The organism is Streptomyces sp. CC228A (genome assembly GCF_021390935.1).
Classification (GTDB): Bacteria; Actinomycetota; Actinomycetes; order Streptomycetales; family Streptomycetaceae; genus Streptomyces.
The window spans coordinates 570709-798209 of the sequence record NZ_JAJPUI010000001.1; the positions used below are offsets into that span (position 1 = coordinate 570709).

Annotated in this window: 180 protein-coding genes, 8 tRNA genes and 17 pseudogenes (1 of these 205 running past the window's edge); 82 read left to right on the forward strand and 123 right to left on the reverse strand. The window is 74.8% G+C overall.

The features are described from left to right. A protein-coding gene (locus L6E17_RS02515; protein ID WP_236239128.1) for a DUF4365 domain-containing protein crosses the window boundary here: on the reverse strand, positions 1–166 show its start. Its footprint begins 317 nt before the window's first position; 166 of the gene's 483 nt are visible here — the first part of the coding sequence; the start codon lies at positions 164–166; its stop codon lies off the left edge, out of view. A 327-nt stretch (positions 167–493) separates the two neighbouring features. Between L6E17_RS02515 and L6E17_RS02525 the strand changes: the two genes are divergently transcribed. Then, on the forward strand, positions 494–1222 hold the full coding sequence (locus tag L6E17_RS02525) for a 3'-5' exonuclease (RefSeq protein WP_236239129.1): 729 nt from the start codon (positions 494–496) through the stop codon (positions 1220–1222). 88 nt (positions 1223–1310) lie between these two features. Here L6E17_RS02525 and L6E17_RS02530 read toward each other — a convergent pair. Continuing rightward, positions 1311–1382 (reverse strand) — tRNA-Val (locus tag L6E17_RS02530). 39 nt (positions 1383–1421) lie between these two features. After that, positions 1422–1875: pseudogene (locus L6E17_RS02535) on the reverse strand (SRPBCC family protein). Positions 1876–1967: 92 nt separating this feature from the next. Between L6E17_RS02535 and L6E17_RS02540 the strand changes: the two are divergent. Both L6E17_RS02540 and L6E17_RS30825 read left to right on the forward strand, forming a co-directional pair. Beyond that, positions 1968–3851, forward strand: coding sequence for a hypothetical protein (locus L6E17_RS02540; RefSeq protein ID WP_236239130.1), 1884 nt, complete (start codon positions 1968–1970; stop codon positions 3849–3851). Continuing rightward, entirely contained in the window at positions 3785–4396 is a 612-nt protein-coding gene (locus L6E17_RS30825; protein WP_236239131.1) for an SCO7613 C-terminal domain-containing membrane protein, read from the forward strand. Before L6E17_RS02540 ends, L6E17_RS30825 begins: the two co-directional genes overlap by 67 nt. Positions 4397–4481: 85 nt before the next feature. Here the strand turns inward: L6E17_RS30825 and L6E17_RS02550 are convergent. Beyond that, a tRNA-Val gene (locus L6E17_RS02550) sits at positions 4482–4556 on the reverse strand. A gap of 64 nt (positions 4557–4620) precedes the next feature. After that, complete coding sequence (locus L6E17_RS02555) at positions 4621–5199, reverse strand: TIGR02611 family protein (protein WP_236239132.1); 579 nt, start codon at positions 5197–5199, stop codon at positions 4621–4623. A 198-nt stretch (positions 5200–5397) separates the two neighbouring features. Between L6E17_RS02555 and L6E17_RS02560 the strand changes: the two genes are divergently transcribed. Together L6E17_RS02560 and L6E17_RS02565 are read left to right on the forward strand one after the other, a co-directional pair. Further along, positions 5398–5811, forward strand: coding sequence for an SsgA family sporulation/cell division regulator (locus L6E17_RS02560; RefSeq protein ID WP_003959770.1), 414 nt, complete (start codon positions 5398–5400; stop codon positions 5809–5811). 294 nt (positions 5812–6105) lie between these two features. Next, positions 6106–6669, forward strand: coding sequence for a CGNR zinc finger domain-containing protein (locus tag L6E17_RS02565; protein WP_236239133.1), 564 nt, complete (start codon positions 6106–6108; stop codon positions 6667–6669). Positions 6670–6726: 57 nt separating this feature from the next. Here the strand turns inward: L6E17_RS02565 and L6E17_RS02570 are convergent, their stop codons facing one another. Continuing rightward, positions 6727–6879 carry a hypothetical protein gene (locus L6E17_RS02570; protein WP_236239134.1) on the reverse strand — a complete coding sequence of 51 codons (153 nt, stop codon included), beginning with the start codon at positions 6877–6879 and terminating at the stop codon, positions 6727–6729. Between the two features lie 147 nt (positions 6880–7026). After that, complete coding sequence (locus tag L6E17_RS02575; protein ID WP_236239135.1) at positions 7027–7461, reverse strand: hypothetical protein; 435 nt, start codon at positions 7459–7461, stop codon at positions 7027–7029. A 168-nt stretch (positions 7462–7629) separates the two neighbouring features. Between L6E17_RS02575 and L6E17_RS02580 the strand changes: the two genes are divergently transcribed. Next, positions 7630–8187, forward strand: coding sequence for a DsbA family protein (locus L6E17_RS02580; RefSeq protein ID WP_236239136.1), 558 nt, complete (start codon positions 7630–7632; stop codon positions 8185–8187). A gap of 83 nt (positions 8188–8270) precedes the next feature. On the opposite strand, the gene L6E17_RS02585 is transcribed toward L6E17_RS02580, so the two are convergent. From L6E17_RS02585 to L6E17_RS02595, 3 genes are all read right to left on the reverse strand, one after another. After that, on the reverse strand, positions 8271–9116 hold the full coding sequence (locus L6E17_RS02585; RefSeq protein WP_236239137.1) for a GNAT family N-acetyltransferase: 846 nt from the start codon (positions 9114–9116) through the stop codon (positions 8271–8273). An 81-nt stretch (positions 9117–9197) separates the two neighbouring features. Then, positions 9198–10010: an aminotransferase class IV gene (locus L6E17_RS02590; protein ID WP_236239138.1), complete on the reverse strand. Its 813-nt coding sequence runs from the start codon at positions 10008–10010 to the stop codon at positions 9198–9200. 1 nt (position 10011) lies between these two features. Next, positions 10012–11064: a chorismate-binding protein gene (locus L6E17_RS02595; RefSeq protein WP_236239139.1), complete on the reverse strand. Its 1053-nt coding sequence runs from the start codon at positions 11062–11064 to the stop codon at positions 10012–10014. Positions 11065–11486: 422 nt separating this feature from the next. Here L6E17_RS02595 and L6E17_RS02600 point away from each other — a divergent pair. The 5 genes from L6E17_RS02600 to L6E17_RS02620 all read left to right on the forward strand — a co-directional run bounded on the left by L6E17_RS02600 (position 11487) and on the right by L6E17_RS02620 (position 11963). Further along, a tRNA-Gly gene (locus tag L6E17_RS02600) sits at positions 11487–11559 on the forward strand. A 37-nt stretch (positions 11560–11596) separates the two neighbouring features. Beyond that, positions 11597–11670 (forward strand) — tRNA-Cys (locus L6E17_RS02605). Between the two features lies 1 nt (position 11671). Next, positions 11672–11743: transfer RNA gene (locus L6E17_RS02610), tRNA-Val, on the forward strand. Positions 11744–11771: 28 nt separating this feature from the next. Beyond that, positions 11772–11843, forward strand: a tRNA-Val gene (locus tag L6E17_RS02615). A 48-nt stretch (positions 11844–11891) separates the two neighbouring features. After that, positions 11892–11963 (forward strand) — tRNA-Val (locus L6E17_RS02620). A gap of 271 nt (positions 11964–12234) precedes the next feature. Here L6E17_RS02620 and L6E17_RS02625 read toward each other — a convergent pair. Continuing rightward, a complete protein-coding gene (locus L6E17_RS02625; RefSeq protein WP_236239140.1) occupies positions 12235–12444 on the reverse strand; it encodes a hypothetical protein in 210 nt (69 codons plus the stop codon). A 553-nt stretch (positions 12445–12997) separates the two neighbouring features. Between L6E17_RS02625 and L6E17_RS02630 the strand changes: the two genes are divergently transcribed. Beyond that, complete coding sequence (locus L6E17_RS02630) at positions 12998–14302, forward strand: serine/threonine-protein kinase (protein WP_236239141.1); 1305 nt, start codon at positions 12998–13000, stop codon at positions 14300–14302. A 182-nt stretch (positions 14303–14484) separates the two neighbouring features. Here the strand turns inward: L6E17_RS02630 and L6E17_RS02635 are convergent, their stop codons facing one another. The 8 genes and pseudogenes from L6E17_RS02635 to L6E17_RS02670 form a co-directional block, all read right to left on the reverse strand. Then, on the reverse strand, positions 14485–15303 hold the full coding sequence (locus L6E17_RS02635) for an RNA methyltransferase (protein ID WP_236239142.1): 819 nt from the start codon (positions 15301–15303) through the stop codon (positions 14485–14487). A gap of 11 nt (positions 15304–15314) precedes the next feature. After that, positions 15315–16553, reverse strand: a complete 1239-nt coding sequence (gene cobA / locus L6E17_RS02640) for a uroporphyrinogen-III C-methyltransferase (protein ID WP_236239143.1) — start codon at positions 16551–16553, stop codon at positions 15315–15317. A gap of 727 nt (positions 16554–17280) precedes the next feature. Then, positions 17281–21056 (reverse strand): annotated as a pseudogene (cobT, locus tag L6E17_RS31335) (nicotinate-nucleotide--dimethylbenzimidazole phosphoribosyltransferase). Between the two features lie 356 nt (positions 21057–21412). Continuing rightward, positions 21413–22695, reverse strand: a pseudogene (gene cbiE / locus L6E17_RS02650) (precorrin-6y C5,15-methyltransferase (decarboxylating) subunit CbiE). Positions 22696–22792: 97 nt separating this feature from the next. Beyond that, positions 22793–23443 (reverse strand): GNAT family N-acetyltransferase, encoded by a 651-nt coding sequence (locus tag L6E17_RS02655; protein WP_236239145.1) that lies wholly within the window; start codon positions 23441–23443, stop codon positions 22793–22795. A 189-nt stretch (positions 23444–23632) separates the two neighbouring features. Further along, a complete protein-coding gene (locus L6E17_RS02660; protein ID WP_236239146.1) occupies positions 23633–24493 on the reverse strand; it encodes a MetQ/NlpA family ABC transporter substrate-binding protein in 861 nt (286 codons plus the stop codon). A gap of 275 nt (positions 24494–24768) precedes the next feature. Continuing rightward, a complete protein-coding gene (locus L6E17_RS02665) occupies positions 24769–25440 on the reverse strand; it encodes a methionine ABC transporter permease (protein WP_236239147.1) in 672 nt (223 codons plus the stop codon). After that, positions 25437–26498 carry a methionine ABC transporter ATP-binding protein gene (locus tag L6E17_RS02670; protein ID WP_236239148.1) on the reverse strand — a complete coding sequence of 354 codons (1062 nt, stop codon included), beginning with the start codon at positions 26496–26498 and terminating at the stop codon, positions 25437–25439. The genes L6E17_RS02665 and L6E17_RS02670 overlap by 4 nt, the downstream gene beginning before the upstream one ends. A gap of 890 nt (positions 26499–27388) precedes the next feature. Between L6E17_RS02670 and L6E17_RS02675 the strand changes: the two genes are divergently transcribed. Continuing rightward, positions 27389–27751: a hypothetical protein gene (locus tag L6E17_RS02675; protein WP_236239149.1), complete on the forward strand. Its 363-nt coding sequence runs from the start codon at positions 27389–27391 to the stop codon at positions 27749–27751. Beyond that, the gene (locus tag L6E17_RS02680) at positions 27751–28164 is read left to right on the forward strand and encodes a hypothetical protein (protein ID WP_236239150.1); all 414 of its coding nucleotides are present in this window, start codon (positions 27751–27753) and stop codon (positions 28162–28164) included. The genes L6E17_RS02675 and L6E17_RS02680 overlap by 1 nt, the downstream gene beginning before the upstream one ends. An 85-nt stretch (positions 28165–28249) precedes the next feature. On the opposite strand, the gene L6E17_RS02685 is transcribed toward L6E17_RS02680, so the two are convergent. Further along, on the reverse strand, positions 28250–28738 hold the full coding sequence (locus L6E17_RS02685; RefSeq protein WP_236239151.1) for a GNAT family N-acetyltransferase: 489 nt from the start codon (positions 28736–28738) through the stop codon (positions 28250–28252). Positions 28739–29659: 921 nt separating this feature from the next. Then, entirely contained in the window at positions 29660–30865 is a 1206-nt protein-coding gene (locus L6E17_RS02695; RefSeq protein WP_236239152.1) for a glycerophosphodiester phosphodiesterase, read from the reverse strand. A 270-nt stretch (positions 30866–31135) separates the two neighbouring features. On the opposite strand from L6E17_RS02695, the gene L6E17_RS02700 reads away from it, so the two are divergent. Next, on the forward strand, positions 31136–31807 hold the full coding sequence (locus L6E17_RS02700; RefSeq protein WP_236239153.1) for a 1-acyl-sn-glycerol-3-phosphate acyltransferase: 672 nt from the start codon (positions 31136–31138) through the stop codon (positions 31805–31807). 457 nt (positions 31808–32264) lie between these two features. Here L6E17_RS02700 and L6E17_RS02705 read toward each other — a convergent pair whose 3' ends face one another. Both L6E17_RS02705 and L6E17_RS02710 read right to left on the reverse strand, forming a co-directional pair. Beyond that, positions 32265–33821, reverse strand: a complete 1557-nt coding sequence (locus tag L6E17_RS02705) for an MFS transporter (protein ID WP_236239154.1) — start codon at positions 33819–33821, stop codon at positions 32265–32267. Continuing rightward, positions 33818–34372 carry a TetR/AcrR family transcriptional regulator gene (locus tag L6E17_RS02710; protein ID WP_236239155.1) on the reverse strand — a complete coding sequence of 185 codons (555 nt, stop codon included), beginning with the start codon at positions 34370–34372 and terminating at the stop codon, positions 33818–33820. Before L6E17_RS02710 ends, L6E17_RS02705 begins: the two co-directional genes overlap by 4 nt. An 86-nt stretch (positions 34373–34458) precedes the next feature. Here L6E17_RS02710 and L6E17_RS02715 point away from each other — a divergent pair, with 86 nt between their 5' ends. Further along, complete coding sequence (locus L6E17_RS02715; protein WP_236239156.1) at positions 34459–34971, forward strand: HAD domain-containing protein; 513 nt, start codon at positions 34459–34461, stop codon at positions 34969–34971. Between the two features lie 216 nt (positions 34972–35187). Here L6E17_RS02715 and argH read toward each other — a convergent pair whose 3' ends face one another. Further along, the gene (argH, locus tag L6E17_RS02720; protein WP_236239157.1) at positions 35188–36618 is read right to left on the reverse strand and encodes an argininosuccinate lyase; all 1431 of its coding nucleotides are present in this window, start codon (positions 36616–36618) and stop codon (positions 35188–35190) included. Positions 36619–36994: 376 nt separating this feature from the next. On the opposite strand from argH, the gene L6E17_RS02725 reads away from it, so the two are divergent. Further along, entirely contained in the window at positions 36995–37597 is a 603-nt protein-coding gene (locus L6E17_RS02725) for a pyridoxamine 5'-phosphate oxidase family protein (protein WP_236239158.1), read from the forward strand. Positions 37598–37610: 13 nt separating this feature from the next. Further along, entirely contained in the window at positions 37611–38288 is a 678-nt protein-coding gene (locus L6E17_RS02730; RefSeq protein ID WP_374108995.1) for a L,D-transpeptidase, read from the forward strand. A gap of 353 nt (positions 38289–38641) precedes the next feature. On the opposite strand, the gene L6E17_RS02735 is transcribed toward L6E17_RS02730, so the two are convergent. From L6E17_RS02735 to L6E17_RS02770, 8 genes are all read right to left on the reverse strand, one after another. Then, positions 38642–39196 (reverse strand): arginine repressor, encoded by a 555-nt coding sequence (locus tag L6E17_RS02735; RefSeq protein WP_236239159.1) that lies wholly within the window; start codon positions 39194–39196, stop codon positions 38642–38644. Positions 39197–39203: 7 nt separating this feature from the next. After that, positions 39204–40403 carry an acetylornithine transaminase gene (locus L6E17_RS02740; protein ID WP_308315812.1) on the reverse strand — a complete coding sequence of 400 codons (1200 nt, stop codon included), beginning with the start codon at positions 40401–40403 and terminating at the stop codon, positions 39204–39206. Further along, positions 40400–41308, reverse strand: a complete 909-nt coding sequence (gene argB, locus L6E17_RS02745) for an acetylglutamate kinase (protein ID WP_236239160.1) — start codon at positions 41306–41308, stop codon at positions 40400–40402. Before argB ends, L6E17_RS02740 begins: the two co-directional genes overlap by 4 nt. Then, on the reverse strand, positions 41305–42456 hold the full coding sequence (gene argJ, locus L6E17_RS02750) for a bifunctional glutamate N-acetyltransferase/amino-acid acetyltransferase ArgJ (RefSeq protein ID WP_236239161.1): 1152 nt from the start codon (positions 42454–42456) through the stop codon (positions 41305–41307). The genes argB and argJ overlap by 4 nt, the downstream gene beginning before the upstream one ends. A gap of 88 nt (positions 42457–42544) precedes the next feature. Next, positions 42545–43573 carry an N-acetyl-gamma-glutamyl-phosphate reductase gene (argC, locus tag L6E17_RS02755; protein WP_236239162.1) on the reverse strand — a complete coding sequence of 343 codons (1029 nt, stop codon included), beginning with the start codon at positions 43571–43573 and terminating at the stop codon, positions 42545–42547. Positions 43574–44146: 573 nt separating this feature from the next. Next, positions 44147–44296, reverse strand: coding sequence for a hypothetical protein (locus L6E17_RS02760; protein WP_236239163.1), 150 nt, complete (start codon positions 44294–44296; stop codon positions 44147–44149). A gap of 52 nt (positions 44297–44348) precedes the next feature. Next, positions 44349–44846 carry a transmembrane transport protein gene (locus tag L6E17_RS02765; RefSeq protein WP_236239164.1) on the reverse strand — a complete coding sequence of 166 codons (498 nt, stop codon included), beginning with the start codon at positions 44844–44846 and terminating at the stop codon, positions 44349–44351. Then, a complete protein-coding gene (locus L6E17_RS02770) occupies positions 44843–45391 on the reverse strand; it encodes an RNA polymerase sigma factor (RefSeq protein WP_236239165.1) in 549 nt (182 codons plus the stop codon). Before L6E17_RS02770 ends, L6E17_RS02765 begins: the two co-directional genes overlap by 4 nt. 449 nt (positions 45392–45840) lie before the next feature. Between L6E17_RS02770 and L6E17_RS02775 the strand changes: the two genes are divergently transcribed. After that, a complete protein-coding gene (locus tag L6E17_RS02775; protein ID WP_236239166.1) occupies positions 45841–46323 on the forward strand; it encodes a hypothetical protein in 483 nt (160 codons plus the stop codon). 314 nt (positions 46324–46637) lie between these two features. Here the strand turns inward: L6E17_RS02775 and L6E17_RS02780 are convergent, their stop codons facing one another. Both L6E17_RS02780 and L6E17_RS02785 read right to left on the reverse strand, forming a co-directional pair. Continuing rightward, positions 46638–47912 (reverse strand): methyltransferase, encoded by a 1275-nt coding sequence (locus L6E17_RS02780; protein WP_236239167.1) that lies wholly within the window; start codon positions 47910–47912, stop codon positions 46638–46640. Between the two features lie 37 nt (positions 47913–47949). Further along, positions 47950–48384: a GNAT family N-acetyltransferase gene (locus L6E17_RS02785; protein WP_236239168.1), complete on the reverse strand. Its 435-nt coding sequence runs from the start codon at positions 48382–48384 to the stop codon at positions 47950–47952. 57 nt (positions 48385–48441) lie between these two features. On the opposite strand from L6E17_RS02785, the gene L6E17_RS02790 reads away from it, so the two are divergent. Further along, on the forward strand, positions 48442–49047 hold the full coding sequence (locus L6E17_RS02790; RefSeq protein WP_236239169.1) for a DUF6461 domain-containing protein: 606 nt from the start codon (positions 48442–48444) through the stop codon (positions 49045–49047). 118 nt (positions 49048–49165) lie between these two features. Beyond that, positions 49166–49360 (forward strand): DUF1918 domain-containing protein, encoded by a 195-nt coding sequence (locus L6E17_RS02795; RefSeq protein ID WP_071265794.1) that lies wholly within the window; start codon positions 49166–49168, stop codon positions 49358–49360. Here the strand turns inward: L6E17_RS02795 and L6E17_RS02800 are convergent. Then, positions 49357–50685, reverse strand: coding sequence for a glycoside hydrolase family 10 protein (locus L6E17_RS02800; protein WP_236239170.1), 1329 nt, complete (start codon positions 50683–50685; stop codon positions 49357–49359). The genes L6E17_RS02795 and L6E17_RS02800 overlap by 4 nt on opposite strands. Positions 50686–50925: 240 nt before the next feature. Here L6E17_RS02800 and L6E17_RS02805 point away from each other — a divergent pair, with 240 nt between their 5' ends. The 3 genes from L6E17_RS02805 (at position 50926) to L6E17_RS02815 (ending at position 55199) form a co-directional block, all read left to right on the forward strand. Then, positions 50926–51786: a 3-hydroxybutyryl-CoA dehydrogenase gene (locus L6E17_RS02805; protein ID WP_071265792.1), complete on the forward strand. Its 861-nt coding sequence runs from the start codon at positions 50926–50928 to the stop codon at positions 51784–51786. A 570-nt stretch (positions 51787–52356) separates the two neighbouring features. Further along, the gene (locus L6E17_RS02810) at positions 52357–53880 is read left to right on the forward strand and encodes an SPFH domain-containing protein (RefSeq protein WP_374108996.1); all 1524 of its coding nucleotides are present in this window, start codon (positions 52357–52359) and stop codon (positions 53878–53880) included. Continuing rightward, the gene (locus tag L6E17_RS02815) at positions 53877–55199 is read left to right on the forward strand and encodes an SPFH domain-containing protein (protein WP_236239172.1); all 1323 of its coding nucleotides are present in this window, start codon (positions 53877–53879) and stop codon (positions 55197–55199) included. The genes L6E17_RS02810 and L6E17_RS02815 overlap by 4 nt, the downstream gene beginning before the upstream one ends. A gap of 186 nt (positions 55200–55385) precedes the next feature. On the opposite strand, the gene L6E17_RS02820 is transcribed toward L6E17_RS02815, so the two are convergent. The 10 genes from L6E17_RS02820 to infC form a co-directional block, all read right to left on the reverse strand. Next, complete coding sequence (locus L6E17_RS02820) at positions 55386–55916, reverse strand: NUDIX hydrolase (RefSeq protein WP_236239173.1); 531 nt, start codon at positions 55914–55916, stop codon at positions 55386–55388. Between the two features lie 51 nt (positions 55917–55967). Next, entirely contained in the window at positions 55968–57308 is a 1341-nt protein-coding gene (locus tag L6E17_RS02825; RefSeq protein ID WP_236239174.1) for a transcriptional regulator, read from the reverse strand. Positions 57309–57626: 318 nt separating this feature from the next. Then, entirely contained in the window at positions 57627–58682 is a 1056-nt protein-coding gene (locus L6E17_RS02830; RefSeq protein WP_236239175.1) for a PP2C family protein-serine/threonine phosphatase, read from the reverse strand. Between the two features lie 679 nt (positions 58683–59361). Continuing rightward, positions 59362–61899: a phenylalanine--tRNA ligase subunit beta gene (gene pheT / locus L6E17_RS02835; RefSeq protein WP_236239176.1), complete on the reverse strand. Its 2538-nt coding sequence runs from the start codon at positions 61897–61899 to the stop codon at positions 59362–59364. Continuing rightward, positions 61899–63026, reverse strand: coding sequence for a phenylalanine--tRNA ligase subunit alpha (pheS, locus tag L6E17_RS02840; RefSeq protein ID WP_236239177.1), 1128 nt, complete (start codon positions 63024–63026; stop codon positions 61899–61901). Before pheS ends, pheT begins: the two co-directional genes overlap by 1 nt. Before the next feature lie 161 nt (positions 63027–63187). Continuing rightward, on the reverse strand, positions 63188–64345 hold the full coding sequence (locus L6E17_RS02845) for an ATP-binding protein (RefSeq protein ID WP_236239178.1): 1158 nt from the start codon (positions 64343–64345) through the stop codon (positions 63188–63190). A gap of 54 nt (positions 64346–64399) precedes the next feature. Further along, a complete protein-coding gene (locus L6E17_RS02850; protein ID WP_236239179.1) occupies positions 64400–65257 on the reverse strand; it encodes an RNA methyltransferase in 858 nt (285 codons plus the stop codon). 142 nt (positions 65258–65399) lie between these two features. Further along, positions 65400–65786, reverse strand: a complete 387-nt coding sequence (rplT, locus tag L6E17_RS02855) for a 50S ribosomal protein L20 (protein ID WP_071267962.1) — start codon at positions 65784–65786, stop codon at positions 65400–65402. Between the two features lie 98 nt (positions 65787–65884). Then, entirely contained in the window at positions 65885–66079 is a 195-nt protein-coding gene (rpmI, locus tag L6E17_RS02860; protein WP_010476245.1) for a 50S ribosomal protein L35, read from the reverse strand. A gap of 115 nt (positions 66080–66194) precedes the next feature. Continuing rightward, positions 66195–66854 (reverse strand): translation initiation factor IF-3, encoded by a 660-nt coding sequence (gene infC / locus L6E17_RS02865; RefSeq protein ID WP_236239619.1) that lies wholly within the window; start codon positions 66852–66854, stop codon positions 66195–66197. Positions 66855–67230: 376 nt separating this feature from the next. On the opposite strand from infC, the gene L6E17_RS02870 reads away from it, so the two are divergent. Next, the gene (locus tag L6E17_RS02870) at positions 67231–67593 is read left to right on the forward strand and encodes a DUF1844 domain-containing protein (protein ID WP_236239180.1); all 363 of its coding nucleotides are present in this window, start codon (positions 67231–67233) and stop codon (positions 67591–67593) included. A gap of 80 nt (positions 67594–67673) precedes the next feature. Here L6E17_RS02870 and L6E17_RS02875 read toward each other — a convergent pair whose 3' ends face one another. The 3 genes from L6E17_RS02875 to L6E17_RS30835 all read right to left on the reverse strand — a co-directional run bounded on the left by L6E17_RS02875 (position 67674) and on the right by L6E17_RS30835 (position 70429). Beyond that, positions 67674–68426, reverse strand: a complete 753-nt coding sequence (locus L6E17_RS02875) for an SseB family protein (RefSeq protein ID WP_236239181.1) — start codon at positions 68424–68426, stop codon at positions 67674–67676. Positions 68427–68682: 256 nt separating this feature from the next. Continuing rightward, positions 68683–70113, reverse strand: coding sequence for a type VII secretion-associated serine protease mycosin (mycP, locus tag L6E17_RS02880; protein WP_236239182.1), 1431 nt, complete (start codon positions 70111–70113; stop codon positions 68683–68685). Then, the gene (locus L6E17_RS30835) at positions 70004–70429 is read right to left on the reverse strand and encodes a hypothetical protein (protein ID WP_308315813.1); all 426 of its coding nucleotides are present in this window, start codon (positions 70427–70429) and stop codon (positions 70004–70006) included. Before L6E17_RS30835 ends, mycP begins: the two co-directional genes overlap by 110 nt. A 1592-nt stretch (positions 70430–72021) precedes the next feature. On the opposite strand from L6E17_RS30835, the gene L6E17_RS02890 reads away from it, so the two are divergent. Continuing rightward, positions 72022–73224 carry an amino acid deaminase/aldolase gene (locus tag L6E17_RS02890; RefSeq protein WP_236239183.1) on the forward strand — a complete coding sequence of 401 codons (1203 nt, stop codon included), beginning with the start codon at positions 72022–72024 and terminating at the stop codon, positions 73222–73224. 87 nt (positions 73225–73311) lie between these two features. On the opposite strand, the gene L6E17_RS02895 is transcribed toward L6E17_RS02890, so the two are convergent. The 5 genes from L6E17_RS02895 to L6E17_RS02915 are packed head-to-tail and all read right to left on the reverse strand — an operon-like array spanning position 73312 to position 77876. After that, a complete protein-coding gene (locus tag L6E17_RS02895) occupies positions 73312–74013 on the reverse strand; it encodes a hypothetical protein (RefSeq protein ID WP_374108977.1) in 702 nt (233 codons plus the stop codon). Next, a complete protein-coding gene (locus L6E17_RS31340) occupies positions 73911–74234 on the reverse strand; it encodes a DUF2510 domain-containing protein (RefSeq protein ID WP_374108978.1) in 324 nt (107 codons plus the stop codon). The genes L6E17_RS02895 and L6E17_RS31340 overlap by 103 nt, the downstream gene beginning before the upstream one ends. Positions 74235–74254: 20 nt before the next feature. After that, positions 74255–75052, reverse strand: coding sequence for a 3-oxoacyl-ACP reductase (locus tag L6E17_RS02905; RefSeq protein WP_236239184.1), 798 nt, complete (start codon positions 75050–75052; stop codon positions 74255–74257). Between the two features lie 8 nt (positions 75053–75060). Further along, complete coding sequence (locus L6E17_RS02910) at positions 75061–76449, reverse strand: aldehyde dehydrogenase (protein WP_236239185.1); 1389 nt, start codon at positions 76447–76449, stop codon at positions 75061–75063. Between the two features lie 20 nt (positions 76450–76469). Beyond that, positions 76470–77876: a glutamine synthetase family protein gene (locus L6E17_RS02915; RefSeq protein WP_236239186.1), complete on the reverse strand. Its 1407-nt coding sequence runs from the start codon at positions 77874–77876 to the stop codon at positions 76470–76472. 78 nt (positions 77877–77954) lie between these two features. Between L6E17_RS02915 and L6E17_RS02920 the strand changes: the two genes are divergently transcribed. The 3 genes from L6E17_RS02920 to L6E17_RS02930 all read left to right on the forward strand — a co-directional run bounded on the left by L6E17_RS02920 (position 77955) and on the right by L6E17_RS02930 (position 81124). Beyond that, a complete protein-coding gene (locus L6E17_RS02920) occupies positions 77955–78695 on the forward strand; it encodes a FadR/GntR family transcriptional regulator (RefSeq protein WP_236239187.1) in 741 nt (246 codons plus the stop codon). A 272-nt stretch (positions 78696–78967) separates the two neighbouring features. Continuing rightward, on the forward strand, positions 78968–80431 hold the full coding sequence (eat, locus tag L6E17_RS02925) for an ethanolamine permease (RefSeq protein ID WP_236239188.1): 1464 nt from the start codon (positions 78968–78970) through the stop codon (positions 80429–80431). Positions 80432–80434: 3 nt separating this feature from the next. Further along, positions 80435–81124 carry a gamma-glutamyl-gamma-aminobutyrate hydrolase family protein gene (locus L6E17_RS02930; protein ID WP_236239189.1) on the forward strand — a complete coding sequence of 230 codons (690 nt, stop codon included), beginning with the start codon at positions 80435–80437 and terminating at the stop codon, positions 81122–81124. Positions 81125–81583: 459 nt separating this feature from the next. Here the strand turns inward: L6E17_RS02930 and L6E17_RS02935 are convergent, their stop codons facing one another. Then, entirely contained in the window at positions 81584–82492 is a 909-nt protein-coding gene (locus L6E17_RS02935) for a LysR family transcriptional regulator (protein WP_236239190.1), read from the reverse strand. A 331-nt stretch (positions 82493–82823) separates the two neighbouring features. Here L6E17_RS02935 and L6E17_RS02940 point away from each other — a divergent pair. Continuing rightward, a pseudogene (locus tag L6E17_RS02940) lies at positions 82824–83860 on the forward strand (C4-dicarboxylate ABC transporter). Here the strand turns inward: L6E17_RS02940 and L6E17_RS02945 are convergent. After that, a pseudogene (locus tag L6E17_RS02945) lies at positions 83787–84517 on the reverse strand (helical backbone metal receptor). The pseudogenes L6E17_RS02940 and L6E17_RS02945 overlap by 74 nt on opposite strands. Next, positions 84514–85074 (reverse strand): helix-turn-helix domain-containing protein, encoded by a 561-nt coding sequence (locus tag L6E17_RS02950; RefSeq protein WP_236239621.1) that lies wholly within the window; start codon positions 85072–85074, stop codon positions 84514–84516. The pseudogene L6E17_RS02945 and the gene L6E17_RS02950 overlap by 4 nt, the downstream one beginning before the upstream one ends. 136 nt (positions 85075–85210) lie before the next feature. Between L6E17_RS02950 and L6E17_RS02955 the strand changes: the two genes are divergently transcribed. Further along, on the forward strand, positions 85211–86119 hold the full coding sequence (locus tag L6E17_RS02955; protein WP_236239622.1) for a 5'-3' exonuclease: 909 nt from the start codon (positions 85211–85213) through the stop codon (positions 86117–86119). 51 nt (positions 86120–86170) lie between these two features. Next, positions 86171–87022, forward strand: coding sequence for a siderophore-interacting protein (locus L6E17_RS02960; protein WP_236239191.1), 852 nt, complete (start codon positions 86171–86173; stop codon positions 87020–87022). A gap of 156 nt (positions 87023–87178) precedes the next feature. Here L6E17_RS02960 and L6E17_RS02965 read toward each other — a convergent pair whose 3' ends face one another. Next, on the reverse strand, positions 87179–87826 hold the full coding sequence (locus L6E17_RS02965; protein WP_308315814.1) for a MerR family transcriptional regulator: 648 nt from the start codon (positions 87824–87826) through the stop codon (positions 87179–87181). 768 nt (positions 87827–88594) lie between these two features. On the opposite strand from L6E17_RS02965, the gene L6E17_RS02970 reads away from it, so the two are divergent. Beyond that, a complete protein-coding gene (locus tag L6E17_RS02970; protein ID WP_308315831.1) occupies positions 88595–89086 on the forward strand; it encodes a cation transporting ATPase C-terminal domain-containing protein in 492 nt (163 codons plus the stop codon). Between the two features lie 307 nt (positions 89087–89393). Here the strand turns inward: L6E17_RS02970 and L6E17_RS02975 are convergent, their stop codons facing one another. From L6E17_RS02975 to L6E17_RS03025, 11 genes and pseudogenes are all read right to left on the reverse strand, one after another. After that, the gene (locus L6E17_RS02975; RefSeq protein WP_236239194.1) at positions 89394–92222 is read right to left on the reverse strand and encodes an RNA helicase; all 2829 of its coding nucleotides are present in this window, start codon (positions 92220–92222) and stop codon (positions 89394–89396) included. Between the two features lie 115 nt (positions 92223–92337). Next, positions 92338–93282, reverse strand: a complete 945-nt coding sequence (tatC, locus tag L6E17_RS02980) for a twin-arginine translocase subunit TatC (protein ID WP_236239195.1) — start codon at positions 93280–93282, stop codon at positions 92338–92340. Between the two features lie 90 nt (positions 93283–93372). Further along, positions 93373–93663, reverse strand: a complete 291-nt coding sequence (gene tatA, locus L6E17_RS02985) for a Sec-independent protein translocase subunit TatA (RefSeq protein ID WP_236239196.1) — start codon at positions 93661–93663, stop codon at positions 93373–93375. Positions 93664–93843: 180 nt separating this feature from the next. Continuing rightward, entirely contained in the window at positions 93844–94047 is a 204-nt protein-coding gene (locus L6E17_RS02990) for a hypothetical protein (RefSeq protein ID WP_236239197.1), read from the reverse strand. 20 nt (positions 94048–94067) lie between these two features. Further along, positions 94068–94340, reverse strand: coding sequence for a hypothetical protein (locus L6E17_RS02995; RefSeq protein ID WP_236239623.1), 273 nt, complete (start codon positions 94338–94340; stop codon positions 94068–94070). Between the two features lie 47 nt (positions 94341–94387). Beyond that, complete coding sequence (locus tag L6E17_RS03000) at positions 94388–95347, reverse strand: YafY family protein (protein ID WP_236239198.1); 960 nt, start codon at positions 95345–95347, stop codon at positions 94388–94390. Between the two features lie 98 nt (positions 95348–95445). Continuing rightward, a pseudogene (locus tag L6E17_RS03005) lies at positions 95446–96496 on the reverse strand (helix-turn-helix transcriptional regulator). A gap of 182 nt (positions 96497–96678) precedes the next feature. Continuing rightward, entirely contained in the window at positions 96679–97050 is a 372-nt protein-coding gene (locus L6E17_RS03010) for an FKBP-type peptidyl-prolyl cis-trans isomerase (RefSeq protein WP_236239199.1), read from the reverse strand. A gap of 44 nt (positions 97051–97094) precedes the next feature. Continuing rightward, entirely contained in the window at positions 97095–98075 is a 981-nt protein-coding gene (locus L6E17_RS03015) for an FKBP-type peptidyl-prolyl cis-trans isomerase (RefSeq protein WP_236239200.1), read from the reverse strand. Between the two features lie 242 nt (positions 98076–98317). Continuing rightward, on the reverse strand, positions 98318–99679 hold the full coding sequence (pafA, locus tag L6E17_RS03020) for a Pup--protein ligase (protein ID WP_236239201.1): 1362 nt from the start codon (positions 99677–99679) through the stop codon (positions 98318–98320). 219 nt (positions 99680–99898) lie between these two features. After that, a complete protein-coding gene (locus tag L6E17_RS03025; RefSeq protein WP_236239202.1) occupies positions 99899–101221 on the reverse strand; it encodes an MFS transporter in 1323 nt (440 codons plus the stop codon). A 140-nt stretch (positions 101222–101361) separates the two neighbouring features. On the opposite strand from L6E17_RS03025, the gene L6E17_RS03030 reads away from it, so the two are divergent. After that, positions 101362–102393, forward strand: a complete 1032-nt coding sequence (locus L6E17_RS03030; RefSeq protein WP_236239624.1) for a LacI family DNA-binding transcriptional regulator — start codon at positions 101362–101364, stop codon at positions 102391–102393. A 57-nt stretch (positions 102394–102450) separates the two neighbouring features. Here the strand turns inward: L6E17_RS03030 and prcA are convergent, their stop codons facing one another. The 6 genes from prcA to arc all read right to left on the reverse strand — a co-directional run bounded on the left by prcA (position 102451) and on the right by arc (position 108640). Beyond that, positions 102451–103233, reverse strand: a complete 783-nt coding sequence (gene prcA, locus L6E17_RS03035; RefSeq protein WP_236239203.1) for a proteasome subunit alpha — start codon at positions 103231–103233, stop codon at positions 102451–102453. Between the two features lie 35 nt (positions 103234–103268). Further along, the gene (prcB, locus tag L6E17_RS03040; protein WP_236239204.1) at positions 103269–104117 is read right to left on the reverse strand and encodes a proteasome subunit beta; all 849 of its coding nucleotides are present in this window, start codon (positions 104115–104117) and stop codon (positions 103269–103271) included. Beyond that, complete coding sequence (locus tag L6E17_RS03045) at positions 104069–104581, reverse strand: endonuclease VII domain-containing protein (RefSeq protein ID WP_236239205.1); 513 nt, start codon at positions 104579–104581, stop codon at positions 104069–104071. Before L6E17_RS03045 ends, prcB begins: the two co-directional genes overlap by 49 nt. Before the next feature lie 138 nt (positions 104582–104719). Continuing rightward, the gene (locus L6E17_RS03050; protein WP_236239206.1) at positions 104720–104938 is read right to left on the reverse strand and encodes a ubiquitin-like protein Pup; all 219 of its coding nucleotides are present in this window, start codon (positions 104936–104938) and stop codon (positions 104720–104722) included. A gap of 144 nt (positions 104939–105082) precedes the next feature. Continuing rightward, positions 105083–106594, reverse strand: coding sequence for a depupylase/deamidase Dop (dop, locus tag L6E17_RS03055; RefSeq protein ID WP_236239207.1), 1512 nt, complete (start codon positions 106592–106594; stop codon positions 105083–105085). Between the two features lie 279 nt (positions 106595–106873). Continuing rightward, positions 106874–108640: a proteasome ATPase gene (gene arc / locus L6E17_RS03060; RefSeq protein ID WP_236239208.1), complete on the reverse strand. Its 1767-nt coding sequence runs from the start codon at positions 108638–108640 to the stop codon at positions 106874–106876. A 253-nt stretch (positions 108641–108893) separates the two neighbouring features. On the opposite strand from arc, the gene L6E17_RS03065 reads away from it, so the two are divergent. Next, positions 108894–109205, forward strand: coding sequence for a ferredoxin (locus L6E17_RS03065; protein WP_236239209.1), 312 nt, complete (start codon positions 108894–108896; stop codon positions 109203–109205). A 4-nt stretch (positions 109206–109209) separates the two neighbouring features. Here the strand turns inward: L6E17_RS03065 and L6E17_RS03070 are convergent, their stop codons facing one another. The 3 genes from L6E17_RS03070 to L6E17_RS03080 form a co-directional block, all read right to left on the reverse strand. Continuing rightward, positions 109210–109797, reverse strand: a complete 588-nt coding sequence (locus L6E17_RS03070) for a hypothetical protein (RefSeq protein ID WP_236239210.1) — start codon at positions 109795–109797, stop codon at positions 109210–109212. Positions 109798–110092: 295 nt separating this feature from the next. After that, positions 110093–110980: a tRNA (adenine-N1)-methyltransferase gene (locus L6E17_RS03075; protein ID WP_236239211.1), complete on the reverse strand. Its 888-nt coding sequence runs from the start codon at positions 110978–110980 to the stop codon at positions 110093–110095. Positions 110981–111036: 56 nt separating this feature from the next. Beyond that, positions 111037–112284: a site-2 protease family protein gene (locus L6E17_RS03080; RefSeq protein WP_236239212.1), complete on the reverse strand. Its 1248-nt coding sequence runs from the start codon at positions 112282–112284 to the stop codon at positions 111037–111039. A gap of 70 nt (positions 112285–112354) precedes the next feature. On the opposite strand from L6E17_RS03080, the gene L6E17_RS03085 reads away from it, so the two are divergent. Both L6E17_RS03085 and L6E17_RS03090 read left to right on the forward strand, forming a co-directional pair. Then, entirely contained in the window at positions 112355–113338 is a 984-nt protein-coding gene (locus L6E17_RS03085; RefSeq protein ID WP_374108997.1) for a RecB family exonuclease, read from the forward strand. 72 nt (positions 113339–113410) lie between these two features. Then, entirely contained in the window at positions 113411–114082 is a 672-nt protein-coding gene (locus L6E17_RS03090) for a response regulator transcription factor (protein WP_236239214.1), read from the forward strand. Between the two features lie 79 nt (positions 114083–114161). On the opposite strand, the gene L6E17_RS03095 is transcribed toward L6E17_RS03090, so the two are convergent. The 4 genes from L6E17_RS03095 to metH all read right to left on the reverse strand — a co-directional run bounded on the left by L6E17_RS03095 (position 114162) and on the right by metH (position 122578). Continuing rightward, positions 114162–115751, reverse strand: coding sequence for an ABC transporter substrate-binding protein (locus tag L6E17_RS03095; RefSeq protein WP_236239215.1), 1590 nt, complete (start codon positions 115749–115751; stop codon positions 114162–114164). Positions 115752–115817: 66 nt separating this feature from the next. Continuing rightward, entirely contained in the window at positions 115818–117419 is a 1602-nt protein-coding gene (locus L6E17_RS03100; RefSeq protein WP_236239216.1) for an ABC transporter substrate-binding protein, read from the reverse strand. 478 nt (positions 117420–117897) lie between these two features. Next, a complete protein-coding gene (locus L6E17_RS03105; protein WP_236239217.1) occupies positions 117898–118599 on the reverse strand; it encodes an HAD family phosphatase in 702 nt (233 codons plus the stop codon). Between the two features lie 445 nt (positions 118600–119044). Beyond that, the gene (gene metH / locus L6E17_RS03110) at positions 119045–122578 is read right to left on the reverse strand and encodes a methionine synthase (RefSeq protein WP_236239218.1); all 3534 of its coding nucleotides are present in this window, start codon (positions 122576–122578) and stop codon (positions 119045–119047) included. A 242-nt stretch (positions 122579–122820) separates the two neighbouring features. On the opposite strand from metH, the gene L6E17_RS03115 reads away from it, so the two are divergent. From L6E17_RS03115 to L6E17_RS03140, 6 genes are all read left to right on the forward strand, one after another. Continuing rightward, a complete protein-coding gene (locus L6E17_RS03115; protein ID WP_236239219.1) occupies positions 122821–123585 on the forward strand; it encodes an IclR family transcriptional regulator in 765 nt (254 codons plus the stop codon). Positions 123586–124636: 1051 nt separating this feature from the next. Next, positions 124637–125404, forward strand: a complete 768-nt coding sequence (locus tag L6E17_RS03120) for an MIP/aquaporin family protein (RefSeq protein ID WP_236239220.1) — start codon at positions 124637–124639, stop codon at positions 125402–125404. A gap of 53 nt (positions 125405–125457) precedes the next feature. Next, complete coding sequence (gene glpK / locus L6E17_RS03125; protein ID WP_236239221.1) at positions 125458–126990, forward strand: glycerol kinase GlpK; 1533 nt, start codon at positions 125458–125460, stop codon at positions 126988–126990. A gap of 6 nt (positions 126991–126996) precedes the next feature. Then, positions 126997–128610: a glycerol-3-phosphate dehydrogenase/oxidase gene (locus L6E17_RS03130; RefSeq protein WP_236239222.1), complete on the forward strand. Its 1614-nt coding sequence runs from the start codon at positions 126997–126999 to the stop codon at positions 128608–128610. A 148-nt stretch (positions 128611–128758) separates the two neighbouring features. Further along, a complete protein-coding gene (locus L6E17_RS03135; RefSeq protein ID WP_236239625.1) occupies positions 128759–129430 on the forward strand; it encodes a FadR/GntR family transcriptional regulator in 672 nt (223 codons plus the stop codon). Between the two features lie 493 nt (positions 129431–129923). After that, complete coding sequence (locus L6E17_RS03140) at positions 129924–130901, forward strand: PAC2 family protein (protein WP_236239223.1); 978 nt, start codon at positions 129924–129926, stop codon at positions 130899–130901. A gap of 248 nt (positions 130902–131149) precedes the next feature. On the opposite strand, the gene mshC is transcribed toward L6E17_RS03140, so the two are convergent. The 4 genes from mshC to L6E17_RS03160 all read right to left on the reverse strand — a co-directional run bounded on the left by mshC (position 131150) and on the right by L6E17_RS03160 (position 134785). Then, positions 131150–132379: a cysteine--1-D-myo-inosityl 2-amino-2-deoxy-alpha-D-glucopyranoside ligase gene (gene mshC, locus L6E17_RS03145; protein WP_236239224.1), complete on the reverse strand. Its 1230-nt coding sequence runs from the start codon at positions 132377–132379 to the stop codon at positions 131150–131152. A 237-nt stretch (positions 132380–132616) separates the two neighbouring features. Beyond that, positions 132617–133438, reverse strand: coding sequence for an SCO1664 family protein (locus L6E17_RS03150; protein WP_236239225.1), 822 nt, complete (start codon positions 133436–133438; stop codon positions 132617–132619). After that, a complete protein-coding gene (locus L6E17_RS03155; RefSeq protein ID WP_236239226.1) occupies positions 133402–133992 on the reverse strand; it encodes a DUF3090 domain-containing protein in 591 nt (196 codons plus the stop codon). Before L6E17_RS03155 ends, L6E17_RS03150 begins: the two co-directional genes overlap by 37 nt. A gap of 103 nt (positions 133993–134095) precedes the next feature. Next, a complete protein-coding gene (locus L6E17_RS03160; RefSeq protein WP_236239227.1) occupies positions 134096–134785 on the reverse strand; it encodes a histidine phosphatase family protein in 690 nt (229 codons plus the stop codon). 58 nt (positions 134786–134843) lie between these two features. Between L6E17_RS03160 and L6E17_RS03165 the strand changes: the two genes are divergently transcribed. Beyond that, the gene (locus L6E17_RS03165; RefSeq protein ID WP_236239626.1) at positions 134844–135836 is read left to right on the forward strand and encodes a magnesium and cobalt transport protein CorA; all 993 of its coding nucleotides are present in this window, start codon (positions 134844–134846) and stop codon (positions 135834–135836) included. Between the two features lie 502 nt (positions 135837–136338). On the opposite strand, the gene L6E17_RS03170 is transcribed toward L6E17_RS03165, so the two are convergent. Then, positions 136339–137391 (reverse strand): LLM class F420-dependent oxidoreductase, encoded by a 1053-nt coding sequence (locus L6E17_RS03170; protein WP_236239228.1) that lies wholly within the window; start codon positions 137389–137391, stop codon positions 136339–136341. A 199-nt stretch (positions 137392–137590) separates the two neighbouring features. On the opposite strand from L6E17_RS03170, the gene L6E17_RS03175 reads away from it, so the two are divergent. Next, positions 137591–138580, forward strand: coding sequence for an aldo/keto reductase (locus L6E17_RS03175; protein WP_236239229.1), 990 nt, complete (start codon positions 137591–137593; stop codon positions 138578–138580). Between the two features lie 171 nt (positions 138581–138751). Further along, a pseudogene (locus L6E17_RS03180) lies at positions 138752–141018 on the forward strand (helix-hairpin-helix domain-containing protein). A 104-nt stretch (positions 141019–141122) separates the two neighbouring features. Here the strand turns inward: L6E17_RS03180 and L6E17_RS03185 are convergent. Further along, positions 141123–141791: a hypothetical protein gene (locus L6E17_RS03185; RefSeq protein ID WP_236239230.1), complete on the reverse strand. Its 669-nt coding sequence runs from the start codon at positions 141789–141791 to the stop codon at positions 141123–141125. A gap of 47 nt (positions 141792–141838) precedes the next feature. On the opposite strand from L6E17_RS03185, the gene L6E17_RS03190 reads away from it, so the two are divergent. Further along, complete coding sequence (locus L6E17_RS03190) at positions 141839–142027, forward strand: DUF5703 family protein (RefSeq protein WP_236239231.1); 189 nt, start codon at positions 141839–141841, stop codon at positions 142025–142027. 74 nt (positions 142028–142101) lie between these two features. Here L6E17_RS03190 and L6E17_RS03195 read toward each other — a convergent pair whose 3' ends face one another. The 3 genes from L6E17_RS03195 to L6E17_RS03205 form a co-directional block, all read right to left on the reverse strand. Continuing rightward, the gene (locus L6E17_RS03195) at positions 142102–142986 is read right to left on the reverse strand and encodes a chaplin family protein (RefSeq protein ID WP_236239232.1); all 885 of its coding nucleotides are present in this window, start codon (positions 142984–142986) and stop codon (positions 142102–142104) included. 151 nt (positions 142987–143137) lie between these two features. Then, entirely contained in the window at positions 143138–143371 is a 234-nt protein-coding gene (gene chpH, locus L6E17_RS03200) for a chaplin ChpH (protein WP_236239233.1), read from the reverse strand. A 240-nt stretch (positions 143372–143611) separates the two neighbouring features. After that, a complete protein-coding gene (locus tag L6E17_RS03205; protein WP_236239234.1) occupies positions 143612–144940 on the reverse strand; it encodes a M20/M25/M40 family metallo-hydrolase in 1329 nt (442 codons plus the stop codon). A 176-nt stretch (positions 144941–145116) separates the two neighbouring features. Here L6E17_RS03205 and L6E17_RS03210 point away from each other — a divergent pair. Both L6E17_RS03210 and L6E17_RS03215 read left to right on the forward strand, forming a co-directional pair. Then, positions 145117–145204: transfer RNA gene (locus L6E17_RS03210), tRNA-Leu, on the forward strand. Between the two features lie 66 nt (positions 145205–145270). Next, positions 145271–146544 (forward strand): annotated as a pseudogene (locus L6E17_RS03215) (ROK family protein). Between the two features lie 548 nt (positions 146545–147092). Here L6E17_RS03215 and xylA read toward each other — a convergent pair. Beyond that, entirely contained in the window at positions 147093–148262 is a 1170-nt protein-coding gene (gene xylA, locus L6E17_RS03220) for a xylose isomerase (RefSeq protein WP_236239235.1), read from the reverse strand. Between the two features lie 131 nt (positions 148263–148393). On the opposite strand from xylA, the pseudogene xylB reads away from it, so the two are divergent. From xylB to L6E17_RS03250, 6 genes and pseudogenes are all read left to right on the forward strand, one after another. Next, positions 148394–149860 (forward strand): annotated as a pseudogene (gene xylB, locus L6E17_RS03225) (xylulokinase). Next, entirely contained in the window at positions 149857–152130 is a 2274-nt protein-coding gene (gene yicI, locus L6E17_RS03230) for an alpha-xylosidase (RefSeq protein ID WP_236239236.1), read from the forward strand. The pseudogene xylB and the gene yicI overlap by 4 nt, the downstream one beginning before the upstream one ends. A 187-nt stretch (positions 152131–152317) precedes the next feature. Next, positions 152318–153238, forward strand: a complete 921-nt coding sequence (locus tag L6E17_RS03235) for a pseudouridine synthase (protein ID WP_236239628.1) — start codon at positions 152318–152320, stop codon at positions 153236–153238. Positions 153239–153473: 235 nt separating this feature from the next. Beyond that, complete coding sequence (locus tag L6E17_RS03240) at positions 153474–153980, forward strand: gluconokinase (RefSeq protein ID WP_236239237.1); 507 nt, start codon at positions 153474–153476, stop codon at positions 153978–153980. A 209-nt stretch (positions 153981–154189) separates the two neighbouring features. Continuing rightward, positions 154190–154609: pseudogene (locus tag L6E17_RS03245) on the forward strand (ASCH domain-containing protein); the annotation flags it as partial. Continuing rightward, on the forward strand, positions 154598–154990 hold the full coding sequence (locus L6E17_RS03250; RefSeq protein WP_308315832.1) for a DUF4440 domain-containing protein: 393 nt from the start codon (positions 154598–154600) through the stop codon (positions 154988–154990). The pseudogene L6E17_RS03245 and the gene L6E17_RS03250, both read left to right, overlap by 12 nt. A gap of 83 nt (positions 154991–155073) precedes the next feature. Here L6E17_RS03250 and L6E17_RS03255 read toward each other — a convergent pair whose 3' ends face one another. Then, the gene (locus L6E17_RS03255; protein ID WP_236239238.1) at positions 155074–156729 is read right to left on the reverse strand and encodes an FAD-binding dehydrogenase; all 1656 of its coding nucleotides are present in this window, start codon (positions 156727–156729) and stop codon (positions 155074–155076) included. 186 nt (positions 156730–156915) lie between these two features. After that, positions 156916–157089, reverse strand: a complete 174-nt coding sequence (locus tag L6E17_RS03260) for a CsbD family protein (protein WP_236239630.1) — start codon at positions 157087–157089, stop codon at positions 156916–156918. A gap of 284 nt (positions 157090–157373) precedes the next feature. Between L6E17_RS03260 and L6E17_RS03265 the strand changes: the two are divergent. The 3 genes and pseudogenes from L6E17_RS03265 to L6E17_RS03275 form a co-directional block, all read left to right on the forward strand. Next, a pseudogene (locus L6E17_RS03265) lies at positions 157374–157895 on the forward strand (NUDIX hydrolase); the annotation flags it as partial. Between the two features lie 784 nt (positions 157896–158679). Next, positions 158680–159072, forward strand: a complete 393-nt coding sequence (locus L6E17_RS03270) for a DUF202 domain-containing protein (protein ID WP_236239631.1) — start codon at positions 158680–158682, stop codon at positions 159070–159072. Beyond that, positions 159069–159386, forward strand: a complete 318-nt coding sequence (locus L6E17_RS03275; RefSeq protein ID WP_236239632.1) for a DUF202 domain-containing protein — start codon at positions 159069–159071, stop codon at positions 159384–159386. The genes L6E17_RS03270 and L6E17_RS03275 overlap by 4 nt, the downstream gene beginning before the upstream one ends. 185 nt (positions 159387–159571) lie before the next feature. On the opposite strand, the gene L6E17_RS03280 is transcribed toward L6E17_RS03275, so the two are convergent. Continuing rightward, on the reverse strand, positions 159572–160507 hold the full coding sequence (locus tag L6E17_RS03280; RefSeq protein ID WP_236239239.1) for an NADP-dependent oxidoreductase: 936 nt from the start codon (positions 160505–160507) through the stop codon (positions 159572–159574). 110 nt (positions 160508–160617) lie between these two features. Between L6E17_RS03280 and L6E17_RS03285 the strand changes: the two genes are divergently transcribed. From L6E17_RS03285 to L6E17_RS03295, 3 genes are all read left to right on the forward strand, one after another. Next, the gene (locus L6E17_RS03285) at positions 160618–160914 is read left to right on the forward strand and encodes a hypothetical protein (protein WP_236239240.1); all 297 of its coding nucleotides are present in this window, start codon (positions 160618–160620) and stop codon (positions 160912–160914) included. A gap of 362 nt (positions 160915–161276) precedes the next feature. Then, positions 161277–162299 (forward strand): phosphotransferase family protein, encoded by a 1023-nt coding sequence (locus L6E17_RS03290; RefSeq protein WP_236239241.1) that lies wholly within the window; start codon positions 161277–161279, stop codon positions 162297–162299. A gap of 7 nt (positions 162300–162306) precedes the next feature. Continuing rightward, on the forward strand, positions 162307–163518 hold the full coding sequence (locus L6E17_RS03295) for an acyl-CoA dehydrogenase family protein (protein ID WP_236239242.1): 1212 nt from the start codon (positions 162307–162309) through the stop codon (positions 163516–163518). Positions 163519–163675: 157 nt separating this feature from the next. On the opposite strand, the gene L6E17_RS03300 is transcribed toward L6E17_RS03295, so the two are convergent. Together L6E17_RS03300 and L6E17_RS03305 are read right to left on the reverse strand one after the other, a co-directional pair. Continuing rightward, a complete protein-coding gene (locus L6E17_RS03300; RefSeq protein ID WP_236239243.1) occupies positions 163676–164272 on the reverse strand; it encodes a TetR/AcrR family transcriptional regulator in 597 nt (198 codons plus the stop codon). Between the two features lie 69 nt (positions 164273–164341). Continuing rightward, a complete protein-coding gene (locus tag L6E17_RS03305; RefSeq protein ID WP_236239244.1) occupies positions 164342–165106 on the reverse strand; it encodes an SDR family oxidoreductase in 765 nt (254 codons plus the stop codon). 101 nt (positions 165107–165207) lie between these two features. On the opposite strand from L6E17_RS03305, the gene L6E17_RS03310 reads away from it, so the two are divergent. Continuing rightward, on the forward strand, positions 165208–166548 hold the full coding sequence (locus L6E17_RS03310; protein WP_236239245.1) for an exo-beta-N-acetylmuramidase NamZ domain-containing protein: 1341 nt from the start codon (positions 165208–165210) through the stop codon (positions 166546–166548). A 361-nt stretch (positions 166549–166909) separates the two neighbouring features. Beyond that, the gene (locus tag L6E17_RS03315) at positions 166910–167539 is read left to right on the forward strand and encodes a hypothetical protein (protein ID WP_236239246.1); all 630 of its coding nucleotides are present in this window, start codon (positions 166910–166912) and stop codon (positions 167537–167539) included. A 292-nt stretch (positions 167540–167831) separates the two neighbouring features. Here the strand turns inward: L6E17_RS03315 and soxR are convergent, their stop codons facing one another. Next, complete coding sequence (gene soxR / locus L6E17_RS03320) at positions 167832–168329, reverse strand: redox-sensitive transcriptional activator SoxR (RefSeq protein ID WP_236239247.1); 498 nt, start codon at positions 168327–168329, stop codon at positions 167832–167834. Positions 168330–168426: 97 nt separating this feature from the next. On the opposite strand from soxR, the gene L6E17_RS03325 reads away from it, so the two are divergent. Beyond that, entirely contained in the window at positions 168427–168891 is a 465-nt protein-coding gene (locus L6E17_RS03325; protein WP_071267730.1) for a MaoC family dehydratase, read from the forward strand. A 180-nt stretch (positions 168892–169071) separates the two neighbouring features. Here L6E17_RS03325 and L6E17_RS03330 read toward each other — a convergent pair whose 3' ends face one another. Continuing rightward, positions 169072–169710, reverse strand: a complete 639-nt coding sequence (locus L6E17_RS03330) for a TetR/AcrR family transcriptional regulator (RefSeq protein ID WP_236239248.1) — start codon at positions 169708–169710, stop codon at positions 169072–169074. A gap of 109 nt (positions 169711–169819) precedes the next feature. Then, a complete protein-coding gene (locus L6E17_RS03335) occupies positions 169820–170974 on the reverse strand; it encodes an acyl-CoA dehydrogenase family protein (RefSeq protein WP_236239249.1) in 1155 nt (384 codons plus the stop codon). Positions 170975–171034: 60 nt separating this feature from the next. Here L6E17_RS03335 and L6E17_RS03340 point away from each other — a divergent pair, with 60 nt between their 5' ends. Further along, positions 171035–171679, forward strand: a complete 645-nt coding sequence (locus tag L6E17_RS03340; RefSeq protein ID WP_236239250.1) for a TetR/AcrR family transcriptional regulator — start codon at positions 171035–171037, stop codon at positions 171677–171679. Positions 171680–171888: 209 nt separating this feature from the next. On the opposite strand, the gene L6E17_RS03345 is transcribed toward L6E17_RS03340, so the two are convergent. The 6 genes and pseudogenes from L6E17_RS03345 to L6E17_RS03370 form a co-directional block, all read right to left on the reverse strand. Next, positions 171889–172974, reverse strand: a complete 1086-nt coding sequence (locus L6E17_RS03345) for a Zn-dependent alcohol dehydrogenase (RefSeq protein WP_236239633.1) — start codon at positions 172972–172974, stop codon at positions 171889–171891. Between the two features lie 38 nt (positions 172975–173012). Then, positions 173013–174404, reverse strand: a complete 1392-nt coding sequence (locus L6E17_RS03350; protein ID WP_236239251.1) for an aldehyde dehydrogenase family protein — start codon at positions 174402–174404, stop codon at positions 173013–173015. A gap of 104 nt (positions 174405–174508) precedes the next feature. Beyond that, positions 174509–175102: a DUF3574 domain-containing protein gene (locus tag L6E17_RS03355; protein ID WP_308315815.1), complete on the reverse strand. Its 594-nt coding sequence runs from the start codon at positions 175100–175102 to the stop codon at positions 174509–174511. 206 nt (positions 175103–175308) lie between these two features. Next, positions 175309–176178, reverse strand: coding sequence for a class F sortase (locus L6E17_RS03360; RefSeq protein WP_374108979.1), 870 nt, complete (start codon positions 176176–176178; stop codon positions 175309–175311). Further along, a complete protein-coding gene (locus L6E17_RS03365; protein ID WP_236239252.1) occupies positions 176165–176836 on the reverse strand; it encodes a hypothetical protein in 672 nt (223 codons plus the stop codon). The genes L6E17_RS03360 and L6E17_RS03365 overlap by 14 nt, the downstream gene beginning before the upstream one ends. A gap of 126 nt (positions 176837–176962) precedes the next feature. After that, positions 176963–179181, reverse strand: a pseudogene (locus L6E17_RS03370) (molybdopterin dinucleotide binding domain-containing protein). A gap of 958 nt (positions 179182–180139) precedes the next feature. Between L6E17_RS03370 and hmgA the strand changes: the two are divergent. The 6 genes and pseudogenes from hmgA to L6E17_RS03400 all read left to right on the forward strand — a co-directional run bounded on the left by hmgA (position 180140) and on the right by L6E17_RS03400 (position 187968). Beyond that, positions 180140–181471: a homogentisate 1,2-dioxygenase gene (gene hmgA / locus L6E17_RS03375; protein WP_374108998.1), complete on the forward strand. Its 1332-nt coding sequence runs from the start codon at positions 180140–180142 to the stop codon at positions 181469–181471. Between the two features lie 28 nt (positions 181472–181499). Further along, complete coding sequence (locus L6E17_RS03380) at positions 181500–182249, forward strand: GntR family transcriptional regulator (protein ID WP_236239254.1); 750 nt, start codon at positions 181500–181502, stop codon at positions 182247–182249. Between the two features lie 14 nt (positions 182250–182263). After that, positions 182264–183489 (forward strand): annotated as a pseudogene (locus L6E17_RS03385) (type ISP restriction/modification enzyme). Positions 183490–183825: 336 nt separating this feature from the next. Next, positions 183826–184056: a hypothetical protein gene (locus tag L6E17_RS03390; protein ID WP_236239255.1), complete on the forward strand. Its 231-nt coding sequence runs from the start codon at positions 183826–183828 to the stop codon at positions 184054–184056. A 226-nt stretch (positions 184057–184282) separates the two neighbouring features. Continuing rightward, positions 184283–186604: a protein translocase subunit SecD gene (secD, locus tag L6E17_RS03395; RefSeq protein WP_236239256.1), complete on the forward strand. Its 2322-nt coding sequence runs from the start codon at positions 184283–184285 to the stop codon at positions 186602–186604. 146 nt (positions 186605–186750) lie between these two features. Continuing rightward, positions 186751–187968 carry a CaiB/BaiF CoA-transferase family protein gene (locus L6E17_RS03400; RefSeq protein ID WP_236239257.1) on the forward strand — a complete coding sequence of 406 codons (1218 nt, stop codon included), beginning with the start codon at positions 186751–186753 and terminating at the stop codon, positions 187966–187968. Between the two features lie 254 nt (positions 187969–188222). On the opposite strand, the gene L6E17_RS03405 is transcribed toward L6E17_RS03400, so the two are convergent. Continuing rightward, on the reverse strand, positions 188223–188486 hold the full coding sequence (locus L6E17_RS03405; RefSeq protein ID WP_236239258.1) for a hypothetical protein: 264 nt from the start codon (positions 188484–188486) through the stop codon (positions 188223–188225). 283 nt (positions 188487–188769) lie between these two features. Between L6E17_RS03405 and L6E17_RS31345 the strand changes: the two genes are divergently transcribed. Beyond that, positions 188770–191154, forward strand: coding sequence for a serine/threonine-protein kinase (locus L6E17_RS31345; RefSeq protein ID WP_374108999.1), 2385 nt, complete (start codon positions 188770–188772; stop codon positions 191152–191154). Positions 191155–191186: 32 nt separating this feature from the next. On the opposite strand, the gene L6E17_RS03415 is transcribed toward L6E17_RS31345, so the two are convergent. After that, positions 191187–191996, reverse strand: a complete 810-nt coding sequence (locus tag L6E17_RS03415; protein ID WP_236239259.1) for an SGNH/GDSL hydrolase family protein — start codon at positions 191994–191996, stop codon at positions 191187–191189. Between the two features lie 475 nt (positions 191997–192471). On the opposite strand from L6E17_RS03415, the gene L6E17_RS03420 reads away from it, so the two are divergent. Beyond that, positions 192472–193563, forward strand: a complete 1092-nt coding sequence (locus L6E17_RS03420) for a DUF5925 domain-containing protein (RefSeq protein ID WP_236239260.1) — start codon at positions 192472–192474, stop codon at positions 193561–193563. Between the two features lie 322 nt (positions 193564–193885). On the opposite strand, the gene L6E17_RS03425 is transcribed toward L6E17_RS03420, so the two are convergent. Then, positions 193886–194260 (reverse strand): GntR family transcriptional regulator, encoded by a 375-nt coding sequence (locus L6E17_RS03425; protein WP_236239261.1) that lies wholly within the window; start codon positions 194258–194260, stop codon positions 193886–193888. A 70-nt stretch (positions 194261–194330) separates the two neighbouring features. Here L6E17_RS03425 and L6E17_RS03430 point away from each other — a divergent pair, with 70 nt between their 5' ends. The 3 genes and pseudogenes from L6E17_RS03430 (at position 194331) to L6E17_RS03440 (ending at position 197153) form a co-directional block, all read left to right on the forward strand. Beyond that, positions 194331–195254, forward strand: a complete 924-nt coding sequence (locus L6E17_RS03430) for a GNAT family N-acetyltransferase (protein ID WP_236239262.1) — start codon at positions 194331–194333, stop codon at positions 195252–195254. Then, positions 195235–195714, forward strand: a complete 480-nt coding sequence (locus L6E17_RS03435) for a DUF402 domain-containing protein (protein ID WP_236239263.1) — start codon at positions 195235–195237, stop codon at positions 195712–195714. Before L6E17_RS03430 ends, L6E17_RS03435 begins: the two co-directional genes overlap by 20 nt. A gap of 396 nt (positions 195715–196110) precedes the next feature. Continuing rightward, positions 196111–197153, forward strand: a pseudogene (locus L6E17_RS03440) (lytic polysaccharide monooxygenase). Between the two features lie 41 nt (positions 197154–197194). Here L6E17_RS03440 and L6E17_RS03445 read toward each other — a convergent pair. After that, complete coding sequence (locus L6E17_RS03445) at positions 197195–198073, reverse strand: triacylglycerol lipase (RefSeq protein ID WP_236239264.1); 879 nt, start codon at positions 198071–198073, stop codon at positions 197195–197197. A 969-nt stretch (positions 198074–199042) separates the two neighbouring features. On the opposite strand from L6E17_RS03445, the gene L6E17_RS03450 reads away from it, so the two are divergent. Further along, complete coding sequence (locus L6E17_RS03450) at positions 199043–200257, forward strand: serine protease (protein WP_236239265.1); 1215 nt, start codon at positions 199043–199045, stop codon at positions 200255–200257. A 132-nt stretch (positions 200258–200389) separates the two neighbouring features. On the opposite strand, the gene L6E17_RS03455 is transcribed toward L6E17_RS03450, so the two are convergent. Beyond that, on the reverse strand, positions 200390–201373 hold the full coding sequence (locus L6E17_RS03455; RefSeq protein WP_374109000.1) for a hypothetical protein: 984 nt from the start codon (positions 201371–201373) through the stop codon (positions 200390–200392). A 5-nt stretch (positions 201374–201378) separates the two neighbouring features. Next, positions 201379–204858 (reverse strand): DNA polymerase III subunit alpha, encoded by a 3480-nt coding sequence (locus L6E17_RS03460; protein ID WP_236239636.1) that lies wholly within the window; start codon positions 204856–204858, stop codon positions 201379–201381. Between the two features lie 178 nt (positions 204859–205036). On the opposite strand from L6E17_RS03460, the gene L6E17_RS03465 reads away from it, so the two are divergent. After that, the gene (locus tag L6E17_RS03465; RefSeq protein ID WP_236239267.1) at positions 205037–206056 is read left to right on the forward strand and encodes a DUF3533 domain-containing protein; all 1020 of its coding nucleotides are present in this window, start codon (positions 205037–205039) and stop codon (positions 206054–206056) included. Positions 206057–206240: 184 nt separating this feature from the next. Here L6E17_RS03465 and L6E17_RS03470 read toward each other — a convergent pair whose 3' ends face one another. From L6E17_RS03470 to L6E17_RS03480, 3 genes and pseudogenes are all read right to left on the reverse strand, one after another. Further along, complete coding sequence (locus tag L6E17_RS03470; RefSeq protein WP_236239637.1) at positions 206241–207329, reverse strand: S1 family peptidase; 1089 nt, start codon at positions 207327–207329, stop codon at positions 206241–206243. A gap of 531 nt (positions 207330–207860) precedes the next feature. Then, positions 207861–208664 (reverse strand): DUF1684 domain-containing protein, encoded by an 804-nt coding sequence (locus tag L6E17_RS03475; RefSeq protein ID WP_236239268.1) that lies wholly within the window; start codon positions 208662–208664, stop codon positions 207861–207863. An 18-nt stretch (positions 208665–208682) separates the two neighbouring features. Continuing rightward, positions 208683–209842: pseudogene (locus tag L6E17_RS03480) on the reverse strand (DUF5685 family protein). A 288-nt stretch (positions 209843–210130) separates the two neighbouring features. Here L6E17_RS03480 and L6E17_RS03485 point away from each other — a divergent pair. Then, positions 210131–210565 carry a cell division protein SepF gene (locus L6E17_RS03485; protein ID WP_236239269.1) on the forward strand — a complete coding sequence of 145 codons (435 nt, stop codon included), beginning with the start codon at positions 210131–210133 and terminating at the stop codon, positions 210563–210565. 127 nt (positions 210566–210692) lie between these two features. Here L6E17_RS03485 and L6E17_RS03490 read toward each other — a convergent pair whose 3' ends face one another. Both L6E17_RS03490 and L6E17_RS03495 read right to left on the reverse strand, forming a co-directional pair. Beyond that, positions 210693–211895: an acyl-CoA dehydrogenase family protein gene (locus L6E17_RS03490; protein ID WP_236239270.1), complete on the reverse strand. Its 1203-nt coding sequence runs from the start codon at positions 211893–211895 to the stop codon at positions 210693–210695. A gap of 84 nt (positions 211896–211979) precedes the next feature. Further along, positions 211980–213737, reverse strand: coding sequence for an MFS transporter (locus tag L6E17_RS03495; protein WP_236239271.1), 1758 nt, complete (start codon positions 213735–213737; stop codon positions 211980–211982). Between the two features lie 496 nt (positions 213738–214233). Between L6E17_RS03495 and L6E17_RS03500 the strand changes: the two are divergent. Then, positions 214234–215288: pseudogene (locus L6E17_RS03500) on the forward strand (phosphatase PAP2 family protein). Between the two features lie 63 nt (positions 215289–215351). On the opposite strand, the gene L6E17_RS03505 reads toward L6E17_RS03500, so the two are convergent. The 5 genes from L6E17_RS03505 to L6E17_RS03525 all read right to left on the reverse strand — a co-directional run bounded on the left by L6E17_RS03505 (position 215352) and on the right by L6E17_RS03525 (position 220375). Further along, positions 215352–215570, reverse strand: coding sequence for an I78 family peptidase inhibitor (locus L6E17_RS03505; protein WP_236239273.1), 219 nt, complete (start codon positions 215568–215570; stop codon positions 215352–215354). Positions 215571–216308: 738 nt separating this feature from the next. Beyond that, a complete protein-coding gene (locus tag L6E17_RS03510) occupies positions 216309–217085 on the reverse strand; it encodes a hypothetical protein (RefSeq protein ID WP_236239274.1) in 777 nt (258 codons plus the stop codon). After that, a complete protein-coding gene (locus tag L6E17_RS03515) occupies positions 217082–218368 on the reverse strand; it encodes a glycosyltransferase family 4 protein (RefSeq protein ID WP_236239275.1) in 1287 nt (428 codons plus the stop codon). Before L6E17_RS03515 ends, L6E17_RS03510 begins: the two co-directional genes overlap by 4 nt. A gap of 92 nt (positions 218369–218460) precedes the next feature. Then, positions 218461–219747, reverse strand: coding sequence for an ABC transporter substrate-binding protein (locus L6E17_RS03520; protein WP_236239276.1), 1287 nt, complete (start codon positions 219745–219747; stop codon positions 218461–218463). Between the two features lie 85 nt (positions 219748–219832). Next, entirely contained in the window at positions 219833–220375 is a 543-nt protein-coding gene (locus tag L6E17_RS03525) for a hypothetical protein (RefSeq protein WP_236239638.1), read from the reverse strand. Between the two features lie 889 nt (positions 220376–221264). Between L6E17_RS03525 and L6E17_RS03530 the strand changes: the two genes are divergently transcribed. Then, positions 221265–224312 (forward strand): ATP-binding cassette domain-containing protein, encoded by a 3048-nt coding sequence (locus tag L6E17_RS03530; RefSeq protein WP_236239277.1) that lies wholly within the window; start codon positions 221265–221267, stop codon positions 224310–224312. A 1-nt stretch (position 224313) separates the two neighbouring features. Continuing rightward, positions 224314–225008 (forward strand): annotated as a pseudogene (locus L6E17_RS31350) (ATP-binding cassette domain-containing protein). A 100-nt stretch (positions 225009–225108) separates the two neighbouring features. Here L6E17_RS31350 and L6E17_RS03540 read toward each other — a convergent pair. Together L6E17_RS03540 and L6E17_RS03545 are read right to left on the reverse strand one after the other, a co-directional pair. Beyond that, positions 225109–225534 (reverse strand): peptidase inhibitor family I36 protein, encoded by a 426-nt coding sequence (locus tag L6E17_RS03540; protein ID WP_236239278.1) that lies wholly within the window; start codon positions 225532–225534, stop codon positions 225109–225111. Positions 225535–226823: 1289 nt separating this feature from the next. Continuing rightward, positions 226824–227462, reverse strand: a complete 639-nt coding sequence (locus tag L6E17_RS03545; protein ID WP_236239279.1) for a M23 family metallopeptidase — start codon at positions 227460–227462, stop codon at positions 226824–226826. Positions 227463–227501 lie beyond the last annotated feature (39 nt).

A 227501-nucleotide genomic window follows, 5' to 3' on the forward strand; every position in this document is an offset into this window, starting at 1 on the left:
AGGTGGCCTTGAGCTGGATCTTGATGGTGACCTCGTCGTCCACGGTGTGGCCGGGGGCGCTGTGGCTGACGTGCCAGTCGATGCCGTTGTCGGGGAAGGGTTGGGAGAGCGTGCAGCCGGCTGCGGCCGCGACGGCGTGGAGGTAGCCCACCTGGAGGGTCTCCATGCAGGCGGTGGGGGCGAGCGCGCCGCGCGCGAACGGGGCGTGGGGGCCGGTGGGGCGGGTGCGGCCGGCGGGGTGCGGCCGGTTGCCGTGGTGGGCGGGACGTGGGGGGTGGCGGGGTGTTCCCGGGCTCGGGAGCCTCCCGGGTCTGCGGGGTCGGGGTACGCCGCGAGCGCCATGGCTCTTCGTGCCTTCCGGGCTGGCCGAGCGTCAGGTGCGTTGTCTTTCACGGTTGTTGTGACCGGACGGCGTACGGGGCAAACGGTCCGGGTATCACCGGTTCGGCAGGGGATCGGTCCATCTGCCGGTGATGTGCGAGGAGTTCGGGCTATGGCGCACTGGTACGAGGGTCCTCTGGCCGCGTTCGACACGGAGACGACGGGTGTGGACGTCGAGCGGGACCGGATCGTCTCGGCGGCGGTGGTGGTGCAGGACGCGCCGGGCGGACGGCTGCGGGCGACGCGGTGGCTGGTGAACCCGGGTGTCCCGGTGCCCGCCGCGGCGACGGAGGTGCACGGCCTGACGGACGGCCATCTGCAGCGGTTCGGGCGGTGGCCGGCGCCGGTGATGGAGGAGATAGCGCGGCTGCTGGTGGAGCAGTGCGCGGCGGGGCGGCCGCTGGTGGTGATGAACGCGCCGTTCGATCTGACGCTGCTGGACCGGGAGTTGCGGCGGCACCGGGCGTCGTCGCTGGCGCGGTACCTGCAGAACGTGTCGCTGTGCGTGCTGGATCCGCGGGTGCTGGACAAGCACCTGGACCGGTACCGCAAGGGGCGCCGCACGCTGACGGACCTGTGCGCGCACTACGAGGTGGTGCTGGACGGGGCCCATGACGCGGCGCAGGACGCCGCGGCCGCGCTGGAGGTCGTACGGGCGGTGGGGCGGCGGTTCACCGAGCGGCTCGCGGAGCTGTCGGTGGCGGAGCTGCACGCCCGGCAGGCGGTCTGGCACGCGGCGCAGGCGCGGGGGCTGCAGGCGTGGTTCGCGCGGAACGGCTCGGAGGAGGCGGTGGATCCGGCATGGCCGCTGCGGCCCGAGCAGTCGGCGGCGGCCGCGTGATCGCGTGCCGGTGCCGGTAGTCCGCGCGGTACGGGCCGGGAACGGCGGAAGGCCGACCCGCTGCAACGAGGGCCGGCCTTCCGGTCGGTGGGCGATACTGGGATCGAACCAGTGACCTCTTCGGTGTGAACGAAGCGCTCTCCCGCTGAGCTAATCGCCCGGGAACGCAGTGAACCATACAGGTCCCGGGCGGCTTCGATCAAACCGCGCGGAGGCGGGCGGCGAGGCCCCGCCGGCCGGCGCGCATCATCCAGGCGTGGTTGGCCCGGAAGACGAGCCGCCCGGGGAGCGCCAGACGGCGGAGCAGGGGGGGCGCGGGCGTGGACGTCCTGTTCGTAGACGGCGCGGGTGCGGTTTCCGCGGCGGGGGGTGAGCGTCCAGCGGGCCCGGCCTTCGAGGTCGCCGGTGAGGGCTGCTTCGAGGATGCGCGCCTGGCCCTCGACGCGGCGCTCGACCAGGGTCAGGTGCACGGTGAGGGTGTAGGGCAGGAGGGAGCGGACGCGGGCGGTGGCGGTGTCGCCGTGGACGGCCACGTCGCGGACGGAGGGCCACCACCGGGGGTAGTCCCCGGGGACGGCGAGGACGGCGCGGACGGTGTCGGGCGCGGCGGGGAGGGTCCAGACGGTGCGGAAGCGGTAGTGGCTCCAGTCCATGCGTCGAGTCTGCGCCGGGCGAGGCGTACTCACCCGGAACTGAGTAGCCGCGCGCATGTCGTACGGCCGTGACGGGGCCCACACTGCCTGGCATGGACAGCCTTCCTTCACCGGCCCAGGAGCTGGTGCTCATCGATCGCGAACTGGCCCGCCTGGACGCCCGCCGCTCCTGGCTGCTGGCGCGCCGCACGTGGCTGCTGGGTGTGCTGCGCGCGGAGGGCGCGCAGGCTCCGGGCGCCCCGGGCTGGGGCGGTGCCGCGGCGGCCGGTGCGGCGGCGTGGGGCGGCCGGGCGGTGAGGCGTCGGCGCGGGGGTGCGCACGCTGCTGCTGACGCTGGGCGGGACGCTGCTGGCGGTCGCGGCGCTGGCGTTCACGCTGGTGAGCTGGGGGCGCTGGGGATCGGCGGCCGCACGGCGGTGCTGAGCGTGGTGACGGTGGTGGCGCTCGGTGTCCCGGTGCTGCTGGTGCGGCGCGGCCTGGCGGCGACGGCGGAGGCGGTGGCGGCGCTGGCGCTGGTGCTGACGGTGCTGGACGCCCTGGCGCTGTACCTCGTCGCGGAGCCGTGGGCGTGGGGCGCTGCGGGCTACACGGCGGTGGCGGCGGCGCTGCTGAGCGCCCTGTGGGCCGGGTACGGGCGGGCGGTGCGGGGGCTGCGGGCACCGCTGCCGGCGGCGGTCGTCCTGGGACAGCTGCCGCCGGTACTGGCGGTGGTGGCCTTCGGCGGCGACGGCCAGGCGGTCGCGTGGGCGCTGCTGGCGACGGGCGCGGCCGATGCGCTGCTGGCGCTGCGGGTGCGCTCGGCGGCGGTGGGTGCGACCGCGTGGACGGCGGCCGGGGTGACCTCCGGGTGCGCGCTGCTGACGGCTGTCGAGGCGTCGCTGCGCGGGGCGTGGAGCCCGCCGTGCTGCTGCTGGCGGGTGCCGTGCTGGGTGTCGCGGTCGCGTGGCGGGTCGCGGGTGCCGGGGCGGTGGCGTGCGCGGTGGTGGCGGCGTCGGCGTGGACAGCCGCGGGGGCGGGCTGCTGCGCGCGGTGGTGCCCGCCGCGTGGGTGTGGACCGGGTACGTGGTGTGCGCGGCGCTGCCGGCGGTCGCGGCGGCCGCGGGGCGGCGGCGCGGAGGGTGCCGCAGGGGGTGCGGCGCGGGCTCGTGTGGGCGTCGGCCGGGCTGATGGGGGCGGGTCTGCTGGTGGCCGTTCCGCCGCTGCTGCTGGTGCAGGCGGCGCGGGTGCCGGAGGTCTGGTCGGGTGCGGTGCCGGCGGGACCTGCCGCGGTGGGTCCGCTCGCGGTGTGGCCGGCGGTGGTGGCGGTGGCGCTGGTGGCCGGGGTGCTGGCGTGGGGAGCCGCGGTGCCCGCCGGGGCCGGTGGTCCGGGCGTGCGGGTGGCGGCGCGGTGCGGGGCGCTGGGCCTGGGCGCGCTGGTGGTCTTCGCGCTGCCGGTGGCGGCGGGGCTGCCGTACGGGGTGGTGCTGGCGGTGCAGGTGCTGGTGGTGGCGGCGCTGCTGAGTGCGGCGGTGCGGCCGGCCCCGGTGGTCGCGGGCCTGGGCGGGGCGGCGGACGCGGCGGTGCCGGCGGCCGGGTTCGGCTGCGCGGTGGCGGCGGCGTCGGCGGTGGCGGTGCTGGGGCTGGCGACGGAGGCGGCGACGCTGGCGGTGCTGGGCTCGCTGGCGGTGCTGTTCGCGGGGGCCGCCGCGGTGGGCGGGGCGCGGCGCCGGCTGCGGGCTGCGTCGGCGTGCGGGGCGGTGGCGGCGGCTGCCGGTTTCGTGGGCGCCGCGGGGTTCGCCGCGGGGTGGCGGCGCACGCGGTGGCGGTGGCGCTGCTGGTGGTGCCCGGGGGGACGGCGGCCCTCGGGGCCCGGCTGCGGCGTGACGCGGCGGGCGCGCCGGTGGAGTGGGCCGGTGCGGCGGTGGGTGCCGTGGCGGTGGCCCTGTCGGCGGGGCGGCCGGGGGTGCTGGCCCTGGTGCTGGGCCTGTCGGGGGTGATCGCGGCGGGTACGGCCGTGCGTCCGGAGCGGCGGCGGGTGGCAGGTCCGGTGGCGGCCGTGCTGTTCGTGGCCGCGGGGTGGCTGCGGCTCGCGCTGTGGGAGGTGGCGGTTCCGGAGGCGTACGCGCTGCCGGTGGCGGTGCCGGCGCTGGTGGTGGGCGCGCTGCGGAGGCGGCGGGGCGCCGGGGCGGGCTCGTGGGTCGCGTACGGGCCGGGGCTTGGCGCGGGTCTGGTGCCGAGTCTGTGCGCGGTCTGGGGTGACGCGGGCTGGCTGCGGCCGCTGCTGCTGGGCTCGGTGGCGCTGGCGGTCACGCTGGTGGGGGCGCGGCGGCGGCTGCAGGCGCCGCTGGTGCTCGGCGGTGGGGTGATGGTGCTGGTGGCGCTGCACGAGTTGGCGCCGTACGTGGCGCAGGTGGTGGGCGTGCTGCCGCGGTGGCTGCCGCCGGCGCTCGCGGGGCTGCTGCTGCTGGTGGTGGGCGCGACGTACGAGCGGCGGCTGCGTGAGCTGCGGCGCCTGCGCGACGTGGTGGGGCGCATGGGGTGAGGCCGGGCGGGGCGGCGTCCCGGGCCGGCCCGCCGGGATGCCGAAGGCCCCGGAGACGGTGGGTCTCCGGGGCCTTCGGGCCGGGTGGTGGGCGATACTGGGATCGAACCAGTGACCTCTTCGGTGTGAACGAAGCGCTCTCCCGCTGAGCTAATCGCCCGGGCGCACCGCAAACATTACCGCATGTCAGCGGGTGCTCGGGACCGTGCGGCGGCCGGGGCGGGTCAGCGGGGGATCGTCCACGGCATGACGAATCCGAACTTCCACAGGTACACCGCGACCAGGACGCCGCTGATGGCGAGCCCGACCGCGGTGATGATCATGTTCCGGCGGCGGACCCGGGGGTCCAGGGCGCGCTGGGCGGCTTCGGTGACCTTGCGCTTGGTCCAGCGCAGGACGAGCTGGGCCCAGATGAACTCGGTGGCCCACAGGGCCATGCCGGCGAAGATCACGACCCAGCCGGGTCCGGGCAGCGGCAGCAGGACGACGCCGAAGGCGACGACGGCGAGACCGATGAGGAAGACCCCGACCTGCCAGGTGAGGTGGAGCGGCCGGTTCGCCTTGATGAAGGCGGGCGCGCGCGAGCCGAGCGGCCGCTCCCCGGACGGGGCTGCCGCCGTTCCGGGGGCGCCGCCGTCACCGGGGGCGGTCGGCCCGGCGGCCCGGTCACGGCCGGTCGGGTCTGTCGGGTGGTCGGCCGGTCCGGGAGGCCGGTGGGTCGCTCCGCCGGTTCCGTCCCCCGTCGCGGCGGCGTCGGCCGCGGCCGGCGCGACCCTCTTCCGCTCGTCACTCTCCGCGTGCATGGCGCCCAACCTACCGGATGCGAGGCGGCCCGCGCTTTACCTGAAAGGGCCCATAACCGCTGGTAACACACCGCCAAACGAGGTACCCCAAGCCGCACAAAAAGGTCAGAGGGGTTTACAACGGCACCGTAGGTGGGATGTCGATTTCGCCGACGTGCGAATCCCCGAGCGCACACTGAGCGAAAGGCCATGGCGCTTATGAACACCACGGTCAGCTGCGAGCTGCACCTGCGCCTCGTTGTATCGAGCGAGTCGTCCCTGCCTGTCCCGGCGGGCCTGCGGTATGACACGGCCGACCCGTATGCCGTGCACGCCACCTTCCACACCGGCGCCGAGGAGACCGTCGAGTGGGTCTTCGCCCGCGACCTCCTCGCCGAGGGCCTGCACCGGCCCACCGGCACGGGCGACGTCCGCGTGTGGCCTTCCCGCAGCCACGGTCAGGGCGTCGTCTGCATCGCTCTGAGCTCGCCCGAGGGCGAGGCGCTGCTGGAGGCCCCGGCGCGGGCTCTGGAGTCGTTCCTGAAGCGGACCGACGCAGCGGTGCCGCCCGGCACCGAACACCGCCACTTCGACCTGGACACGGAGCTCTCCCACATCCTGGCCGAGAGCTGACCGGGTCCTGAAGCGACACGGCGCCGTCCGACTCGGGGCGACGGCGCCGGGGCGCCCTCCCGCGGCCGCGAGGCGGCGGGAGGGGCCCGACAGCGCACGTGGGGCGCCTCCACCGGTTCGCCGGTGGCGGCGCCCCACGTGCGTTCCCGCACGCTTCCGGGCCCCGCCCGGGGCGGACCGCACACCGCACGCCCCGACCGCCGCCGCCCGGCTCACCGTCCGCCCCGGAGGGGGAGCCGCTAGAGTCTGCGGGATCGGTGGGCGCCCGCCCATCGGGAGGCCAGGGAGTGAATCGTGCTGATCCCCCACGACACCCGCACCGCCCTCGACACGGTCGTAGACCTGATGAACACCGCGCCGGAGGGCGGGCGCGGCGAGGGACTCGACGACGTGACGGCGCTCTACGCGTTCGTGGAAGGCCACCGGATCAGCGACGTCGGCGACCTCGGCGAGCGGGACCTGCAGGCGGTACGGGACGTGCGGCGCAGGTTCACGGAGGTGTTCGCGGCGCAGGACGCCCGGACGGCCGCCGGACTGATCAACCAGCTGGTGGCCGCCGCCGGGACGACGCCGCAGCTGACCGACCACGACGGCTACGACTGGCACGTGCACTACTTCGCGCCGGGCGCCTCGGTGGCCGACCACCTGGCCGCCGACTGCGGGATGGCGCTGGCGTTCATCCTGGTCGCGGGCGAGCGGGAGCGGCTGCGCCGCTGCGAGGCGCCGGACTGCGGGCGGGCCTTCGTGGACCTGTCCCGCAACCGCTCCCGCCGCTACTGCGACAGCCGCACGTGCGGCAACCGGCTGCACGTCGCCGCGTACCGGGCGCGCCGCAAGGAGGCGGCGGGCGGCGGCTGACCGGCACCGCCGCGCCGGCGGCCCCGAGACGGGCGGGCGGCCGTGCGGGCGCGGCGGTCACAGCAGGAACAGGTCGTGGACCGAGGCCATCAGCAGGAGAAGGCCGATCACCGACAGGAAGATCATGAGCGGTGGCTGGGACAGCGCGAACAGGCAGCCGCGCGGTTCTTCGGTGGGGGCGGGGGTCTGCTCCCGCGAGGTATCGAGCATCTCGGGGCCGATGATGGCGCAGCGGCCGTCCGCGCACTGCGCCAACAGCCCCCATAAATAGGGCAGTTCCCGGCATTCTGCTGGCGAGCGCCCTGCCGGCGCCTCCCACCGCCACCCTTCGCGCCACCCCTCCCCCGCCCGGCGGGCTCAGATGCCGTGCTTCTTCAGGATCTCCTCGATCTCGCTGAAGTCGTCCGCGGGCGCCGCCGGCTTCCGCGCCCCGCGCCGACCGGGCCCCAGCGCCGGCCCGGCCGCGGGCGGCGCGACGGCGTCCCGCCCGGCCCCGGCGGCACGCCCCTGCTGCTCCCGGCGCGCGGCGCCCGCGCCCCTGCGCCGCTCGACCGCCCGCGTCGCCGCGAAGAGCAGCCACGCCGTGCCGAGCACACCGAACCCGGCCCACGCCACGGGACTGAACGCCGTGCCGGCCAGCCACTCGACGGTGCCGGTCATCACCAGGCCGAGCGGCACCAGCGCGTAGGCCGCGATACGGGCGGCCGCGAGGAAGCGTTTGCGGTACGCGGTGATCGCGGCGATGCCCAGTCCCGCCGCGGACACCGCCGTGCAGATGGTCTCGGCAAGCATCCGGTCCTCCAGCCGTGGGCGTCGCGTCCCCTCCATCGTGCATCGGCCGACCGTGCGATGGCCATGACGGGCGGCCCGTCCCGCGCCGATCTCCGGGGGATCTCGGGGGCGCCCTCCTCCTGAGGTCCCGGTTGGGGCGGACGCGGACGGGCTGGAAGACTGAGGCCCATGAGCGACTCCACCCCCGACTCCCCCCACGGCTCCTCCGGCACCACCGGCACCACCGCCCGGAGCGCCGGCCCCGTCGTCGTCGACGTCTGGTGCGAGCTCCAGTGCCCGGACTGCCGGACGGCGCTGGAGGACCTGCGCGCCCTGCGGGAACACTACGGCGACCGGATCGACCTGCGGCTGCGCCACTTCCCCCTGGAGAAGCACCGGTACGCGTACGCGGCGGCGCAGGCCGCCGAGGAGGCCGCGGCGCAGGGCAAGGGCTGGCCGTACGTGGAGGAGGTCCTCTCGCGGGTGGCGGAGCTCGACGCGGAGGGCGAGCCGTTCCTGATCCGGGTGGCCGAGGAACTCGGCCTGGACGGGGAGGAGTTCGACACCGCGCTGATCGACGGGCGGCACCTGCTGGCCGTCGACGCCGACCAGGCCGAGGGCAGGGCCCTGGGCGTCACGGGCACGCCGACGTACCTGGTCGGCGGGGAGCGGCTGGACGGCGGCCGCAGCCAGGAGGGGCTGCGGGCCCGCGTCGAGGAGATCACCGACCGGCTGCTGGCGGGCTGACCCCGCACTCCGGCCGCTGCCCCGCGCTCACCGCCTGCTGCCTGTCGCCTGCCGCCTGCCCCGCGCGCGTCTGCCGCGCCGCGTCAGAGGAGGCGCTTGTCGAGGTGGAACTCGGCGGGGCGGTAGCCGAGCGACTCGTACAGGTGCAGCGCCGGCGTGTTGTCGGTGAAGACGTGCAGACCGAGCCGGTCTGCGCCGTGCTCCTCCCGGGCGATCCACTCGGCGTGGCTCATCAGGGCGCGGCCGTAGCCCCGCCCGCGGGCCTCCTCCGCGACGCGGACGTCCCAGACGTACGTGAGGCGCCCGGCGGGATCGCCGGCGTCGCGCAGTCCGGCCCACAGCCATCCGGCGGTCCTGCCGTCCGGGTCCTCGGCCACGCGGAACGCGGTGCCCGCGGTCCCGAGGCCGTGCGGCAGCAGGGCCTCGTGGTCGGCCCGGGACTTGGCCCTGGCGGCCTCCTCGGGGAAGCCGCGCTCGCTCCACGTCCGCGCGTAGGCGTCCTCCGCGGCCGCCCGCCACCCCCGGTACTCCTCCTCTGTCATGGGCCGCATCGCAGACCCATAGGCCGGTGCCGGTCCCGGTGGCAGGTCCTTGACCAGGGAGCGGCTGCGCTCCGTGTACCCGAGGGTCCGCGCCAGGTGCAGGGCGACGGCGGCGCCGGCCGGTACGGCCACGCGCACGAGTTCGCAGCGCCAGCCGCGCAGCACCTCCTCGGCGGCGAGGGCGGCGACCGTGGCGCGGCCGCGCCGGCGGTCGGCGTCGTCGATGCGCAGACCGCTGAGGGTGCCGACGCGGCGCCCGAAGCCGGGGTCGGTCCCGATGCCGACGGCCCCCACGGGGCGGCTGTTGACGCACACCTCGTACGCGCGGAAGCGGGTGCCGTCGGCGGACTCCTGAAGCGGCCCGGTCGGCCGCAGGGTGGTGGTCATCACCGGAGTTCTACCCGCCTGGTGCCGGGGCGGGAACCGGATTTCCGCCGCCGTGCGCCGGTGTCGCGCACGGCGCCCGGGTCAGAGGGCTGCCGCGCGCTCGGCGAAGATCCGCATGGCCTTCGCGGTCACCGGCCCGGGGGCGCCCGGCAGCTCCCGGTCGTCGACGCGGTGCACGCCCTGGACGTCGCGGAGCGTGGAGGTCAGGAAGATCTCGTCGGCGTCGCGCAGGACGTCCATCGGCAGGTCGGTCTCCTGGGCGCCGGTCCACTCGACGGCCAGGTGGCGGGTGATGCCGGCGAGGCAGCCGGAGGCGAGCGGCGGGGTGTGGATGCGGCCGTCGAGCACCACGAAGACGTTGGAGCCGGTGCCCTCGCACAGCCGGCCCGCGGTGTTGGCGAAGAGCGCTTCGGAGGCGCCCTGCTCGTGCGCCCGGGCGAGGGCGACGACGTTCTCCGCGTACGAGGTGGTCTTCAGGCCCGCCAGCGCACCGCGCTCGTTGCGGGTCCAGGGGACGGTGACGACGGCGGTGCTGTCCGGGCGGGGGGCGGTCTCCCCGAGGGCGACCACGAGGGTCGGCCCGGCGTCGCCGCGGTCGGAGCCGAGCGGGGAGAGCCCGCCGGTGTAGGTGACGCGCAGCCGGCCGAGCGGCATCGGGTTGGCCGCCAGGACGGCGGCGCAGGCCCGGCGCACCTCGTCCAGGTCGGGGTCGGGCAGGCCGAGGCCGCGGGCGGAGCGGACCAGGCGGTCGAGGTGGAGGTCGAGGGCGAAGGGCCGGCCGTCGACCGCCTTCATCGTCTCGAAGACGCCGTCGCCCACGGTCAGCCCGTGGTCGAGGACGGAGACCCTCGCGGCGTCCGCGTCGCGCAGCTCGCCGTTCACCCACAGCTTCATCTCAGTTGGCCCTTCCGCTCGGCTCGTACACGCCCGACGCTACCGCGAGGAGGCGGCTCGCCTTCAGTTCGGTCTCCTCCCACTCCCGCTCGGGATCGGAGCCCCAGGTGATGCCGGCGCCGGTGCCGAAGCGGAGGAGGCCGGCGGGGCGGTCGAGCCAGAAGGTGCGTATGCCGACGGCCAGCTCACCGGTGCGCCGGTCGGCGTCCACCCAGCCGACGCCTCCGCAGTACGGCCCGCGGGGGGCGGTCTCCAGTGCCTCGATGATCCGCAGGGCGCTGGACTTGGGGGCGCCGGTGACGGAGCCGGGCGGGAACGTGGCGCGCAGCAGCCCGGCCCAGCCCTCCCCCGGCGCGAGCCGGCCGCGCACGGTGGAGACGAGGTGCACGAGCCCGGGGTGGGGTTCGACGGCGCAGAGCTCGGGGACGGTGACGGAGCCGGTGGCGCAGACGCGGCCCAGGTCGTTGCGGACCAGGTCGACGATCATCACGTTCTCGGCGTGGTCCTTGGGCAGCAGGTCCTCGGCGGTCCTGCCGGTGCCCTTGATCGGGCCTGACTCGACCGTCCGGTCCTCGCGGCGCAGGTACAGCTCGGGGGAGGCGGTCGCGATCTCCACGCCGTGCGCCGGCAGCCGAATCGTTCCTGCGTACGGGGCCGGGTTGCCCCGCGCGAGGAGGGCCGTCAGGGCGTCCACGTCGGCCGTGGCGAGCGCGCCGGGCGGCAGGGGCGCGGACAGGACGCGGCACAGGTTGGCCTGGTAGACCTCCCCGGCAGCGATGTGCTCGCGGATGCGGCGGACCCCGCGGGTGTACGCCTCGCGGTCGAGGGAGGTCGTCCAGTCGCCGGCGGCGGGGCCGCGCCACCGGCCGGGGACGGGGGCGGGCACCGGGTCGGGCCGCACGTCGCCGAAGCGGGCGCAGGTCAGGCGGCCTTCGAAGTCGGCGGCGACGGCCCAGAAGCCGGAGGACTCCAGGGCCTCCGGGTCGCTGGTGACGTCCCGCAGGTCGGTTGCGACGAGGCCGCCGAAGCGCGCCAGGGGAGCGAGGTCGTGCACGGATGCGAGTGTAGGCCCGTGCGGGGGCGCCGGCCCCGTGCAGGGCTGCCGCCCGGGCGCGCGAGCACCGGGCGGCGGAGGCGGCGCCGTGCTCCTCGGCAAGGCCGTCGGGCCGCGACCGCGGGGAAGCGGCGCGGCGCGCGGGCCGGCCTCCCCATGGTCCCGCAGGACTTCCCCTTCGCGGCGGCGCTCCCCGCCCCACCCCGCCGTCCGCGGGCCGCGGACCAGGGCCGACGGGTGCGCCGGCTCACCGCCGGCACCGCGCCGGGGCGTCGCCGCCCACGGGTCCGGCCGGGCGGGCCGCGGAGGGGCGCGGCGGCCCGGAGCGCAGCACGCTGCGGAAACGCGTTTTTGTACTGGCCCCGGAATCCGCTAGAGTTCAACACGTCGCCGGGACGCGGAAGCGGACCGGAAAGCGACAGGCGGACGTGGCTCAGTTGGTAGAGCATCACCTTGCCAAGGTGAGGGTCGCGAGTTCGAATCTCGTCGTCCGCTCGAAGTGGGGGATCTTCCCGAGACCCCCTGCGCTCCTGGTGGAGTGGCCGAGAGGCGAGGCAACGGCCTGCAAAGCCGTCTACACGGGTTCAAATCCCGTCTCCACCTCCAAGGACGATTAGCTCAGCGGGAGAGCGCTTCCCTGACACGGAAGAGGTCACTGGTTCAATCCCAGTATCGTCCACTGAAACCGCTGGTAGCAGCGGCTTCCCGCGCGATTAGCTCAGCGGGAGAGCGCTTCCCTGACACGGAAGAGGTCACTGGTTCAATCCCAGTATCGCGCACGCAGTGCCCATGTCGGCGTACGGTACGTGACGCCGGATGGCCCGTGAGGACGATTAGCTCAGCGGGAGAGCGCTTCCCTGACACGGAAGAGGTCACTGGTTCAATCCCAGTATCGTCCACCGCACAGGAACCCCCGGTCGCCGTCTGCGACCGGGGGTTCTGTCGTGTACGCGCCGGGGTGTGCGGTCCGCCTGGCCGCGTGGAACGCGGGATGCGGGCAGTCCGCCGGAGCCGCCCGGGTGCGGCGCGCGGTGCGCGCGGAACGGGAAGTAGGACGGCCGGTCAGCTCCCCAGCTGACCGGCCGCCACTGCCGTCCGCCGCACCCCCGTCCCCACGGGGTTGGCCGGATGTCCCCGACCCGGGCCGCTCTCCCGGGCCCGGGGCGCCGCTCAGCGCCCCAGCATCACGCCCACGGACGACGCATGTGCCAGCACCGCGTCCCAGCCGCCGAAGACGACGACCAGGAGCGTGGCTGCGGGAAGGACCATGGCCGTGGCCACCAGGGGGTGCCGCCGGCCCGTCGGGCCGACGCCGAGCGTCGCGAGCGACGCCCACCGCCCCTCTGCGCGGACCATCGTCCGCGGTGCCGTGTCCGCCATGGCCCCTCCCGTCGTGTGTCGGGCGGTGGGTGCGTGACCTCGGGGGACGAGTGCCGCACCCACCGCTTGCCTCAACACTAGGCAGGCGGGGGGCGCCGGGCGTCATGCCCGCGTACCGATTGCCTGGCCTCCTCCAGGAGGACGCCACCGGGCGCCGCGTACTCCCCTGGTTGGACACCCGCGACCGGTCACTGGGGGTCTTCCCCGAGGGGTCGACCCCGGGGCCCGGGGCGACCGGCCGCGTGGTGATCTCCCTCACGTGCCGCATCCCCGGCTCCCCCGCGGGCCGGTCGGGACGGCCGCCCGGCCGCGGCCTCCCCGGAGGGCACGCCAAGATCCCTTAGCGGCAAGGGCTTTGGGGTTCCGGCGGTAACAGGGGCCGCTGGTGCGGCCGTTGCTGAGTGCGCCTCAGGAGGGGGAGCCAGCACTGACAATCGACCGGCGAGAGGGCGCGGCCTATGAGCGCGGCGGGGCCCGGATACGTAAGCTGGGCGGCATCAGGTGGACCGCGGCAGCGGGGTGGGGACTCCCCCACGGCAGGTAGGGGACGGACATGGCGATGATGCGGCTCCGGCGCGAGGACCCGCGTGTCGTCGGCTCGTTCAGGCTGCACCGGCGGCTCGGCGCGGGCGGGATGGGCGTCGTCTACCTCGGCTCCGACCGGCGCGGCCAGCGGGTCGCGCTGAAGGTGATCCGGCCGGACCTCGCCGAGGACCAGGAGTTCCGTTCGCGCTTCGCCCGCGAGGTGTCCGCCGCGCGGCGGATCCGCGGCGGCTGCACGGCGCGGCTGGTGGCGGCCGACCTGGAGGCCGACCGGCCCTGGTTCGCGACGCAGTACGTGCCGGGGCCCTCGCTGCACGACAAGATCGCCGAGGAGGGGCCGCTGTGCGCGGCGGACGTCGCCGCGATCGGGGCCGCGCTCGCCGAGGGCCTGGTCGCCGTCCACGAGGCGGGCGTCGTCCACCGGGACCTCAAGCCGTCGAACATCCTGCTCTCCCCCAAGGGGCCGCGGATCATCGACTTCGGCATCGCCTGGGCGACCGGGGCTTCCACGCTCACCCACGTCGGCACCGCCGTGGGCTCGCCGGGCTTCCTCGCCCCCGAGCAGGTGCGGGGCGCCGCGGTCACCCCGGCAACGGACGTGTTCTCGCTCGGCGCCACCCTCGCGTACGCCGGCATGGGGGACTCCCCGTTCGGCCACGGGAGCTCCGAGGTGCTGCTCTACCGGGTCGTCCACGAGGAACCGCACCTCCAGGGCGTGCCGGACGCGCTGTCCCCGCTGCTGCGGGCCTGTCTGGCGAAGGAGCCCGAGGAGCGCCCCAGCACGCTGCAGCTCGCGCTGCGGCTCAAGGAGATCGCCGCGCGGGAGGCGCAGGGCCTCCCCGAGGGCGGCGGCCGCGGCCACGCCGTCCGGGCGGAGCGGGCGACCGCGGGGCAGCGGACCGGGCACGACGGCGGGCACACGGGCGGCCGCGAGCGGGCGCAGGTGCGGCCGACCGAGCGCTACACGGAGCGGACCGCGGAGCGGTCGGGAGAGCGTGCGGAGAGCCGCACCGACGGGCGCGCGGAAGGCCGCGGCGCCCTGCGGCGGGCGCAGCGCACCCCGGCGCCGGGCCCCGGTGCGGCCCCGGGCCCGCAGACCGGTGGCGGCCGCTCCGGCCGCGGCGCCTCGACCGGGTCGCGGGCGGGTGCGCGGACCGGGTCGCGCAGGCCCGGCCACGGTACCGGTACGGGCACCTCCCCCGGCCTGCTCAGGCCCGCGAACCCGCGGCTGCTGCGGCAGCGGCTGTTCGTCTTCGTCGTGGTGACGCTGATCGTGCTGCTGGGCATCGCGGCGGCGCAGGCTCTGCAGGGCTGAGCCGCGCGGAGCGGGTCGTACGGCCCGAAGGGGCCGCACCCCGGCGGGGCGGGACGGTGGGTGGGTCCTTCACACCGGCGCCGGGGCCGGCCTGTCCGTCGGCGCGGGTGGCCGCGGCGCGTTCCGTCCCTCACCGCGCGCCGGGCGCGCCTGCGCGGTGCCGGTGAGGAGCGGGGAAGGGGTCAGGCCTGCGGGCGGCCCGCCGTGACCGCGTAGAAGGCCACGGCAGCGGCCGCACCGACGTTGAGCGAGTCCACCCCGTGGGCCATCGGGATCCGGACCCAGGTGTCCGCCGCCCGCAGGGCCCGCGCGGTGAGACCGGAGCCCTCCGCGCCGAGCATCAGCGCCACCCGGTCGAGCCGGTGCGGGGCCGCCTCGTCCATGGTGGTCGCCCTGGCGTCCGGGGTCAGCGCGAGGAGCCGGAAGCCCGCCTCCCGCACCGCGTCCAGATCCCGGGGCCAGTCGTCGAGACGGGCGTACGGGACGGAGAACACCGCACCCATGGACACCTTCACCGAGCGCCGGTACAGCGGGTCTGCGCAGTCCGGCGACAGCAGCACGGCGTCCATGCCGAGCGCGGCGGCACTGCGGAAGATCGCACCGATGTTGGTGTGGTCGTTGACCGACTCCATCACGGCGACCCGGCGTGCCGTACGGAGCAGCTCGCCGGCCTCCGGCAGCGGCTCGCGCCGCATCGAGGCGAGGGCGCCGCGGTGCACGTGGTAGCCGGTGACCTGCTCGGCGAGCGCGGGCGTCACCACGTACACCGGCGTGTCGGCGGCGTCGATGACATCGCTCAGGGCGTCCACCCACTTGGCCGACAGGAGCATCGAGCGCATGCCGTACCCGGCCTGGAGGGCGCGGCGGATCACCTTCTCCCCCTCGGCGATGAACAGCCCCTCCGCGGGCTCCCGCCTGCGGCGCAGTTCGACGTCGGTCAGACCGGTGTAGTCGTGGAGGCGCGGGTCCGCGGGGTCCTCGACGGTGATCACTTCTGCCATGCGGACGCTTCCTACTCGGTGCCGGCGTGCTTGTGCGGGCCCTCGCCGACGACGTCGCCGATCACGATGACGGCCGGCGGGCGGACGTCCTGCGCCCTGACCGCCTCCGCCACCGTCGCCAGCGTGGCGTCCACCCGCCGCTGGGCGGCGGTGGTGCCCTCCTGCACCAGGGCGAGCGGGGTGTCCGGGTCCTTGCCGTGGGCGACGAGCGCCTCCGCGATCTTCCCGATCTTGTCGACGCCCATGAGGATCACGAGCGTGCCCCGCAGCTTCGCCAGGGACGCCCAGTCGACGAGGGAGCGCGGGTCGTCCGGGGCGACGTGCCCGCTGACCACGGTGAACTCGTGCGCCACCCCGCGGTGCGTGACGGGGATGCCGGCGGCGCCGGGCACGGAGATGGAGCTGGAGATGCCGGGGACGACCGTGCAGGGGATGCCGGCCTCGGCGAGCGCCTGCGCCTCCTCCATGCCGCGGCCGAAGACGAACGGGTCGCCGCCCTTGAGGCGGACCACCGACCTGCCCTGCTTGGCGTGCTCGATCAGGGCGTTGTTGATGGCCTCCTGGGCCATGAAGCGGCCGTACGGGATCTTCGCCGCGTCGATGACCTGCACGTGCGGCGGGAGCTCGTCCAGCAGGTCCCGCGGGCCGAGGCGGTCCGCGATCACGACGTCCGCCTCGGCGAGCAGGCGCCGGCCGCGGACGGTGATGAGGTCGGGGTCCCCCGGGCCGCCGCCGACGAGCGCGACGAACGGCTCACGGGCACGGTGCTGGGGCGCGACGAGGGTGCCGTCCCGCAGGCCCTCCACGATCGCGTCGCGGACCGCGGCCGACCGGCGCGGGTCGGTGCCGGTCACGACCGCGACGGTGACGCCTTCGATGCGGCCGGTCGCGGGGGTCCAGGCCGTCGCGGCCTCGGCGTCGTCGGCGCGTACGCACCAGATCCTGGCGGCCTCGGCCTCGGCGGAGGCGCGGTCGTTGGCCTCCTTGTCGGGCGTGGCGACGAGGACGTACCAGGCGCCTGCGAGGTCGCCCTCCTCATAGCGGCGGCGCTCCCAGCGGATCTCGCCGGCCTCGGCCATGGCCTCCACGGAGGCGGTGGCCGACGGCGAGACGAGGGTGATGTCGCCGCCCGCCGCGATCAGGGCGGGCAGGCGGCGCTGGGCGACCTGGCCGCCGCCGATGACGACGACCCGGCGCCCGGAGAGGCGGAGTCCGACGGGGTAGGCGGGCTGCTCGGCTGTACCGGCCATTGCGGTGTGGTCTCCTCGGCAGTCGGGCGGGCCACTGCGGCGGTGAAGTGGCTGGTGAGGCGGGGGGCAGCGAGTGTCCGTGCGCTGCCGCCTACGATACGGGGCCCTTCCGCGCCCGCCCCGTCCGGGCGGCGGTGACCTCGGCGACAGGCCCGCCCCCGGCGGGTGGCGGTGACGGCGGTAACGGGCTCGCCCCGGGGCGGCGGTGACCGAGGCGGCGGGCCCGCCGTCACCGGCCGCGCTCTCGGGGCTCCTGGCCGAGACGGCCGGGGTGAGGGGGCGGCGGCCGCGCTGCGGTCGCGGACTCGGCGGCAGGCGAGCGTTTCGGGACGTGGCGCTGCGCCGGGGCTCCTGAACCGCGGTCCTGACCTCACGTGAGGGGCTGTGGCGGTGAGGGCGTGGTCCCTGCGACGGCCTTGGGGGCTGCGGGTGGGGTGGGGTCCCCGCCGCCGGTGGGGTGGTCGGCTCGGCGGGCGTTCCCGGGTGCGGGACGGGACGATCGGCCCTGCGGGACGGGGACGGGCGCGCCCTGCATGGCGGGGTGCTGCTCGCCGTACGCGGGGCGGCCGCCCGCCGCGAGGCCGGTGGGCCCGCCGGCGCGGCGGTCCGGCGCGGGGCAGGCTCCGCTCCGGCCGTGAGCCGGGGTCCCGCGCCGCCGCCACCGGTCGGGCAGGGGCCTTGCCCGCGGGGCGTACCCCCGCCCGATGGGGGCGGGGGTACGCCTCGGCTACTTCTCCGTGACGCCCGCCGAGTCGAACGTCGCCACCTCGTGCATCGCCCGCGCCGCGCTCTGGACCAGCGGGAGCGCCAGCAGCGCGCCCGTGCCCTCGCCGAGGCGCAGGTCCAGGTCGACGAGGGGACGCAGGCCCAGCTTGTTGAGCGCGGCCACATGGCCGGGCTCGGCGCTGCGGTGGCCCGCGATGCACGCGGCCAGCGACTCGGGGGCGATGGCGCGGGCCACCAGGGCGGCCGCGCCGGCGCTGACGCCGTCGAGGACGACCGGGGTGCGCAGGGACGCCCCGCCCAGGATGAAGCCGACCAGCGCCGCGTGTTCGAGGCCGCCGACCGCCGCGAGGACGCCGATCGGGTCGGCCGGGTCCGGCTGGTGGAGGTCCAGGGCGCGGCGGACGACGTCGACCTTGCGGGCGTGCATCTCGTCGTTGATGCCGGTGCCGCGGCCGGTCACCTCCGCCGGGTCGGCGCCGGTGTAGACGGAGATCAGCGCGGCGGACGCGGTGGTGTTCGCGATGCCCATCTCACCGGTCAGCACGGCCTTGTTGCCGGCGGCCACGAGGTCGCGGGCCGTCTCGATGCCGACCTCGATCGCGGAGAGCACCTCTTCGCGGGTGAGGGCCGGCCCGGTCGTGAAGTCGGCGGTGCCCGGCCGCACCTTGCGCGGCAGGAGCCCCGGCGTCGCCGGGAGGTCCACGGCCACGCCGACGTCGACGACGCAGACCTCCGCGCCGACCTGGTTGGCGAAGGCGTTGCAGACCGCGCCACCGCCGAGGAAGTTGGCGACCATCTGGCCCGTGACCTCCTGCGGCCAGGCGGTCACGCCCTGGGCGTGGACCCCGTGGTCGCCCGCGAAGATGGCCACGGCGGCGGGCTCCGGGATGGGCGGCGGGCAGGTGCGGGACAGCCCCGCGAGCTGCGCGGAGATGATCTCCAGCATGCCCAGTGCGCCCGCCGGCTTGGTCATCCGCTTCTGGCGCTCCCACGCCTCGCCGAGGGCCTTGGCGTCCAGGGGGCGGATGTTCGCCACGGTCTCCTGGAGGAGGTCGTGCGGCTCCTCGCCGGGCAGCGCGCGGCGGCCGTACGTCTCCTCGTGGACGACCCACGACAGCGGGCGGCGCTTGGACCAGCCCGCCTGCATCAGCTCCGGCTCGTCCGGGAACTCGTCGACGTATCCGACGCAGAGGTACGCGACCACTTCGAGGTGGTCGGGCAGGCCCAGCGCGCGGACCATCTCCCGCTCGTCGAAGAAGCTCACCCAGCCGACGCCCAGGCCCTCGGCGCGGGCGGCGAGCCAGAGGTTCTCGACGGCGAGCGCCGAGGAGTACGGGGCCATCTGCGGCTGCGTGTGGCGGCCGAGGGTGTGCCGACCGCCGCGGGTCGGGTCGGCGGTGACGACGATGTTGACGGGCGTGTCGAGGATGGCCTCGATCTTCAGTTCCTTGAACTGCTTGGCGCGGCCCTTGGGCAGCGACTTGGCGTACGCCTCGCGCTGCCGCTGCGCCAGCTCGTGCATCGTGCGCCGGGTCTCGGCGGAGCGGATGACGACGAAGTCCCACGGCTGCGAGTGTCCGACGGACGGGGCGGTGTGAGCCGCTTCCAGGACGCGGAGGAGGACCTCGTGGGGGATGGGGTCGCTGCGGAAGCCGTTGCGGATGTCCCGGCGCTCCCGCATCACGCGCAGGATGGCCTCCCGCTCCGCGTCGGCGTAGGCGGGTGCGGGGGGTGCGGTGGGGGCGCCCTGGGCCGGCTCGGCGGGGCCTCCGCCTGCGGCCTCGGCGGCCGCTGCCGGCTCGGCGGAGGGCTGCGCGCCGCCCGCGGACTCTCCCGTGGCGGGCTCCGCGGTGTCCGCCGTGTCCACGGCCGGGGCGGCGGGCTGCTGGGCCTCCTCCGGGGCCGGCGCCGCAGCAGCGGGCTGGGCCTCCTCGGCGGCCGGTCGGCCGGGCAGGGTGGCCTCGGCGGGCGCGGCAGCGGCGGGTGCAGCGGCTTCGGCGGGCGCGGCAGCGGGGGTGCAGCGGCTTCGGCGGGCGCGGCAGCGGCGGCTTCGACGGGCGCGGGAGCTTCGGCGGGCGCGGCAGCGGCGGACGCGGCGGCTTCGACGGGCGCGGCAGCAGCGGGTGCGGCGGCGGCTTCGGCGGGCGCGGGAGCTTCGGCGGGCGCGGGGGCCTCCGCGGGGGCGTCGGCGGGCTCCGGCAGCGTCGGCTGCGGCGCCTCGGCTGCCTCCTGGGGCTGCTCGGCCGTCGCCCCGGTCTCCGGGGCCTCAGGCGCGGGCGGGACGGCTACGGGCTCGGCTGCCGCGAGGGCGGAGGCCTCCTCCGGGGCGGCGCCGTCGCGGGGGGCGGCACGGCGGGCGCCGGCTCCTGGGCCGCGGTGGGCTCCACGGCAGGCTCCACGGCCTGCGGCTCGGCGGTCGGCTGCGGGGTCGGCTCGGCGGCCGGCGCGGGCTCGGTCGCGGCGGCCTCCGTCTCGGCGGGAACCACCGGTGCGGCCTGGTGCTCGGTGGCCTCGGGTCCGGCGGGCCCGGGCTGCGGGGCCGTCGGCTCTGCCGCCGGTTCGGCCGCCGACGCCTCGGTGGGCGCGGCCTGCTCCGGCGGTGCGGCGACCGCCTCGGGGCCGCCGGCGCCTCGACGGGGGCCACGGGCTCCGCGGCGGCTTCCGGGGCCTCGGGCGCCGTCGGCTGCACCGGGACGGACGCCTGGTCCTGGGGCTCCTGGGGCTGAGCGGCGTCCGGCGCGGGCGCGGCGGCCGGTGCGGGTGCCAGGTGCGGAGGCACCGGGAGGGAGCCGTCGACGGGGACGAACTGCCCCGTGGCGTCCGGGCCGACCGTTTCTGCTGGGGCCGCGGCCACCGCGTGGGGGTACGGGGACGGGTGTGACTCAGGGGGCGACGGCACCTGGGACCAGGGCTCCGCACCCTGCGGCGGGATGTCCGCGAACTGCGGCTGGGGCTGGGCGGGCGCGTCGAGGTATTCGGGTCCGCTCGCCGCCTGGCCCTGCTGGGCGGACGCGGGGTCCTGCAGGGCGGCGGCCTGCGGCCGGCCCTGCAAGGAGGACGGCTCAGGGAACTGGCCCTGCGGCTGGGGCTGGACCTGGGTCTGCGCCTGGGTCTGCACCTGGACGTGTGCCTGGGTCTGGGGCGCGGCCTGCGGCTGGGTCTGGAGGTGCGGCATGGTGGCCGGCCCCCGGTCGGCGAGGGAGCGCACCACGCCGGCCGTCGGCTCAGGCATGGGCGGGCCCATGTGGAGCGGGCGGCGGGGCTGCGGCGGTACGGCCGCGGCGGCCGGGGCGGGGGCGGGATGCGGACGGCTCCGAGGTCGACGGAGCCCGAGTCGCGTCCGCCCGCCTCGTGGGCGCCGGTCTCGTGGGCGTCGCTCAGGTCGTACGCGCCGGAGGGCGCCCCGTGCTGCGCCGCGTGGTGCGGCGGCACGGGCGCCGCGTGCGGGGCTGCGGCCTCCTCCGGCGCGTATCCCTGGGGCGGCACGGCCGCCTCGGCGGGGGCCGGGGTCCGGGCGGCAGCGGCGGCCTGCTCGGCGGGAGCGCCGTCGGCGGTGTGCGGCAACGGGACGGCCACGGGCGGGGACGGGGCCACGCCCGGCTGCGGTTCCGTCCAGGCGCCCTGGGCGCCCGGCATCAGCAGCAGGTCGTCGTCGTCCGCGGTGCCTTCGGCAGGATCGAGGAAGGCGTACGCACCCGGAGCGGGCATACCCGGCTGCTCCACCAGACCGTCGTTCTCCGGCAGTCCTTCGGCCGGGACCTGGCCGGTGTCAGTCATGCGTACCCCTCGCCCATCGGTTGTGCTCCTTCAGAGTTCCGCCCGTCAACACGTAACGAGCGGGCGCGCCGCGCGGCACGAACAGCACGCGGACGTGCAGCATTCTCGCCGTGTTCGGCCGTCGTGGCAGCGGGCCCGCGCCACGATCGGCTGTGGACTGCGCCACGTCGCGCACCCCCCGGTCGCGTTGTCCCCCATGGTGCCCCAAAAAGGGGCCCTTCTCCGGATATTGAATGAGGGTCCTCCAGGGTGCTGGAGGGAACCGCCCCATGTCCGGCTGCGGTGGAACGGTCGGCCAGCCTACCTGCCCTTCCGTAGCGGCGGGGTCACGGGGCGGGTTTGCGGGGCGCGGGGGCTCAGGGCCGGTGCGCGGCGATGAGGAAGGCGACCGCGCGGTGGCGATCGGACCAGGCGCCCGGGTCGAGGTGCACGGATTGGAGGAGGGCGCATTCGACGGTGTACCCGCCGTCGGTGAGGGCGGTCGCCACGGCCTCCGCCTGGTCGCGGGTGGCGGCGTGGGCGACGATGCGCTCGGGCCGCCGGTCGGCGCAGGCGGCAGTGACGGCCGCTCCCCCGCCCCCGATCCGTACGACGTCGGGTTCGGGCAGCCGCTCCAGGACGTGCGGGGCGCGCCCGTGCACGGTCTGGAGCTGGACGCCGAAGCGGCGGGCTGCGGCGTCGGTGCGGGCGCAGGCGGCGGGGTCGGCGTCGACGGCGATGACGGCCGCGCCGAAGCGGGCCGCTTCCACGGCGAAGGCGCCGTCGCCGCAGCCGATGTCCCACACGAGGTCGCCGGTGCGGGGCCCGAGGCGGGCGAGCTGGGCGGCCCGGAGCTCGGTCCCGCCGCCGGCGTCCGTCCCGGCGCGGCCGGCGGCGGGGGCCGGGTCGGCGGTGCCGGTGCCCGTGCCGGCGGCGCCGCCGGGCGCCGGGGGTCGGCGTCGTACGCCTGCGGCGGCAGGGCCCAGCCGCGTACGGAATCGTGCGGGGCGCCGCCCATGAGCCAGCTGCCGCTGCGGTCGGCGGCCGCGCCGGTGGTGTGTCCGCCGATGACGAGGACGACGTTCGGATCGCGCCAGGCGTGGTCGGCGACCTTGTCGGAGGTGAGGACGGAGACCTGCTCGCGTGCGGTGCCGAGCGCCTCGCAGATGACGAAGGTGCGGTGCACCCCGTCGAGGAGGAGGGCGAGTTCGGCGGGTCCGGCGCCGGGCGAGGTGAGGACGGCGACCTTGGGGTGGGCGCGGCAGACGTTCACGGCGCGGCGGAGCGTACGGGTGTGGGCGGCGACGATCCGGGCGTCGTCCCACGGCATGCCGGCGCGGGCGAAGGCGGCGGCGACGGAGGAGACGGCGGGGACGACCTCGACCTCCAGCCCGTGGCGGGGGTCGCGCAGGGTGCGGACCACGCCGAAGAAGCCGGGGTCGCCGTCGGCGAGGACCACGGCCGTGCCGCGGTGGCCGGCGATGCGGCGGGCGGCGAGGTCGACGCTGCCGAGGCGGACCCGCTCCGCCGAGTCGGGGACGTCCGGGAGGACGAGGTGGTGGGCGGCCCCCGCGACCAGGGTGGCGGCCGAGAGGGCGGACCGCGCGGCCGCGGTGAGGGGCGAGCCGTCCCATCCGATCACCGTGACCCGGTCGGCCATGGTCGTCTGTCTCCCTGGGGCTGTCGTGGCAGGTCGTGGCAGGGGCGAGGGTACCCGGAACGGGAGGGCCCGGGGGGTCTGCGGCGCGCTGCCGCCGTCACCGCCAGTCGGTTCCGGTGGGCAGGTGGGAGGAGGGGCTGAGCCGGCCGGTGCCGGTGTCGGCGGAGCCTTCCAGGTCCTCGGGGAGCAGGCTCCAGATGATCAGGTCGGTCCTGGTCTCCGTCCAGCGGCCGTCCGGGGCCTGGACGCGCGCTATCCCGGCGTTGCGCAGCACGCCCTCGCTGATGCAGCCGAGTTTCTGGGCGACCTGCTGGGAGGCGGTGTTGTCGGCGGCGGTGCGCAGCTCCAGGCGTTCGAAGCGCTGGTCCTCGAACAGCCAGCGGGCGAGCCCGTGCAGGGACTCGGTGGCGTATCCCTCGCCGCGGGCCCAGCGCGCGGTCACGTAGGCCACGGTGGCGGAGCGGGTCCGCCAGTCGACCTGGCGGAGGTGGACGGTGCCGACGAGGCGCTGGGTGAGGAACTCGGTGACGGCGAGGACGAGGCCGCGCCCGGAGGCGCGCTCCGCAGGAGCGATCCTGCGCACCCACTGCTCGGCGTGGGCGGTGGTGTACGGCTGGGGCGCGGACGTCCAGGCGGTGACGAGCTCGTCGTTCATCATCTCGGTGTGGGCCGGGATGTCGTCGGCGTCGTAGGGGCGCAGCACCAACCGTTCCGTGCTGATGGAGATGTCCGGAAAGGTGGGGGTCATGTGCAGCTCCATGCCGGTGGCCGAGGACTGTTCCGTGGACGGGCGACGACCGCTGGTGATGGTCGTGGACGGACAGCATGCAGCATCAGCGGGCCGCCGTGCATGGTGAGGCGGGGCGGGCCCCGCGCACCGGGTGGTGCGCGGGGCCCTCCGCGGGGCCGCCGTGACGTGACGGCCGCTCAGGTGGGGTCAACCGGCCTGGGCCGCGGCGGGGATGACGGACCCTTCGTAGGTGTCCTCGATGTACTTCTTCACCTCGGGGGAGGTGAGGAGTTCGGCGAGCTTCTTGATCCGCGGGTCGTCCTCGTTGCCGTTCTTCACGGCGAGGAAGTTGGCGTACGGGTTGCCGTCGGCCTTCTCCAGGGCGAGGGCGTCCTTCGCCGGGTTGAGGTCGGCCTCGATGGCGTAGTTGCCGTTGATGACGGCGGCGTCGACCTCGTTCAGGGCGCGGGGCACGGTGGCGGCCTCCAGCTCCTTGAACTCCAGGCCCTTCTTGTCGGTGATGTCGGCGAGGGTGGCGCCGGCGCCGACGCCGTCCTTCAGGGTGATGAGGCCGTTGTCGGCGAGGAGCTTGAGGGCGCGGCCCCCGTTGGTGGTGTCGTTGGGGACGGCGACGGTCTGGCCGGCCTTCAGGTCCTTGAGGGCCTTCAGCTTGCCGGAGTAGAGGCCGAGCGGCTCCAGGTGGACGTCGGCGACGGGCACGATGTCGGTGCCGTTCTTCTGGTTGAAGTCGTCCAGGTACGGCTTGTGCTGGAAGTAGTTGGCGTCGACCTGTCCCTGGTCCGTGGCGGTGTTCGGCAGGACGTAGTCGGTGAACTCCTTGATCTCCAGCGTGAGCCCGGCCTTCCGGGCGAGGTGGTCCTTGACGTACGTGAGGATGTCGGCGTGCGGCGTCGGGGACGCGGCGACGACGAGCGGCTTGGCCGCGTCGGGCGTGCCGGAGCCGTCCTTGGCGGAGGACGGGTCGGAGGCGGTGCCGCAGGCGGTCAGGCCGAGGGCGAGGACGGTGATGCCGGCGAAGGCGGCGATGGTCTTGGTGTTGCTGCGCACGAAGAGTGCCTCTTTCTGGTGTGGTGTCCGCCCGGACAAGGAGTGCGGGCTTCTGTGGTCGCGCCGCCCGGGGTGCGGGGGCGCGCCGGTTCTCGGGGGTGGGCCGGGTTCGGCGGCGCACCGGGGTGCCGGCCGCGCCGCTTCGGCGGCGCACCGGGCGGCGGGTGCGCCGGGTTCAGCGGCGCACCGGGGCCGGGAGCGCGCCGGTGGCGGCGGCGCCCGGGGCCGGGAGTGCGGAGGGTGCGGCGGTGCCGGGGGCCGGGTGGAGGCCGGGGTCATGACGCGGTGCGGCCGCGGCGGGCGAGGAGCCGTACGACGCCGTCGCCGAGGAGTTGGACGGCGCTGACGACCGCGACCAGGATCACGACGGTGACCAGCATGAAGGTGGTGTCGAAGCGCTGGTAGCCGTAGGTGACGGCCTTGGAGCCGAGGCCTTCGCCGCCGACCGCGCCGGCCATCGCGGAGTAGCCGATGAGGACGATGACGGTGGTGGTGACGGCGGAGACGAGCGACGGCAGGGCCTGCGGCAGCAGGACCTTGCGGACGATGGTGGGGACGGAGCCGCCCATGGACTGCACGGCTTCGACGAGGCCGTGGTCGACCTCGCGGATCGCGGTCTCGACGAGGCGCGCGAAGAACGGGATGGCGCCGACGGCGAGCGGGACGATCATCGCGGTGGGCCCGATGAAGGTGCCGACGACGAAGGTCGTGAAGGGGATCAGCGCAATCAGCAGGATGATGAACGGCAGTGAGCGGCCGATGTTCACGATCACGCCGACGGTCTTGTTGACGGCGGTGTTCCTGAGCAGTCCGCCCTTGTCGGTGAGGACGAGGAGGATGCCGAGCGGCAGTCCGCCGAGGACGGAGACGACGGTGGCCCACAGCACCATGTAGAGGGTGTCGAGGGTGCCCTGGACGAGCAGGGGCTGCATCTCGGACCAGGTCACTGGGCACCTTCCTTGGCCAGGGCGGAGGTGACGATCGCGGTGGCGCCGGAGCCCGGGGAGTCGACGGGGTCGACCTGGAGGCCCTGTTCGCGCAGGAAGCCGACGGGGACGACGTTGTCCTCGTAGCGGCCGGGGAGTTCGATGCGCATGCGGCCGATCTGATTGCCGCCGACGGTGTCCATGGCGGCGCCGAGGATCGAGATGTCGATGTTGTACGTACGGGCGAGCTGGGAGATGACGGGCCGGGTGGCCGTCGCGCCGTGGAAGGTCACGTCGACGACCGTGCGGTCGGGCCCGGTGGCCCGGCCGCTGACCGGGAACAGTTCGCGGGCGAGTTCGGAGCCCGGGGTCGCGAGGAGTTCGGCCACCGTGCCGGACTCGACGACGCGGCCCTGCTTCATGAGGGCGGCGGAGTCGCAGACGGTCTTGACGACGTCCATCTCGTGCGTGATGAGCAGCACGGTGAGGCCGAGCTGCCGGTTGAGGTCGCGCAGGAGCTGGAGGATGGAGCGGGTGGTCTCCGGGTCGAGGGCGCTGGTGGCCTCGTCGGAGAGCAGCACCTTGGGGTTGCCCGCGAGGGCGCGGGCGATGCCGACGCGCTGCTTCTGGCCGCCGGAGAGCTGCCCGGGGTAGGCCCTGGCCTTGTCGGCGAGGCCGACGAGGTCGAGGAGTTCGAGGGCGCGGCGGGCGCGGTCGGCGCCGGACGTGCCGAGGATCTCCAGGGGCAGTTCCACGTTGTCCTGGACGGTGCGCGAGGACAGCAGGTTGAAGTGCTGGAAGACCATGCCGATGCGGCTGCGGGCCCGGCGCAGTTCCCGGCCGGCGCGGCGGCCGCGGCCGGCGAGGGCGGTGAGGTCGGTGCCGTCGACCGTCACGGTGCCGGAGGTCGGGCGTTCCAGGAGGTTGACGCAGCGGATGAGGGAGGACTTGCCGGCGCCGCTCCGGCCGAGGACGCCGAACACCTCGCCTTCGCGGACGTGCAGGTCGACGCCGTCCAGAGCGGTGACCTGGCGGCCGCGCGACTCGTAGACCTTGGTCAGGCCCTTGGTGGTGATCACAGGGGTGTTTCCGTCACTGTCGAGTGCACGGCGCGGTGTCCGCCGGGCACGGGGCATTCGTCGATCCGGTTCGGTTTCCGACACGCGGCGCGGGGCTGCCGTGGGCAGGCTGGTGCGCGGGGCGGGCGCGGTCCGGCGGTCTGGCGCACGGACGCGGGCTCGGGTGTCGCGGTCGGTCTCGCTTCGGGGCGCGAGGCTCGGTCGGGGGCCCTCAGAAGGCGCACATTCGACACATACAACGAGCACCGGGCGTCATCATCGCCTCGGTCGCAAGGGTGCGGCTGCTCGTCGTGGTCATGGCTGCCATTCAAGCAGAGGCCGCCGCGAACCGATCACCGGTGTCCGCATATCGGACGCCCCGCGGGCACGATACGGACGGTTCACCCTGGCCGGGTCGAACCGGGCCGCGCCTCCATCCCGCTTCTGGCCTGCGGCGACGGGGGCTCGGCAGGGCGGTCCGCGGGCCCGCGGGTGGACCGCCGCTGTGGTCAAGACCACTCGGGGAATCCGTCCGGCCCGAGGGCTCGGGCCGACGTCCGGTGGGGCCCGCGCGTCCGCTGCCGGCGCCTCCGGGGCGTCCAGGAGGAAGCAGGCCAGGTGAGGCGCGGCCCGGGTCAGGTGCGGACCCGGATGACATGAGGCCGCGTGAGGCTGAGGCCGGGTGAGACGGAGGCCGGGTGAGCGAGGCCAGGTGACGCGGGGACCGGGTGAAACGGAGGCCGGGGTCGGCGAGGGCCACGTGAGGCAGAAGCCGAGTGAGCGAGGGCCAGATGAGGCGGAGACCGCGTGAGACGGGGACCGAGTAAGACGGGCACCAGAAGCGAGGGCCAGGCGAGGCGGGGGCCGGGGTCGGCGCCGGCGGGTTCTCGGGGCGTAATAGTCTCGAGTCCATGCTCACAGCCCTCACGGTCGCGGTGTCCGTGGCCGCGCTCCTGCTGGCCGCGTGGTGCGGCTTCGCCGCCTACCGGGACCAGCCGACGAAGGACTGGCACTTCCTCGGCATGGCCGTGGTGACGGTGCTGGCGCTGGCCCAGCTGGTGGTCGGCGTGGTGAGGCTGGCGGGCGGCGGCGAGCCCGAGGAGGGCACGGCGATCTTCGTGGCGTACCTGCTGGGCGCGTTCTTCGCGGTGCCGGCGGCGGGCTTCATGTCGCTGGTGGAGCGCAGCCGCTGGGGCTCGGCGACGGCCGCCGCCGGGGCGCTGGTGCTGGCGGTGCTGGAGGTGCGCCTCCACGACATCTGGTGGGAGGGCTGATGGCGGGCACGTCCCTGGTGAAGGGCCCGGGCATGCTGCTGGTGTGGCTGTACGGGGTGATGTCGGTCGGCGCCGTGTCGCGGTCCGTGTACCAGATCGCCGTCGACTTCGACCGCGCCCCGCTGGCGTACACGCTCTCGGCGGTCGCGGCGGTGGTGTACGTCTTCATCACGTACACGCTGGTACGGGGCGGCGAGACGGCCCGCAGGGCGGCTCTGGTGTGCTGCGCCGCCGAGCTGGCGGGAGTGCTGACGGTGGGGACGTGGACCCTGCTGGACCCGCATGCCTTCCCCGACACGACGGTGTGGTCGGAGTTCGGTTACGGATACGTGTTCATCCCGGTGCTGCTGCCCGTCACGGGCATGTGGTGGCTGCGCAGGTCCCGCACCGCCGCGGCGCGTGCCGCGGCCTGACCGTCGCGCGCCGCGCTCGCCGACCGGTCGCCGCCGGCGACCGGCACACCGCCGGGCGGCGCGGGCACTGCCGCGGGCGGGGCCTCTAGGCGGCCTTCTCCAGCGTGACGAGCGTGAGCCGCGGGCCGGCCTGCTCCCTGGCCACGGTCTCGTAGCCCTTCTTGCGGTACAGGTTCAGGTTGCCCTCGCTGCGGTGGCCGGTGAGGAGCCGGAAGCGCTTGGCGACGGCGCCGTCGGCGGGGGCGGTGGCGAAGTGCTGCTCGATGGCGTCGAGCAGGCGGCCGCCGAGTCCGTGGCGGCGCATCCGCGGGTGCACGATGAGCTTGCCGATCCGGGCCGTGCCGGCGTCGTCGACCTCGCCGCGCACGGAGGCGACGACCTCGTCCCCGAGGCGGGCGACGAGGGCGTGGCCGCGCCGGAGCTCGGCCCTCAGCTCGTCGAGCGTCTGGGTCAGGGGCTCGATGGTGTAGTCGCCGTACAGTTCGGCCTCGCTCTGGTAGCAGAGGTACTGCAGCTTGAGGATCTGCTCGGCGTCCTGCGCGCTCGCCGCTGTGATGGTCACGCTCATGCCCATGTGTGCATGCCTCCGGCTCACCTGATTCGCCCTGTCGGTCGAACGCACCTTTCCCAACCGTCCGGTGCGGCAACCTCTGCCGCGAGCATTCTGCGCAGGCATCCCAGGCAACGGGAACGCATCGGTCCCAAACTCCCCTGTGAGATACCCAACTTTCCTGCGATTTCGCGGTAGGTGAGGTCGTTCGGCGACAACATCGCAGCCAGCAGTCGCCGGCATCCGACGGGTGAGCGGCGTACCGCGGCGCGCAGGGCCCGCTGCCGCTCGGCGGCGAGTGCGGCGCGTTCGGGGCGGCGTCGTGCGCGGGCTGGTGGCGGCCGTCGGGCGCCGGCTCGTCCTCGGGACCGTAGGGCAGCTCCCGTACGGCGGTGCGGCGGGCCCGGCGGGCCTCGGCGCGCACGGCGCGGCGCAGCCAGTCGGCGGGGCGCTCCGGCAGTCCGGGGCCCGCGTGGCACTCCAGCAGGCGCAGCCAGACGGCCTGCTGGAGGTCGTGGGAGTCGACGCCCGCGGCCGGGGCCTCGGCGTCGGACTCGGCGGTGAGCAGCGGGGCGAGGGCGCCGACCAGTCCGGTGAGTTCGGGGGCGGCCGACCGGTGGCCTGCTGGTTCGCGGGAGGTCATGCCGGACACGACACGCGGCGGGGCGCGGACGGTTGCCGCGTACGCGCCCAATCCCCCGATGGGGCTGCCGCGGGGCGTGCGGCTGACGTCCTCCGCTGGTCGGGGCGGCGCGGAAAAGGGGCCCCGCGTGCGCCCGCCGCGGATTCGGCCGCCACCGCCGGTCGGGGGCGGCGCCGGGGCGAAGGCAGGCGCGCACCGGGTGGTGCGGCGCCCGCCCCGCGGCGTGCCACGAGCACGTCCGCCCCCGCCCGCCGCGGGAGGCCCGGGGCGTGGCGGGGCCGTCCCGCAGCGTGGCGTGGGTGCTACCCGCGGCGGTCCCGGTGGTCGGCGGCAGCCAGCAGTGCGGTGTCCGGCTGGTCGGTGAAGATGCCGTCGATGCCGGTGGCGAAGTACGCCCGGTACGCGCCGAAGACGTCGCCGTATGCGTCCGGGTCCGTCCCGCGCCGGAAGTCGGCGGGCAGGAAGCGGTTCTCGTTGCGCAAGGTGTACGGGTGGAGGACCAGCCCGCGGGCGTGGGCGTCGCGGACGAGGGTGGTGGCCTCGCCCAGGCGGCCCTCGGCGTCGCGGGGCACGACCAGGTCCAGGAGCGGGCCGATGCCCTGCGCATAGGAGGCGATCCAGTCCAGGCCCTCGGGTGTGACGAGGTCCGCGACGGTACGCGGGTCGCCTGCCTCGACGAAGTCCCAGGGCCGGTCGTCGGGCGTCCAGAGCAGCACCACGCGGGGCGTGCCGACCAGCCGCGCCATGCGCTCCATGCTGCTGGGCTCGAAGGACTGGAGGAACGTCGGGGAGTCGGCGCGGTGGCGGCCGTACCGGCGGAGCAGCCGGGCCAGCCGCTCCTCCAGGCCCAGGCCGAGCTTGCGGAAGTAGGTGGGGTGCTTGGTCTCGACGTGCAGCCACACCGGACGGCCCCGGCGGCGGCCCTCCTTCTCGGCCCAGCGCAGCACCTCGTCGAAGGTCGGCACGGTCCACCGGCCGTCGTAGAGGGTGTTGTGCGGCCGCGTGCCCGGGATGCGCTCCTTGGCGCGGAGGGTCTTCAGCTCGGCGAGCGTGAAGTCCTCCGTGAACCAGCCGGTGAGCGCCTGCCCGTCGACGGTCTTGGTGGTGCGGCGCGAGGCGAACTCGGGGTGGTCCGCGACGTCCGTCGTGCCCGTGATGTCGTTCTCGTGGCGGCACACCAGGTGCCCGTCCTTCGTGGGCACGAGGTCCTGCTCGATGACGTCGGCACCCATGTCGAGGGCCAGCTGGTAGGAGCCCATGGTGTGTTCCGGGCGGTAGCCGCTGGCGCCGCGGTGGGCGATGACCGCGGGAGCGGGCAGCCGCCGGTGGGCCGGGTGCCGCCCGGCGGGGGCTCCGTGCCCTGCGGCGTCCGCGGATCCGGCGGCGGTGCGGGCGGCCGCGGCCGCCGTGCCGGCCGCCGCCCCGCCCGCCGAGAGCGCGGCCGTCCCCAGCACTGCTGCTCCGAGGACGTTCCGGCGGCCCCAACTCCTGCGCGCACCCGTTGTCATGAAGGCTCCCTGCGTGAGCGTGTCGGCGGCAGCGCGCCTGTTCGCCTGTTCGGCGGACGGCCCGTTCCGCTGTTCGGCTGTCGATCGGTTGAGCGCAGCCGATGCTAGGCGGCTACGCCTTCCGTACGGGAGACCCTGGACGAACGCGTGGAAAACACAGGTCAACACTGCGTATCGACTCGGTGAACCCGACGTGCGCGCGGACCTGACTCGCGAGTATCGTCCTCACCTGCACAGACCCAAGACCACACCGGAACACCGGAGGACTCGTTGTCCCGCTTCGCGCTCATCAAGGCAGTGCTCGGCCCGGTCATGCGGCTGATGTTCCGGCCACAGGTGGAGGGCGCCGAGAACATCCCCGCGTCGGGGCCGGTGATCCTGGCGGGCAACCACCTCACCTTCATCGACTCGATGATCCTCCCCCTCGTCGTGGACCGCCAGGTGTGCTTCATCGGCAAGAACGAGTACGTCACCGGCAAGGGCCTCAAGGGGCGTCTCATGGCGTGGTTCTTCACCGGGGTCGGCATGATCCCGGTGGACCGGGACGGCGCCGGCGCCGCGGTGGCGGCGCTGCACACCGGCCGCCGGGTGCTGGAGGAAGGCCGTATCTTCGGCATCTACCCGGAGGGCACCCGCTCCCCCGACGGCCGGCTCTACCGCGGCCGCACCGGCATCGCTCGGCTCACGCTGATGACGGGTGCGCCCGTGGTGCCGTTCGCGCTGATCGGCACGGACAAGCTGCAGCCGGGCGGCGCGGGGCTGCCGCGGCCGGGCCGGGTGACGGTGCGGTTCGGCGAGCCGATGGAGTTCTCCCGCTACGACGGCATGGACCGCGACCGCTATGTGCTGCGCGCGGTGACGGACTCGGTGATGGCCGAGGTCATGCAGCTGTCCGGGCAGGAGTACGTGGACATGTACGCCACCAAGGCGAAGGCCGCGTAGCCGCGCGGTCGCGAAGGCAGGCAGGAGGGCCGCACCCCGTCCGTGGGGTGCGGCCCTCCGCGCGTACGGTCCGGCCCGGCCGCGGCTGTCCGATCTGGGAGCGGCGCCCGCGCCCGGGGCGTGGCCGGCCTGCCGGGGGCGCGTGCGGCCCGGCAGGGACGCGGGGACCGCCGAGGGGCCACGTACGGCCCGACCGAGACACCGCACGCCCGCCGAAAGGCCACCTACCGCCCGACCGAGACACTGCACGCCCACCAAAGAGCCACCTACCGCCCGACCGGGACACCGCACGCCGCCGAAGGGGCGCATACGGCCCGGCCGGGACACGGAGACCCCGCCGAAGGGGACGTACGGCCCGGCCGGGGCGTGTCGATCTCGGCCGGGGTGCGTACGGTGCGGCAACGGTCGCCTGCCGTCCGCCTGCGGACGCGGCCGGGCCGCCCCGGGCGCGGGGGCGTCACGGGTGTTCGGCCGCGCCGCCCTCCAGCCGCTGGCCGCGCAGCAGGAACCAGGCCGCCACGGCCGTGGCCAGGAGGACGGCCGCCCCGACGCCGGCCGCGATGTGCAGGCCCGACACGAAGGCGTCCTGGGCCGCGGTGACGAGCGCGCCGGCGGAACGTTCCGGTAGGGCCGCCGCCGCCTCCACCGCGCCGCCCAGCGACTCGTGCGCCGCCGCCGCGACCGGCTCGGGCACGCCGTGGGGCGTGGGAAAGTCCCGGTAGACGCCGGTCACGATGGAGCCCAGCACTGCGATGCCGAGGGCCGCGCCCAGCTCGTACGCGGTCTCCGACACGGCGGAGGCGGCGCCCGCCTGCTCCTTGGGGACGCTGGACAGGATGACGTCGGCGGTGACGGTGAAGGCGAGCCCCGCGCCGATGCCGACGACGAGCAGGGAGGCACCCAGCAGCGGGTAGCCCGTCTCGCGGCCGAGGGCCGTCAGGGCGGCCAGCGCGAGGCCGACCGCGGCGAGACCGCCGGACACGGCGGACCGTACGGAGAACCGCCGGGCCACGAAGCCCGCGACGAGTCCGGCACCGATCGCGCCGAGCGCGGCGGGCAGCTCCGCGAGGCCGGCCTGCAGGGGGCTGCGGCCCTGGACGAGCTGGAGGAACTGGGACAGGAAGAAGATCAGTCCCGCAAGGCCCAGGATCGTCAGCAGGTCGGCGAGGACGGCGGCCGAGAAACCGCGGTGCTGGAACAACCGCATGTCCAGCAGCGGCGCGTCGAGCCTGAGCTGCCTGCGCACGAACCAGGCCAGCCCCGCGGCGCCGACGACCCCGGCCACCGCGGCGTCCAGGTGCAGTCCGTGCGCGGCCGTCTCCTTCACCGCGTACACGACGCCGATCATGCCGACGAGGGAACCGGCGACGCTCGGCAGGTCCCAGGGGCCGGGCGCGGGGTTCTTCGACTCGGGGATCAGCCGGAGGCCGACGACGACGAGGACGGCCATCACCGGCAGGTTGATGAGGAAGACCGAGCCCCACCAGAAGTGCTCCAGCAGGGCGCCGCCGACGAGCGGGCCGACGGCCGCGCCCGCCGACGCCGTGGCAGCCCAGATGCCGATGGCGAGGCTGCGCTCGCGCGGGTCGTGGAAGAGGTTGCGGATGAGCGCCAGCGTCGACGGCATGAGGGTCGCGCCCGCGACGCCGAGCAGGGCCCGGGCGACGATCATCATCTCGGGGCTGGTGGCGTACGCGTTCAGCACGGACACCGCGCCGAACGCGGTCGCGCCGACGAGGAGCAGCTTCTTGCGCCCGATGCGGTCGCCCAGGCTTCCCATCGAGACCAGCAGACCGGCGATCACGAAGGAGTAGACGTCGCCGATCCACAGCAGCTGGGTGCCGGACGGCTTGAGGTCCTCGCTCAGGAACGGGGTCGCGAGGCCGAGGACGGTGGCGTCGACGGCGACGAGGAGGACGGCGAAGACGAGGACGGCGAGCGCGAGCCACCGCCCCGGCCGCCGGGCGGTCGCCTCGCCGCCCTCGGCGTGCTCTACGGTTCGGGTGCCGGTCACTGGTCCACACTCCTGCGTCGTGCTCCGCCGAGCAGCAGCTCGACGATCATGTACTGGAAGTCCTTGGCGGCGACCCGGCCGTCCTGCACGGCCCAGGCGCAGGTGCCGACGAGCCCGTAGAGCGCCTCGGTGAGCCAGGCGGGCGTCAGGTCGATCCGGAACTCGCCGCGTTCCTGGCCGCGCCGGAACAGCGCGGAGACCCGCGCGTCGAGCCGGGCCCAGCCTTCGTTGACCTGGTCGCCCTCGAACAGCTGGTTCTCGGTGACGAGGAACGACAGCAGTCCGGCGACGGGCTCCACCCCGGCGACCAGCCGCCGCAGCGCGTCCTCCGCGCCGCCCTCGTCGAGCGCGGCCGCGTCGAGCGCCGCCTCGAACTCCTGGATGCCGAGCTCCTCCAGCGCCCTGACCAGCGCGTCCCGCCCGGCGAAGTGCCGGTGCAGGGTGGCGCGCCCGATGCCCGCGGCGCGTGCGACCTCGTCCATGGTGGCGGTCGACTTGCGGGAGAGCAGGGCGGCGGCGGTGCGGAGCACCTGGTCACGGTCAACACTCATGAGACAACCATACCCCTATTGAGACAGCAATGTCTCACCTGAAAGGTGATCGACTCACTGTTTGGGTCGGAAGGGAGCAGGTGCGCATGCCGGAGAAACCCTTGCTGCTGCTGGACGTCGACGGACCGCTGAACCCCTACGCGGCGCAGGCGCAGCGCCGCCCCGCGGGATACGGGACGCATCGCATGCGGCCCGAGGGGTGGAGCACCGGACGGCCGCTGCGGGTGTGGCTGAACCCGGACCACGGCACGGAGCTGCGCGCGCTGGCCGAGGCGTACGAACTGGTGTGGGCGACCACATGGAAGGGCGAGGCCAACACGTGGATAGGCCCGCGGTTGGGGCTGCCCGGGCTGCCCTTCGTCGACTGGCCGGCGATGCACGGCCGGGCGCCCGCCGGGACCTTCTGGAAGACGCAGTACCTACTGGAGTACGCGGCCGGGCGACCCTTCGCCTGGGTGGACGACGACATCACGGTGTACGACAGGGAGTACGTCGGGCAGCGGCACCTGGCCGCCGCGCTGCTCCTCCGCGTCGATCCCCGGATCGGGCTGGCCCGGCAGGACTTCGACGCGCTGCACGCGTGGGCGGCGGCGCTGTAGCGGCTGGGGCGCCCCGCGCAGGAGGCGCATGCGGCCGCGTCCGGACCGTGGCGCGGGCGGTCCGCCCGTGCGCGCGTGAGGCCATGGGCGCCGGCGGAGGAGGGCCGGTGCGCCGGGACGCCGGCGGCACCGGCCGGGTGCCGGAACCGGGGAGGCGGCGGTGCCCGCAGTGCTGCTGCACCACGGGCACCACCGCCTTCGTCCGCGCGGGAGGCGCTACTTCTTCCTGGCGTCGGCCCAGGCCCGCTGGATCACCAGGTCGGCCTTGACCTCGGCGAGCTGCACGGCGACGGCGGAAGGCGCCGTACCGCCGCGGCCGCTGCGCGCGGCGAGGGCGCCGGGCACGTTGAGGACGGTGCGCACCTCGGGCGTGAGGTGCTCGGAGATCTTGGCGAACTGCTCGTCGGTGAGCTGGTCCAGCTCGATACCCTGCGCCTCGCACTCCTTGACGCACTCGCCGGCGACCTCGTGCGCCACGCGGAACGGCACCCCCTGCTTGACCAGCCACTCGGCGATGTCCGTGGCCAGGGAGAAGCCCGCGGGGGCCAGCTCCTCCATGCGCTCGCGGTTCACCGTGAGGGTCGCCATCATGCCGGTGAAGGCGGGCAGCAGGACCTCCAGCTGGTCGCAGGAGTCGAAGACCGGCTCCTTGTCCTCCTGGAGGTCGCGGTTGTACGCGAGCGGCAGCGCCTTCAGAGTGGCGAGCAGGCCGGTGAGGTTGCCGATCAGGCGGCCCGACTTGCCGCGGGCGAGCTCCGCGATGTCCGGGTTCTTCTTCTGCGGCATGATCGACGAGCCGGTCGAGAAGGCGTCATGGAGCGTCACGAAGGAGAACTCCTTCGTGTTCCAGATGATGACCTCCTCCGCGATCCGCGACAGGTTCACACCGATCATCGCGGTGATGAAGGCGAACTCGGCGACGAAGTCGCGGGACGCCGTGCCGTCGATGGAGTTGCCGGAGCTGCCGTTCTCGAAGCCCAGGTCCTGGGCGACCGCCTCCGGGTCGAGGCCGAGCGAGGACCCGGCCAGGGCGCCGGAGCCGTACGGGGAGACCGCGGTGCGCTTGTCCCACTGGCGCAGCCGCTCGGCGTCCCGGGACAGCGACTGGACGTGGGCGAGCACGTGGTGCGCGAAGAGCACCGGCTGGGCGTGCTGGAGGTGGGTGCGGCCCGGCATGGCGACATCCGGGTGCGCCTCGGCGAGACCCACGAGGGCGCCCTGGAGGTCAGCGAGCAGTCCGCCGAGGATGCGGGCGTGGTCCCGCAGGTACATACGGAAGAGCGTCGCCACCTGGTCGTTGCGGGACCGGCCGGCGCGCAGCTTGCCGCCGAGGTCGGGCCCCAGGCGCTCCAGCAGGCCGCGCTCCAGGGCGGTGTGCACGTCCTCGTCCGCGATCGTGCCGGTGAAGGCGCCGGACGCCACGTCGGCCTCCAGGGCGTCGAGCCCGGCCAGCATGCGGGTGAGCTCGTCCTCGGCCAGGAGCCCCGCCTTGTGCAGCACGCGGGCGTGGGCGCGCGAGCCGGCGATGTCGTACGGCGCGAGCCGCCAGTCGAAGTGGACCGAGGCGGAGAGTTTCGCCAGCGCGTCGGCCGGGCCGTCGGCGAACCGGCCGCCCCAGAGCCGGACGTCACCGTTGTTGCTGCTCACTGCGGGAAGCTCCTTGGAGGTGCGGCCGCCTCCCCGCCGCGGAAGGAGGCGGGGAGGCGGAGGCCGGGTGGGTGGTGCGCCAGTCGGGTGCGTGCCGGGCGGCCGGTCAAGGCCGCGCGGACCGGCGGTGCCGCCGTGCGGCGGTCCCCGACTGCCGGTCTGGGACGCCGGTGCCCGCCGCCGCTGCACGGGCGCCCCGGTTGCCCGGGTGGGCGGGGACGGCTCGCTCGGCCACGGAGTCTCCTTCGGCACACCAGCAATGAGCATAACTATGCAGAGGTCCGTATGTTTTGTCAACGCATCCCGAGAGCGGGACACCTGTCCGACAGGCGGAACTCCGTGCGCACGACACAGGTCGACCAGCAGAATCAACGGCATGGGACAGCGATACGACACCATCGACGGCCGCATACGGACGTTCATCGAGCAGCAGCCCGTCTTCTTCACGGCCACCGCCCCGCTCTCCGGCGACGGGCATGTCAACCTCTCCCCCAAGGGCCGCAAGGGCACCCTCGCCGTACTGGACGAGCGGACTCTCGCCTACCTGGACTTCGGCGGCAGCGGCGCCGAGACCATCGCCCACCTGCGGGAGGAGGGCAACGGCCGGATCACGCTCATGTGGTGCGCCTTCGACGGCCCGCCCAAGATCCTGCGCGTGCACGGCACCGGGGAACCCGTCTTCCGCGACGACCCGCGCTGGGCCGGCCTCATCCGGCACTTCGGGGAGGCCGACGGCCCCAGCGCCCGCGCCGTCGTGGTGGTCCGGGCCCGCAGGATCAGCGACACCTGCGGCTTCGCCGTGCCGTTCATGGACTACCAGGAGGAACGCACCCAGCACGCCGAGTACTTCGGGCGCAAGACGGACGAGCAGTTCAGGGCGTACTGCGAGAAGAAGGAGCACGTGGGCCACAGCCTGGACGGGCTGCCGGCCCTGCCGCTGCCGGTGCCGCCCCGGACGGACGTGCCCGAGGCGCGCTGAGGCGCCGCCGCGCATACGGTCGGGCCCATGCGCCGCCGCCACGCCCTCGCCACCGCCGCCCTGCTCCTCCTTCCCACCGCGGGCCTCTCCCCGCCCACGCCGCGCCCCCGGGCGGCAGCTCATCACGGCCGAGGCCCCGCACGCCGGGGCGACCAGCGGCACGGTGAGCTGGTGGGAGCGGCGCGGCGGGTGGGGCCGGTGGGTCCGCGTCGGCTCGGCACCGGCGCGCTTCGGATCGGGCGGCCTGGTGGCGGGCGAGCAGCGTGAGCAGGGCACGTCGACGACCCCGACGGGGGTGTACGGGCTCCCGTACGCGTTCGGCATCGAGCCTGCTCCGCGCGGCACGTCCTACCCGTACCGCCGGGTGCGCGCGGACTCGTGGTGGTGCCAGGACAACGCGTCGGCGTCGTACAACCGCTGGGTGGAGCCGCTGCCGGCCGACTGCCGGGCGGACGAGGCCGAACACCTCGTCACCTACACGGAGCAGTACGCCTACGGGCTGGTCGTCGCCTTCAACTACGACCGCCCGGTGCGGGGGCGGGGGGCCGGCATCTTCCTGCACGTCCACGGCAAGGGCGCCACGGCGGGCTGCGTGTCGGTGCCGAGGGAGGCGATGGTACGGATCCTGCGGTGGGTGCGGAAGGACGAGCGCCCCCGCATCGAGATCCGCACGGCGCAGCGGGAGAGGTGACGGGGCGTCCGATGCGGCGCGGGGTCAGACCCGGACGCGCCCCTTGGACGTGCCCGGGTAGCGGCTGACGGGCCGCCGCCCACTGGGCGCACCAAGGGGCCCGGCCGACGAGCTGCCACCCCGCCCCGGCGCTCCCGGGGTCCCGGCTGACGGGCTGCCGCCCCATCCGGCGCACGGCGGGTGCCCGGCTGGCGAACCGCCGCCCCATCCCGCGCACGGCGGGTGCCCGGCTGACGGGCTGCCGCCGCTCCCCCCGGCCGCGGGGCCTGCCGGTGCGGTGAAGGCTCCTTGCGCCGCGGGCGGGACGCCGGTGTCCCGCCGCGCCGCCGCCGCGTCCCCTTGCGGGCGGCGCCTCAGCGGTCCCGTTCGGCGAGGCGCAGGAGGTGGTCGGCCAGGGCCTGGCCGCCCTCGGGCTCGCGGGAGATGAGCAGGAGGGTGTCGTCGCCGGCGATGGTGCCGAGGATGTCGTGCAGCTCGGCCTGGTCGATGGCGGAGGCCAGGAACTGGGCGGCGCCCGGCGGCGTGCGCAGGACCACCAGGTTCGCCGACGCCTCGGCGGAGATGAGGAGTTCGCCCGAGAGGCGCCGCATGCGCTCCTCCTTGGCAGACTCGCCGAGCGGCGCCTGCGGGGTGCGGAAACCGCCCTCGCTGGGCACCGCGTAGATGAGTTCGCCGCCGGTGTTGCGGATCTTCACCGCGCCGAGTTCGTCGAGGTCGCGCGAGAGCGTCGCCTGGGTGACGCTCAGCCCGTCGTCCGCGAGGAGCTTCGCCAGCTGGCTCTGGGAGCGCACCGGCTGCCGGTTGAGGATGTCCACGATCCGGCGGTGGCGTGCCGTGCGGGTGTGGGGCACGGCGGGTCCGCCCTGCCCGTTGGACCCGCCCTGCCCGTAGTCGTGCGCCTCGGTCATCGCTGTGTCATTCTCCGGCTCGTGTCTCCCCGTGGGCGTGGTCCAGGGCGCCCGGCAGTGCCTGGAGGAAGGCGTCCACGTCGTCGTCACCGATGATCAGCGGGGGCATGATCCGTACGACGTCGGGGGCCGGTGCGTTCACCAGGAGGCCGGCGTCCTGAGCCGCCTGCTGCACCTGTGCGGCGAGCGGCTCCGTGAGCACGATACCCAGCAGCAGTCCGGCGCCGCGGACGTGGGAGACCAACGGGTGGCCGAGGGCCTCGACGCCTTCGCGGAGCCGCTCCCCGAGACGCTTCACGCGGTCGAGGGCGCCGTCCGCGGCCAGCGTGTCCAGCACGGCCAGCCCGGCGGCGCACGCCACCGGGTTGCCGCCGAAGGTGGTGCCGTGGTGTCCGGGCTTCAGCAGGTCGGCCGCCTCCCCGAAAGCGAGGAGCGCGCCGAGCGGAAGACCGCCGCCCAGGCCCTTGGCGAGGGTGACGACGTCCGGCTCGACCCCTTCGGCCTGGTGCGCGAACCAGTGGCCGCAGCGCCCGACTCCGGTCTGGACCTCGTCGAGCACGAGGAGCGTGCCGGTGGCCCGGGTGATCTCCCTGACGGACCGCAGGTAGCCCTCGGAGTGCGGCACGACCACGCCGTTCTCGCCCTGGACGGGCTCGACGATGACAAAGGCGGTGTCGGTGGTGACGGCGGCGCGCAGCGCTTCGGCGTCCCCGTACGGGACGTGGGTGACGTCCCCGGGCAGCGGCAGGAACGGCTGCTGCTTGGCGGGCTGGCCGGTCAGGGCCAGCGCGCCCATCGTGCGGCCGTGGAAGCCTCCGTCGGTGGCCACCATGTGCGTGCGGCCCGTCAGCCGGCCGAGCTTGAAGGCGGCTTCGTTGGCCTCGGCGCCCGAGTTGCAGAAGAAGACCCGGCCGGGGCGGCCCGCGAGCTGCAGCAGGCGCTCGGCGAGGGCGACGGGAGGCGGCGCGATGAACAGGTTGGAGACGTGGGAGAGCGACGCGATCTGCTCGGAGACCGCCCGCACGACCGCGGGATGGGCGTGGCCCAGGGCGTTCACGGCGATGCCGCCGACGAAGTCGAGGTACCGCTTGCCGTCGGCGTCCCACACGTACGCCCCGGCACCGCGGACCAGGGGCAGGCGGGGCGTGCCGTAGTTGTCCGCCATGGCGGACTGCCAGCGCCGGGTGAGTTCCTCGTTCGCGCTCACGGGGTGACCCCTTCGGTGTCGGGCACGACCATCGTGCCGATGCCCTCGTCGGTGAAGATCTCCAGCAGGATGGAGTGCTGGACGCGGCCGTCGATGACGCGGGCGGTGTGCACGCCGTTGCGTACGGCGTGCAGGCAGCCCTCCATCTTGGGGACCATGCCGCTGGACAGCTCGGGGAGAAGCTTTTCGAGTTCGGTGGCGGTGAGGCGGCTGATGACCTCGTCGCTGTTCGGCCAGTCCTCGTAGAGGCCCTCGACGTCGGTGAGGACCATCAGGGTCTCGGCGCCCAGTGCCGCGGCGAGCGCCGCGGCCGCCGTGTCGGCGTTGACGTTGTAGACGTGCCCGTCGTCCTGCGAGCGGGCGATCGACGAGACGACCGGGATGCGGCCGTCGGCGAGGAGCGCCTCGATCGCGCCGGTGTCGAGCGCGGTGATCTCGCCGACCCGGCCGATGTCGACCTGCTCGCCGTCGATGCGCGGCCGGTGCCGGGTGGCGGTGATCGTGTGGGCGTCCTCGCCGGTGAGGCCGACGGCCAGCGGGCCGTGCTGGTTGAGCAGCCCGACGAGTTCGCGCTGCACCTGGCCGGCGAGGACCATCCGTACGACGTCCATCGCGTCCTCGGTGGTGACGCGGAGGCCCGCCTTGAACTCGCTGACGATGCCGTGCCGGTCGAGGGCGGCGCTGATCTGCGGGCCGCCGCCGTGGACCACGACGGGCCTCAGGCCGGCGTGCCGCAGGAACACGACGTCCTGCGCGAAAGCGGCCTTCAGTTCGTCGTCGACCATGGCGTTGCCGCCGAACTTGATGACGACGGTCTTGCCGTGGTGGCGGGTGAGCCAGGGCAGCGCCTCGATGAGGATCTGGGCCTTGGGGAGCGCGGTGTGCTTCCGCGTGGCGTGGGTCATGACGAGTAGGCGCTGTTCTCGTGGACGTAGTCGGCGGTCAGGTCGTTGGTCCAGATGACGGCGGAGGCGTCCCCCGCGGCGAGGTCGGCGGTGATGCGCACCTCGCGGTAGCGCATGTCGACGAGGTCGCGGTCCTCTCCGACGGAGCCGTTCCGGCAGACCCAGACGCCGTTGATGGCGACGTTCAGCCGGTCGGGCTCGAAGGCGGCGGAGGTGGTGCCGATCGCGGACAGCACCCGGCCCCAGTTGGGGTCCTCGCCGTGGATGGCGCACTTGAGGAGGTTGTTGCGGGCGATGGACCGGCCCACCTCGACGGCGTCGTCCTCGGTGGCGGCGTTGACCACCTCCACCTTGATCTCCTTGCTGGCGCCCTCGGCGTCACCGATGAGCCGGCGGCCCAGGTCGTCGCACACCTCGCGCACCGCCTCGGCGAAGTCGTCGTACGCGGGCGTGGTGCCGGAGGCGCCGGAGGCGAGCAGCAGCACGGTGTCGTTGGTGGACATGCAGCCGTCGGAGTCGACCCGGTCGAAGGTGACGCGGGTGGCGCCGCGCAGCGCCCTGTCGAGGTCCGGCGCGGCGACGTCCGCGTCGGTGGTGAGGACGACCAGCATGGTGGCGAGGCCGGGGGCGAGCATGCCGGCGCCCTTCGCCATGCCTCCGACGGTCCAGCCGTCCCGGGAGGCGACGGCCGTCTTGTGGACGGTGTCGGTGGTCTTGATGGCGATGGCGGCCTTCTCGCCGCCGTGCTCGGACAGTTCGGCGGCGGCCTTCTCCACGCCCGGGAGGAGCTTGTCCATGGGGAGCAGCACCCCGATGAGGCCGGTGGAGCAGACGGCGACCTCGCCGGCGCCGACGTCCAGCACCTCGGCGGCCTTCTCGGCGGTGGCGTGGGTGTCCTGGAAGCCCCGGGGGCCGGTGCAGGCGTTGGCACCGCCCGAGTTGAGGACGACGGCGGACAGCTCGCCGCTCTTCAAGACCTGCTCGGACCACTGGACGGGAGCGGCCTTCACGCGGTTGGAGGTGAAGACGCCCGCGGCGGCGCGGCGCGGACCGGTGTTGACCACGAGGGCCAGGTCCGGGTTGCCGTTCTCCTTGATTCCGGCGGCGATGCCCGCCGCCGTGAACCCCTTGGCTGCCGTGACGCTCACTGTCCTTCTCCGTTCGCTTCTCCGCCCGCGCAGCGCGCCGGTGCGGGCATCGTCGTCGTCTGCAGGCCGGTGGCTGCGTGTGCGAGGCTCACGGGGCGACTCCGATCGTGGAGAGTCCCGTGTCCTCGGGGAGCCCGAGGGCGATGTTCATGCTCTGCACCGCGCCCCCGGCGGTGCCCTTCGTCAGGTTGTCGATGGCGCTGACCGCGATCACCCGCCCGGCGGCCTCGTCGTATGCGACCTGGACGTGGACGGCGTTGGAGCCGTACACCGAGGCGGTCGCGGGCCACTGCCCCTCCGGCAGGAGGTGCACGAACACCTCGTCGCCGTACGCCTTCTCGTACGCGGCCCGCACGTCCGCCGCGCCGACGCCCGGCTTCGCCTTGGCGCTGCACGTGGCGAGGATGCCGCGGGCCATGGGGGCGAGGACGGGCGTGAAGGACACGGCGACCGGCTCACCGGCCGCGTCGCCCAGGTTCTGGGCCATCTCCGGGGTGTGCCGGTGGCCGCCGCCGACACCGTACGGGGACATGGAGCCCATGACCTCGGAGCCGAGCAGGTGCGGCTTCGGGGCCTTGCCCGCGCCGGAGGTGCCGCTCGCGGCGACGATCACGGCGTCCGGCTCGACGAGCCCGTGGGCGTACGCCGGGAAAAGGGCGAGCGACACCGCGGTGGGGTAGCAGCCGGGCACCGCGACGCGCTTGGACCCCTCCAGCGCGCCGCGGGCACCCGGCAGCTCGGGGAGGCCGTAGGGCCAGGTCCCGGCGTGCGGGGAGCCGTAGAACCGCTCCCAGGCTGCCGCGTCCCGGAGCCGGAAGTCGGCGCCCATGTCGATGACCAGGACGTCGCCGCCGAGCTGCTCGGCGACGGCCGCGGACTGCCCGTGCGGCAGGGCGAGGAAGACCACGTCGTGCCCGGCGAGGACCTCGGCGGTGGTCGGCTCCAGCACCCGGTCGGCCAGCGGGACCAGGTGCGGCTGGAGCGATCCCAGCTTCTGCCCCGCGTTGGAGTTGCCGGTGAGCGCGCCGACCTCGACACCGGGATGGGCGAGCAGCAGCCGGAGCACTTCTCCGCCCGCGTACCCGCTCGCTCCTGCCACTGCCACGCGTACCGTCATCGGACCTCCCAATCGATGGCATGACTATACGCATGACCGCAGTTTTATGCAATGAGGGGTGCGGTGTTCGTGATCTTGCGGTGGTGCGCGTCGGTGAGCGGGTTCCCAAGCCGGCCCGTGAGCGGTGCAGCCGGCCCGAGTGAGTGCCCCGGACCGGCCCGCGAGGGCTCAGCCGCGAGCTGCCGAGCCCTCGGACCCTGCCGGCGTGCCGTCGCGCGTGGCTTCCCAGCGCGGCCGACCGAACCGCTCATGCGCCGGCTGGAGCACTCAGCCCCCAGCGCGGCCGGCGCGCTGCGGTCGGGAGGCGCTCCGCGAGCGGACGCCGAGCCGGAGCCGACGGACCGGCGGTGCGGCCGGAGGGTGAGCGCCGCGGTACAGCGACCGCGTACGGAAGCCACGCAGGCGGGGTTCCGGCTTCCCTGGCCGGGGCACGGCGGCGCTGGCGGGCATTGGGGGCACCGCGCCGTCTCCGGGCCCCGAAGCGGCGGTCTCCCGGGGGCCGCAGCGGCCTGGAGGGCAGCCGGTCCGCTCCCGGGAAGGCACCGGCGGGGTGGAGAGTCCCGGCGGGTCCGGTCAGGTCAGCAGCAGGGCCAGGCCGGCAGCCAGCGCCGTGGCCGCGAGGGCCGCGAGCAGGACGAGGGTGCGCGTGCCCGCGCCGCGCAGGCGGAGGGCGAGGGCCAGCGGGCCGAAAGGCGCGGGCTTGCGGCGGTCCGAGTCGGTCATGTCGGTCTCCTTGTCGTGGATGCCGGGGCGCCGGGTCGCCCCCGGACGTGTGTCAGTCGGTGTCCTGCCGTAGGGCATCCCGCAGGCGCAGGAGCTCCCGGCGCCGTGACCCCGCCCGCCGCAGCAGCACCGCCGCCGCGGTGACGAGGCAGGCGCCGGCCATCCCCGCCGCCAGCGTCTGTGCCGCACCTGAGCGGGCCGCGGCCAGCGCCGTCCCGGCCCCGCACGTCACCACCGCCACGGCGAGGGCCAGGCGGGCGCCGATCACGCGGTCGCGGGCGAAGAGCGGGCGGCGCCTGGTGAGCACCCATCCCGCGAACGCCGCCCACGCCAGTCCGACGGCGATCAGCCCGGCGAAGGCGGCCTGGGTGCGGACGGGCAAGGGGCGGGGTTCGGTGGCCCAGAGCACCGTCAGCAGCGCCGCCCCCGCGCCTCCCGCCAGCCCCACGGCGACGTGCCGCATGCGGGAGCGCAGCGACACCTCCGCGGCGAGGAGGCGGTCCAGCTGCGCCGGGACCCGCCCGCCGGCCGTGTCGTCCCTGTCGTTCACGCCTCGTACCCCCTCTCGGCGAGGACGCTGCGCAGCATGCGGCGCGCGCGGTGCAGTCTGCTCTTGACCGTGCCGGTCGGGACGCCGAGCACCTCGGCGCAGCCCCCCAGCGACAGGTCCTGCAGGTGGAAGAGGATCAGCACTTCACGCTCCAGGGGCGGCAGCTCGCCGAGTCCGGCCTCGATCTCCATCGCGGTGAGCACGTCGCCGAGCCGGTCGTCGCCGTCGACGACGAGCGGGGTCGCGTCCACACTCGTCTCGGGGGCCCTGTACGCCTGCCTCAGCTGGTCGGTGACCGTGCGCCGGGCGATGGTGAACAGCCACGGGGCGAACCGGTCAGGCTGCCGCAGCCGCGGCAGTCCCCGCATCACGGCGACCCACGCCTCCTGCGCCAGGTCGTCCGCGAGGTGCGGAGAGCCGGTCATGCCGCGCACGTACCGCCACAGAGGGGCGTGCCATACGTTCACCAGCTCGCGGAAAGCCTCCCGCTCACCGAGCTGGCAGCGCACCACCAGCAGCTCGTCGCGCCGCCTGTCGCCGGTCACCACACCTCCTCGCCGTGCCGCGTGTCACCGGGACAGTCGGCCGCCCGGGCGGAAAGGTTCACCGGCCCCGGCGGAACGCGGCCGTTCGGGCCGACCTCCACGATGCCGCAGGGCCCCGCCTCCGCGGCACCGCGAGGCGCAGGGACGGCAGGGAGCAGCGCCGCGGATCGGGGACGTGGGCACACGGACCACGTCCGCCGGACGTCCGCTGGTACGGCTGCCCCGACGTCCGGCGGTGCGGCCGCCGCGCTCCCGGCGGTTGGGCCGTCCCTCCGGCCCAGCGGACCGGCGCGGCTGACGGGGTGTCGCGGCGGGGCGCAGGTGAGCCGCTAGGATCCGGCTTTCCGCCTGCTGTAGCCCACCGCGTCCTTACGGGAGGAACCGTGGCACCGCCCCCGTCCCCGTCCCCGCCGTCCGGCCCCGCGTCAACTCCCGGGGTACTCGCCCGCATGCCGGAGCTGGTCCGGGCGATGGCACCCGAGCGGGGCGGCGTCCTGTGGAAGCTGGCGGCCGAGGGCAGGCAGCTCGACGCGAACGTGGTGCGGCTGGCCCCGGGGGCGGAGGTGGCGTCGCACGTCGAGCCGGACCTCGACGTGCTCGTGTACGTGGTGAACGGCAACGGGCGGCTGGACCTCCCGGACGGGTCCCGCCCGTTGGACGGCGGCTGCGTGGTGTGGCTGCCGTGCGGTGCGCGCCGCTCCCTGGCGGCGGGGCCGCACGGCATGGACTATGTGACGGTGCACCGCCGCCGCCCCGGGATGGCCATCGGCCGCGGACCGGCCGCGGGCGGCGAGTCCGCGGTACCGCGGGCAGCCGAGCGGGCGGGCGGTGAGCCCGCGTGGGTCCTGGACCGGGTGTGCGCCGAATGCGGCCGGCTGGCGCCGGACACGCCCGGTGTCCGGTTCTGCGGGTACTGCGGCAGCCGCCTCTAACCAGGAGTGACCCGCCGGACCACAGGGCTGACCCGCCGGAGCAGGGAGCGGTCGGCTCGTCGGGGGGCACCGCGCACGGCAAGGCGTACCCCGTACGCGGCGGTCGCGGTACGAGGAGCGGGGCCGGACGGGCTGCGGGGCGGTGAGCGCGGGGGCGGCTGCCCGCGGCAGGGGCGGCGGGGCGGCCGCAGGGCCTTTCGTCCCGATCCCGCGCGGTATCGGCGGGGCGGCCGCAGGGCCTTTCGTCCCGATCCCGCGCGGCATCGGCGGGGCGGCCGCAGGGCGTTCCGTCCCGGTCCCGCGCGGCACGCGGGTCAGGCGCCGCGGTGGCCCCGCCCGGCGGGGCGGCGGGGGCGGTCCTGCCGCCGTGGCGGGGCGGTCGCGGACTGCCGCGGCGTGCCCTGCGGGTTCTTCACGGCGCGCAGCACCACGAACTTCGGGTCGCTGGCGACCACGTCGCAGTTGCCGAAGAGGCGCTTGAGGGTGATGTGGTAGCCGAGGTGGCGGTTGCCGACGACGCGGAGCTCGCCGCCCGGCTTCAGGGCCCGGCGGGCGCCCAGGAACATCCGTCGGGCGGTGGCGTCGGTGAGGGCCTGGTGGCTGTGGAACGGCGGGTTGCCCAGGACCACGTCGACGGAGCCGTCCGGGAGGTCCGCCATGCCGTCGCCGACGGTGAAGCGGGCCTTCGCGGAGGCCGGTGCGCTCGCTCGGAAGGTCTCCTCCGCGGAGGCGACGGCCTGGTACGACTCGTCGGTGAAGACGACTTCGGCAGCCGGGTCGGCGACGGCCACGGCGAGGCCGACGACGCCGTTGCCGCAGCCCAGGTCCACCACCCGGGCCGGGCCGAGGTCGCGCGGGAGGTGCTGCAGGAACAGGCGGGTGCCGATGTCGAGGCGGTCGGCGCAGAAGACGCCCGCGTGGTTGACCACGGTCCGGCCGCCGACGCGCGGGGCGTCCTCGGGCAGCGCGTACGTGTGCGGCCACGGGTTGGCGGGGCGTGCCAGGGCCGGGTCGGGGGTGCTGAGGACGAGCCTGGCCTTGCGGACGGCGAGTGAGGTGCGGGTGGGCCCGACGAGGCGTTCGAAGAGGGCGAGGGTGGAGGTGTGGATCTCCTTCACCATGCCGGTGCCGATGACGGTGCTTCCCGCGTGGAGGGCGGGCGCGAGCCGGTGCAGCTGGTCCTCCAGGAGCGCGAGGCTCTTGGGGACGCGGACCAGGAGGACGTCGACGCGGTCCGGCGGGGTGTCGCGGGTGGTGAGCAGCTCGACGGCGGGGGCGTCGGCGAGGCCCGCGCGGGCCAGGTTCGTGCGGGTGGCCTCGCGGCCCAGGTGGGAGTCGGTGATCTGGACGAGGCGCCCGGCGGGGTCCGCGTCCGCCGCCCCGGCCCGGCGGCCCGCCAGGGCCGTGGTGAGGGCGCCCCAGCGGTCACCGACCACGGCGACGGTCCCGGTGAGCGCGGGGGCGCCGGGCTCGGCGAGCTGCCGCAGCAGGTACGCGTCGGCCGCGTCCCAGGCGCGCAGCGGGTCGCGGGGGTGCTCGGGGTGGCGGGTGAGCACGTACTCGCCCCAGGGCGTGGTCAGACCGTTCATCGTGCTGTCAGGCTAGCCGGTGCGGCGGCGGCGCCCGTCACTGCGCCCCGAGGGTCATCCAGCGGTCGGGGGCCTCCAGGGGGCGGAAGCCGATCCTCTCGTAGAGCCCGTGGGCGTCCTCCGTGGCGAGCATGATCCGCTTGAGCCCGCAGGGCGCGAGGTGGTCGCGGACCGCCTCGACGAGGGCGGTGCCCAGGCCCCGGCCGCGTGCCTCGCGGGCGACGTAGACGTCGCAGAGCCAGGCGAAGGTGGCGCCGTCGGTGACGACCCGGGCGTAGGCGGCCATGGTGCCGGTCGCGGTGTCGTAGGCGCCGAAGTTGAGCGAGCCGTCGATGGCCCGGTCCTGGGTCGCGCGGGTGCGGCCGAGCGCCCAGTAGGCGTCGGTCGACAGCCAGTGGTGGACGCGCTCGCGATCCAGCCGGGCAGGGTCGGTCGAGATCTCGAACGGTCCGAAAGCAGTTGCCTCCTTCATGATCGAACGTTCGCACGGGAAGGGCTGTCTGTCAGTGGCGGGTGACACGATCGAGACATGAACGCGACTGCTGCCGACTACCGCTGGCTCGACCACCACTGCCCGGAGCTGGTCCGGGCGTGCTGTGTGACGATCGTGCACGCGGTCACGCCCGAGCAGGTGCTGGAGCGTCTGCGGGCCCGCCCGGAGGGCCGGGTGACGGGCATATCGGCGCTGGTGGACGCGTCGGAGGAGGCGTGGCGTGCCTACGGGGGCGACCGGCACTTCGTGGGGCTGCGCATGGTGGACGGGTGGACGGTGATGGTCGAGCCGAACGGGTTCCTCGGCAGCCTGGAGGAGATGGCGGCGCCCCTGTCCCGGGGCACCGAACTGGTCACCCACTTCCGCAACGTGACCGCGGTGGACCAGTTCAGCCGCTACTCGGACGGCAGGCTGCGGCTGCGTTTCGAGCCGCTGTTCCCGTGCGCCGGGGGCGGCGCCGAGGCGGAGTCGGCGGTGGCGCTGATGCGGGAGGTGGGCTTCGACCTGGAGCGGGAGGGCGGGAGCCTGAGCGCCACGACGGAGGCGGCGTTCGCCCTGGCCGAGCGGATGACCGGCGTGCGGCTGACGCCGGAGCTGCTGGACGCGGCGGACTTCCTGTGCGGCTCGGTGCCGGGCGTCTGACCGCGGGGGGCTCGCGGGGGCACTCGCGCGGCAGCCCTCAGGTGACATCGAGCACACTTCGGGACGTAGACTCCCCATAGCCCCCAAAGGGAAATCCAGTGCGAGGAGGTCACTCCCGATGGAAGCGTCCAAAGGCGACAGGCTGCTGGTGCACGGCAGGGTGGTCGGTCAGCACGACCGCACGGCCGAGATCGTGGAGGTGCTCGGCGAGAACGGCCACCCTCCCTACCGCGTGCGTTTCGACGACGACGGGCACGAGGCCGTGATGTCCCCGGGTCCCGACGCCGTCGTACGGCACAAGGGGCAGTTCTAGGAGGCTCCGCGGAGCGGCGGCCGGACCGGTGCCGGGTAGTGGTCGGCGACGACCCTGGCCATCGCCCCGATCCGGTCCTCCACCACGTCGCGGGCGCCGAAGAAGGCGTGGCCGAGGACTTCTTCGTGGTCGCGGGCCAGGGTGAGGTGCCGGGACAGCTCGGCGGGGTCCTGCCAGGCCGCGCCCTGCGCGGGGTCACCGGCGCGGTAGAGCGCCTCCCCCACGTACAGCTGGACGCCCGTGCCGCGGACGGCCTGGCTCCACCACGGGACGAGCGCGGCGTAGTCGGCGGCGCTGTTGCCGATGTGCCAGTACAGCTGCGGCACGACGTAGTCGATCCAGCGCTTCTTGATCCAGGTGTAGGTGTCGGCGTGCAGGTCGTCGTACGTCTGCAGGGCGCGGGTGTCGGAGCCGCGCGGGTCGGTCGACTTGTTGCGCCAGACGCCGAAGGGGCTGATGCCGAAGCGGACGTCCGGCTTGGTCTTCTTGATGCGCTCGGACATCTCGCGGACGAGCAGGTCGATGTTGTCGCGCCGCCAGGCCGCCCGGTCGGGGAAGTCCCCGCCGTGCGCCGCGTACGCCGCGTCGTCGTCGAAGACCTGCCCGGCCAGCGGGTAGGGGTAGAAGTAGTCGTCGAAGTGGACGGCGTCGACGTCGTACGAGCGCACCGCGTCCAGCATCGCGTCCTCGACGAACCGGCGGACCTCCGGCAACCCGGGGTTGTAGTACAGCTTCCCGCCGTACGGCACCGCCCAGTGCGGGTTGCGGCGCACCGGGTGCGAGGCGGCCAGCCGCGACCGGTCGGCGTGCATGGCGACCCGGTACGGGTTGAACCACGCGTGCAGTTCCAGGCCCCGCTCATGGGCCTCCGCCACGGCGGTGCCCAGCGGGTCCCAGCCCGGGTCCCTGCCCTGCGTGCCGGTCAGGCACTCCGCCCACGGCTCGTACGGTGACGGCCACAGGGCGTCGGCGCAGGGGCGGACCTGGAGCATCACCGCGTTCAGGCGGCAGGCGACGGCCTCGTCGAGGAGGGCCCGCAGCTCGTCACGCTGCGTGGCGGCCGGCAGACCGGGCCGGGACGGCCAGTCGCGGTTGGTGACCGTGGCGAGCCACATGCCGCGGAACTCGTGCGTTCGCCTGCCGCCGCGGCCCTTGCCGTCCTGCCGGTGCCCGCCGTCCCCGTCGCCGCCGTGCCGCCCGCCGCGTCCCCCTCCGGCGGCGCCCGCCAGGTCGCCGCCGACCATGAGGGTGGCGGCCAGCCCCGCCGCGCCCGCGATGAGACCGCGCCGCCTGAGGTGAGGGTGGCTGCTGCGCCCGTTCGTCATGCCGTTGCCGTCCCTGCCGTGGTTCGTGCCGTCATGGCTGCCGTCGTGCCGTCTGCCAGTGTCGCGGGTCGCGCCGGGTTTGTGATGCTCTGCGGCATGTGGCGTGTGTCGCGCCGCGCCGCCCGCCCCTCCCGGGTCCGTACGAACGGAGTAACGTCAGGGGGTCGAGGCGGGCGCGTCGGAACCATACGAGGGCCCGCCACCGCCGGATTCAGCGAAAGGCACGAGGTGACGGACTCAATGGCCGACATTGCACGCGTCGGAGTGGTGGGCTGCGGTCAGATGGGCGCAGGCATCGCGGAGGTGTGCGCCCGCAGCGGCCTCGATGTCATGGTGGCCGAGACCACAGGGGAGGCGCTGGAGATCGGCCGTACCCGGCTGCAGAACTCGCTCGTCAAGGCCGCGCAGCGCGGCAAGATCAGTGACGAGGAGCGGGACGCGACCCTCGACCGCCTGAGCTTCACGACCGACCTCGGCGAGTTCGCCGACCGTGATCTGGTCATCGAGGCGGTCGTCGAGAACGAGCAGGTCAAGACGGAGATCTTCCAGGTCCTGGACCAGGTGGTGACCCGGCAGGACGCGATCCTGGCGTCGAACACCTCCTCCATCCCGCTGGTGAAGCTGGCCGTGGCGACCTCCCGGCCCGACCAGGTCATCGGCATCCACTTCTTCAACCCGGCGCCCGTGCAGCGGCTCGTCGAGCTGATCCCGGCGCTGACGACGTCCGAGACCACTCTGGAGCGGGCGCAGGTCTTCGCCGAGAAGATGCTCGGCAAGCACGCGATCCGCGCCCAGGACCGCTCGGGCTTCGTCGTGAACGCGCTGCTGGTCCCCTACCTCCTCTCCGCCATCCGCATGTTCGAGTCCGGCATCGCGAGCCGCGAGGACATCGACAACGGCATGGAGTTCGGCTGCGCCCACCCGATGGGCCCGCTGAAGCTGTCCGACCTGATCGGCCTGGACACGATCGCCTCCATCGCCGACTCCATGTACGGCGAGTACAAGGAGCCGCTGTACGCCGCTCCCCCGCTGCTGCAGCGCATGGTCGACGCGGGGCGCCTGGGCCGCAAGACCGGCTCCGGCTTCTACACCTACTCCTGAGGGCCGGGCTCCGAAGGACCCGCACTGCTGAGCACCCCCGTACTCCTGAGGGCCGTACTGGTGAGGGCCGTGCGGGTGGGCTGGTGAGGGCCGTACGCGTGAGCACTCCCGTACGCCTGAGGACCGCGTACTCCTGAGGCCCCGCCGCCGGGCGCCCCCGCCAGGGCCCAGGGCCCCGTGTCCCGTGTCCCGCCGTCCGGCGGACGATCCGCCCCCGGCGACCGCCGGGGGCGCTTCCGTACCCGGTGGGCGCCCCCTGCGCGCGCCGTTCGGCGCTGTGGAGGCGGGAAGACTGCCGTGCCCCGGCAGTGTGCCCGCCCGCCGCGCGTGACAGGGTGGAAGGGCACGTCAGGGGAACAGCACAACCGAGCAAGATAAGGGGGCAGGGTGTCGCGGACCCAGAACGTACGCAGGATCGCGCAGGCGCTGGCCGAGGGCGGCGATCCGCGGTCGGTCGCCGAGGCGGAGGCGCGCAGGCGCCTCGGCGCGTCCGGGAGCGGCGGCGCGGGGGCGGCGGCCTCCGGCACCGGATCCCCGTCCGGACAGCGGCAGGAGCCGCAGGACGAGGGCATGGACCCGGCGGACTTCCCGGCGGCCCGGGAGCAGGGCGGCAGCACCGCCACGATGATGACGCAGAAGACGTTGCCGCTCGACGAGGCCGGTCAGGCACTCAACCGCAGTGAGCAGCAGCGGGCCGACGGCCAGCCCACGCACGTCATCTGCCCGATGGTGATGCCGAAGGGCCGGTCGTTCCTGAGCATGCTGCCCGTGGGGCTGCTGCTGGTGGTCGGTGTGGTCGGCGCGTCCGCCGTGGCCGCGACGGGCGGCGGGGTGCTGGCGCACCCGCTGTTCGGCTGGCACTACTGGCTGATCTCCGTGCTCGCCGTGTGCTTCGTGTGGGCGCGGCAGGGCATGGTGATGGTCCCGGACGGCTGCCAGGCCCTGATCACCCGCTTCGGCAAGCTGGAGAAGGTCGTCGGGCCGGGCCGGGTGATCCTGATCAGCCCGTGGAAGCGGGTGTCGTACATCCTCAACACCACCCGGGAGTACCCCTTCAACGCCCCGGTGCGGGAGGCGCCGACGAAGGGCGGGGTGAAGGCGTCCATCGACCTGTTCATCCAGTTCCGGATCAACGACCCGACCGAGTTCGTGTACACGCTGGGGGCCGTGCGCGGTTTCGAGGAGAAGCTGGCCAACGCCGTCAGCGAGACGATCCGGGCGCTGATCTACGAGCAGGAGGCCGCGGGTATCTACGACATGGTCGGCGAGGACACCGGCCGGCTGCTGGAGGCGCTGAACCAGCAGTTCCAGCCCGCGGTGGAGCTGACCAACGCCAACATCATCCACGCCGAGCCGTCGGACCAGGGCTACCGGATGGACCTGGCGGCCCCGGAGATGGTGCGGGTGGCGAAGGAGGCGTACACCCACGAGTACGCGCTCCAGCTGCGCAAGGAGCAGGACGAGGGCGACCTCGCCAAGGAGCTCGCGAGCCGGCAGGAGACGCTGTCGGCGATCCAGGCGGACATCGCCAGCTACCAGGCGCAGATGGACACCGCCGTCGAACGCGAGACCAACCGGGCGCAGGCGCTGGCCCGCCAGCGCTACGTGCAGGCCGAGTCCGAGGCGAAGGCGAACGCGGCGCTGCTGGAGGCGCAGGCGCTGGACATCCGGGCGATGACGGCCGCCGAGGCGCCGGAGATCCTGGAGTACCGCTACCAGCAGCGGGTGCTGGACACCCTGGAGCAGGTGGCGGACCACCTGCCGCAGCTCGTGCGGATCGGCGGGTCCGGCGATCCGTCGGAGGCGGCGGGCGTGGACTTCCTGCTGCTGGCCCGCGAGCTGATCGGGGAGCGCGGCGCGGAGCTGTTCACACCGGACGACATGGCGGCCATGCGGGCCCGGCTCGCCGAGGTGGCGGAGCGGATCGCGGAGCGCACCCCGGAGATCCACGCCCTGCTGGAGGCGGAGCGGCCGACGGTCCCCGCCGTGCAGGGTGAGGCCGCGGCCGCGGACGGCGCGCGGGCGGGCTTCGCGACCGGGGACGGCTCCCCGGCGGGAGAGGCGCAGGAGCAGGACGAGGAGGCGGGGCTGTGAGCGCGGCACGCACGAGCAACCGGTCGGTCATCGCGGAGGCCGTCGCCCCGTGGAGCGACATCGCGCAGCTGCTGCGGGGCGGTGAGGCGGGCACGCTGATCCCGGTCATCATCCCGCGCTCCCGCCGCCGCCTGTGGTGGATGCTGCCGCTGTGGGTGGGCGTGTTCACCCTGCTCACCGGTGTGATGCTGTCGGTGGAGGCCGGCGGCTCCGGGACGGTGGGCGAGCTGGCGTACGGGGTGCTGGCGGGGGTCGCGTACACCGTGGGGGCGCTGCTGCTGGTGGTCGGCGGACTGTGGTGGTGGCGCTCGTCGATCGTGGAGATCGAGCAGGGCACCCACGGCATCCTGACCCACTACGGCGCCTACACCCGCACGCTGGAGGCCGGGCGCCACTACCTGTGGCACCCGTGGGCGCGGGTCGAGTTCGTGGTGGACACGGCGACGGAGATCCCGTACTCGGCGCCTGTCATGGCCTGCCCGACGCAGGAGAACGTACCCCTGCGCTCCATCGAGTTCTTCCTGAAGTTCCGCATCACGGACGCCCTGCTGTTCGTGCGGACCATCGGCGCGGGCAACTTCGACCTGGTGCTGTCGGCCGCCGTGCAGGACGCCATCCGCCAGCGGGCCCGCAGGATGCGCACCGAGCGGGCCTACGACCTGCGGGGCTCGGACGTCGCGGACATGCAGGACCTGCTGAACCGCCAGCTGTCCCGGTACGGGGTGCGGATCACCGGCTGCAACATCCCGGACGTGCAGCTGCCCACCCAGTACCAGCAGCACCTGGCGACCCGGGAGCGGGTCGCGAAGGAGCGCACGGCGTACGACCAGGAGTGGGGGCTGATCCGCAAGCGCCGGATCGACAGCCTGCAGATGGACATCGAGCGGGCGAAGAAGGTGCGGGACGCGCGCATCGTCGAGGTGAAGGCGGCGCTGAACCGGGCGCGGGAGGCGGTGGCGCAGCTGCTGGAGGAGCAGGAGACCGATGCGCAGAAGGTGCGGTTCGAGATCGAGACGCGCGGCCGCAGCGGCCTGATCGCGGCGGAGAACGAGGCGCGGGCGCAGCGGGCACTGGCCCAGGCGTACCGGGACAACCGGGCGGTGCTCCAGTACGAGTTGGCGCTGCGCCGGCTGGAGGTGGGCGCGGAGCTCGCGACGAACGCGCCGCAGCCGGTGGTGGTCCGTACCGACGGGCCGGGCGGCGGTGACACGTCGGCGCTGTCGACGCTGCTGACGGCGCAGTTGCTGCCGAAGACCGCTCCGCTGCTGCCCCGCGTCGAGGGCGCGGCGCGCTCCGAAGGGGCGGGGCACGGCGACTGACCCGACGCCTGACTGCCGGTGACCGGTGGGCCGTGAGGCCGTGAGGCCGTGAGGCCGTGAGGCCGACGGGCCGGTCGGTCGGTCGGGAGGCCGGTCGGGAGGCCGGTCGGTCGGCCGGGTGCCCGGCGGGCGCCGGCGGGTGGGCGCAGGAGGGGGCGGGCCCGGGGTCCGCCCCCTCCGCCGTGCTCAGCCGAGCCGCAGGTGGTGCAGCATCAGCAGCCCGGCTGCCATGTTGGCGGCGGGGACCTCGCCCCGGGCGATCATGTCGGGGACGAGTTTGAGCGGTATCCAGGCGCGGCGGGTGGACTCGAAGGCGTCCCGGGGCTCGCCGACGCAGACGGCCTCCTCCGTCCAGTAGAGGTGGTGGCGTGCGTCGGTGAGGCCGTTGGACGGCTCGACGGTGAGCAGGTGGCGGAGCGGGCCGGGGCGCCAGCCCGTCTCCTCCTCCATCTCCCGCGCCGCCGCGGCCTCGGGTGTCTCGCCGTCCTCGACGACGCCCGCGGCGAGCTCCCATCCCCAGGTGTCCGTGATGAAGCGGTGCCGCCAGAGCAGCAGGACCTCGTCGGCCTCGTTGACGACGGTGGCGACGGCGACGGGGCGCAGCCGGATGAGGAAGTGGTCGAGCCGGCGGCCGTCGGGAAGGGCCACATCCGCCAGGTTGACCTTGAACCAGCGGTTCTCATACACAGTTTTTTCGCTTAGGTTCGTCCACTGCACTGTTCTGCCACCTTCCGGCTTGTAGGTGGCAATATCGCAGCAGGTGGCCTCTCAGAGAGGAACGCGCAGCGCCGCGTCGATCAACTCTGCTGCCCTTCCCGCGTCGCCGCAGCCGCTCGCCGCCAGCCGCTCCCGCACCTCCCGGAGCCGGTCGCGGAGCCGCCGCGACTCCATTCCGCGGGCCCGCTCCGCCATCTCGGCCGCCGTGCACGCGGCCAGCTCCGCCTCACCCTGCCGGAGTTGGATCTGGCTGAGGATGGCCAGCCGGTGCACCCGGCCCCGGTCGTGCGCCGGGGTCCGCACCGCGGCGGCGGCGTTCTCCCGCGCTCCGGCGAGATCACCCAGACTGAGCAGGGCCTCGGCTACCTGGACGTTGACGAGTCCGGGCTGCACGTATCCGGTCTCGTCCGGCTCGCGGCCCGGGCGGATCCGCTCGGCCGCCGCCTCCGCCTGCCGGATGCAGCGCACGGCCGCGGCGCCGTCGCCGAGGTGGGCGTACGCCTTGGCCTGCATGGCGTGCAGGTCGGCGGCGAGCGCCGGGGTGATCTGCCGGTCCGCCGCCCGCAGCGCGGCCTCCGCGAACGCCACGGCCTGCCGGAACTCACCGGTGAACAGCGACTGGTTGACCAGCAGCGCGATCACGTACGCACCGAGTCCCCGGTCCCCGCTGGCCTTCGCCAGCCGCAGCGCCTGGTGGAAGTAGCGCTGGGCCAGTCCGTGCGCGTCGGAGTCGTACGCGCAGATGCCGGCGACCGCCACCAGGCCGCCCGCCGCCCGGTGCAACTGCCGCCCCAGCGCGTCGTTGTAGGAGCCGCGCAGCAGCGGCGCGGCCGCCATGGTGAGGAAGCCGACGATCCGGCTGCGGGTGGCGACCCCGCCGGCCTTGCGGTACATCTGCTCGTAGTGGGCCCGGGCCGCCCTCAGCATCTCTATGTCGTCCGGGGTGACGCGCGTGTGGCCGTCCCGCGACACGTCGGCGTCCTCCGGCGGGTTCTCCCACTCCCAGACGGGCATCACGGCCGGGGTGCCGGTCACCGCGGGCGCGCCCAGCAGGTGGGGGCGCTGCTGCTCGTCGGACCGCCACAGAGCGGTGGCGCGCTCCACGAACCCGGCCAGCGGTGTGCCGTGCGCCACGGCGAAGTCGCCCGCCACACCGAACCCGATGTCGTCCAGGGTGACCGGGCGGCGCAGCCGCGCGCCGAGCACCTCGCAGATCAGGTCCGGCACCTGGCCGCGGGGCCGCTGGCCCTTCAACCAGCGCGCCACGGCGGTGTGTTCGTACCGCAGGGCGAGACCTCTGGACCTGCCGGCCTGGTTCACGCGGGCGGCCAGGCCCGCGTGTGACATGCCCGCCTCGTCCAGCAGCGCGTCGAGCAGGGTGTTGGGCTGCATGGATGCCCTCCGGTGCCGTGCCTCGGGTGCGCCCAGCGTAGTGGAGCGGGCGCGTGCGGGAACCGCCTGTGGACAACCCGGGGGCGTGGGCGGTCGACGTTTCGCACGGGGTGTGAACGCAGCACCCGTGCCCGCGCCGCGTGCGCGCTACCGCCGCGTGGTGGGGCGCGGTTGACTGGTGGCCTCTCAGGAGGCGGCAGGGTCGCCGGCTCCCCCTCGTACAGTACGGCGGCCCGCCGGAGCGCCGTCCGTCCCACCGACCTGCCCGACACACCGAGGTGGGACGGGCGGCACCGGCCGCACCGTCCGGTCCAGCCGCTATCGAGAGGAGGGTGCGGGCCGTCGGCGGCGCAGTCCCGGCTCAGGGGACTGCGCCGGCACCCGCGTGCACGGGGGGCGCAGCCGGTCGTTGCGTACGGCGACGAGGGCCGCGTCGTCCTGAAGGCGTCCCCCTCCATGGGCGAGCAGGGCGCGGTGCACGTGCTGGACGAGTGCGGCGGGTGTCTGCGGCGCCGCCCGTACGGCCGCTGCCAGGACGTCCTCCAGCGGGAAGAACCTCCCCGCCGTGTCCCGGGCCTCCGCGGCCCCGTCGGTGTACAGGAACAGCGACTCGTCGGCCAGCAGCCGCGCGCAGCGCCGCACGGGCAGCGTCTCCGGCAGCGGGAACGCGCCCAGCGGGGGCAGCGGATCACCGACGCCCAGGGGCTCCACGCTCTGGCAGCCGAGCCGGTAGGGCCGGGGATGGCCGCAGTTGAGGATGAGGAGTTCGCCGCTGCGGCGGATGTCGAGCAGCAGGACGGTCACGAACTCCTCGGGCGCCTCGGCGCCGCCGTCCCCCGGCCGCTCCCCCACGTACCGCTGCAGTGCCCTGTCGAGGCGGCGCAGCACCCCGCCCAGCCCCGGCTCCTCGTGGGCCGCCTCACGGAAGCTGCCGAGCACGGCCGCGACGGCGCCGAGGGCGGAGAGCCCGTGGCCGCGCACGTCCCCGATGATGATCCGCACCCCGTACGGTGTGGTCACCGCCTCGTAGAGGTCGCCGCCCACGGACGCGCCCCGGACGGCGGAGATCTGCGCGGCGGCGACCGACAGCCCGTCGAGGCAGGGCGGCAGGGGGCGCAGCAGGACCTGCTGGGCGGCCTGGGCGACGGCCTGCAGCTGGCGCAGTTCCCGGTACAGGCTGCGGCAGGCGCCCAGGACCAGGATGGTGCCGACGGCGAAGAAGACGGCGCTGGTGGCGGCCCGGGTGGCGAGGTCGTCGCGCTGCGCCAGGGGGCAGGTCAGCTTCCAGGCGATGGCGGTGAGCCCCCACAGCATGGGCAGGGCGAGCGGGGCGAGTCTGCGCGCCCGGGGCCACCAGGGCCTTCTACGGATCATGCGGACCGCCCTTCTTCAGGCCCCATGGTCGCGGTCGGGTCGATTCTGCCGAGCCTCCCGGGACACGCGGGAACATCCACCGGACATCTCACCCGGATGAGTGATATGTCCGGTAGGGGGTCGGGCCCGCCGGGCGCGGCCGCCGCGAGCCGGGCCCGCGGCCGGGGCGCCCCGGGGCTCCTGAGCCGGCCATGCGGAGGGGGACGCCCCTGGGGCGCGGAGGCAGCCAGGCCGATGCCGACCGCACATGCCAGGTCTGAAGGACGCCCCCGGGGATGCGACGGCAGCCGCAGGAAGCGGCGGGCCCGGCGATGCCGGGGCGACCATGGAGAGCACCCCCGGCGACGCCGAGCCGGCACGCGGAGGGGGGCGCCCTCGGCAACACCAGGCCGACCACGCGGAAAAGAGCACCCCCGGCAACACCAGGGTGGCCACGCGGACGCGGCGTGTGCCCGGCGATGCCAGGGCGGTCCCTACGGAAGAGGGCGCCCCGGGCGATGCCGAGCCGGTCGTGCGGACGCAGCGCGCCCGGCGGTGCCGGGCGGTCCCTACGGAGGAGAGCGCCCCGGCGGTGCAGGGCCGGTCCGTACGGGAGGGCGCGCCCCCGGGATGCCGGACCGGCCATGTGGAAGGGGCGCGCCCGGTGGTCCCGGACGCGCCCCTTTCCATGCCGTGGGCGTCAGGCGCCGCGCAGCACCGCGCCGGTCCGCTCGGCGGCCAGCGCCACCGCGGCGTCGCGGGCGGCCGTGGCCTCCTCGACGGTCAGCGTGCGGTCCGCGGCGCGGAACCGCAGGGCGTACGCCAGGGACTTCTTGCCCGCGCCGATCTGCTCACCGGTGAAGGTGTCGAACAGCCGGATGGACTCCAGCAGTTCGCCCGCGCCCTCGCGGAGCACCCGCTCCACGTCGGCGGCCGGCACGGCGGTGTCGACCACGAGGGCGACGTCCTGCGTGGCGACCGGGAAGGAGGAGATCCGCGGCGCCTTGACGGCACCGGCGGAGGCCCGCTCGACGAGGTCGAGGTTCATCTCCATGGCGCAGGTGCGGGCCGGCAGGCCGAGCGCCTTGACCACGCGCGGGTGCAGCTCGCCCGCGTGGCCCACGACCTGCTCGGTGCCGTCGGCCACGACGGCCAGCTCGGCGCAGCGGCCCGGATGCCACGGCCCGTACTGGCCCTGGCGGACGAGCAGCTCGGCTCCGGCCTCGCGGGCCACGAGCCGGGCGGCCTCGACCGCGTCGGCCCAGTCGGCGGGGCGGCCCTCGCCCCACCAGCCGGCCTGCTCGCGCGCCCCGGCGAGGACGACGGCGACGTGCCGCGGCTGCTGCGGCAGCACCGCGTTCAGTCCCTCCAGCTCCGCGTCGGACGGGCGGCGCTCCACGGTGAGCCGCACCGCGACGCCCGACTCCGCGGGGGTGCGGAAGACCAGACCGGTCTCGAAGAGCGCCAGGTCGTGGCTGCCGCGGCCGTCGTTGCGGCGCAGGGCGCCGAGGAGGCCCGGCAGCAGCGTGGATCGCAGCGCCGGCTCCTCGTCGGAGAGCGGGTTGACGAGCGTGACGAGCCGGCGGGACGGGTCGTCCGCCGGGATGTCGAGCTGGTCGAGGGCCTGCTCGCCGATGAACGGGTAGTTCAGCGCCTCGACGTAGCCGGCTCCGGCCAGGACGCGGCCCACCCGGCGGTGGGTGCGCTGGCGCTCGGTGAGGCCGCGGCCCGCCGGGGGCTTCGGCAGCGTGGAGGGCAGGTTCTCGTAGCCCTCCAGCCGGATGACCTCCTCCGCGAGGTCGTTCGGCTCGTTCAGGTCGGGCCGCCAGGACGGGACGGTGACGACGAGTTCGTCCTGCCCGTAGACGTCGCAGCCGACTTCCTGGAGGCGGCGGACGACGGTCTCGCGGCCGTAGTGCACGCCGGCGACCCGGTCGGGGTGGTCGGCGTGCATCGCGATCGTGCGCGGGGCGCTCGGCGCGATGACCTCGGTCACGCCCGCCTCGGCGGTGCCGCCCGCGAGGAGGACCAGCAGGTCGACGGTGCGCTGCGCGGCAGCGGCGGCGGCCTGCGGGTCGACGCCGCGCTCGAAGCGGCGGGACGCCTCGGAGGACAGCTTGTGGCGGCGGGCCGTGCGGGCGATGGAGATGGCGTCGAAGTGCGCCGCCTCGATGACCACCTCGGTGGTGCCCTGGACCTGGCCGGTCGACCCAGGGGAATCAGGCACAGCGGCGTCGGCGATCTCGGTGTTGGCGCCGCCCATGACGCCCGCGATGCCGATGGGCCCGCGGTTGTCGGTGATGACCAGGTCGGCCGGGTCGAGGACCCGGGCGGTGCCGTCGAGGGTGGTGATCTTCTCGCCGGGCTCGGCGCGGCGCACCCCGATCGGGCCGTCGAGGCGGCCGCGGTCGTAGGCGTGCAGCGGCTGGCCCAGCTCCAGCATCACGTAGTTGGTGATGTCGACGGCGAGCGAGATCGGGCGCATGCCGGCCTTCTGGAGGCGGCGCTGCAGCCAGATCGGGGAGCGCGCCTCGGGGTCGATGCCGACGACGGTGCGCGCGGTGAAGCGGGAGCAGCCGACCGGGTCGGCGACCTGGACCGGGTAGCCGTACGAGTTGGGCGCGGGCACGTCGAGCAGCGCCGGGTCGCGCAGCGGCAGCCCGTACGCGATGGCGGCCTCGCGGGCGACGCCGCGCATCGACAGGCAGTAGCCGCGGTCGGGGGTGACGGCGATGTCGAGGACCTCGTCGTACAGCTCAAGCAGCGCGGTCGCGTCGGTGCCGACCTCGTGCTCCGGCGGCAGGACGATGATGCCCTTGGTGCCGTCGTCGCCCATGCCCAGCTCGTCGCTGGAGCAGATCATGCCGCGGGAGACCCGGCCGTAGGTCTTGCGCTCGGCGATGCGGAAGTCGCCGGGCAGCACGGCGCCGGGGAGGGCGACGACGACCTTGTCGCCCTCCGCGAAGTTGCGGGCGCCGCAGATGATCTCCTGCGGCTCGCCGGTGCCGTTGGCCTGGCCCACGTCGACGGTGCAGAAGCGGATCGGCTTCTTGAACTCGGTGAGCTCCTCGATGGTGAGCACCCGGCCCACGACGAGGGGGCCGGTCAGGCCGGCGCCGAGCTGCTCGACGGTCTCGACCTCCAGACCCGCCGACACCAGTTTGGCCTGTACGTCGCGGCCGGTCTCCGTCGCCGGCAGGTCGACGTACTCCCGCAGCCACGAAAGCGGGACCCGCATCAGATCTCCATCCCGAACGGCCGGGTGAACCGGACGTCACCCTCGACCATGTCTCGCATGTCTTCGACGTTGTGGCGGAACATCAGCATCCGCTCGATGCCGAACCCGAAGGCGAAGCCGCTGTACTTCTCCGGGTCGACACCGCAGGCGACGAGCACCTTGGGGTTGACCATGCCGCAGCCGCCGAGCTCGATCCAGCCCTCGCTGCCGCAGGTGCGGCAGGGCCGGTCCGGGTTGCCGACGGACCCGCCGCGGCACACGTAGCAGAGCATGTCCATCTCGGCGGACGGCTCGGTGAAGGGGAAGAAGTTCGGGCGCAGCCGGGTCTTCATGTCCGGGCCGAAGAGCGCCTGGACCATGTGGTCGAGGGTGCCCTTGAGGTCGGCCATGGTGAGGCCCTCGTCGACGGCGAGCAGCTCGATCTGGTGGAAGACCGGGGTGTGCGTGGCGTCGAGCTCGTCGGTGCGGTACACGCGGCCGGGGCACACGACGTAGACGGGCGGCTCGCGGTCGACGAGCACCCGCGCCTGCACCGGCGAGGTGTGGGTGCGCAGCACGATGCCGGACCCGTCGCCCCGGGTCCCTTCGGGGCCCCGTACGAAGAACGTGTCCTGCATCTGGCGTGCCGGGTGGTCCGGGACGAAGTTGAGGGCGTCGAAGTTGAACCACTCCGCCTCGACCTCGGGGCCCTCCGCGACCTCGTAGCCCATGGAGACGAAGACGTCCGCGACGCGCTCCATGAGGGTGGTCAGCGGGTGGCGTGCGCCGGCCGGGGTGCGGTCGTAGGGGAGGGTGACGTCCACCGCCTCCTCGACCAGCACGCGTGCGTCCCGCTCCGCCTCCAGCTCGGCCTGGCGGGCGGCCAGCGCCTTGGCGACGGCGCCGCGGGCCTGGCCGACGCGTTTGCCGGCCTCCGCCTTGGCGTGCGGCGGCAGTGCGCCGATCTCCCGGTTGGCGAGCGCGAGCGGCGAGGTGCCGCCCGTGTGCGCCACCTTCGCATGGGCGAGCGCGTCGAGGTCGCCTGCGGCGGCGAACGCGGCGAGCGCCTCGTCCCGCATGCGCTCGATCTCTTCCGGTTTCAGTGCCTCGACCTCGACTGGGTCGTACGACTTGTTGGGTGCCGACATGTCTTCCCGTGCTTCCGAATGGGCTGGCTGGGGCCCCCGCTCGACGACCGAGGACGCAAAGGTGCCAAAGGTCGAGTCTAACGGGGTGGTGCGGGCCTGGCTGAGCCCGTGGGGGGCGGGGCGGTGGTCGTCCCGCAGTGTGGACGGTGTACGGCGAGCTGCTAGAAGCCCTGGGTGACGTACGCCGGTGCCCCCACGGGCAGCGTAAATCGGAACTCCGCGCCGCCGGACGGGCCGCGGCCGACGGTGATCGTGCCGCCGTGCGCCTCGACGATGCCCTTGACGATGTACAGGCCGAGACCGGTGCCGCCGCGCGTGCTGCCGCGCCAGAACCGGGTGAAGACGCGGCCCATGGACTCCTCGGGGATGCCGGGGCCTTCGTCGCTCACGGTGACCGCCGTTCCTTTCTCGTCGTCGTCGGGGCCGGTGGGGGCCACTTCGATAGTGACGGTTCCCTCGCCGTGGCGCACCGCGTTTTCGAGAAGGTTGCCGAGGACCTGGTCGACCTTGTCGGGGTCGGCCCACAGGTCGGGCAGCGGGCGGCGGACGCGGACGAAGAAGCGGTCGGGGGACTGTCCGCGCGCCGTGTGCCCCTGGATGTGGCGGCCGACGGCGGCGGCGAGGTCCACGGGCTGGCGGCGGACCTCCAGGCGGCCGGAGTCGATGCGGGAGATGTCGAGCAGTTCGGTGATCAGCCGGGTGACCCGGTTGGCGTCGGCGTCGACGGTCTCCAGCATCAGCCGCTTCTGGTCGTCGGTGAAGCGGTCCCACTTGGCCAGCAGCGTGGCGGTGAAGCCCTTGACGGAGGTCAGCGGGGAGCGCAGTTCGTGCGCCACGGTCGCGATCAGCTCGGCGTGGCTGCGCTCGGTGCGGCGCCGGGCCTCGGTGCCGCGCAGGGTGACGACGACGCGGCTGACCGGGCCGAGGGGCCGGGCCCGCACGTACCGGGCGGCGACGAGCACCTCGCGGCCGCCCGGCAGCAGCAGGTTCCGCTCGGGCTGGCCGGTGCGGATGGCGAGGCCGCCGTACGGGTCGGTGAGCGCCCACCAGCGGCGGCCCTTCAGGTCCTCCAGCGGCAGCGCCTCCTCCAGGGGCGCGCCGAGGGCCCGGGCGCCGGGCAGGGAGGTGAGGCGGGAGGCCTGGCGGTTGAAGCAGACGATCCGCCCGTGGGCGTCGGCGACGACCAGTCCGTCGGGCAGCTCGTCGGGGTCGCCGTGGGGCGTGCCGGGTCCGGCGTCCCGGGCGCGGGGCGCGTGCGGCGCGTCGGCGTCCTCTAAAGCGGCCCGGCGCTCCGCGTGCCTGCCCGTACCGAGCGTCATCCCCGTACCCCACCCCTCAGTGCTGCGCGACGGGCCCCCGAGCCCGCCACCCTACTAGGTGGAGGTGACGGAGCGGCACCCTCCGGCAGCGCGCTGCGCACGGGCGGATGCGTAGAGGCATACGGCGGCGGCCGTCGCGAGGTTCAGGCTCTCGGCCTTCCCGTGGATCGGCACGCGGACGACGGCGTCGGCGAGGGCCCGGGTCTCCTCGGGCAGGCCCCATGCCTCGTTGCCGAAGATCCAGGCGGTGGGCCCGCCCATGCTGCCGGCGTCGAGTTCGGCGTCGAGGTCGTCCTGTCCGGCGCCGTCGGCGGCGAGCACCCGTGCTCCGGCGTCCCGGAGGCCGGCGACGGCCTGCCGGACGGGGACGCCCACGGCGACGGGCAGGTGGAAGAGGGATCCGACGGAGGCCCGTACGGATTTGGGGTTGTAGAGGTCGACGGAGGCGTCGGTGAGGACGACGGCGTCGGCGCCCGCCGCGTCGGCGCAGCGCAGCACGGTGCCGGCGTTCCCGGGGTCGCGTACGTGAGCGAGGACGGCGACGAGCCGGGGCCGGGCGGCGAGGATGTCGTCGAACGGGGAGTCGAGGAACCGGCAGACGCCGACGAGGCCCTGCGGGGTGACGGTCTGCGAGAGCTCGGCGATGACCGCGTCGGAGGCGTGGTGGACGCGGGCGCCGGTGGCGCGGGCCGCGTCGACGATGTCGGCGTGCCGGGCGGCGGCCTCGGTGGTGGTGAAGAGTTCGAGCAGCGTCGGCGCACCGTCGGGGCCGCGGTGGGCGGCGGCCTCCCGGACGGCCTGCGGGCCCTCGGCGAGGAAGCGGCGCTCCTTGCCCCGGAAGGCGCGCTTGGCGAGCCGCCGTGCGGCGACGACGCGCGGGGAACGCGGGGAGATCAGCTCGGGGGTGCCCATGGTGCTCGGCGGCTCTCTTCTCGTACGGACACGTCGTGCGGTGCCCCCGTGCGGCGGGCGGCGCGGCGTGCGCGGGACAACGCGCCGGACCCGCAGGCGCACGGCCTGCGGGTCCGGTCGGAAGGAACGGTGGCCTGGGGGATCAGGCGGCGGCCTTCGGGGCGTTGACGTCGCTCGGGAGGGCCTTCTGGGCGACCTCGACGAGGGCGGCGAACGCGTTGGCGTCGTTGACCGCGAGCTCGGCCAGGATCTTGCGGTCGACCTCGATGTTCGCGGCCTTCAGACCCTGGATGAAGCGGTTGTAGGTGATGCCGTTGGCGCGGGCGGCGGCGTTGATGCGCTGGATCCACAGCTGACGGAAGTCGCCCTTGCGCTTCTTGCGGTCGTTGTAGTTGTAGACCAGCGAGTGGGTGACCTGCTCCTTGGCCTTGCGGTACAGGCGGGAGCGCTGGCCGCGGTAGCCGCTGGCCTGCTCCAGGATCGCACGGCGCTTCTTGTGGGCGTTCACTGCGCGCTTGACGCGTGCCACTTGTTAACTCCTTGTAGCGGGGCCGTGGGGGTGCTCACACGGCCCGGAAACGATTGGGTCCCGGCTTTTCGCGGGTGGGGATCAGACGACGACAGGGCTCAGATGCCCAGCATCTTCTTGATCTTGGCGCTGTCACCCGGGGCCATCTCGGCGTTGCCAGTGAGGCGGCGCGTCAGCTTGGACGACTTGTGCTCGAGCAGGTGGCGCTTGCCGGCACGCTCACGGAGCACCTTGCCGGAGCCGGTGATCTTGAAGCGCTTCTTGGCACCGCTGTGCGTCTTGTTCTTCGGCATAGCGCCGTTATCTCCTCGTCAGTGGCGCTCCCAGCCGGTCCGGGGACCGGCACGCGGGAGCGTCAGATGGATCGGTTTCGCGTCCTGGGCGGGTGCCCGGGACGCCGCCTTGCGGCTATTCGGCGGGCTGCTCCGCCTGAGCGGGCTGCTCCGCCTGAGCGGGCTGCTCCGCCTGGACGGGCTCCTCCGCCTGGGCGGACTGGCCCTGGCGCTCCGCCTTGCGGGCGGCCTGCGCCTCGCGGGCCTCGGCCATGGCCTCGGTCTTCTTCTTGTGCGGACCGAGGACCATGATCATGTTGCGGCCGTCCTGCTTCGGGTTCGACTCCACGAAGCCGAGCTCCTGGACGTCCTCGGCGAGCCGCTGGAGCAGTCGGTAGCCCAGCTCGGGGCGGGACTGCTCACGACCACGGAACATGATCGTGATCTTGACCTTGTCGCCCTGCTTGAGGAACCGGACGACGTGACCCTTCTTGGTGTCGTAGTCGTGCGGGTCGATCTTCGGCCGGAGCTTCATCTCCTTGATGACCGTGTGCGCCTGGTTCTTGCGCGCCTCACGGGCCTTCATGGCCGACTCGTACTTGAACTTCCCGTAGTCCATGAGCTTGCACACCGGCGGACGGGCGTTCGCCGCGACCTCGACCAGGTCCAGGTCGTACTCCTGGGCAAGCTCCAGGGCCTTGGCAAGCGGGACGATCCCGACCTGCTCGCCGCTGGGACCGACAAGTCGCACCTCGGGAACACGAATCCGCTCGTTGATGCGGGGCTCGGCGCTGATGGATCCTCCTCGGTAGCACCACGCGACCGCCTGGCGGACGGACGCGTAACGTCTGTTTCCTCAGACCAACCGCGCCGGCGCATGAAAAATGCCCCGGACGGGACACAGGCGGGGCTCCTGGGATTACCGGAGCACCGCACGGGCCAACCGCGGGGCGCTGTCTTCGGGCGACTCCATCGTCCGTACGGAACGATGGGCGCCGCCTGACCGGTGACCCGCCGCCCCTCGGGGCGGTCAGGTGGGAGTTCGGAGCCTCCACTTGTGGGCCGGAGCGCAGTGGTTCCGGCCGGTCGTCACTCCAGGCTAGCAGCTTCTCCGGGGCGGGCCCAATCGGGCGGGCGCGGCCCTGCCTGCGCGGACCGCCTATCGTGGGGGCATGAGTGACGCCACGCCGAGCCCGGCCTCCCCCGACTTCAACGACATGACCCGCGACATCGCGGAGGTCCCGGCAGTCGAGGTGATCGTCACGGTCGCGGTCAACCTGATGAGCGCGGCCGCGGTGAAGCTCGGGCTCACCGAGGACGGCGACAAGTACAAGGACCTGGACGAGGCCCGCAAGCTCGTGCACGCCCTGGCAGGCCTGCTCGACGCGGGCACCACGGAGATCAGCTCGTTCCACGCGGCGCCGCTGCGGGACGGCCTGAAGTCGCTGCAGCTGGCGTTCCGCGAGGCGTCGATCGTTCCGGACGAGCCGGGCCAGGGGCCGGGCGAGAAGTACACGGGGCCCGTGTACGGCTGAGCGGCGGCGCGGCCGCTCGCGCCTCTCCCGCCCGGTGCGTTCGCTCCCGTGCCCGCCGGGCCGGTGCGGCCTCCTCCCCCTTACTCCTCCGTCCGCCCCTTCTCCCTGACGTACACGGGCTCGCCCGGAACGGTGGCCTCCGCCGGCAGCAGTGCCAGGTCCAGACCCCGCACCAGGCGGGCCCTCAGCGTGTCGTCTCCCGCCAGCGCCTCGGCGACGCGGCGGGCGGCCGGCGCGGGCGGGGTGCCGGGCTCCAGGACGAGGGCGAGGGTGCCGTCCGCGCCGCCGCCGCGGACGAGGACGGCGCGCAGCACGGCCGGCTCGGCGGCCACCGCGGCCCGTACGGCCTGGGCGACGGCCGGGTCGGTGAGCGGGTCGGTGCCGGCGCGGCCCTCGGCCAGGGCCAGCAGGGCGCGCCCGGTGATCTCGAACGGGACGGGCCCCGCCATGTCGAGCACGAGGGTGTCGGCCTTCTCGTGGGCGACGGCCTGCAGCGCCTGGTGCAGCGGCACGGCGACGGGGCGGGCGGCCGGGTCCCAGCGGCTCAGGGCGTCGGTGGAGGTGAACGCGGGCAGCGCCCGGCGGTCTCCGGCGACGAGCGTGGGCACGGCCATGTCGCTGGTCTTCTCGCGGCGCAGGCCGTTCGCGTCCACCTCGGCCTCGCCGAGGACGGCGACGACGGGGACGAGCAGCCGGGCCTTCTGGAGGGCCTCCAGCACGCGGGGTTCGGCGGTGCGGTCCGCGGCCCAGGCCGCGAGGGCCTCGCTGAGCCGGGGGTCGGCGGAGCCGTCGTCGTCGGAGAAACCGGGGTCCGGGATGTTCTTGAGCGCCACGTGCCGAGCCTATCCGGGCCCGTGCGGCGCGCCGCACGCCGGTGGCGGGGCCGGGCGGCCCGCAGACCGGGCCCCGGCAGCGGGCGGCGGCTCGGCTCGCGGCGGCTGGAGGGGCGGAGGCCGCCTGACAGCGGAGGCATCTGACGGGGAGGCCGTCTGACAGCGGAGGCATCAGAGAGGGGGCCGTCTGACAGCACAGGCCGTCCGATGGGGGCGTCTGGGGGGCGTCCGATGGCGGGGGCCGTCTGCCGCGGGCTCAGCGGGGGCGGCGGCCGGTGCTCCAGAGGACGGCGGAGACGGTGACGAGCAGGAGCCCGGCGCCGCCCACGGACAGGGGCAGCAGGTCCGCGGGGGTCTCCTCCTCGGCGGGCTCCGGCCGGGGTCCGGGGCCGAAGTAGAGGCCGCGGTAGCCGGTGGAGGCCGCCTTGGGGTCGGCGGGGCGGTGCTCCGAGGCGGCGGCGATCGCGGCGGCCGGGTCGACCATCCCGTACCCCTTGGCGTCGCTGCGGCCGCCGTCGGGGCGGTCGCGTGCGGTGTCGATGAGGAGCTTCCTGACCTGCGCGGGACCGAGGTCGGGGTGGGCGGAGCGGACGAGCGCGACGGCGCCGGAGACGAAGGCCGCGGCGGCGCTGGTGCCCCATCCCTCGTAGTACTTGCGGTCGGGGTCCGCGATGACCACTTCCTTGCCGGGCGCGCTCACGGTGGCGTACCAGCGGCGGGTGGAGAAGGAGGCGCGGGCGCCGTACCGGTCGACCGCGGTGACGGCGATCACCCCGGGATAGGCGGCCGGGTACGAAACGCGGTCGCCCTTCTCCCCGCCGTTGCCCGCGGAGGCGACGACGACGGCGCCCTTGGACAGGGCGTACTGGACGGCCGCGTCCTCGGCGGGCTCGGGGTGGGCGGACTCGCTGTCGTCGCCGAGTGAGAGGTTGATCACGTCGGCGCCCTGGTCGGCGGCCCAGCGGATGCCGTCCGCGAGGGCGTTGCCGCGGGTGTGCCGGGCGCGGGCGCGGGCTTTGTCGCTGCCTTCGAGGATGACGCGGACGGGCAGGATCTTCGCTTCGGGCGCGACGCCGATGACCCCGTCGCCGTTGCCGTATCCGTGCCCGTGGGCGGCGATGATGCCGGCCATGGCGGTGCCGTGCCGGGCCCAGGCGCGGTCGCCGCGCCCGGCGCCGAAGCCGATGAGGTCCTTGCCGGGCAGGACGTTCCCGGCGAGGTCGGGGTGGGTGTCGTCGACGCCGGTGTCGAGGACGGCGACGGTCACGCCCGCGCCGCGGGTGGTCTGCCAGGCCCGTTCGGTGTTGAGGGCCTCGATGCCCCACTGCTGGGCGCGGATGCCGTCGGCGTGGGCGGGGGCGGCCGGGAGGACGGCGAAGACCGTGGCGGTCAGCGCGGCGAGGACGGTACGGGCGGCCCGCTTGCGGCGCGGGGAGCCGGGGGCCCGGGGCCGGAGAGCGCGGGTGCCACCGCGGCGGCGCGCGCGGGCGTCGGCGTCTGCCTCGGCGGCGGGACGGGCTGCGGCGGTGGGGGCGCCCGCGCGGGCGGCGAGGGGGCTGGTCGGGCGGCGGGGCGCATCAGCGGGCCTCCTTCGTCGCCTCGGGGGTCGCCCGGGGTCCCTCGACGGCTTCGGCGACGGCGCGGCGCAGCCCGTCCTCGACGCGGGCGGCGACGCCGGCCGCGTCATGGCCCAGACCGGCCTGGGCGGCGACGCTGGTCTGGCCTTTGGCCGTGGCTTCGCGGGCGGGGCGGGGATCGGTGACGGGCCGGCCGTCGGCGAAGCCGGAGACGGCGTAGACGACCACGGGGACCTCGGTGAGGACGTCGATGTGCCAGCTGGCCCGCTGGGCGTCGCCGAAACCGGCCGCGGCCGTCCCGGGCGCGGGGAGGGCCGGCGGTATGAGCTCGGGACGCCGGTCCAGGCCGCCTTCGGTGAAGCGGTCGTGGAGCGCGGTCATCCCGGCGGTGTCGGTGTCCGTGAAGACCATGCCGACGGTGGTCACGCTGGAGGCCGTGGCGTCGGTGTACGTGGCGCGCAGGACCCGCAGGCAGCCGGCGGGCCGCAGGGCCTCGGCGAGGCCTGGCCGCAGGGCGTCGGCGCAGGCGGCGTCCGGGGCGACGGCGATCCGGGCCCAGGTGCGGTCGGCCCCTCCGGGCCCCGCGCCGTCACCTTCGAGAGTGCGCGGGAAGAGGGTGTCGACGGGTGTGCTGTGCCAGAGGGCCGGGGTCTCGGTGTAGGGCGTGCGGACGGCTCGGGCGTCCGGGTCGCGGGTGAGCCACGCCCCGGCGGCGGCCCCGGCGACGAGCCCCAGGCCGAGCAGCAGGCAGCCGACGGCCGCGACGGTGCGGCCCGTGGAGCGGGCGCGGACGGGCCGCAGCGGTGTGGTCGTCTCCGCGGCCGCCTCCGGAGGCGCCGCCCAGGGCCCTGCGCTGCCGGCCAGGCCGTACCTCCCGGTGGCGGGGTACGCGGGCGGCCCGGCGGCGTACGGACGCGGCGGCGCCCACGGCGAGGCCCCGGCCCCTGGCGGGGCACGGACGCGGCCTGCGGGTCGTACGGGGCCGGCCGGCCAGCCGGGGGTGCGCCCCCGTGGACGATGTGCCCGCGGACGATGTGCCCGCGGACGATGTGCCGGTGGACGATGTGCCGGCGGGCGCGGGGGCCTGGCGCGGGGGCGGGGCCGGCTGCCGCCGTGGAAGGGCCCGCCGGGGGCGGGGGCGGCGAGGAGTCTGCTTCCCGGTACGGGGCCTCGTGCCGGCGGGCCGCCGAGGGGGCGCGGTCCGGGTGCGGGGGTATGGCCGGCCCCGCCGGGGCCGTGTCGCAGCCGGCCGCAGCCGGCACTCCGAGGACGGGCCTGCGCCGCGGAGCCGGCGGCGGTGCCGACTCGGCGTGCGGTGCCCGCTCGGATGCCTGCGGGGCGGACGGAAGGCCCGGGGCGGTCTCCACGGAGGGCGGCGGAAGGACCGGGGCGTGGGGCGCAGGCGGCGGCGGGACCTGGGCCGGGGCGGTACCCGTCGCCGGGAGCTCACGGGACGGAGCCGGTACGCGACCGGGCACGGGCAGGTCACCGGACGAGGCAGGTCCGGGACGGCTCGGCGGCAGGCCACCGGTCGAGCCGCCGGCGGGGCGGCTCGACGGCCGGCCGCCGGACAAGGCGCAAGCGGCACCGGTCGTCGGCACGTCACGGGAAGGAACCGGTACGCGACCGGGCGCGGGTAGCTCGCGGGACGAGGCCGGTCCGGATGCGCTCGCCGGCAGGTCGCCGGACGGAGCGGGCACGGGGCCGGGCGCCGGCAGGTCGCGGGAGGGGGAGGGCACGGGGCCGGGCGCCGGCAGGTCCCGTATGGCGCGGAGGCGGGTCGTGGTCTCCGCGGGCGCCTCGGGCTGCTGCGGGCGGGGTGTCCCGGTGCTCATCCGCCCCCCATCGTCGTCGTACCGGAACGCCGCCGGGGCAGCCCGGTTTGCCGGCGTGTAGGCGTCACTCTAAAGGCTGCGGCCGTCGTCGCGGCAACGCGTCCGCAGGCCCGGACGGTTCTGACCGGAACGTCCCCTCCTCACCCCCTACCCCGTGGTAGCCGCTTCTGGCACGCTCGGCGCATGACTCCCCGCGCAGCCGACCGGGCCCGCTACGACCGGGCCACCGCCCATCTCGACGCCCCGCTCGCCCTCGTGGACCTGGAGGCGTTCGACGCCAACGCCGACGACCTGCTGCGCCGGGCCGCGGGCAAACCGATCCGGGTCGCGTCCAAGTCGGTGCGCTGCCGGGCCCTGCTGGAACGGGTGCTGGCGCGCCCGGGGTTCGCGGGTGTGATGGCCTTCACGCTGGACGAGTCGCTGTGGCTGGCCCGCTGCGGAGTGGACGACGTGCTCCTCGCCTACCCGTCGGCGGACCGCGCCGGCTACGCGGAGTTGGCCTCGGACGCCAAGCTGGCGCGCGCCGTGACCGTGATGGTGGACGACCCGGCGCAGCTCGACCTCATCGACCGGGCGCGCGGGGACGGGCGCGAGGAGGTGCGGGTCTGCCTCGAACTGGACACGTCGCTGCGGCTGTTCGGCGGGCGGCTGCGGATCGGCGCGCGCCGCTCCCCCCTCCGGGAGCCGGCGCACCTCGCCGAACTGGCCCGGTCGGTGCAGCGCCGGCCGGGGTTCCGTCTCGTGGGGCTGATGGCGTACGAGGGGCATGTGGCGGGTGTGGGGGACGCGGTGGCGGGGCGTCCGCTGCGGTCCCGCGGGGTGCGGCTGATGCAGGCGGTGGCGCGGCGGGAGGTCGCGGAGCGGCGTGCGGCGGTGGTGGCGGCGGTCCGGTCGGTGGAGCCCGACCTGGAGTTCGTCAACGGCGGCGGCACCGGCAGCGTGCAGTACACGGTCGCGGAGGACGCGGTGACGGAGGTCGCCGCGGGGTCGGGGCTGTACGTGCCGCGGCTGTTCGACGACTTCTCGTCGTTCGCGGGCCGCCCGGCGGCGCTGTTCGCGCTCCCCGTGGTGCGCCGGCCCGGGGTGGGCGTGGTGACGGTGCTGGGCGGCGGGTACCCGGCGTCGGGTGCGGCGGGGCAGGACCGGCTGCCCGTGCCGTACCTGCCGGAGGGGCTGCGCTACGACCCGCTGGAGGGGGCCGGCGAGGTGCAGACGCCGCTGCTGGGCTCGGCCGCCGACGACCTGCTCATCGGGGACAAGGTGTGGTTCCGCCATGCCAAGGCGGGCGAGTTGTGCGAACGGTTCGAGCGGCTGCACCTGGTGGAGGGCGACCGGGTGACCGGGACGGTGCCCACGTACCGGGGCGAGGGGCGTACGTTCCTCTAGCCCGCCCCCGGCCCGCGCCGCCCCCGGTGCCCGCGCCGCCGACCCCCGGCCCGCGCCCTGCCGCCCTCGCACCCCGTCCGGCGGGGTTCAGCCCTCCTGTCCGGGGGCGATGCTGCTGCCGACGCCGCCGCCCGTGGCGCTGCCGATCGGGCGGATGCCCCGGGTGATCTCGTCCATGAGCGACAGCTTCGGCATGCCCTCGCCGGCGGTGAAGGCGAAGCGCACGACGACGGGGGCGCCGTCGCCGGTCGGCGAGGGGAAGACCAGCGACTGGACGTAGCCGCCCTGGCCCTTGCCGGTCGCGACCTGCCAGCGCACCAGGTATCCGGTGCGGCCCGCGGCGACGGCCTGGCGCTGGTCGACCACCTTGTGGGAGGTGATGCCGCCGTACGGCGAGACGCCCAGGCCGTCCTCGCCGAAAGCCTCCTCGGCGGCCCTGGCGATGTCGTCCTGGGCCATCTCCTGGGGGGTGCCCTGGCCGCTGGTCACCGTGCGGGAGCTGACCGTGCCGTAGCGGCAGAACCGGCCGCCCTCGGGGCAGCGGAAGGAGTCGACGGTGGCCATGGTGGCGGCCTGGTACGCACCGTACTGGGGGACCTCCCAGCCGTCCGGGAGGGGCATGGTGATGCCGTTGAGCTGGTCGACGAACGCGGTGGGAGCGTCAGCCCCGACCGGGTCGGAGGGCTTCACCGAGGGGGTGCCGGAGCCGCTCGGCGACGGCGCCGGGGAGGTGGTGCCGGGGCCCGCCGCCCCACCGGCGTCCGGTTCGCCGCCGGAGGGGCGCAGCACCAGGAAGGCGGTGACGGCGACCGCCGCCGCGGCCACGGCAGCGGCGGCGGCCAGGGCGGTGCGCCGGCCGCGCCGCGGCGGGGCGGCGGCCGCCGGGGCCCGGCCGGGTGCGCGCCGCCCGGCGGGCGGGTGTGTGCGGTCCACGCGGTGCCGTCCCACCAGCGTTCGACGGTGGGGGCGGCGGGGTCCGGGTACCAGCCGGGCGGCGTCGTCATGCTCATGCGGTCAGCGTAACGAGCGCTCAGAGCGGGGTGACGTACGCACCCGCGATTCCGCCGTCGACGAGGAAGTCGGTGGCGTTGACGAAGGAGGAGTCGTCGCTCGCCAGGAACGCCACGGCCGCCGCGATCTCCTCGGCCCGCGCGAACCGCCCCAGCGGGATGTGGACGAGGCGGCGGGCGGCCCGCTCCGGGTCCTTCGCGAACAGCTCCCGCAGCAGCGGGGTGTCGACGGGTCCGGGGCACAGGGCGTTGACGCGGATCCCTTCGCGGGCGAACTGCACGCCGAGCTCCCGGGACATGGCGAGGACGCCTCCCTTGGACGCGGTGTACGAGATCTGGCTGGTCGCCGCGCCCATGCGGGCCACGAAGGAGGCCGTGTTGATGATGGAGCCCCTTCCCTGGCGGCGCATGTAGGGGATGGCGGCCTTGCAGCAGAGGTAGACGGACGTGAGGTTGACCTCCTGGACGCGCTTCCACGCGTCGAGGCCGGTGTCCAGGATGGAGTCGTCGTCGGGCGGGGAGATGCCGGCGTTGTTGAAGGCGACGTCGACGCTGCCGTACGTGTCGTAGGCGGCCTTGAAGAGGGCCTCCACCTCCTCGGGGTCGGTGACGTCGACGCGTACGAAGAGGCCCCCGACCTCGTCTGCGGCGGCCTTGCCGGCCTTCTCGTCGATGTCGCCGCACACGACGCGGGCGCCTTCGGAGGCGAGGCGGCGGGCGGTGGCCAGGCCGATGCCGCTGCCGGCGCCGGTGACGACGGCGGTGCGGCCGACGAGGCGGCGGCAGATGCTCTCGGTGGCGTGCTCGTGGTCGGTCATGCGCTGCGTCAGCCTTCCGTGGGGTGCGTACTGATGAAGACGTTCTTGGTCTCGGTGAAGGCGGTGAGGGCGTCGGGGCCGAGCTCGCGGCCGATGCCGGACTGCTTGTAGCCGCCGAAGGGGGTCCAGTAGCGGACGCTGGAGTGCGAGTTGACGGACAGGTTGCCCGCCTGGACCGCCTGGGCGACGCGCAGGGCGCGGCCGACGTCGCGGGTCCACAGGGAGCCGGAGAGGCCGTAGTCGGTGGCGTTGGCGAGGCGTACGGCGTCGGCCTCGTCGTCGAAGGGCAGGACGACGGCGACGGGCCCGAAGATCTCCTCGGTGGCGGCGGGCGCGTCGGGGGCGAGGCCGGTGAGGACGGTCGGCGGGTACCAGAACCCGGGGCCGTCGGGGGCGCTGCCGCGCACGGCGGTGCCCGCGCCGTCCTCGGGGACGTACGAGCGGACGCGGTCGAGCTGGGAACGGGAGATGAGGGGGCCCATCTCGGTCCGCTCGTCGGCGGGGTCGCCGACGACGACCTTCTCGACCGCGGGGGCGAGGAGTTCGAGGAAGCGGTCGTGGACGCTGCGCTGCACGAGGATGCGGGTGCGGGCGCAGCAGTCCTGGCCGCTGTTGTCGAGGAAGGACATGGGCGCGGCGAGGGCGGCGGCCTCGATGTCGGCGTCGGCGAAGACGATGTTGGGGCTCTTGCCGCCGAGTTCCAGCGTGACCCGCTTCGTCCGGGCGGCGCAGGCCGCCATGATGCCCCTGCCGACACGGGTGGAGCCGGTGAAGACGATCTTCGCCACGCCGGGGTGCTCGACGAGCGCGGCGCCCGCGACCGGCCCGCGGCCGGGCAGCACCTGGAAGAGGTGCTCGGGCAGACCTGCGTCGAGGGCCAGCTCGGCGAGGCGCAGCGCGGTGAGGGGGGTGGTCTCGGCGGGTTTGAGGACGACGGCGTTGCCGGCGGCGAGGGCGGGCGCGGTGCCCCAGGCGGCGATCGGCATGGGGAAGTTCCAGGGGGCGATGACGCCCACCACGCCGAGCGGTTCGAGGAAGGTGACGTCGACGCCGCCGGGTACGGGGATCTGTCGGCCGGTCAGCCGCTCCACTCCCCCGGCGGCGTAGTCGAGCAGGTCGCGGACGTTCCCGGCCTCCCAGCGGGCGTTGCCGAGGGTGTGCCCGGCTTCGCGGACCTCCAGCAGGGCCAGTTCCTCCAGGTGCCCGTCGACGGCGGCGGCGAACCGGCGCAGCAGCCTGGCCCGGTCGCCCGGCGCGAGGGCGGCCCAGGTGCGCTGGGCCGCGGCGGCGCGGCGGACGGCGGCGTCCACGTCGGCGGCGGTCGCGGCGGGGACGGTCGCGACGGGTTCCTCGGTGGCGGGGTTGAGGACCTGGAGCTCGTCGGGTGTGTCGGTCATGGGTCCGTCCTCACGGGTGGTCACAGGCGTTCGAAGGAGCGGCGCAGCTCCCAGTCGGTGACGGCGGCGTCGAAGGCGTCGAGTTCGACGCGGGCCATGTTGCGGTAGTGGGCGACGACCTCGTCTCCGAAGGCGGCCTTGGCGAGGGTGCTGTTCTCCCACAGCTCGGCGGCCTCGCGCAGGGTGGTGGGGACGTGTTCGCGGGCGTCCTCGTACGCGTTGCCCGCGCAGGGCTCGGGCAGGTCGAGCTGCTGCTCGATGCCGTGCAGGCCGGCGGCGACGAGGCCGGCGACGGCGAGGTACGGGTTGACGTCCCCGCCGGGCAGGCGGTTCTCGAAGCGGGTGGAGGGGCCGTGGCCGACGACCCGCAGGGCGCAGGTGCGGTTGTCGTGGCCCCAGGCCACGGCGGTGGGGGCGAAGGAGCCCGGCTGGAAGCGCTTGTACGAGTTGATGTTGGGCGCGTAGAGCAGGGAGAACTCGCGCAGGGCCGCGAGCTGTCCGGCGAGGAAGTGCCGCATCAGGGGGGACAGGGCGGCGGGGGTGCCGGCCGGGCCGTCGCCGGCCAGGGCGTTGCGGCCGTCGGCGTCCTGGAGGGAGAGGTGGATGTGGCAGGAGTTGCCCTCGCGTTCGTTGTACTTCGCCATGAAGGTGAGGGAGACGCCTTCCTGGGCGGCGATCTCCTTGGCGCCCGTCTTGTAGACGGCGTGCTGGTCGCAGGTGGTGAGGGCGTCGGTGTAGCGGAAGGCGATCTCGTGCTGGCCGGGGTTGCACTCGCCCTTGGCGGACTCGACGGTGAGGCCGGCGCCCGCCATGTCGTTGCGCAGCCTCCGCAGCAGGGGCTCGACCCGGCCGGTGCCGAGGATCGAGTAGTCGACGTTGTACCGGTTGGCGGGGGTGAGCCCGCGGTAGTCGGCGTCCCAGGCCTGCTCGTAGCTGTCGGTGAAGACGATGAACTCCAGCTCGGTGCCGACGTGGGCGGTGTAGCCGTGGGCGGCGAGGCGGTCGAGCTGGCGGCGCAGGATGTGGCGGGGGGAAGCGGTGACGGGGGCGCCGTCGTGCCAGGTGAGGTCGGCGAGGAGCAGTGCGGTGCCGGGGTGCCAGGGGATGCGGCGGAGGGTGGCCGGGTCGGGGCGCAGGGCGAAGTCCCCGTAGCCGGTGGACCAGGAGGACATGGCGTAGCCGTCGACGGTGTTCATGTCGGGGTCGACGGCGAGGAGGTAGTTGCATCCCTCGGTGCCGTGCTCCAGGACCTCGTCGAGGAAGAAGCGGGCGGCGAAGCGCTTGCCCTGGAGGCGGCCCTGCATGTCGGGGAAGGCCAGGACGACGGTGTCGACGGTGCCGCCGGCCACGAGGGCGTGCAGTTCCTCGACGGAGAGGGGCGGGGTGCGGTCCGCCTGGGGGTGTACGGCCTTGCTGCGGTCTGCCACGGGGTGGATCCTCCTTGGGTCAGCCGGGAGCCATAAGGTATGGGTGAGAACCATTGCTTGGGAAGAGGAGGGGGCCCGATGATCGAAGAGGCGCCCGATCGGGGGCAGGCCGCCGATCCGTTGACGCCCGTGCTGCGGCCGGTGCGGGCGGGCAACGGCTTCGAGGAGGCGCTGGCCCAGATCCTCCAGGTGGTACGGCTCGGCCTGGTGCCGGCGGGCGGGCGGCTGCCCGCCGAGCGGGAGCTCGCGGAGCGCCTCGGCGTCAGCCGGGTGACGCTGCGCGAGGTGCTGAAGGTGCTCCAGGAGCAGGGGCTCGTGGAGAGCCGGCGCGGCCGGTACGGCGGGACGTTCGTGCTGCGCCGCGAACGGGAGCCGGGCGAGCAGGAGCTGCGGCGCCGGATCGCGGCGGTGGACCTGGAGGACACGCTGCGGTTCCGGGAGGTGCTGGAGACCGGCGCGGCAGGGCTGTGCGCGGCGCAAGGGCTGACCGGCGGGGAGGCGCGGCGGCTGCGGGCGGCCCTGCGGGCCACGCACGACGCGCCCCTGGAGGACTACCGGCGGCGGGACACGCTGCTGCACCTGGCGCTCGCCGAGCTGTCGGGCTCGCCGACGCTGACCGCGCAGTACGCCGCGGTGCGGGCGACGGTGAACGACCTGCTGGACGGCATCCCCCTGCTGGTGCGGAACCTGGAGCACGCCCAGCACCAGCACGACGCGCTGGTCGAAGCGGTGCTGGAGGGCGACGCGGAGGCCGCCCGGGAGGTGGCGCGGGAGCACTGCGCGGGGACGGCGGCGCTGCTGCGGGGCTTTCTGGCGTGACCCCGCGGGAGCGGACGCGGGCGGGGGCGGCGCCGCCGCTGCGGGGCGCCCTGGCGCGACCGCGGGGAACCGGGCGCGAGCGGGCGCGCCGGGTGAAAGTCGCGCACGGGTCTTGCGCAGCGGTGCGGGCCACCGCAAAGGTATGGGGCCATTCCATTGGGTCGGCCCCTGGGGCGCTCCCGTGGCCGGTCCGTGCGGCCGGCGCGGCGGCGCGGGGCCGGCCCGCTGGGCCGTCGACGGGGGTTCGATCCGAGCCGGAGGCTGACGCTGCCATGACGCTGGAAGACACCGAGGGCACGACCACGGGCGGGCCGCGTCCGCAGGACGACTACCTGAAGCGCCGCACCCTGCGGCAGGGCAGCGCGGGCTGGCTGCTGCTGACCGGGCTCGGCGTGGGGTACGTCGTGTCCGGGGACTACTCCGGCTGGAACATCGGCCTCGCGGAGGGCGGCTTCGGCGGCCTGGCGATCGCGACGCTGCTGATGGGCACGATGTACGCGTGCCTGGTGTTCTCGCTGGCCGAGCTGTCGGCGATCCTGCCCGCGGCGGGCGGCGGCTACGGCTTCGCCCGCCGGGCGCTCGGCCCGTGGGGCGGCTTCCTCACCGGCACGGCGATCCTCATCGAATACGTCCTGGCGCCCGCCGCGATCTCCCTCTTCATCGGCGACTACGTCGAGTCGCTCGGCTTGTTCGGGCTCACCGCGGGGTGGCCGGTCGGCCTCGTCTGCTTCGCCGTCTTCATCGGCATCCACCTGTGGGGCGTGGGCGAGGCGCTGCGCTTCAGCCTGGTCGTGACGGCGGTGGCGGTGGCGGCCCTGCTGATCTTCGCGGTGGGCGCGTTCACGGAGTTCCGGGCGGCGGGGCTCGACGACATCCCGGTGGACCCGGAGGCCTTCGGTGCGAGCTCCTGGCTGCCGTACGGGCTGCTGGGCATCTGGGCGGCGTTCCCGTTCGGCATGTGGTTCTTCCTGGGGGTGGAGGGTGTGCCGCTGGCCGCCGAGGAGGCCAAGGACCCGGTCAGGTCGATGCCGAAGGCGATGTCCCTGTCGATGGGCGTGCTGGTGCTGCTGGCCGTGGTGACGTTCCTGGCGGCGACGGGCGTGCGCGGCTCGGCCGCGCTCCAGGACGCGGGCAATCCGCTGGTGGTGGCCCTGGAGGGGGACGGCGGGCCGACGGCGCTGAGCCGCTTCGTCAACTACGCGGGTCTCGCGGGCCTGGTGGCGTCGTTCTTCTCGCTCATCTACGCGGGCTCGCGCCAGCTGTTCGCGCTGTCCCGGGCCGGCTACCTGCCGCGCTTCCTGTCCCTGACGAGCCGCCGGAAGGCGCCGTACCTGGGCCTGCTCATCCCCGGCGCGATCGGCTTCTCGCTGGCCGCGTGGACGGGGGACGGCGCCCGGATGCTGAACGTGGCGGTGTTCGGCGCCACCATCTCGTACGCGCTGATGGCGCTGTCCCACATCGTGCTGCGGCGCCGCGAACCGCACCTGGAGCGGCCCTACCGCACCCCGGGCGGGGTGCTGACGTCGTCGGTCGCCTTCGTCCTGGCGCTGGCGGCCCTGGTGGCGACGTTCCTGGTGGACGAGGACGCCGCCTTCGCGGCACTCGGCGTCTACGCGATCGCGGTGGCGTACTTCGCGTTCTACAGTCGGCACCGCCTGGTGGCGAGCGCCCCCGAGGAGGAGTTCGCGGCGCTGGCGGCCGCCGAGGCGGAGCTGGACCGCAGCGGAGAGGGGTAAGGGGTGGCCAGGCCACTGATCGGTGTGACGACGTATCTCGCCCCGGCGGCGTGGGGTGTGTGGGACATGCCGGCGGCGCTGCTGCCCGCGGCCTACCCCCGGCTGGTGCAGGCCGCGGGCGGCCTCGCCGCGATGCTGCCGCCGGACCCGTCGCCGTCGGCCGCGGCCGCGGCGGTGGCCCGGCTGGACGGGCTCGTCGTCGCGGGCGGCCCCGACGTGGAGCCGGTGCGGTACGGGGCGCGGCCCGACCCGCGTACGGGACCTCCGGACCGGGCGCGGGACGCCTGGGAGCTGGCCCTGATCGAGGCCGCGCTGGCGGCGGGCACGCCGCTGCTCGGCGTGTGCCGGGGCATGCAGCTGCTGAACGTGGCGCTCGGCGGGACGCTGGTGCAGCACCTGGACGGTCATGTGGAGCGCGTCGGCTGCTTCGGCCGGCACACCGTCAAGCCGGTGCCCGGCACCCGCTACGGCGCGCTGGTGCCCGAGGCGGCGGAGGTCCCCACCTACCACCACCAGGCGGTGGACCGCCTGGGCCGGGGTCTGCGGCCCTCGGCGTACGCGGAGGACGGCACGGTGGAGGCCGTGGAGGCGGCCGGGGACGCCTGGGTCCTGGGCGTCCAGTGGCACCCGGAGATGGGCGAGGACCTCCGGGTGATGGAGGGACTGGTGCGGGCGGCCGCGGGCGCCGGGTGACGGCGGGGGCGCGGTGCCGCCGTGCCGCCGCACGGGGGTGACGGCGGGGGCGCGGTGCCGCCGTGCCGCCGCACGGGGGTGACGGCGGGGGCGCGGTGCCGCCGTACCGCCGCACGAGGGTGACGCCGGGGGCGCGGTGCCGCCATGCCCCCCGCGCGTGGCGGCCTGCCGTCCCCGCACCCGGCCCCGCCCGCCGGAGCCGCACCCGCCCGCCGCGCGGTCACCCTCCGGCCCTGGCACCCGCGCGCGCCGCGCCGGACGCAGAAGGCCGGGCTACGCGCGCGTTGGCGCGGGGCCCGCGCCCCCGGGGGCGTCCCCCAGCCGCTCGACCCGCACGGCTACGCGCGCGTCGCGCGGCTCGCACGGCACACCAGCCCGCGGCTCACGCCGAACCGCGCCCTCCACGCACGCGGCGCACGTCCGCGCCCCGGAACGTCCCCAGCCGCTCGACCCGCACAGCTACGCGCGCGTCGCGCGGGACAGGGACAGCAGGTCGCGTGCCGGTCCGGTGGGGCGGGTGCCGCGGGGCCACACCGCCCGCAGGGCGCGGCGCAGGTCGACGCCCTCGACCGGGACCTCCGCGAGCCGGCGCGACGTCAGCTCCTCCGTGACGGCCAGTTCGCTGAGGACAGCCGGACCGGCCCCGCTCACGGCCGCCGCCTTGACGGCCGTGGTGGACGCCAGCTCCATGAGCGGCGCGGCGAGGCCGCCGTGCCCGGCGAGGGCCGAGTCCAGGACCTGGCGGGTCCCTGAGCCGTACTCGCGCAGCACCAGGGGTGTCGTCGCCAGTTCGGCGGGCGTGACGGGGACGCGGCGCCGCGCCCACCGGTGCCCCGGGGCCGCGACGACGAGGAGCCTGTCGTGGGCCACCACCGCGCCCTGCAGACCCTGCGGGACGGCCAGCCCCTCCACGTACCCGAGGTCGGCCTCGCCGTCCAGGAGGAGGGCCGCGACCGCCGCCGAGTTCCCGGCCCGGAGGGACACGGCGGTGTCCGTGCGCTCGGCGCGCAGCGCGATCAGCCAGCCCGGCAGCAGGTACTCGGCGATGGTCATCGACGCGGCCACCCGCAGCCGCGAGTCCCTGCGGTCGCGCAGGGCCTGCGCTCCGGCGTCGAACGCCTCGGCCGCCTCCACCACCCGCCGCGCCCAGTCGGTGACGAGCGCGCCTGCGTCGGTGAGCCGTGAGCCGCGCGGCGAGCGGTCGACGAGGGCGACGCCGAGCTGCCGCTCCATGGAGCGGATGCGGCTGCTGGCGGCGGGCTGGGTGATGCCCAGCTCGCGCGCGGCCCGGCCGAGGCTGCCGTGCCGGGCGACGGCGAGCAGGAGTTCCAGGGCACCCAGGTCGGGCACGCGATGCGACAGGCTCATAACCTCAGCTTATGGGGCCATAGGGAAAAGGTCCCTGGTCGGGCGGGACACGGGCCGCGAAGCTCGATGCCATGGCAGCAACCGTCCTCCCCGGCCCCCGCCCGCAGCCCTCGCCCGCCGAGTCCCCCGGGGACCCCTCCGGCGCCGGTGCCGGGCCGGGACGGGACACCCCCTCCTGTCCCGGCGGGCCCCCGGGAGCAGGCACCGGCCCGCACCTCCACCCGCGGCCTGGGGACTCCCCGCGAGCTTGCCCGGCGCCGGCGGACGGGCCGCTCGGGGCCGCCGCTTCCGGCACGTGCGGCACCTGGGACCGAACTGGTACGCGGTCGTCATGGGCACGGGGATCGTCGGTAGCGCGGGCGCCGGGCTGCCGCTCGGGCTGCCCGGCCTGCGGACGGTGTGCGCGGCGATGTGGGCGCTGTCCCTGGTGCTGCTGGCCGCCCTGCTGGCGGCCAGGGCGCTGCACTGGGCGTACCACCGTGACCGGGCGCGCGAGCACCTGCGGGACCCGGGCACGGCGCCGTTCCACGGCTGCACGGCGATGGCGCTGGTCTCCGCGGGCGGCGGCACGCTGCTGGTGGGGCGGGACTGGATCGGCGCGGACGCGGCCCTGGCGCTGGGCGCGGCGCTCTTCGCGGCGGGGACGGCGGCGGGTCTGGTGGCGGCGGTGGCGGTGCCGTACCTGATGGTCGTACGGCACCGGGTGGAGGAGGCGTCGCCGGTGTGGCTGCTGCCGCTGGTCGCGCCGATGGTGTCGGCCGCGGTCGGCCCGCTCCTCGCCGTGCGCCTGCCGCCGGGGCAGGCGCGGGCGACGCTGCTGGCGGGGTGCCTGGCCCTGTTCGGGATGAGTCTGCTGGCGGCGCTCCTGGTGCTGCCGCTGGTGTTCGGCCGGTTGGTGCTGGGCGGGCCTCCCGCGGCGGCGCTGACGCCTGCGCTGCTGCTGGTGCTGGGTCCGCTGGGGCAGTCGGCGACGGCGGTGAACGCGTTCGCGGACGCGGTGCCCCGCCTGCCGTACGGCGGGGTGCTCGCGGCCGTGTTCGGGCTGCCGGTCCTGGGGTTCGCGCTGCTGTGGCTGGCCTGGAGCGGGGCCCTGGTGCTGCGGGCACACCGCCGCGGCATGGGTTTCGCCATGACGTGGTGGGCGTTCACGTTCCCGGTGGGGACGTGTGTGACGGGTCTGGAGGGGCTGGCGCGTCACACGGGTCTGGAGGCGCTGCGGTGGGCCGCGGTGGCGCTGTTCGCCGTGCTGGCGGCCGGGTGGCTGGCGGCGGCCTCGGGGACGGTGCGGGGCTGGTCAGCGGAGCGCTGCTCGCAGCGCCCGGCGCAGCACCGCGGGCGCCTCGGCGAGGGACGGCCCGTACCAGGTGAGGTGGCGGCCGTCGACGAGGGCGGCGGGCAGCCCGGGGAACGCCTCGGGCCCGTCGCCGGCGGTGAAGCGGTACGGCTCGTCGGGCAGGACGACCAGATCGGCACCGGCGGCCCGCAGCTCGTCGAGCGGGACGCGCGGGTAGCGGTCGGGATGGCGGCGTACGCGTTGGCCACACCCAGCCGCGCGAGCAGGTCGCCGGCGAAGGTGTCGCGGCCGAGCACCATCCAGGGCCGCCGCCAGACCGGGACCACGGCGCGGCGCGGCGGGCCGTCGGGGCGCACGTCGGCCCAGGCCGCCTCCGCGTCGTCCAGCCAGCGCGGCCGCCCGGTGACACCGCAGGCGGCCAGGACGCGGGCGAGCTCGCGCAGCGCCTGGTCCAGGGTCCGCACCTCGGTGACCAGCACCTCGATCCCGGCGGCCCGCAGCGCGGCGAGGTCGGGGGCGCGGTTCTCCTCCTCGTTGGCGAGGACGAGGTCGGGGCGCAGGGCGGCGATCGCGGTGGTGTCCGGGTTCTTCGTGCCGCCGACCCGGGCGGCACCGCCCAGGTCGGCGGGGTGGGTGCACCAGTCGGTGACGCCGACGAGGAGGCCGGGCGCGGTGACGGCGACCGCCTCGGTGAGGGACGGCACCAGGGAGACGACGCGCGGCGCGGTCACGGCGCCGACGCCTCCATGTGCGGGGCCACGGCGACGACGAGCAGCCGGGTCTCCGGCGCGGAGGCGCGCCAGCGGTGCCGCACGCCGCCGGACAGGTGCATGGTGTCGCCGCGCTCCAGCCGGTAGGCGCGGCCCTCGGCCTCGACCTCCACGGTGCCGTCAGCGACGTACAGCAGGGCGTCGTTGCGCAGGACGATCTCCCGTCCCGCGTCGTGCTCGCCGGTGAACTCGTCGGCGTGCAGTTGGTGCTCACCGCGCACCAGGGGGCGCACGCCGGGGGGCGCGGCAGGGTCGGCGGCGCCGGAGGCGGCGCGGACGACATCGACGGTGCGGGCGGTGTCGGCGGCGTCGAGGAGCTCCACGGCAGTGGTCTTCAGCGCCTCGGCGATGCACTCCAGGGACCGGGTGCTCGGGCGGGCCCGCTCGTTCTCGATCTGGCTGAGAAAAGGCACGGACAGGCCGCTGCGCTCCGCGACCGCGGCGAGGGTGAGCGACAGCGCGCGGCGCCTCCTGCGGACGGCCGCGCCCACACGGGGCGATTCCTTGTCGTCGTGCATGATTCCCTCCCTTCCCTCGCTCACCGATCCACCTTACGCAGCCGGAGTACCGCCGAGTAGCGCAATCGGCCGAAGCGGCCGGGCGGGGCCGGTGTCAGTGGTGTGCGGCATGATGCGGAGTGTGACGCGACGCCTGATGCTGCTGGACACCGCCTCCCTGTACTTCCGGGCCTACTTCGGGGTCCCCGACACCGTGCGGGCCCCGGACGGCACACCCGTGAACGCCGTGCGGGGGCTGCTGGACTTCATCGCCCGGCTCGTGCAGGACCACCGGCCGGACGAGCTGGTGGCCTGCATGGACGCCGACTGGCGCCCCGAGTGGCGGGTCGCGCTGATCCCCTCGTACAAGGCGCACCGGGTGGCCGTGGAGACACCCGCCGGGGAGGCCGACGAGGAGGAGGTGCCGGACACCCTGTCCCCGCAGGTGCCGGTGATCGAGGCGGTGCTGGACGCGCTGGGCATCGCACGGGTCGGCGTCGCCGGGTACGAGGCGGACGACGTGATCGGGACCCTCGCCACGCGGTCGGCGGGCCCGGTGGACATCGTCACCGGCGACCGGGACCTGTACCAGCTGGTGGACGACGCACGCGGCGTGCGGGTGCTGTACCCCCTGAAGGGCGTGGGGACGCTCCAGGTAGCGGACGGGGAGTGGCTGCGGGAGAAGTACGGCGTGGACGGCCCCGGTTACGCGGACCTGGCGCTGCTGCGCGGCGACCCGAGCGACGGGCTGCCGGGCGTGCCCGGCATCGGGGAGAAGACGGCGGCGAAGCTCCTGGCGGCCTTCGGCGACCTCGCGGGGATCATGGCGGCGCTGGACGACCCCCGGTCGAAGCTGACACCCGGCCAGCGCAAGCGGCTGGAGGAGGCGCGGGACTACGTGGCGGTGGCGCCGCGGGTGGTGCGGGTCGCGAGCGACGTCCCGCTGCCGGAGTTCGACCCCGGGCTGCCCCGCGAGCCGAAGGACCCGGTGGCGCTGGAGGAGCTGGCGCACCGCTGGGGGCTCGGCGGCTCACTGGACCGGCTGCTGACGGCGCTCCCCCGGTGAAGATGTTAGCTTAGGTATACCTAAGTCGCAGTCGAGGACGGGGAGAGCTCCGTGGCGTCCGAAACACCGGCCGAACCGGCCCGCAAGGCACCCGCGGTGCACGAGGCCCGGGTGCTGCGCACCGAGCGGATCGCTCCGCACATGGTGAGGATCGTCGTCGGCGGCGACGGCCTGGCCGCGTTCGCCACGTCCGGGTACACGGACCACTACGTGAAGCTGCTCTTCCCGCCGCGGGGCGTGACCTACCCCGAGCCCTTCGACCTGGAGCGGATCCGGGCGGAACTGCCCCGCGACCAGTGGCCGGCCCAGCGCACCTACACCGTGCGCGCCTGGGACGCGGCGCAGCGGGAGCTCACCCTGGACTTCGTGGTGCACGGCGACGAGGGCCTCGCCGGCCCCTGGGCGGCGCGCGCCGAGGCCGGCGACACCGTCCGGCTCCTCGGGCCTGGCGGCGGCTACGCCCCGGACCCGGACGCGGACTGGCACCTGCTGGCCGGCGACGAGAGCGCGCTGCCGGCCATCGCGGCCGCCCTGGAGCAGCTGCCGGAGGACGCCGTGGCGCACGCGTTCATCGAGGTGGCGGAACCGGACGACGAGCTGAAGATCGCCGCCCCCGCGGGCGCGCACGTCCAGTGGCTGCCGCGGCGCGGCGCACCGGTCGGCGAACCGCTGATCGCCGCGGTCCGCGCCCTGGACTTCCCGGCGGGCAGCGTCCACGCCTTCGTCCACGGCGAGGCCGGCGCCGTGAAGGAGCTGCGCCGCCACCTCCGCCGGGACCGCGGCGTCCCGCTCGACCGGCTGTCGATCTCGGGCTACTGGCGCCTGGGCAAGACGGACGAGGCGTGGCGCGCGGTGAAGCGCGAGTGGAACGCCCGGATCGAACGCGAACAGGAAGCCGCGTAGCCCCTGCGGGGGGGCGTCGCCCTCACCCGCGCCCCCGCCCACCGCTGCCGACGACGGCCTCCCCCGCTTGGCGGCGCCCACCGGCAGCCCCGTCCCCTACGCGGGCGCCGGGGGCGGAAGGCACCGCCGAGAGTGCCGACGTCGTCCCCCGTCCCCTCACGCGGGCGCCGGGGGCACCGGCCCCGCACCGTACCGGCGGGCCGAGGCGTCGGCCTGGGCCAGATGGCGCAGGGACGACAGGACCACGTCCCCGAGGACGGTGCCGACGACGGCGGCCTCCACCACGTCCTCACGGCTCGGCTCTCCCGCCACGTAGGCGATGTCCACCGCGGCGACGCGCTCGGCGGCCTCCGCGTAGGCGTCCAGGTTGTGTGCGGCGAACCGGGCATGCCCGAGCCGGCGCATCGCCGCCAGGGCGGCGGCCAGGGACCGCACCGCGGAGGCGGACTCCTCGACCCGCCACCCCCTGCGCCGCATCAGCTCCACCACCTCCTCCCGCGCCTCCGCCCCTTCCTCGTCCTGCTCCGCCCCGGGCTTCGGCGCCATGTGGTCGTGCGCCGCCCCCAGCACCTCGTGCACGGACCGCGACGGGTCCTCCACCGCCTCCAGGACGCCCCGCACGGCCGACACCGAGCAGCCGCCGACGTCGATGAGCGCCCGGACGAGCCGCAGCCTGCGCACGTGCGACTCGTCGTAGCCGGCCTGGTTGGGGCTGCTCAACCGCCCGGCGTGCAGCAGTCCCTCCCGTACGTAGTACTTGATCGTCGGCACCGGCACACCGGTCCGCCGGCTCAGCTCACCCACGCGCACGCCGCCGCGCACCCCCTCCTGCCACGTCCGCCCCTTTTCCGGGCGACACCACCACGGACAGTCCCGCTATCGGACAACGGTAAGCGCCGCTCCCCGTCCTCCGCCCGGCCCGCCGGACGGGCCCGCCCCGGAACCGCGAGCCGCTCCCCTCCGGCCGGGCCCACGGGCACCGCTCCGCGGCGGCGAGGGCGTCGCCGAGGCCGTGGAGGGGTGTCGCCGGCGACGGTCGGCCCGTACGCGGTGAACGGCCCGGAGGCGCGTCCCGGGTTCGCCGGGCAGCGCGCCGGGCGCAGAGGCCCCCGCCCCGCGGGCTGTCCCTGTCGGCCCGCGGACCTGCCCGCATCCCCGTATGCGCCCCGGCGCGTTGCCGCCCCTCTTCCGCGCCCGCCGTGCTTCCGCCCACAGGCGACAGCCCGCCGCCCCCGGCACAGGGGCGGCGAGGGGTCCGCCGCCCGGCCCGCGGCCGGGCCGTGCATCCCCGCCGCCGGGGACGTGCGGCCCTGGCCCCGAGACGGCGGCGGAGTGACCGTGGACGTACGCGCAGGGCGGAGCCGCCGCTGCCATCCGCCCGGATGGGAGGCCGCCGTGCCCCTCGACACCTGGCTCCGGCCGCGCACCACGGCCTCGCCGCCCACGAGGTCGTGCTGCCCATGGAGACCGACCCGCAGCGCGGCCTCTCCCGGGGAGGAGGCGGCGCTGCGGGGCGACCCCACCGAGGGCGCCCTCCTCGTCGCCGCACGCAAGGCGGGCCTCCCCCACTCCGTGCGAAACGACCACCCGCGCCTACCGGCCTTCGAACCCAAGGAACCCGGGATCATGACCCGCGCTCCGCGCGACCCGGCGAGGCCCCTGCTCACCGGCACACCGGTCGTGCGCGTGCTGCTGGTCTCCGCTCTGCTGGTGGCGGGCAGCTGGTGGGTGCTCTCCTGGGAGCAGGGCATGGGCTCCGATCTGGCGGAGGCCCGCACCGCGGCCGTGAACCTGTTCGTGGCCGTCGAACTGGTCCACCTCTTCAGCTGCCGGTCCCTGCGCCGCCCGGTGCGGCGCATCGGCTGGTTCAGCAACCCGTGGGTGGTCGGCGGCGTCCTCGTCCAGGTCGCGGGCCAACTGGCCCTGACCTACCTGCCGGTGATGAACCGGCTGTTCCCCACCGCTCCGCTGGGCGCGGACTCCTGGCTGCGGATCGCGGGCGTCGCGGCCCTCACCTCGGCAGCCGTCGCGGCACACAAGTACCCGCAGCGCGCGCCGATGTGACGGAGCGCCAGGCGGGGTCGGCGCAGCGCCCCCACGCGCCGGCAGCGGAAGGGTGCGGCCAACGGGTGCGCGGCACCGAGCGGATACCGAGGCCACCCGGTCGCCTGCCGAGCCGCCGGCCACGCCCGGCCACCCGACCGCCGCCGACCACCGGGCCGCAAGCCGGAGGCGTTCCGCGGGCGGCCCCGACATGCCCGCGGGCCCCGCGCACTCGGTCGCAGGCGATCAGCCGACCACCCCAGGAGCCCGACGGCCATGCCGCAAGCCCGCGTCGGCCTGCGGGCGTCAGCCGCCCGCAGGCGGCGCGTCAGCCCACCGAGCTGTACGCGACCACGCCGCGCAGCAGCCCGTCGACGGCCTTGCGCGCGTTCTTCGCGACCGTGCCGCCGTCCGCGGGGGCGGCCGCCGCGATCTGGCCCAGGACGTCGATGACCTGCTTGCACCAGCGGACGAAGTCGCCCGCCGGCATCTCCGCCTCCCGCAGCACCTCGTCCAGGCCCTTGCCGGACGCCCACTGGTGAGCGGCCCAGGCGAAGCCGAGGTCCGGCTCGCGCTGGCCGACGCCCTCCGCCTGGTTGATGCGGAACTCCTCTTCCAGCCCGTCCAACCGGCCCCAGATCCGCACCATCTCGCCCAGCGCCGTCTTCGCCTTGCCGGACGGCACCTTGGGGACGACCGCGTCGTCCGACTGCCGCGCCTCGTACACCAGCGCCGACGCGCAGGCCGCCAGCTCGGCCGGGCCGAGGCCCTCCCAGACGCCCGCCCGCAGGCACTCGCTGGCCAGCAGGTCCAGCTCGCCGTAGAGCCGGGCCAACCGCTTGCCGTGCTCGGTGACCTCGTCGTCCCGCAGGTAGTCGAGCTCCGTCAGCAGCGCGACGATCCGGTCGAAGGTACGGGCGATGGTGTTCGTCCGCCCCTCGATGCGCCGCTCCAGCTGCCGCGTGTCCCGCTGCAGCCGGTGGTAGCGCTCCGCCCAGCGGGCGTGGTCCTCGCGCTCGTCGCACCCGTGGCAGGGGTGCGCGCGCAGCTCCTTGCGCAGCCGGGCGATCTCCCGGTCGTCGACGGCCTCGGACCGGCGCTTGCGCTGCCGCTCGGGCGCCAGGTGGCCGGCCTTCGTGCGCAGCGCCGACGCCAGGTCGCGGCGGGACTGCGGGGAGCGCGGGTTGAAGGAGCGCGGGATGCGCATCCGCTCGACCGGCTCCACCGGTACCGGGAAGTCGATCGGCGCCAGCCGCTTGACCTGCCGCTCCGCCGTGAGCACCAGCGGCCGCGGCCCGTCGTGGTAGTCCAGCCCGCGGTGGCCGTTGGACCGCCCGCCGGGCAGGCCGGGGTCCAGGACCAGCGCGAGCCCGGCGAACTTGCCGGTCGGCACGTGGATGACGTCACCGGGCTTGAGCCGCTCCAGGGCAGTGGCCGCCGCGGCCCGCCGCTGTGCGACGCCCTGCTTGGCGAGCTCGTTCTCCCGGTCCTTCAGCTCGCGGCGCAGCCGCGCGTACTCCTCGAAGTCCCCGAGGTGGCAGGTCATGCCCTCCCGGTAGCCCTCCAGGCCCTCCTCGTTGCGCTGCACCTGCCGGGAGATGCCGACGACCGACCGGTCGGCCTGGAACTGGGCGAAGGAGGTCTCCAGCAGCTCCCGCGAACGGTGCCGGCCGAACTGGTCGACGAGGTTGACCGCCATGTTGTACGACGGCTTGAAGCTGGAGCGCAGCGGGTAGGTGCGGGTCCCGGCCAGTCCGGCCAGGTGCCCGGGGTCCATGCCGCGCTGCCACAGCACGACGGCGTGGCCCTCGACGTCGATGCCGCGCCGCCCGGCGCGCCCGGTGAGCTGCGTGTACTCACCGGGGGTGATGTCGGCGTGCTGCTCGCCGTTCCACTTGACGAGCTTCTCCAGCACCACGGACCTGGCGGGCATGTTGATGCCGAGCGCCAGGGTCTCGGTGGCGAAGACCGCCTTGACCAGGCCGCGGACGAAGAGCTCCTCCACGACCTCCTTGAAGGTCGGCAGCATGCCGGCGTGGTGCGCGGCGATGCCCCGCTCCAGGCCCTCCAGCCACTCGTAGTAGCCGAGGACGTGCAGGTCCTCGGTCGGGATGGAGGCGGTGCGCTCCTCGACGATCTCGCGGACCCGGTGGCGGGCCTCCTCGTCGTTCAGCCGCAGCCCGGCGTAGAGGCACTGCTGGACGGCGGACTCGCAGCCGGCGCGGCTGAAGATGAAGGTGATGGCGGGCAGCAGGCCCTCGGCGTCGAGCCGCTCGATGACCTCGGCGCGCCCCGGTGTCCAGATCCGGGACCGCTGGCGGCGCTCCCGCTCCCGGTCCGCCTCGCGGACCATCTTCCCCCGGCGCCGGTCGCGCGGGTTGTACGTGCGGGAGTTCTCCATCCGGGCGAGGCGGACCAGGTCGGGGTTGACCTCGCGCCGTGCGGCGCCGCGGCCGCCGTGGTCGGTCTCCTCCTCGAAGAGGTCGTAGATCCGCCGCCCGGCCAGGACGTGCTGCCACAGCGGCACGGGCCGGGTCTCGGAGACGATCACCTCGGTGTCGCCGCGGACGGTGTCGAGCCAGTCGCCGAACTCCTCGGCGTTGGAGACGGTCGCGGAGAGCGACACCAGCGTCACCGACTCGGGCAGGTGGATGATCACCTCTTCCCAGACCGCGCCGCGGAACCGGTCGGAGAGGTAGTGGACCTCGTCCATCACCACGTAGCCGAGGCCGCCGAGCGCCTGGGAGCCGGCGTACAGCATGTTGCGCAGGACCTCGGTGGTCATCACGATCACCGGCGCGTCGGAGTTGACGCTGTTGTCGCCGGTGAGCAGGCCGACCTTGCCGGGGCCGTAGCGCTTGACGAGGTCGTTGTACTTCTGGTTCGACAGCGCCTTGATGGGCGTGGTGTAGAAGCACTTGCGGCCCTGCGCGAGGGCGAGGTGCACGGCGAACTCGCCGACGATGGTCTTGCCCGAGCCCGTCGGCGCGGCGACGAGCACGCCTTTGCCGTCCTCCAGGGCGCGGCATGCCTCGATCTGGAACGGGTCCAGTTCGAAGTCGTAGAGATCACGGAAGGCGTGGAGCGCGGTGGCCTGCTCGGCGGCCCTGCGCCGTGCGGCCGCGTACGCTTCCGCTGGTGTGAGGTCGTCTGTCATCGTGCTATCGAGCCTACCCGGCAGCACTGACACTCAGCTTGGCGTTTGTTCGGCCTCGGTCGGCCGCCTCCGCCGGCGCCGTGCCGCACGGCGGAGGGGCCTGCCCGGTGTCGCGTCAGGTGGCGTCGTCGTAGCCGTGGGGGCGGTTGTCCTGCGCGGTGTCACCGGTGGACTGGTGCGGCAGCTGGGGCGCGACCCTCTCGGTGGGTTCCAGTGCCGACGGGGTGAGGTCGAGCTCGGATGCCTCGTCGTCGGCGAGCTCGGGACCGCGGCGGGTGTCGCGGCGCCGGTCGTTGAGGATCGAGAAGGCGACCGCGGCGAAGTAGAGGCCCGTCATGGGGACGGCGAGGACGAACATCGACAGCGGGTCGGTGGGCGTCACCATGGCGGAGAACACGGCGATGCCCATGACCATGCCGCGCCACCAGCTGAGCATGCGGCGGCCGCTCAGCACGCCGCCTGCGTTCAGCAGGGCCAGCAGCACGGGGAGCTGGAACGCCAGGCCGAAGGCCAGGGTCAGCTTGATGTTCATGCTGACCATGTCGTCGAGGGTGATCTGGTTGACCGATCCCTCGATGCTGAAGGAGAGCAGGATGAGCACGGCCTGCGGCAGCAGCCAGTAGGCGAGCAGGGCCCCCAGGGCGAAGAGGGGGGTGCCGACCGCCACCGTCGTCAGGGCGTACTTCTTCTCCTTCCTGTGCAGCCCGGGCGCGATGAAGGCCCAGAGCTGGTAGAGCCAGACCGGAGCCGCGACGAGCAGCGACGCCATGATCGCCACCTTGATGTAGGTGGCGAACGCGGAGGTCAGTCCGGGCTGGACGAGGTAGGCGCACTTGCCCGGCTCCCGCTGTGCCTGCTCAAGGCTGACGCACCTGGGCACCGGATCACTGACGAACGTCGAGATGTCCTTGGCGAAGAACAGCATGACGATCATGATCGGTACGATCGCAAGAAGGGACTTCACGAGCCGGTTGCGCAGTTCGCGCAGATGCTCGACGAGGGGCATGCGCCCCTCGGGATCCCTGACCTTCTTGTCCTTCTTGCGGGCGGACTTGAGCAACCCACGTCCCTTGTCTCGTCGAAGGCAGCCGCACACCGGGCGAGCTGTCAGCGTTTCCTGTGATGAACCCCCGCGGTGAACGGGGGCGCGTCAGCCCTGCGTGGTGCGCTTCGGCTCTTCGACGGGGCGGGCGGAGGCGACGTCACCGGGGGCGGCCTGAATGGTCCTCGGCGCGGCGGTCTGCTCCGCGGTGCCGCCGCTGTGCTGGGTGTCGCCGGCGGAGGCGCCGTCCTTCTTCATCGCCGCGGCCTCGCTCTTCAGGATGCGGGCCGACTTGCCCAGGGAACGGGCGGCCTCGGGCAGCTTCTTGGCGCCGAAGAGCAGCACGATGAGCCCCACGATGATGAGGAGCTGCCAGATGCCTACGTTCTGAAACCCCATGACTGCCTACCTTCTGACCGAGGTCGTCTGAACCGGGAGGTGCGGGTGCAGGCCAGGGGAACCGCCCGCACGAATCCTCATCGTAACCCTCGTGGGTAAACACCCGGCAATGCCCCGGAATACCTCCGGGGCCGCTGCGCAAGGCCCGTACCTGCACGTTCGGGGTGGTGAACGGCCCGGTCAGCGCCGGGGCAGGGCCTCACCGGCGCGGGCCAGGCCGGTCGCCGCACGCTCCAGCTCGTCGGCGGCGCAGCCGATCCGCTCTGTGGCGTGCGTCACTTGGCGGCCGAGGCGCTGGGCCTCGATGAACACCCGGATCCCGAGGACGCCGAGGACGGCGGTCCCCAGGAACCCGAGGGCGACGGCGAGCATGGGCCAGAGCATGCGGGAGAGCGTATCCCGTCTCAGACGGTGGAGTGGAGCCGCAGCGTCCGCACCCCGCCGCCGGTGAGCAGCTCGATGATCCGCTCCCCCGCCGGCTTGCGGACGGCCGAGCCGCACTCCGGGCAGGTGAAGGTGTAGAAGGTGGTGCGGTGGCTGGCGCCGATGGCCAGCCTCAGCGACCCGGCGGACAGTTCGAAGCGGGCGCGGCACTCGGGACAGGCCGCCTTGAAGAGGACCGGGTCGCGCGGTGCGGGGACGCCGGACAGCAGCGGCGCGTCCGCCCTCTCTCCCATGTCGCCCATGGCTCTGCTCTCCCCCGTCTCCGTCGCCTGCCTGTACGTCACGCCGCCGGCTCGTCGTACGCGGCGAGCGCCTCCCGCGCCGCCTGCCGGGCGCTCTCGGCGAGACCGGCCGGCGACACGATCCGCCCGTCGCGGCCCAGCCGCAGGGCCAGCCGCCGCAGCGACGCCGGGTCCGGGGTGCGCAGGGTGATCCGCAGCCCGCCGCCGGACAGCTCCTCCGCCTTGTCGTGCGGGTAGTACTCGGCGACCCAGCGGCCGCCCGGCCCGACCTCGACCACGACCTCCGGGTCGTCGGCCGACGGCTGGACCAGGCCCTCGGACAGGTCGCGCAGCTCGATCTCCGGAGGAGCCGACGCCTCGTCGAGGATGCGGATCTCGGCCACCCGGTCGAGGCGGAAGGTGCGCCGTGCCTCCGACAGGCGGCACCACGCCTCCATGTAGGTGTGGCCCACGGCGAACAGCCGGATCGGGTCGACCTCGCGCTCGGTCAGCTCGTCCCGCGCCGGCGAGTAGTAGCGCAGCCACAGCCTGCGCCGCTCGGAGATGGCCCGGTCGACCTCGGCGAACACCCCGCCCTCCGACTCGAAGGTCACCGACAGCCGGGAACTGGCGCCGGCGGCCTCGCCCGCCGCGGCCTCCAGCTTGGCGGTGGCCCGCAGCAGGGCTTCGCGGTCGCCCTCGCGCAGCCCCGGCAGGGTGGCCACGGCGCGGGCGGCGACCAGCAGCGCGGTGGCCTCGTCGGCGGCCAGGCGCAGCGGCTCGGCCACGTCGTCGGGGTTGTGCCACCAGATCTGCTCGCCGTCCGTGTCGATGTCGAGCAGGTCACCGCCGCGGAAGCTGGTGCCGCACATCGGCAGGACGTCGAGGTCGGCGACCAGCTCGGCCTCAGTGATGCCGAAGGCGCGGGCGACGTCCCCGACGTGCGCGCCGGGGCGTTCCCGCAGGTAGGTCACCAGGGAGAGCATCCTCCTGGTCTGGTCGATCGCGTTCGGCGCCATCGCTCGCTCGTCCGTCCGTTCCCTCAGCAGTCCCAGCAGCACCGGCCGTGCCGGCAGTCAGTCCGTACGCATCCGTACGCGGTCCGTCGGTGGGCCGTTCAGCGGCTCTCGGCCACGGCCCGCAGGCGGGCCACCACGTCGGCCCGCAGGTCGGCCGGCTCCTCGACGACGACGTCGGGCCCGAACTCGACGAGCCACGCGTCGAGGCCGTGCCCGTACGGGATCTCCAACACGTCCCAGCCGTCGCCCCGGTCCCGCACGGACAGGGCGCGGGCGCGCAGCGGGTAGCCGCAGCCGCCGCGCAGCCGGATCCGCGCCGTACGCGTCGCGCTCTCGCCCGCCCAGCGCTCCACGGTCTCCCGCACGGTGGACACGTCCGGCACCGGAGCCGTGAACCTGCCCGCCCGGGAGCGGACCTTGCCGGTGATGCGGGACAGGCGGAAGACCCGCCCGGCACCGCGGTCCCGGTCCCAGCCCGCCAGGTACCAGTGACCGCGCCAGCACTCCAGCGTCCACGGCTCGACCTGACGGGTCTCGGCGCGCGCGGAGTTGGACTTGCGGTAGTCGAAAACCACCGGCCGCCGGTCGCGGCAGGCCAGCATCAGCGGTTCGAACGCGGCCTCGCGGACGGGGATGCGCGGCTCCAGGGCGCCCGCGCGGTCCTCGTACGGCTCGTCCGCCTCGGGCATCCCGGCGGCGCGCAGCTTCTGCAGGGCGCCGCTGGCGGCGCCGGCGAGCCGGGCCTGCTGCCACACCTTGGCGGCCAGGCCGAGGGCGGCGGCCTCCTCGGCGTCGGCGGACGGGCGGCAGCCGGTTGGAGTCGCGGCGGGCCAGGTAGCCGATCTCCCCGTCGAGGTTCTCCACCGTCTCGATGACAAGGCCCAGTTCCCGCAGGTCGTCCTTGTCCCGCTCGAACATGCGGTTGAACGCGTCCTCGCTCGGCTGCGCCGCGCCGTCACCGGCCCCCGCCGCCCGGCCCGGCCCGAAGGCCGCTGCCCGGCCCGGCCCGAAGGCCGCTGCCCGGCCCGGCCCGAAGGCCTCGACGTATGCCTCGATGGAGTCGCGCAGCTCACGCTTGCTGAGCGGTCGCCGGGTGCCCAGCAGGCACAGCGCGAGATTCATCAGCCGCTCGGCCTTGGCAATGGCCATCGACGCCCAGCACCTCTTCGTATGGAGTCACTATCGCGAGTCACTATCGCCCGATGACCGTACCGCCCCGGGGTGTCCTGGCAAAAGTCGCGCCCGCGCCCTCGAACACGTGGCGCGGCAGGCGGGCCGGAACGCGCCGAGGGCCCGCGCCGGGGGGCGCGGGCCCTCGGGGGGCGTACGGATCAGGCCGCGACGAGGTCGCAGACGAAGATCAGCGTCTCGCCGGGGCCGATCTTGGCGCCGGCGCCGCGGTCGCCGTAGGCCAGGTGCGGCGGGATGATCAGCTGGCGTCGGCCGCCGACCTTCATGCCCTGCACGCCGTTGTCCCAGCCCGGGATGACCTGGCCGACACCGAGCTGGAACTGCAGCGGGGTGCCGCGGTTCCAGGAGGCGTCGAACTCCTCACCGGTGGAGAAGGACACACCCACGTAGTGGACCTTCACCACGGAGCCCGCCTGGGCCTCCGGGCCGTCGCCGACCCAGATGTCCTTGATCTCCAGATCGGCCGGCGGCTCGCCACCCGGGAAGTCGACCTCGGGCTTGTCGATGCTCACGAAAATGCTCCTGTTGATCGCCAAAGTGCGTAACCCGCACAGTCTTACATCTTCGCGAGGATGTCGAGCGTGAAGACCAGCGTGGAGTTCGCCGGGATCTGCCCGGAGCCCTGGTCGCCGTAGCCCAGCTCGGGCGGCACCACCAGCATCACGCGGCTGCCGACCTTCTTGCCGGCGAGACCGTCCTGCCAGCCCTTGATGAGCTGCTGCAGCGGGAACTGCGCGAGCTGGCCGCGCGAGTAGGTGGAGTCGAACTCCTTGCCGCCGTCCCACAGGACGCCCTTGTACTGGAGCAGCAGCGTGTCCTCCAGCTTCACCTCCTCGCCGTCGCCCTCCAGGACGTACTGCGAGACGAGCTCCTTCGGCGCCGCTCCCTTCGGCACGGTGATCTCGGGCGCCTTGCCGTCGGTGCCGGTGCCGACCTTCGGCAGCTTCGCGTCGGTCTGCGGCACCTCCTCGCCCTTGGCCGAGCTCTTGCCGTTGAAGGAGCCCTGCACGTCGATCACGAAGACCATCGTGTCGGTGCCCTTGATGTCGCCGCGGCCCTCCTCGCCGTAGCCGAGGGCCGGCGGCACGGCCATCTCGACACGGCTGCCGACCTTCTTCCCGGCCAGGCCGACCCGCCAGCCGTCGATGACCGAGCCCTGCTGCAGCTGGATGAGCAGCGGCGCCTTGCGGTCGTACGAGTTGTCGAACACCTTCGCGGTGTCCCAGATCTGGCCCAGGTAGTGGGCCTGGACGTAGTCGCCCTCCGCGAGCGCGGCGCCCGAACCGGGCAGGACCGTCCTGACCGCCAGATCGCCCGACGGCTTCCCCGCCCCCTTGGCGACCGTCGGCTTCTCACCGAACTTCGTCCCCGCGGTGATCTCCGGCAGCGGGCCGTCCACGACCTTCGCACCCGCCGTCGGAGACGCGTCGGGCGACGGGCTGCCGCCGGACTCGACCTTGTCGGAACTGCCGTCCCCGCATCCGGCGAGCGCGAGCAGGCCGGCGGGCACGGCGAGAAGAACGGAGCGACGGCGCACGGGTAGCCTCGTATCTGGTCGTGGGATCGATCTTGCGGTTGACGTGCGCGCCACTCTACGGCGTCCGCGACGCGTCACACGAGCAACGTACGCGCCTCCCGTCGCGTTCCGCTCGACCCGGGACACCCTCCCGCCCCGCCGCCGGGGCGGCTCCCGGCCCGCCGCCGGGGCGGACGCACCGCGGGCCCCGCACCGCGCGAACGGTGCGGGGCCCGCGGGCCGGCGGTCCGCCGCCGACCGGGTCACATCCCGGCGATGAGCTTCTCCACGCGGTCGTCCACCGCACGGAACGGGTCCTTGCACAGCACCGTGCGCTGCGCCTGGTCGTTCAGCTTCAGGTGCACCCAGTCGACGGTGAAGTCCCGGCGCTGCTCCTGGGCCCGCCTGATGAAGTCGCCCCGCAGCCGCGCCCGGGTCGTCTGCGGCGGCACGGACTTGCCCTCGAAGATCTTCAGGTCGTTACAGACCCGCGCCGCCTGCCCCTTCTTCTCCAGCAGGTAGTACAGCCCGCGGCGGCGGTGGATGTCGTGGTAGGCGAGGTCTATCTGCGCGATCCTCGGGTGCGACATGGTCATGTTGTGCTTGGCGCGGTAGCGCTCCAGCAGCTTGTACTTCATGACCCAGTCGATCTCCGTGCCGATGCGGTCCAGGTCCTCCGTCTCGATGGCCTCCAGAGTGCGCTCCCACAGCTCCAGCACCTGGGCGACGACGCCCGTGCGGATCCCGCGCCGGTCGACGAAGTCGGCCGCCTTCTCGAAGTACTCCCGCTGCACCTCCAGCGCGGACGCCTCCCGGCCGCTGGCCAGGCGCACCTTCCGCTGACCCGTGATGTCGTGGCTGACCTCGCGGATCGCCCGGATCGGGTTCTCCAGCGTGAGGTCGCGCATGACGGTGCCCGCCTCGATCATCCGCAGGACGAGGTCGGTGGCGCCGACCTTCAGCAGCATGGTCGTCTCGGACATGTTCGAGTCGCCGACGATGACGTGGAGGCGGCGGTACCGCTCCGCGTCGGCGTGCGGCTCGTCCCGGGTGTTGATGATCGGCCGGGAGCGGGTGGTCGCCGAGCTGACGCCCTCCCAGATGTGCTCAGCGCGCTGGCTGACGCAGTAGACGGCGCCCCGCGGCGTCTGCAGCACCTTTCCCGCCCCGCACAGCAACTGCCGCGTGACGAGAAACGGGATCAGGATGTCCGCGAGCCGCGAGAACTCGCCGTGCCGCGCGACGAGATAGTTCTCATGGCAACCATAGGAGTTGCCCGCCGAGTCGGTGTTGTTCTTGAACAGGTAGACGTCGCCCGCGATTCCCTCCTCGTGCAGGCGGCGTTCGGCGTCCACGAGCAGACCTTCCAGAATGCGCTCGCCGGCCTTGTCATGCGTGACCAGCTCCACCACGTTGTCGCATTCCGGCGTCGCGTATTCCGGATGCGACCCCACATCGAGGTAGAGCCGGGCGCCGTTGCGCAGAAACACGTTGCTGCTGCGGCCCCATGACACGACACGGCGGAAGAGGTAGCGCGCCACTTCGTCCGGCGACAGCCGGCGCTGTCCCCTGAACGTGCACGTGACGCCGTACTCGTTCTCCAGCCCGAAAATGCGGCGGTCCATGACTGAACATTACGCCTCAGGGCCGTACCTGAAACCGGGTTCGGCAGGACCGTTTCACTCGATTCCCGAAACAGGCACCCGCTGCTCCGCCCGGGCGGCGGCACCGGGACCCCGCGGCTTGCCCCCGGACGCGTCGGCGGCCGGCCTCCTGCCCACCCCTCGAAGCGTCCGGCGGTCGGCCCGCGCCCGCCCTCGAAGGGGCCCGGCGCCCCCTCCGGCTCATCCCTCGACGGGTGCGGCGGCCGGATCCGCGGAGGGCGCGGCGCCCTTCCGCTCGGCCCGGACCCCCGGGCCGCCGTCCGGCCCGGCGGGCGGGGCCTCCGCACGAACGACGGCGGCCGCGCCCGCGGCGGCCGGCGGCGCCGGCACCCGCGAGGTCGCCGCCAGCACGGCCAGCGCGGCCGCCCCGCCCGCCACCGCCACCGCGAACCCCGCCGGAACACCCACCAGCTCCACCGCCGGACCCGCCGCCGCGGTACCCACCGAGGCTCCGACGCCGAACGTCGTCACCAGCCACGAGAACGCCTCCGTCACGGTCCCCCGCGGAGCGTGCCGGTCCACCACGAGGAACGCGCAGGCGATGGCCGGCGCCAGGAACACCCCGGCCACCGCCGACAGCACCGCCATCGCCACCGGTCCGGGCGTCAGCAGCAGCGGCACGTACCCCAGCGCCAGCAGCCCCGCCAGCACCCGCAGCCGCGCCTCCGGCGCACCCGCCCACGGCCGCGCCCCGTACACCAGACCGCCGACCAGCGCTCCCAGGCCCAGCGCGGCCATCAGCACCCCGTACGTGCCTTCGCCGCCGTTCCCGTTCTCGGCGTACGCCAGCGCCGCCACCGTGATGGAGCCCAGCGCCAGTCCCACGAAGAAGAACGCGGCCAGCAGCGCCAGCAGACCGGGCGACCGCAGCGCGCCCAGCCAGTGGGCCTCCCGCGGCTCCGACCGCCAGGCCCGCGACGGCGCCGACACGACCACCGACAGGGCGCCCAGCAGCCCCAGCGCGTTGATCACCAGCAGCGCGGCGGCGGGCGACCACAGCCACACCAGCAGCGTCACCAGCAGCGGTCCGACCGTGTACATGACCTCCTGGGCCACCGCGTCCAGCGCGTACGCCCGGTGCACCCGGTCCTCCCGGCCCAGCACGCTCGGCCACAGCGCCCGCAGACCGCCTTCCAGCGGCGGGGTGAACAGGCCCGCCACGACCACCGCCGCGAACGCGAGCGGCAGGGAGGCGACCCCGACCGCCGCCAGTGCGGCCATGCCCAGCGCCGACACCGCGGCCGCCGGGAGCTGCACGCGCGGCTGCCCGTGCAGGTCCACCGCCCGGCCGAGCACCGGCTGGCCCACGGCCGTCGCCAGGCCGTACACCGCCGCCAGCACCCCCGCCAGGGTGTAGCTGCCGCCCTCCGCCCGGGTGAACAGCACGATCGCGATGTGCCCCGTGCCGTTGGGCAGCCGCCCCACCAGCGTGCCGGCGAGCAGCCGCGCGGCATGGGGGGCCCTGAGTATGTCGGCGTACCCGCCCGCGCCTGCCGCGCCCATGTCCGGCCCTGCCCCTCTCCTCGGCTCCGTACCGGGGTTTTACGTATAACGTCGTGGTGCGTCATACGTACCATGTCCGCAGTCCCGCGGTCCAGCCGCACGACACGCACCCCAGCGACCACCACGGCGAGGAGACCGACGTGAAGGCCACGGAACCCCCCGGCGCGGCCCGGCCCACCAGCCGCGACGTGGCCCGCGCCGCCGGCGTCTCCCAGGCCACCGTCTCCCTCGTCCTCGGCGGGAAGCACCGCGGCCGGGTCTCCGAGCGCACCGCCGAGCTCGTCCGCCGCACCGCCGCCGACCTCGGCTACCGCCCGAACCTCGCGGCCCGCACCCTGCGGCTCGGCCGCACCCGCACCGCCCTGCTCGTCGTCCCCGCCCTCACCAACGAGTTCTTCGCCCGCGTCTACAGCGGCGCCGCCGCCGTCGCCGCCCGCCACGACTTCGGCGTCGTCCTCTACCCCTCCCCCGAGGGCACAGGACCGGCCAGGGACCCCTTCGCCTCGGCACGCGCCGCCCTCGACGGCGTCATCGCCTCCTCCATGGCCGCCGACGCCCTCGCCGCCATCCGCGGCACCGCACTGCCCCTCGTGATGCTCGACAGCGACCCCGCCGACCCCGGACCCGCCGCCCGGGTGAACCTCGACGTCGCCGACGGGATGCGGCAGGTCACCGACCACCTGCTGGCCCTCGGCCACCGCCGCTTCCTGCACCTGGCGTCGGCCGTCCCGTCCTGGACCTTCCACGTCCGCGCCCGGGCCCTGGCCGCCTGCCTGAACGGCCACCCGGGCGTCCTGCTGCGCACCGCGGCCAGCCCGCTGGACGTGGCCGCCGCGCGGACCGCCACCGAACGGGCCCTCACCGCACCCGGCCCCCGGCCCACCGCCCTGATCTGCGACGACGACCTGATCGCCGCCGGCGCCTGCAAGGCCGCGCGGCGCCTCGGCCTGCGCGTCCCCGAGGACGTGTCGGTCACCGGCTTCGACGACCTCGCCCTCGCCACCGCGGTCGAACCCGAGCTCACCACCGTGCGGCTGCCCGCCGAGCGCATCGGGGAACGCGGCATGGAAGCCCTCCTCGCCGTCCTGGAGGACCGCCCCGCCGAGGCCGGGGACCTGCCGGTCACCCTCATGGTCCGCGGCTCCACGGCGCCGCCTCCCGCCGCCCCCTGAGCACACGCGCGCCCCGGCCCGCCCGACAGGCGAACCGGGGCACGAACGACCCGCGGACTACAGCTTGGCGACACCGGGACCCGCGGGCCCCTCACCCTCCGCCTCGTCGGAGTCGGCGTCCGTCGGCGTGCTCGCCGGCTCCTCCGCCGCCAGCAGCCGGGCCAGCTGCCGCCCGACGATCCGCTTGAACTTGCGGGACTGCGGCCGCGTGCGGTCCAGCACCGCGACCTCCAGCCGCTCCGCCGGAATCTCCCGCTCACTGCCGCTGTTGTCCCGCGACAGCGCCTGCACCGCCAGCTTCAGCGCCTCGGCCAGCGACATGCCGTCGCGGTGCCGCTGGTCCAGGAAGCTGCCGATCTGCTCGGCGCTCCCGCCGACCGCCACCGAACCGTGCTCGTCGACGATCGACCCGTCGTGCGGCAGGCGGTAGATCTGGTCGCCTTCCGGCGCCTCACCCACCTCCGCGACGACCAGCTCCACCTCGTACGGCTTCTCCCCCGCGCTGGAGAAGATCGTGCCCAGCGTCTGCGCGTACACGTTCGCGAGGCCGCGGGCCGTGACGTCGCCCCGGTCGTAGGTGTAGCCGCGCAGGTCGGCGTAGCGGACACCGCCGATGCGCAGGTTCTCGTACTCGTTGTACTTGCCGGCGGCCGCGAAACCGATCCGGTCGTAGATCTCGCTGAACTTGTGCAGCGCGCGGGACGGGTTCTCGCCGACGAAGACGATGCCGTCGGCATACTGCATCACGACGAGGCTGCGGCCCCGGGCGATGCCCTTGCGGGCGTATTCCGCCCGGTCGGCCATGGCCTGCTGGGGTGAGACATAGAACGGCGTCGACACCGGCTATCCGTCCCTTTCTGTCAGTGGCGGGTACATCAGAGCAGCGCGGCGCGCGGGCCGTCCGGGTGCTCCAGGCGGCGTTCCAGGACCGACCGGGCCACCTCGGCGGACTCCTCCTCCGTGAGCCGCCGGTAGCCCTCGTCGCCGATCACGCTGACGATGGGGAAGATCCTGCGGGCCACATCCGGGCCGCCCGTCGCGGAGTCGTCGTCCGCCGCGTCGTACAGCGCCTGCACCACCAGGGTGACGGCCTGCTGCTCGGTGAGGTCCTCGCGGTACAGCTTCTTCATGGAGCCGCGCGCGAAGAGCGAGCCCGAGCCCGTGGCGGCGTACCCCTGCTGCTCCTCCGAGCGGCCGCCGGTGACGTCGTACGAGAAGATCCGGCCCCGCTCGCGGTCCAGGTCCCACCCGGCGAACAGCGGGATCACCGCCAGGCCCTGCAGGGCCATGCCCAGGTTGCTGCGGATCATGGTGGACAGGCGGTTCGCCTTGCCCTCCAGGGAGAGCTGGGTGCCCTCGACCTTCTCGAAGTGCTCCAGCTCCAGCTGGAACAGCTTCACCATCTCCACGGCGAGGCCGGCCGTGCCGGCGATGCCGACCGCCGAGTACTCGTCCGCCGGGAACACCTTCTCGATGTCCCGCTGCGCGATCATGTTGCCCATGGTGGCCCGCCGGTCACCGGCCAGCACGACGCCCCCCGGGAACGTGACGGCGACGATCGTCGTCCCGTGCGGCACCTCGATCGCTCCCTGCACGGGCGGCAGCACCCGCCGCCCCGGCAGCAGCTCGGGCGAGTGCTCGCCCAGGAAGTCCATGAAGGACGAGGACCCGGGCGTCAGGAAGGCAGCCGGCAGACGCCCTGTGGTTCGAGTGTTGGCTTCCACAAGTTTCCTTCCACGTAGTCGGCCGCCCGCCTCATGGCGTCCGGTCGGTCCTTGAACTGCCCCAGTGCCGCGTTGCAGCTGAAGCACAGCACGCCACGGACCCTACCGGTCTCGTGACAATGATCCACATGCTCGGGCGGGGCGGACAAGCAGATCACGCAGACCCCGCCCTGCGCCTCGATCATCGCGTCGAGCTCGGCCTCGGTGATGCCGTACTTGCGCTGGAAGTAGCTCTGGCGGTTCCTCCGGGCACGGCAGTCCCGGCAGTAGCTCGCCCATCCGTCGGAGGAGCTCTTGTTGCGCTCCCACTCCGAGTGCGGCTTCACCTCGGCGCACTGCGGGCACCTCTTGCAGCCCCGGGGGGTGGGCACCCTGATCCGTACGGTCAGCCCCCTGGATTCCTGGCGCTGCCGGTAGTGCTCGGCCTGGCAGGCGCGGCAGTACGCCTGAAGTCCGTCACGCATGGACCTGTTGTTCGCGAAGGCTGCCCGCGGCTTCGATCCACCACACCGCGAGCAGCGCTTCACTTCTTCCGCTTGCTCTGCCACTTTCCCCCCGGATCGACTCAGCTTCGATTCAAAGGAAGCTGAGCCAGCGTGCCTTTACTCTCCACCCTTTTGCACGAAGGACCTCACGAAGTCCTCGGCGTTCTCCTCGAGGACGTCGTCGATCTCGTCGAGGACGGAGTCCACGTCGTCGCTGAGCTTCTCGTGACGCTCCTTGAGGTCCTCCGAAGCCTGCGCCTCGGGCGCCTGCTCCTCGACCTCCTCGGTGGAGCGTGTGGCCTTCTGCTGGCCGCCGCCGGTGTCCTTGGTCGCCATTTCCCTCACCCCGCTTGGATATGCCCGCTTGGTCAGGTGTCTCAAGATCAGACCCTACTAGCCGGGTCCGACATCGGCCCTGTCTTTCTGAACGTCGGGGGGCCACCTTCATGATTCCCTGCGGCGGCCCCCGGGAAGCCTGTCTCAGCCGCCGGAAAGGACCCGCACCAGCTCCTCGGCGCTGCGGCAGCGGTCCAGCAGGTCCTTCACGTGCGCCTTCGTACCGCGCAGCGGCTCCAGCGTCGGCACCCGCTGGAGGGAGTCGCGGCCGGGGAGGTCGAAGATCACCGAGTCCCAGGAGGCCGCGGCGACGTCGTCGGCGTACTGCTCCAGGCAGCGGCCGCGGAAGTAGGCCCTGGTGTCCTCAGGGGGCTGCTTCTCGGCCCTCTCGACGTCGTCCTCGGTCAGGAGCCGCTTCATCTTGCCCCGGGCCACCAGGCGGTTGTACAGGCCCTTCTCGGGGCGCACGTCGGCGTACTGGAGGTCCACCAGGTGCAGGCGGGCCGCGTCCCAGTCGAGCGCGTCGCGGCGCCGGTAGCCCTCCATGAGCTCCCGCTTGGCGACCCAGTCCAGCTCGCCGGAGAGGCTCATGGGGTCGTTCTCCAGGCGGTTCAGGGTGTCCTCCCAGCGGGAGAGGACGTCCTTGGTCTGCTCGTCCGCGTCGGTGCCGAAGCGGTCCTCCACGTACTTGCGGGCGAGCTCGTAGTACTCCATCTGGAGCTGCACCGCGGTGAGTGTCCGGCCGCTGCGCAGGGTGATCAGCCGCTGGAGGCCGGGGTCGTGCGACACCTGGTGGAGGGTCCGTACGGGCTGGTCGACCGCCAGGTCCACGGTGATGAAGCCGTCCTCGATCATCGAGAGGACCAGGGAGGTGGTGCCCAGCTTCAGATACGTCGAGATCTCGGAGAGGTTGGCGTCGCCGATGATCACGTGGAGGCGGCGGTACTTCTCGGCGTCGGCGTGCGGCTCGTCGCGGGTGTTGATGATGGGCCGCTTGAGTGTCGTCTCCAGCCCGACCTCGACCTCGAAGTAGTCGGCGCGCTGGCTGATCTGGAAGCCGTGCTCCTGGCCGTCCTGGCCGATGCCGACGCGGCCGGCGCCGGTGACGACCTGGCGGGAGACGAAGAACGGCGTCAGGTGCCGCACGATGTCGGAGAAGGGCGTCTCCCGCTTCATCAGGTAGTTCTCGTGCGTGCCGTAGGAGGCGCCCTTGTTGTCGGTGTTGTTCTTGTAGAGGTGGATGGGCTGGGCGCCGGGGAGCTGGGCGGCCCGTTCGGCGGCCTCGGCCATGATCCGCTCGCCGGCCTTGTCCCAGAGGACGGCGTCGCGCGGATTGGTGACCTCGGGGGCGCTGTACTCCGGATGGGCGTGGTCCACGTAGAGCCGGGCGCCGTTGGTCAGGATGACGTTGGCGAGGCCGATGTCCTCGTCGGTGAGCTGGCTGGCGTCGGCGGCTTCGCGGGCGAGGTCGAAGCCGCGGGCGTCACGCAGCGGGTTCTCCTCCTCGAAGTCCCAGCGGGCGCGGCGCGCCCGGTGCATCGCCGCCGCGTAGGCGTTGACGATCTGGGACGAGGTGAGCATGGCATTGGCGTTCGGGTGCCCTGGGACGGAGATTCCGTACTCCGTCTCGATGCCCATTACTCGCCGTACGGTCATGCGGCCCTCCTTGCCCGGCGGCGTTCCGTCGGTGGGAACGGCGCTCCGGTACCGGTTCCCCGATGCCTGTGCGGTGCCCGACCCCGCACGCGCGCATCGGCGGTACGGAAGAGCCTAGAGCGCCTTTGCGCTGGGGGGGAGATCGATTGGGTCATTGGTCGGTCGGGTGTGTACGTGACCGAGCCGCGGGGAAAGCAGGCGGCTGCGGATGCCGTGCCCCGTGGGGCGCCGGGACATCCGCAGCCGCGCTGCGTTTCGCAGGTGGTGTCGCTGGTTCTTTTACAGGTACTGGCCGGTGTTCGCCACCGTGTCGATGGAGCGGCCGGTGTCCGCGCCCTGCTTTCCGGTGACGAGGGTGCGGATGAAGACGATCCGCTCGCCCTTCTTTCCGGAGATGCGGGCCCAGTCGTCGGGGTTCGTGGTGTTCGGCAGGTCCTCGTTCTCCTTGAACTCGTCCACGCAGGCCTGGAGGAGGTGGGAGACGCGGATGCCTTTCTGGTTGTGGTCGAGATAGGCCTTGATGGCCATTTTCTTGGCCCGGTCCACGATGTTCTGGATCATGGCGCCGGAGTTGAAGTCCTTGAAGTACAGGACTTCCTTGTCGCCGTTGGCGTAGGTGACCTCGAGGAAGCGGTTCTCCTCGGACTCGGCGTACATCTGCTCGACCACGGACTGGATCATGGCCTCGGCGGCGGCGTCCTTGTCGCCGCTGTGCTCGGCCAGGTCGTCGGCGTGGAGGGGCAGGGTCGGGGTGAGGTACTTGGCGAAGATGTCCCGGGCGGCCTCGGCGTCCGGGCGCTCGATCTTGATCTTGACGTCGAGGCGGCCGGGGCGCAGGATCGCCGGGTCGATCATGTCCTCGCGGTTGGAGGCGCCGATGACGATGACGTTCTCCAGGCCCTCGACGCCGTCGATCTCGGCGAGGAGCTGCGGGACGATGGTGTTCTCGACGTCGGAGCTGACGCCGGAGCCGCGGGTGCGGAAGAGGGACTCCATCTCGTCGAAGAAGACGATGACGGGGGTGCCCTCGCTCGCCTTCTCGCGGGCCCGCTGGAAGACGAGGCGGATGTGCCGCTCGGTCTCGCCGACGTACTTGTTGAGGAGCTCGGGGCCCTTGATGTTGAGGAAGTAGCTCTTCCCCGCGGGCTGGCCGGTGACCTCGGCGACCTTCTTGGCGAGCGAGTTCGCGACGGCCTTGGCGATGAGGGTCTTGCCGCAGCCGGGCGGCCCGTAGAGCAGGATGCCCTTGGGCGGGCGCAGCTCGTGCTCCTGGAACAGGTCGGGGTAGAGGTACGGGAGCTCGACGGCGTCGCGGATCAGCTCGATCTGGTTGCCCAGGCCACCGATCTTGTTGTAGTCGACGTCCGGTACCTCTTCGAGGACGAGTTCCTCGACCTCGCTCTTGGGGACGACTTCGTAGACGTAACCGGAGCGGGGTTCGAGGAGCAGGGCGTCGCCGGGCCGGATCGTGGCGTCCAGCAGGGGCTCGGCGAGCCGTACGACTCGTTCCTCGTCGGTGTGGCCGATGACCAGGGCGCGCTCGCCGTCCTCCAGGATCTCCTTGAGGGTGACGATGTCGCCGGCGCGCTCGAACTCCATGGCCTCGACCACGTTGAGCGCTTCGTTGAGCATGACCTCCTGGCCGCGCTTCAGCTCGTCGAGGTCCACGCTCGGGCTGACGTTCACGCGGAGTTTACGGCCTCCGGTGAAGATGTCGCAGGTGCCGTCGTCGTTGGCCTGGAGGAAGACGCCGAAGCCGGCGGGCGGCTGTGCGAGCCGGTCGACTTCTTCCTTGAGGGCCACGATCTGGTCGCGGGCTTCACGGAGCGTGTTGGCGAGCCGCTCGTTCTGTGCGGACACGCCGGCCAGGTTGGTCTGCAGCTCGACGATCCGCTCTTCGAGAATCCTCGTGTGCCGCGGAGAGTCGGCGAGCTTGCGTCGCAGGACGGCGATTTCCTGCTCTAGATAGGCGACCTGTCCGGCAGGGTCGTCAGACCCCCGCCCCGGCCGGATGCCGCGGTTGATGTCGTCGTCGTGGGCTGCCACGGTCCTCACCTCCTCCAAGGGGAGCTGGACGCTTCCAGACCCTACCTGCGTGGGTGGTGATTGAAACCCCTAGATCACAAAGACTCCGGGGGTGTGTCCGATCTTCACCCTTGCGCTCTCCCTCGTGTCAAGGGAATACCCACCCTTCAACATCGAAAAGCGGCCGGTTGTATCGTCGTCAGTGGCCAACACCCGTCAGACGGGGCCCGACTTGTCTGACGACGGTTCACGCGACGCAGGAAACGGCAGGCATATGACCGCGCAGCACGAGGCTCCTTCCATGGCTCCCGGAGAGGCTCTGGAGGTCTGGATCGACCAGGACCTGTGCACGGGGGACGGGATCTGCGCGCAGTACGCGCCGGAGGTGTTCGAGCTGGACATCGACGGTCTGGCGTACGTGAAGGGCGCGGAGGACGAGCTGTTGCAGGCTCCGGGGGCGACGGCTCCGGTTCCGCTTCCGCTGCTTCAGGACGTGGTGGACTCGGCCCGGGAGTGCCCGGGCGAGTGCATCCATGTGCGTCGCGTTTCGGACAGTGTCGAGGTGTACGGTCCGGACGCGGAGTGACGGTTCACTGACCTTCTGTGCCGGTGGTCGTCCGCAGGAACGTCCCTCCCGCCCATCGCCAGTTGGCGGTTTCCTTGCGGTCGGGGCAGCAGCGGGGGATGTCCGGGGCGGAGTAGCCGAGCAGGGTCGCGGTGATCGTCCCGTCGCGCAGGGCGAGCCCGGTGGCGGTGAGGCCCTGGGCGGGTTCGACGAGGGTGGCGACGATGCGGGGGGCGGTGTCGCCGCGGCCGCGGGTGAGGACGTACAGGCCGTGGGGCGGGGTGCCTGAGCCGGCCTGGCAGTGCGCGGCGGCGACGGTCTCGGGCCGGCCGTCGCCGTCGAGGTCGCCGGTGGCGGTCCTCGCGACGGCGGTGGGGGCGCCGGCGCAGTCGAGCGGATAGGTGACGGCCCGTGCGTCGGGGGCCGGGGCGGGCGCGGGTGCGGGGGCGGCGCCGCCGGGGCCGGTGGCCGTCGCGGCGCGGGGTTGCAGCAGGCCGGCGAGGGCGATGACGCCGGCCATGGCGGCGGCGGTGGCGAGCCAGTGCACGGGGCGGGCGCGGGTGTGCGCGAGGCCGGGGGTGTGCGCGAGGTCCGGGAGGGCGGAAGGCTGCACGCGGGGTGTCTCCTGTGACGGTGCGTGGAGGGGTGGGCTGCATCGTGCCATACGTCACAGGGGGAGGGAACCAGGGGGTGGCGCCGCCCTCCTGCCGGGTGGTCGGCGGGCCGGTGACGGTGCTCGGCGGGCGGTGCCGGGTGGTCGGCGGTCCCGTGCAGGGCGGTCGGCGGCCGGTCGCCAACGCGTCGACGCCGCCGCCGGGTTCCCGTGTGGAGGGTGGGAACCGGGCGGCGGCGCGGTGGCGTTGCCGTGGTGACGGGGATGCGGATCCTGTGCGCGGCCGCGGTCGGCCTCAGCCCTTGTTGGGGCCTTCGTAGTCCTCGCCGTACGCGCCCTTGGCGGGGCGGCGGCGGCGCATGGGCGGTTCGACCCCGTCGGCGAGGCGGCGGGCGGTGACGAGGAAGCCGGTGTGCCCGATCATGCGGTGGTCGGGCCGGACGGCGAGTCCCTCGACGTGCCAGTTGCGGATCATGCTCTCCCAGGGCTGCGGCTCGGCGTAGCAGCCGATCTCGCGGATGGACTCCACGGTGCGCGCGAGCTGGGTGGTGGTGGCGACGTAGCAGCAGAGGATGCCGCCGGGCACGAGGGCCTTGGAGGCGGCCTCCAGGCACTCCCAGGGGGCGAGCATGTCCAGGATGACGCGGTCGACGTCGGTGTCGCTGAGGTTGTCCTGGAGGTCGCCCACGGTGAGCTGCCAGGCCGGGTGCGGCCCGCCGAAGTAGCGTTCGACGTTCGCCTTGGCGATCTCCGCGAAGTCCTCGCGGCGCTCGTACGAGTGCAGCATGCCGCTGTCGCCGATGGCGCGCAGCAGGAAGGAGCTCAGCGAGCCGGAGCCGACGCCGGCCTCGACGACCCGGGCGCCGGGGAAGATGTCGGCGAAGGCGAGGATCTGCCCCGCGTCCTTCGGGTAGACGACGGCGGCCCCGCGGGGCATGGACAGGACGTAGTCGGGGAGCAGGGGGCGCAGCGCGAGGTACGCGACGTTTCCCGTGGTACGGACGACACTGCCCTCGGGGGCGCCGATCAGCTCGTCGTGGGGGAAGGAACCCTTGTGGGTGTGGAAGTTCTTCCCGGCTTCGAGCGTGAACGTGTAGTGGCGTCCCTTGGGGTCGGTGAGCTGGACCTGGTCCCCGACCTTGAAGGGCCCGCGACGGCGGGCGGCACCGGTCGGTTCGGACATGTGACCAGGGTACCGGGCCGCGGGGGCTCCCTCGGCCGGGGGCGGGGTGGCGGCCGTCAGGGGGTGGCGGGGCGGGCCATGGCGCGGACGAAGGCGCGTTCGACGTCGGCGGTGGACAGGACGCCGTAGATCTCGCCGGTGTCCTCGACGACGAGGTACTCGGTGGCGGGGGTCTCGCGGAGCTTGTCCAGCAGGGCCTCGCCGGCGAGTTCGGCGGGGACCTTCATGGCCTCGGTGAGGTCCTGGGCGAGTCCGCTGACGGCGACCCAGGGGCGGCGGTGCTGCGGGATGCCGACGATGGCGGCCTCCCGGACGAGGGCGGTGGGCCTGCCCTGGCCGTCGACGACGACGAGGGCGCGGGCGCCGGCGTCGTTGGCGCGGCGGAGTGCTTCGGAGAGCGGGGTGTCGGAGCGGACGGGGACCGCGCGGCGGGTGAGGGCGCGGGCGCGCAGCTCGGGGAGGTGCTCGCGCAGCCGTGCCATGCGGAGGCTGTTGCCGGCTCCGGTCCAGATGATCGCGGCGAGGATGGCGGCGAGGAGCGCGTCCATCAGGGTGTCCATGCCGCTGACCTGGTCGCTGGGGTAGCCGAGGGCGCCGGTGTGGGTGAGGAGGGGCAGGCCGATGAGGACGGTGACCGCGAGGGCGCGGCCGACCCAGGCGGCGGCGACGGTGCCGGTCATGGGTTTGCCGCTGAGTTTCCAGACGACGGCGCGGAGCATGCGGCCGCCGTCGAGCGGGAGGCCGGGCAGCAGGTTGAAGGCGGCGACGATGAGGTTGGAGATCATCAGGCCGGCGAGGAGGACGCCGGGGACGGTGCCCGGTTCGACGGCCGTCATCCCGGCGTAGAAGGCGCCGGCGAGGAGGAGGGAGAGCAGGGGGCCGACGAAGGCGAGGACGAACTCGCGGCCGGGGGTCTCGGACTCCTTCTCGATCTCGGAGACGCCGCCGAAGAACTGGAGCCGGATGCGGCGGACGGGCAGTTTGAAGCGGAGGGCGGCGACGGTGTGGGCGAGCTCGTGGACGAGGACGGAGCCGTAGAAGGCGACGGCGAAGAAGAGGGAGACGAGGTAGCGGGCGGCGCCGAGCTCGGGCAGGACGCGGTCGAGCTGGTTGCCGAAGACCCAGGTGATGAGGGCGGCGACGAGGAACCAGCTGGGGGCGACGTAGATGGGCACTCCGAAGGCGCGGCCCATGAGGATGCCGCCGCCGGGCTCGCCGCGGCGCGGGCCCGGGGTGTCGCGCGTGGTGCCTGCCGTGTCGGACTGCGGGGGCTTGCGGCCGCCGCTTTCGTCGTCCTGGTTCACGGGTTCCCTTCGATGTGGAGCGTGAGGGTGTTTCCTGCTCGATCATGCAGTGCGGGAGGGTCTGCCGTCGATGGTATGTCGCTCGCTGTCAGTGGCGGGCCGTAGGGTCTGGGGCATGACCACGAGCCCGCAGCCTTTTCCGACGAGCCCGGAGGCGCCGGAGCCGAGCCCTCAGGCGCCTGCTGCGGCTGCGCAGCCGGGGCCCCCGGCGCAGCGGCCGCAGGAGCCGTCGGGGCCGCGGCCGCCGTCGTCGCTTTCGCCCTCGCGGGCGAGTGACTTCATGCGGTGTCCGCTGCTGTACCGGTTCCGGGTGATCGACAGGCTGCCGGAGAAGCCGAGCGAGGCGGCCACGCGGGGCACGCTGGTGCACGCGGTGCTGGAGCGGCTCTTCGACGCACCCGCGGCGGAGCGTACGGCTCCGCGGGCGCGGGCGCTGGTGCCGCGGCAGTGGGACCGGCTGCTGGAGTCGCGGCCGGAGCTGGCGGAGCTGTTCGCGGACGACCCGGACGGGGAGCGGCTGGGGCAGTGGCTGCGGGAGGCCGAGGGGCTGGTGGAGCGCTGGTTCGCGCTGGAGGACCCGACGTGCCTGGAGCCGGCCGAGCGGGAGCTGTCCGTGGAGGCGGAGCTGGACTCGGGGCTGCGGCTGCGCGGGGTGATCGACCGGGTGGACGTGGCGCCGACGGGCGAGGTGCGGATCGTCGACTACAAGACGGGCCGGGCGCCGCGGCCGGAGTACGCGGACGAGGCGTGGTTCCAGATGGTGTTCTACGCGCTGGTGGTGCGGCGGCTGAAGGGTGTGGTGCCGCGTCGGCTGCAGCTGGTGTACCTGGGCAGTGGTGACGTGATCACGTACGACCCGGTGGAGGCGGACCTGCGGCGGGTGGAGCGCAGGCTGCTGGCGCTGTGGGAGGCGATCGGGCGGGCGACGGAGACGGGTGACTGGCGGCCGCGGCGGACGAGGCTGTGCGGGTGGTGCGACCACCAGGCCCTGTGCCCGGAGTTCGGCGGCACTCCCCCGGTGTACCCGCTGCTCGCGGGTGGTGGCGGGTCCTGAGGCGCGGTGGGTGGGCGCGGGCGGGTCGGGGCAGAATGGGGCGGGTCCAGTGATCTGTTAAGGGAGTTTTCCGTGGCTATCCGCGTCCTGCTGGTCGATGACCAGCCACTGCTGCGTACCGGGTTCCGGATGATTCTGGAGGCCGAGCAGGACCTCGCGGTGGTCGGTGAGGCCGGGGACGGCCTCCAGGCCCTCGACCAGGTCCGGGCGTTGCAGCCGGACGTGGTGCTGATGGACATCCGGATGCCCAGGATGGACGGTGTGGAGGCGACGCGCCAGATCACCGGTCCGGGGCGGGACGGGCCGGCGAAGGTGCTGGTGCTGACCACGTTCGACCTGGACGAGTACGTGGTGGAGGCGTTGAAGGCGGGTGCGAGCGGCTTCCTGCTGAAGGACGCGCCGGCGCAGGAGCTGGTGCAGGCGATCCGGGTGGTGGCGGCGGGCGAGGCGATGCTCGCGCCGAGCATCACGCGCCGTTTGCTCGACAAGTACGCGGGGCACCTGCCGTCGGGCGAGGAGCCGGTGCCGGACGCGCTGAACACCTTGACGGACCGTGAGGTGGAGGTGCTGAAGCTGGTGGCGCGGGGCTTGTCGAACGCGGAGATCGCGGCGGACCTGTTCGTGTCGGAGACGACGGTGAAGACCCACGTGGGGCATGTGCTGACCAAGCTGGGGCTGCGGGACCGGGTGCAGGCGGCGGTGTACGCGTACGAGAGCGGCCTGGTGCGCCCGGGGGCGCAGTAGTCCGGCGGGGGTGGCGGCGGCGGCCGCCCTGGGACGGGTCCCGGGGCGGCCGCCGTGTCGTGTGCGCGGTGGGCCGGGGTCAGCCCTTCTTGATCTCCCAGAAGCGGAAGACGGTCGACGCGTCGAGGGTCCACTCCAGGCCGGAGACGGTGTTGTAGGCGACGGCGTACTGCTTGGCCTGCCAGAGCGGCAGGATGGGCAGGTCGTCGGCGACGAGGTTCTGCAGCGTGCCGTACGCCTCCTGGGCGGTGGTGCGGTCGGCGGCGGCCGCGGTGTCCGGGATGATCTTGTCGGTGATCTTCTTGTTCTCGTAGTGGTTGCCGAGGACGTTGCCGTCACCGAAGAAGGGCTGCGTGAAGTTGTCGGGGTCCGGGTAGTCCGGGACCCAGCCCTTGACGTAGACGCCGCACTTGCCGGCGGCGATGTCCTTCTCGTACTGCTCGTAGTCGACGGACTTGACGTCGGCTTCGAAGAGGCCGCTGTCGTTGAGCTGCTTGGCGATGGCCTCGATCTGCTGGTCCGTGCCCGGGCCGAAGCGGTTGGGCGTGGAGTACAGGGTCAGCTTGACCTTGCCGTCCTCGAAGCCGGCGTCGGCCAGGGCCTTCTTGGCCTTGGCGGGCTGCGGCTGGTCGCCGTACTTGTCGAAGAAGGCGGTGTTGTGGCCGAGGATGCCGGCGGGGACGATCGAGTAGAGCGGGGTGGCGGTGGACTGGTAGACGTCGGTGACCAGGGCGTCGCGGTCGATGAGGTAGGCGATGGCCTGGCGGACGCCGAGCTTGCCGGCGACCGGGTCCTTCATGTTGAAGACCAGGTGCTGGACCTCGGCGCTGGAGCCCTCCTGGACCTCGATGCCCTTCTGGCCGGCGGTCGGGGAGCCGTTGAGGTTCTTGATGTCGGCGGCGGCGAGGCCGCGGTAGGCGACGTCGACGTCGCCGTTGAGGAGACCGTCGGCGAGGGCCTTGCGGTCGCCCTGGTAGAGCTTCAGCATGACGCCGCTGTTGCGGACCTTCGCGTTGCCCTGGTAGCCGCCGTTGACGGAGAACACGGCCTCGGTGGCGCTGAACGAGTCCAGCTTGTACGGGCCGGAGCCGACGGCCTTGCCGTCGGTGCGCAGGGCGTCGGCCGGGTACTCGCGGTGGTCGACGATGGAGCCGGCACCGGAGGCGATCTTGCTGGGGAAGGTGGCGTCGGGGACCTTCAGGGTGAAGACGACGGTCTTCTCGTCCGGGGTGTCGATGCGGTCGATGGTCGACAGCAGCGGGCCGGGGCCGTTCGGGTCGCCGATCTTCAGGGCGCGCTCGAAGGAGAACTTGACGTCCTCGGCGGTGAGCGGGTTGCCGTTGCTGAACTTCAGGCCCTCGCGCAGGGTGCAGCGGTAGACGGTGCTGGCGCCCTTGTCGAAGTCGCAGCTCTCGGCTGCCTCCGGCTGGGGCTCGGTCCCGCCGTTGGGGAAGCTCAGCAGGGACTGGAAGACGTTGTTGAACAGCAGCCAGGAACCGGGGTCGTAGCCGGCCGCCGGGTCGGTGGCCATGACCTCGTCGGACATGCCGATGACGACCCTGCCCTCGCCGCCCGCGGCAGCGCCGTCGTCGGTGCCGCAGCCGCTCAGGGCGGCGGCGGCGAGCCCCGCGGCGAGCGGGGCCGTCAGCCACTTGTTGTGTGCCTTCACTGGAACCTTGCCTCTGGATCTCTCGGACGGCCGGGCTGGGGGTGCGGCCCGGGGGTACAGCAGGGGTCAGGCGGTTCCTCGGCCGAGCTCCCAGAGCTGCAGGTCCGAGGAGGTGTTGAGCGCCCATTCGACGCCGTTGAGGGTGTCGCGGGAGGCGACGTACTGCTTGCCCTGCCACAGCGGGAGCACCGGCACGTCGCGGGCGACGATGTCCTGGAGCCGGCGGAAGGTGCCGGCGGCGGCGGTGCGGTCGGCTTCGCGGCGGGACGCGGGGATGAGCTGGTCGCGGGCCTCGGCGCTGGCGTAGGGCGTGTTGAGGAAGTTGTCGCCATCGAGGAACGGGGCGATGTAGTTGTCGGGGTCGGGGAAGTCGGGGAACCAACCGAGGCCGTACACCGCGTAGTCGCCGCGCTTCTGGGCGGCGCGGAAGGCGGACCACTCGGTTCCCTCCACGGTGACGTCGAAGAGGCCGCTCTTGTTCAGCTGGTCGCGCAGGGCCGCGAACTCCTCGGCCGTCGCGGTCCCGTAGTGGTCGGTGGTGTAGTGCAGGGTGAGCTCGACCGGGGTGTCGATGCCGGCGTCGCCGAGGATGCCCGCGGCCTTGTCGCGGCTCGGTTCGCCGTAGCGGTCGAAGAACGAGTTGGCGTGGGTGGCGATCGTCGACGGGATCAGCGAGTACAGGGGCTGGGCCGTGGGGCCGTACACCCGCGCGGCGATCTCGTTGCGGTCGACGAGGGACGCCATGGCCTGGCGGACCGCCTTGTCCTTGACGGCCGGCGCCTCGGTGTTGAAGGCGAGGTAGCGGATCTCCAGTCCCGGGACCTCGGTGAGCTTGATGCCTTCGGCGGGCTTGCGGTCGAGCTCCTCGATCTGCTGCGGCGTCATCGTGCGCGTCATCATGTCGATGGCGCCGTCGCCGAGGGCCTTCGCCATGGCGCCCGGGTCGGGGAAGGAGCGCAGTTCGACGGTGTCGTTGCGGACCTCGACACCGCCCTTGTAGCGCGGGTTCCTGCTGAACACGACGCTGCTGACGCGGCCGTCGCGCACGACGGGCTCCATGGTGTAGGGCCCGGAGCCGTCGACCTGGAAGCCCTCGCGGAGGGAGTCGTGCGCGTACTTGTCGCTGCTGACGATGCCCGCGACGGGCGTCGACAGCTTGTACGGGAACGTGGCGTCGGGGGTGCGGAGGTGGAAGACGACCTCGCGGTAGCCCCTGGTCTCGATGGTGCCGATGGTGGACAGCAGACCGGCGGCGCCGTTGTCGGACTTGATGGCCAGGACGCGTTCGAGGGAGAACTTGACGTCCTGGGCGGTGACGGGCCTGCCGTCGGCGAAGACGAGGTCCTCGCGCAGGAAGCAGCGGTAGCGCTGGCTGGCGCGGTCGGTGAACTGGCACTCGGAGGCCGCGTCGGGGACGGGGCGGCCACCGCCGCGCGGGACGCGCATGAGGGTCTGGACGGTCTGGCGCAGGACGTTCCAGATGCCGGAGTCGTAGGCGTAGGCCGGGTCGAAGGGTGCGGGAGCGTCCTGTGTGGCGGTGAACCGGTCGGTCGTGCCGACGACGATGGCGCCCGGTCTGGCGGCTCCCCTCGTGTCGCTCCCGCAGGCGGCGAGGAGGGGCGCGAGGAGGCCGACCGCGGCGGCGAGCGCCAGGGTCTTGCGGTTCATGGGGGACGTACTCCTGGATCCGGCACGGAGGTGAAGCGGTGTGCGGAGCCCGCGCCGCGGGCGCCCTGTGGGGCTGGGACGACCGGGCTCGGCGGCGGACGGTCGACCCCGTGTTCCCGGTGGCATTGTCGCGGTCCGGAAGACGGGGAATGTGCGGCGAAGTGCTCGCCAGAAGATTAGTGGCAGCGCCACTCATCCCGGACCGGGGTGAAGTTGAAAGGTCATCAGAAAGCGATCGCAGGCGGTGCCCGTACGGCTGCGTAGCGGAGGAATGTTTCGTACACCGCTTCACCAATGCGGACACAAGGACGCGGCCGAAGCGGCCCGTACCGGGCATGCCGACCCTTGCGGACAGGGCGCGGGGACCACCGTGCGTGAGCAACGTCACGTTCGATGCTTTTCCGTACGGTCACGGAAAATACACGCTGAGCAGTCGTGGGGTTTTCCGCTATTCAATGCGCCACGCTCGGTATGCGGATCAGTCCGTTCTCGTGATCAGCGAACGGAGAAAGTCGAGATCGACTTCTTCCAGGGAGCGGACGACGGCGCGGCCGTCGGCGGGGGCGATCGGTGCGAGCGAGGGAACGGCGACGACCCGGCACCCCGCGGCCTCGGCGGCGGCCACACCGGTCGGAGTGTCCTCGACGACGGCGCAGCGGGCCGGGTCCGCGCCCACGCTGCGGGCCGCCAGCAGGTACGGATCGGGGTGGGGCTTGGTGCGGGGCACCTCGTCGCCTGCCACGGTGACGGTGAAGTGGTCGGGGCCGAGGGACTGCAGGACGCGGTCGATGATGCGGCGGTGCGAGGCGGACACCAGGGCGGTGGGGACGGCGTGGGCGGTGAGCTGGGTGAGCAGCCGGCGGGCACCGGGCATGAGCGGCACGCCGCCGTCGATGCGCTCCTCGAACCGGTCGTTGAGGAGGGTGGTGAGTTCGGGGAGGCTGATGTCGGCCCCGGTGGCCTCGATGAGGTAGCCGGCGCTGCGGGTCATGGGGCCGCCGACGACGATGTCGCGCCAGGATTCGTCCAGCCGGTGGCCGAGGTCCGCGAAGACCGCGACCTCCACGTCCCACCAGAAGCCCTCGGTGTCGACGAGGGTGCCGTCCATGTCGAGGAACACGGCCTGCAGAGCCGAACCGCCGGCGGTACGGACGGGGGACGCGGGGACGGTGCTGGTCATCCGGCACACCTCCAAGAGGGACGAGAAGGCCGGTCGCGGGCCCCCGGGGAGCCGTGGCGCGCTCCCCGCGGGACGGATGCGACCGGCCTGCGCTGGATCGACCAGTGTACGTCGGCGTACGCCGGGGCGCGGCCGCTGCGACTGCGGCGTGGCGCCGCGCCACCACGGAGCGCGATCCCCCGCGGGGCGCGGCCCGGGTCGGCGGGAGGGCGCACGGCGTGCGCGGCCGGGCCATGTGCGGCGGGAGGCGGTCGGAGCCGTGCGGGGGTGTGGCACGCCCTGACCGGGCGGGAGGTGCTCGCCGCATGGGCGCCCCACCGGGCAGCCGCCACCGGCGGCAAGGCGGGCGCCGCGGGACCGCGGCTCGCCCGCACCGGCCGCCGCGGCACCGCCCCGCCCCTGTGCCGAGGGCGGGGCGGCCGGCGCTCCGGAGGGCCGCCGGGGGTCAGCGGGCGTTGAAGTACTTGGCCTCCGGGTGGTGGATCACGATGGCGTCCGTGGACTGCTCGGGGTGCAGCTGGAACTCCTCCGACAGGTGCACGCCGATGCGCTCGGGCTCCAGCAGGCTCGCGATCTTGGCGCGGTCCTCCAGGTCGGGGCAGGCTCCGTAGCCGAGCGAGAAGCGGGCGCCCCGGTACTTGAGGGAGAACATGTCCTCGATCGCGTCCGGGTCCTCCCCGCCGAAGCCGAGCTCGGCGCGGACGCGGGCGTGCCAGTACTCGGCGAGGGCCTCCGCGAGCTGGACGGACAGGCCGTGCAGCTCCAGGTAGTCGCGGTAGGCGTCGGCCTCGAACAGCTCGGCCGTGGCCTCGCCGATCCGGGAGCCCACCGTGACGACCTGGAGGCCGACCACGTCGGTCTCGCCGGACTCCTCCGGGCGGAAGAAGTCCGCCAGGCAGAGCCGGCGGCCGCGGCGCTGGCGCGGGAAGGTGAACCGGGTGCGTTCGTTGCCGCGCTCGTCCAGGATGATCAGGTCGTCGCCCTTGGACACGCACGGGAAGTAGCCGTGGACGACGGCGGCTTCCAGCAGGTTGTCGGTGTGGAGGCGGTCCAGCCAGCCGCGGAGGCGGGGCCGGCCCTCGGTCTCGACGAGCTCCTCGTACGTGGGGCCCTCCCCGGCGCGGGACTGCTTCAGGCCCCACTGGCCCTTGAACAGGGCGCCCTCGTCGAGCCAGGAGGCGTACTCCTTGAGCTGGATGCCCTTCACGACGCGGGTGCCCCAGAACGGCGGCTCGGGGATCGGGTTGTCGGTGGCCACGTCGGAGCGGACGGCGCCGTCCTGCGGGGCCTCCTCCGGTACGGGTGCGGCCGCGGCGCGCACGCGGCGCGGGCGGAGCTCGGGCAGCGCCGCGCCGGGCACGCCGCGCTTGACGGCGACGAGGGCGTCCATGAGGCGCAGGCCCTCGAAAGCGTCGCGGGCGTAGCGCACCTCGCCTTCGTACACCTCGTGCAGGTCCTGTTCGACGTAGGCGCGGGTGAGGGCGGCGCCGCCGAGGATCACGGGGTACTTGGCGGCCAGGTCGCGCTGGTTGAGCTCCTCCAGGTTCTCCTTCATCACGACGGTCGACTTGACGAGGAGTCCGGACATGCCGATGACGTCGGCCCGGTGCTCCTCGGCCGCCTCGACGATGGCGGAGACGGGCTGCTTGATGCCCAGGTTGACGACGTTGTAGCCGTTGTTGGAGAGGATGATGTCGACGAGGTTCTTGCCGATGTCGTGGACGTCGCCGCGCACGGTGGCCAGCACGATGGTGCCCTTGCCGGCGCCGTCGTCGGTCTTCTCCATGTGCGGTTCGAGGTGGGCGACGGCCGTCTTCATCACCTCGGCCGACTGGAGGACGAACGGCAGCTGCATCCGGCCGGATCCGAACAGCTCGCCGACGACCTTCATGCCGTCGAGGAGGGTCTCGTTGACGATGTCGAGTGCCTTGCGGGTCGTCAGGGCATCGTCGAGGTCGGCTTCCAGGCCGTTGCGCTCGCCGTCGATGATGCGGCGCTTGAGGCGCTCCTCCAGCGGCAGGGCCGCCAGCTCCTCGGCCTTGCCGGCCTTCAGGGACTTGGCGGTGGCGCCCTCGAAGAGCTCCATGAGCTTCTGCAGCGGGTCGTAGCCCTCGGAGCGCCGGTCGTAGATGAGGTCGAGGGCGGTGGTGACCTGCTCGTCGTCGAAGCGGGCGATCGGCAGGATCTTCGACGCGTGCACGATGGCGGAGTCGAGGCCCGCCTTGACGCACTCGTCGAGGAAGACGGAGTTCAGCAGGATGCGGGCGGCGGGATTGAGGCCGAAGGAGATGTTCGACAGGCCCAGCGTCGTCTGCACCTTCGGGTGGCGGCGCTTGAGCTCGCGGATCCCCTCGATCGTGGCGATGCCGTCCTTGCGGGACTCCTCCTGGCCGGTGCAGATGGTGAAGGTGAGGCAGTCGACGAGGATGTCCTCCTCGTGGATGCCCCAGTTCCCGGTCAGGTCGGCGATGAGGCGCTCGGCGATCTCGACCTTCTTCTCCGCCGTGCGGGCCTGGCCCTCCTCGTCGATGGTGAGGGCGATCAGCGCGGCGCCGTGCTCCTGGGCCAGCCGGGTGACCTTCGCGAAGCGGGAGTCGGGTCCGTCGCCGTCCTCGTAGTTCACGGAGTTGATCACGGCACGGCCGCCGAGCTTCTGCAGCCCGGCCCGGATGACGTCGACCTCGGTGGAGTCCAGCACGATCGGCAGGGTGGAGGCGGTGGCGAAGCGGCCGGCCAGCTCCTCCATGTCGGCGACGCCGTCCCGCCCGACGTAGTCGACGCACAGGTCGAGCATGTGGGCGCCCTCGCGGATCTGCTCGCGGGCCATCTCCACGCAGTCGTCCCAGCGCCCGTCGAGCATGGCCTCGCGGAACTTCTTCGACCCGTTGGCGTTGGTCCGCTCGCCGATGGCGAGGTACGAGGTGTCCTGGCGGAAGGGCACCGTCTGGTAGAGGGAGGCCGCGCCGGGCTCCGGGCGCGGGTCGCGCTCCGGCGGGGTCAGGCCGCGCACGCGCTCCACGACCTGCCGCAGGTGCTCGGGCGTGGTGCCGCAGCAGCCGCCGACGAGGGAGAGCCCGTACTCGCGGACGAAGGTCTCCTGAGCGTCGGCGAGCTCGGGGGCGGTGAGCGGGTAGTGGGCGCCGCTCTTGCCGAGGACGGGCAGGCCCGCGTTCGGCATGCAGGACAGGGCGACGCGGGAGTGGCGGGCGAGGTAGCGCAGGTGCTCGCTCATCTCGGCGGGGCCGGTGGCGCAGTTCAGGCCGATCATGTCGATGCCGAGGGGCTCCAGCGCGGTGAGCGCGGCGCCGATCTCGGAGCCGAGGAGCATCGTGCCGGTGGTCTCGACGGTGACGGAGACGATCAGCGGCACGCTGTAGCCGGCCACGTCCATGGCGCGGCGGGCGGCGATCACGGACGCCTTGGTCTGGAGCAGGTCCTGCGTGGTCTCGACGATGAGCGCGTCGGCGCCGCCGGCGAGGAGGCCCTCGGCGTTCTGCTGGTAGGCGTCGCGGATGGCGGCGTACGTGGTGTGGCCGAGGGTCGGCAGCTTGGTGCCGGGGCCGACGGAGCCGAGCACCCAGCGCTGCTGCCCGGTGGCGGCGGTGAACTCGTCGGCGACCTCGCGGGCGATGCGGGCGCCCGCCTCGGACAGCTCGACGACGCGGTCCGCCGCGTCGTACTCGCCCAGCGCGGTGAGGTTGGCCCCGAAGGTGTTGGTCTCGACGCAGTCGACGCCGACGGAGAAGTACGCCTCGTGGACGGAGCGCACGATGTCGGGGCGGGTGACGCTGAGGATCTCGTTGCACCCCTCCAACTGCTGGAAGTCGTCCAGCGTCGGCTCCTGCGCCTGGAGCATCGTGCCCATCGCACCGTCGGCGACGACCACGCGCGTCGCGAGGGCCTCGCGGAGGGCGGCGGCTCGGGCGGCGCTGTCGGCCGGGGCTGCGGGCGCGGTGGACGAGGTCGGCAACGAGGCCATGGAGGTGCTCCCTGAGGTGCGACGGCTGTCGGCTTTGCGCCACCGGGCGGGAGGCGCACGTCGTCAGCGTAACCGTCCCGCCCCCGGGGTGGACATCTCGTTCCACGTGGCGGACGGCATGCTTGGCGGGACGTCGAAGTCCGGCCAAGACCATCGGGGGCTGTCCGACATGTGGCCGGGGGTCGACAAAGGCCGATAGTGTTCAGCATTGTCGAACCATGGAGTGAAGGAGCAGGCCGGGGATGGCGAAGAACATCCAGTCGCTTGAACGAGCGGCGGCGATGCTGCGACTGCTCGCGGGTGGAGAGCGTCGGCTGGGCCTCTCCGACATCGCGTCCTCGCTGGGCCTGGCGAAGGGCACGGCGCACGGCATTCTGCGGACCCTCCAGTCGGAGGGCTTCGTCGAGCAGGACGCCGCGTCCGGGCGCTACCAGCTCGGTGCGGAACTGCTGCGCCTCGGCAACAGCTATCTGGACGTGCACGAGCTGCGGGCCCGGGCGCTGGTGTGGACGGACGACCTCGCCAGGTCCAGCGGGGAGAGCGTCCACCTGGGCGTGCTGCACCAGCACGGGGTGCTCGTCATCCACCACGTCTTCCGGCCGGACGACAGCCGCCAGGTGCTGGAGGTGGGGGCCATGCAGCCGCTGCACTCCACGGCCCTGGGGAAGGTGCTGTCGGCGTACGACCCCGTGGCGCACAGCGAGGCGGTGGAGGTGGACCGCAAGGCGTTCACCCCGCGCACGGTCACGGCGCTCGACGACTTCGAGGAACTGCTGGACCTGACCCGGGCGCGCGGCTGGGCCGCCGACGTGGAGGAGACCTGGGAAGGCGTGGCGTCGGTGGCAGCGCCCATCCACGACCGGCGGAGGATGCCGGTGGGCGCGGTGGCGATCACGGGCGCGGTGGAACGGGTCTGCGACGCCGGGGAGCTGCGGTCGGAGCTGGTGGCGGCGGTACGGGAGTGCGCGCGGGCGGTCTCCCGCGACCTGGGCGCCGGGCGCTTCTAGCAGCGGCTTACGGCGCCGCCTCCGCCTACGGCACGGGCAGGGATGCGGGCGGCGTCGGCCCGGAGCCCCTGGCTCTGGGCCCCTGACTCTGGGCCCCTGGCTCTGGGCCCTGACTCTGGGCCCTGGCCCGGGGCCTTGGTTCTGGGGCGCTGGCTCCGGGCCCCGGCTCTGGGATCCCGGCTCTGAGGCCCTGGCTCTGGGGCCGTGGCTCTGGGGCGCTGTCGGGTCGATGTGTGGCTCGGGCGGGCGCCGGCAGGACAGGCACGGGTGGAGGCAGGCGCGGGCCTGGGCGGGCGCCCGTCGGGGGCAGCCACGGGCGGGGCAGCGCGAGGCCGGGCGCCCGTCGGGGCCAGGCAGGCACGGAGCCGGGCGGGCACGGTCAGGGCCGCGGGCCGGGCGAGCACGGACAGAGGCAGACGCGGGGCCAGGCAGGCGCCGGGCAGGCACCGGGCGGGCACCGGGCGGGCACCAGGCGGGTCGCTCACTGGGGCTCGGGGCGTACCGCCTGACGGTGACGGCACGCGTTGCCGTCGAGCCGACGAGCCCCGCAGTACCGCCGCCCGGCCGCCCCGCCCCCGCAGCAGCACGCAGGGCCTCCGAGGCGGGCGGCCGCCCCCGCAGCCGCCGTAACCCCCGGCCCGCTCAGCAGCGCCGCAGGTGCGGCTCACCGGCCCGCCGCGGAGCGGCCATCGCCCCGCCCGTCCGCCCGCCGGGCGGTCGCCACCGCCGAGGCGAGGGCCGCGGCGGACGGCATCCGCTCCCCCGGTCGGCCCGAAGTGCGGCCGCGAGGGCAGCGAAGGCCCAGGTCAGAGCCGGTGCACACGGAGGGCGACGGTAACGATCGGGTCTACGCGCCTCGAACTCTTGACGCAGAATTCACGCCAGGGCAAAACTGCCGTCCATCGGTCGGCATTGTCGAACACCTACCGGGATTACACGCTAGAGTGTGACAGCGCCAGGAGGCCGGTTACTGCCCTCACCCCGAGGGCGACGAACCACCGGAGGGACCCGGGGTTCGCCTTTCCCTGGACGAAGGACAAAGGAGTCGCGGGTGTCCAGCTCCGACATCTTCTTGGGCGAGATCATCGGTACCGCCCTGCTCATCCTCCTCGGCGGAGGCGTCGTGGCCGCCGTCGTGCTGAAGCGCTCCAAGGCGCACGGCGCCGGCTGGGTCGCCATCACCCTCGGGTGGGGCTTCGCGGTCATGACCGCCGTCTACACCACCGGTTCCCTCTCCGGTGCGCACCTGAACCCGGCGGTCACGCTGGGCATCGCGATCAAGTCAGGCGAGTGGAACGACGTCCCGGTGTACGTCGCCGGCCAGCTCCTGGGCGCGATGATCGGCGCCGCCCTCATGGTCGTCGCGTACTACGGGCACTTCCAGTCGCACCTGCGGGACCCGGAGATCATCTCCAAGCCCGTCGCCGACGCCATCGAGGGCCCCGGTCCGGTCCTCGGCATCTTCTCCACCGGCCCGGAGATCCGCAACACCTGGCAGAACCTCGCCACCGAGATCATCGGCACCACCGTGCTCGTCCTGGCCGTGCTCACCCAGGGCCTCAACGAGAGCGGCAAGGGCCTCGGGCCCCTGGGCGGCCTGATCGTGTCGTTCGTGGTCGTCTCCATCGGCCTCTCGCTCGGCGGTCCGACCGGTTACGCCATCAACCCCGCGCGCGACCTCGGTCCCCGCATCGTCCACGCACTGCTCCCCCTGCCCAACAAGGGCGGCTCCGACTGGGGCTACTCGTGGATCCCCGTGGCCGGCCCGCTGATCGGCGCGGCCGTCGCCGGGGGTATCTACAACCTCGTGTTCGCCTGAAACCAGCCGGTACACCACCCGACCCTTCACCGACCTTGAGGAGCACACCCCCTATGACCGCCACCACCTCGCACGGCTCCGGTCCGTTCATCGCGGCCATCGACCAGGGCACCACCTCCAGCCGCTGCATCGTCTTCGACCGCGACGGGCGCATCGTCTCCGTCGACCAGAAGGAGCACGAGCAGATCTTCCCGAAGCCGGGCTGGGTCGAGCACGACGCCAAGGAGATCTGGACGAACGTCCAGGAGGTCGTCGCCGGGGCCATCGAGAAGGCCGGCATCACCGCCGCCGACGTCAAGGCGATCGGCATCACCAACCAGCGCGAGACCACGCTGCTGTGGGACAGGAACACCGGTGAGCCGGTCCACAACGCGATCGTCTGGCAGGACACCCGCACCGACGGCCTGTGCAGGGAGCTCGGCCGCAACGTCGGCCAGGACCGCTTCCGCCGCGAGACGGGCCTGCCGCTGGCGTCCTACTTCGCCGGCCCGAAGGCCCGCTGGCTGCTCGACAACATCGAGGGCCTGCGCGAGCGCGCCGAACGCGGCGAGATCCTCTTCGGCACCATGGACTCCTGGGTCATCTGGAACCTGACCGGCGGCGTCGACGGCGGCCGGCACGTCACGGACGTCACCAACGCCTCCCGCACCATGCTGATGAACCTCCACACCATGGAGTGGGACGACAAGATCCTCCAGTCCATGGAGGTCCCGGCGGAGATCCTCCCCGAGATCCGCTCCTCCGCCGAGGTGTACGGCACGGTCAAGGGCGGCGTCCTGGACGGCGTGCCGGTGGCCTCCGCGCTCGGCGACCAGCAGGCGGCGCTGTTCGGGCAGACCTGCTTCGCGGAGGGCGAGGCGAAGTCCACGTACGGCACCGGAACGTTCATGCTGATGAACACCGGCGACAAGATCATCAACTCGTACAGCGGGCTGCTCACCACGGTCGGCTACCAGATCGGCGACGCTAAGCCGGTCTACGCCCTCGAGGGCTCCATCGCCGTCACCGGCTCGCTCGTCCAGTGGATGCGCGACCAGATGGGCCTGATCAGCACCGCGGCCGAGATCGAGACCCTGGCACTGTCGGTGGAGGACAACGGCGGCACGTACTTCGTGCCGGCCTTCTCGGGCCTCTTCGCCCCGTACTGGCGCTCCGACGCCCGCGGCGTGATCGCCGGCCTCACCCGCTACGTCACCAAGGCGCACATCGCCCGCGCCGTCCTCGAGGCGACCGCCTGGCAGACCCGCGAGATCACCGACGCCATGACCAAGGACTCCGGCGTCGAGCTGTCCGCGCTGAAGGTCGACGGCGGCATGACCTCCAACAACCTGCTGATGCAGACCCTCGCCGACTTCCTGGACGCACCGGTCGTGCGCCCGATGGTCGCCGAGACCACCTGCCTCGGCGCGGCCTACGCCGCCGGCCTGGCCGTCGGCTTCTGGCCCGACACCGACGCGCTGCGCGCCAACTGGCGCCGCGCCGCCGAGTGGACCCCGCGCATGGACGCGGAGACCCGCGAACGCGAGTACAAGAGCTGGCTCAAGGCCGTCGAGCGGACCATGGGCTGGATCGAGGACGAGGAGTAATTCGACATGACCACCCTGCAGAGCGTCCCCGCCCTCGGGACGCACCCGGCTGCCGGTTCCCTGCCGAGCCGCGCCGAGACCCGGGAGCAGCTGTCCAAGGCGACCTACGACCTCCTGGTCATCGGCGGCGGCATCCTCGGCATCTCCACCGCCTGGCACGCCGCCCAGTCCGGGCTGCGGGTGGCCCTGGTGGACGCCGGCGACTTCGCCGGCGCCACCTCCTCCGCCTCCTCCAAGCTGCTCCACGGCGGTCTGCGCTACCTGCAGACCGGCGCGGTGAAGCTGGTCGCGGAGAACCACTTCGAGCGCCGTGCGGTCTCCCGCCAGGTCGCCCCGCACCTGTCGAACCCGCTCACCTTCTACCTACCGGTGTACAAGGGCGGACCGCACGGCGCCGCGAAGCTCGGCGCGGGCGTCTTCGCGTACTCGGCGCTGTCCGCCTTCGGTGACGGCGTCGGCCACCTGCTCAGCCCCGCCAAGGCCGCGCAGGACGTGCCGGAGCTGCGCACCGACAACCTGAAGGCCGTGGCCGTCTACGGCGACGACCAGATGAACGACGCCCGCATGGCACTGATGACGGTCCGCGCGGCCGTCGACGCGGGCGCCACGGTCCTCAACCACGCGGCCGTCACCGGACTGCGGTTCACCGGCGGCCGGGTGACCGGCGCGGAGCTGAAGGACACCACCGACGGCACCGAGTTCGGGGTCGACGCCCGGCTGGTGCTCAACGCCACCGGCCCGTGGGTGGACCACCTGCGCCGCATGGAGGACCCGAACGCGGCCCCCTCCATCCGCCTGTCCAAGGGCGCCCACCTGGTACTGAAGCGGACCTCCCCGTGGAAGGCCGCGCTGGCCACCCCGATCGACAAGTACCGCATCACCTTCGCCCTCCCCTGGGAGGACATGCTCCTGCTCGGCACCACCGACGAGGAGTACGAGGGCGACCCGGCCGATGTCGCCGTCAACGAGAAGGACATCGCCCAGATCCTGGACGAGGCCGCCTTCTCCATCCGCGACCAGCAGCTCGGGCGCGACCTCATCACCTACGCCTTCGCCGGCCTGCGGGTGCTGCCCGGCGGGCCCGGCGACACCGCCAAGGCGAAGCGCGAGACGGTCGTCACCGAGGGCCGCGGCGGCATGCTGTCGATCGCCGGCGGCAAGTGGACGACCTTCCGCCACATCGGCCGCACCATCATGAACAAGCTGGCGACGCTGCCCGGGCGGCCGCTGGCGGAGGACATGACGCCGATCGCCAGCCTGCCGAAGAAGATGCCGCTGCCGGGCATAGCCAACCCGGACGCGGTCGCCCACCGGCTGCTCGTCGACGGGGGCACGCCGGGGCCGCGCATGGCCGCCGACACCGCCCGCCACCTCGCCACCCACTACGGCTCGCTCTCCTTCGACATCGCGCGCATGGCGTACGAGCGTCCGGAGCTGGGCGAGCGCATCCACCCCGACGCCCCGGAGATCTGGGCGCAGGTCGCCTACGCGCGGGACCTGGAGTGGGCCGAGACCGCGGACGACGTGCTGCGGCGCCGTACGACCCTGACGATCCGGGGTCTGGCGACGGACGGGATCCGCGCGAAGGTCGAGGCCATGCTCGCCGACCGGCAGTCCTGAGCCTCCCCGCGCTCCGGACGCGGTCCTGAGCAGGGAGGACGCGCGCTCAGGGCGCGGTCAGGGCGCGGTCAGGGAGGGCGGCCCCGTGGCGGGACCGCCCTCTTGTACGCTCACACATCGGATGTCTGAGAGGCGCTGGGGGACCGCGATGGCCGTGACCGACGAGGCGATCGACAGAATCAAGGAGATGATCGTCTCCGGCGCCCTGCGCCCCGGCGACCGCCTCCCGAAGGAGAGCGAACTGGCCGCCGAGCTGGGGCTGTCCCGCAACTCGCTGCGCGAGGCGGTGCGGGCGCTGTCGCTCATCCGCATCCTGGACGTGCGGCAGGGCGACGGCACGTACGTCACCAGTCTCGACCCGCAGGTGCTGCTGGAGGCGCTGAGCTTCGTCGTCGACTTCCACCGCGACGACACGGTCCTGGAGTTCCTCGCGGTGCGGCGCATCCTGGAGCCGGCCGCGACGGCCATGGCGGCGCACCGCATCGCGGAACCGGAACTGGACTCCCTGGAGGCGTCGTTGGACGCGCTCGGCGACGCGCCGCCGGTAGAGGAGCTGGTCGCGGCGGACCTGGACTTCCACCGGCGGATCGGCGCCGCGTCCGGCAACCAGGTGCTGTGCTCGCTGCTGGACGGACTGTCCGGCCCCGCCACCCGGGCCCGGGTCTGGCGGGGGCTCACCCAGGAGGACGCGGTGGACCGCACCCTGTACGAGCACCGGGCGATCCTGGCGGCGCTGCGCGACCGCGACGCCGAGGCCGCCCGGTCGTGGGCGACGGTGCACATCGCCAGCGTGGAGCAGTGGCTGCGGTCGGTCCTCTGAGCCGCAGGGGTCGGGCCGTCTGACGGATGGTGACGGCTCCGGGTGTGCGTACGGCTCCACGGCGGTGCGCGGCCACGCGGACGCACCCGACGCCGCGGCCCCGCGGCGGAAGCCGGCACGGGCGGTCCCGGGGCGTCCTGCGGGCGGCCGTGGGACGTCCTGCGGGCCGCCGGGGGTGGCCGCGGTGCCGGCGGCCGGCGCCCGCCAGGAGGATCCTGGCCGAGGGCGCCTCAAGCCCCTGGGCCGGACATCGGACCTCTCACCGGCCATCCGATGTATGGCGTCGGACCGGTGGAGAAGTTCCCCGGCATGCACGTTTGGGCCTCGGAGATCCCGGTAGGGAGATCGGAGGTGTCAGGGGGCGTTCCGGAGATCCGGCGGACGTAGTCGCGGACGGCCGATACAGCACCCGGACGTGTACAGGGACTGCGGGCAGCGGCCTGTGACGCCGTAAGGTTGGTTCGTACGCACGGAACTTCGGAAGGAGGCCTGGGTGATCGAGCTCGAAGGGGTTCCCGAGCTGATCGACCCGGTCATGGTGGCCGCGTTCGAGGGCTGGAACGACGCCGGCGACGCCGCCTCCACCGCGATCGCGCACCTGGAGCGGGAGTGGAAGGGGGAGGTGTTCGCGGCGCTCGACGCCGAGGACTACTACGACTTCCAGGTCAACCGGCCCACGGTGTGGCTGGACGGCGGGGTGCGCAAGATCACCTGGCCTACCACCCGGCTCTCCGTGGTGCGCGTGGGCGGTGACAAGCCGCGGGATCTGGTGCTCGTCCGCGGGATCGAGCCGTCCATGCGGTGGCGCTCGTTCTGCAACGAGCTGCTGGGCTTCGCCCACGAACTGGGCGTGGAGATGGTGGTCATCCTGGGCGCGCTGCTCGGCGACACCCCGCACACGCGGCCGGTGCCGGTGAGCGGGGTGACGTCCGACCCGGACCTGGCGCGGCGGCTGAACCTGGAGGAGACGCGGTACGAGGGCCCCACGGGCATCGTCGGCATCCTCCAGGAGGCGTGCACGCACGCGGGCGTCCCGGCGGTGAGCCTGTGGGCGGCGGTGCCGCACTACGTGTCGCAGCCGCCCAACCCCAAGGCGACGCTGGCGCTGCTGAACCGCCTGGAGGACCTGATCGACCTCCGCATCCCGCTGGGGGAGCTCGCGGAGGACGCCCGGGCGTGGCAGGTGGGCGTGGACCAGCTGGCCTCCGAGGACAGCGAGGTCGCCGAGTACGTCCAGACGCTGGAGGAGGCACGGGACACCGCCGAGCTGCCGGAGGCGTCCGGCGAGGCCATCGCCAGGGAGTTCGAGCGCTATCTGCGGCGGCGTGACGGCGGTACGGCACCGGGCGCGCCCGGCATCGCCCCGGGGGGCGCGGGAAGTGCCGGCCCGAGCCAGACCCGCCCGCCCAGACCGCCCAAACGGGAGGACCCTTCCGACGGCGGCGGCGACGCCGAAGCCGAGGACGGCTGAGGCGGCTGAGGCGGCTGACGTGCCGCCAGGCTCCGCGCGCGGCCGCGGAGTTCGGGACCGGGCCCCGCTGACGCGTGGAGGGCGGGGCGGTTTCCGCTGCCGCGTGCGGCGCGGAGCCGCTGCCGCCGCGTGCAGGACCGGGCTCCCGGCCGTGTCCTGGCGGGCCCGCTGCCGGTACGGCGGAGCGGCCGCCTCCCGGTGACGTACCCGGAGGCGGCCGCTCCGCTGCGGTGGTGCTTTCCGTCTCCCTACAGGGCCACGCCCATCAGCGCGTCGACGGTCCGCGACACGAGGCCGGGTGCGCTGTCGTCCGTGCCGCCCTCGGTGCGCTGGAGTTCCACCCAGCGGTCCACGGCGGCCAGGGCGCGGGGGGTGTCCAGGTCGTCGGCGAGCGCGTCGCGGACCTCTTCGAGCAGGGCGTCGGCGGGCGGGCCGTCGGGCCGCGACACGGCGGCGCGCCAGCGGCCGAGCCGGTCCACGGCGTCCTGCAGCACTCCGTCGGTCCACTCCCAGTCGGCCCGGTAGTGGTGGGCCAGCAGGGTGAGCCGGATGGCGGCCGGGTCGACGCCCTCGCGGCGCAGCGCCGACACGAAGACGAGGTTGCCCTTGGACTTGGACATCTTCTCGCCGTGCAGGGCGACCATCCCGGCGTGGACGTACGTCTTGGCGAACGGGTGCTCGCCGGTCAGCGCGTGTGCGTGGGAGGCACCCATCTCGTGGTGCGGGAAGATCAGGTCGGAGCCGCCGCCCTGGACGTCGAAGCCCATGCCGAGGTGGTCCAGCGCGATGGCGACGCACTCGATGTGCCAGCCCGGTCGTCCGGGGCCGAGGGAGCCTCCGTCCCAGCTGGGCTCCCCGTCGCGGGCCGCCAGCCACAGGACGGGGTCCAGCGGGTTCTTCTTGCCCGGCCGGTCCGGGTCGCCGCCGCGCTCGGCGGACAGCCGCCGCATGAGGGCCGCGTCGTAGTGGGACACCTCGCCGAAGTGCCGGTCGGACTCGACGGAGAAGTAGACGTCGCCGTCGAGTTCGTAGGCGGCGCCCATGTCGCGCAGCCGCTCCACGACGGGGACGATGCCGGGGATGGCCTCGACGGCGCCGATGTACTGCTGCGGGGGGAGCATCCGCAGGGCCGTCATGTCCTCGCGGAACAGGGTGGTTTCGCGCTGGGCGAGCGCCGTCCAGTCGATGTCGTCCCGGACGGCCCGCTCCAGGAGCGGGTCGTCGATGTCGGTGACGTTCTGCACGTAGTGGACCTGCCGCTTGGTGTCGAGCCACACGCGCTGCACGAGGTCGAACGCGTTGTAGGTCGCCGCGTGACCCATGTGGGTCGCGTCGTACGGCGTGATGCCGCAGACGTATATACGGGCGACGGGACCGGGGTCGAGGGTTACTCGACTGCCGGTCGCGGTGTCGTGGATCCGGAGGTCGCGGCCCGTGCCGGGCAGGGCGGGGACCTCAGAAGCGGGCCAGGCATGCATGCTTCGAGCGTAACCGGACGGGTGTTCCGGATACGAACCGGTGGCAAGATCCCGTCCGGATCGGCTCTCTTGCACGCGGCCGCGATGTGTGCATGCCGTACCCCTCGCCCGGCCGTCGCCTGTCGCCCCGTACCGGGCCCGTGCCGCCTCGCTGCCCGCGGGCGACCGCTCGGCGGCCCGGGAAGGAAGGGCGGGGGCCCGCCGTGCGGCGCCACCCGCGCGGGGGAAAGGTTTCCGTCACACGGGGGGCCACGGAATGGGCGGCCAGGCGCCCGAGGGGTGGGGGTGCCGGGCGGTCCCTGCCAGTTCGCGTACGCGGGCCCGCAGCGCGTCCAGCTCGGCGGCCGTCAGCAGCGCCGACAGGCGGGACTCCAGCGGCTCGCCGGGCGCCAGCCCCTCCCCCAGTGCCTCCAGCACGGGCAGCACCTCGTCCGGCAGGGGCTCGCCCGCCCAGCCCCACAGCAGGGTCCGCAGCTTGTCGTCCACGTGGAAGGTGACCCCGTGGTCGATGGCGTACAGCCGCCCGCCGGGCGCCGGCAGCAGGTGCCCGCCCTTGCGGTCGCCGTTGTTGATGACCGCGTCGAGGACGGCCAGCCGGCGCAGCCGTGCGTCGTCGGCGTGGACGAGCAGCGCGGCCCGCCCGTCACCGGTCTCGGCCGGCCCGACGGCCTTCCAGCCGGGGCCCGCCGTCCCGCCCTCGACGAGGGCGAGCAGCGGCGGCGGCGAGGGGTCGGGCTCGATCCACAGCTGCACCATCCCGGGGCCGTACGGACCGTCCCGCAGGACGGTCGGCGGGACCAGGTCCCAGCCGGTCGCCTCGGAGACGGCGTACGCCGCGACCTCGCGCTCGGCGAGCGTCCCGTCGGGGAAGTCCCACAGGGGCTGCTCGCCCGCGACCGGCTTGTAGACGCAGTCCGCCCGCTCGCCGCCGTGCGCGACCGTGCAGAACAGCACCGCGTTGGACGCCTCCCGCACCTGCCCGCGCACGGTCAGCTCGCCCTCCGCGAGGAGGTCGAGCGCCGTCAGGCCCCGCGGCGGTATCCGTTCTGGCGCGGACATACGTGTCCTTCCGGGTCGAGGGGCAGGCTGCACAGCGGGCACGGCGGGCGGCCCGCGTTGACGACCTCCAGGGCCCGCTTGGCGAAGGACCTGGCCTGGACGCCGGTGAGCCGGACGCGAAGCATCGGGGGGCCGTTCTCCTCGTCCTGGAGGAGCCGCTCCTCCGCCTCCGCGAGGTCCTCCTCGGACTCCACGTCGAGCTCCACCAGGGCCTGGGCCTCGACGATCAGGCGCTGCTCCTCGCCGTCCCAGGCGAGGGCCATGGTGCCGACGCGGAACTCCTCCTCGACCGGGGTGTCCAGGGGCGCGGTGTCGGCGACGTCGGCGGGTGCGACGGCCGGCACCGGGGCGTTCCCGCCGGTGCGCCGCACGACCTCGTCCAGCAGTTCGTCCATGCGCTCCGCCAGCGCGGCGACCTGGGCCTTCTCCAGGGCGACGCTGGTGACGCGCCCTCCGGCGGACGCCTGCAGGAAGAAGGTACGGCGGCCAGGCAGCCCGACCGTACCGGCCACGAAGCGCTCCGGCGGGTCATAGAGGAACACCTGACGGGACACGTTCCCTCTCCCTTGGCTGTGTGCACTGCTTGTGTGGATCCGACGCCCTCGGGGCGGCGGAGCACCTTGGCTGCGGTGCCATCCACCCTACTGTGCTGGGCGATCACGGGGCGCCCGTGCCGCCCCCCACCGTGGCCGCACCGCCGCTCCCGTCGCCGCCCCGCGGGGCGAGGTCGCCGAGGTCGCCGGTGTCGCCGAGGCGCAGCAGGAAGGGCCGCAGCCGCGTGTACCGGATGGCGGTGACCGAGCAGGGCTCGACGTGCACCCGCTGGAACAGGTCCAGGTGGAGTCCGAGGGCGTCCGCGACCAGTGACTTGATGATGTCGCCGTGCGAGCACACCAGGTAGGCCGCGTCCTCGCCGTGCTCGGCCTCGATGCGGGCGGTCCAGTCCCGTACGGCGTCGACGGCGCGGGCCTGCATGGCGCGCATCGACTCGCCGCCGGGGAAGGCCGCGGCGGAGGGGTGCTGCTGGACGGTGTCCATGAGGGGTTCGTCGGCGAGCTCGGCGAGCTTGCGTCCCGCCCAGTCGCCGTAGTCGCACTCGTTGACCCGGTCGTCCGTGTGGAGGGGCAGGCCGGGGCGGGCGTCGAGCAGCGGGCGGAGGGTCTCCCGGCAGCGCTGGAGGGGGCTGGTGACGGCCGCCGCGAGCGGGATGCCGGCCAGCCGGCCGGGGAGTGCGGCGGCCTGGGCGGCGCCGTGCCCGTCGAGTGCCACGCCGGGGGTGCGGCCCGCGAGAAGCCCTGCGGTGTTGGCCGTGGAGCGTCCGTGCCGTACGAGGATCAACGTCGCCATGGGGGCCAGCCTAGGCGGTGTGGGGCGCGGGTGTGCACCGCCGGGGGTGCGGGGAAGAATACGCGCCGTGATCGTGGACTGTGCCATCTACCGGAACGGGCGCCGCCGGCAGGGACCCGCCGATGTCGTCGCGGCGCTTGAGGAGGCCAGGGGCGCGGTGGACGCGTTCCTCTGGATCGGGTTGCACGAGCCGACGGAAGGCGAGTTCGACCGGGTCGCGGAGGAGTTCGGGCTGCACCCGCTGGCGGTCGAGGACGCGCTCAAGGCGCACCAGCGGCCGAAGCTGGAGGTGTACGAGGACTCGCTGTTCCTGGTGCTGAAGCCGGTGGTGTACGAACCGGAGGCGGACGCGGTGTCGGCGAGCGAGCTGATGGTGTTCGTGGGGGACTCGTTCGTCGTGACCGTCCGGCACGGGGAGGGGGCGCCGCTGGGCGAGGTGCGGCGGCGGCTGGAGCAGCAGCCCGAGATCCTGCGCAAGGGTCCGACGTCGGTGCTGTACGCGGTGAGCGACGCCGTGGTCGACCACTACATCGAGGTGGCCGGGGAACTCCAGGTGGACCTGGAGGAGCTCGAAGCGGAGGTGTTCCGGCCGAGCGGCACGGACGCGAAGAACACGGCGTCGCGGATCTACACGTTCAAGCGGCAGGTTCTGGAGTTCCGCCGGGCGACGGGCCCGCTGGGGGCGCCGATGGAGCGCCTGGCCGGGGCGGGGGTGCCGTACGTGAGCGAGGAGGCGCAGCCGTTCTTCCGGGACGTGAGCGACCACCTGACCCGGGCGACGGAGCAGGTGGAGGGACTGGACCGGCTGCTTTCGGACATTCTGTCGGCGCACCTGGCGCAGATGGGGGTGCGGCAGAACGACGACATGCGGAAGATCTCCGCGTGGGCGGCGATGGCCGCGGTGCCCACGATGGTCGCGGGTATCTACGGGATGAACTTCGCGCACATGCCGGAGCTCGACTGGGTGGGGTCGTATCCGCTGGTCCTCGTGCTGATGGCGGTCGCCGTGGTGGGGCTGTACCGGCTGTTCAAGCGGCGCGGCTGGATGTAGCGGGGGCGCCTGGCCCCTCGGGGCGGCGCCTGCGGGACCCGCACGGCGGTGGCGGGCGCGGCGGGTCCGTCGAGGGCGCCGCGGCGCCCCGGCAGGGCGAGGCGGGCCATGCGGCGCCACCCGCCGGCCCGCTCGGCCGGAGTCGTCGTTGCCGTGGATCTCCTGGAACAGGCTGCGGGCCGGGAGCATCGCCGCCACCTCCGCGTCCGTGTGCCGGGGCGGGTCTCGGCCGAGTCACGTGCCCTTGGGGAGGTGGGGCAACGCCCCGGGGGCGTGGCTGCGCCGTACGGAGCAGCGGGGGCGGGGCGCTGGTGTGAACAGGGGAACGGAGGTACGCGCGCCCTCCGGCCGGTGGGGCGTAACCGGGCGGGCATGTGGGGCGTTGTGCTGCGTGACGGCCGTGGCGGGGATGACCCCGAGCCCCCACCACGGCCGCAGACGTGTCCGCAGGGCCCGGGAGGGCCTGTGCGGCGGTGGCCGCGCAGAGCGCGCGCGGGGGCGCTCAGTCGACGAGGCCGGCGCGCTCCAGCGCCTGGGTGCCGGCGCGGAGGGCGGCGATCCGCTCGTCGAGGGTGAAGCCCGCCGGGGCGAGGGTGAGGGTGGTGACGCCGGCCGCCGCGTACGCCTGCATGCGGTCGGCGATGCGCTCGACGGGACCCAGCAGCGTGGTGTCGTCGACGAGCTGCTGCGGCACGGCGGCCGCGGCGCCCTGCCGGTCCCCGGACAGGTACCTGTCCTGGATCTCGGCGGCCTCCTTCTCGTACCCCATGCGCTGGGCGAGGCGGTTGTAGAAGTTCTGCTTCCTGCTGCCCATGCCGCCCACGTAGAGCGCGGTGTAGGGGCGGAAGGTGTCGGCGAGCGCGGTGACGTCGTCGCCCAGGGCCAGCGGGACCGTCGGGCAGACGTCGAAGCCCTCCATGGTGAGCCCGGCCTTCTCCCGGCCCGCGCGCAGGTGCCGCACCGCGGTCTCCTCCAGGTGCGCGGCGGACGGGAAGATGAGCAGGGCCCCGTCGGCGATCTCGCCCGTCTGCTCCAGGTTCTTCGGGCCGATGGCCGCGATGTAGAGCGGGATGCGCTCCCGCACGGGGTGGACGGTCAGTTTGATGGGCTTGCCGGGCCCGCCGGGCAGCGGCAGGGTCCAGTGCTCCCCCTCGTGGGTGAGGCGCTCGCGGGACATGGCCCTGCGGACGATCTCGACGTACTCGCGGGTCCGGCCGAGCGGCTTGTCGAAGGTGACGCCGTACCAGCCTTCCGAGACCTGCGGCCCGGACACTCCCAGTCCGAGGCGGAAGCGCCCGCCGGAGAGCGAGTCCAGGGTGGCGGCGGTCATCGCCGTCATCGCGGGCTGCCGGGCCGGGATCTGCATGATCGCCGATCCGACGTCGATGCTCTCGGTCTGCGCGGCGACCCAGGACAGCACGGTGGGCGCGTCCGAGCCGTACGCCTCGGCGGCCCAGCACACGTCGTAGCCGAGGCGGTCCGCTTCCTGCGCGACGGCGAGGTTGTCGCGGTCCATCCCCGCGCCCCAGTAGCCGAGGTTGATGCCGAGCCGCATAGCCGGTCCCCTTAATGCGATCCGTTGGAGTGGGCGATCCGTTGGAGCAAAAGCCGTTTACTGATCAGTAATGTGCCGGTGCTGCGGACTCTAGCGCGCGTGCCGCCGATCCGGCAGAGGACCGGCCGGACCGTGCCGCTCGGCGCCGTCGTCCACAGGCTCTGCGGCGCACGGGGCCCCGGCCAGTAATCTCGCGACCATGGAGCAGAGGCATCTCGGCCGTACCGGCCTGCGCGTGTCCCGGATCGGCCTGGGCACGCTGTCGTGGGGACGGGACACGGACGAGCACGAGGCCGCGGAGCTGGTGAAGGTGTTCTGGGACGCCGGCGGGACGCTCGTCGACACCGCTGACGTGTACGGCGGCGGGGAGGCGGAGTACCTCCTCGGGCAGTTGCTGGAGCGGCTGGTGCCGCGGCGTGACCTGGTGATCGCGACGAAGGCGGGCAGTGTGCCCGACCCCGACCCGGACCGCCGCTTCGACGGCTCGCGGGGCCATCTGCTGTCCGCGCTGGACGCGTCGCTGGCCCGGTTGGGTACGGACTACGTGGACCTGTGGCAGGTGCACGCCTTCGATTCCCGCACCCCCCTGGAGGAGACGCTCCAGGCCCTGGACATCGCGGTGACCACGGGTCGCGCCCGGTACGTGGGGGTGGCGAACTTCTGCGGCTGGCAGCTGGCGAAGGCGGCGACGTGGCAGCTCGCCGCGCCGGGCACGCGGGCCAGGCTCGCCGGGACGCAGATGGAGTACTCGCTGCTGCAGCGGGGCGTGGAGCGCGAGGTGCTGCCCGCCGCCCTCGACCTCGGGGTGGGGCTGCTGCCGTCGTCGCCGCTGGGGCGGGGCGTGCTGACCGGGAAGTACCGGCACGGGGTCCCCGCGGACTCCCGGGGCGCCTCGGGGCACCTGGCGCCGTTCGTGGAGCCGTACCTGGACGGGGCGGCGCAGCGCATCGTGGAGGCGGTGGCCACGGCCGCGGACGGGCTGGCGGTGACGCCGGCGCAGGTGGCGCTGGCGTGGGTGCGGGACCGCCCCGGCGTGGCGGCACCGGTGGTGGGCGCGCGCACGGCGCAGCAGCTCAGAGCCGCCTTGTCAGTGGAGGGCCTTACGCTTCCTGACGAGATCCGCCGGGCGCTCGACGACGTGTCGGCACCGGTGCACCGCTATCCCGACCAGGACTGGAGCACGCTGTGACCGCGCTTCCCCGGGGGAGACCCCCGGTACCCCCTCCGCCGCCGACGAGGACGCGGCCAGGCCGCCGCGGCCGGCCCCGACGGGCCCGGCCCCGACGCCGCGGACGCCGGCGTCCCGGAGGGTGCCACCGCGGACGGGGGCACGGACGGCGGCGCTGGGGAGGGCGGCGCCCTGGAGGGAACCGCCGCGAGCGAGGACACCCCCGACGAGGACACCCCCGACGGGGGCACCGCCGGCGCAGGCGTCCCGGAAGGAGCCGCCGCGGACGGTGCCGCGGAGGGCGGGGGCGCGGGCAGTGGTGGCGCGGGCGCCGCGGGACCGGCCGGCGCCGGGGGCCGACGGGTCCCGCGGCGGGGAGCGGCCGGCAGGGCGGCGACGAGGCGGCCGCGGAAGGGGCCGCCGGCGCGGAGCACGCTGCGGCGGAGGACGTTGCGGCGGAGCTGTCCGAGGCCGAAGCCGAGCTGGCGGCGCAGCGGGAGCTGCGGGAGCGGATCGAGCGGCGCAAGGCGGAGAAGGCCGGGCCCGTCGAGAGCGGCGCCAAGCTCCAGGGCGTCGCCGCGCAGCTGCTGGCGGCCGTACGGGCCGTGGAGAGCGGCGAGCAGCCGGCCGCGGCGTTCTACGAGTCACCCGTGCCGCCGGCTCCGCCGCGCAGGCCCGCCGCCGTGGAGGCGGCGCCCGCCGCTCCCCGCCTGGAGCGCCCGGCCGGGCCGCGGCCTGCGCCTGCGGAGGCGGTGGCGCAGGTGCGGGCCGTCCTGGCCTCGGGCGGCGCCCCGGAGGCGCTGGCCGAGCAGGTGGCGGCGGTGCTCGGGGAGTCCGCGGCCGCGTCGCTGCGGGAGGACCCGTGGCGGCTGCTGGCGGTGCCGGGCGTGCTGCCGGAGCAGGCGGACGGCTTCGCGCGGGCACTCCTCGGTGCCGGGTGCGCACCGGACGACGGGCGGCGGACGGACGCACTGGTCGCGTGGGTGCTCCAGCGGGCCGCGCTCCAGGGGCACACGGCCCTGGACGCGGCACGGGTGCGCACCGCCCTGGCAGGGCTCGGGGTGCAGGACCCGGAGGAGGCGGTGCGCCACGCGGTGGCGGAGGGTGTCGTCCTCGTCTTCCACGACGGGGCGGAGGACCACGACGGGGCGGAGGACCACGGCGGGACGGAGGACGCCGAGGCGGAAGCGGAGGCGCCGGCGGAGTCCGTTCCGGTGCTGGTGGGGCTCGACCGGTACGCGCTGGCGGAGGAGAGCCTTGCCGACGGCCTGGCCCGGCTGGCCCGCAGCGGCCCGGACGCGCGGTGGGCGGCGGTGCCGCCCTCGGAGCTGGCCCGTGCGGTGGCCGGGCACGGGCTGGTGGCGCACACGGGCGGCGAGGCGGCGCGGGCCGAGCCGGTGGCGCTGGCCGCGGCGGCGGAGGGTCTGGGGCTGCGGGCGGCGGTGGCCGTGCACACGGAGAACGGTCGGCGCAGGCTGGGCACCGACGTGCCGGCGGTGACCGTGGAGGCGCTGCTGTCCGGGTCGGCCGGTCCCGGCCGGGACGCGGACGGGGCCCCGGCCCTCGATCTGCTGGTGGTGCTGGACGCCCCGCTGCTGGACGTGGAGGCGGCGGCCGTGCTGGTGGAGTCGGTGCCGGACGGCTGCCGGCTGGTGCTGAGCGGCGATCCCGGGGTGCTCCCGTCGGCGGGCGCCGGCCGGGTGTTCGCCGACCTGCTGGCCGCTCGGCTGTGCCCGCAGGTGGCGTCCCGGACGCCGGACCCGGGGCCGCTCGGTGAGCTGGTGTCGGGGATCGGGATCGGTGAGCTGCACCAGGTGGAGGCCCCGCACAAGGAGGTCGTGATCGTCCCGGTACGGGACGCCGGCGAGGCCGTGCACCGCACGGTGCAGCTCGTCGCCGACTCGGTGCCCCGCGCGCTGGGCGTGCCGTCCACGCAGACGCAGGTGGTCACGGTGGGGCACGGCGGCTCGGCGGGCACCCGCGCGCTGAACGCCGCGCTGAAGCAGCGGCTGAACCCGGGCCCCGGCAGGTTCGCGGGGTTCGACCCGGGCGACCGGGTCGCCTACGCGGCGGTCCCGGGCCGCACGCGGATGGGGCGGGTCGTGTCCGCGGACGCGGAGGGCCTGCGCCTGGAGTGCGAGGGCGGCGAGGTCGTGGTGGCGAAGGAGCGGGTGCAGGCGGTGCTGCGGCACGGGTGGGCGCTCACCGCGCACCAGGCGGCGGGGATGCGCTGGCCGGCGGCCGTGGTCGTGCTGCCGGGGGACGCGGCGCAGGGACTGGACCGCGCCTGGGTCTACACCGCGTTCAGCCGGGGCGAGCGGCACCTGTCCGTGGTGCACGGCGTGGACCAGGCGCTGCCCCGCGCGGTCGCCCAGCCGCCCGCGCAGACCCGCACCACCCGGTTGCGGACGCTGCTGGAGGGCCTGGCCGCCCCGGACGGGGAGGACCCCGCCGGGTGACGGCCGCCCGCCAGGTGGCGGTGTGCGGTGCCCGGCGGCCCCGCCGCGGGCGCGCCGAGTACGCCGGCCGCCTCGGCGGGGGCTGCCGGCGTGCCCGCACGGGGTCAGCGGCCGGTGCGGCCCTGGGGCGGCAGGTCCTCCTCGTACAGCTCGTCCTCGTCGAAGACGGCGCTGACGTCGAAGCGGCAGACGACTCTGCCGGCGTCGGCCTGGTCGAAGGGGTTGCTCAGCCACTCCCCCGGCTCGGGCAGCTCGTCGGCGGCCGCCACCCACAGGGTGGAGTCGCCCTCCTCAAGGCCGAACTCCCGGTGCCGGGAGGCGATCTCGTCGGGTTCGAACTCGCCGAAGAGGACGCCGAGCGCCGCGTGGACACTGGTGCCGACCACTGCGGCCACGCCTGTCGCCTCGTCCTCGTCCTCCCGCTCGATGTCGGCGATGCGCTGCGCCTGCGCCAGCAGCCGCTGCGGCTCCGCCACCGCGTAGTCGCGGCGGATCAGCACGCTGACCGCGTTGGGGTCCTCGGGGCCCGTGTAGGGCGGCAGGGTGTCCTCCACGCCCGGGATCTCGAAGGGGGTGACCTCGTCGTAGCGGTCGTAGAGCCGCTCGTCGTACGCCTCGGCGGCGGCGGCCAGCTCGTTGAACGCGGCGAAGACCGCAGGGTCGTCGTCCCCGGTGCGGTTCTCCACCGCGGCCAGGTGACGGTCCAGTGCGGCTTTGACCGCCTCGGCGGCGGCACGTACCTCGGCAGCGGTGGGCTGCGCAGCATCAGACATACAGCAGACGCTATCCGTACCTGGCCCCTGCCCGCACAATAGATGCGATGCCGGAATACGAATTCGTCGATGTGTACGTGCCGCGCGGCGTCTCCCGCAAGGAGGCCACGCGGCTGCTGACCGAGCGCGCGGAGTACGGTCACTGGGAGTTGGACCGGCTGAGCCTGCACCGGGACGGGAGCCGCCGCGTGCGGCTGCGCCGGAGGATCATCCGCCAGGTGCGCGCCACCTGGTGACCGCCGGACACGGAGGAGCGGGCCCCGCGACTGCGGGGCCCGCTCCCTGGTGTGCGCGGGCGGGTGTGCCTGCGTTACGAGGACTGCCGGGTGCGGCGGTAGAGGACCGTGCCGCCGAGCAGCGCGGCGGCACCGGCGCCCGCCAGCAGTTCGACGGGGACCCCGGCGCCGGTCTGGGCCAGCTCGTCCAGGCCCTTGGGGGCGCCGCCGCTCTGGGTGTCCGGGCCGTTCGGCTCGATCGGGGAGCCGGGCTCGCCCTGGTTGCCGGAGCCGTCGCCGCCGGAGCCGTTGTCGTCGGAGCCACCGTCACCACCGGGGTTGCCGGGCTCACCCGGCTTGTCGGGGTTACCGGGGTTGCCGGGCTCACCGGGGTTGCCGGGCTCTCCCGGGTTACCGGGCTCACCGGGGTTGCCCGGCTCTCCCGGGTTACCGGGCTCACCCGGGTTGCCCGGCTCACCCGGGTTGCCCGGCTCACCCGGGTTGCCGGGCTCTCCCGGGTTACCGGGCTCTCCCGGGTTGCCCGGCTCACCGGGGTAGTCCGGGGTCTGCGAGCCGTTGGCGCACTCGTTGCCGAACGACGGGTTGAGGGCGCCCACCACGTCGACGCTGTTGCCGCACGCGTTCACCGGCACGCTGACCGGTGCCTGCACGTTGTTGCCGGACGCCACGCCCGGCGAGTTGCTGGTCGAGCCGCTCGCGTGGGCGCCGCTCGACGTGTTGGCGCACTTGTTCCCGAACGCCGGGTTCATCGCCCCGACGACGTTCACGGTGTTGCCGCACGCGTTCACCGGCACGCTGACCGGGGCCTGGACCGAGTTGCCGGACGCGACGCCCGGGGAGTTGGACGCGACCGAGTCGGCTCCCGCTCCGCCGGTCGCCTGGGCGTATCCGCCACCGAGGGCGAGCACGCCGCCCGCCGCGGCAACAATGGTCAGCCCCTTGCGCGTGACCTGTCGCATAGATCTGTATTCCTTGCCTTCTAGGCTCCCGATGCCTCCGAGCACCTCACGCGGAGGCCGAATGCCCACCGGCCCCGGAGCGCATGGCGCGCGCTCCGAGGCCGGCCGGGCTCAGACCCTCATGGGTCGAGACTCAACGCCAGGCGACTACTCAGCCGTTGACGCAGGTGTTACCGAAGGCGGGGTTCAGCAGACCGATCACGTTGATCGTGTTGCCGCACACGTTGACCGGGATGTGGACCGGAACCTGGACCACGTTGCCCGACAGGACACCCGGGGAACCGACGGCCGCGCCCTGCGCGCCCGCGTCAGCGACGGCCAGGCCCGCGCCGGCCAGCACCAGACCACCAGTGGCAGCCGCAGTCGCGACGACCTTCTTGATCATTATTCCTCCTTGTTGGCAGTGCGGTCCCAGCCGCGGACCGCATCACCCCTAACGACAGGAGGGAGGCCGGGCTACGAGGTGGCGGCTCCGTTCACCCTTTTCGGTCAGATGTGTACACGCAGACGATTATGGGAGAGTCGTTTCACCCGACTTTCAGCCGGGACTTCCACCGTTTTCGGCCGGAAGAGCCCAGTACGGCCCTCCGGGGACGCCCGGCGCACCCGGAGGGCGGTCGGATCGTCAGCACGCGTCGATGAACCGGTCCAGGACCCGGACGCCGAACTTCAGGCCGTCGACGGGCACCCGCTCGTCCACGCCGTGGAACATCCCCGCGAAGTCGAGCTCCGGCGGCAGCTGGAGCGGCGCGAACCCGAAGCAGCGGATGCCGAGGTCGTCGAAGGACTTCGCGTCGGTGCCGCCGGAGAGCATGTACGGCACGGCGCGGGCGATCGGGTCCTCGGCGCGCAGCGACGCCTGCATGGCGTCCACCAGCGCGCCGTCGAAGCTGGTCTCCAGCGCCTTGTCCGCGTGCACGTCCTCCCGCCGCACCCGGGGGCCGAGCAGCCGGTCGACCTCGGTGAGGAACTCGTCCTCGTACCCGGGCAGGAACCGCCCGTCGACGTGCGCCACCGCCTGGCCGGGGATGACGTTCACCTTGTACCCGGCGCCGAGCATGGTGGGTGCGGCGGAGTTGCGGAGCGTGGCGCCGACCATCTTCGCGATGCCGCCCAGCTTCGCCAGGGTGGCCTCCATGTCCTCCGGGTCCAGCGGCGTGCCCAGCGCGTCGGACAGCTCGTCGAGGAAGGACCGCACGGTCTTGGTGACCCGCACCGGCCACGGGTGGCGCCCGAGCCGCGCCACGGCCTCGCACAGCTCGGTGACGGCGTTGTCGGTGTTGGTCATGGAGCCGTGGCCCGCGGTGCCGTCGACGGTGAGCCGCATCCAGTGCATGCCCTTCTGCGCCGTCTCGATCAGGTACAGCCGGAGCTGCTCGTTGACGGTGAAGGAGAAGCCGCCGACCTCGCCGATCGCCTCGGTGACCCCCTCGAAGAGCTCCGGGTGCCGGTCGACGAGGTACCGGGCGCCGTACGTGCCGCCGGCCTCCTCGTCGGCGAGGAAGGCGAGGACGATGTCGCGGGGCGGCTTGCGGCCGCTGCGGAGCCGGTCGCGGACGACCGCGAGGGTCATGGCGTCCATGTCCTTCATGTCGACGGCGCCGCGCCCCCACACGCAGCCGTCGGCGATCTCCCCGCCGAACGGGTCCCGGGTCCAGTCGGCGGCGTCGGCGGGGACGACGTCGAGGTGGCCGTGGATGAGGAGGGCGGGCCGCGACGGGTCCTCCCCCGCGATGCGGGCGACGGTGGAGGCGCGGCCCTGGTGGGACTCGAAGATCCTGGGTTCGAGTCCCACCTCGGAGAGCTTCTCCGCGACGTACTCGGCGGCGGCCCGCTCGCCGGGGCCGGAGTGGTCGCCGTAGTTGCTGGTGTCGATGCGGATCAGCTCGCTGCAGAGGTCCGCGACCTCACTCTCGGCGGCCGTGGTGGTCCTGGCCGGGTTCGACTCGCTCACGCTGGTTCCTCCCGCGTCGGTGGCGCTCGGGTCGGGCTGCTGCCCTGCGCCATCCTCCCCCCGACGGGGTGCGGCGCCCAAGGTCCGCCCCGCAGCGGGGGGCGTGATCGGGCACGCCGAATGTTTGCTATGGTTTTCCACGTCGGAACGGCCGCAGGCCGCGAGACAGACACCTTGTCCGGGTGGCGGAATGGCAGACGCGCTAGCTTGAGGTGCTAGTGCCCTTTATCGGGCGTGGGGGTTCAAGTCCCCCCTCGGACACCACTGAAGACCCCAGTTCACCTGGGGTCTTTCTGCTGTTGCGGCGGCCGCGCGGGGTGCGAGAGGGCGATGAAGAAGAGTCTGGATCCGCTGGAGCCCAAGGCCGACAAGGCGACCGTACGGCGGCACAACCTGAGCCTGGTGCTGCGGGCGGTGCACGACGAGGGCGAGACGACGCGGGCGGCGGTCGCGGCGCGGGTGGGGCTGACGCGGGCGGCGGTGTCGTCGCTGGTGGAGCAGCTGCTCGCGGGCGGGTTCCTGACCGAGTCGGGCAAGACCTTCAGCGGGCACGCCGGGCGTCCGGGCACTGCCCTGCGGATGGCGCGCACGGGGCCCGCGGGCCTCGGCGTGGAGGTGAGCATCGACTACGTGTCGGTGTGCGTGGTGGACCTGGCCGGTACGGACCGGGTGCGGCTCACCGAGCACCTGGACAACCGGAACGTGCCGCCGGGCGAGGTGCTGGCGCGGGCCGCGCGGATCGCGGCGCGGACCCTGGAGTCGGCAGCCGAGCAGGACCTGCGTCCGGCGGGTGCGCGGCTGGCGCTGCCCGGCCTGGTGTCGGACGGCCGGGTGCGGCAGGCACCCAACCTCGGCTGGGAGCGGGTGCCCGCCGAGGAAGCTGTTCGCCGGGGCGCTCCGCGCCGCGCGTCCGGGACTGCCCGCGCTGCCGACGGGGTCCGACAACGAGGCGAATGCGGCCGCGCTGGCCCAGCTGTGGTTCGGCGAGGGCGAGGGCGGCACGGGCGGTGCGCGCAGCTTCCTCTACCTGTCCGGCGAGATCGGCGTGGGGGCGCCGTCGTCGTCGACGGCGAGCTGCTGCGCGGGGCGCACGGCTTCGCCGGGGAGATCGGGCACGTGGTGGCGGACGCGGCGGGCCCGGAGTGCCGCTGCGGTTCGCGGGGCTGCCTGGAGCAGTACGCGGGGCAGGCGGCGCTGCTGCGCGGCGCGGGCCTCGACGGGGACGCGGGGGCGCCGGGCGTGGCCGAGCTGGAGCGGCGGGCGGCGGCGGGGGACGCGCGGGCGCTCGCGGCGCTGGAGCGGGCGGGGCGGATGCTGGGGCTGGTGCTGTCGGGGGCGGTGAACCTGCTGGACCCCGAGGCGGTGGTGCTGGGCGGGGTCTTCCGGGGCCTCATGCCGTGGCTCGGCCGGGCGGCGGACGAGGAACTCGCCCGGCGCGTGGTGTCGGGCCTGTGGTCCGCGGGCGGCGGCGGCTGCGGGCGTCGTCCCCGTCGGGCGACGCGGCCCGGGGCGCCGCGGCCCTCGTCGTACGGGACGTCATCGCGGACCCGGTGCAGTACGCGGAGCAGTCCTCCGCCGCGGAGGGCGCCGGGCCCCGGGCCTGACCGGCGGTCGCCGGCCGACGCGCACGGGCCCGCCTGGGGCGCCGCAGCCCGAAGTCCCGGGCCGTGCCGGGGCGCCGCAGCCCGAAGTCCCGGGCCGTGCCGGGGCGACGCGGCCCGAAGTCCCGGGCCACCGTGGAGCCGTGGCCGGAAGTCCCGGGCCGTGCCGGGGAGCCGCGGCCGGAAGTCCCGGGCGCCCCTCCGGCGGCCCCGGTGTACGGGGGCGGCCGGAGGGCCCGGTCGGCGTGCCGGGTGCGGGTCCGCGGGCGCGGCGGGCCGGTACTGCCGGCACGGTACTGCCGGCACGGTCCGCGCGGCGCGGTACTGCCGGCGCCGTACGGCCGGTGCGGTCGGTGCAGGACACGGCCGCGCCCCTGCGGGAGGGGTCGCCCGCACCGGCGGATGGCGGTTCACGGCTCGTGGTGGAGGGGGCGGCGGCAACCGCACCCGGCGTTCCCGCGTGGGCCCGTGCCGGGATGCCGGGGCTGCCCCGGTGGCCCGGCACCGGCCGGGCCGCCGTGCCGCCGCGGGCCGGGCACGGGCGGCGGCGGTCAGCGGGTGGCGAGGAGGTGTTCCAGCGCGAGCTGGTCGAGGCGTTCGAAGGCCATGGAGCGGCGGGCGGCGGCCTCCACATCGAAGGTCTCGTAGGCCGACGGGTCCGCGAGCAGGGAGGCGAGGCCGTCCTCGGCCGTGGGCCGGGCCAGTTCGGGGAGGCGGGACGCGGCCAGGGCCTCGCGCACCTCCGGATCGGCGCGGAAGGCGGCGGCGCGCTCCCGCAGGACGAGGTAGTTGCGCATGCAGTTCCTCGCGGACTCCCACACGCCGTCGGCGCCGTCGGTGCGGACCGGCTTGAAGTCGAAGTGGCGGGGGCCGTCGTAGCCGGCCGTCTCCAGCAGGTCGACGAGCCAGAAGGCCTGGCGGAGGTCGCCCGCGCCGAAGCGCAGGTCCTGGTCGTACTTGATGCCGGACTGGCCGTTCAGGTCGATGTGGAAGAGCTTGCCCGCCCACAGGGCCTGGGCGATGCCGTGCGGGAAGTTCAGGCCGGCCATCTGCTCGTGCCCCACCTCGGGGTTGAGGCCGACGATGTCGGGGCGTTCCAGGCGCTCGATGAAGGCCAGGGCGTGGCCGATGGTGGGGAGCAGGATGTCGCCGCGCGGCTCGTTCGGCTTGGGTTCGATGGCGAAGCGCAGGGGGTGGCCCTGCTCGGTGACGTACTCGCCGAGCAGGTCGAACGCCTCCTTCAGGCGGTCGAGGGCAGTCCGGACGTCCTTGGCGGCGCCCGACTCCGCGCCCTCGCGGCCGCCCCAGACGACGAACACGCGGGCGCCGAGTTCGGCGGCGAGGTCGATGGCGCGCAGGGTCTTGCGCAGGGCGTAGCGGCGGACGTCGCGGTCGTTCGCGGTGAAGGCGCCGTCCTTGAAGACGGGGTGGGTGAAGAGGTTGGTGGTGGCCATGGGCACGGCCATGCCGGTGCGGTCGAGTGCGGCGCGGAAGCGCTTGACGGCCGCCTCGCGCGCGGTGTCGGAGGAGCCGAAGGGCACGAGGTCGTCGTCGTGGAAGGTGACGCCGTGGGCGCCGAGGCCGGCGAGCCGCTCGACGGCCTCGACGGGGTCGAGGGCCGGGCGGGTGGGCGCGCCGAAGGGGTCGCCGCCCTGCCAGCCGACGGTCCACAGGCCGAAGGTGAACCGGTCCTCGGGGGTGGGGGTGAAGCGTTCCGGCATGGTGGTGGTCCCTCCCTGGGTAGGTATTTGTTTGCTTTGATTACTAATAGCCGAAGCGGGCGCTCCAGCCAAGAGGACACCCGTCGGCGGACCCTGGTGGCGGCGGATTTGTTGTGTGTACGATCAAAAGAATGGACCCCGTAGTCATCGGCGTGGACAGCTCCACGCAGTCCACCAAGGCGGCCGTCGTCGACGCCGCCACCGGCCGGCTCCTGGCCGTCGGCCGCGCCGCGCACACCGTGAGCGGGCAGGGCGGCGCCCGGGAGAGCGACCCCGAGCAGTGGTGGACCGCGCTCGCCGGCGCCGTGGCCGCCGGGCTCGCGGAGTCCGGCGCGCGGCCCGCCTCGGTCGCCGGGATCGCGGTGGCCGGGCAGCAGCACGGGCTCGTCGCCCTGGACACGGCGGGCCGGCCGCTGCGGCCCGCGATGCTGTGGAACGACACCCGCGCGGCGCCGCAGGCCGCCGCCCTGACGGAGGAACTCGGCGGCAGCCGGGCCTGGCTGGAGCGGACCGGCTCCGTGCCGGTCGCCTCCATGACGGCCGCGAAGTGGCGGTGGCTGCGCGAGCACGAGCCCAGGACCGCCGAGGCCGCGGCCGCCGTGCGGCTGCCGCACGACTTCCTCACCGAGCGGCTGGCGGGAACCGCCGCCACCGACCCGGGTGACGCGTCCGGGACCTGCTGGTACTCCACGGCGACGGGCGCGTACGACAGCGGTCTGCTCGACCTCCTCGGGCTGGACGCCTCCCTGCTGCCGCAGGTCGCGCCGACCGGTGCGGCCCGCGTGGGGCCTGACCGCCGCGGCGGCGGAGGCGCTGGGACTGCCCGCAGGCGCCGCCGTGGCGGCCGGGACCGGCGACAACATGGCGGCGGCCGTCGGACTCGGGCTCGGCGCGTCCGGGCTGCTGGACCACCCGGTGGTGTCCCTCGGCACCTCCGGCACCGTGTTCGCGGCGACCCGCACCCGGCCCGCCGCCGCCGCGCTCGCCGGGTTCGCCGCCACCGACCGCCCCGGCACGTTCCTGCCGCTCGGCTGCACCCTCAACTGCACGCTGGCGGTCGACAAGGTGGCCGCCCTGCTCGGCCTCGACCGGGACGACGCGCAGCCGGGCGGCGAGACCGTCCTGCTGCCGTACCTGGACGGGGAGCGCACCCCCGACCTGCCGGGCGCGGCCGGGCTGCTCACGGGCCTGCGGCACGCCACCACGCCGCAGCAAGCTTCCTCGGCGCCGCCTACGAAGGCGCGGTGTTCACGCTGCTGCGCGCCCTCAGGGAGCTGCCGGGCGCGGCGGCAGCGGCGACGGGCCGCTGCGCCTGGTCGGCGGCGGCGCCCGGGGCCGTACGTGGGTGGAGACCGTGCGGCGGCTGTCCGGCGGCCGGTCGTCCTCCCCGCAGCACCGAACTCGTCGCCCTCGGCGCCGCCGCCCTGGCCGCGGGGGCGGCCACCGGCGGCGATCCGGTGGCCATCGCGACCGCCTGGGGCGCGGGCGGCGGTGAGACACTGCCGCCCGTCCGCCGGGACCACGCGGCGTCGGCCCGGATCGCGGCCGTGCTGGACCGCGCCGCTCCCGCCCTCCTCACCCCGCAGGGACACCGATGAAGTTCACCGACGGTTTCTGGCTGATGCGCGACGGCGTGCGCGCCTCGTACGCGACCGAGGTGCGCGACGTGCACGTCAGCGACGACCACCTCACCGCCTACGCGGCGGTCAGGCGCGTCGAGCACCGCGGGCACACGCTGAACTCGCCCCTGCTGACGGTGGAGTGCTTCTCCCCCGCCGAGGGCGTCATCGGCGTCCGCACCACCCACCACGCCGGGCGGGCCCCGCGCGGTCCCGACTTCGCCCTGACCGGCGCCGACGCGAGGGCGGGCGGCTTCGCCAGGACCCGCCGCGACGGCCCGGTCACCGAGCTGACCAGCGGCCCGCTCACCGTGCGCCTGGACCGGTCGAAGCCGTGGGGCCTGGACTTCCTGGACGCGGACGGGCGGCGGCTGACCGGGGTCGGCGGCAAGGGCACCGCGTTCGCGGTGGACGCCGACGGCGGGCACCACATGGTGGCGCAGCTGTCCCTGGCGGTCGGTGAGCAGGTCTACGGCCTCGGCGAGCGCTTCACACCGTTCGTGAGGAACGGGCAGACGGTCGACATCTGGCAGGCCGACGGCGGCACCAGCAGCGAGCAGGCGTACAAGAACGTCCCCTTCCACCTGTCGTCGCGCGGCTACGGCGTCTTCGTCAACCACCCGGGCCGGGTGTCGTACGAGATCGGCACCGAGTCGGTGGGGCAGGTCCAGTTCAGCGTCGAGGACCAGTCGCTGGAGTACTACGTGGTGGCCGGGCCCACCCCGAAGGAGGTGCTGGCCCGGTACACGGCGCTGACGGGCCGCCCGGCGCTGCCCCCGGCGTGGTCGTTCGGCCTGTGGCTGACCACGTCCTTCTGCACGCCGTACGACGAGGAGACCGTCGCGTCCTTCGTCGACGGCATGGCGGAGCGGGACATCCCGCTGTCGGTGTTCCACTTCGACTGCTTCTGGATGCGCGAGTACCAGTGGTCGGACTTCCAGTGGGACCCGGAGACCTTCCCCGACCCGGAGGGCATGCTGGCCCGGCTGAAGGAGCGGGGCCTGCGGATCAGCATGTGGATCAACCCCTACATCGCGCAGAAGTCCGCGCTCTTCGCGGAGGGCGCGGCGCTCGGGTACCTGGTGCAGCGCCCCGGCGGCGACATCTGGCAGTGGGACCTGTGGCAGGCCGGGATGGCGCTGGTGGACTTCACCAACCCCGACGCGCGGGCCTGGTTCCGCGGCAAGCTCAAGGCGCTGCTGGACCAGGGCGTCGACTGCTTCAAGACGGACTTCGGGGAGCGGATCCCGACGGACGCGGTGTGGTGGGACGGCTCCGACCCGGAGCGCATGCACAACTACTACACGCACCTGTACAACCAGTGCGTCTTCGAGCTGCTGGAGGAGGAGCGGGGGCGGGGCGAGGCCGTCCTGTTCGCCCGGTCGGCCACCGCGGGCGGGCAGCAGTTCCCGGTGCACTGGGGCGGGGACTGCTTCGCGTCGTTCGAGGCGATGGCGGAGTCGCTGCGGGGCGGGCTGTCGCTGAGCCTGTCGGGCTTCGGTTTCTGGAGCCACGACATCGGCGGCTTCGAGGGCACGCCGGAGCCGGACGTCTTCAAGCGGTGGCTGGCCTTCGGGCTGCTGTCCTCGCACAGCAGGCTGCACGGCAACATGTCGTACCGGGTGCCGTGGGAGTTCGGCGACGAGGCCGTCGAGGTGGCCCGGCAGTTCACCGAGCTGAAGCACCGGCTGATGCCGTACCTGTACGGGGCCGCCGTCGAGGCGCACCGGACGGGGGTGCCGCTGATGCGGCCGATGCTGCTGGAGTTCCCCGACGACCCGGGGTGCCGGACGCTGGACCGGCAGTACATGCTGGGGCCCGACCTGCTGGTGGCGCCGGTCTTCTCGGCGGACGGCGAGGTGGAGTTCTACGTGCCGGCGGGCACCTGGACGCACCTGCTGACCGGGGAGCGGGTGACCGGGCCGGGCTGGCGCACGGAGCGGCACGGCTTCGACAGCCTCCCGCTGTACGTGCGGCCGGGCGCGGTGCTGCCGCTGGGGGCGGACGACCAGCGACCGGACGGCGACTGGCTGGGGAACCTGACGCTGCTGGTCCAGCCGGACGCGGACGGGGCGTCGGTGGCGGTACCGGACGGCCGCGGGGAGCCGGCGGCGGAGTTCCGCGTGGCCCGGGACCCGGCCGGCGGTCTGCGGGTCGCGGCGCTCGGCACCGACCGGCCGTTCCGGGTGCGGGTGCCCGGGCTGGGCGGCGCGCGGGGCACGGGCGAGGTGGTGGTGCGGCGGAGCTGAGGCGGCGGGGCGCCGCCCGGCGCGGGGCGGGGCGGTGCCCGCGGCGGTGGGCGCCGCCCCGGTGCCGGCCTGGGCCCCCTCCCGTCCGGCGGGTGCCCTTCCGTCCGGCGGGTGCCCTGCCGGCGTCGGGACGGCTCGCTCGGGCTGCCCGGCCGGGGGTTAGGTTGGGGTGGTGGGTCGTCGTGGAATGAGGGCGCCGGTGGCGCCGCTGGGGCAGCGGGACGGGGTGGACCCCGTGCGGGTGCGGCTGCCGGCCGATCCGGAGGGCCGGTGGCCGACCGTGCGGGACCACCTGGTGGAGCGGTACGGCGCCGCCATCGGGGTCGAGCGGGTCGACGCGATGCTCGCCGAAGGGGCGTTCGTCGGCGGCGACGGGCGGCACGTGGCCGCGGACGAGCCGTACCGGTCCGGGCGGCACGTGTGGTTCCACCGCGAGCTGCCCGCGGAGGAGCCCGTGCCGTTCCCGGTCGGCGTCGTCCACCGGGACGAGCGGGTCCTGGTCGCCGACAAGCCGCACTTCCTCGCCACCACGCCGAGGGGGCGGCACATCACCGAGACCGCCGTCGCGCGGCTCCGGCGCGAGCTGGGCCTTCCGGAGCTCCAGCCCGCGCACCGGCTGGACCGGCTGACCGCGGGCCTCGTGCTGTTCGTCGTACGGGCCGAGGACCGGGGGGCGTACCAGACGCTGTTCCGCGACCGGCGGGTGCGCAAGGAGTACGAGGCCGTCGCGCCCCACGCCCCCGGCCTCGACCTGCCCGCCACCGTGCGCAGCCACATCGTCAAGGATCGGGGGCGGGTGGACGCGTACGAGGTCGAGGGCGCCGAGCCGAACAGCGAGAGCCGCGTCGAACTGGTCGAGCAGTGCGGCGGGCTCGCGCGGTACCGGCTGGTGCCGCAGACCGGGCGCACCCACCAGCTGCGGGTGCACATGAACCGGCTGGGCGTGCCGATCCTGCACGATCCGCTGTACCCCGTCGTACGGGACGACGGGCCGGAGGACTTCACCCGGCCGCTGCAACTGCTGGCGCGGGCGCTGGAGTTCACCGACCCGTTCACCGGGGCGCCGGTGCGGTTCGAGAGCCGGCTGCGGCTCGGGCCCCTCGGCTGAGACCCTCGTCCGCCCTGCGGGGGCGTCGGTCCGGGCAAGGAGGCGGCGGGGCTCGCGGGCCCGGCCGTGTACGGGCGGGGTGCCCGGGCGGGCCCGGGGGTGCGGCAGCGGGTTCGGGCAGCTTCGGGCGGGTCGGGAGGGGCGGGGCTTGAAGGCGTGGCGCCGCATGGGCTTGAGTGGAGCCGGTGGGCGGCGGCGCCCACGCGTCGACATCCGAGCAGCCCGTGGAGCCTGTATGCGCACACCCCTCGTCGTGGCGGTGATGGGGGTCTCCGGCACCGGCAAGAGCACCGTCGGCCCCCTGGTCGCGGACCGGCTGGGCGTCCCCTTCGCGGAAGGCGACGACCTCCACCCCCCGGCCAACGTCGCCAAGATGACCGCCGGCGTCCCGCTGGAGGACGCCGACCGGTGGCCGTGGCTGGACGCGATCGGCCGGTGGGCGCGCGGCCGGGCCGGCCTCGGCGGTGTGGTGAGCAGCTCGGCGCTCAAGCGGTCCTACCGGGACCGGCTGCGGGAGGCGCACCCTGAGCTGGTCTTCCTGCACCTGACCGGCGACCGGGCGCTGATCGAGGGCCGGATGGCCGCGCGCCGGGGCCACTTCATGCCGGCCGCGCTGCTGGACTCCCAGTACGCGGCGCTCCAGCCGCTCGGCGAGGACGAGGCCGGGGTCGCCGTCGACGTGTCCGGCACCCCTGAGGAGACCGCGAACCGGGCGGTCGCCGCGCTGCGCGCCCTCACCTGACGGTCCGTACGCATCCGCTGCCCTCGGCCCGGCGGGGTGCCGCGGCCTCACCGGCCCGGCGCCGGGGCTGCGGGTCCGCGGCGGGGACGACCGCCGGGCACCGGAGGCCGGCATCCGGTGCCCGCCGCCGCCCGGCGCGGGCGCCCGACCGCCGGGCGCCGCGGAAACCCCGGGGCGTCCGGCGGGGGGCGCGTGGCACACTTCCCGGCATGTCCGACGCACCTGCACTGCCCCCGTACGAACTGGCCTTCCCCGGCCCCCTGCGCGACCGCCTGGTGGCGGCCGTGCTGACGGGGCGGAAGACCGCCACGACCGGGCTGCTCGCCGCATACGAGGCGGAGGGGGAGCCGCTGCCCGCGTCCGGCGACCGGTCGGCGCTGCTGGACTCGGACGGGCGTCCGGTGGCGGTGGTGGAGGTCACCGGCATACGGGTGCTGCCGCTCGGCGAGGTGGACCTGCGGCACGCCGTCGACGAGGGCGAGGGCCACCGGTCCGTCGCCGAGTGGCGGGCCGCCCACGAGCGGTTCTGGCACGGCGCGGAGCTGCGGGAGGCGCTGGGCGACCCGGACTTCACCGTCGACGACACGACCGGCGTGGTGGCCGAGCGGTTCCGCGTCGTGGAGGTACTGGATCCGGTCGCCGCGGCGGTCGCGGGCGAACTGGCCCTGCTGGAGCCGTCCGTGCGGGCGTCCCGCGCGGAGTCGGAACGGCTGCTCGACCCGGAGTTCACTGAGGTCGGCGCCTCCGGGCGGTGGTGGACGCGTGCCGCGATGCTGGACGCGCTCACGGACATGGACGACGTCGCGGCGCTGGACGGGCAGGGCGCCCCCTGCGTGCCGGCCGGTGTGCGGGGCGTCCTGCTGGCCCCGGACATCGTGCACCTGACGTACGAGCTCGCCTTCGGAGGCCGCCACGTGCGGCGCAGCTCCGTGTGGCGCAGGCAGCCGGACGCGGTCCTGTGGCGGCTCTACTACCACCAGGGGACGCCGGTGCCGCCGGAGCACCGGTGAACGCCGCGGCAGGTGACCGGGTGCCGCTGCGGCTGCCGCGCCCGTGAGGGCCGTTCAGGGGCTCCCGCGCCCGTGAGGGCCGTTCAGGCGACGGCGCGGGCGGCGGCCCGGCCCGCCGTGCGGCCGGAGAAGAGGCAGCCGCCGAGGAAGGTGCCCTCCAGGGAGCGGTAGCCGTGGACCCCGCCGCCGCCGAAGCCGGCGGCCTCACCGGCCGCGTACACGCCGGGCAGCGGCTCGCCGTCCGGGGTCAGCACCCGGGACGACAGGTCGGTCTCCAGACCGCCCAGCGACTTGCGGGTGAGGATGCGGAGGCGCACCGCGACGAGCGGGCCCGCCTCCGGGTCGAGGAGGCGGTGCGGGGCCACCGTGCGGATGAGCCGGTCGCCGAGGTAGCCGCGGGCGCCCCGGATGGCGGTGACCTGGAGGTCCTTGGTGAAGGGGTGGGCGGTCTCCCGGTCCCGGGCGACGATCTCGCGGCGCAACTCGGCCTCGTCGATGAGCGGCTCGTCCGTGAGCGCGTTCATGCCGCGCACCAGGGCCGCGAGGTCCGGCTCGACGACGAAGTCGGCGCCCTTGTCCATGAAGGCCCGCACGGGCGCGGGCACGTCGGTGCGGGCGCGGGCGAGGACGCCGCGGACGGACTTGCCGGTGAGGTCGGGGTTCTGCTCCGACCCGGAGAGCGCGAACTCCTTGCCGATGATCCGCTGGTTGAGGACGAACCAGGTGTGCTCGTGGCCGGACCTCATGATGTGTTCGAGGGTGCCGAGCGTGTCGAAGCCGGGGAACAGCGGGACCGGCAGGCGGCGGCCGCGGGCGTCGAGCCAGAGGCTGGACGGTCCGGGCAGGATGCGGATGCCGTGCCGGGGCCACAGCGGGCTGTGGTTGGCGATGCCCTCGGTGTAGTGCCACATGCGGTCGCGGTTGACGTGGTGGGCGCCCGCCTCCTCGGCGATGCCGAGCATGAGGCCGTCGACGTGCGCGGGGACGCCGGACAGCAGCCGCCGGGGCGGCGTGCCGAGCCGCTCGGGCCACTGGGCGCGGACCAGGTCGTGGTTGCCGCCGATGCCGCCGGAGGCGATGACCACCGCCTGGGCGCGGTACGCGAACCGGCCGGTGGTGTCGCGGCTGCTCGCGGTGCCGCGTGCGGCGGCGGACGGGGCGAGCACCTCGCCGCTGACGGTGTCGACGGCGCCCGCGGTGCGGCTGAGGCCGGTCACGCGGTGACGGAACCGCAGCTGCACGAGGCCGCGGGCGGCTCCCGCCCGGACCCGCCGCTCGAACGGGGCGACGAGGCCCGGACCCGTCCCCCACGTGATGTGGAAGCGGGGCACGGAGTTGCCGTGGCCGGTGGCGTCGTACCCGCCGCGCTCGGCCCAGCCGACGACGGGGAAGAAGCGCACGCCCTGGCCGCGCAGCCAGGCGCGCTTCTCCCCGGCCGCGAAGTCGACGTACGCCTCCGCCCACCTGCGGGGCCACCGGTCCTCGGGGCGGTCGAAGCCGGCCGTGCCCAGCCAGTCCTGCAGGGCGAGCTCGCGGCTGTCGCGGATCCGCAGCCTGCGCTGCTCGGGCGAGTCGACGAGGAAGAGCCCGCCGAAGGACCAGTGGGCCTGGCCGCCGAGGGACTGCTCGGGCTCCTGGTCGAGCAGGATGACGCTGCGCCCGGCGTCGACGAGTTCCGCGGTGGCGGCCAGACCGGCGAGTCCCGCCCCGATCACGATCACATCAGCGTCGTACGCCATGGGGGATCCGTCCTTCCGGGGCCGGGACGCGGGGTGCGCGGAGTGCTCCGATCTTCTGTACCGGGCAGTAGCGCGTCAACCTCCCGGACCGCTCCTCGTCGGCGGGCGGCCCGTTCCCCCCGCGTCCGCGCACGGCGGCCGGCCGCCCGGCGGGAGCGCCGGGCGGCCGGTGGTGAAGCGGGCCGGTCAGTGCCTGAACGTGTCCTTGGCCTTCTCGGCCGCCTGCTTGGCGTCGCCCTTCGCCTGCTCGGCGCGCCCCTTCGCTTCCAGGCTCTCGTTGCCGACAGCCCGGCCCGCGGCCTCCTTGGCCTTGCCCTTCGCGGTCGTGCCGATGTTCTTGGCCTTCTTGCCGGCGGCCATGTTCCACACCTCCTGGTCGGTGTGCCGACCGGCGGCCCGATGAACCGCCGGGAGCACCATGCGTACCGGGCGGGTTCCCGCGCAGCCCGCGGCCATGCGTCGGGACGCGACGGCCGGGGGGCGTGCCGCTCGGGGCGCACGGCGGGAGCGGCGTGCCGGGCGGACCCGCACCCGGTGCCGGGTCCTCGGCACGGTCGCTTGCCTGCCGTCTGCCCGCCCTCAGCAGCCTGTCCTCAGTAGCCTGTGCTCCCGGCTGGTCCGACGCGGGAAGGGCAGGGACGGAGATGGGGAAAGCGTCCGCGGACGAGGTGCTCGACGTCGTCGACGAGCACGACGAGGTGGTGGGGCGGCTGCCCCGGGGCGAGGTGTACGCGCGCGGGCTGCGGCACCGCTGCGTGTTCGTCCTGGCCCGGGACGCCGAGGACCGCGTGTTCGTGCACCGGCGGACCGCGACGAAGCTGGTCTTCCCTTCGCTGTACGACATGTTCGTGGGCGGTGTGGTGGGCGCGGGGGAGTCGTACGACGGCGCGGCGCTGCGGGAGGCCGAGGAGGAGCTCGGCGTGCGGGGGCTGCCGCGCCCCGTGCCGGTGCTGAAGTTCCTGTACGACGACGGGCCGGGCGGGCGGGGCTCGTGGTGGTCGTGGGTGTACGAGGTGCGCTGCACCCTGCCGGTCGCCCCGCAGGAGTCGGAGGTGGCCTGGCACGCCTTCCTGCCGGAGGCGGAGCTCGCGGAGCGCCTCCCCGCGTGGCAGTGGGTGCCGGACGGCCTGGCGGCGTGGCAGCGCCTGCGGGAGGCCCGCCGGGGTGACCGGGCGGCCCCCGGGGGCCTCGGCGGCGGCGCGGCCGGCCGGGTGCGGGGCCGGGCGGCCGCCCGATGCGCGGCCGGCTGCTGCGGGCAGGCCCGCCCGGTCAGAGGGTGCCGTCCACGAGCCGTACGGCGGGCTGCTGCGCGTACCGCCGGGGCGGGCCCACCCGGCGGAGCGGGCGGGCGACGGTCCGGGGGCGTCGGCGGGTGCCTCCGCCTCGGGGTCCCGGAGCAGGGCAAGCAGCAGCAGAAGGCGCTCGGCGGGATCGGTGAGGCCGTCAGCGGGACCGGCTCCGGCCGGTACGGCCTCCGCGAGGGCGGCCGGTTCACACCAGGGCAGGCCGCGCCCCGGGGCGGTGGCGTGGTCGCGAGCGAGCCAGTCGAGGGCGGGCCGGCCGGTGTGCCGGAGGAAGCAGTCGACGCCTGGGCCGTCCGGGCTGTTGCGGTAGACGACGGCCGCTGCACCGCCTTCGTCGCACGGGACGCGCAGCACGGGCCAGTCCCGCTCGTCCCCCAGCCGCTCCCACACCGCGTCCAGGTCCGCGCCGTCGAGCCCGTACGGCCCGAGGAGCGATCCCTGCGGGCCGGTCAGCGGCAGGCGGAGGTGCAGGCACCAGAACTCGGGGCGGGCCGCCAGGTCTTCCGCGGCGGTCAGCCGGGCCTCCCCGGCGGACAGCGCGCGGGACTCCGCCTCGTAGCCGGGCAGCAGGAGGGTGCGGGGTGTCATTCCCGCAGGCTGGGGGGCGGCGCCGGCGGGACGCGGTTAGGGTGCGGGTGTGAGTGGCATCGGACGGAGTCTGCGGGACGTGCGGTTGTGGTTCGCGCCGCAGCGGGTCCGGGAGGAGGGCGAGACGCCCGACTACCGTTTCTCGCTCGCCAACGAGCGGACCTTCCTCGCGTGGCTGCGCACCGGGCTCGCCCTGGTCGGCGGCGGCTTCGCCGTGGACCAGTTCCTCCCCGACCTGCGGTGGGGGGTCCGGGTGGGCCTGGCGCTGACGCTGATCGGCGCGGGGGTGCTGTGCACGGTACGCGCGGTGAACCACTGGATCCGCTGCGAGCGGGCCATGCGGCGCGGGGAGGACCTGCCGGTCAGCCGGTTCCCGGCACTGCTGGGGGCGGCGGTGGCGCTGGTGGCGGCCGCGATGGTGCTGGTGGTGCTGTTCGGGTGGGCCGGGTGACCGGGGGGCTCGGGCTCCGCGACCCGGGGCTGCAGCCGGAGCGGACGCGCCTGGCGTGGCGGCGTACGACGCTGTCGTCCACCGTCGTGGCCGTGCTGGCGGCGCGTCAGGCACTGCACGACGGGGCGACGTCGGCCGGCCTGCTGGGGGCGTGGCTCTCGCTGCTGGTGTGGGCGGCGCTCCTGGGCGTGGCGCACCGCAGGATCCGCGCGCTGGGGTCCGTGCGCCCCGAGGCCCTGAGCCCCCGGGCGGCCTCCGCGGCGGTGGGCTGCACCCTGGCGCTGGCGGCGTTCGCGGTGGCCGTGGTGGTGTGAGCCGCGGCGGCGGTCCGCGCCCTCGCTGCCGCACCCGGCCGCCGGGGCGGCTGCTGCCGTACAGGGGCGGCTGCTGCCGGGGCGGCTCTCCCGGTCCCGCCTGCCGGACACCGCCGCGCCGCGAACCCCCCACCGTGCACCGCCGCGCCGGGCGGTGCCGTGCCCGGCCGCGGTCGGGCGCGGCTTCAGTCGGCCCGGTCCACCGTGACCACGACCTTGCCCTGCAGGCCGCCCTCCTGGTTGGCCCGCTGGGCGTCTGCGGCCTCCTCCAGGGGGAAGGTCCTGGCCACGTGGACCGACAGGACGCCCTCCTCGGCGAGCGCCGCCAGCGCGGCGAGGTCCTCGGCGTCGGGGCGGACGAAGACGTACCGGCCGCCCAGGCCGACCACGTCGCCGTCCGCGATCGACGCCAGGCGCCCTTCGGGGGCCAGGACGTTCGCGGAGTCCTTGAGGCTCTGGCCGCCGAGCGTGTCGAAGGCCGCCTGCACGCCGTGCGGCGCCAGCTCGCGGACCCGGGAGACGAACCGGTCCCCGTACACGACGGGCCGAGCGCCCAGCTCCTGCACGCGCTCCACGCCGCTCTCCCGTACCGCGCCGATCACGTCGGCGCCCAGGTGGCGGGCGAGCTGGACGGCCATGGCGCCGACGCCGCCCGCGGCGGCGTGCACGAGCAGGGTCTCGCCCTCCCGGAGGCGCAGGGCACGGGTGATGACCTGGTACGCGGTGAGGCCGACGAGCGGCAGCGCCGCCGCCTCCTCGAAGCTGAGCCCGCGCGGCTTGCGGGCCAGGGTCCGCACGGGGGCGGCGACGTACTCGGCGAAGGTGCCGTGGCACAGGACGTCCTCGCGGACGTACCCCATGACCTCGTCGCCGACGGCGAACTCGGGGACGGACACGCCCGGCTGGACGACGACACCGGACACGTCCCAGCCGGGGACGACGGGGAAGACCGTGTCGAGGACGGTGTCCATGTAGCCGGCCTGGCACTTCCAGTCCACCGGGTTGACGGCCGCCGCGCGCACCTTGACCAGGACCTTGTCGGGGCCGACCTTGGGGTCGGGCAGCTCGCCGAACTCCAGGACCTCCGGTCCGCCGTAGCGGCGGTAGTGGATCGCCTTCATGGAACCGACCCTGCGGCGCTCCCGGGGCGCCCGCAACCCAAGGTGATCAATCGGACAAATAGGATTACTCTGGTGGCGTCAGCCGACTCGCCAGGACGAAAGGCTCCGCCATGACGGTCCTGCACAAGGAACACGTGGGGCACGCGCACGAACACGGCCCGGCGTGCGGTCACCAGTCCGTCGTACACGGGGACCACATCGACTACGCCCACGACGGGCACCTGCACCGCGAGCACTCGGGACACTGGGACGAGTGCGAACCGGGCGAGCACATCGCCCACAGCGGGCACGCGCACGAGCACGGGGACAACTGCGGGCACCCCGCCGTGGCCCACGGCGACCACGTCGACTACGTCCACGACGGCCACCGGCACGCCGCCCACGACGGCCACTGGGACGACCACTAGCACCGCGCCCGCCCGCCGGGCCTCACCCGGCCCGCCTTCCGGGCCTGCGGCGCCACGGGGAGGGCGGCCCGGAAGCCGCCGGGCCCGCCGGCCCGCGCGTTGACCACTCGGCGCTCCCTGACGGGCGCCGAGTGCCGCACCCGGCCCTTCCGCGCCACGGCCCGGCGGGCGGAGCGCGGGCCTCGGAGCGGCAGCCGGCCCCGGCGGACACCCTCCGGCGGAAGGCGGCACGCGCCGGGACGAGGCGCGACGTCTGACACAGCTTCCCCCTAGACGGCATACCGACTGGTCGGTCATCATGCGTCGGGGGCGCCGCCCGCGGCGCCCCGGCCCGATCGACGCGACCGTCCGGAGGTACGCCCATGAGCCTCGCCCCGCCGCCAGGACTCGACCCCGAGCAGTTGCGCGGGCTGCTGGACCGGGAGCGGCCGGGGCTGGTGAGGGGGCCGCTGCGCGGCCGGCTCATCGAGGGCGGCCGGTCGAACCTCACGTACGCGGTCACGGACGGCACCTCCCGCTGGGTGGTGCGGCGGCCGCCGCTCGGGCACGTGCTGGCCACCGCGCACGACATGCGGCGCGAGCACCGGGTGATCAGCGCCCTGCGCGACACCCCCGTGCCCGTGCCGGCCGCGCTGCTGCTGTGCGAGGACGAGACCGTCCTCGGCGCGCCCTTCTACGTCATGGAGCACGTGGACGGCACGCCCTACCGCACCGCGGACCAGCTGGCCGCGCTGGGGCCCGCCCGCACCCGGGGGGCCGTGCTGAACCTGCTGGACACGCTCGTCGACCTGCACGCCGTCGACCCGGACGCGGTCGGCCTCGGCGACTTCGGCCGGCCCGACGGCTTCCTGGACCGGCAACTGCGCCGCTGGGGCAAGCAGCTGGCCGCCTCCCGGGGCAGGGACCTGGCGGGCATCGACGAACTGCACGCCTCCCTCGGCCGGTCGCTCCCCGCATCCCCGTACGCCACCGTCGTCCACGGCGACTACCGCCTCGACAACGCCCTCATCGGGGAGGACGACACCCTGCGGGCGGTCCTCGACTGGGAGATGTCCACGCTGGGCGACCCGCTGACCGACCTCGGGCTGCTGGTCATGTACAGCACGCCGCTGGACCTGCCGGGCCCGCCCGTCAGCACCACGGCCGCGGCCCCCGGCCACCCCTCCCCCGGCGAGCTGGTGGAGCGCTACGCCGTCCGCTCCGGGCGCGACACCTCCGCGATCGCCTGGTACACCGCGTTCGCCCGGTTCAAGCTCGCCGTGATCCTGGAGGGCATCCACTACCGCTACACCCTCGGCCGGACGGTCGGCGCCGGCTTCGACCGCATCGGGGAGCTGGTCCCCGTCTTCATCGAGCACGGGCTCACCACCCTGCAGGAAGGCTGATCCGGACATGGACTTCGCGTTCGACGCCCGCACCGAGGAGCTGCGGGCACGCCTGCTCGCCTTCCTGGACGCGTACGTGTACCCGGCGGAGCCGGTCGCCGAGGAGCAGCGGGCCGCGCTCGCCTCGCCCTGGGACACCCCGCCGGTGGTGGAGGAACTGAAGGCGGAGGCCCGCAGGCAGGGCCTGTGGAACCTCTTCCTCCCCGACGAGGAGTACGGCGCCGGGCTGACCAACCTCCAGTACGCGCCGCTCGCCGAGCTCACCGGCCGCTCACCCCAGCTCGCCCCCACCGCCCTCAACTGCGCCGCGCCCGACACCGGGAACATGGAGGTGCTGGCCCAGTTCGGGAGCGAGGAGCAGCGCAAGCGCTGGCTGGAGCCGCTGCTGCGCGGGGAGATCCGGTCGGCGTTCGCGATGACGGAGCCGGACGTCGCCTCCTCCGACGCGACGAACATCGAGACCCGCATCGAGCGGGACGGCGACGAGTACGTCGTCACCGGGCGGAAGTGGTACATCTCCGGTGCCATGAACCCGGACTGCCGGGTGTTCATCGTCATGGGGAAGACCGACCCGGACGGAGACATCCGGCGGCAGCAGTCCATGGTGCTCGTCCCGCGGGACGCCCCGGGCGTCGAGGTGCGCCGCGCGATGCGGGTGTACGGCTACGAGGACCACCACCACGGCGGGCACGCCGAGGTGGTGTTCGACGGCGTGCGGGTGCCCGTCGCGAACCTGGTGGGCGAGGAGGGCGGCGGCTTCGCCATCGCGCAGGCCAGGCTGGGTCCCGGCCGCATCCACCACTGCATGCGCCTCATCGGGATGGCGGAGCGCGCCGTCGAGCTGATGTGCCGCCGGGCGGTGTCCCGTACGGCCTTCGGCAGGCCGCTCGCCGCGCAGGGGCAGGTCCAGGCGTGGATCGCGGACGCCCGCGTGGCGATCGAGCAGCTGCGGCTGCTGGTGCTGAAGACCGCGTGGCTCATGGACACCGTGGGCAACAAGGGCGCGCACACGGAGATCCAGGCCATCAAGATCGCCACCCCGAGGACGGTGGTGGACATCCTGGACCGGGCGGTGCAGCTGCACGGCGCGGGCGGGGTGAGCCAGGACTTCCCGCTGGCGGAGCTGTGGGCGGCGGCACGGACCCTGCAACTCGCCGACGGCCCCGACGAGGTCCACCAGCGGTCCCTGGCCCGGCGGGAGCTGAAGGCGTACGGGTGAGCCGCGCGGCCGGGCGCCGGGAGGCCGCCCGGCCGGGGCACCCGGTGCGCCTCGGGGGCCGAGCCGGTCGCGGTGCCGTGCGGGCGCACGCTCGCGTGCGGCGGGCGGGGCTCCGGCGCGGCCGCCGGGGGCGCGTGCGGGGGCGCTCCCGCGGCGGTTACGGCCGGAGGGCCCGCAGCAGGAGGTCGGCCAGGTGGTCGGCGACCTGCTGCGGGCTCAGCGGCCCGTCCGGTCGGTACCACGTGGACAGGTGGTGGACCGAGCCGAAGTGGTAGTCGACCACCAGGTCCGCGGGCGTGGCGGAGGAGAAGACGCCGCTGCGCTGCCCCTCCTCGACCAGGGCGCGGAACCTCTCGTGGTAGCGGCGGCGCTCGGCCCGCACCTGCCGGTTCTTCTCAGGGCTCAGGTGGTGCATGGAGCGGAAGAAGATCGCCGCGTCGTCGAGGTTGTCGATGGTGGTGACGACCACGTCCGCGGCGGCGTCGCGCAGCCGCTGCTCCACGGGCGCGTCCGCGCCGGCGAAGGCGTCGAGACGCTCCTGCTGGAGGCGCAGCACGCGCGCGTACACCTCCTGGAGGAGGTCCTCCTTCGACCCGAAGTAGTGGTAGAGGGCGCCCTTCGTGACCCCGGCGGCCTCGACGATCTCCTGGACGGAGGTGCGGTCGTAGCCCTGCTCCGCGAAGAGCCGGGTGGCGGCGGCCAGCAGCCTGCCGGGGACGGGTGTGGTGCCGCTCCCGTCCGTCGTCCTGGCCATCGCCGCCACCTCTTCCTCATGTTCGTGCCGCCTGGTCGTCGACCGATCTTCCCATTCGTCCGGCGCGGCTCACGCCATGGCGTCCTCCCAGGCGCGCTGGATGCCGTTCATGCCGCCGAGCCAGCGCTCCGGGTCGCCCGCGCGGGCACGGTAGTAGTCGGCGACCTCGGGGTGGGGCAGGATCAGGAACCGGTCCTCCTCGATGCCCCGGAAGAGCGCGTCCGCGACGTCCTCGGGCTCGATCGCGGTGGGGGCGAGGACGAGCTTGCCCGCCGAGCCCGCGGCCGTCAGCATGTCGGTGCGCACGCCCTGGGGGCAGACGGCGTGGACCTTCAGCCCGCGGTGGCGGTAGGTGAGGGACAGCCATTCGGCGAAGGCGTACGCGGCGTGCTTGGAGGCGCTGTAGGGCGCGGCGCCGACCATGGTGAGCAGCCCGGCGGCCGACACCGTGGAGACGAACCGGCCTGCGCCGCGCTCCAGCCAGTCGGGCAGCAGGGCGCGGGCGGCGCGGACGTGGGCCATGACGTTGACGTCCCACGCGGCGGACCAGACCGCCTCGTCGGCGAAGGCGTCGCCCGGCGCGGCGAGTCCGGCGTTGGCGCACCACACGTCGACGGTGCCGCCGAGCGCCTCGCGGGCCGCGTCGACGACGGCGGAGGCGTCGCCGGGGACGGCGACGGCGCCGATCTCCGCGGCGACGGCCCGGGCCCGCTCCGCGTCCAGGTCGTTGACCGCGACGCGGCAGCCCTCGGCGGCGAACCGGCGGGCGAGCGCGGCGCCGATGCCGCCGCCCGCGCCGGTGACGACGACTCCCTGACCTCGTACGCCGCCCATCGGCGCACCACCTCTCGACGGATCCGGTACCGCGGACGGGCGACAGACTAACCAGTCGGTATGCCATGGCGGAAGGGGTCGGCCGCCTAGCGTGCAGGATCATGGATCCCACACTGAGGCTGCCGGACCCGAGCCGGCGCGGGGTGCTGGCCGGTGCGGCGGCGGCCGTCTGCACGGGCGGGGGCGCGGCGTGCGCGTCCGCTCGGGAGCCGCGGCCGAAGGACCCGCACCCCACAGGCACGGCGGCCACGGGGACGCGGGGGACGGCGCCGCCGAGCCCGGACGCCGGCGGCGTGACGACCGGGTTCGACCGGCTCGCGGCCGACGGCTACCGGCTGCTGACCGGGCAGCGGGTCGGGGTCGTCACGAACCCGACCGGCGTGGCCTCCGGCGACCTGCGGCACATCGTGGACGTGATGCACGCCGACGAGCGGGTGGACCTGGTGGCGGTGTTCGGCCCCGAGCACGGCTTCCGGGGCACGGCGCAGGCGGGCGGTTCGGAGGGCAGGACCGACGACCCGGCGACGGGGCTGCCGGTGTACGACACGTACGGGAAGAGCGGCCGGGCGCTGGCCGACGTGTTCACCGAGGCCGGTGCGGACACGGTGGTCTTCGACATCCAGGACGTGGGGACCCGCTTCTACACGTACGTCTGGACCCTGTACGACTCCATGGCCGCGGCGGCGCTGGCGGGCAGCCGGGTCGTGGTGCTGGACCGGCCGAACCCGGTCGGCGGCAGGGCGGCGCGGGGGCCGGTGCTGGAGCGGGCGTTCGCGTCGTTCGTCGGCCGGGAGCCGGTGGCGCTGGCGCACGGGATGACGGCGGGGGAGCTGGCGCGGCTGTTCGCCGGCGAGTTCCTGCGGCGCCCCGTGGACCTGGAGGTCGTACGGATGGCGGGGTGGCGGCGCGGCGACCTCTTCGACACGACGGGCCTGCCGTGGGTGCCGCCCAGTCCGAACATGCCGACGCCGGACACCGCGCTGGTGTACGCGGGGACGGGCCTGTTCGAGGGGACGAACCTGTCGGAGGGGCGGGGCACGACCCGGCCGTTCGAACTGCTGGGCGCGGAGGGCCTCGACGCACGGCGGTGGGCCGAGGCGGCGAACGCGCTGGAGCTGCCGGGGGTGCGGTTCCGCGAGGCGTACTTCGCCCCGGTCTTCTCGAAGTTCGCGGGCCGCACGGTCGGCGGTGTGCAGGTCCACGTGGTGGACCGCGAGGTGTTCGACCCGGTGCGGACCGGGGTGGGGCTGCTGGTGACGGCCCGCCGGGTGTGGGACGGGTTCGCCTGGCGGCCCGACCGGTGGATCGACAAGCTGACGGGCTCCACGGCGGTGCGCACGCTCGTCGACGCGGGCGCGGACACCGGCGAGGTCACGGCGGCCTGGCAGCGGGACCTGGCGGCCTTCCGCGCCGTACGGCTCCGCTACCTCCTGTACCGGTGAGGCGGCGGGCCCAGAGGGGAGCCGGCCCGGCGGGCGGGGCGGGCAAGGGCAGCTGAGGCAGCCCGGCGGCGCACGGTACGCGGTACGCGGTACGCGGCGGTGGAACTCCCCTGCCGCGGCAGCCGGATGCGCTGTCCGCCGGCGCGCGGCAGGGGAACTCCCGTGCGGCAGGCGGAACTCCCGTGCGGCAGGCGGCTGCCGGTCCCGCGCCCGCCGGCGCCGAACACCTCCCGGGCCGCTTCCGTATCAGTGGTGGGACGTACCGGTGATGGGGTCCATCCGATTTTCGATGGAGCCGAATGCGGGCACCCGTACGTCCATTCAGCGACGCCGGAGGACCAGCGACGGAGGTGGCGGAGCGATGGCCGGATTCCGAAGTCTCGCAAGACAGGTACGCGATCCGGGGTGCGATCCGGCACTGCGGCGCTATGCGCTGCGCAAGTGCCTGGAGCGGTTCGCCCCGTACGGGCACCGGGCGACCTGGCACCACCTGTGCGGCAGGCACGGGTTCGGGCCCGACGACCGGGACGCCGATCCGGCGCGGCTGGTGGCCGCGCTGGAGGAGTTGGAGGACGCGCGGGCGGTGTGGCTCGCGTACGAGCGGCGGGTCGCGGAGCGCCGCAGGAGGGAGAAGCACCTGGGACTGCGGCGCCCGTCGGCGGTCGACGACTGGCACCGCCGCACCTGGGGCGGCAACGGGGTGGCGCCGTGCGCGGACCCGAAAGTGCATCCGCAGGCGCCGCTCGGCGAGGTGCTGCGCCGGCTCATCACGGCGCTGGAGGCGGGCCCCGGCAGGCGGTGCCCGGTGTGCGGCGGGGCCCGCTTCGGATGGCGCCCCGGCGCCTCCGGCCTGCCCGGCTGCGGACCGCTGTGCGCGCGGTGCGGGGTGGTGGTGCCCGTACAGGCGCTGGCGGACGAGGTGCTGGCGACGGCGCGGCGGCAGCCCGCGTCGGGCGCCGGCGCACTGCGGGGGCTCGCGGCCGCGGGCTGACGCCGCGGGGGCCGGGAGGTCGGGCGGCCGGGCGGCGGGCCGGGAGGCCCGCGCGTCGACGGCGGCGGACGGCCCTGCGGGTCCGGCGGCCGGGAGGGCCGCCCGCACGGCCGCGTCCCCCGCGCCGGGCCGCGGGTGACCGGCCGTCAGGCCGTACAGCGGCCGGACGATGCCACCCGCCCCGGCGCGGCGCCCGGCGCGGACAGGGCCCGGCACGGGCGCCGGTACGCGGCTGCGAGAGGGCATCGTGCCGTCCGGCGGCCCTCCCCACCGCCCGTGCGGACCGGTGCGGCTACTCCCCCGCCCGGGGGTTCCCCTCCTCGCCGGGCCTGCGGCGGCGCTCGCCCAGGAGCCGGGACCCGGTGATGGCGTCCCCTATGGCGTCATCCGGGTTGGACAGCGCGCAGCTCTTCAGGGACAGGCAGCCGCAGCCGATGCACTGGCTGAGCTGGTCGCGGAGGAGGCTGAGCTGCTCGATACGGGCGTCCAGTTCGCCGCGCCACCGCTCGGAGAGCCGAGCCCAGTCCTCCGGCGTGGGGGTGCGCCCCTCGGGGAGCTGCGCCAGCGCCTCGCCGATGGCGGCCAGCGGGATGCCGACGCGCTGGGCGGCGCGCACGAAGGCGACGCGGCGCAGCGCGTCACGGGTGTAGCGGCGCTGGTTGCCGCTGGTGCGGCGGCTGGTGATGAGGCCCTTCGACTCGTAGAAGTGCAGGGCCGAGACGGCGGCTCCGCTGCGGGCGGAGAGCTGGCCGACGGTGAGCTCGTGGATCTTCTGCGGGATCTGCGCCATCCCGTGGAGCCTACTGGTCCGTTGACAGGCGCGGCGCACCCCCAGCATGCTGAGCAAGCGCTTAGACAGTCGACGAGCAGGAGAGCAGGGAGCAGGCATGGCAGAGCCCAGGGTGTTCACGTCCGCCGACGAGCTGCGGGCCGCGGTCGGGGAGGAGCTCGGCCCGAGCGACTGGCTGGAGGTGGACCAGAAGCGGATCGACCTGTTCGCCGAGGCGACCGGCGACCACCAGTGGATCCACGTGGACCCGGAGCGGGCCGCGGCGGGGCCGTTCGGCACGACGATCGCCCACGGCTATCTGACGCTGTCCCTCCTGCCCGTGCTGGTCCCGCAGCTGCTGCGCGTGGAAGGCGTCACGATGGGCCTCAACTACGGGGCCAACAAGGTCCGCTTCCCGGCTCCGGTGCCCGTGGGGTCGCGGCTGCGGGCGACCGCCGTCCTGAAGGAGGTCGTGGACGTGCCGGGCGGCGGGGTGCAGCTGACGGCCGCCGTCACCGTGGAGCGGGAGGGCGGCACGAAGCCGGTGTGCGTGGCGGAGCCGGTGTACCGGTACGCCTTCTGACACCGGGACGGCGCCCCCCGGCCGGCGGGCACCGGGCACCGGGCACCGGGCACCGGGCACCGGGCACCGGGTGGAGAACGGCGACCCGCGGCCCGGGGGATCGGAGCCCGTCGCCCGGGGGCATCGGAGGCCGCGGCCCGGGGGCCCGCGACCGGGGCCGCCCGGGAGGCGGCGGCGCCGCTACGCGGTCCCGGACCCGTCCGCGCCCACCATGCGCAGGACCAGCCCTGCGTAGAGGTCCCCGACCTCCTCCGGGCTGCGGCGGCCCTTCACGTTGAACCAGCGGGCCACGTCGATGCAGAGCGACAGGACGGCGAGGGCGGTGCCGGGCACGTCCGCCACGTCGAACTCGCCCGCGGCGACGCCCTCGTCGATGATGCGCCGCACCGCCGCGTCGCTCCTGCGGCGCAGCGCGACGATCTCGTCGCGGTGCTCGGGCCGCAGGGCGTCGAGCTCGTACTGCACGACGCGCGCCGTGGCGTGCCGGCCGGCGTGCCAGCGGACGAAGGACCGCACGGCGCGGGACAGCCGCTCGGCGGCCGTGCCGGGGCTGCCGGCGGCGCCCTCCAGGATCTCCAGCGCCTTGGTGTGGCCGATGCTGCTGATCCGGTGGAGGAGCTCTTCCTTCGTCTTGTAGTGGATGTAGAGCGCCGCGGGGCTCATGCCGGCGCGGCCCGCGATGTCCCGGGTGGTCGTGGCGTGGTAGCCGCGCTCCGCGAACGCGTCGACGGCGGCCACGAGCAGCCGCCGCGCCGCGTCCGGCGCGACCTCGCCCCAGGCCGCGTCGTCGGTGCCGGCCTTCTCCTCCGCCGTACTCATCGTTCGCTCGCCCCTTCCGTACCCGAGGCGACCACCATACCCCGCCGGTGAGCAAGCGCTTAGGGCATTGGGGGGCGGACCGGTCCCTTCCGGCCTCCGGGCGCCCCGCTCAGAAGGCGGACACTCCGGTGAGCGCACGGCCGATGATCAGCTTCTGGATCTGGCTCGTGCCTTCGTAGAGGGTCATCACGCGGGCGTCCCGCAGGAGCTTGCCGACCGGGTACTCGTCGATGTAGCCATAGCCGCCGAAGACCTGGAGGGCGTTGTTCGCGCAGCGCACCGCGGCCTCCGAGGCGAAGAGCTTGGCCTGGGAGGCCGCGGTGGCGAAGTCCCGCCCCCGGTCGACGAGGTCGGCGACCCGCCAGGTCAGCATCCGGGCGGCCTCGACGTCCACCGCAATGTCGCTCAGAAGCTCCTGGACGAGCTGGTACGACGCGATGGGCCTGCCGAACTGCTCGCGCTGCCCCGCGTACCCCACCGCGGCGTCGAGCGCGGCCTGGGCGATGCCGACACAGCCCGCGGCAACGGACATCCGCCCCTTGGCGAGGGCGGACATGGCGACGGCGAACCCCTTGCCCTCCGCCCCGAGGAGGGCGCCCGCCGGCACCCGGACGTCCTGGAGGACCAGTTCCGCGGTGGCCTGGCCGCGCAGGCCGAGCTTGCCGTGGACGGGTCGCCGGCTGAGGCCCGGAGCGCCGGCGGGGACGAGGAACGCGGAGATCCCGCGGTGGCCGGGGGCCTCGTTCGTGCGGGCGAAGAGCAGCACGACGTCGGCCCAGGTGCCGTTGGTGATGAACATCTTGGAGCCGTTGACCACCCAGTCGCCGCCCGGCTCCCGGACCGCCCGGGTGGCCAGGCCCGCGGCGTCGGAGCCGGTGCCGGGCTCGGTGAGCCCGAAGCAGCCGAGCAGCTCGCCCGAGGCCAGCCCCGGCAGCCAGCGCCGCTTCTGCTCCTCGTCGCCCCAGGCGGCGATCGTCTTGGCGACCAGCCCGAGCGAGACGGAGACGATCCCGCGCACGGCGGAGTCCCCGCGCCCCAGCTCCTCGGTGACCAGGCAGTACGCCAGGTGGTCGCCGCCCGAGCCGCCGTACTGCTCGGGGAGGGTGAGGCCGAGGAAGCCGAGCGCGCCGAGCTTCTGCACGATCGCCCGGTCGACGCTCTCGGCGCGGTCCCACGCGGCGGCGTACGGCACCACCTCGCGGCGGACGAAGTCCTCGGCGAGCCGCCGGACGTCCTGCTGCTCCCGGCTCAGCTCCAGGTCCACGGGGGCTCCCCTCATTAACTACCACTGCTAGTTTTTGTCGGCAGCCCTACTATGTGCCGCATGGCCCGACCGCGCAAGCCCCTGCTCAGCCGTGAACGCATCGTCGCGGCGGCGGCCGCCCTGGTGGACGCGGAGGGCCTGGAGGCGGTGTCGACCCGGCGGCTCGCCGCCGAACTCGGGGTCAGCGGGCCCTCGCTGTACAACCACTTCCGCACGAAGGACGAGATCCTGGAGGCGGTCGCGGACGCGGTGAGCGCGCAGGTCGACCTGTCGATGTTCGACGCGGGCGACCCGCGCGACTGGCGCACGGCGCTGCACGACTGGGCGGTGTCCTACCGGGCCGCCCTCACCGCGCACCCGAACATCGTGCCGGTGCTGGCCCGCGGCCCGGGCCGCCGCCCCGCGGGCCTGCGGGTGGCGGACGCGGTGTTCGGCGCGATGGTGCGGGCGGGCTGGCCGCCCGCCATGGCCACCCACATCGGCGCCCTGATGCGGTACTTCGTCACCGGCTCCGCGCTGGGCTCCTTCGCCCTGGGCTTCGTCGACGACGCGGCGGCGTACGACCCGGCCGACTACCCGCACCTCGGGCAGGCGCACCTACTCGCCGAGCACCAGGAGCGCGTCGACGAGGGCGCGTTCGAGACGGGGCTGCGGGCGCTGCTCGACGGGCTGGCGGTGCGGTACGAGGCCGTCGTACGGGCGTGAACCGCAAGCCGCACCGCCCCGTGCCCGGGGATCGGGGCGCGGGGGGCGCGTACGCGGGGGGCGCGTACGCGGGGCGGACGGACCCGCGCAGGGCGGGAGCGTCGGGCCGTGCGTGCCAGGCGGGCAGGCGGGCAGGCGGGCAGGCGGGCAGGCGGGCAGGCGGGCAGGCGGGCAGGCGGGCAGGCGGGCAGGCGGGCAGGCGGGCAGGGTCAGAAGACCACCAGGGCGCGCCCTCCCTTGCCGGCGAGCATGTTGTCGAACGCCGCCGGGATGCCGTCCAGGGCGATCCGGTCGGTGACCAGGGCCGACAGGTCGAGCCGGCCGGCGCGGACGTGCTCGGCGAGCACCGGCAGGTCGGCGGCCGGGTCGGCGTTCCCGTACACGCAGCCGGTCAGGGAGCGGCCCCAGTGGAAGATCTCCAGGGCGTGGAAGGACACCTGCTGGTCCTTGCCGCCGATGCCGACGACCGTGGTGCGCCCGCCGCGGCGGGTGGAGTCCCAGGCGGTGCGGATGGTGACGGCCCGGCCGACGCACTCGACGGCCGCGTCCGCGCCGCGCCCGCCGGTCAGCGCGCGGATCTCCCTGGCGGTGGTGGCGGAGGCGACGACGAAGTCCGTGGCTCCGGCGGCCCGGGCGAGGGCCTCCTTCTCCGGTGACACGTCGACGGCGACGATCGGCCCCGCGCCGGCGATCCGCGCCGCCTGGAGGGCCGACAGCCCGACCCCGCCGACCCCGAACACCGCCACGGACTCCCCCCGGCGAACCCGCGCCGCGTGGTGGACGGCGCCGTAACCGGTGAGGACGGCGCAGCCGAGCAGGGCCGCGTCGGCGAGCGGCACCCCCTCGGGCACAGGCAGCACGCAGGCCGCGGCGACGACGGTCTCCTCGGCGAACGCGCCGACGTTGAGGCCCGGGTGGAGCTCGGTACCGTCCTCGGTGACGGCGTGCACCCGCCCGGTGCCGCTCAGCGCCTCGGTGCACAGCCACACCTCCCCGATCCCGCAGTGGTGGCAGGACCCGCAGGACGGCGCCCAGTTGAGGACCACGCCGTCGCCGGGTGCGACGTGCGTGACGCCCTCCCCCACGGCGACGACCGTGCCCGCGCCCTCGTGGCCGAGGACGGCGGGCACGGGCACGCGCATGGTGCCGTCCGAGAGGGACAGGTCGGAGTGGCACACCCCGGCGGCGGCGAGGCGGACCCGGACCTGACCGGGCCCCGGCTCGGGCAGGTGGATGCCGGTGATCTCCAGCGGAGACCCGACGGACGGCAGGACGGCGGCGCGGACGACCACGATCTGTTTCTCCCGGCTCGGACGGCGGCTGGACGGCGGGCTCAGAACTGGAGGGACTTGGTGTGCAGGTACTCGGTCAGGCCGTGCTCGCCGAGCTCGCGGCCGATGCCGGACTGCTTGTGGCCGCCGAAGGGGGCCAGCGCGTTGAAGCGGCCGCCGTTGACGTCCACCTGCCCGGCCTCCATACGGCGGGCGAAGGCGGCGGCCGCGGCCGGCTCGCCCCACACGGCGCCCGCGAGGCCGTAGACCGTGCCGTTGGCGATGCGCAGCGCGTCCTCCTCGTCCTCGTACCGGAGGAACGCGACGACGGGCCCGAAGATCTCCTCCTGGGCGATGGCCATCTCCGGTGTGACGTCGGCGAAGAGGGTCGGGCTGACGTAGTAGCCGCGGGTCAGCGGCGGGGTGGGGCCGCCGGCCACCAGGCGGGCGCCCTCCGCGAGGCCCTTCTCGATGTAGCCGACGACCCGGTCGCGCTGGTCCGCGCTGACGAGGGGGCCGATGCGCTCGCCGGGCACATAGTCGGCGACGGCCTCGGCGGCGAGGGCGACGGCCTCGTCGTACTGGTCCCGGTGGACGAGGACCCGGGTCAGGGCGCTGCACCGCTGCCCGGAGTTGGACAGGGCGTTGGCCAGGGTCGCCTTCACGGCGGGGGCGAGGTCGGCGCCGGGCAGCAGGACGCTCGCGGACTTGCCGCCGAGCTCCAGGGCGACGCGCTTGACGGCGCCGCCGGCGAGGGCGCCGATCCGGCGGCCGACGGCCGTGGAGCCGGTGAAGGACACCATGTCCACCCCGGGGTGCTCGACAAGGGCCTGCCCGGCGACCGGGCCGAGGCCGCAGACCATGTTGAACACCCCCGCCGGGAAGCCCGCTTCGTGCACGACCTCCGCGAACAGCCGGGCGGTGAGCGGGGTGTTCTCGGCGGGCTTGAGGACGACCGCGCAGCCGGCGGCAAGCGCGGGGGCCACCTTGGCGACGATCTGGTGCAGGGGGTAGTTCCAGGGGGTGATCGCGCCGACCACGCCCACCGGCTCCATCAGCACGGTGGAATTGCCCACCCGCGTCTCGAAGGGGTAGGAGGCGACCAGTTCGGCGTACGAGCCGGCGACCGCGATCGGCAGCTGCGTGTGCACGGCCTGGGCGAGCTTCGGCGGGGCCCCCAGCTCGCTGGTGACGGTCGCGGCGATCTCGTCGGCCCGGGACGCCATCGCGTCGCGCAGCGCGGCGAGCCGGGCCGCGCGCTCGGCGGGCGGGGTGGCGGCCCAGCCGGGGAAGGCCGCGCGGGCGGCCCGCACGGCCGCGTCCACGTCCTGTGCCGACCCGGCGCCGACCCGGGCGACGACCTCCTCGGTCGCCGGGTTGACCACCGCGAGGGGCTCCGCCGCACCGGCGGACCGCCACGCCCCGTCCACGTAGACGCCGTCGAGGACCTTCATCCGCTGCTCCCTTGTACTCCCGCCCGGCCCGAGCGGTGGCTCGGCTGCTGCCCACCAAACTAGCGGCGGTAGTTTTCGGGCGCCAGAGCCGGAAGGCGCCGGCGTCAGAAGCCGACGCGGACCCGGTCGTCGACTCGGGCGACGGACTCCTGGCCGAACTGCAGCCGGTACGCCTCCCTGATCCGCTCGATCTTCGGGCTGCTCTCGCGCGCCTGCGCCGAGGGGTAGAGCAGCACCAGCTCGTACGACCGCTCGCGCACCACCGTGCCGTCCGCGCCGCGCCACTGGCCGCGCCCCTCCTGCACGGTCAGTCCGTCGGGGAAGCGGGGGGTGACCTCGCGGTCGACGAAGGCCGTGAACTCCCGGTCGGTCACGGCGGGTCCGCCGTCGGGCCGCTCGGTGCCGAAGAGCAGGCGCGTCTCGGCGAACGGCTCCGCACCGGCCGGGGCGGCGGCCACCGGGGGCGGTGCGGCATCGCCGAAGCCAGCAGAGGCGGCCGGGGCCGCGACCGCGAGCAGGGCGGCGGCGGCCGCGGCGGCGGCGAGGCGGCCCCGGCGCGGCGACGCGGCGCGCGCGGGCGAGGGCGAGGGCGCGGGCGCGGGCGATGGCGCGGGCGAGGGCGCGGCTGCCGTGGGGCCGGAGGGAGCCGAAGCGGCCGGGGCGGGCCCGGATGGCGCAGGGGGCGGGACGAGCGGCATGCGGGATCTTCTCCTCTGCGGTGGGGGTGCCGCACGCGCGGCGCACGGGGCGCGGCGGGCTCGGTCGACCGCCGGCCGCAGGGGCGGGGGCAGTCGCCGGGGAGGGGGCGGCAGTGCAACCGCGGGTGAGCGGGTCCGAAAACGGCCGGAAACAGCCGGCGGGCCCGCGCTCCCGTGGGGCGCGGGCACGCGCCGGGTCCGTGCCGTCAGGCCTTGCGTGCGGCGCCCGCGGGCAGCACGTCCGTGAGGTGGGCGAACACGACGACGTTGGCGGCGTAGCCCTTCTTCCGGTCGAACGCGCCCCCGCAGGTGAGCACACGCAGCTCGGGGCGGTCGGCCGGGCCGTACACCTCCTTGTCGGGGAAGCGGTTCTTGTCGTACGTCCGCACCCGGTCGACCGTGAACACGGCGGTGAGGCCGTCCTCGCGGGTGACGCGGACGGTGTTGCCGGGTTTCAGGACGTTCAGGTTCAGGAAGACGGCGGGTCCGGTCTTGGTGTCGCGGTGCCCGACCGCGATGGCGGTGCCCTTCTCGCCGGGCGTGGGCCCGTCCTTGTACCAGCCGACCAGCCGGGGGTTGTCGACCGGCGGCGAGTACAGCCGGCCCGACCGGTCGAGGCCGAGGCCGATGACGGGCGCCTCGATGGTGATGGCGGGGATGGCGAGGCGCTTGGCAGGGGAAGGCGGAAGGGGCGCGGGGGGCGCCTTGGGCGCCTTCTTCGGCGGCGGCTGCGGCGGCGGCGGTTTCGGCTTGGGGGTCGCCGCCGCCGCGGGTGCGGACTGCCGCGCGGGGGTGGGCGCGGCGCCGCCCGGCCGGGTCCCGCTGCCGGACCGGGTGTCCGCCTCGGCCGGGACGGGCGGCTCAGGCGCCGGGCCGGTCCGGGGCGCGGCGCCGGGCTCCGCCGCCTGGCTCGCGGCGGGCCCGGCGGCCAGGGCGGGCCCGGACGGCTCGCCGTCCTGGGCCCACCACATCCCGCCGGCGACCAGCGCCCACGCCAGCACCAGGGTCCTGGTGAGGCGGATGAGGCGCCGCTGCCGACGGTTGAACCGTGCGGTCCAGGGCCTACGCCGTGCCATGGGCGCGCCGGCGACGGCGGACGAGGACCACCGCGGCCGTCCCCGCGAGGCCGGCCGCGAGCGCGGAGCCCACACCGAACGCCGTGGAACCGTCGCCGCCGGTCTCCGCCATGCCGCCGCCGCCCGCGCCGACGCCGCCGTGCGGGTGCTTGTAGTGGTCGTCCTTGCCGTAGTCCTTCTCGTGGTCCTTGCCCTGGTCCTTCCCGTGGTCCTTGCCGTTGCCGTTCTGGCCGCCGTTGCCGTCGCGGTCGCAGTCGACGCGGAAGACCTTGTGCTTGGCCGGCGGCAGCGGGGTGCCGGGGATGGTCCAGGTGACCTTGTACATGCCGTCCGGCAGGGTCAGCTCGTCCGTCACGCCGGTACCGGCGGTGAGGGTCATGGTGTCGCTGAGGACGGGGTCGCCGGCGCGCATCGGCTGGTGGTCGATCCTCCAGGTGACGTTCTGGAGGGCGTCGAAGTTGAAGGCCGCGAGGTAGAAGAGGCACCCCACCCGGGGTTCGTTGCGCTGGTCGGTGGCCGACGTGGTGTTGCGGTGCACCTTGATGTCACCGTTCTCGCCGGGCACCTGGGCCTGGGCGGCGGGAGCGGAGCCGAACGCGACGCCCGCGAGGGCGAGACCGGCGACGGCGGTGCGCAGGAGTGGTCGGGCTGCGGTCATGAAAGGGGCCTCCGTGAGAAGGTCGGATGGATCAGCCTTATCAGCTGATAATCCGACTATCAGTCAATTCACGGACATCTCCGGCTCCTGCGACGGCGTGCCGCGCGTGTTCCCCCGGTCGGCCCACTACTCCGGGGACACCTCCACCGGGAAGCCGTTGAGGACGGCCGTGCCGGACAGCGGGTCGAGGCGGGAGCCGTCGAGCAGCTGGTTGACGTTGGCGCCCGGCCGGGCCGAGGCCACCGCGAGACGGGTGCCCGGCCGGTCGTGGCCCCAGCCGTGCGGGAGGCTGACCACTCCGGGCCGTACGGCGTCGGTCACGTCGACCGGCACCACCAGCTCGCCGCCCTCGCCCTTGACGCGGGCACGGCCGCCGTCGGCCACGCCGAGGCGTGCCGCGTCGTCGGGGTGCACCTGGAGGGTGCAGGTGTTGCTGCCGCGGTTGAGGGCGGGCACGTTGTGCATCCAGCTGTTGTTGGAGCGCAGGTGCCGGCGGCCCACCAGCACCAGCGGCGCGGGGCCCGCCGCCAGGGCGGCACGCAGCCGGGGCAGGTCGGCCGCGAGGGGCGCGGGCAGCAGCTCGACCCGGCCGCTGCGGGTCTTCAGCGGCCCGGGCAGCCGGGGCCGCAGGGGGCCGAGGTCGATGCCGTGCGGGGAGGCCAGCAGGTCGTCGAGCGTCAGCCCGTACGGGCCGAGGCGCAGCATCAGGTCGAGCCGCCGCTCGGCGGGGGTGCGGCCGGCGAGCCGCGCCGCGAAGGCGGCGGGGTCCTGGCCGTGGGCGGCGAGTGCGGCTCCGTCACGGCCCGCGCCAGGGCGCGGTCGACCGCCAGGGCGTCCACGGCGCCGGGGCCCGCGGTGCCGTGCAGGCCGGACACGGCCAGCACGAGCCGGGCGTGGATCTCGCATTCGTCCATCCGCCCCTCCTCCAGGGGGATGGCGGCGGGCGTGTAGCGCGCCTGGTTGCGGACGGCGAAGCCGTTGAACGCGAAGTCGAAGTGGGCGCTCTGGGAGGGCGGCGGCGGGGGCAGGACGACGTCGGCGTGGCGGGTGGTCTCGTTCAGGTACGGGTCCACCGCGACCATGAAGTCCAGTCCGCCGCCGAGGGCGCGGTCCAGGCGGTCGCCGTCGGGAGCGGACAGGACGGGGTTGGCGGCGATGGTGACGAGCGCGCGGATGCGGCCCTCGCCGGGGGTGTCGATCTCCTCCGCCAGTGCGGCGAGGGGCAGTTCGCCCTTGGCTTCGGGGTGGCCGCTCACCCGGCTCGCCCAGCGGCCGAGGGCGAACCCCTTGCCGGGGCCCGCGGGGCGGGGCGCGGGCGCCGTGGCGGAGAGGGGGAAGAGGGCCCCGCCGGGCCGGTCGAGGTTGCCGGTGAGGACGTTCAGGACGTCCACCAGCCAGTTGGTGAGCGTGCCGTACGCGACGGTGCTCCCGCCCACGCGCGCGTAGCCGGCCGCGGAGGGCGCGGCGGCCAGCTCGCGCGCCATGGCCCGGATGGTGCCGGGAGCCACGTCGCAGGCGGCGGCCACGGCCTCTGGGGTGAAGTCCCGTACCGCCTCCTCCACGTCGGCGACGCCCTCGACATGCGGGGCGAGCGGCCCGAGGTCGGTGAGGCCTTCGGTGAACAGCACCTGGGCGAGGGCGGCCAGCAGCAGGGCGTCGGTGCCGGGCCGGATCGGCACGTGCCGGTCGGCGAGGCGGGCGGTGCGGGTGCGGCGCGGGTCGACGACCGTGAGGGTGCCGCCGCGCGCCCGGAGCGCCTTGAGGCGGCCGGGGAAGTCGGGGGCGGTGCACAGGCTGCCGTTGGAGTCCAGCGGGTTGGCGCCGAGCATCAGCAGGTGGGCGGTGCGGTCGAGGTCGGGGACGGGGATGGCGAAGGGGTCGCCGAAGAGCAGGCCGCTGGAGACGTGCTTCGGCATCTGGTCGACGGTGGAGGCGGTGAAGAGGCTCCGGGTCCGCAGGGCCCCGAGGAGGAGCGGCGGGTAGAGGGCTCCGGCCATGGTGTGCACGTTGGGGTTGCCGAGCACGACACCGACGGAGTCCGGGCCGTGGGCCGCGGCGACCGCGGGGACGGCGCGGGCCACGGCGTCGAACGCCTCGTCCCAGTCGGCTTCCCGCAGGCTGCCGTTCTTCCGTACGAGCGGTGCCCGCAGCCGGTCGGGGTCCGCGTCGAGCTCGCCGAACGACGCCCCCTTGGGGCAGACGAACCCGCGGCTGAAGACGTCGTCGCGGTCGCCGCGGGCCTGCGTGACGCGGGTGCCGGCGATGGTCAGCGTGAGCCCGCAGGTGGCTTCGCAGAGCGGGCAGATGCGGGGTGCGGTGCGGGTGGCGGCGGTGTCGCTCGGCATGGGTCTCCCCGGGTCGGCCTGTGGAGTGGGCGGGAACCGCGGCGCCGAGCATACCGACCGGTAGGCATGCTGGCGAGGGGCCGCGGGGCGGAGACTCCGCGCGGGCGGCGCGGTGGAGTCGGGGCGGGGACCACCCCTGGGCCCCGGGCCGGCCAGAGGGCGCGGGAGGGCGCTCCGGGGCGCGGCGCAGGGGGTGCGGCGGCGGACACCAGAGCCCGCCTGCCCGAGGGGCAGCCCGCAGGAGGCCGGTGCGGGACCGACGCGGAGAAGCAGCGCCGTCCGGGATCACCACCGGGCCGCACGGACGCACGCACCGGCGCCCCCTCTCCCCCGGCCCTTGCGGCACGGCTCCGCGACCGCCGGACGCCCACAGGGATCCGCACGCCCTCGGCAGCGGGACGACGCAGCACCAGCAGGCACCCGGAGACGAGGCCGAGCCGCACGGACACGACACGCACCACAGCGCAACCCTTCCGGCACCGCCCGCGACCACCCACAGCCCCAGGGGCCCGCATGACCCGGCGACCGGAAACGACGCAGCACCAGCAGGCACCCCACAGACAAGGCCGAGCCGCACGGACACGACGCGCACCACAGCGCAGCCGCTCCGGCAGGGTTCGCGACCGCGCCACTCCGGGAGCGCGCCACCCCGCGACCGCGCCACTCCGCAGCCGCACGGCTCCGCGACCGCGCCACCCCGGGACCGCGCCACTCCGCAGCCGCACGGCTCCGCGGCCGCACGGCTCCTGCGGCAGCAGCCGTCCGGCGGGTTCCGCGGTCGCGGACGCCTCCGGCCGCCCCGTGCAGCCCGCCCCCGGGGCGTCCGCCCGGCGGAACCCTTCCGGGGCTTCGGGCGTCCCATCGCCACTCGCACGGACCGCTTCCCGTTGACGGCGGGCCCCACGGAATCCTACGGTCTCCCATAGGATTCCATGAGCAGCAGGAGCGTGCCATGACCATGGGCGGCGTCGCCGGATCGGCGAACGAGCGAACCATCAAGATCGCCGACAGCCTGGAGTACCTCTCCGGCTTCGGCAACGAGCACCAGTCGGAGGCCGTCCCCGGCGCCCTCCCCCAGGGCCGCAACTCCCCGCAGCGCGCCCCCCTGGGGCTGTACGCGGAGCAGCTCAGCGGCAGCGCCTTCACCGAGCCCCGGGCCGGCAACCGACGGTCGTGGCTGTACCGGATCCGCCCCTCGGCGGCGCACCCGCCGTTCACCCGCGCCGACAACGGCGCCCTGCGCTCGGCCCCCTTCACCGAGACCGTCCCCGACCCCAACCGGCTGCGCTGGAACCCCCTGCCGGACCCGGCGCCCGGCACCGACTGGCTCGCCGGCCTGTGGACCCTCGGCGGCAACGGCGACGCCGCCCAGCGCACCGGCATGGCCGTGCACCTCTACCACGCGAACGCCTCCATGGAGCGGGTCTTCAGCGACGCCGACGGCGAGCTGCTGATCGTCCCGGAGCGGGGCGGGCTGCTGCTGCGCACCGAGCTCGGCCTGCTCACCGCCCGCCCCGGCGACGTGGCGCTGGTCCCGCGCGGTGTCCGCTTCCGCGTCGAGCTGCTGGACGCCACCGCCCGCGGGTACGTGTGCGAGAACTACGGGCAGCCCTTCCAGCTCCCGGACCTCGGGCCCATCGGCGCCAACGGGCTCGCCAACCCCCGGGACTTCCGCGCGCCCGTCGCCGCCTACGAGGACGTCGAGGGACCCGTCGAGGTCGTCAGCAAGTACTGCGGGAACCTGTGGCGGGCCGTGTACGGGCACTCCCCGCTCGACGTCGTCGCCTGGCACGGGACTCATGTGCCGTACGTGTACGACCTGCGCACGTTCAACGTCATCGGCACCATCAGCTACGACCACCCGGACCCGTCGATCTTCACGGTGCTGACCTCGCCGTCCGACACCCCGGGCCTCGCGAACGTCGACTTCGTGGTGTTCGCGCCGCGCTGGCTGGTCGGCGAGGACACCTTCCGCCCGCCCTACTTCCACCGCAACGTGATGAGCGAGTACATGGGCCTCATCGAGGGCGCGTACGACGCGAAGGCGGAGGGCTTCGTGCCCGGCGGCGGCTCGCTGCACAACATGATGTCGGCGCACGGCCCGGACCGGGAGACCTTCGACAAGGCGAGCGCCGCCGAGCTGAGGCCGCAGAAGGTCGACGACGGCCTGGCCTTCATGTTCGAGACCCGCTGGCCGGTGACGGCGACGGCCCTGGCCGCGAACGCCGACCACCTGCAGCGGGGGTACGACGACGTGTGGCAGGGTCTTGAGCGCCACTTCCGCTCATAGCACCGCGTCAGCGCAGTACGGAGATGCCGTGTCCGCCTTCGCCCCCGACTCGCTGGTCCTGAACCGCAAGCTGCCGCTCTGGTACCAGGTGTCCCAGTCCCTGCGCGCGTCGATACTCGGGCGCTCCCCGGACGCCTCCCTGCGCCTGCCCACGGAGGAGCAGCTCGCGGCCCACTACGGGGTCAGCGTGCTGACCATGCGGCAGGCCCTCAAGGAGCTGGAGGAGGAGGGCCTGATCAGCAGGCACCGGCGGCGCGGCACCTTCATCGAACCGGGTGCGCGGCGCAGCGCCCCCCGGCGGCTGCTGGGCTCGATCGACGCGATCGTGGCCCAGCAGTCGGGCGAGCGGACCACGATCCTCGGGCACGGCCCCGTCAGGGTGGCCGGCGACCTCGCCGAGCACTTCCCGGACGCCTCCGAGGTCGTCGCGTACCGGCGGCTGCGCCGTGACGCGGACACGGGCGAGCCGACGAACTGGGCGGAGAACGCCGTACGGCCCGAGCTGGCCGCCGCCATCGACCTGGCCGACCTGGAGCGCTGGCCCATGACGAAGGTGCTGCGGGACACGGTCGGGGTGCGCATCAGCCGCATCACGGACACGGTGGAGGCCAGGCTCGCCGACCCGGAGACCGCGGAGCTGCTCCAGGTGCCGCTGCTGTCGCCGATCCTGCACTACACCGGCGTCACCTACGGCGAGGACGGCCGGGTCGTGGACGTGGCCCGGATCCGCTACCGGGGCGACCGGTTCTCCTTCACGGTGACGGTCGAAGCCGACTGAGCGCGGTCACTACCATGCGGCCCGTGACCGATGAGACGCCGCTGCTGGACGACCTGATGCCCTGGTCCGTGGCGCCGCTGACGCTGGGGCGCGACTGGGTGGTCGCCCCGGACGCCCGCACGCTGCGCACCCGCTGGGACACGCTGGTCGCGGCCGGGGGCGCGCGGCGCGAGGAGCTGTTCCGCCCGAGCCGGTCCAGGAGCCCGCACCGCGCGGTGGCCGCGCTGCCGGGGCAGCGGACCGGCACGGTCCGCTTCGCTCGGGAAACGGGGCCCTGCCCGGAGCCCGTGCGGGTGGCGTGCGGGCCCTTCGACGAGCAGTGGCTGCTGCCCGACCACCGGCTCATCGACGCGGCGCGGCCCGAGCTGTGGCGGGTCGCGGACGGCCACCAGCTGTTCGCCGTCGAGCAGGGCCGCGTGCCCCTGCCGCAGGGCCGGGCGGAGGCGGCGGGCCCCGCGCTGCTGGTGACGGCCGCGCTGCCGGACGGCCGCCCCGCCGCGGGCCGGCCCGGCCGGATCCGGCCCTCTACCGCCGCCCCGGCGGCCGCGAGCCGAACGTCGCCCCGGGCCTGCCGGAGCTGCTGGCGGCGCGGTACGGGGTGCCCGTGTCCGCCGCGGACCTGCTGGCGTGGGCGGTGGCGGCCGCACGGCCCTCGCCCGCCGGGTGCGCGGTGCCGCTGCCGGCCGACCCGCGGGTGTGGGCGGCGGGCGTGGCGCTGGGCCGACGGCTCACGGACGTGCAGCTGCGCGGCGCGCGGGGCGGGGAGCGGCCGCGGCTGCCCGGGGGCCGCCGCCCCTACGTGCGGGCCGCGCTGCCGCCGCACCCGGACACCCTCGCGTACGACGCCGAGGAGGAGGCGCTGCTGGTGGGCGGCACCGGCCGGATCGCGCCGGTGCCGGTGGAGGCGTGGGACTTCCACGTGTCGGGGGTCCGCGTGCTGCCGCTGTGGTTCGAGCGCCGCACGGCGCCGGCGGAGCCCGGCACGCTGGAGGCGGTCCGCCCGCCGTCGTGGCCCCGGGAGTGGACGTCGGAGCTGCTGGAGCTGGTCACGGTGCTGGCGCTGCTGGGCGGGCTGGCGGCCGAGCGGGCGGCGCTGCTCGCGGACCCGCAGGAGCCGCGCCTCGGCCTGGGGGACCTGAGGGCCGCCGGGGTGCTGCCGCCGCCCGCCGCCGCCCGCGGGCCCGCGTCGGTCCTGGACCTCCCCGAGGAGGGGCCGGAGGGCCAGTTCGCGCTGCTGTAGGGCGGCCTCGGGAGCATCGGGGCAGCCGTCGGCGGCGGGATCGGTCTAGGCTGGCCCGACACGAGGTCACGACGGAGTACGGAGGTGGGAGGGTGCACGTCACCGGACCGTCCCCCGGCCGCGTCCTGGCCCGGCTCCTGCCGGCGCTGCTCTGCGCGCTCTGCGCGTTCCTCGTGCCGCCCGCGAGCGCCCCCGCCGCCCGCCGGCCGCCGTCGCGGCCCCCGCCCCGGCGCCCGACACCCGCGCGGCCGCCGCGGAGGCCGAGCAACGCCCCGCCGCCGACCGGCCCGTACGGACCGCGGCGCCGCCCACGGTCACCGCCGCGACCCCCTCCCGGTGCCCGACACCCGCGTGGCCGCCGCGGAGGCCGTGGAACTGCCCGTGGTCGTCGAGCAGTCCGTACGGCTCCCGGCGCCGCCGCCCGCGGCGCCCCCGCCCGTCCGGGACGCGGACCAGGCCCCCGGACGCGGGCGGGTCGAGGCGGACGCGCTCCGCGAGCGCGCGCCGCCCGGCCTCCCGTACGACCCCACCGCCCCGCGGGGCCCGCCCTCCACCCGGCACAGCTGACGCCGTTACACCGCGCCGCCGCCCGGGCCGCCGGCCTGCCCGCCGCCCGGCCGAGGCCGTGCCGACGGGAACCCGCGGAGCTCACGACGCCCCCGGCTGCCGCCGGGAGGGCCCGGAGCCGATCCGCCGTATCCCGCGAGCACGGTCCGGCGCGCGCGTACCCAGCTCGTCCGCCCCGCACGGCCCGCCGCCCCGGCCGCGGCCGTGCACCGCCCGTGGAGATCCCATGCCATCGTCCCCGTCGTCCGCCGCCGTGCTCCGGCGCGCGCTCCTCGCCCTCGCCGTCGTCGGGCTCGCCCTCTGGACCGTCCTCACCACCTCGCCGCGCCTCGGCCTCGACCTGCGCGGCGGCACCCGGATCGTCCTGGAGACGCAGGACGCCCCCGGGGTCCGCGCCGACGCCGAGGCCACCGACCGCACCCTCGAAGTGCTCCGCAAGCGGGTCGACGGACTCGGCGTCGCCGAGCCGTCGCTCGCCCGCTCCGGCGAGAACCGGATCATCGTCGAACTCCCCGGCCTGCGCGACCCGCGCGAGGCCGCCGAGGTCATCGGCCGCACCGCCCAGCTCACCATCCACGCCGTCACCGGCGCGGCCGGCGGACCGGAGAAGCCGCCCGCCGCCGACGGCACCCGGGTCCTCCCCGACCCCGACGCCGCCCCGGGCTCCCCCCGCTTCCTCGTGCTCGCCGCCCCCGCCCTCACCGGTGACGGGGTCAAGAGCGCCGACGCCGTCCTCGACACCACCAGCGGAGCCGGCTGGACCGTCGACCTCGCCTTCCGCGACGACGCCGCCGACGACTGGGCCCGCCTCACCGGCGAGGCCGCCTGCGCCCCGCCCGGCGACCCCTCCCGGCGGGTCGCGATCGTCCTCGACGGACGGATCGTCTCCGCCCCCGCCATGCAGTCCGGCGTGGCCTGCGGCAGCGGCATCGTCGGCGGCGCCACCCAGATCACCGGCGGCTTCTCCGCCCAGGAGGCCCGCGACCTCGCCGCTCTCGTCGAGGGCGGCGCACTGCCCGTCCCCGTCACCACGATCGAGCAGAGCACCGTCGGCCCGACCCTCGGCGCCGAGGCCATCCGCGCCAGCGCCCTCGCCGCCGTCATCGGCCTCGCCTGCACCGGTGTCTTCGTCATCGCCGTCTACCGGCTCCTCGGCCTCCTCGCCACCGTCGCCCTGCTCCTCTACGGACTGATCTCGTACGCGGCCGTCGTCGCGCTCGGCGCCACCCTCACCCTCCCCGGCCTCGCCGGCTTCGTCCTCGCGGTCGGCATCGCCGTCGACGCCAACGTCCTCGTCTTCGAACGGGCCAGGGAGGAGTACGCGGCCCTCGGCCGCGCCGCCGCCACTCGCGATCCGCGCCGCCCGCTCGCCGCCGCCTTCGGCAAGGCGTGGAGCGCCGTCGCCGACTCCAACATCACCACCCTCCTCGCCGCCGGCCTCCTCTTCGCCTTCGCCACCGGCCCCGTGAAGGGCTTCGGCGTGACCCTCGCCATCGGGGTCCTCGCCTCGATGGTCACCGCCATGGTCATCACCCGGCTGCTCGCCGACCTGGCCCTCGCCCTGCCCGCCGTACGCCGCAGGCCCCGGCTGACCGGCATGGCGGGCCTCGGGCGGCTCCGCACCCGGCTGAGCCGGAAGGCACCCCGGCTGATGGCCCACCGGCGCCGCTGGTTCACCGTCAGCACCGCGCTGCTCCTTCTCGCCCTCGCCGGTCTCGGAGCGCGGGGGGTCGAACTGGGCGTCGAGTTCACCGGCGGCCGGGACGTCCAGTACACCGCCACCCGCGCGGTGGACGCGGACGCGGCCCGCGCGGCGGTCGCCGCGGCGGGCTTCCCCGACGCCGTCGTCCAGACCACCGGCGACGGGGACCGGGACGTCACCGTCCGGGTGGGGGAGACCGGCGACGCGGCGCAGGCCCGCATCACCGAGGCCCTCACGGAGACCGCCGGTCCCGTCACCGTCGAGCGCGACGACCTGATCGGCCCGAGCCTCGGCGGCGAACTGCGCACCCATGCGCTCATCGCGCTCGGACTCGCCGTCACCGCCCAGCTCGCCTACCTCTCCCTCCGCTTCCGCTGGACGTACGCCGTGGCGGCCGTCGCCGCGATGGCCCAGGACGTGCTGCTCGTCGTCGGCCTCTTCGCCTGGCTCGGCAAGCCCGTGGACAGCGTGTTCCTGGCCGCGCTGCTGACCGTCGTCGGCTACTCGGTCAACGACTCGGTCGTCGTCCTCGACCGCCTGCGCGAACTGCGCCGCAAGGGCGGCCGGCTGCCGCTCGCGGAGCTCGCCGACCGGGCGGTGGCCCAGACCCTGCCCCGGACGGTCAACACCGGTATGGGCGCCCTCTTCGTCCTGGCCGCCCTCGCCGTCCTCGGCGGGGACACCCTCACGGACTTCTCGGTGGCGCTCGTCGCCGGCGTCGTCCTGGGCATGGCCTCGACCGTCTTCACCGCCCTCCCGCTGACGGTCGCCCTGGAGACCCGCTCCCCGGCCCCGCCCCGCCCCGCCAAGGCCAAGACCGCCGATTCCACGGGCGCGGTCGTCTGAGGGACCCCGCGCCGGCGAACCGGGTGGCGCACGCACACCGCCAGGGGCGTGGGCGCGGTCAGCGACGCGTCCGTACCGCTGTCCCCCGAGGCCGCCGGGGGGCGGGTGGTGACAAGGAGGCCCGGCACACGGTAGGTACGGCTGTCATGAGCACCTTTCCGCAGTCTCCAGGCAACCAGCCGCTCCCCCTCGACGGGATCACCGTGGTCGCCGTCGAGCAGGCCGTCTCCGCGCCGTTCGCGACCCGGCAGCTCGCCGACCTGGGCGCCCGCGTGATCAAGGTCGAGCGCCCGGACGGCGGCGACTTCGCCCGCGGCTACGACACGGCGGCGCGCGGTCTCGCCTCGCACTTCGTGTGGTGCAACCGCGGCAAGGAGTCCCTGGCGGTCGACCTGAAGGACCCGCGTGGCCGCGCGCTCGTACGGCGGCTGGTCGCCGGGGCGGACGTGTTCGTACAGAATCTGGCGCAGGGCGCCGCCGCCCGTCTCGGGCTCGACGCCGCGACACTGTGCGCGGCGGACCCACGCCTGATCGCCGTCGACATATCCGGCTACGGTGCGGAAGGCCCCTACGCGCACAAGCGGGCCTACGACATGCTCGTGCAGTGCGAGGCCGGCCTGGTGTCCGTGACGGGGACGCCGGACCAGCCGGTGAAGGCGGGCGTCCCGGCGGCCGACATCGCGGCCGCGATGTACGCGTTCTCGGGGGTGCTGGCCGCCCTGCTGCGGCGGTCGGCGACGGGTCTCGGCGGGCCGGTGGAGGTCTCCATGCTGGAGTCGCTGGCCGAGTGGATGGGCCACCCCCTGCACCATGGGATGCACGGCGGGCAGGCCCCGCCCCGCACCGGTGTGGCGCACGCCGTCATCGCCCCGTACGACGCGTACGGGACGGCGGACGGCGGGCAGGTGCTGCTGTCGGTGCAGAACGACCGCGAGTGGCGCCGTCTGGCCGAACAGGTGCTGAAGCGACCGGAGTTGGGGGACGACCCGGACTTCGCGACGAACCGGGCGCGGGTCGCGCACCGGGAGCGCACCGACGCGGTGGTGGCCGAGGCGCTGGCCCGCCTGGGGACGGCCGAGGCCGTCGGGCTCCTGGAGGCGGCCGGCATCGCCTGCGCCCGCCTGAACTCGGTGGCCGACGTGGCAGCGCACCCGCAGCTGGCGGCGCGCGACCGGTGGCGCGAGGTCCCGTCACCGGTGGGCCCGCTGCGCGCCCTGCTGCCCCCGGTCACCTTCCCCGGCGGCCCCGAGGCGCGCATGGGCGCGGTGCCGGGGCTCGGGGAGCACACGGACGCGCTGCTCGGTGAGCTGGGCGTACCGGAGCCGGAGCGGGAGGCGCTGCGCCGGGAAGGCGTCATCGCCTGAATCCGGCACGGGGCCGGAGGACGACGGGTGGCCGCGGGTCGCGGTGCCGGGCGGATGCGGTGGTGCCGGGCCGAAGGGGACGGGGACCGGAGCGGGCGGCGGTGCCGTGGACTGCGGGGGCCGGGGAGGAGACGGGCGGCGGAGGGGAGGCCGGGGGCGATGAGCGGTGGGGTCGCCCCCTGGGTCTCGGAACGCGGGACCCGGGGGTCGGGGTGCGCCGTGTGCGCGCCCTCCGGCCGGCCTGCCCCGCGCCGCTAGCCGTGACTGCCGAAGAGCGAGCGGCGCAGACGGCGCAGCGGCGCGAAGAGCGACACGCGGACGCCCTTGCCCCGGTGGTCGCGCACGACGTCGCGGTTCGTCAGTTCGCGCATGAGGGACGTGGCCTCCGCAGCGTCGCGCTGCGGGATGGCGGGCCCCCCGAGGACCGCGAGATGGCGGTCCAGCCGCGAACTGGTCGCGCTGCTCTTGCAGGTGATCGCAGGCACACGTGGCCTGCTGCGCATCGTTATCTGTTCCATGTCACTCCCCACCCGTACAAGGGCACCCGGCCCGGGCCACGTTAAGCCTATCGTCCCCGCATCGCAGCCGTGTATCCCGGTATCGGGATTCACCGCACACATACGAGGGTTGACAGTTACTCTCCGAATATGTCTGATTCCAGGGTGAGTTGGACACTCTCCTCGTAGCCGGATCGTGGTCGGCGGCGGACGCGAAGGGGGACCCGCGGTGAGCGAAGGACCGGGAGCGGCACGGCTGGTGGCGGGGCGTTACCGACTGCTCGGTCCGCTGGGCGAAGGCGGGATGGGCGTGGTGTGGCGCGCCCGCGACGAGGTGCTGGGCCGCGAGGTCGCGGTGAAGGAGGTGCGGGCCCCGGCCGGCCTCGGCGCGGCGGACGTGCGGCGGCTGTACGCCCGACTGGAGCGGGAGGCGTGGGCCACCGCGCGGATCGCCCAGCGCAACGTGGTGACGGTGCACGACGTGGCCGCGGAGGACGGCCGCCCGTGGATCGTCATGGAGCTGGTGCGGGGACTCACCCTGGCCGATGCGCTCCAGGCGGAGGGCCCGCTGCCGCCGCGCCGCGCCGCCCGGATCGGGGCGGAGGTGCTGGCCGCGCTGCGCGCCGCGCACGCGGCGGGCGTGCTGCACCGGGACGTCAAGCCCGGCAACGTGATGCTGGGCAACGACGGCCGGGTCGTGCTGACCGACTTCGGCATAGCCCTGGTGGCGGGGTCCCCGCAGCTCACGGTGACGGGCGAGCTCGTGGGGTCGCCGGAGTACCTGGCGCCCGAGCGGGCCATGGGGCGGGCGACGGGGCCCGCCTCGGACCTGTGGTCGCTGGGGGTGCTGCTGTACGCCGCGGTGGAGGGCGGGACGCCGTTCCGGCGCGACACGGTGCTGGGCACGCTGCGGGCGGTGGTGGACGACCCGGCGCCGCCGCCGCGGTGTGCGGGGCCGCTCGCGGAGGTCGTCGAGGGGCTGCTGCGCAAGGACCCGGACGAGCGGCTGGCGCCCGAAGCGGCGGCCGGGCTCCTGGAAGCCGCCGCCGCGGGGACCGCCGCCCGCCCGGCGCCCGCTCCCCGGGCAGCACCGGACCCACCCTCCCGTACGTCCCCGGGCCCGTGCCCGACGGCCTCCCGGAGGACGCGGAGGCGCCCGGCGGCGCGGACGGCGGCGGACCTGACAGCGGGCCGGGCACCGGCACGGGCGGCGGCCTACGCGGCGGCGCGGGCGGAGGCGGTACGGGGACGCGCGGTGCGGGAGGGTGGGCCGAGCAGGGCGGCACGGACGGCGGGGCCGGGCTCGGCAGCGGTGCCGGCCGGGGGAGCGGCTGCGGCGGTCAGAGCGGTGCCGGCATGGGCGGCGGGACCGGCACGCACGGCCGGAGGGCGTCCGGCCGCACGGGCGGGCGGACGCGGCCCGGCGGCGCGGCGGACGGGAGCGGCACCGACCCCGCCGGCGGCGGCATCCGCCCCGGCGGGGTGGACGGCGGGGCGACGGGGGCCCGGGGCGGGAACGGCGTACGGGGCCCGGGAGGCGGCGCCTCGGGGCCCGGACCCCGCGGTGGAGGCGGCGGAGCGGGCCACCGGGGGCAGGGGGCTCCGGGCCCCGTGCAGGCGGCGGGGAGCAGCGGCGGTGGGACCGGCGGGTGGCCGTACCGGCGGCCGCCGGGGCGGTCCTCGTGCTGGTACTGGCCGTCCTGGTGTCCCCGTGGACGGATCGCGGTGCCGCCGACGGCGGAGGGCAGGCGGACGGGCCGGCGCCCTCCGCGGCCCCGGCGGGCAACGGTTCGGCCACACCGCCCGCGGGGACGGCCGGGGCCTCCGGGGCCGCCACGGGCACCGGTGCGGCCACCGCTCCCGCCGCGGGCACCGGCGGCGGGGTGGGCGGGGAGGCTCGGCCGGGGGTACCGACGGCGGCGGGACCGGGGGCTCCCCGGTCCGGCGGCGCGGCCGGTGGACGTGGCCCTGCGGACCGTACGGGACGCGTACCACGGGGAGTGCCCGCCGTCCGCGGAGCAGGCCCCGCACTTCACGGCCGCGGTCACGGTGGGCCGCGGCCCCGCGTCGCTGGTCTACCGCTGGGTGGCGGAGAGCGGCGAGGGGGCGCGCACTGGCGGACCGTGCACGTGGGCTCCGCGCACGGCGAGCGGGCGCGGGTGCAGGTCGCCCACACGGAGCGGACGCACCGGGAGGGCGGTACGCACCGGGACCGGATACGGCTGGAGGTGCGCAGCCCCTCGCACGTCCACTCCGATTGGGCCGGGTTCACGGTGACCTGCCGGGCGGGCGGCACGGCGGCGGGCGCGGCCACCGGCGCCACCGCGACGGGCGGCGGCGCCGCGGACGGCGGCACGACCGGCGGCGGCACGACCGGTGGCTGGGCGACCGATGGCGGCACGACCGGCGGGCCGGGCAGCGGGACGGCCGACGGCGGGACGACCAACGGGGCGGGCAGCGGGAGCACGGGCGGGGACGCGTCGTCCGCCGGGGAGGCGCGTCCGGCGCGAGCGGCTCGGACGGGGGCACCGGGCAGTCCGGCGACCTGTACGGCGGCGGCACCGCCGGCGGTTCGGACGGCGGTGCGGCGAGCGGAGGCGAGGGCGGGTCGTCGGGAGCCGGGGCCCCCGACGACCCGCCGGAGGAGCTATCGGGCGGTCCGGTCGCCGGCGCGGCCGGTGCCTCGTAGGGCACCGCCGCCCCGGCGCCGTACGCCGGTCCTTACGCGGCGTTGCGGAACACCGGCAGGTAGCCGCCGGACTGGCCGGTGGCGGTGGGGTGGTAGGACTCGCCGATGTTCAGCCAGTTGACGCTGTGCAGCCAGGACGCGCCGGAGCAGATCTCGTGCCCGGTGAAGGCCGGGACGACGTCCGCGAAGGTGAAGCCGTGGTCGGCGGCCCGCTTGGCGAGGGCGGCGTTGAGGTGGTCGGCGCCGCCGTTGATGGCGCGCCGCTCGTTCTCGGTGAGGCCCGCGACGCAGGTGCCGTTCAGCTTGTAGAAGCGGGGGTAGCCGAGGACGACGACGTGGGCGGAGGGGGCCTTGGAGCGGATGGCGGAGTAGGTGGTGTCGAGCCGGCCGGGGAGGGTCGTGTCGACGTAGTTCTTGGCCTCGTTGACCCGGGCGATGCAGGTGGCCTCCGAATTCAGGACGCAGGTGGTCATCACGTCGGCGAACCCGGCGTCGTTGCCGCCCACGGTGAGGGAGACGAGGTCGGTGCCGCTGTTGAGCGGGCCGAGCTGGTTGGCCGTCACGTCGGTGGTGCGGGCGCCCGAGCAGGCGGTGAACGCGAACGAGGACGGGGCGTTGGCCGCCGCCCACAGGGCGGGGTACGCGCGCTGGGTGCGCTTGCAGGAGCCGCTGGAGCTGTCGTAGTTGCCGGCGCCGACGCCGGACGAGTAGGAGTCGCCGAGCGCCACGTAGTCGACCGCGGCGGCGGAGGAGTCCGCGTGCGCGGCGCCGGCCCCGGTGAGGGCGAGGGCGGCGCCGAGGAGGAGCGAGGACAGGAGCGCTGCTGTGCGGGAGGTCTTCATGGGGGGTCCCTTCGGCAGGATGCGGCCTCACCTGTCGTAGCGCGCCGCCGTGTCCATGCCAATACACATGACACGTGTCCGCACCGAATTCACTCCGTTGGGGGCACGCGGCCCACCGCGGGCCACCCGCCGGGAGCCCCTTTCGCCCCGACTCTCCGCTTCACGTACGGAATGCACGGCACACCCGTGCGTCACACGGGGCGACAAGTGCCGTCGGCTGCCGCACCGTTCGTACGACGGCGAAGAGGCCGCCGAGAGCGGCTGTCGCCGGCTTCCGCCCCCACAGGACGCCCGACGAGCGCCGGCGCCTGGTCGCCGCCGTGCGGTCGGGCGGTTCCACGCGGCCGGCCGGGCGCTCACCAGCCGGGGACGCCGCGGTGTGCCGCACCCGCGCGTCGGGCGCGCTGCCGCGGGCCCGGACCACCGGGTGGCAAAAACCGGTGCGGTGGCGGCGGGTGTGCCGGATCATGGGCGCATGCCAGCCAATCCTCAGGACGCCCTGCCGATCAGGCTCACCGTCGACGACAACGACTCGCCCTCGGACGTGCTGGACGCGCTGTTCCTCGGCCGCTTCACGACCGGGGAGCAGCCGTACGCGCGCAGCCGCTCGATCGACCGCGTCAAGTCCGGTGCATCGCTCCTCCCGTCAGGCGCCACGGTGCTGCGCGCGACCCACGGTGACAGCCGCAACGCGGTGCTCGCCGAGGGGGACGGCTGGACCCTGCTGGTGTCCCGCTGGAACCGGGGCGCGGACATCACCGTCACGGCGGTCGACGAGGACCTGGCCCTCCGGATCCTGGCGGCGGCCACCGACGGCGCCGTGGACGAGCCGGAACCCCAACCGGACGACGTGGCCATGGGCTTCTGGTACCTGTCGCCGCGGCGCGGCCCGCACCGCACGACCCGGCAGATCTCGGCGGGGACGTGGGAGGAGGTGCGGCACAACTACACGGCGCCGGTGGCACACGCGCTGGACCGGCTGATGGAGACCACGCCGGACGACATCGCGGGCCGCCTGCTGCTCCTGCACGGCCCGCCCGGCACCGGCAAGACGTCGGCGCTGCGCACCCTGGCACGGGCGTGGCGCGACTGGTGCCAGGTGGACTGCGTGCTGGACCCCGAGCGGCTGTTCTCGGACATCGGCTATCTGATGGACATCGCGATCGGCGAGGAGGAGGAGTCCGGAAAGGGCCGGTGGAGACTGCTGCTGCTGGAGGACTGCGACGAGCTGATCCGCGGCGAGGCGAAGGAGGCGGCCGGCCAGGCGCTGTCCCGTCTGCTGAACCTGACGGACGGGCTGCTCGGACAGGGCCGCAACGTCCTCGTCGGTGTCACCACCAACGAGGACCTGGAGCGGCTGCACCCGGCGGTGGTGCGGCCCGGGCGGTGCCTGGCACGGGTGGAGGTGGGGCCGCTGGACCGCGCGGAGGCGGTGGCCTGGCTGGGCAGCGAGGAGGGCGTCGGCCCCGACGGGGCGACGCTCGCGGAGCTGTACGCCCTGCGCCGCGGGGTGTCCCCGCTGTCCCTGCCGGAGCCCCGCCGGACCGCCGGCGGCCTGTACCTGTAGGGGCCGCCCGCACCACCGACGGCCGGTGGCTGCGGAGACGGCCCGCACCGCCCACGGCCGGTAGCGGTGAGCAGCGCGCCCGGCGGCCCGTCCCGCGGACACCGACCCGCGCCGGACGGCGGTGCCCGTGGCGGCGACGCGGGACGGCGGTGCCCGTGGCGGCAGCGCGGACGGTGCGCGGCGGCGCGGGACGGCGGCGCCCGTGGCGGCACAACGGCGGTGCCCGTGGCGGCGGCACGGGACGGTGTGCGGCGGCGGCAGGTTGCGGCGCGGGAGTGGGCCCCAGCGCCGGGGCCGGCGGGCGCGTCCGGCGCGGCGGCCGTCAGGCCCCGTACGTCGCGCGGAGCGCCTCCGTGATCGCGGACTGCGCCTGGGCGCGGGTGAGGCCCAGCCGGTCCGCCTCGGCGGCGTACGCGGCGGCCGCGGCTGCCGCGCGGCGCTCCGCGGCGTCCCCCGCCGCGGCGACGAACGTGCCGGCCCGGCCCCGGGTCTCCACCACCCCGTCCGCCTCCAGCACGCGGTAGGCCTTCGCCACCGTGTTCACCGCCAGGCCCAGTTCCTGGGCCAGGGCCCGCACGGTGGGGAGCTTGCCGCCGACGGGCAGCCGACCGGTGCGGGCCTGTTCGGCGATCTGGGCGCGGAGCTGTTCGAACGGCGCGGTCGCCGAGTCCGGGTCAAGGGCGATCTTCAGGTTCACGTACCCGATTCTCCCGCAACCGGCCAAAATGGCGGGCGCCGCTCGGCCGTCTCCCGTAGCGTGCCCCGCCATGACTGTGATCGTGCGGGACGCACGCCCCGAGGACCTGCCACGCGTCGTCGAAGTGCGGCGGGCGGTGCTGCCGTTCCTCGTGGAGACACCCGAGTCGCTGCACGCACAGGTGCGGAACGCGCCCGCGGCGCGGCGGCACCGGCTGCTGGTCGCCGAGCGGGACGGGGAGGTCGTCGGGGCGTCGCACGCGGGCATCGCCCACGACAGCCCCGAGCCCGGCAGGGCGTTCGCCTCGCCGATGGTGCACCCGGCGCACCGGGGACGGGGCGCGGGCGGTCTGCTGCTGCGGGTGGCGGAGGACCACCTGGCCGCGGAGGGCGCCGCGGTCCTGCACGCCTGGGTGCTGGACCAGCCGGAGCACCGGGCGTTCGCCGAGCGGCGCGGCTACCGCCGGGGCCGCTCGTCGCGCTTCCAGCGGCTCGACCTGGCGGGGGCCGACCTGCCGGAGCCGCCGGAGGAGCTGCCGCCGGGTGTCGCGCTGGGCACTACGGCGGACTTCGCGGCCGACCCGCGGCCGCTGTTCGAGGCGGACGCGGAGGCGACGGCGGACGAACCGTCGGACGTGCCCGAGGAGTTCGACGACTACGAGGAGTGGCTGCGGCACACGTGGCGCAATCCGCTTCTGGACCGCGCGCTGTCCACTGTGGCCGTGGTCGACGGCCGGGTCGCGGCCTTCACCGCCGCCCACACCGACGGGCGGGGGCGCTACCTGTCGGGGATGACCGGCACACTGCGGGCGTACCGCGGCCGGGGGCTGGCGAAGCTGGTGAAGGCGGACTCGCTGCGCCGTGCCCGCGCGGCGGGCTGCACGGAGGCGTTCACCTGCAACGACGACGGCAACGGCCCGATGCTGGCCGTCAACTCCCGGTTCGGCTACGAGCCTTGCGGGGCGGAGGTGCGGTATGGCCGGGCACTCGGCTGAGGTGGAGGTGGTCCTCGTCAAGGCGGGCCGCGTCAAGATCCGCTACCCGGCGGAGCTGCTCTCCGACGACGGTGCGGTGGTGACGGTCCGCGCCGCGTGGGCGGGCGGCGGGGTCCGGGACTTCGGGTTCGTGCGGTTCGAGCCGGGTGACGTGTTCACGGAGCACTACCGGCGGGACCGCTGGTACTCGGTGAAGGAGGTGCGGGCCGCGGACGGGACGCTGAAGGGCTGGTACTGCGACATCACCCGGCCGGCGGCGGTGACCGCGGGCGAGGTGGTCGTGGAGGACCTGGACCTCGACCTGTGGGTCTCGGCGGACCGGAGCCTGGTGCTGCGCCTGGACGAGGACGAGTTCGAGGCGAGCGGCCTCGCGGACCGCGACCCGCAGGCCGCCGCCCGGGCGCGGGAGGCGCTGGACGCGCTGGAAAGGACGGCCCGCAGCGGCGGCGACCTGCGGTAGGGGTCCGGCGGCGCCGGCCGGGGCCGGCCCCGGGATGCCGGCGGTGGGCTCCCCGGGGAGCCGTGGGGGAGCCGCACAGCACGGCACGAGGCGGACCGCGGCGACGGGAGGCACCGCTGCGCAGGGACGGACGGCGCCCGCGCCGCGTGCCGCTTCCTGAGCGGGCTCTTAGCGTCGCCTTAAGCGGATCATAAGGATCGCCTCCCGGCGCTCCATGCGGGTCAAGTGGCGGATTCGAGAGGCTAGTTTGCTGATCACCGGGGCGCGGTGGCGGTGGTCCCCGGCGCTGTCGGGGGGCCGCGCCGGGCATCCCGTCCGCCCCGGTCGTCCGCCCCGGGCCGTCCCCCGGGGGCCGGGTCCCCACCCCCCACATCCGCTTCGCCGAAGGAGATCCCCATGCCCGAACTCCGCAACGGGGCCGCCGCGCTCGCGTGCGCCGCCGTGCCGCTCCTGCTGGTCGCGACCGCCTCCCCCGCCGCCGCGCACGGTTCGATGACCGACCCGGTCAGCCGGGTGGCCGCGTGCCACGCCGAAGGGCCGGAGAGCCCGAAGTCCGACGCCTGCAAGGCGGCGGTCGCGGCGAGCGGCACCCAGGCGTTCTACGACTGGAACGAGGTCAACATCGGCGACGCCGCCGGACGCCACCGGCAGCTCATCCCGGACGGGAAGCTGTGCAGCGCGGGCCGCGACAAGTACCAGGGGCTCGACCTGCCGCGCGCGGACTGGCCGGCCAGCCCTCTCAAGGCGGGCAGCCACACCTTCCGGTACAAGGCGACCGCGCCGCACCGGGGTTCGTTCGCGCTGTACCTGACCAAGGCGGGGTACGACCCGTCCAAGCCGCTGACCTGGGCGGACCTGGAGGACAAGCCGTTCGCCACGGCCACCGACCCGAAGCTGGAGAACGGGGCGTACGTCATCGAGGGCACGGTCCCGGAGCGGTCCGGGCGCCACCTGCTCTACTCGGTGTGGCAGCGCTCGGACTCCCCCGAGGCCTTCTACACCTGCTCCGACGTGGTCTTCGGCGGTGCGGCGGAGCCGGGTCCCGCGGCGTCCGCACCGACGGACGAGCAGATCGCGGAGAACGCCGACAAGTCGACGGTCAGCCACGGCGGGCACGGCGGCGACGAGCCCGGGGAGCACGAGGGGCACGGGAAGGCCGGGGGCCAGGGCGGGGGCGAGGAGCCGGGCGGGCAGGCACCGGAGGCGGGCAACGCGCCCGAGCCCAAGAGCGCCGGGACGGCGCCCTCCCCCGTGGCGAGCGCGGCGGGGGCCGCCTCCGAGGCGGCTGCCCCGGCCGGCGGCCCCGCCCCGCCGGACAGAACCTGGCCGAGACCGGCGGCTCGGACGCGACCGCGTACGTCGCCGTCGGCGGTGCCGTGGTGCTGGCGGCGGGCGCGGCCCTGGTGTTCGGCGCGGCCCGCCGCCGCAACTCCGCCTGAGCAGGCACGGCCCGGGTCGTCACGGCCCGGGCCGTGCCGCGCTAGCCGAGCACGGACGCGCAGGTCGTCGGGGTGGCGCGCGCCGGGTCCAGGGCGTTCGCCACCTCGTGGAAGGTGATGCGGTCCATCAGGCCGATGGCCAGGTGCTCGGAGAAGTCCAGGGCGCACTTGTCCTGGATGCGGACGTTGGTGACGTTCGGCCCGCTGAGGTAGCCGGAGGTGTAGGGCGTGACCACCTGGTCGTACTTGGTGACGATGACGTGGTAGCGGACGCCCGGCACGGTGTCGCCGCCCTCGTTGAGCTTCTGCATGAAGGGCGAGCCGGCGATCTGGTCGGTCAGGGCGGGGGTCTTCTCGGTGAGCCACCGCTCTGCGCCCGGGAAGAACGGCAGCAGTCTGGTCAGGCCCGACAGGGTCGTGCCGTGGTTGTCGGGCGCGATGCCGACGAGGGCGTTCACGTGGTCGGCGCCGCCGAGGAACTTGAGGTAGTAGCGGGGCATCATGCCGCCCTGCGAGTGCCCGACGATGTCGACCTCGGCGGCGCCGGTGGCGTCGAGGACCCGGTCGACGTACGCGTCGAGCTGCTCGGCGGACTTGTCGATGGGGCCGAGGCCGTGGAAGAACGGCACGCCGGGCAGCTGGCCGTAGTCGAGGGAGAAGACGCAGTAGCCGCGGTGCACCAGGTAGGGCGCGAGGCCGAGCCAGTTGTCGACGGAGTTGCCGAGGGTGCCGTGGACGAGGACGACGGGGCGCGGGTGGGCGGCGGACGGGCGGCAGGTGTAGTCGTTCCAGCCCGAGGACGGCCCGGCCGCCGCCTGGGCGGTACCGGTCGGGAGCAGGGTGGCGGCGAGCGCCAGCAGCAGGACGACGAGGGCTCTGGACGCGCGGTGGGCGCGTGATCGTATGCGTGGGGGCAGCATCGAGTAGTCTCCTTGCGGCTCAAGGAATGGGCGATGGCGGTACGCCCCAGCGGCCCGGACCACTGATGAAGGGGGATGTCGGCGCGGCGGGGCAGGCCGCGCTTCAGGCCAAGTTACGTACGGGTAGCGCCAGGTGGGAAGTTACGCGTCGGTAAAATGTGCTGCGCTCGCTCCGGCCTCTGCTAGCGGGTGTCGTTCGCGCGGCGCGGGCCGGGTGGCGTGCGGTGCGTCCTCCGGTCCGGGGACGGGGTGCTTGATCCGCGGCGTCCTCGCCGGGAGCGGCGGTCGCGGCGTGAGCGGTGCGCCGTGCCGCCCAGGCGGTCCGGCCGGGTCCGGGGCGACTGCCCCTGCGGGCGGGAAACGCGGGGGTGTTCGAGGTCATCCGTGGCGCGTCGCCCCACCGGCCGGGGGCGAGGAGGGCCGAGGGGCGGTAGCCGCCTTCGCCCACGCGTGGACCTTGCAGGGCAGGCCGCCCCGGGACCGTCCGAGCCCTTCCCCCTGCGCGTCCCGCACCCGCCGACCGCCCGGCGGACGGCGAACGGCGGACGGCGGGCCGGGTGCGTCGGCAGGGACGCCGGGTGCGGTGGAGGTACGCCGGGGCGGTGGTGCCGGGGCCGCAGCCGTCCGAGGGCTCAGGCCCTCGGAGCGTACGGACCCCAGCGCGCGGACCCTGCGGTGCGCCGCGCCCGGCAATGGCGGCGGCCGCCCGCCCGCCCGGCGGATGCGCGGCGTCCGGCACGGGCCGCGCCGCGACCGCGGCCCGTGCGGCGCCGACTATGCGCCATAGTCAGCGAGTTCGGAGCAGATGCGTACCCGGTCTGCGCTTAGAGTGCCCGCACAAGGGTGCCCGGGGACGCGGTCGGCGCCGTCGGGCACCGCCCGGCACAGGACACCCCCGGTCCGCGTACGGGGCGGAGCCGCGGCATCGCCCGGGGGCACCGGAACCCATCGTCCGATGAGGAGTGCACCATGACCTTGCGCGAGTCGGTCCGCCGGCGGTTACCCGTACTGGCCGTCGCGCTGGCCGCCGTCGCGGCCACCGCCATGGGCGGCGCCCCCGCTGCGCAGGCCGCCGGGCCCGCGGAGCTCCGCCTCGTCCCGCCCGGCGCCGACTACCGGGCCGGGCTCCAGCGGCAGGTCGACCACTGGAACCTGAACCGGCTGTCGGCCGCCGCGCTCAACGGCGACGGATCCGAAGCATCCGCTCCGGCGGCCGGATGGGACGACACCGCCCGCCCCTGGACCGGGGGCGGGAAGATCACCCGGACGGCGGGCAAGCTGGTGATGCGGATGCGCAACGCCGACGGCGCGAGCGCCACCGACGGCCTCGCGGCCTGCACCGCCACGGTGGTCAAGAGCCGGAACAAGAGCGTCGTGGTCACCGCGGCCCACTGCCTGCGCGTCAACTGGGGCCTGAACACCCCGCTGGACCTCAACCAGGTCGCGACGAACGCGCTGTTCATCCCCGGCTTCCGGGGCGAGAACCTGCCACGCGTCGCGCCGGGCACCGACCTGGACCAGGGCCCCGCGATCGGCCCCGACGTGGCGCCCTACGGCGTGTGGGCGGTGACCCGCGCGTGGTGGACCGAGGGCTGGGCGGCCCAGGCCAACCACCTCAACAACAACGACATGGCCGCGATGGTCGTGGACAACCCGGCCGACGACCGACCGGTCGAAGAGGTCGTGGGCGGGGGCCAGCCGATCGGCTTCCACCAGGCCCGCAAGACGCCCCGTACCAACTTCGGCTACCCCGTCGCCAACTTCAAGAGCCACAGCGGCCCCAACTTCTCCGGCACCGGCGCAGCCGTGATCGACGGGGCCCCGAACGCCAACAACGTCCCCGCAGCGCAGCAGCGCATCTACGACGGGCGCTCCCTGCTGTTCAGCCAGGGACCGTCCTGGATCAACCGCGAGTGGTGGCGGGAGACCAACAGCGACCTGATGAAGACGCAGTTCAGCCCCGGCTCCAGCGGCGGCCCCTGGTTCAAGGACTTCGACCCGGCCACCGGTGAGGGCATCCTGGCGGGCGTCACGTCGCACTTCGCCCAGTCCGCCAGCGGCGGACTCGACCTGATCGCCGAAGCCGAGTCCCGCGCCCCCAGCCCCTACATGGCCGGGACCCACTTCGGCGACCAGGAGAAGGCGGCCTTCGAGGCGGCCCAGTCCGTCACCCCCGGAGTCTGACGGTCACCGCCGCCGGCGCCGTCGGCCCCCTCCTGCACGGGTCCCGACGGCGACGCAGCAAGCAGCACCAGGCCCGCAGCAGCCGCACACCACCCCATCCGCCCCGCCGGCGGGGCGAAGGCGGTGGCCGTACTAGGCCGCGAGTGACCCCGGCTTGATCGCGTCAGGGCCGAACCGCGCCCGGGCCCGGTCCGCGACCTCCTCCAGCTTCCTGGCCTTCTCGTCGGCCGGGTCGAACGACAGCTGGTGGGCGGCCTGTTCGGCCGGCAGGAGCCCTTCGGCGCGCAGGGTGACGCCGCGCACCCGGGCCCGCTGGAGGGCGAGCCCGTCGTGCAGGGCGTACACGGCCGCGGTGAGGGCCGCGGAGTGCGCGGTCGGTTCGCGCAGGGTGCGGGTCCTGGTGGTGGCGGACCGGTCGGCGTACCGCACGGTGAGCGTCAGCGCGCGGCACACCTGGGCCTCGGACCGCATGCGGGCGCCCAGTTCCTGCGCCAGGGAGAGCAGTGCGCGGCGCTGCCGGTCCCGGTCGAGCTCGTCGCGCGGGAAGGACCGTTCCGCGGCGACCGAGCGGGCCGCGGCGTCCGGGACGACCTGCGTGCGGTCGACGCCCCGCGCCCGCTCCCACAGGTCGCGCCCCGCGCGGGCGCCGAGGATCCGCTGCAGCACGGCGAGCGGGGTGTCCGCGACCCGGCCCGCCGTGTCGAGCCCGTAGGCGACCAGGGTGCGGGCGGTGCTCCTGCCGACGCCGTCGAGCGCGCCCACCGGCTGGTCGCGCAGGAACTCCTCCGGGTCGTCGACCACCAGGGTCGTGCCGGGCCGCGCCCGCCGCGCCGCCATGCGGGCCAGCAGGGGGTTGGGCCCGGCGCCGATGGCGCAGTCCACGCCGTACAGGGCGAGCGCCCGGACCCGGATGACGGCGGCCAGTTCGGCGGGCCCCCGCCCGAAGTACCGTACGGCGCCGCGCAGGTCGGCGAGTGCCGCGTCCGGCGGGTCGGCCTGCACGAGCGGGGTGAACGCGCCCAGGAGCCCGAGGAGGTGCGGCAGCAGCGCCTCCGCCCCGGCGGGCCCGCCGTCTTCGCGTGCCTGCTCCGTCCGGAAGCGCACGGAGAGGACCATGCCGCTCATCCCGCGCTCCCCTGGCTCTGGTGCCACAGCTTGCGCCCGGGTGCCGCGCCCGCCCCGCCCGCCGGGCGCAGGTCGGCCCAGGGGTGCATCGCGTACCCGGTGGGCATGGTGATCCGGCGGTCGTCGCCGTTCGGCCGTGCGGTGGTGCCGGGGCCGGGCTCGGCCAGCCGGGCGGCGACCGCGTCGAGCCCGCCTTCCCGGCGCAGTTCGACGAGTTCGGCCAGGTTCCAGGCGGCCGACCCGACCACGCTGAGGCTGCGCGGGCCGCGCCGCTGCACGGTGCCGCGGACCAGCAGCAGCCAGGAGTGGAAGACGGTGTGGGCGCACCGCTCGTGGCTGTCGTCGAAGAAGGCGAGGTCGACCAGGCCGGTGCCGTCGTCGAGGGTGGTGAAGACGACGCGTTTGCCGGAGCGGATGGGCGGGGTCTGGGTGGCGGCCTTGGCTCCCGCGACCAGCACGGTCCGGCCGTTCGCCGTCGCCCGGAGCTGCCGTGCCGTGACGACGCCGAGCTCCTCCAGGAAGGCGTGGTGGTCGGTCATCAGGTTGCGGGAGGCGTCCATGGACAGCACGCCGAGCTCGGCGCTGAGCCGTTCGGCGTCGGTCAGGTCGGGGAGGCCGAGGGGGGCGGACCTGCGGCCGCCGGCGAGCGGCAGCTGGTCGCCGTACGAGCCGGCGCCGCGCTGGACGCGGTGCAGTTCGGCGAGGTGGAGCAGCAGGTCGCGGCGGTTGGCGCCGAACGCGTCGAGGCCGCCGACCTGGGCGAGCCGTTCGGCGACGGGCCGGCTCGGGCGGGCCCGCTCCCAGAAGTCGAGCAGGGAGGCGTAGGGCTGCCCCGCCTCGATGCGGGCGGCTTCGGCCTCGCTGATGCCGTGGACGTCGGCCAGGGCGAGCCGCAGCCCCCACATCCGGGAGGAAAGGGGTGAAGCGGATGCCCCCTCAGACACCAGTTCGATACGGTGTGCGGCTCCCGACCGGTTCACGTCCACCGGCAGCACCGGCACCCCCTGGCGCCGCGCGTCCGCCAGCAGCAGCCGCTTCGGGTACATGCCCGGGTCGTGCGTGAGCAGCCCGGCGTAGAAGGCGGCCGGGTGGTGCGCCTTCAGCCAGGCCGACTGGTAGGTCGGCACGGCGAACGCCACCGCGTGCGCCTTGCAGAAGCCGTACGAGCCGAACGCCTCCACGATCTCCCAGGTGCGCGCGACCACGTCGTCCGCGTACCCCTTGCGCTGCGCCTGCCGCGCGAACCACGCCTTGATGCGCCCCTGCGACTCCGGGTCGGACAGCCCGCGCCGCACCGCGTCGGCCTCCTCCCGTCCGCAGCCGGTCATGATGTCGAGGATCTTGATGATCTGCTCGTGGAACACCACGACCCCGTACGTCTCGCGCAGCGCCTCCTCCAGGTCCGGATGCGGGTAGCGGACGGGGGCGCGGCCGTGGCGGGCGGCGATGAACGGGCGGACCATGTCGGCGGCCACGGGACCGGGCCGGAAGAGGGAGATGTCCACGACCAGGTCGTGGAAGGTGGCCGGCTGGAGCCGCCCGACCAGGTCGCGCTGGCCCGGCGACTCGATCTGGAAGCAGCCGAGCGTCTCGGCGGACCGGATGAGCCGGTACGTCGCCGGGTCGCCCGGCCTGACCTGCGCCGGGTCGTCGAGGTCGATCCGCTCCCCCGTCGTGCGGGCGATCTCCGCGACGGCGTGGGCCATCGCGGACTGCATGCGCACCCCGAGGACGTCGAGCTTGAGCAGGCCGAGCGCCTCCACGTCGTCCTTGTCGAACTGCGCCATGGGGAAGCCTTCGCCGCTGGTGGGCACCACGGGGGTGCGGGAGAGCAGGGAGGCGTCGGAGAGGAGCACCCCGCACGGGTGCATGGCGACGCCGCGCGGCAGCGCGTCCAGCGCCTCGACCAGCTCCCACAGCCTGCCGTACCGCTCCCGCTCGCCGGCGAGCTCCCGCAGCTCGGGCAGCTCGTCCAGGGCGGCGCGGGCGTCCCGGGCGCGGATGTGCGGGAACGACTTGGCGATCCGGTCGATGTCGGCCGGGTCCATGGACAGGGCGGCGCCCACGTCCCGTACGGCGTGGCGGACCCGGTAGGTCTCGGGCATGGCGACGGCGGCGACCCGCTCGGGACCGAAGCGGTCCAGGATCGCGCGGTAGACCTCCAGGCGGCGGGCGGACTCCACGTCGATGTCGATGTCGGGCAGGGCGGGCCGCCGCACCGACAGGAACCGCTCCATCAGCAGGTCCTGCTCGACGGGGTCGGCGTGGGCAATGCCGAGCAGGTGGTTGACGAGGGAGCCGGCGCCGGAGCCGCGCGCGGCGACCCTGATGCCCATGCCCCGGATGTCGTCGACGACCTGGGCGACGGTGAGGAAGTACGTGGCGAAGCCCAGCCGCTCGACGGTGCGCAGCTCGTCGTCCAGCCTGGCCCAGTACTCCCGCTTCCCGTCGAGGCCGCGCAGCACCATGCCGGCAGCGCAGCGGGAGCGCAGCACGCGCTCGGCGGTGCGGCGGCCGGCGCCGACGAGGTGCGGCTCGGGGAAGTGGACGGTGCCGATGCCGAGGTCGTCCTCGGGGTCGACCAGGCAGGCGGCGGCGGTCTCCTCGGTGAGGGCGAGCAGCCGGTGGGCGGTGTCGCGGCGCTGCCCCGCGGCCTCGGCGACCCGCTCGGCGACGGCGGCCATGGCGGCGGGGTCCTTGAGCCACCGCTCGCCGCCGTCCAGGCCCTTGGCCGGGTCGATGGGGACGAGGCGGCGGGCCGCGTCCAGGACGTCGGCGACCGGCCCCTGGCCGGGGTCGGCGTACCGCACGGCGTTGCTCAGGACGGGGCGTACACCCTGGTCGGCGGCGAACCCGAGGGTGCGGGCGGCGTGCCGCAGCGAGCCGGGGCCGGTGCCGGTGCGGCCGTGGTGGACGACCTCCAGGCGCAGTGCGCCGCCGTACCGCTCGCGCCAGGGGGCGAGGAGCCGGGCGGCGCGGTCGGGGCGGCCCTCGGCCAGGGCGCGGCCGACGTCGGAGGCGGGTCCGAGCAGGACGGTCAGGTCCTCGCCGTGGTTGTCGTCCCAGGGCAGCAGGGCGGGCGCACCGGCCTGGCGGCCGGGCCGGTCGGCGTGGGCGGCGCCGACCATCCGGCACAGGGCGGCCCAGCCGCGCCGGGAGCGGGCGAGGTAGACGGCGCGGGGCGCCGACTCGTCGACGAAGGCGCCGCCGCGCACGGGGGTGCGGCGGCGTTCGGTGGGCCGGGTGCCCGCCTCGGGCCGCGGCCCGAGGGCGAGGTCGGCGCCGAACAGGGGGCGGACGCCTTCCCGTGCGCACGCCTGGGCGAACCTGACCGCCCCCGCGACGGTGTCGCGGTCGGTCAGGGCGACGGCGTCCATGCCCCGCTCGGCGACGCGCGCCGCCAGCGCCTCCGGGTGCGAGGCCCCGTAGCGCAGGGAGAAGCCGGAGACGGTGTGCAGATGCGTGAACGGCGGCACCCGCACCTCCTGAGTCGATCCGAACCTCACCACCCCCCTGCTCCCCACCATAGACCAAGTTCGAACGGATGTACGACTCCGTTGCGCATGGCCCGGCCGCGCGGCCCCGCTCCCCCGCCCTCAGCCATTCGGACCCCTCCCACCTGCACAAACGGGGTGCACCCCGGAGCGTGGCACCATGACGTTCGCTTCCGAACTCCGTGGTGCCGTCACGCCCCGGGCCGCGCTGCTGGTCCTCGGCGTCCTGGCGCTCCAGCTGCTGTTCATCGCGTCCTACGTGGGCGCCCTGCACGACCCGAAGCCGAAGGACGTGCCGTTCGGTGTCGCGGCCCCGGGAGCGGCCGCCGAGCAGGCCGCCGCGCGGCTGGAGCGGCTGCCCGGCGACCCGCTGGACCCGCGCACCCTGAGCGACGCGGCGGAGGCCAGGTCCCAGGTCGCGCACCGGAAGGTCTACGGCGCGCTGGTCGTCGACCCGGCGGGCACCACCGACACCCTGCTGGTCGCCTCCGGCGGCGGCAAGGCCATGGCCACCACCCTGGAGCAGATCGTCACCCGGGCGGAACGGGCCCAGGGGCGCACCGTGCGGACCGTGGACCTGGCCCCGGCCTCCCGCCAGGACTTCAACGGCCTGACCTCGTTCTACCTGGTGGTGGGGTGGTGCGTGGGCGGCTACCTGCTGGCGTCCGCCCTGGCGGTCAGCGCCGGCGCGCGGCCCGCCAACGTCCCGCGCGCGGTCATCCGGCTGGCCGTCCTCGCGCTCTCGGCGGTCCTCGGCGGGCTGGGCGGCGCCCTCCTCGTCGACCCGGTCCTGGACGCCCTGCCCGGGAGCCTGGCCGCCCTGTGGGGCCTCGGCGCACTGGTGGTGTTCGCGGTCGGGGCGGCCACCCTGGCGCTCCAGTCGCTCACCGGCATCGTCGGGATCGGGCTGGCCGTGCTGCTGATCGTGATCGCCGGCAACCCGAGCGCGGGCGGCGTCTTCCCCGGGCCGATGCTGCCGGACTTCTGGCAGGCGATCGGCCCCGCCCTGCCGCCGGGCGCGGGCACGTGGGCGGCCCGCTCCCTCGCCTACTTCGACGGGAACGCGGTCTCGGGGTCCCTCCAGGTGCTGGCGATCTGGGCGGTCGTGGGCACGGTGGTGACCCTGGTCGTGTCGTCGGTGCGGCGGCCCGGCATCCCCGGCAGGGCGGTCGGCTCGTGACCCGCCCCCCGGCGGCCGCGCCCGGCGGGCCGCCCGCACCCACCCGCCGACGTGACTGAGGGGCGGGGCCCGTACGGTGGTCCACCGTACGGGCCCCGCCCCTGACGCCTCCGGGGCGCCTTCCTGCCCCCCGCCCCGTAGCAGGAGTGAGCGTCGGGGCCGGGTGCCGGGTGCGTCCCCGGGGTCAGCCGATGGCCGCGCCGTACGCCGCAAGGGCCTCGGTGACGGGCTGGAAGAACGTCACACCGCCGGAGGTGCAGTCGCCGCTGCCTCCGGAGGTGAGGCCGACGGCCTGGTCGCCGGAGAAGAGGGAGCCGCCGCTGTCGCCGGGCTCGGCGCAGACGGTGGTCTGGATGAGCCCCTCCACGATCTGGCCGTTGCCGTAGTTGACGGTCGCGTCGAGGCCGGTGACGACGCCGTCGTGGACCTGGGTGGTGGAGCCGCTGCGGACCACCTGCATGCCCACGGCGGCCTCGGCGGCGCCGGTGATCCGCTGCCCGGTGCCGTTGTAGAGGTTGACGGCGCTGGGGCGTGCGACGTCCCGGTCGTAGCGGACGAGGGCGAAGTCGTCGCCGGGGAACCGGGAGTCGACCATCGTGCCGACGGGTGCGCGGCCCCCGCTCTCGGACCACCGGCTGCCGGCGGCGCCGCAGTGGCCTGCGGTGAGGAAGTGGGGCTGCCCGTTCCTGAGCACGTTGAAGCCCAGGGAGCAGCGGCTGCCGCCGGTGAGGATGGCGTCGCCGCCCGCGCCGAACGGGGTGAACACGCCCTCGGCGCGCTTGACCTCCGCCTTGGAACCGAGCTCGGCGACGACTCCGGTGAGCTTCTTCCAGGCCGCGCCCTTGACGGTGCTGTCGGCGGTGACCACGACCTTGTTGGTGCGCGGGTCGACGGCCCACGAGGTGCCGGGCATGGTGGCCCGCTCCTTCAGGGTGCCGCGGGCGCCCTTCAGTTCGGCGAGGGAGTACTCGACCATCCGGGCCTGGCCGCCGGCGCGGCGCACGGCCTGGGCGGCGTCCTCGTCGACCACGTTCACGACGAGGGTGCGGGACGCACTGTCGTACCAGGCGCCCGCGGTGTCCGCGTCACCGAGCCGCTCGCCGAGTGACGAGGCGAGCTTTCCGGCCGCGCCCGCGGTGAGGGTCCGCGCCTCGAACCGCGGGGCGTCCTCACTGGCGTTCGCAGTCTGGAACGTGATCGCCGCGCCCAGCAGAGCCACCACGGCTCCGCCCGCGGCGGCCGCACGGCGCGTGGATATGCGTCGGTGCTTCAACATCGACCTCCTGTGGGGGCCGTGCCCGGGCGCGTGGGGTGCCCTGGCACGGAGGATGGATCGCCCACTATTCCGAGGCCAACGGGGCGCACACAAGGTCGACTTCAGGACGGGCGCACGAGGCGCACCGGGCGTCCGCCGGGAAGGGGGCTACCCCTGGTCACCGCTGTTCGGTTCCGACTGCGAACACTCGGCGCAGTGGCCGGGTGTGCGGCGCGTGAGGACTAGTCCTGTCTTGTTTCCACCGCCCCTGTCGGAGTCACCAAGTGACTGGGCGTCACCTTGGCAGACCCGTGCGCGTCCCGTGGGCCGATCCGCTGCCCCGTCCCCTGCGGCCGGGGCAGCGGCCTCCGCGGCTGCCGGCCGCGCGCCCGGGGGCAGCGGGCGTTCCTGCGGGGCGGCTGCCGCCGCGGCCCGCGACGAGGGGCGGGCTCGACTCCCGGCCACCGGCGGGCCCCGCCCCGCGCAGGCCGGGACGGGGCCGCCCGCTGCCCGCGCGGACGGCCCGCCGTGGCCGCCGGCCTGCGCCCGTCAGCCCGCGAGCACCTGGCGCTCCCCCGCGGCGACGGCGACGGGGAGGGTGTTGCCCGGCGGCGGGAAGGGGCAGATGAAGTGGGCGGCGAAGGCGCACGGCGGCAGCAGCGCGCGGTTGAAGTCGACGGTCACGGAGCCGTCGGCGGCGGGCGGCGCGGGCCGCAGGAAGCGGAAGCGGTAGCTGGCCTGGCCGCTGGTGGCGTCGGCGAAGACCGCCCACAGGGCGCCGTCGTCCTCCTCGGCGACCTGGAGGGTGTGCCCGGCGCCCTCCAGGGTGAAGGCCAGCTCGCCGGACAGGTGCAGTCCGCGCTCCCGCCCGTCGGCGTTCTCCACCCGGATCGCCCGCACCTCCCCGTACGGCCGGTAGCGCCCCGGCACGGCCCAGCGCGGGTCGTACGGGGTGGCCTCGATGCCCGTGAAGACGTGGCGGGCCGGGGCGTCCGGGTCGAAGTCGCGGACCGCCCACTGCCCCTCACGGCTCATCACGACGAGCCGCCGCCCCCCGCAGGCGACCCGGGACCGGTCGACGGGCACGCGGTCGGCGGTGAGGCGGACCTCGCCCGTGAACGGCGCGCCGTCGAGGGAGAGGCCGTCCTCGGGGGCGGCGCTCAGCAGCACCGCGCCGCCGTCGGCCCGCCACCTGCCGGGCACGGCGGGCAGGCGGCCGTCGGGGTGGTCGGCGAGCCAGTGGGTGCCGGTCAGGGAGAGCGGGCCGTGGGGCTCCGCGACCCGGGTGACGCGTTCCCCGTGCCAGCTCTCCCAGTCGCTCCGCGGGTCGCCGTCAGTGACTGAACTCCTCATATCGGACACCGTACGGGGTCAGCATCCGTCGCAGGGGCAGCAGCAGCAGTCGCCGCAGCCCTCGCAGCACCCGCAGTCGCAGTCCCGGCAGCAGCCCTCCCTCTTCTGCCGGGACCAGGGCCCCTCGTACTCCTCGGCGCAGCACAGTCGGCACGTGCAGCACAGGAAGGCGAAGGCCGCGCAGCCCGCCAGGAAACCGCGCGGCGGTTTGCGCAGGGGCGGGTGCTGGTCGCCGCCGAAGCCGGGCGGCGTGCCGTAGCCGGGGGCGTGCCGACGCCGGTCGGCGTGCCGGGCGCGCCGTGGCCGCCCTGGTGGGCGCAGGCCGCCGTGCCGAAGGCCCGGTCCACCGAGCGGTGCAGCTCGTGGGCGAGCAGCCGGTGGGCGAGCCGGCCGTCGGCGAAGTCGACGTCCCGGAGGGCGAGGCGGATGCCGTGGACGGCGTCGTCGGCGAGCCGCCGGGCCTCGGTGAGCGGGGTCCCGGTGGCCGCCAGCGGGTTCCACACGCCCGCCGCCCGGTCGGCCTCCCGGTCCTCGACGGCGTCGAGCAGGTGGGCGAGGCGGCCGAAGAGGCGGCCGGCCTCGGCGAGCGGCGCCGCGTTGTGCGGCTTGCCGGCGAGCACGGCGGTGTGGGCGAACGCGGCGGCGGTGGCCGTCTCGGTGGGCTCGGTGACGGTCAGCAGCGGAGTGCCGGGGCCCGCGAGCGCCTCGACGGCGGACTGCCGTCCCACCGCGTCCAGCAGGACGGCGGTGTCGAGGCCGAGTTCCCGGCCGGCGCGGGATCCGGCGCGGTCCCAGCGGCGGGCCACCCCGCGGGCCGCGGCGGCGAGGGGGCGGCGGGCGAGCAGCCCGTCCCCGTCGGCCACGTGGTCGCGCACCTTCGCGGAGGCGAGGACCAGGGAGACGGCCGCGGCGAGCCGGGCGCCCTCGCCGCGCGCGACGGGCGCGGTGCGCATCGCACGCAGCGGGCAGGGGCCCGCGGTGCGCCGGGCGCCGGCGGCGGGCCCGGTCTGAGCCTCCGTCAGCACCGAGACGATGAGCCCGTCGTAGTTGGTGGCGACCCGGGCCAGCTGGCCGTGGTCGGCGCGCAGGGCCAGGCAGAGCCCGCACAGGTGCGCCATCCACTCCGCTTTGAGTCCGCCGGCGAGCCGGTGCGTGCAGGGTCGGACGATGCCGAACATAGGCGTTCCCCCCGTGTGTGTGCCGTGTTCGGAGGGGCATGGTAGCCGGGTGTCCGTTCACCCGTACGTCCGTACGCTCACCCGTACGGTCCGAATGTCATATTTGAGTGACAATCAGGGGGCTTCATGCCCCCTGTACAGGAAGAACTCTGACGGACCGCCATACGCACTGCACCAGTCCCGTCACGAATCGCTCGCGCGGCGACTATCCACTTGGCGCGCAATCCGCATCATGGACGACCATAGAGGTAACGGGACCACGAGAGACCGTGTTGAAAGGAGGCGTCCATGGGATCGGTGCGCAGGGCGAGTGCATGGCTCGGACTCGTCGAGGACAACGACGAGCGCTACTACGACGACGAGTACGCCGAGGGTGCTGACAGCGGCGACGCCTGGGTGACCGACCCGCGGGTGCGGGTCGCCTCCGAGACCGCGCAGGAGGAGGGCCGCCGGATCGCCACGGTGTCCCCGGACGGCTTCCGCGACGCCCGGGCGATCGGCGAGCTGTTCCGCGACGGCGTCCCGGTCATCGTGAACCTGACCGCCATGGAGCCCGACGACGCCAAGCGCGTCGTCGACTTCGCCGCCGGGCTGACCTTCGGGCTGCGCGGCTCGATCGAGCGGGTGGCCACCCGGGTCTTCCTGCTGACCCCCGCGGACACGCGGATCATCACCGGGGAGCCGGGGGGCCGCTCCGACGACGGCTTCTTCAACCAGAGCTGAGGTCCCGCCAGAGCCGGAGCCGCCGTCCTGCGGCCCGGCGGCGGCCCGCTCCCCGGCGGCAGGGCCCGGTCCGGCGGCCGCCCCGCCGGCGGCCGGAGCCCGGCGCGCCGGCACCGCCCCGCCCGGCTCACCCCCGGAAGGCGTCCAGGCCGGTGAGCGCCTTGCCCAGCACCAGCTGGTGCATCTCGACGGTGCCCTCGTAGGTGAGCACCGACTCCAGGTTGGTGGCGTGCCGCATCACGGGGTACTCCAGCGAGATCCCGTTCGCGCCGAGGATCGTCCGCGCGGTGCGGCAGATCTCGATCGCCTCCCGCACGTTGTTCAGCTTGCCGAAGCTGACCTGCTCGGGGCGCAGCCGCCCCGCGTCCATCCTGCGCCCCAGGTGGTGGGCGAGCAGGATGCCCTTGTGCAGCTCGACCGCCATGTCGGCCAGCTTCGCCTGGGTGAGCTGGAAGCCGCCGATGGGGCGGCCGAACTGCTCGCGGCCCTTGGCGTAGTCGACCGCGGCCTCGAAGGAGGCGCGGGCCGCGCCCATGGCGCCCCACACGATGCCGTAGCGGGCGTGCGAGAGGCAGCTCAGCGGACCCTTCAGGCCGGTCACGCCCGGCAGCACCGCGTCGGCGGGCAGCCGGACGTCGTCCATGACCAGCTCGCTGGTGACACTGGCCCGCAGGGACCACTTGTGCCTGATCTCCGGGGCGGAGAACCCCGGTGCGTCGGTCGGCACGGCGAAGCCGCGCAGGCCCTCGTCGGTCTGCGCCCAGACGACGGCGACCCCGGCGACGGAGCCGTTGGTGATCCACATCTTGCGGCCGTTGAGGACCCAGTCCGCGCCGTCCTTCTTCGCGTAGGTGCGCAGGGAGGCGGGGTCGGAGCCGTGGTCGGGCTCGGTGAGGCCGAAGCAGCCGATGGTCTCGCCCGCCGCCATGGAGGGCAGCCAGCGCTGCTTCTGCTCCTCGGAGCCGTACTTCCAGATCGCGTACATGGCGAGCGAGCCCTGGACGGAGACCAGGGAGCGGATGCCGGAGTCCGCCGCCTCCAACTCCAGGCAGGCGAGCCCGTACTGGACGGCGCTCGCGCCGGCGCAGCCGTAGCCCTGGAGGGACATGCCGAGCGCGCCGAGCGCGCCCAGCTCGCGGGCCAGCTCCCGGATGCCGGGCAGCTCCCCCTTCTCGTACCACTCCGCGATGTGCGGCAGGACCCGGTCCGCGGCCCAGGAGCGCACGGTGTCGCGGACGGCGAGGTCCTCGGCGTCGAGCAGGTCGTCGAGGCCCAGGGGGTCCCCCGGGTCGAACGGCGGGAGCTTCGCGGGCTGGGCGGGTGCGGTCATACGGACCTCCGGCGGCTGGCCGAGCGGGACAACGGGCAGCTGAAACTATCGGTGATAGTCACGGCCGCGCGCTGACGTTACGGGTCAGTGTGCCGCGCGTCCAGATCCGGCCGCCTCCGCGGGGGCGCGGCGTGCCGGGACGCGGCCCGCCTGGCGCGACTCGCACGGCGCGTCCGCGCGGCGGTCCCCGTCCGTGTCCGGCTTCCCGCGGCCGCCCGGGAGCGCCGCGCCCGCCTCGGTCGCCTCCGCGCCGTGGCCGCCGGCCGCCGGGGCGGCGTCCTCCGGTACGGCGTCCGCCGGGTCCGCGTGCGCTTCCATGGCGCGCGGCAGCCGCAGCGCCATGAGGGCGCCCGCGAGCAGCAGCACGGCGCTGACCACCAGGGTGACGTGCAGTCCGTGGACGAAGGCGTGGCGCGCGGCCGTCTGCAGGGCCTCGCCGGCCTCGCCGCCGAGCCGGGCGGCCACCTGGTACGCCTCGCCCAGCGAGTTGGCCGCGGCGGCGGCGGCCTCGTCGGGCACGCCGGGCACGCCGGTCAGCCCGGGGGCGTAAGCGGCGTTCATGACGCTGCCGAGCAGCGCGATGCCCATGCCGGCGCCGAGCTGGTAGGAGGTCTCGCCGATGGCGGCGGCGCCGCCCGCGCACTCCGCGGGGGCCTCGCTGAGCATCGACTCGTACGCGCCGAAGAGGGTGGTCTGGAGGCCGAAGCCGAGCAGGACGAAGCCGACGGTGAGCAGCAGCGGGCGGTCGTCGTGGCTCATGAGGACCAGCAGGAGCACGGCGCCGGCGGTGAGGGTGAAGCCGAAGCCGACCATCCGGCGCGGGCCCAGCCGGTTGAGGACGGCCGAGCCGGCCGCGCCCGCGGCCATCGCGGCGAAGGTGAGCGGCAGCAGCCTGAGGCCGGTCTCGACGGGGCTCAGGCCGAGGATCAGTTGGAGGTATTGGACGGCGATGAGCTGCAGGCCCACGAGGGCGAGCATCGCCAGCACGATGCAGCCCACGGAGGTGGTGAAGGCGGCGCGGGAGAACATCCGCATGTCGATGAGGGGGTGTTCGCGGCGCCGCTGCCGCCGGACGAAGAGCACCAGCAGGGCCGCGCCGATCAGCAGCGGGCCGAGCGCGGCGGGGCCTGGCAGGTCGCCGCCGACCCCGGCGCGCTTGACGCCGAGGACGATGCCGAGGACGCCCCCTGCGGCCATCAGGGCGCCGAGCACGTCCCAGGGGCCGTCGCCGCTGCCCCGCGACTCGGGCAGCAGCCACCGCCCGACCGGCAGGATGACCGCCATCAGCGGGATGTTGATGAGGAAGACCGAGCCCCACCAGAAGTGCTCGACGAGGAAGCCGCCGAGGACCGGCCCGGTGGCGGCGCCCACCGCGGCCACGGCGGTCCAGATGCCGATGGCCGTGGCCCGTTCGCGCCGGTCCGGGAAGACCGCCCGGAGGAGGGACAGCGTGGCCGGCATGATCATCGCCCCGCCGACGCCGAGCAGGGCGCGCGCGGCGATCAGCACGGCGGGCGTGTCGGCCATCGCGGCCATCGCGGACGCCACGCCGAAGAGCGCGTAGCCGGCGAGCAGGACGCGCCGTCTGCCGATCCGGTCGCCCAGCGTGCCGAACAGGATCAGCAGCGAGGCGCAGACCAGCGGGTAGGCGTCGACGATCCACAGCAGCCCGGTGGCGCTGGGGCGCAGGTCCTCCGTGACCGCGGGCACCGCCACGTGCAGGACGGTCGCGTCCAGCGCGACGAGCAGCAGGCTCACGCAGAGGACGACCAGGACGACCCAGCGGTTGACACCGCCACCGGCGACACGCGGACGCGCTCCGGCAGTGGTCGTTCCGGACATATACGTAACCTCCCGTGGAACCCTCGCGCTCGGCGGGCGCCCTGCCGGGAGGGGACGTTCCCGGGGCGGCCGGCATCGACGGCGAGCGAAACGTCAGCCTACGTGAAGCCGGGCGGGTGGCGCGTGGCCCATCTCTCACCGAAACGGACCGGCGGGTGTGGCGTACGCCACGCGCGAGCGGGCGCCGCGCCGGGCCCGCGGCGCGCCGCGACACGCGCGCCGGAGCGCCCGGCCGGGCGGTGCGACACGCCGCGGACCGGCGCCGGCCCGCGGGGCATACCGGCGCCAATTTCCCCGCGCACGCCTGCGCGCACATTTTCCCGCACCCCGGCCGCCGCCTTACGGAAGGAGCCTTTGCGGTATTACCGGCGGCCGCCGGGACGTTTTATGGAAGACATCCGATAAACAGGCGCCGAGACCCACTCCACATCACATCGTCATCACAAAGAGACCTGATCGACCGGGGCTGACACTCACTCCCTGTAACGTCGATTGGGTGCGTACCGACATCTTTGCCCGGCTCGACCGGGAGCCGGAACCGCCGAAGATTGAGATCCCGCGGATGAGCCGCACCCGTCTCGCCCTCTTCGGCGGGACGGCCGTGTTCTACGCGGCCATCGTCGTGGCCGTCCTGGCCTCGACGTGGCTGGTGCTCGCCGACTGGAAGGTCATGCTGTTCCGGCCGTACCAGCAGTGGCCGGTGCTGCACGCTCCGCTGGACTACTTCGTGGTTCTCGGCCAGCGCGGTCCGACGTCCCTGATGGTGGCGGGCTGGCTCGGCTGGCGCTGCTGGCGCATGCACACGCTGCGCCCCCTGCTGGTGCTGGGCACGGCGCTGCTGCTGCTGAACGTGACGGTCGGCTCGGTCAAGCTCGGCCTGGGCCGGCTGGGACCGCACTACGCGACGCAGATCGGCTCCGCCGAGATGTTCGCGGGCGGGGATATATTCCCTTCGGGCCACACCGCCAACGCCGTCGTGACCTGGGGCATTCTCGCCTATCTGGCCACGACTCCCTCGGCGCGCCGCTGGTTGTCGGCGCTGTCCGCCGTGGTGGCCCTCGGGGTCGGCCTGACCACGGTCTACCTCGGTACGCACTGGCTGAGCGACGTCCTGCTGGGCTGGGCCGCCGGCCTCCTGATCCTGCTGGGGCTGCCCTGGTGCGAGCCGCTGATCGCCCGCGCCGAGGTCCGCGTGCTGGCGGCCCGCGACCGGATCCGCGAGCGCCTCGCGGACCGGCGGCCCGCTCCCGCCCTGGCCCCGCCGCGCCGGCCCCCGTGGCCGCTCCGGCCGCCGTGCGGCAGCCGGAGCCCCGTCCGGTGCCGGTCGCGGCCGTGCCCGAGCGGGCGGCCGGCCCGGCGGCGCCCGCGGAGCCGGCGGCCGGGCCGGTCGGTGCGGCGCCTGGCGCCGGCACGGGCGGCGGACGCCCCGGAAGCATGCGTACGACGCTGTCGCAGCCCCGCGTCCACGCGGCCGTGCGGTCGGAGCGGACACCGGTCACGCCCGGCGGCAGCCGCAGACCGCCCCGCTCACGGCCGCTGACGAGCGGCTGACACGCGCGACCGCCACGCGGAACGCGGCAGGGCCCCGGCCGGACGGCCGGGGCCCTGCCGCCGTCAGCCCACCCAGCAGCGCACGACGAGGTGGTCGCGGACCTCGAAGTTGATCCTGCCGGCGACGTACTCCAGCGTGATGACGGCGCCCGGTGGCAGCGCCCTGACAGTCGTCCAGCCGCGGGAGCGGGCCTGCCGCTCCGCCGTCCGCTCGTCGAGTCCGACGTACGCCTCCGGCGTGTCGGCGGGCTGTTCCCCTGATGGTGTCGGTATCGATCCCATGCCGCTCACCGTACGCATCCGTACACCAGTCCCGCCATCCCGCGGTCGGGAGCGTGTCACATCTCTGTCACAAAGGCGCGCGCTCCCGGCCGGGTGAATCGGCGGGGTTCTCCTGCGTTTTCCGCAGGCGCGCGGACGGGTCATTCGAAGGGCCGCCGCAATTCCCCCGTACGGATTCGACAGTGCCTTCGGGTCACAGCCGGTTCACCGGCTCTCCGCACCATTCCCACATATCCGGAGGGTGTGCGCGCACAGCCCGCCGCGAGCCCGGCATACCACGTGAAGCCGGTGCGCCCGCCGGGGCGCGGAAGCGATTCGGCACCGGCCCAGCGCCGCGAAAGCCCGGCGGTAGCCGCGCGGAGCAGCCACGCGGCGCCCCCGCCTTCCGCGTCCCGCACCGGCGGAACGAGGACACCCCCGCACCGGGCGGAGGCGAGGGCCCGGGTGCAGGGAACGGAGAGCACGGGCCGTGCAGCGATACGGGCCGTGCGGTGGGCGGCGGCCCGGAGCGGCGTCGGCCCGTAGCACTGCCCCGCCTCCGGGCGGCGGCCCGTCGCACTGCCCCGCCTCCACGTACGGGGCTACGGCCCGTCGTGCTGCTCCCCCTCGGCGCACCGGGCGGCACCGGCCGGCACCTGACCGGCGTGCGGCGGCGCGGCAGCGCGGGGCGGCGGGGCCGGGCGCCTCGCAGAGCCCGCCGGTGCGTACCGGTCCGCGGTGCACGGGCGGCGGGCGCGGTCAGGGCGCGACGCGGACGCAGAGGTCGTTGTCAGCGCTGTAGCAGGGCGCCGCCCGGTATCCGTCGCCCCGGTACTCGGGGTAGACGAACACGTTCCTGCGGTCCCAGACGTCGTCCAGGATGCGGGCGACCCGGACCGCGTCGGCGTCCTCGGCGGGGCGCAGCCACAGCTGCCACAGCCGCGGGCTGTCGACGGGCCCTTCGGCGAGCGGCGCGTACGGCACGGTGAAGGCGAACACGCCGCCCTCGCCGTCGACGGGCAGGCGGTGGCTGCGACCGCCGTGCCGGGCCTCCGCGGCCGCGCCGGCTTCCAGGCGCGCCCCGTACAGGGTGCCGGTCACCCGGCAGGCGCCGGGCGCGAAGCTCACGTCGCCGGCCTCGGCGTGCGGGTCGCGCAACCAGGCGCGGACGGCGAGCCGGCCGTCGGCGGTGGGGTAGGGGATGCGGCTGGTGACAGGGGCGTCCGGCTCGTGGACCTGCTCGACCAGGGCCCGCACGTCGCGGATGCCGGGCTCTACGGCCCGCCTGCCGATGTAGGCGTCCCAGCGGCCCTCGGCCAGCTCGACGGTGCTCGGCAGGACCGCGCGGAAGCGGCCCTCGTCCGCGGGGGTGAGCGGCAGCCGGGTCTCCTCCGGGGGGGCGGAGCCGTGCAGCCGCAGCACGAAGGCGGGTTCGGTGGCGTCGGCGTCCGCGATGTCGAACGTGATGCCGCCGGCGGAGTCCGCGACGCAGTCGGCGCGCGGGGCGCCGTGGTGCGCTGCCCGGTGCCCGGTCATGCGGGCTTCCCCTTTCTCAGGGCGTCGGCGGCCCGGTAGCGGACGCCGTAGGCCGCGTCGAGGACGGCGCCGCGGGCGCGGTGCAGCAGGTCGCGGGTCCGGCCCCGGCCGCGTTCGGCGCGGGGTCCGCGCTCCACCAGCTCCGTGAGGAGCGCTTCGTGGCGCCGCGCGATGCGGTCCGGGTCGAAACGCCGGGACGCGGCGAGCGCGGCCTGCCCCGCGCGGCGCCGCAGGTCGTCGTCCTGGATGAGGGTCAGCAGCGCCTCGGCGATGGCGTCGGCGTCGCCGACCGGCACGAGGCGCCCGTCCACGCCGTCCTCGATGATCTCGCGGGGGCCGTGCGGGCAGTCGGTGGAGACCACCGGCAGGCCGCAGCGCATGGCCTCCACGATGGTCATGCCGAAGGACTCCAGACGGGACGTGACGGCGGCGACGGACCCCTTGACCCACTCGGGTTCGAGGGGATGGGCGGGGCCCATGAGGTGGACGTGGTTGTGCAGTCCGCGCTCCTCGATGAGGGCGCGCAGGGCGTTCTTCTCGTTGCCGGTGGCGTCGCCGGCGCCGTAGATCCGCAGCCGCCAGTCGGGGCGGGCCGCGACGACCTTGGCGAACGCCTCGATGAGGAGGTCGTAGCGCTTCACCCGGGTGAGCCGGCCGGCGGCGACGACCACCTTGGCGGTGGAGTCGGCGGGCGGCACGGTCGGGGCGGGCACGCTGTTGGGCACGGACTCGATGCGGACGCCGGGCAGCCTCAGGCCCGTGCGGTAGGCGCGGGCGTCGGCCTCGGTGACGGTGGTCACGGCGTCCAGCAGCGGATAGCGGAAGCCTATTTCCCGGCGCAGCCGGTAGCCGTGGCTGCCGAGGGTGAGGTGCTCCTGGCCGACGCGGACGGTGCCGCGCCGGGTCTGGCGGGCGATGTGCACGTTCAGCCCGGGGCGGGTGCCGATGACGACGTCGGCGTCCACGGACCGCAGGTGCGCCGCGATCCGGGCGTCGGTGAGCCGGCTGTACTGCCGCCAGCGGCTGTCGCCCTGCGGGAACACCTTGGCGGGTTTCGTGTAGTCGGGGTGGTCGCCGTCGTACGTCGGGCTGTCCCTGCGGAGGTCGACGAGGTGCTTCATGGTGACGCCCGTCGGCGCGCCGAGGGTGGGTTCCTCGCGGTGCCGGAAGACGGAGACGATCTCGACGTCGTGGCGCCGGGCGAGCTCCTCGGCGAGGTTGAAGGTGGTACGGATCGTGCCCCCGATGCCGTACGCGTTGTGGAGCAGAAAGGAAATACGCATCGCGTTGCCGCGTCCCCCTGGTGAATGATCGGTCAGGTACGGACTGTACTGGTCGGTCATGTCCACACATGGACACAGGTGGGCGCTTGTGGTCATGGCCGGTAGCCCAGTTGGGGGACGGTCGCGCAGTTCTCGGTCATCTCGCCCTGCGTGACCCAGCCGCTGCCGTCGCGCCAGCGCGCCACCGACAGGCAGGCCCGGCGGGTGGCCGGGGGCTCCGCCAGATGGCGGAAGCGGACCGGCAGCAGGAGCCCGTCGGCCGTGTAGGGCTCGTCGCGTTCGAGGAAGCGCTCGACGCAGTCGCGCGTCAGGTCCCCCGCACCGCCGTCCAGGCAGGAGCGGGCCGCGTCGGTGAACCACATGGCCGCGGCCCAGCCCTCCAGCTGCCACTGGGAGCGCAGGGAGGTGTCCTCCCGATAGGTGTCCATGGCCTCGCGGAACGCGCGTACGGCCGGGTGCGAGGGGTCGTCGTGGTTGCGGCTGGAGCCGGTGGCCCACAGGGCGTTGCGGCAGCGGGGGGCGTCGGCGTAGTCGCGGGGGACCGCCGAGTTCCAGTTCTGCACGTTGGTGACCTTCGCCGTGACGGTGGCGCCGACGGCGTCCATCGCCTCGCACAGGCGGGCGTTGCCGTGGCTGTCGAGTGCGTCGAAGACGACGTCGGCGCCCTGGGCGCGCAGATCGGCGGCGACAGCCCGCCAGTTGGGGAGCGCGAAGTCGACGGTCTCGCGCACGACCCGGTAGCCCTCGGTCTCCAGTCCCCGGGCGATGAGCCCGGCGTACGCGGCGGAGGCGCTCTGGTTGTACGCGACGACGCCGGCGGTGCGCGCCCCGAGCCGCTCCTTGAAGTAGCGGTACACCTCGGTGCCGCCGTAGAGGACGCCGTCCCAGCCGGGCGCCGCGCCGGTGCGGGGCGCGGAGCTGCCGTAGATGCCGTACAGGTGCGGGTAGGTGGCGTACGCCGGGGTGATCGGCTGGCCGCCGATGTCGGGCACCCCGGCCGCGGACACGCGGCGGGCGGCGGCGTAGTCGAGGGACGTGGTGGCGACGAGGGCGAAGACGCCGCGCTCCCGGACCAGTTCCGTGAAGCAGGCGTGGTTGCCCACGCCGCTGCCGCCGTCGTCGCAGGTGAGGACTTCGACGGGGCGGCCGTCGAGGCCGCCGCGCGCGTTGAGGTCGGCGAAGTAGGCGAGGGCGCCCTCGCGCGGGCCGACGAACGCCTCGCCGCCGACGGGGCTGGTGGCACTCGTGATGACGCCGACCCTGACGGGCGCGCGGGAGGCGTCTCGGCGGGGCCCGAAGTCGCTCTCCGGCAGGCGGCTGCCGCAGGCGGCCACGAGCAGCAGCGGGAGCAGCGCCGCGACCGCCAGGGCGGCGCGCACCGCCGCGGCGCGTCCCGGCCCGGCCCCCGTGCCGCGCGGCGCCGCGCGGGGGTCGGCCGGGGCGCGAGGAGGCTCCAACGGAGTGTCAGCAGCCCGGTACGGCCGTGGCGTCGCCGCTGAGCTTCACCAGCGCGCACAGCGTCTGCTGCGAGACCTTCCAGACGTCGTCCTGGTACACGGCGGTGCCCCTCGCGTCGGGCAGCGGGGTCTGCTCGCCGACCCTCAGGTCGTAGGTGACCTCCGCGCGGGTGTCCGACACGAAGGCGATGTCGGTGATCTCGACGGAGGTGTCCCGGGCCTGCGGGTTCGCGGCGAACCCGAGGAGCACGGGGCGCAGCTGCTCCCCGTTCTCCAGCACCGCCACCTTGTCGTCCACGCTGGTCTCCGGCGCGAAGAACGTCTGCCAGTTCTCCTCGATCTCCTCGCGGGCGGCCTCGGCGTCGGCGGGCGCAGCGCCCGTCGGGGTGCCGTCGGGCCGCGCCGTGGTGGGGGCGATCTCCGTGGGGGTGATGCCCGGCGCCTCGTCGCCGTCGTCGCCGCACGCCGCGGTGAGCGGCGCCAGGAGGAGGATCGCCGCGGCCGCCAGCGCTGCGGTGCGCGGATGCCTGCCGGGACTGTTGTGGACCATCTGGCTCACCACCGGGGTCGAAGGACGCGGACAGAGTGCGTTCCCCGGCATAGTGCAAGGAATCTGGACATGTCGCCAGCGCAGTGCCGTGAAGGGGTTCGGATGCCGCGACGGTTGTGGTGGGCCGGGATCACCGCTCTGGCGGGAGGCGTGGTGCTGTGCGTCTTCGGCTGGTACGGGGTGTCGGGCGAGCGGTTCGCGGAGCGCCAACTGCCGTACCTCGCGTCCGGCACGGTGCCGGGGGCGGCCCTGGTGGTGGCGGGCTCGGTGTGGCTCGCGGCCCTGTGGTCGGCCGCGGGCGCGCCCGCCGGGGAGCGGCAGCCGGAGGAGGCCCCGCCGGAGCCCGGGGGCCCTTCCGCCCGTCGTCGCAGGAGCCGCCGGTGCGCGTGCCGGGCGGCACGCTGGCCCACCGCCCGGACTGCCCGCTGGTGGCCGGCAAACCGGACGTGGCGCCGGCCGCGGGGGCGGACCTCGACCCGTGCCCGGTCTGCGAGCCGGACGGGGGCGGTGGACCGGCGGGAGGCCGAACGGGCGACACGCGCGGCGGGGAACGTGCGGGCGGGCACCAGGGCGGCAGGCCCGCACAGGACCGGCGGGCCACCGCGGACGGCGCCGGGCCGAGCCACCGGGACGACGGTGAGGAAGGCGGCGCCGGGGGCGGACACGGCAGCCACGACGCCGGTGGGGAACACGGGAACAGCGGCAGACACGGCAACCGGGACGCCGGCGAGGGGCGCGGCAACGGCGGCGGACACGGCGGCCAAGACACCGGTGGGGAACACGGGAACAGCGGCAGACACGGCAACCGGGACGCCGGCGAAGGGCGCGGCAACGGCGGCGGACACGGCAACCGGGACGACGGCGAGAGACGCGGGAACGGCGGCGGGCCGTGAGCTCGCTGACGTACCAACTGGTCCTCGCCGGGCTCGCCGTCGGCAGCGCGGCCGCCCTCACCGGCGTCGGGCTCATCGTCACGTACCGCGCGACGGGCGTGCTCAACCTGGCGCACGGCGCCGTCGCGATGGTCTGCGCGTACGTGCTGCGCCAGTTCGCGGTGGAGTGGGGCTGGCCGCTGTGGGCGGCGGCGGGCACGACCCTGCTGGTCGTGGCTCCCGCCATCGGGCTGGCCCTGGACCGGGTGGTGTTCCGGCCCGCGGCCGTGCGGGGAGCCGACCCGGCGCGCACGCTGGTCGCGTCGATCGGCGTGTTCGTCCTGCTGGTGGGCGGGGCGGTACTGGTGTGGGGCGGCGGGGCGCGGGCGGACGCGCCGGTGCTGCTGGGCGACGCCCCGTGGGCGCAGCTCGCGGTGGCCCTGGCGCTGGCGTGCGCGGTGGGTGGGGTCACGCGGTGGACGCGGCTGGGGCGGGAGCTGCGGGCGGTGGTGGACAACCGGGACCTGGCCGCGCTGGACGGCGTCGACACGAACCGGGTCGCGGCGACGGGGTGGGTGTTCGGCTCCTTCACGGCGGGGCTGACGGGCGTGCTGCTGGCCCCGTACGTCCGGCTCGACCCGTACGGGCTGCCGCTGCTGGTGCTGGAGGTGATCGCGGTCGCGGTGGCCGCGCGGATGCGGAGCCTGCCGGTGGCGGTGGGCGTGGCGCTGGCCATCGGGGTGGGCCAGGCGCAGCTGACGCGCTTCCATCCGACGGGGTGGGCGGGCCCGCTGGTGCAGGCGGTCGGGGCGAACCTGTTCGTGGTGGCGCTGCTGGTGGTCGCCCTGGCGGCGCCCGCGGTCCGGGCGGGGCCGCGGGACGTGCCGGCGCGGGACGCGACCGCGGGGGCGCGGGCGACGCCGGGCGTGTGGGCGGTGGTGGCGGTGCTGCTCGTGCTGCCGCTGGGCCTCGCGGGTGTCGACCTGCGGACGTCGGTGCAGGTCCCCGCCCTGGCGGTGATCCTGCTTTCGCTGGTCGTGGTGACGGGGCGGGCGGGGCAGATCTCGCTGGGCCAGGGGGCGTACGCGGGCCTGGGCGCGCTCTTCACGGCCCTGCTGGCGGCGGGCCGCGTCCCGGGCGTGCCGAGGATGCCGGAACTGGCGGCGCTGCTGGTGGCGGTGGCGCTGGTGGCGCCGCTGGGGCTGCTGACGGGCTGGCCGGCGATCCGCCGCCGGGGCCTCGCGCTGGCACTGGTGACGCTCGCGGTGGGCGTGGCGGTGAGCCGGTTCGTGCTGGCGCAGCCCTATGCGACGGCGGGCCTGACCGTGGTGCGCCCGGCGGCGTTCACGACGGACCGCCGCTACTACGTCCTGGAGCTGGTGCTGCTGGCGGCCGTGCTGGCGGCGGTGGCGGCGCTGCGGCGGGGCCGCACGGGCCGGGCGCTGGCGGCGCTGCGGGACCACGAGGCGGGCGCGGCCGCCGCGGGCGTCCCGGTGCCGTCCTGGAAACTGCTCGCGTTCGTGGCGGGGGCGGCGCTGGCCGCGCTGGGCGGCGGCCTGCTGGCGATGGGGGTGCGGGCCTTCGACCCGGCCGCGTTCGACCCGGTCCGGGCTTTGCTGTGGTTCGCGGCGGTCCTGGTGCTGGGGGCGGACAGCCTGCTGGCGCCGCTGGTCGCGGCGGCGCTGCTGGTGGGGCTGGACGCGGGCGCCGGGGGCGGCGCGGCGGCCGCGGTGATCGGCCTGCTGGCCGCCCTGTCGGCCCGGATCCCGCCACCGGCCTCCCTCCTCCCGGCTACGGCCGGGCGCCGCCCGGCGGTGGCGGTCCCCCCGCACGCCGCCCGCGCCGCCCCGGGAGCCGTACGGCGCCGCTTCCGGCTGGGCGGTACGGGTGACGGAAGCACGGGCGAAGGCAGCACGGGCCGGGGCGGGAACACAGACCCGGGCGGTACCGGCCGCGGCGCCACGGACCGAGGCGGGAAAGACCGAGACGGCAGCACGGGCCGGGGCGGCACGCGCCGAGACACCACCGGCAACGACCGTACGGGCGGAGGCACCACCAGCGACGACGGTGCGGGCGGAGGCACCACGAGCACCGACCGTACGGCCGGAGGCGGTACCGGCGAAGGCGGCAGCACGCGCCAGAGTGGTACGCACCGAGACGCGACCGGGCGGGGCGGTACGCGCCGAAACACCCCCGGCGACGACGGTGCGGGCGGGGGCACCACCAGCACCGACCGTACGGGCGGAGGCACCACCAGCGCCGACCGTACGGGCCGCGGCGGCAGCACCGGCCGCGGTGAGGCGGGCCGGGGCGGGGCGGCCCCCGCGGCTTCCGCTGGTCGCGCCACCCGGCGGCCGCAGGGGACGGGCGGCGGCGACGGGGCCGGGCGGGAACCGGCCGACGGGGCCGCGCCGGCCGTCCGGTTGCGGGCGCACGGCCTCACCGTGCGGTACGCCGGGTCCACCGCCCTCGACGGCGTCGACCTCGCCGTGCCCGGCGGGCAGGTCACCGCGCTCGTGGGCCCGAACGGGGCGGGGAAGAGCACCCTGTTCCACTGCCTCGCGGGCACGGTGCGGCCCGTGTCCGGGCGGGTCACGCTCGACGGCGCCGACATCACCCGCCGTCCGGCCCACGCCCGGACCCGGCTCGGGGTGGCCCGCACCTTCCAGGAACCGGCCGTCTTCCCGTCGCTGAGCGTGGAGGACAACGTCCGGGTCGGCGCGGAGCAGGGCCGCGTCCGCGGCGCGCCCGAAGCCGCCACCGAGCAGGCGCTGCGCCTCCTGGGGCTGGACGGCCCGCTCCGCACCCGGCGGGCAGCCGGGCTGTCCACCGGCGCGCTGCGCCGCACGGAGCTGGCCCGCGCGCTCGCCGGGCGGCCGCACACCCTGCTCCTCGACGAACCCGCCGCCGGTCTCGACGCGGCGGAGACCGCCGCGCTGGCCCGCGTCCTGACGGCGCTGGCCGCCGACGGGCTGGCCGTCCTGGTCGTCGAGCACGATCCCGACCTCGTCGCCGGGATCGCGCACACCGTCCATGTGATGGACGCCGGAAGGATCGTGACGTGACATGAGCGCCGAGATGGAACTGCGCGGCGTACGGGTCCGCTACGGCCCGCTTGAGGCCCTGCACGGCATCGACCTGCTCGTGCCCTCCGGCACCGTCACCGTCCTGCTGGGCCGCAACGGAGCCGGCCGCACGACCCTGCTGCGCACCCTTGCGGGCGCGCTGCGGCCGGCCGGCGGGCGGGTGCTGTGGCGCGGTGCCGACGTCACCCGGCTCCCCGCGTACGAGCGGGCCCGCCGCGGCCTGCGCCTGGTGCCGGACCTGCGCGCCGTGTACGCGGACCTCACCGTCGCCGACAACCTCGTGCTCGCGGCCGGGCCGCCCGGCGACCCGGCGCCCGCGCTCACGGCCTACCCCGAGCTGTGGCCGCTGCTCCCCGCCGGGCGGGCACCCTCTCCGGCGGCGAGCAGCGCATGCTCGCGCTCAGCCGGCTCGTGCTGCCGCCCCCGGCGGCGGCCCCTGCGGGTCGTCCTCGTGGACGAGCCCGCGCTGGGCCTCTCCCCGCCGCGACCGCACGCACCTACGCCCTGCTGGCCGACCTGCGCACGGCCGGCACGGCCGTGGTCGTCGCCGAGCAGCGCGTCCCGCCGGGCCTGCCGCGCGGCACGCTGGTCCACGAACTGCGCCGCGGCGCCCTCGCCTTCAGCGGCGAGCCGGCGGAACTCCTCCCGCCCGGGGCGCCGCCGCCCCGCCCGTGACCGCGGCGGCGGGGATGCCCGCGGGTCGCCGTCGCCGTACCGTCGGGCGCACGGCGAGGGGCGCACCGGCCGGGCCGGTGCGCCCCTGCTGCGGGACGGCTCAGCAGCGGCCGTCGAACCACCTGTTCGAGCTGCCCTTGTCGTTCATGTCGCTGTCCCACGTGGCGCCCCAGCCTGCGTCCAGGCACAGGGACCTGCCCTGGTAGTCGGCGTGCTCGTAGACGCGCACGCTGGAGAAGCTGCCGGGGTGCCCGTTGTTGTACCAGGACGAGCCGTGGTCGTTCATGTACGCCATCGGGGTCTTCGTCCAGTTGGCGTTGGAGTGCTCGAAGCGGGCGACGCCCCAGCCGCCGAGCTGGAAGTCGGTGTCCTTCCAGACGCAGAGGAAGCCCTTCCAGCAGTCCGTGGGGACGCCGCGCTGGCTGCCGTTGTACCAGGACGTCTGGGCGTGGGCCGGCGCCGCGAACGCCCCCACGGCGGCCGCCGCGGTGAGCAGTCCGGTGGCCCAGCGGAGGGACTTGCGCATGAGTGTGCTCCTTCGGAGATCGGTGAGATCGATGAGATCGGTGAGATCGGTGGAACCGCCGCGACCGACGAGTCGGCGCGTCGATGGATCGGTGGGCCGGTGGGCCGGTGGGCCGGTGGGCGAGTGGATCGGTGGATCGGTGGATCGGTTCGTCGGTAAATGGTTGGGAGGTGGATCGGCGGGTCGCTGGGCGGGGCCGGAGGGGGAGCGGGGGCGCGGCGGGAGGTCCGCCGGGCCGCGCGGCCGGCGGACGGGCGCATCGGCGGGCCCGCGGCTGACGGCCGCGCGGTCGCCGTCCCGCAGCTCGGGCGCGGTCAGCTCCGGGCGGGGCGCGCCGGCCCTCCAGCGCACGGGCGACCGCCCGGGTGTAGAAGGCCGCCTCCTCGCGGAAGCGGCCCGCGACCGCCGCCCTGATGTGGTCCTCCTCGGTCCGGGCGCCCGCTTGCGCCAGCCCCGCGGCGCGGTTGCAGCGCGCGTCCGCGACCGCCGTGCGGCGCTCCTCGTCCGCGCCCGCGTCCCGTACGCCCAGCCGCGCCTCGGCCGGGGTGCCGTACCGGAAACCGGCCTTCCGCATGCAGGACCGCCAGGCGTCCAGTGCCCGGGTCCAGCGCGGATCGCGCTCCCGCTCCGCGGCTGTGAGGGTGCGCAGATGGGACACGACCGCCTTGGCCCGCGTCCATGTGCGCAGATCGCCGTAGAGGGCTCCCCGTGCCTCGGAGAGGCAGCCGTCCGCGCTGGTGAACAGCGTGCCGAGGTCCGGCAGCCGGATCGTGACGGCGTCCCGCCGGGTGCCGAGCAGCGCGGTGTCGTAGGCCTCGCGCCGGTCCGGCGGCAGGGACGCCGCGTACCGGTTGTTGGGGTCGCCGCGCCGCGCGCGTTCCTCGGCGCGGCGCTCGGCCGCGTCCCGGGCCCGGAAGGCGGCGAACCCGTAGCCCTCCGCGCGGGCCCGCGCCTCGTCGCCGCTGCCGTACGGGTCGGCCGGCGGTGCGTCGCCGGTGCCGCCGAGCGGGGTCGCGGTGTACGTGAAGCCCTGCCCGCGCATGCACGCCGCGACCAGCCGCTGCTCGGCGAGGTGGAGCCGCTCCTGCTCCTGCCGCGTCGGCGTCGGCACTGCGGGCGGTGGCGTGCGGGGCGCGGCGGCCGGGGGCGGGCCCGGGGCCGTCGCCGCCGGTGGGGCGGCGGGGCCCCGGGGGCCGGCGCACCCGGCCGCTGCCAGCGCGAGGAGCGCCAGGGCCGCGTACCGTGCGCCGGCGCGGGTCGTGCTGCCGTTCACGGTGCGTCCCGTCCCGTCAGCAGGGGCGGCTGACGCCGCCGGTCTCGTCGCCCTTGAGGAAGATCGCGCTGACGTAGCCGACGCCGCCGGCCCGCAGCGGGAGCTGCACCCACTTGTCGTTGGAGTAGCCCTCGGCGTTGACGAGTTGGCCCTTCGTCCAGCAGTTCGCCGGGTACGACTGGTTCGCGTGCACGGAGCTGACGACGTCGCAGGACGTGGAGGCGCAGGAGCGGACGTTGGCGGTGGTCCAGGCCGTCACGCTCGTGCCGCCCCCGCCGCCCCCGCCGCTCCCGGGGGTGCACGGCAGGCCGACTCCCCGGTCCCGCAGGTACGGCACGGGGTCGATGCCGCGGACCGCCGTGGACGTCGACGTGCGGACCCGCAGGTGCAGGTGCACGCCGGTCGAGTCGCCCTCCGAGCCCATGAGCGCGATGCGCTGCCCGGCCGCCACGCGCTGCCCGACGGCGACGTCCCGGTGGTACATGTGCCCGTACTCGGTGACCGTCCCGTCCCCGTGGCGGATCCGGATCCACTGCCCGTAGCCCTGCGCGGGGCCGGAGTTGATGACCTCGCCCGCGGCCACCGCGTAGATCGGCGTGCCCTTGGCGTTGGCGATGTCCACGCCGTCATGGCTGCCGCTGTAGCCCTGGGTCACCCGGCCCGCGGCGGGGCAGGCGCCGGTGGCGGCGGCCGC

What these genes read in the sequence shown, in the direction of transcription:
- L6E17_RS02525 (WP_236239129.1), top strand. Translation starts at nt 494, where the DNA reads ATGGCGCACTGGTACGAGGGTCCTCTGGCCGCGTTCGACACGGAGACG.
- L6E17_RS02540 (WP_236239130.1), top strand. Translation starts at nt 1,968, where the DNA reads ATGGACAGCCTTCCTTCACCGGCCCAGGAGCTGGTGCTCATCGATCGC.
- L6E17_RS02555 (WP_236239132.1), bottom strand. Translation starts at nt 5,199, where the DNA reads ATGCACGCGGAGAGTGACGAGCGGAAGAGGGTCGCGCCGGCCGCGGCC.
- L6E17_RS02560 (WP_003959770.1), top strand. Translation starts at nt 5,398, where the DNA reads ATGAACACCACGGTCAGCTGCGAGCTGCACCTGCGCCTCGTTGTATCG.
- L6E17_RS02570 (WP_236239134.1), bottom strand. Translation starts at nt 6,879, where the DNA reads ATGCTCGATACCTCGCGGGAGCAGACCCCCGCCCCCACCGAAGAACCG.
- L6E17_RS02575 (WP_236239135.1), bottom strand. Translation starts at nt 7,461, where the DNA reads ATGCTTGCCGAGACCATCTGCACGGCGGTGTCCGCGGCGGGACTGGGC.
- L6E17_RS02580 (WP_236239136.1), top strand. Translation starts at nt 7,630, where the DNA reads ATGAGCGACTCCACCCCCGACTCCCCCCACGGCTCCTCCGGCACCACC.
- L6E17_RS02585 (WP_236239137.1), bottom strand. Translation starts at nt 9,116, where the DNA reads ATGACCACCACCCTGCGGCCGACCGGGCCGCTTCAGGAGTCCGCCGAC.
- L6E17_RS02590 (WP_236239138.1), bottom strand. Translation starts at nt 10,010, where the DNA reads ATGAAGCTGTGGGTGAACGGCGAGCTGCGCGACGCGGACGCCGCGAGG.
- L6E17_RS02625 (WP_236239140.1), bottom strand. Translation starts at nt 12,444, where the DNA reads ATGGCGGACACGGCACCGCGGACGATGGTCCGCGCAGAGGGGCGGTGG.
- L6E17_RS02630 (WP_236239141.1), top strand. Translation starts at nt 12,998, where the DNA reads ATGGCGATGATGCGGCTCCGGCGCGAGGACCCGCGTGTCGTCGGCTCG.
- L6E17_RS02635 (WP_236239142.1), bottom strand. Translation starts at nt 15,303, where the DNA reads ATGGCAGAAGTGATCACCGTCGAGGACCCCGCGGACCCGCGCCTCCAC.
- cobA (WP_236239143.1), bottom strand. Translation starts at nt 16,553, where the DNA reads ATGGCCGGTACAGCCGAGCAGCCCGCCTACCCCGTCGGACTCCGCCTC.
- L6E17_RS02655 (WP_236239145.1), bottom strand. Translation starts at nt 23,443, where the DNA reads ATGACCCCCACCTTTCCGGACATCTCCATCAGCACGGAACGGTTGGTG.
- L6E17_RS02675 (WP_236239149.1), top strand. Translation starts at nt 27,389, where the DNA reads ATGCTCACAGCCCTCACGGTCGCGGTGTCCGTGGCCGCGCTCCTGCTG.
- L6E17_RS02680 (WP_236239150.1), top strand. Translation starts at nt 27,751, where the DNA reads ATGGCGGGCACGTCCCTGGTGAAGGGCCCGGGCATGCTGCTGGTGTGG.
- L6E17_RS02685 (WP_236239151.1), bottom strand. Translation starts at nt 28,738, where the DNA reads ATGGGCATGAGCGTGACCATCACAGCGGCGAGCGCGCAGGACGCCGAG.
- L6E17_RS02695 (WP_236239152.1), bottom strand. Translation starts at nt 30,865, where the DNA reads ATGACAACGGGTGCGCGCAGGAGTTGGGGCCGCCGGAACGTCCTCGGA.
- L6E17_RS02710 (WP_236239155.1), bottom strand. Translation starts at nt 34,372, where the DNA reads ATGAGTGTTGACCGTGACCAGGTGCTCCGCACCGCCGCCGCCCTGCTC.
- L6E17_RS02715 (WP_236239156.1), top strand. Translation starts at nt 34,459, where the DNA reads ATGCCGGAGAAACCCTTGCTGCTGCTGGACGTCGACGGACCGCTGAAC.
- L6E17_RS02725 (WP_236239158.1), top strand. Translation starts at nt 36,995, where the DNA reads ATGGGACAGCGATACGACACCATCGACGGCCGCATACGGACGTTCATC.
- L6E17_RS02735 (WP_236239159.1), bottom strand. Translation starts at nt 39,196, where the DNA reads ATGACCGAGGCGCACGACTACGGGCAGGGCGGGTCCAACGGGCAGGGC.
- argB (WP_236239160.1), bottom strand. Translation starts at nt 41,308, where the DNA reads ATGACCCACGCCACGCGGAAGCACACCGCGCTCCCCAAGGCCCAGATC.
- argC (WP_236239162.1), bottom strand. Translation starts at nt 43,573, where the DNA reads ATGACGGTACGCGTGGCAGTGGCAGGAGCGAGCGGGTACGCGGGCGGA.
- L6E17_RS02760 (WP_236239163.1), bottom strand. Translation starts at nt 44,296, where the DNA reads ATGACCGACTCGGACCGCCGCAAGCCCGCGCCTTTCGGCCCGCTGGCC.
- L6E17_RS02775 (WP_236239166.1), top strand. Translation starts at nt 45,841, where the DNA reads ATGCCGGAGCTGGTCCGGGCGATGGCACCCGAGCGGGGCGGCGTCCTG.
- L6E17_RS02780 (WP_236239167.1), bottom strand. Translation starts at nt 47,912, where the DNA reads ATGAACGGTCTGACCACGCCCTGGGGCGAGTACGTGCTCACCCGCCAC.
- L6E17_RS02785 (WP_236239168.1), bottom strand. Translation starts at nt 48,384, where the DNA reads ATGAAGGAGGCAACTGCTTTCGGACCGTTCGAGATCTCGACCGACCCT.
- L6E17_RS02790 (WP_236239169.1), top strand. Translation starts at nt 48,442, where the DNA reads ATGAACGCGACTGCTGCCGACTACCGCTGGCTCGACCACCACTGCCCG.
- L6E17_RS02795 (WP_071265794.1), top strand. Translation starts at nt 49,166, where the DNA reads ATGGAAGCGTCCAAAGGCGACAGGCTGCTGGTGCACGGCAGGGTGGTC.
- L6E17_RS02800 (WP_236239170.1), bottom strand. Translation starts at nt 50,685, where the DNA reads ATGACGAACGGGCGCAGCAGCCACCCTCACCTCAGGCGGCGCGGTCTC.
- L6E17_RS02805 (WP_071265792.1), top strand. Translation starts at nt 50,926, where the DNA reads ATGGCCGACATTGCACGCGTCGGAGTGGTGGGCTGCGGTCAGATGGGC.
- L6E17_RS02810 (WP_374108996.1), top strand. Translation starts at nt 52,357, where the DNA reads ATGGACCCGGCGGACTTCCCGGCGGCCCGGGAGCAGGGCGGCAGCACC.
- L6E17_RS02825 (WP_236239174.1), bottom strand. Translation starts at nt 57,308, where the DNA reads ATGCAGCCCAACACCCTGCTCGACGCGCTGCTGGACGAGGCGGGCATG.
- L6E17_RS02830 (WP_236239175.1), bottom strand. Translation starts at nt 58,682, where the DNA reads ATGATCCGTAGAAGGCCCTGGTGGCCCCGGGCGCGCAGACTCGCCCCG.
- pheT (WP_236239176.1), bottom strand. Translation starts at nt 61,899, where the DNA reads ATGCGGGTCCCGCTTTCGTGGCTGCGGGAGTACGTCGACCTGCCGGCG.
- pheS (WP_236239177.1), bottom strand. Translation starts at nt 63,026, where the DNA reads ATGTCGGCACCCAACAAGTCGTACGACCCAGTCGAGGTCGAGGCACTG.
- L6E17_RS02845 (WP_236239178.1), bottom strand. Translation starts at nt 64,345, where the DNA reads ATGACGCTCGGTACGGGCAGGCACGCGGAGCGCCGGGCCGCTTTAGAG.
- L6E17_RS02850 (WP_236239179.1), bottom strand. Translation starts at nt 65,257, where the DNA reads ATGGGCACCCCCGAGCTGATCTCCCCGCGTTCCCCGCGCGTCGTCGCC.
- rpmI (WP_010476245.1), bottom strand. Translation starts at nt 66,079, where the DNA reads ATGCCGAAGAACAAGACGCACAGCGGTGCCAAGAAGCGCTTCAAGATC.
- L6E17_RS02870 (WP_236239180.1), top strand. Translation starts at nt 67,231, where the DNA reads ATGAGTGACGCCACGCCGAGCCCGGCCTCCCCCGACTTCAACGACATG.
- mycP (WP_236239182.1), bottom strand. Translation starts at nt 70,113, where the DNA reads ATGACGCGGCCGGCGTCGCCGCCCGCGTCGAGGACGGGCTGCGCCGCG.
- L6E17_RS02890 (WP_236239183.1), top strand. Translation starts at nt 72,022, where the DNA reads ATGACTCCCCGCGCAGCCGACCGGGCCCGCTACGACCGGGCCACCGCC.
- L6E17_RS31340 (WP_374108978.1), bottom strand. Translation starts at nt 74,234, where the DNA reads ATGAGCATGACGACGCCGCCCGGCTGGTACCCGGACCCCGCCGCCCCC.
- L6E17_RS02905 (WP_236239184.1), bottom strand. Translation starts at nt 75,052, where the DNA reads ATGACCGACCACGAGCACGCCACCGAGAGCATCTGCCGCCGCCTCGTC.
- L6E17_RS02910 (WP_236239185.1), bottom strand. Translation starts at nt 76,449, where the DNA reads ATGACCGACACACCCGACGAGCTCCAGGTCCTCAACCCCGCCACCGAG.
- L6E17_RS02920 (WP_236239187.1), top strand. Translation starts at nt 77,955, where the DNA reads ATGATCGAAGAGGCGCCCGATCGGGGGCAGGCCGCCGATCCGTTGACG.
- eat (WP_236239188.1), top strand. Translation starts at nt 78,968, where the DNA reads ATGACGCTGGAAGACACCGAGGGCACGACCACGGGCGGGCCGCGTCCG.
- L6E17_RS02935 (WP_236239190.1), bottom strand. Translation starts at nt 82,492, where the DNA reads ATGAGCCTGTCGCATCGCGTGCCCGACCTGGGTGCCCTGGAACTCCTG.
- L6E17_RS02950 (WP_236239621.1), bottom strand. Translation starts at nt 85,074, where the DNA reads ATGCACGACGACAAGGAATCGCCCCGTGTGGGCGCGGCCGTCCGCAGG.
- L6E17_RS02955 (WP_236239622.1), top strand. Translation starts at nt 85,211, where the DNA reads ATGCTGCTGGACACCGCCTCCCTGTACTTCCGGGCCTACTTCGGGGTC.
- L6E17_RS02975 (WP_236239194.1), bottom strand. Translation starts at nt 92,222, where the DNA reads ATGACAGACGACCTCACACCAGCGGAAGCGTACGCGGCCGCACGGCGC.
- tatA (WP_236239196.1), bottom strand. Translation starts at nt 93,663, where the DNA reads ATGGGGTTTCAGAACGTAGGCATCTGGCAGCTCCTCATCATCGTGGGG.
- L6E17_RS02990 (WP_236239197.1), bottom strand. Translation starts at nt 94,047, where the DNA reads ATGCTCTGGCCCATGCTCGCCGTCGCCCTCGGGTTCCTGGGGACCGCC.
- L6E17_RS02995 (WP_236239623.1), bottom strand. Translation starts at nt 94,340, where the DNA reads ATGGGAGAGAGGGCGGACGCGCCGCTGCTGTCCGGCGTCCCCGCACCG.
- L6E17_RS03000 (WP_236239198.1), bottom strand. Translation starts at nt 95,347, where the DNA reads ATGGCGCCGAACGCGATCGACCAGACCAGGAGGATGCTCTCCCTGGTG.
- pafA (WP_236239201.1), bottom strand. Translation starts at nt 99,679, where the DNA reads ATGGACCGCCGCATTTTCGGGCTGGAGAACGAGTACGGCGTCACGTGC.
- L6E17_RS03025 (WP_236239202.1), bottom strand. Translation starts at nt 101,221, where the DNA reads ATGGGCGCGGCAGGCGCGGGCGGGTACGCCGACATACTCAGGGCCCCC.
- L6E17_RS03045 (WP_236239205.1), bottom strand. Translation starts at nt 104,581, where the DNA reads ATGCGTGACGGACTTCAGGCGTACTGCCGCGCCTGCCAGGCCGAGCAC.
- L6E17_RS03050 (WP_236239206.1), bottom strand. Translation starts at nt 104,938, where the DNA reads ATGGCGACCAAGGACACCGGCGGCGGCCAGCAGAAGGCCACACGCTCC.
- dop (WP_236239207.1), bottom strand. Translation starts at nt 106,594, where the DNA reads ATGACCGTACGGCGAGTAATGGGCATCGAGACGGAGTACGGAATCTCC.
- L6E17_RS03065 (WP_236239209.1), top strand. Translation starts at nt 108,894, where the DNA reads ATGACCGCGCAGCACGAGGCTCCTTCCATGGCTCCCGGAGAGGCTCTG.
- L6E17_RS03075 (WP_236239211.1), bottom strand. Translation starts at nt 110,980, where the DNA reads ATGTCCGAACCGACCGGTGCCGCCCGCCGTCGCGGGCCCTTCAAGGTC.
- L6E17_RS03085 (WP_374108997.1), top strand. Translation starts at nt 112,355, where the DNA reads ATGGTATGTCGCTCGCTGTCAGTGGCGGGCCGTAGGGTCTGGGGCATG.
- L6E17_RS03100 (WP_236239216.1), bottom strand. Translation starts at nt 117,419, where the DNA reads ATGAACCGCAAGACCCTGGCGCTCGCCGCCGCGGTCGGCCTCCTCGCG.
- L6E17_RS03105 (WP_236239217.1), bottom strand. Translation starts at nt 118,599, where the DNA reads ATGACCAGCACCGTCCCCGCGTCCCCCGTCCGTACCGCCGGCGGTTCG.
- metH (WP_236239218.1), bottom strand. Translation starts at nt 122,578, where the DNA reads ATGGCCTCGTTGCCGACCTCGTCCACCGCGCCCGCAGCCCCGGCCGAC.
- L6E17_RS03115 (WP_236239219.1), top strand. Translation starts at nt 122,821, where the DNA reads ATGGCGAAGAACATCCAGTCGCTTGAACGAGCGGCGGCGATGCTGCGA.
- glpK (WP_236239221.1), top strand. Translation starts at nt 125,458, where the DNA reads ATGACCGCCACCACCTCGCACGGCTCCGGTCCGTTCATCGCGGCCATC.
- L6E17_RS03130 (WP_236239222.1), top strand. Translation starts at nt 126,997, where the DNA reads ATGACCACCCTGCAGAGCGTCCCCGCCCTCGGGACGCACCCGGCTGCC.
- L6E17_RS03135 (WP_236239625.1), top strand. Translation starts at nt 128,759, where the DNA reads ATGGCCGTGACCGACGAGGCGATCGACAGAATCAAGGAGATGATCGTC.
- mshC (WP_236239224.1), bottom strand. Translation starts at nt 132,379, where the DNA reads ATGCATGCCTGGCCCGCTTCTGAGGTCCCCGCCCTGCCCGGCACGGGC.
- L6E17_RS03150 (WP_236239225.1), bottom strand. Translation starts at nt 133,438, where the DNA reads ATGTCCGCGCCAGAACGGATACCGCCGCGGGGCCTGACGGCGCTCGAC.
- L6E17_RS03160 (WP_236239227.1), bottom strand. Translation starts at nt 134,785, where the DNA reads ATGGCGACGTTGATCCTCGTACGGCACGGACGCTCCACGGCCAACACC.
- L6E17_RS03170 (WP_236239228.1), bottom strand. Translation starts at nt 137,391, where the DNA reads ATGCGGCTCGGCATCAACCTCGGCTACTGGGGCGCGGGGATGGACCGC.
- L6E17_RS03175 (WP_236239229.1), top strand. Translation starts at nt 137,591, where the DNA reads ATGGAGCAGAGGCATCTCGGCCGTACCGGCCTGCGCGTGTCCCGGATC.
- L6E17_RS03185 (WP_236239230.1), bottom strand. Translation starts at nt 141,791, where the DNA reads ATGTCTGATGCTGCGCAGCCCACCGCTGCCGAGGTACGTGCCGCCGCC.
- L6E17_RS03190 (WP_236239231.1), top strand. Translation starts at nt 141,839, where the DNA reads ATGCCGGAATACGAATTCGTCGATGTGTACGTGCCGCGCGGCGTCTCC.
- L6E17_RS03195 (WP_236239232.1), bottom strand. Translation starts at nt 142,986, where the DNA reads ATGCGACAGGTCACGCGCAAGGGGCTGACCATTGTTGCCGCGGCGGGC.
- chpH (WP_236239233.1), bottom strand. Translation starts at nt 143,371, where the DNA reads ATGATCAAGAAGGTCGTCGCGACTGCGGCTGCCACTGGTGGTCTGGTG.
- xylA (WP_236239235.1), bottom strand. Translation starts at nt 148,262, where the DNA reads ATGCCGGAACGCTTCACCCCCACCCCCGAGGACCGGTTCACCTTCGGC.
- yicI (WP_236239236.1), top strand. Translation starts at nt 149,857, where the DNA reads ATGAAGTTCACCGACGGTTTCTGGCTGATGCGCGACGGCGTGCGCGCC.
- L6E17_RS03235 (WP_236239628.1), top strand. Translation starts at nt 152,318, where the DNA reads ATGAGGGCGCCGGTGGCGCCGCTGGGGCAGCGGGACGGGGTGGACCCC.
- L6E17_RS03240 (WP_236239237.1), top strand. Translation starts at nt 153,474, where the DNA reads ATGCGCACACCCCTCGTCGTGGCGGTGATGGGGGTCTCCGGCACCGGC.
- L6E17_RS03255 (WP_236239238.1), bottom strand. Translation starts at nt 156,729, where the DNA reads ATGGCGTACGACGCTGATGTGATCGTGATCGGGGCGGGACTCGCCGGT.
- L6E17_RS03260 (WP_236239630.1), bottom strand. Translation starts at nt 157,089, where the DNA reads ATGGCCGCCGGCAAGAAGGCCAAGAACATCGGCACGACCGCGAAGGGC.
- L6E17_RS03280 (WP_236239239.1), bottom strand. Translation starts at nt 160,507, where the DNA reads ATGAAGGCGATCCACTACCGCCGCTACGGCGGACCGGAGGTCCTGGAG.
- L6E17_RS03285 (WP_236239240.1), top strand. Translation starts at nt 160,618, where the DNA reads ATGACGGTCCTGCACAAGGAACACGTGGGGCACGCGCACGAACACGGC.
- L6E17_RS03290 (WP_236239241.1), top strand. Translation starts at nt 161,277, where the DNA reads ATGAGCCTCGCCCCGCCGCCAGGACTCGACCCCGAGCAGTTGCGCGGG.
- L6E17_RS03295 (WP_236239242.1), top strand. Translation starts at nt 162,307, where the DNA reads ATGGACTTCGCGTTCGACGCCCGCACCGAGGAGCTGCGGGCACGCCTG.
- L6E17_RS03300 (WP_236239243.1), bottom strand. Translation starts at nt 164,272, where the DNA reads ATGGCCAGGACGACGGACGGGAGCGGCACCACACCCGTCCCCGGCAGG.
- L6E17_RS03305 (WP_236239244.1), bottom strand. Translation starts at nt 165,106, where the DNA reads ATGGGCGGCGTACGAGGTCAGGGAGTCGTCGTCACCGGCGCGGGCGGC.
- L6E17_RS03310 (WP_236239245.1), top strand. Translation starts at nt 165,208, where the DNA reads ATGGATCCCACACTGAGGCTGCCGGACCCGAGCCGGCGCGGGGTGCTG.
- L6E17_RS03315 (WP_236239246.1), top strand. Translation starts at nt 166,910, where the DNA reads ATGGCCGGATTCCGAAGTCTCGCAAGACAGGTACGCGATCCGGGGTGC.
- soxR (WP_236239247.1), bottom strand. Translation starts at nt 168,329, where the DNA reads ATGGCGCAGATCCCGCAGAAGATCCACGAGCTCACCGTCGGCCAGCTC.
- L6E17_RS03325 (WP_071267730.1), top strand. Translation starts at nt 168,427, where the DNA reads ATGGCAGAGCCCAGGGTGTTCACGTCCGCCGACGAGCTGCGGGCCGCG.
- L6E17_RS03330 (WP_236239248.1), bottom strand. Translation starts at nt 169,710, where the DNA reads ATGAGTACGGCGGAGGAGAAGGCCGGCACCGACGACGCGGCCTGGGGC.
- L6E17_RS03340 (WP_236239250.1), top strand. Translation starts at nt 171,035, where the DNA reads ATGGCCCGACCGCGCAAGCCCCTGCTCAGCCGTGAACGCATCGTCGCG.
- L6E17_RS03350 (WP_236239251.1), bottom strand. Translation starts at nt 174,404, where the DNA reads ATGAAGGTCCTCGACGGCGTCTACGTGGACGGGGCGTGGCGGTCCGCC.
- L6E17_RS03355 (WP_308315815.1), bottom strand. Translation starts at nt 175,102, where the DNA reads ATGCCGCTCGTCCCGCCCCCTGCGCCATCCGGGCCCGCCCCGGCCGCT.
- L6E17_RS03360 (WP_374108979.1), bottom strand. Translation starts at nt 176,178, where the DNA reads ATGGCACGGCGTAGGCCCTGGACCGCACGGTTCAACCGTCGGCAGCGG.
- L6E17_RS03365 (WP_236239252.1), bottom strand. Translation starts at nt 176,836, where the DNA reads ATGACCGCAGCCCGACCACTCCTGCGCACCGCCGTCGCCGGTCTCGCC.
- hmgA (WP_374108998.1), top strand. Translation starts at nt 180,140, where the DNA reads ATGGGCGGCGTCGCCGGATCGGCGAACGAGCGAACCATCAAGATCGCC.
- secD (WP_236239256.1), top strand. Translation starts at nt 184,283, where the DNA reads ATGCCATCGTCCCCGTCGTCCGCCGCCGTGCTCCGGCGCGCGCTCCTC.
- L6E17_RS03400 (WP_236239257.1), top strand. Translation starts at nt 186,751, where the DNA reads ATGAGCACCTTTCCGCAGTCTCCAGGCAACCAGCCGCTCCCCCTCGAC.
- L6E17_RS03405 (WP_236239258.1), bottom strand. Translation starts at nt 188,486, where the DNA reads ATGGAACAGATAACGATGCGCAGCAGGCCACGTGTGCCTGCGATCACC.
- L6E17_RS31345 (WP_374108999.1), top strand. Translation starts at nt 188,770, where the DNA reads ATGGGCGTGGTGTGGCGCGCCCGCGACGAGGTGCTGGGCCGCGAGGTC.
- L6E17_RS03415 (WP_236239259.1), bottom strand. Translation starts at nt 191,996, where the DNA reads ATGAAGACCTCCCGCACAGCAGCGCTCCTGTCCTCGCTCCTCCTCGGC.
- L6E17_RS03420 (WP_236239260.1), top strand. Translation starts at nt 192,472, where the DNA reads ATGCCAGCCAATCCTCAGGACGCCCTGCCGATCAGGCTCACCGTCGAC.
- L6E17_RS03430 (WP_236239262.1), top strand. Translation starts at nt 194,331, where the DNA reads ATGACTGTGATCGTGCGGGACGCACGCCCCGAGGACCTGCCACGCGTC.
- L6E17_RS03435 (WP_236239263.1), top strand. Translation starts at nt 195,235, where the DNA reads ATGGCCGGGCACTCGGCTGAGGTGGAGGTGGTCCTCGTCAAGGCGGGC.
- L6E17_RS03445 (WP_236239264.1), bottom strand. Translation starts at nt 198,073, where the DNA reads ATGCTGCCCCCACGCATACGATCACGCGCCCACCGCGCGTCCAGAGCC.
- L6E17_RS03450 (WP_236239265.1), top strand. Translation starts at nt 199,043, where the DNA reads ATGACCTTGCGCGAGTCGGTCCGCCGGCGGTTACCCGTACTGGCCGTC.
- L6E17_RS03455 (WP_374109000.1), bottom strand. Translation starts at nt 201,373, where the DNA reads ATGGTCCTCTCCGTGCGCTTCCGGACGGAGCAGGCACGCGAAGACGGC.
- L6E17_RS03465 (WP_236239267.1), top strand. Translation starts at nt 205,037, where the DNA reads ATGACGTTCGCTTCCGAACTCCGTGGTGCCGTCACGCCCCGGGCCGCG.
- L6E17_RS03475 (WP_236239268.1), bottom strand. Translation starts at nt 208,664, where the DNA reads ATGAGGAGTTCAGTCACTGACGGCGACCCGCGGAGCGACTGGGAGAGC.
- L6E17_RS03485 (WP_236239269.1), top strand. Translation starts at nt 210,131, where the DNA reads ATGGGATCGGTGCGCAGGGCGAGTGCATGGCTCGGACTCGTCGAGGAC.
- L6E17_RS03490 (WP_236239270.1), bottom strand. Translation starts at nt 211,895, where the DNA reads ATGACCGCACCCGCCCAGCCCGCGAAGCTCCCGCCGTTCGACCCGGGG.
- L6E17_RS03495 (WP_236239271.1), bottom strand. Translation starts at nt 213,737, where the DNA reads ATGTCCGGAACGACCACTGCCGGAGCGCGTCCGCGTGTCGCCGGTGGC.
- L6E17_RS03505 (WP_236239273.1), bottom strand. Translation starts at nt 215,570, where the DNA reads ATGGGATCGATACCGACACCATCAGGGGAACAGCCCGCCGACACGCCG.
- L6E17_RS03510 (WP_236239274.1), bottom strand. Translation starts at nt 217,085, where the DNA reads ATGACCGGGCACCGGGCAGCGCACCACGGCGCCCCGCGCGCCGACTGC.
- L6E17_RS03515 (WP_236239275.1), bottom strand. Translation starts at nt 218,368, where the DNA reads ATGCGTATTTCCTTTCTGCTCCACAACGCGTACGGCATCGGGGGCACG.
- L6E17_RS03525 (WP_236239638.1), bottom strand. Translation starts at nt 220,375, where the DNA reads ATGGTCCACAACAGTCCCGGCAGGCATCCGCGCACCGCAGCGCTGGCG.
- L6E17_RS03540 (WP_236239278.1), bottom strand. Translation starts at nt 225,534, where the DNA reads ATGCGCAAGTCCCTCCGCTGGGCCACCGGACTGCTCACCGCGGCGGCC.